Below are 230,686 nucleotides of genomic sequence, written 5' to 3'. Positions count from 1 at the left end.
CTCTTCATTTGCTGGAGTGCGACCTGATGGGGGATGAACATCTTCTCGACGTTTAGCCCCAGCCGGCTGAAAATCAGTGGACCGGAATAGGCAGCCGCCGTGCCTTGCGTGTTGAAATTGACCTTCTTCCCCTTGAGCTCATCGAGCGACTTGATCTCGGGACGCACAAAGACGTGCAGTTCGGCCGGGAAGAGATTGAGAATGTAAACGATGCGCCGGTCGATCGACGGGACCTGGGCCTTGTATTCGTCGAGGGCGTCCGTATTGATGATCGCCGCATCCACGCCTCGCAGGTAGAGCAGCGAATTGACGTTCTCCGTCGCGCCGGTCGTCACGATCGGGATGACGTGGAGCTTGTCTTCCTCGTTGACGACTCGGGCGATCTCCGCCGCAAGCCGAAGCGGAGCACCTTCAATGAGGCCGCCTGCGAGCCCGACGGTCCAGGCATTGATGCGCTCCTTTGCGATGACGTCGGCGTTCTTTGCCGCTGCCGGCGGAGCGGGTGGCTGTTTCGTAGACTGGGCGTTCGCCGTCATCTGCAAGCCGAGCAGCGCCGCTGCAATCGTGGACGCGAGCCTGATCATGGCCATAGGTCTGTCTCCGTCATCTAGCCATTCGAGATTGATCCGACGCTACTTCAGCGCCTTGATCCGCTCCTCCGCATCATCAATGCCGCCAGCCTTGGCCTTTTGATACAGGTCGCGCGCCTTCGCCGGGTCGCCGGTCACTCCGCGTGCGCGCCACGATTCCAGCACCGGCGGATCATAGGTCTCCGCGAGCATGAAGGCGGCCCGCGCGCTGCCGCGCGCCAGAGCCAGCTCGAGCAACTGGCGGGCGCTGCTGATATCGGCCTGCCGCAGCAACGCATTCGCCCGTGCAAGCAGCTTCTGTTCGTCCGCAGGGGTGCGGGACGGCGCCGGCGTCGGAAGCGGAACGGAGCGCTCTGACGCTGCGGCAACCTTGGGATCCGCCGCGGGAATACGATCCGCCGCCTGTGCCTGCGGTGTCGATCGGGCCGATTCAGGAGAGCGTTGCTGGTTGGAGGCGACAGTCCGGGGTGAATCCTGCTCGAGCGAGCGGCCCCTTGCCTCGGTGTTGGGAGCGGAATCGGCCACACGCCCCTTTTCGGTCTGTGCCGGCGGCGGGCTTGCGGACGCATTTGTTGAAGTCCGTTTTCCAATCGCCTGCTCAAGCCTGATCTTGGTTGACGCAAGCTCGCGCGCGAGAGCGTCGGCGCGCTCGTGTTCAGCAGCGAGCGCATCGTTCTGCTTCGCCGTCGTCGCGCTGAGTTCAGTAACTCTGAGGATCTCGGCATAGGCGACGACCAGGCCAGCCGAACGTTCCTCGACCTCCTTCCGAGCGGAGGCCAGTTCACGGAGGAGACCCTCACTCTTGGCCCGCTCTTTGAGCAGTTCCTTCTTGTTCGCGGCCAGTGCAGCATCGGCGGCCAGTGCGGCCTCCCGAGCGGCGAAACGCGCGTCGTCGCGCTCGCTCGTCAGCGACTTCGTTTCGCGTGCTAGCGTGTCTGCCCTATCTCGCTGCTGCCCGAGTTCACGTTCCAGCACCTGCCTCTGCTCGGATTCGGCTGCACTGGCCTTGACGGACGCGGCTCGCGCGGCATCCAACTCGGCCTGGATGGAGCCGAGCTGCTTTGAGGCGGCGTCTGCGCGATCTCGCTGTTGCGCGAGTTCGTTTTCCGCGGCGAGAGCCCGCTCCGACTTTGCCGCGGCCGCCTTCGCAACGTCAGAGGTCTCGGCGCGAGCTGTATTGGCCGCCGCCCGCAGGGTGACCAGTTCGCTTGCGGCGGCATTAGCCCTGTCGCGTTGCAGCTTCAACTCCTGCTCCAGAGCCTGTTTCTGCGTGGCCTCGGCGGCGGCGACTTTGGTAGAGTCGGTAGCTGCGGTCCGTGCGGTTTCGAGCGCGGCCCTGAGCGAAATCAGTTCGGTGACGGCAGCCTCGGATCCGTCGTGTTGCTGCTTCAGCTCGACTTCGAGCGCTTGCGTCCGTGCAACCTCCGAGGCGAGGGCCGTTGAGGCCTCCGTCGCGGCGCTTCGCGCGACGTCGAGATCCGATCGGAGCGATGCAAGTTCGGCTGCATTGCTCTCTTTCCCGGCTCGCGGTTCGACGACCGGCTCTTGCTTGGGATCCAGGGAGGGGATCTGCATCGCCCTTGAAGCTGCGATCCGGGCCGCTTCGAGCTCTGCCCTGAGGAATGAGAGGTCTCGCGTGAGATTACTGACCTTGTCCCGTTCGAGCTCAAGAGCGTGGGTTTGTCGGATCCCCAACTCAATGGCACCAAGGGCGTGCTCACGGTCGCGCTGGGCGGCGCTAAGCTCTGCCCGGACACTCGTCAGCTCACGTGCGAGCCTGTCGGCCCGATCACGCTCCTGTTCGAGCGCCTGTTGCTGCCTGATCCGTTCGGCTTCAACTGCCGGGACGCCGAACTCGATATCATCGCGCGAACCGGCATGTGCGAACCCGACAAGCAGTGCCAGGACGAAAGTCGTCGCCGCAGCTGTTCGCGCAAGAGCGCCGCCGAGCGATCGGCCCTGCCGGACAGAACCGGGACCCCCGCTCAGCGAGACAGTCGTTTCGTGCGCAATTGCCTGTAACCCCATCGTAACAGCTCAGACTGGCTTTGGGCACCTTGCCGTACAGCGACACCAATGACATCGCCTTGGTCGGTCCCCTGTCGAGGTCGCAGGGTAGGTAGCCACAAGGAGGTAGCGGGGCGTCGCTTCGGGAATAAAGTAGATCGTCTGCGCTGCCGCTGCGCTTTCCTTGACCGGCGCAGCCTCGCGCAACAGATTGGGACGGACCAGCCGAGGCTGCGCGTGTTCCGCACAAACCAGGGGAAGACAGCATGAACAGATCAGTCATCGTTTTCGCCAGTCTGACCTTCACTGGCGCGTTTCTGGTGAACGCGATCCAGGCAGGCCAAGCCTCATCTCCGTCGGTAAATCCAAGGCTCAACGCCAACGCCAAGATGATGGCCAGTCACAAGCGTGTGCAGTCGCATCGGCTTGTCGTTCAGGTCGACGTCAATGATCCGGCGATCATGAACCTCGCGTTGAACAACGTCAGCAACACGGTTCAGCACTATTCCGAAATCGGCCAGAAGGTCGAGGTCGAACTGGTGGCGTTCGGACCAGGGTTGCACATGCTGCGAGACGATACCTCGCCGGTGAAGGCACGCATCAAGTCCATGAGCGAGACCATGCCCGAAGTCGCGTTCTCGGCATGCGGAAACACCAAGGAAAATATGGCGAAGACTGAAGCGAAGGATATCCCTCTCATTTCGCAGGCGAAGGTCACCAAATCCGGCGTGGTCCGGTTGATGGAACTGCAGGAGCAGGGCTGGAGCTACCTGCGCCCCTGAAACGGGCGGTATGCGCGCCGGCGCCGAGCGCCGGCAGGCATGAGATCTCAGACGGACGCTTTGACGCGAACCTCCGGCTTGACGCGAACATCCGGCCGCGCCGGAGCCTCGTCCTTGGCCGGAGCCTCTTCCTTGCGGTTCGACGCGAATAGCCCAAGGAACCCAGGCAGCAGCCGCAGATGCCGGAAGGTGAAGAAGGCCATGGCGATGTGCCAGATGATCAGCGCGGCTGAGCTCGCGATCGCAGCGCCGGTCAATCCAAGCCAATAGATGAATGCGATGCTGGCGAGGATGTTGAAGGCGGCACTCAGGGTCAGCAGAACGGCAGCCCCCCATTCGTGCTCGGTCATCGTCATGAGGAGCAGTAGGGATCCGAAGGCGGCTGCGACCACCTGACCCAGGAGCAGGATGCGCAGGGCGGATGCGCCGGCCACAAAATCCCTGCCGAACCACGCCAGAAGTGGCTCGGCCACGATCGCCAACCCGAGCGCGATGGCCACCGAGGTACAGAGGGTCCATAAAGCGGCCTTGGTCACGAGTGCCTGCAAGGTCACCCGATCGTTCTTTGTGAAGAGGCTCGAAATGGTCGGTGCGAACAGCGTGTTGATCGCAGTGCGGGGCAATGCCACCAGGAATGCGATATTGAAGACCAGGCTGTATATTCCGGCCTCCCTGGTTTCCCCGAACCATCCGAGCAGCACCACGCCGGCGCGGTTGAGGAGAGCTTCTGCACCGGCGATGATCATGAACGGGATGGCAGTCTGCCGCCAGGTTGCGGGGGCATATTGCGGCTCCGCCGCGCTGATTGCGTCCGGACACAATCTCCGAACGGCTCGGCTGGCGAGCACGAGCCCGACGACGGCGCCGGCGACGCTTGCCATCATGATCCCCTGTGCCTGCATGCGCGATCCGAAGAAAAGACCGGCCACGACGACAATGATCACAAGCAATCCGTCCCGCATCACGCGGTCGGGTATAAGTGCCGGAACGACGCCGCCGAAAGCGCGGACGATCGAGCAGCGTATCCATAACAGCGCCAGAAGGGGAATGAGAACGAAGCCGACCAGAAAGGTGTTCGTCAACTCCGTCGAGAACGGCCTGGGCCAGATCTCGATAATGCATGCCCCGATGAGTGCGACCAGAAGGCTTATGCCAAGCGAACGCCGCTCCGCGTATTGGATGACGCCTCGTGCAAGGCCGCTCGCTCCCATGGTCTGATACGCGGACACGAAGCGCAACAGTGCGATATCGAAACCGAGCGCGCAGAAATATGCGAGGATGGTTATCCACGCGATGACATAGGCGTAGACGCCGTAGGTGTGGGCGCCGACGATCCTGGCGATCAGGAGTTGCGCGCTGGCGGTTACGCCGGCACTGGCAACATAGACTGAGAATGCTGCAGCTCCTCCGATTACCACTCGTCTGATCCGCGCGTGGCCAGCGCTCCGATCATGCATTTCCATTTTCTGTCCTTGCAGTACTGGCTTACTGAATGCTCTGAAATCCAGGTCTAAAAACGACTTAAGGAAAGTGCTTCAACAGGGAGTGGTCCGAGATGTTCGCTTCGAGAACCGCTGGTTTGACCGTGGAGCGCTTCTGTTGCTCGGCGATGACCACAATCTGCCGTTCCAGCTGCTCGACGGCCGCGGCGAGAGACGATCGATCGAGCGACGAGATGCTCACGACGTTCCTGCCTTTCCTGCACAGCACCTCGTGCAGGACGTCGACGATGCTGCGCGAGCTGAGGCTGGTTTCCACGTCCAGTTCGAGCATCTGTTCGAACGGTCCCCCGAGACGATGCCGGTCGCGAAGCCGCTCCTCGAGCAGCTTGGTGGGTGCGTCGAGGCGGACCAGGATGTCCGGTTCGGGGACAAAATCGAGCGCATACGAGATCAGTGCTTCGTCGGCAATGCCGCAAAGCAGTGCCAGAGAGCAGATCGCCTGGACGAATGCCTGATCGAACAGGACGATGTGCGCAATGGTGGACCTGCGAAACCAGGCATGCGACAGCCTGGACATGTATTGCAGCAGTCTGAGCGAAGAAAGCGTGTTGGATGGCGGAAGTATCCTGATCAGATTCAACGCCGTCCCGAGATCGCGTGAAATCCCCCGCGGCCGGAACATCATGGAAACCAGCTCCGCCAGCGGACGCGTCAGGCGCCGCGTCGTGAAGGATATCGTTCGAAGGGCCGTCGATGGTGTGACGGTCTCGCTTGATGCGCGCTCAGCCGGCCGATGGCTGAGCACGAGGTCCACGGTGTAGTCGCGCTCGCGCAGACGTGCCGCAAGAGTACGTGCAAGAGTGGTCTTGCCGGCACCTGGAGGACCGAAAAACTCGATGATCATATCCGAACTCAGACAAATGAAATGATTGAATTGAACCGTTCCGTCGTTTGCCCTAGAGGATCCGCCATACCTCCTTCTTCACCGCGCGAATGACATCGGCTAAAGGCTGTTGGGCGTCGATCGAGACGACGCGCGCGCCGGAAAACGCCAGTCGCGGGATAGCCGCGATACGCTGCGTGATCACCGCAGGATCCATGTCGGGTTCGCGTCTGGCGCAAACCTCCGGCGGAACCACCAGCTTGATCACGATATCCGGCGGAAGGCGCTCGGCTAGCGAATAGGCTTTGGCTTCAAATCGGCGCAGCCAGGACGGAATCCCGACCAGACGCGGCATCAGCGGACCTTCGTTGAAGCCGGCGATCTCGTTCTGGGGATATCGATCCGTGACCACGACAAGTCCCCGGCGGGCCCCGCGATGCGCGGCCGACAGCTTGGACCGCTTTTCGATGGCCGTGGCCGTCGCCCAGATCGCCATGAGAGCGCTGTACACGCGGCTCGGTGGTCGATCCGAGATCTTGCCATGCGATGAGCCTTTCGGCTTGGTCTTGAACAACGGCGTGATCAGGGGGACCATCAGCTTGAGCGGCCACAGTATGAGGGAAGGGCGTCCTGCTCCGGTACCGAAATAGATCGGAACGACGTCCATTTCCTCGCCGAGCCACTGCCGAAGTGTCGCGACAATGGTCGATTTCCCACTGCCGTCGACGCCGATGACGGCCACGACGTGCCCACCACCCGGAGCGCGTCGGCTCCAAGGCCGCGGCGCCCAGAGAAAGCGCTTGTTCAGGTACCCGGCGACGAGGTGTGTGGCGCGCGTCGCGCTCCGCAGGCCTGCCTCGAGATCGTTGTAGGTCCGGTGCGGCGCGAAGTGCTTTCGGATACGCCGCCGCAGATGACGCTGATGTTCCAGCGCCGGCTGGCAATAAAGAGCATCGGCGACCATGTCGGCCAGATCGCCGCCCAGAAGCTCGGCCGCGCGCCTTCTGAGCGCCGCGCGAGGAATTCGGCTTGCGAGGTCCGCGCGGTCAAGTTCAAATTTGCGCGTCATTGCCTGCCAGTTGCGGAGCACGACAGGATCCGTTCGCCGCAGTTCGAGGCAGCCTCGCACGATCAGCAGCAATGCCTCGTCCACGGGCTCCAGGATGCGGATCGGCAGCTCCGGATGAGCAATCGCTCGCTTTGCGAGGGCCTCTTCCCACGGCAGGTGGTAGTTCTTGAGCAGGCTGGCGCCGGCGACCAGTCGAACGTGCAGATGAACATGCACGATCCGGCCGCTCGGTTCATCATGGCCGAGATAGCTCATGACCGACGGATGGTTGCGGTAGGCGACGTCGGGAAAGAGCTTGAGACCGCGCTCGAGGAGGATGGCCTGAGCGCGATGCTGATCCCGTTTTGCGACGAGCAGATCGAGATCGCCGTCGCCGGTCAGGCTGCGGTGAATTCGATTGCTGCTCTTCCAGTAGACGTAGGTGATGTCGTGCCGATCAAAGTCGTGCAACACAGTGAGAATCAACTGCAGGGTGGCGCTGTCGGTGGCCGGGCCACCGGTCGGGTCTGTTCTGTGCAGGGCATCCTGTCTCATCATTCGTGCCCTTTCCCCGCGAACGATCTGGCAAGGTGCAGCGCTTGAATCCCGATCTCCTGCACCCACCGAAATGGAAAAGAGGCGATCGCGAGGAGGCGTTGACGCAGGCCGGCGCGAGGCGCCTCCGCAGCGCCGACGGAAAATTCGCTCGCATCGCCATAGCCGTATTGCGCATGCTTCTTGAGATCGACCTGTGTCGCGATGGCCGCTGCAAAGTCACCGCGATCGTTGCCGAAGCGCCCGCCGCCGCGAAGGAGATCCAGCGCATTCTGAGCGACCTCCCGTCTCGTGCTTCCCCATTTGACGACGAAGAGAAGCTTGTCGGCGATCGAGGGGAGCAATCGGGCCTCAATGGCCGCAAGCACGGGCGGACCATCGATGATCACGCAATCGTAGCGGTCGCGCAGTTGGCGAATGAGTTCGGCGATCTGTTCGACGGCGCCTATTGGGTCAAGCCGATAGCCGGGTATCCGGACGTAGTCGAAGCCGGCCTGGGGAATGTGCCGGATCGAGTCCGCCAGCGATCGGTGCTGCAGACCGACGATTTGGCGCTCGCCAGCGTTGTCGAATTCGGTCACGCGCATGCCTCTGTGAAGGTCGATGCCGATCAGGAGCGCACGGCGCCCAAGCAGGCCGACATAGGCCGACAGGCCCCGGGCGAGCGTGGTCTTGCCTTCGCCGGCGATGCTGGAGGTGATCAGGATCGTTTTCGCATGGCCGGGCTCAGCCAGACGTAAGGTTGCGGCCGCGGACCGGAGTGCTTCCGCGTACGGCGAGAATGGCTTGACCCGAATATAATCTCCGGAGTCAGTGAGGTGGTTCGTGGGTATTTGCGGGACCAGACCGACGCAGGAGAGGCCGAACGCGTCGGCGATTTCCTTCTCGCTGCGCAGCGTCTTGTCGAGCCGCTCCTGGATGAGGGCGATGAAGCTCCCGCAGATGAGCGAGACGATCAGGGCCGGGAGCACGAACAGGATCGGATTCGGCGAGCTCGGTCGCGATGGCGGAGAGGCGAGCGAGAGGATGCTGACGTCCGGGTTGACGAGCTCTTCCTGTTCGCGAATCTCCTTCTGGCGCTGGAGAAGACTTGCGTAAAGCTGTGCGCTGGCGGCGGTTCGGCGTTCGAGTTCGCGCGGGTCGGCGCCAGGCGCCTGGTCTTCGCCGCCGGCATTGCGGCCCGCGTCGGTGCGCCGCTGGATGGCCTGGTGCAGGGCTGCACTGGTCCGCTCGATGTCGGCCTTGACCGTCGCCATTCGTTCGTCGAGCCGGGCGAGTTCGCCGCGGGTGTAGGCCCGTTGCTGCTCGGCGTTGCTCTGAACGTAGAGTTCGACGATCCGGTTGACGATGTCGGCAGCCCTCTCGGGGGTCGTCCACTGGAAGGTGACGTTGATGATGCGTGAGCGGCGTTCCTGAAGAACCTGAAGGCGACGCTGGAGATCGTCGAACTGCAGGCCTGCATCGGCGCGCCTGTGATGGAACAGCGGTCCAATCCAGATACCGAGCCGTCGCTTGAGCTCCTTCAGGCCGAATGGACCAGCCTCGCTGCTCTCGGCCTGAGCGGGTTTTGGCGCGACAGCCGGGTCCACTTCGACGCTGGATGCCAACCCGTGAAACTTTGGATCGCTCCGAAAGCTGTCGAGAACGTGGCGCAGGTGATAGGGGGACGTCAGCATGGTCACCTGAGTATCGACGGCCTGCTGCAGTGCCTCGGGACTGAGGGGCGTGCCGCCTTGAACCTGGACGACCTGCGCGGTCGCCGTGTATTTGGGCGTGATGAGCACGCCGGCGATGCCGGCCAGCATCGCTCCCACGCCTGCGATGGTGAGGATGAACTTGCGCCGCCGGCGCAGGGTCCCGATCACCTGCTGGAAGCCGGGTTCGGATGCGGTCGTGGCCTGGTCGTCCTGCCGCGGGCCTTCGTAGTCAGGCCTTAATGGTATGCTGTCGGCGATGAGACCCGTCTTGTCCATCAATTGCATCCGTACCTCCCTGCCATCGGTCCATCCTCGCGATCAGCTCGGTCTCGAGCCCAGTTGGCTCGCGCCGTATGCGGGTCGCGGGCGTGGAAGAGAGCGGCCCCAAGCGTTCGCGAGGCGAGCATGGCCGCGCAATGCGTTGCCTCTGGCGATCGGTCGCTGCTGCTGCACCGGCATCGGCTTTGCCACCAGGCAAACGGCGATCACAAACCAGAAGATGGGATGTCGAAGCAGGAAGGTGGCGATGGCGTAGATGCAGAGGCCGCACAGCAATGTCGGCAAGCCTGCTTCACCGGTCGCATAGGCGCACCTGAAAGCGGTTACCAGGAGCCAGACGAAGCTCAACACGACCAGGAGCCCGCCCTGGGTAAACAGGTCGAGCATCGTGTTGTGCGCCTCGAAGTTCGGCACGAACGAGGGCTTGGGGTGTTCGACAAACTCGGGATGGACCGTATCCAGCTTCCTCGCCGAGACGATTGATGTCGGAATTTCGAGATGCGGACCAGGGCCAAGGCCGAGCATGCCGGATTGGATCCCGCGCTTGATGGCCTGGCTCCAGAGCGCAAATCTTAGTTCCGTCTTCTCCTTGGTTTGCTCGGGGTTGTCGCGCGCCATCGACTTGGCGAGGTCGCCGGCTTCGACTGCAATCGAATAGGCCAGCGGTGCCATCGAAATCACGATGCCGGGCAAGGCCAGCACAACCACCCAGGCGAACGCCGAACGGAAGCTGATCTGCCGTGCTCGCGCGAACAGCCAGGTTCGGCACTTGAACGCCAGGAGCAGCGGTCCGGCCAGCACGAAAATGAGCGTAAAAGAATCGCTCCCGGTGATCCGGCCCGTGTAGACGGGGATGATGGCGCAGGCGAGAGCGCCGATCCGTGTACCACGCGTGGTGGACGTTTCGGCGAGATGGATCGATAGAAATCCAAGCACCATGCAGAGGACTGCAAGTTGATGCGGATTTGACGACCAGCCTCGGAATTGATCCCACCACATCGGATCGACCGAAGGAAGATTGTAGAAGCCCCAGGCGTCGGCCAGTTGTGCGAGAATGACCGGCGTGCCGAGTCCACACAGAAGCCAGGTGATGCGACGCAGCCGGGCCTCGGGGTGCGGCCCGATCACGGTCAGGCAGCTGATGGCGGCCAACAGGGGATAGGCCATGACATCGTGCATGAACCACACGGGGTCGTGCTCGTCGCCGATGAGCTTCGCCGTCAGCGTCCCGAGGCTCTGCGCAAGGGTGAACAGCGACCAGAACATCAGGAGCCGCGACAGAGCCGGCGTCAGCACGAGGTTGGCGCGCGCCGCTTCGCGGCCGAGTATCAGGGTCACCCAGATGATCAGACAGAGTTCGCCCGGCCCGACCGGCAGGCCCGCGACCCGCAATTGGGAAGCGGGTGTCAGCAGCAGCCCGAATGCGAACAAGGTGTCCAGGATCATCTGCCCGTGTCCGTCTTTCGCGCACCGAGGCGCGAGCAAGTGCCGCGCCATCGACATGCTTTCCGATTACCGCGCGGTCGACCCCTCTCCATGGCCAGCCTTCAATTCGTCCGGTTCAGAGCGATTGAGTTTTGATTGCGGCGCAAGAACACCGCCTGCAGCTCCTGCGACCCCGCGAGGGCTGAATCTCCGTTCTGCGATCCCCAGCTATAGGCGAAGTCGAAGACGGGGGCCGGTATGAGCGCGTCCCAGCGCAGGAATATCTGGTGCATCTGACTTGCGCTTGGCAGCACGTATCGGCCGCCGCCGTCATCGATCCAGCGGCCGCCGCCAAAGGTCTGGTACACCGGGACCATGTTGTCGCGAGGGATTCCAGCGGCTTCGGCTGCAGCGACATAGCGATCGATCTGATGATAGTCGCAGCCGTTCAACTCGGTCCGGCACGGATAGGGATCGATCCCGAACAGATCGACATGCGAATTGGCGGGGTTGTAGGTGTCCTTGAAGGACGGTGTTCGCGACGATGTCATCGTCATGAGAAGGATGAATGTCTTCGCGCCCGGCACGTTGGCATGTATCCAGTCCGACTCGGCCTTGAGATTGTCAGCCGTGCAGAGCGAAAAATGCTTCCCGGTCGGATCCGGGTCGTCCATCAAATAGAAGCCGAACAGTTTTTCATTGCCGATGTAGGGGCTGACTGCGTCCATGAATTTCGCGTCTGCGCCGTTGCATTGGCCGATCCACACGAGGCCCCTGACGCCGTCAGGCAGAGAGTCCAATTGCGCCGGGCTGCTGACGTCGGCCAGATTGAAGCCGGCGACGGCGGGAACGTAGTTACCAGCGGGGTCGAAGTTACCGTTGGAGGCGAAATGCAGCGCTGCCCTGGAGCTCGCGCGCGTCGGCGCGTCGAAGGCCAGACCCTGCAGGAGTAACGCACCGGTGGCCATAAAACATGCCACCACAAACCATGCTACATATGGAGCACGTGCAAATGTCCTTACAGGACGCCGCATGTCGCATCCTCGGTTGTCGATCCGAGCCTCTCGTTGCTGAGTGGGTTAATGGCGCGCACGGTCAATCAACGTCCTGTAGAGAGCCGCATGATCAGCGACGACGGTCGCCAGTGAGAATTCCTGCCTGACATGCCTGCCGGCACGATCGGCCATCGCGCGCCCCTTCTCTCGATTCTCGAGCAGATAGAGGATCTTTGCGGCCAATACCGGCGGCGCGCCGGGCGGTGCCAGAAAACCATTCCAGCCGTCGCGAATGACCTCAGCGCAGCCCGGCATGGTCGTGGTCACGATGGGGGCGCCGGCGAGTGCCGCCTCGAGGAGAACGCGCGGCACGCCCTCGCGGTATTCGGTCGGAAACGCGAATACATCCGCGAGCCTGAGCAAAGCCGGGATATCCGATCTTGATCCGATCGCCTTCACATAGGGGGCATGCCGATCGATCTCGGCTTGCGAAATGGCGAGCGGACCTTCGGACTCGCGCGGCCCGACGAGCAGGAAGCGCACATTGGGACGGACCTCGTGCACCCGCGCGGCCGCTTCGAGCAGCGCCGGAATACCCTTCTGCCTCGTCATCCGCGTCACGGTCATCACGATTTCGGCGTCGCCAAGCCCAAGTTCCTCGCGGAGCTGGGCCGGCGAAGGTCCTGACATCAGCGCGCGATCGAAACCCTCGACATCGACACCGGCGCCCCGGATCAGAACCGGCATCTTTCCCGCGATCCCGTGACGCTCGAAAAACGCGCGATCATCGCTGATTTCAAACACTGTGGCCGCGGTCGTGCGAGCCGCGAGCTTATGGAGCGCGCGATACACGGGACGCAGCGTCAGGGCGAGGGGAGATCGCGACGAGTAGAGGAAAGCACGTCCGTTGATCGTGCGAACAGCCAATACGCCGGGAGCGCTTCGCGCAGCCAGAGGCAGGTAGATCGATGGCTTGGTGTCGAAGCTTTGCGCCAGATCAGGCTGTTCCTCGACCAGGATCTTCGCAAGGCTCTTGATCGACGCCAGGTCGGCGCGCGGGTTCACGAACCGGTCGAACTTGAACCCCCGATAGCGGATGCCCGCGTGTACAAAGGGCGCGGGGTCGCCGCTTCCGACCGCGGTGATGCGGAAGCCGTGATCGCGCAACGCGCACATAGCGGGAATCCGAAGGTGATGATCTTCGCCTCCGATGTAAAGAAGATGTGGCTGTAGCGGATCGTGCTGGTCGCTCCAGAGTCCATTTGGTTCGTCATTGAGGACGTGAGGACTGTGCATGGTCTCGCTGTCCAGCCGTGGTCTCAACATACATCCAGCTCCTGTACTCGACATCGGTGGCGTCTTGGCAAAGCCCGCCAGCCTGTCGCCAACTGAGAACCTCATCATCCGCTGGGTCGCAGCTCTCTTGAGCGGTGTGCTGCTGCCCATCCCTCGATCGAACGACGCCCGATCGAGAGCTCCGACATCCGCAGGGAAGCGCCGTTTTCACGTTGCAACCTAGAGAGTTGTCAGTGATCCACTCCTATCAACGGCGTATGCGAGAGCCTATTCGAATAAAGGGGTAATCACACGGCCGCGCGCGATCCGCTGCGGTTCGTTGCGATTTGCGATGCGGGGACTTTGAGCAGGGATTCGTTGTCACGGTGGCGTGCTCTCGGGAGGAATTGGATCGTCGGTGTACGATGGCTGCCTGAACGGAAGCTGGACCGCACGGCGAGGGTCCTTCGATTGCGCAACGCCGAGCGAGAAGAACCGCAACGGCTGGCTTCTAGCTCCTTTGGAGTACCTCGGAGCGGGCGGCAGACCGGGACAAATTGTCCTGCCGCACGCGTCTCCTGCCGCGACGACAGCACGGGCCTCTCGGGAGACAAACATCGATGCGTACTTCGGGACTACCTATTTGGGTGTAGGGAAGCAGCGAGTGTACCGCGCATTAGCCGTACGGATGATCCGTGAGTGAGGTTAATGTCGTACCCGAAGGGCCCCTGCAGCAGTGGACAGTCGGCATTCAGAGCGGACCTGGTGCAATCGATCGCGCGATGCTGGCGGACCAGATGTGGGATGGTCGAAATATGGTGTCTCCAGGTGAATCAGGGATTTTCTCGCTCGTCCTGTTGCTCCGGCTGCACGGTATTGCAGCCGACGAGCGGCAACTCTGCCACCGATTAGGCACGCGCCAGATCGGGGTGACCGAAATGTTGCGGTGCGCCAAGGCTTTCGGCCTGAAGGCGCGCACGATGAGAACCCGCTGGGCGCGTCTTCCCCGCATCGCCTTGCCGGGTATCGCGGTGCTCAACGATGGTGGCTTCCTCCTGGTGGGCAAGGCGGACGGGGACGAGGTTTTGGTTCAGCGTCCCTCGGACCCCCGTCCGCTCAAGCTCAAGCAAGCCGAATTCGAGGCGATCTGGGACGGCCGCCTGGTCCTGATGGCGCGCCGGGCGTCGCTTTCGGATCTCTCGCGCCGGTTCGACTTCACCTGGTTTCTCGGCGCGATCCAGAAATATCGCTCCCTCCTGGGAGAGGTACTGGTCGCATCCTTCTTCCTCCAGGTATTCGCGCTCATCAGTCCGCTGTTCTTTCAAGTGGTGATCGACAAGGTCCTGGTGCATCGCGGCATCAGCACGCTGGAAGTCCTCGTGATCGGACTGGCTGCGATCGCGGTGTTCGAAGCCGTTCTGGGCAGCTTGCGCACTTACCTCTTTTCTCACACGACCAACCGCATCGACGTCGAGCTCGGTGCGCGGCTCTATCACCATCTGGTCTCGTTACCGCTGATGTATTTTCAGGCGCGGCGCGTCGGTGACTCGGTTGCCCGCGTTCAGGAGCTGGAAAATATCCGCAACTTCCTGACGAGCTCGGCGCTGACCTTCATCATCGACTTCATGTTCACCGCAGTCTTCATCGCGGTCATGTTTGTCTACTCGCCGATGCTGACGCTGATCGTGCTGGCGGCGTTCCCGTTCTACCTGGGCATTTCGGCGATTGCGACACCCCTGTTCCGGCAGCGCCTGGATGAGAAGTTTCGGCGCGGAGCAGAAAACCAGGCTTTTCTGGTCGAGAGCATAACGGGCGTGCAAACGTTGAAGGCCCTGGCCGTCGAGCCCCAGATGAACCGGCGCTGGGAAGAGCAGCTTGCCGGTTATGTGTCCGCGAGCTTCCGGGTCGTGAGCCTCGGCAATATCGCAAGCCAGGCGGTGCAATTGGTCAGTCACCTGGTCACGGTTGCGGTGCTGTTTTTCGGCGCGAAACTGGTGATCGAAGGCGGCCTGACCGTCGGTGAACTGGTGGCCTTCAACATGCTGGCCAACCGCGTGAACATGCCGGTATTGCGCATTGCCCAGATCTGGCAGGATTTCCACCAGGTTCGCCTGTCCATCGAGCGGCTAGGCGACATCCTCAATACGCGGCCGGAGCCGACCATCAGCGTGGGGCGCGCCGTGCTTCCGCCGATTCAAGGCGCCGTTACGTTCGATCACGTCGGATTTCGCTATCGCGTCGACGGACCCGAGACGTTGCGCAACGTCAGCTTCCATGTTCCGGCCGGGCAGGTGGTTGGTATTGTGGGTCCGTCCGGCTCGGGCAAGAGCACCCTGACCAAGCTCATCGAGCGACTATACGTGCCGGAAAGCGGCCGGGTTCTGGTCGATGGCGTCGATCTGGCCATGACGGATGCCGCCTGGCTGCGGCGGCAGGTGGGCGTTGTCCTGCAAGAGGACGTGCTTTTCAACCGGACCGTGGCCGAGAACATCGCGCTCGCCGATCCCGGCATGCCGATGCAGCGGATCGTCGATGCGGCCACGCTTGCCGGCGCACACGAGTTCATACTCGAGCTACCCGAAGGCTACGATACGATGGTCGGCGAGCGCGGGTGCAGCCTTTCGGGCGGCCAGCGGCAGCGCATCGCGATCGCCCGCGCCCTCGTCAATGATCCCCGCGTTTTGATTTTCGACGAGGCCACCAGCGCGCTCGACTACGAAAGCGAGCGCATCATCCAGGACAACATGCGGCGTATTTGTGAAGGGCGTACCGTTTTCATCATCGCTCACCGGCTTTCCACGGTGCGGCGCGCAAATCGCATCATCACGATCGATCACGGGCGGATCGTGGAGGACGGCACCCACGACGAACTGATCCGCTCGAACGGGCGCTATGCGAACCTGCATTTGCTACAGGCAGGCACCCATGACGGCCGCTAGACGCATTATCCGGTTTCCCGATAACCGCCGGCGCCGCGCGGACGAGGCCGCCTTTCTCCCCGCCGCGCTGGAAGTCATGGAGAAGCCGCCGTCGCCGGTCGGCCGTGCCATCGGATTGACCATCATCCTGCTGTTCTGCTCAGCTCTGGCCTGGGCCACGCTCTGCAGGGTCGACGTGGTTGCAACCGCGCCGGGCAAGATCGTGGTTAATGGTCGGACCAAGGTGATCCAGCCCGCCGAAACAGGGGTTGTGCGGGCAATTCATGTGCGGGACGGCGCGACGGTACGGGCCGGCGACGTGCTGATCGAGCTCGATCCGACCATCAGTGGGGCTGAGCTTGACCATGTGAAGGCCGATCTGATCGCTGCCCAGTTGGATATCGCGAGGTTGCGGGCGGCGCTGGCGCCGGGCGACCCGATCGCCGCCTTCGTCCCCCCGGTCGGGGCCAGCCCGCAGGCGATCGAACTCCATCGTCAATTCCTCGCCAGTCAGATGGCAGAGCAGGCGACCAAGCTGTCGGAACTCGACAGGCAGTTGGCGCAGAAGAAGGCGGAGAGCGAGACCATTGCGGCGACGATATCGAAGCTCGATGCAACGATCCCGCTGCTCGAGGAGCGCGTGAACGTCCGCAAATACCTTTACGACAAGGCAATCGGGTCGAAGATCACCTATCTCACCGAGGCTCAGGACCTGGTCGGCCAGCAGCATGACATTCTCGTTCAGCAGAGCCGGTTGCGCGAGGTAGAGGCGGCGACGGCAAGTCTTGCGCAGGCCAGATCCAAGGCGGAAGCGGAGTTCCGCCGGACGCTCTATGATGACCTGTCCAAGGTTGAACAGCGGGCCGCGGGCCTCGCCCAGGACGCCATCAAGGCCGAGCAAAAGGCCAAGCTGCAGGTTCTGACGGCGCCTGTCGACGGCGTGGTGCAGCAATTGGCGGTACACACGATCGGCGGAGTGGTCACGCCGGCGCAAACTCTGGCGGCCGTCGTTTCGCTGAACCCGGATTTCGAGATCGAGGCAATGGTATCCAACCGCGATATCGGCTTTGTCGTCCCCGGGCAGACCGTTGCAATCAAGGTCGATACCTTCAATTTCACCCGGTACGGTCTGCTGGATGGGCGCGTGCTCAGCATTTCACGCGATGCCATCATGAGGGATCGCCGCGAGGAGGGGACGAGGGATCAACCCGGAGGCGCCGAGACCGCGTCCAGCGAGCCGAAAGGGCAGGAGCTGATCTACGCGGCCCGGGTCAGCCTCGACCGGACCACGATGATGATCGAGGGGCGGACCGTCCAATTGTCGCCTGGAATGGCGGTGACCGTCGAAATCAAGACCGGTTCGCGACGGATCATCAGCTATCTGCTTTCGCCGCTGACGCGATACAATCAGGAAATGCTGCGCGAGAGATAGGATCGGGCCGCCGGATGGATCCGGGCGGGAGCTTGATCTTGCAAGCTTGATCTTGGCGGGCTCCATCGGCGTCCAGGCACGCGGCTCAGGGCCCCGTGACGCTGGCGCCTGGCTGCATTACGGGAACAGCGCGATCCGCCCCAAGAGGGAGACGAGCTCCACCTGCCGTCGTGTCTGCGTCTTGACGAAGAGGGATGCGAGATGCGAGCGGATCGTCGCCCGGCTCAGCCGCTGGGTGCGGGAAATATCCAGCAGATTGCCACCGCGCGCCAATTCGATCGCGAGTTGGGTTTCCGCGGCCGTCAGGTTGAACAGTCGTTGCAGCGTGCGGGGTGACGGCTCCGGACGGGCATCGAGATCGAGCAGGATGACGGTGTACGTTTCGTCCGGCCAGACATTCGTCATCTGGTTCACGAGGCTCGTTATGCCTTCGTTGAAGGACGTCGCCAGCCACGACATCGAACCCGCAGGAAGTTCGACGCTCGCCCGCTTTGCGATCTCCCTTACAACGCCGTACAGCGATTTCGTACCCGCCGCGAACTCACTGTAGCGCTCCAATATGGCGCGTCCGGTCGGGCTGACCTCGACCACATGGCCCTGCTTCAGCACAACGTGCGCGCAGCCGACACGGCCTAGAGCCGCATGCAACTCGTCGCGCATATCGGACGGACTGTCCTCGGGCAGAGTGGGCGGAACACGGTTGGAGATGTTGAAAATGGTCTCCTTGGATTGGTAACGCGATGCAACCGAGCTGCTCTGGTTCAAGTTCAGCATGATGCCCCGTTCCCTCTTGCCTCAACCAAATGAATGAGCGTCCGACGATCATTCTCCAATTGCCGTACGTGTTGTAAACGTTCAATCGGTGGTAGGAGGTCAGCTTTGGGGGTAATCCGGTTGCACTTTTTGACGAAGGCAGGCGACGCCGGCCCGGCGTTCCGGGTCCGTCGATCGAGGGCTCATGTCATGGTCGATGGGAGCAGCAGCTCCGGAGCTCGGTATGCCGCCGCTCAGGCCAGTGATCTCAGGAGCCGCCCTGCTGCCGCAGCGTGATTTCGATCACGTCACCCGGCTCGAGGTCGAAGTCTTCGGATGCCGTGATCTTCTCCCATTGCGGGCCGGACTTTCGGACGACGGTAACCTGGGGCCGCAGATCACCTGCTCCCGCCGGCAGTGCTGCGCTGCCGCTGACCGGCTGCAACTTTTGCCCCAGAGATCGCATTTTGATGCGCAGGTCCGTCATATGAGCATTTGAGTCTCGTAGTTCACGCAGCAGGGTTACGGTACGCAGGCTTGCCACGCGGTCGATCTGCCGGGCCGAGTCCTCGCGCTGGCGCTGAAGGCGCATGAGCTCCACCGTGGTTTGCAGCCGTCGGGTCGAGGACAGCAAAAGGGCGCGACGACTTTCGGTCACGCGCGGGCTCGGTAGCGAGCCGGAACCGAACAGCTTGACCACGCGATCGAGCTCTTCCTCATCGGCTTGCACGCCTTTCTCTTCTCCCTCCTGTTGCTTGCTGAGAGCGGCGAATTGTCCGTCCGCTTGCTTGACCGCATCCTCCAGAAATCGGCGCTCCTTGCGGTAGTCGGTCTGCGCGGTTTTCAGCGACTCTGCCTCGGCTTGCACAATCGGAGCGATGGCAGATGCCGGCAAGGATATTTCCTGAGGTATGGTCTGGTCGAACGTGTCCTTGTTTGCCAGTTCGGCATCGATGCGAAGGACGTGGAAATACTCCTTCACGTACTCGGTGGAGAAAGACTGGTAGTCGCGCAGGAGGTCAGCCGGATCATTGGTGCCCGGCTGGTTCCGGGAGCGCAGCAGGCTATAGCCGCCGGAAACGGCGACAGCCTGACGCACGGTCATCGATGACCTGTACGCCAATTGTCCCGGCGTGAGAACGTCGCCGGTCACGTAGATCGGTCGATACTCCACCACACTCGCGGTGACGTCTCCGGGCACGACGACGATCGCTTGCTCACGTCCGTCGGGCAAACGTTGCCGCAGGACCCTGGATTGCAGCAGTGTCTCCATCCGGCTCTGCAACTCGGCGGTGGTCATGCCGGCGACCTCGACAGTGCCGATTCCGGGGATGGCGATTGTGCCGTCGATCTGGATCTGCGCCCTGTGGCGTTGCTCGGACGCACCGCCGATCGATACCTCCACGGTATCGCCTGCCGCGAGGCGATACGGCGCAGCGAAGCAGGCATTGCTGACCAACAGAGCCATCGCCGTCGCGCAGGCAAGTGAGATGAGGCTGAACGTCTTCCGGGGCCTGGTGCGATCCATGGCGATCTCCTGCATTATCTGGCCACGCCTGGTACGGCGCGGCTGTCATTCCCGGCGAAGCGAGCCGCTGGCGCTCGCGATGACGTCCCAGTCCCGCGAACGACATGCCTCGCAATACGCCGGTGGTCGACCGATCCCATCATGTCATGAAATCCGCTTGCCGCCGGACTTGCTTGGCGGAGAGGCGAGCTCGCCACCAATTGACGGTTTGTTCCAGGCCATCGCGCAGCGTCACCTTCGGCGTCCAGCCGGTCGCCTTCACGAACCGGGTCGAGTCGGCGAGGAGCGCGCGCACCTCCGAGTTCGTCGGCCGCAAGCGCTTGGCGTCGTGTTCGATCGGCTTGCGACTGGCTGTCAGCTCGAGAATGACATCGATCAGCTGGCCGATGGAGATGGCGCGCTGACTGCCGGCGTTGTAGGCGTGGCCAAATTCGAGGTCATCCACGAGCCCGGCCGCCATGAATGCCGCGGCGGTGTCCGTGACAAACGTCAGATCACGTACAGGCGTGGTATCGCCGACCATGATCGCGCGGCAGTCGGGATCGAGCACCTGCCGGATGATCGTGCCGATGATCGCGCGCTCGCTTTGTCGAGGTCCGAACGTGTTGAACGGCCGGAGGATCACGACGGGAAGGCCAAACGAGCGCGCGAAGGCCTCCGCCATCATATCCGCGCCGATCTTTGAAGCAGAGTAGGGCGATTGCCCCTGGAGCGGATGGGACTCGTCGATCGGCATTGTGAGCGCCGTGCCGTAGACCTCGCTCGTCGAGGTCACGACGACCCGCTCAGTGCCATGTTGGCGGGCCGCTTCGAGAACGTTCAACGTTCCGAGGACGTTGGTCTCCACATAGGATTGCGGCGCAACATAGGAGTAAGGGATGGCGATCAGGGCCGCGAGATGGAAGACGTAATTCTGACCCTGGACGATGCGTCCGACGAAGGCCGCGTCGCGAATGTCCCCGCGCACCAGATTGACCGCCTGTCGGGTCGACGGCGGGAGATCGTCGAGCCAGCCATGGCTGTCGAAAGAGTTGTATTGCGCCAAGGCGGTCACGGCGGCCCCTGCCGAAACGAGCGCCTCCGTCAGATGCGAGCCGATGAAGCCGTCGGCTCCCGTCACGAGAATCTTCGCCCCTTTGTAGCTCATCGCCGTAGCCCTCTCTCACTCTGTCATTCTGATCGATGCTTCCGCCTCAACGCATTCCAGCATTCCACTGCGATGACCTGCGCGGCGCGGGCGATCCAGCCGAAATCGGATGCGAGCGTTCGGCGCGGAAAATAGGCAAGGTCGACCCTCGCCTTGGCCGGAAACAGGACCTCCCGATAAAAGTCCGGCGCCGGCGCGTCAGTCGGATACAAGCTACTTTCGTGTCGGAACAGGACCTGACACGGGCCAAAGACGCCTGGTTTATGGTCGAGCACTTTTTCAAAGCCGTCGCGAAAGCAGTCCGAAAAGCTGAGCGACTCCGGGCGGGGTCCGACGAGAGACATATCGCCCCGCAGGACGTTCCAGAGTTGCGGCAGCTCGTCGAGCTTGGTCGCGGCGAGGATCCGGCCGACGGTCGTCATACGTTCGTCGGCCGCCAGCGTCAGAGGAGAGCCGTCGGTGCCGCAGTTCGGCCCGAACTTGCGGAATTTGTACATCCGAAATGGCTCGCCGCGCTGTCCCAGGCGTAGCTGCGTAAACAGGATCGGCCGGCCGCTCTCGAGCCAGATGACAAGCGCGACGATGACGAAGACAGGCGAAAGTAGCGTCATCGCGAGGCCGACGGTGAGCACGTCGATCGCGCGCCGAACATCCAGATGGGAGGAGCGAGACTGAGCCGCGTAGCGGCTCGCCGTCTCGGGCACCGTCATGCGACCGCTCCCATCGGGTAGTCGGCGGCGAGTGCGGCCGCCAGCGCATTCACGACCTTGTCGACGTCCAATGTCGACATTCGGGGATGCAGAGGCAGCGTCAGCTCGCGGCGCGCGAAATCCTCGGTGCGCGGGAGGGCCAGCTCCGGGTAGAGATCCCTGTAGAACGTCAGGCGATGGACGGGCGGATAGTGAACCGTGGTCTGGACGCCGCGCTTGCGAAGGCGATCGATGATGCGCTGGCGGCTCGTGGCCGGCGGCAGCACGATCGGTAGCAAGTGGTGGGTCGACGGCCAGGGGGCCTCGAATGGCACCACCACCGACGGGCAGTGCTCCGCGATGAGCTCGCGATAGGTGGCCGACAGCCGCCGTCTGCAATCGTTCCATTCCGGCAGCTTCTTCAGCTGCACGAGACCGAGCGCGGCGCGCAGTTCATCCATCCGGTAGTTGAAGCCGAGGATCGTCACGTCGTAGTCCGGACGGCGGCTGGTGAGCCGTTGCCGCGCGCCACTCGTCATCCCGTGAGCGCGGGCCTGCCGGATGGTCTCGCGCAAGGTGCGGCTGCGCGCGATGATCGCGCCGCCCTCGGCGGTGGTCATGTTCTTGTTGCCGTAGAAACTGAATGCAGCGGCTTCGCCATAGCTGCCGACCTCGGGCAACCCGGGCGCATGAGCTGCGTCTTCGATCAGGAGCAGGCCCTTTCGGCGGGCAAAGGATTGCCAGGCGTCGCGGTGGGCCAGGTAGCCGGCAAAATGCACCAGGACGATGGCCTTGGTCCTCGACGTGCACTTCGCTTCCGCGTCGTCCAGTGACATCAACGGAACGTCCGCAGATCCGATATCGACGAAGACCGGTCGGGCGCCGACATAGAGAACGCTGTTGGCGGTCGCGACGAAGGTCAGGGACGGAACGAGGACCTCGTCTCCCGGGCCAATGCCGAGGGCATGCAGGATGAGGTGGAGAGCCGCCGTACAGGAGCCGACAGCGACGGAGTCCTCGGCCTCGTGCAAGCGGGCGAAGGCCTGCTCGAACTCGCGAACCCGGTCCCCCATGGTGACCCAGCCGCTTTCAATGACGGCGGTGAGAGCTGCTTTTTCTTCGTCCCCCAGGACCGGCTCAGATACCAAAAGCATGTGTTCGTCTCCAATCTGATGAGTGAGTTGACGCGGTGAACGCGATCCTTGCGGTCACCGCGAGAGGTCGCATCAGGCGGCGACGGAGCTGGCGAACACCGGTGACTGTTCGTCCCAAGCGACGTCCTGAGCCTTCAGGAAGTCCTCGACGCGGCCGATGTCGAGCCAGAGGCCGCTATGCTTGAACACGTTCACCGGTACTTCCTCGTTGAGCATCTGGAACATCAGATCGTCGAAGCCGAAGGGAACGCCGGACGGAATCCGTTCGAGCACGCACGGATCGATGCAGTAGATGCCCATGCTGACGAGATGCGTGAGTTCGGGCTTTTCACGGAAGCCGGTCACTCGTTCTTCCACCTCGTCGATCACGCCGAAGTCCATCTTGGTCGGGCGAATTGCGGTGGCGATCGTGAGCTTCGAGTTGCGGCGACGATGGCTGCTCACGAACTGATTGAGATTCAGATCCGTCAGCACGTCGCCGTTGAGAACCAGGAACGGCTCGTCGAGCTTGTCACGCAGCAGCGACAGCGGGCCAATGGTTCCGAGCGGCTCCATTTCCTGCGTGTAGTTGATGCGCATATTCCACTGCTCGCCGTCCCCGCAGACGCTGCGGATGAGATGGCCGAGATATCCGGTGGTGACGTAGACTTCCCTGATTCCGTTCCGCCTCAGCCATTTGAGGACGAGCTCGAGGACGGGACGCGCGCCGATCGGCATAAGTGGTTTTGGCAAAATTGATGTGTGGGGCCGCAAGCGCGTTCCTTTGCCGCCGCATTGAATAACCGCTTTCATCGAAGCCTCCGTATGGCTAGAGCTTGCAATAGATCAACTATCATCACTTTCGCCCGCGAAGTCCGATCTCAGCACGCTGGTCGGGGCTCGAGCGTTGTAGAAACGTACGCGCAATGTTTTGGCTCGTCTTCGTACGTTTGCATGAGACGATTGGGGTGGGCTGATCAGGTTCAGCTCAATCGCACTCGGATGTTGAATGCCGCAGCAGATGCGAAGGTGAATGATGCGCAGTCGCGCAGGCCCGCGCTGCTCGCGTAAATCAAGCGAAAATCATCGATAAGTGCTTAAAATAAGCTGAAATGAGTGCCGACAGACATACGCCACAGCAGCGGGGCTGCTGTGGCGTATGTGGCGTTTCGCAAGCTGTTCGACGAGTTGCCTGCCGTGGGATTAGTCCGTTATCGCTCGTTGTTTGCGACGAGGTGACAGCGCGGACTAATCCTTGTTAGCCGAGTTCATCGGCGCCGGAGCCCCGGCTCACTTGGGTTCGCAGATCGCTTCGCAAGGCGATGAGGCTCGCGGGCTGGGAAATCATCGAGGGCAGTGTGTGGCCATTTGCGGCGTGCACCAGAGTCCCGTTGTTCATTCCCCAGATCGCCGCTTGTGTCCGGTTCTGGACCCGGATCTTGCGCAGGATCGCCTTGACGTGGACTTTCACGGTTGCTTCTGCGATGTCGATCTTTCGGGCGATGCACTTGTTGGAATTGCCCTCGATCAGACACGACAGGATTGCCTTCTCGCGAGGAGAAAGGTGCGGCGCAAGCGGTGCCTGCGCTGAGGCCACGACGTCGTGCACCTCATCGCTGATTGGCGCGGCTTCGCGTTCATGATTGCCGTCAAGGGCGAATTCAAGAAATGCCGGTGGAAAGACCGTCTCGCCCAGAGTCACGAGCTCGATGGACTTCACGAATGCATCGCAAGAATTGACATTGACGAAATAACCGCTGGCGCCGGCTCGATACGCCACGACAAGTTCGTCCTGGCGATAGTGATCGGATACGATGGCTATCCGGGCGCCAGGGCAGCGACCTTTGACGCAACGTATCTGATCCAGTGCGACATCGAAACTGTCGCCGTTGTGGATGATGAGAAACAGCAGTTGCTGTGTCTGGAGTGCGTTTGGTAATTCATCCGCACTCAAAACTGATAGCAGGATCCGGAAATTCGCTGCATGTAAGATCCGCGAAATTCCCTCTCTAACCAGAATATTCCTTCCAATAAGAACGATTTCACAAGATTGCCGCCTCCGCATTTTACCCTCCGCGACATACGCAATGATACGACTGCAATGAGAAATTGAAATGATGTGCACCAGCCTCCCCAGCCACCCTCCAACAGGCCGGCTGGTCGATCAGTTAAATCGCTTTTCTTGATCCGTTCGGCTTACCGCATTCGCGCGCTATTCAGCCTTCGATATCGCCGGTAGTTTGGGGCCCTCCAAATTTGTTAAACTTTTGTGAAGGTTAGATGCGAATTACCGATTACAATATATATCCTTAGTTATAGGTGCGGCCGGGGAAACTACGGGCGTCGCAGGGCTTGATTCACGCAATCTGAGGGTGTTGCGGGGAGGATATGTCCCTGCACATTGCCAGTTTTCCGAAGGCGTGCACCGGCCGATATGGCTCCTTATGGTTGTATGATTGAAGGAGGCGAACTAGTCTATCAGAGGTAGCCGAATGCCGGCGCTTTTGATGATTGCTGGAGCGCGTGTTCGTCGTCAACTCGCAGTGCGGCGATCGGTCACCGCAATCTTCCGGGCAGCAATTCGGCGCGGCGATCGTAAGTCTGTCGTAAGCTATCGCGTGCGAATCATGGATTGTAGAGTCCGCGCGCGTTCATTCATGGGTTGATTGATTTAAGCGTATTGCATTGCCGGGTCGCGATTTCTTGAGTTGTTGCAGATGAGATAATCCCATCAACATCAAGATGAATGGCAGCGCCTGGCGCGAGGTGTTGATGAAGGGGAGCGACTGATTAAGGAGCGCCCAATGAGTCGTACGAGCGTAGTGGTCGCAGATCGGCATCCGCTGCTGTTGCGAGGTCTTAGCGCCGTGCTTGGTGCGGAAAGCGGCTTCGATATTGTTGCGACCTGCAGCGATGCCGCGAGCTGCATCGAGGCCATTCGAACCTTGGCTCCCGATATCGCGCTTCTCGATCCAACAATTCCCGAACTGGTCGCGTTGAAGAATTCCTTTGGCGCGGCTGCAGGCAGCCGCACACGCCTGGTGCTTTATGTCCCTGCCGAAGATCGCGATCTCGTCTTGAGCGATGCGTTCGATGGTTGCAGCGTCATTCTGAAAGAGGCCTCGGCGGACGCGCTGGTGCAGTCTTTGCGGCAAATCGCGAACGGCGTAAGAATCGTGCCGCCATCTTCGACAGATCAGATTGCGCCGGCGGCTCAGGCGTCGAATTCGGAGAATGCGCTGACCGTGCTGACGGATCGAGAGCGCCAGATCATTCGTCTGGTTTCGGAAGGACTGTCAAACAAGGAGATCGGGCGCCGCCTGAACATCGCTGACGGTACAATCAAGGTCCATCTTCACCATATCTTCCAGAAGCTCGAGATCAGCAACAGGACCGCACTCGCGGCGTTGGCCATTTCGCAGAGCGACTGGGGCACCCCGGTCAAGTCAACGGAATCCGAGTAACCAAGATCACTGAAAATCCCCCTCGGGCGATCACTCCGCAGCGCGTGCGGGTCAACTGGGCCTGATCGCGCGCGCCTTGTCGAACCGGCGGGGTGGCTGCCGCCGGCTATTCCGTGACCGAGAAGTGAAGTGTGAACAAGGGCAGGCTGGTCAGCTCCGGGCTGTTGCTCACCTCGATCCGCCAGGATGGGTGCTCCTGGAATGGCCCAATGACCTCGCTGCTGAGAATCTCGCAGCTCAACTCAATGGCCGCCGACCTCGCGGCGTCGATATCCGGCAAGTTCACGCCGAGGTCGTCGGGCACTGAGCCACCATCGTGGACATGAAAGAAATAGCGAGGCATTGGCGCTCCCGTAAAACGGTTGCATCCCAGGGGTCGAACCAGACCTGACGTAGCAGTGGTGTCCCGGAATGGACCTACGACAAGGTGCCGTTACACGTCCATGATCATTGTTGGGTACCCCAAGGTCGCTCTGGATTCTCTTGGTTGACATGGACAGCTGCTTCCTGCGGACTAAGGTCGAGTGGCGCCGTGACTGCCCACTGCGGCGTGTTCAGCGGCCCCGGCTCCCCTGCTTATTAGCCCCCCGCCGGGGCCGCGATCCCCTCGCATCGACAGCACTGCGCCGGTAGGTCGTCCGGCCAATTCGATCCATCCTCGTGTGTTCGCGCATGCTGTTCGACCGACAATGATTGAATCGTTCGGTGCTGCGTCGGGAAGCGCAGCTCCGACGGAGTAACCCGCGGTTGCTGCGAGCGCTCCCCCGATTCGACAACCTCATTTGTGCAATAGCAGTGTATTGGGCGTGATCACCTGCGCGTGCGTTGTCTCGATTGTCGGCGAGCTGGGAGATCTGACCGTGTGCGGAATCATCGGCATTCTAGGGCGAACTGCGGTCTCGGAGCGATTGGTCGATTCACTGAGGCGGCTCGAATATCGGGGGTATGACTCGACGGGCGTGGCAACTCTCGATGACGGTCGTCTCGAACGCCGCCGAGCCGAAGGCAAGCTCAGAAACCTCGAGGCGCGACTGCTGGCCGAGCCACTGGGCGGTGATGCCGGAATCGGTCACACGCGCTGGGCCACGCACGGCAAGCCGACCGAGCACAACGCCCATCCGCATGCGACCGAGCGTGTTGCTGTGGTGCACAATGGCATCATCGAGAATTTCCGGAAGCTGCGCCAGGCGCTGGAAGAGAAGGGCGCCACCTTCGCGAGCGATACGGACACGGAAGTCGTCGTACATCTCGTTCATTCGTACCTGCTGATGGGCTATTCGCCTCAGGAAGCCGTATGGGCGTCGTTGCCGCAGTTGCGCGGCGCCTTCGCGTTGGTGTTCCTTTTCAACGGATATCGCGATCTTCTGATCGGAGCACGCAGGGGTTCGCCCCTGGCGGTGGGGTACGGCAAGGGCGAGACCTATCTCGGTTCCGATGCGATTGCGCTCGCTCCCTTTGCCGACGGCATCAGCTATCTCGAGGACGGCGATTGCGTAGTGCTGTCGCGCGAGAAAGGGGTGATCCGGGACGCGAACGGCGCGATCGTTGCCCGCGAGGTGCTGAAAACGGGTGGGGCGTCGTTTGTCGCCGACAAGGCCAACTATCGCCATTTCATGGCCAAGGAGATTTGCGAGCAGCCGGACGTGGTCGGCCGCACGCTCGCGCATTATGTCGATATGGGCGCCGAGCGGGCGGCGTTGCCGATCAAGCTGCCGTTCCATTTCAGCGACGTGAGGCGCGCGACGATCACGGCCTGCGGCACCGCAAGCTATGCTGGCGCCATTGCGAAATACTGGATCGAACAGCTGGCGCGTATCCCGGTCGATGTCGATATTGCCTCCGAATTCCGCTATCGCGAAGCGCCGCTGCGCAAGGGCGATCTCGCGATCTTCATCTCGCAATCGGGCGAAACCGCCGACACGCTGGCAGCACTTCGCCACGCCAAGGAGAAAGGGGCGCACACCGTCTCGGTCGTGAACGTTCCAACGTCCACCATCGCGCGCGAGAGCGAAATCGTGCTGCCGACATTGGCTGGTCCGGAAATCGGCGTTGCCTCCACCAAGGCCTTCACGTGTCAACTGACGGCGCTCGCGGCCTTCGCGGTCGCAGCCGGAGCGGCGCGCGGCGAGATCTCAGCGAGCGAGGAGAGGGGGCTGGTCAGAGAGCTGATCGAAGTGCCGCGATTGATGGCGGCAGCTATTGCCAGCGAACCGCAGATCGAGAAGCTGGCTCGCACCATCGCGAAAACGCGGGACGTGCTTTATCTGGGCCGCGGCACCAGCTATCCGCTGGCGCTCGAAGGTGCGCTGAAGCTGAAGGAGATCTCCTACATCCACGCCGAAGGCTATGCCGCAGGCGAACTGAAGCACGGTCCGATTGCCCTGATAGATGAGAACATGCCTGTCGTGGTCATCGCGCCCTTCGACACTGTGTTCGAAAAGACCGTGTCGAACATGCAGGAGGTCGCCGCGCGCGGTGGCAGGATCATTCTGATGACGGATGCGAGGGGAGCGGCGGAGGCGGCCGTCGAGCCCGAAGCCACGATATTGCTGCCGGACATGGTGCCGACCTTCGCGCCGATCGTCTACGCCGTTCCAATCCAGTTGCTCGCCTATCATACGGCCGTGATCATGGGCACCGATGTGGACCAGCCACGCAATCTCGCGAAATCTGTGACGGTCGAATAGAGGCGAATGCCCCTTGCGTCACAGTGTCTCGCGCTCGTTGGCGCTACTGATAACACAACGAAAAAGCGGCCGACATTCGAACCCGAAGGGAGGAGTACTCCCTTTGGGTCGACAGAATAGTCGATCGTCCTGCTACAAAAATTCTCAACGACACGCCGGGCTGTATCAAGCAACTGCCCGCGGCATCATTAGCGCCGAAGGCGGACGGAAGTCATCTATCTGTGGGTCCGGCATGCGCATTTGCGCATCCGGAGAGGGAAATTGGATTGCAAAGCCCCGCCAAATTTTGACTTGAGATTTTCAGAGAGTGCTGCCGCGGTCCGGCTGAATGTTCCGCGGCAGCGCGAATGTTCAGACATGTGCAGAATCGGACCGAGGGAGCATTAACGTGAGCTACTCCTCAAGCATTCAGACATCGTTCTCCGGGCCTTCGACCACCAGTACCTCCCCGCCTCATAGCGGTCTTGCCGTCGGGTCGAACTATGTCGTGATGATCGACGGATCGAGAATCGAATGGACGAACCTGACCGGCGGATCGCCGGTTCTGCAGTCGGTCTACGGCTTCTTCTCGCCGCTATCGCCGACCGGCGGCCTCTATGATCAGCGCGTCATATACGACAGCGTCAATCAGCGTTTCGTCGTGATCATGCAGTACCTGGCGCCAGGCGGGACTGCCACGAACATCGATATCGCGGTCTCCAAGGATTCCAATCCGAACGACGGCTGGTATTTCTCGCAGCTCAATACGACCGTCACGATCGGTGGCCAGACAACCGGCTCTGATCGCCCGATGTTGGCGACCGACGGTTCGAACGTCTACATCACCGCTCCACAATACAATCTCAGTGCGTCCGGTTATGCCGGTACGGAAAACTGGATCATCGGCGATACGGCCGGTGCGGGCGGCGGGATTTACGGCGGCGGCACGTTGAGCGTGACCGCGAGCGAAGTGATGCCGTCGACCCAGGGCATCTTCGCTGTGGCGTCAGGCAACGGCAAGACTTACTACGCGAGCGACTACTCCAGCGGAGGTCAGATCGTCGTTGCCTTGCAGACCTACGACAAGGCCACCAACACGTTCAGTACGACCAGCACCATCGCGCTCGGCAATATCGACCAGGGCGGCACCTACACCGCCCAGCAGCAGGGGACGACCCTTTTGCTCGACGCCGGTGATAAGCGGATTGCCAGCATGGTCTATGCCAACGGCTATCTCTATGCCGTGGCCGAGATGAAGCCGACCGGATCCAGCGTGCCGCTAGTCCATTGGTTCAAGATCGACGTCAGCAACCCCACTTCTCCGTCCCTCGTGGCGCAGGGCGACATTTCCGGCGCCGCAATCGGCACCAGTGTGGCCACGTTCAATCCATCGATCGCGGTGGACGCGGCAGGCGATGTCATCATCAATTTCACCGCCAGCGGCCCGAACATGTATCCGGCGGACTACTATGTCTTCCAGGGCGGCGGCGATCCGGTGGGCTCGTTCAGCGCCCCGGTCCTGTATCAGGCGAGTACCGGTTTCTTCAATGCGGGTGACGGGGCCAGCGTGCAGCGCTGGGGCGCCTATTCTACGGCGACGGTCGACCCGAACAATCCGAACTCGTTCTGGATCTCGAACGAATACGTCGCCAGTGGCTGGTGGCAAACGGCGGTCGCGCAGATTGCAATCCAGAACTCCGCATCGGGCCCGACGGTTTCTTCGATCGCGGCCTCGGGCACCGGCATCACCAGCGGTGCCGGCAATCTCAACGCCGGCCAGTTCGTCACGTTGACAGTCAATTTCAGCGCGGCCGTGACGGTCAACACCAGCGGCGGCACGCCGACGATCACCCTCAATGACGGTGGTACGGCGAGCTACACCGGCGGCTCGGGGAGCAACGCGCTCACCTTCAGCTACACGGTGGCGGCGGGCCAGAACACCGCCGACCTCATCGTCTCCGCGCTCAACCTCAACGGCGCTACGATCGCTGATGGCAGCGGCAACGCCGCCAATCTCTCGGGGGCCACCAACTACAATCCAGCCGGCGTCCTGCAGATCGACACGACGGCGCCGACGATTGCCTCGATTGTGGCCTCCGGCGCCGCCATCTCCAATGGCGGCGGAAATTTGAGCACTGGCCAGGTCGTCACATTGACCGTCAACCTCAGCGAGGCGGTGACGGTCAACACCAGCGGCGGCACGCCGACGCTCACCCTCAACGACGGCGGTACGGCGAGCTACACCGGCGGCTCGGGCAGCACTGCGCTTACCTTCAGCTACACGGTGGCGGCAGGGCAGAATACCGCTGATCTCATCGTGTCCGCGCTCAACCTCAATGGCGGAATCATCAACGACGGGGCAGGCAACGCCGCCAACCTGTCGGGAACTGTGAACTACAATCCGGCCGGCACCCTGCAGATCGACACGACGTCGCCGACGATTGCCTCGATCGCCGCGACCGGGACCGGCATCACCAACGGCACCGGCAGTGTGAGCACGGGTGCGGTCGTCACCTTGACGGTCAATCTCAGCGAGGCGGTGACGGTCAACACCACGGGTGGCACGCCGACGCTCACCCTCAACGACGGCGGTACGGCGAGCTACACCGGCGGCTCGGGTAGCACTGCGCTGACCTTCAGCTACACGGTGGCGGCAGGGCAGAATACCGCTGATCTCATCGTCTCCACGCTCAACCTCAATGGCGGAATCATCAACGACGGGGCAGGCAATCCTGCGAATTTGTCGGGAGCTGTGAACTACAATCCGGCCGGCACCCTGCAGATCGACACGACGTCGCCGACGATTGCCTCGATTGCCGCGACCGGGACCGGTATCACCAACGGCACCGGCAGTGTGAGCACCGGTCAGGTCGTTACATTGACCGTCAATCTGAGCAAGGCCGTGACGGTCAACACCACCGGCGGCACGCCGACGCTCACCCTCAACGATGGCGGTACGGCGAGCTACACCGGCGGCTCGGGCAGCGCTGCGCTCACCTTCAGCTACACGGTGGCGGCAGGGCAGAACACCGCTGATCTCATCGTGTCCGCACTCAACCTCAACGGCGCGGCCATCAACGATGGGGCAGGCAACGCTGCCAACCTGTCGGGAGCTGTGAACTACAATCCGGCTGGTACCCTGCAGATCGACACGACGGCGCCGACGATTGCCTCGATTGCTGCCACCGGGACCGGCATCACCAACGGCACTGGCAGTGTGAGCACGGGTGCGGTTGTCACCTTGACGGTCAATCTCAGCGAGGCGGTGACGGTCAACACCACCGGCGGCACGCCGACGCTCACCCTCAACGATGGCGGTACGGCGAGCTACACCGGCGGCTCGGGCAGCGCTGCGCTCACCTTCAGCTACACGGTGGCGGCAGGGCAGAACACCGCTGATCTCATCGTGTCCGCACTCAACCTCAACGGCGCGGCCATCAACGATGGGGCAGGCAACGCTGCCAACCTGTCGGGAGCTGTGAACTACAATCCGGCCGGTACCCTGCAGATCGACACGACGTCGCCGACGATTGCCTCGATTGCTGCCACCGGGACCGGCATCACCAACGGCACCGGCAGTGTGAGCACGGGTGCGGTTGTCACCTTGACGGTCAATCTCAGTGAGGCGGTGACGGTCAACACCACCGGCGGCACGCCGACGCTCACCCTCAACGACGGCGGTACGGCGAGCTACACTGGCGGCTCGGGCAGCGCTGCGCTCACCTTCAGCTACACGGTGGCGGCAGGGCAGAACACCGCCGATCTCATCGTCTCCGCGCTCAGCCTCAACGGCGCAATCATCAACGATGGGGCCGGCAATGCGGCGAACCTGTCGGGAGCTGTGAACTACAATCCGGCCGGTACCCTGCAGATCGACACGACGGCACCGACGATTGCCTCGATTGCCGCGACAGGCACCGGCATCACCAACGGCAGCGGCAGTGTGAGCACCGGCCAGGTCGTCACATTGACCGTCAATCTCAGCGAGGCGGTGACGGTCAACACCACCGGCGGCACGCCGACGCTCACCCTCAACGATGGCGGCACGGCGAGCTACACTGGCGGCTCGGGCAGCGCTGCGCTCACCTTCAGCTACACGGTTGCGGCGGGGCAGACCACGTCTGATCTCGCCATCTCGGCGCTCAACCTCAACGGCGCGGTCATCAGCGACGGTGCCGGCAACGCCGCCAATCTGTCGGGGGCCACCAATTACAATCCCACCGGCACCCTGCAAGTCAACGTGACCACATCATCCACCTCGAGCATCCAGACGCTGTTCGCCGGACCATCGAATACCAGCAGCTATCCCCCGCACAACGGTCTTGCCGTTGGGCCGAACTACGTCGTGATGATCGAGGGATCGAGGATTGAATGGACGAACCTGACTGGCGGATCGCCAACCTTGAAGTCGGTCTATAGCTTCTTCTCGCCGCTATCGCCGACCGGCGGCCTCTATGATCAGCGCATCGCCTACGACAGCGTCAATCAGCGCTTTGTCGTGATCATGCAGTATCTGGCGCCGGGAGGGACCGCCACCGCCATCGATATTGCGGTCTCGAAGGATTCCAATCCGAACGACGGCTGGACCTTCTCGCAGCTCAATACGACCGTCACGATCAACGGTCAGTCGACCGGCTCAGATCGCCCGATGCTGGCGGTCGACGGTTCGAACGTCTACATCACGGCGCCACAGTACGGCCTCAGCGCGTCCGCTTACGCCGGCACTGAAAACTGGATCATCGGCGATACCGCCGGCGCGGGCGGTGGCATCTATGGCGGCGGCACGTTGAGCCTGACCGCAAGCGAAATCATGCCGTCGACCCAGGGCATCTTCGCCGTCGCATCCGGTAACAATGGCAAGACCTACTATGCGAGCGACTTCTCCAGCGGAGGTCAGATCGTCGTTGCCCTGCAGACCTACGACAAGGCCACCAATACGTTCAGCACCACCAGCACCGTCGCGCTCGGGAATATCGACCAGGGCGGCAGCTACACCGTCCAGCAGCAGGGGACAAGCCTCCTGCTCGACGCCGTCGACAACCGGATCGCCAGCATGGTCTATGCGAACGGCTATCTCTACGCCGTGGCCGTGATGAAGCCGAGCGGGTCGAGCGTGCCGCTGGTCCATTGGTTCAAGATCGACGTCAGCAATCCCGGCGCTCCGGCCCTTGCGGCGCAAGGCGACATCTCCGGCGCGTCGCTCGGAACCAACGTGGCAACGTTCGATCCATCCATCGCGGTGGACGCGGCGGGCGATGTCATCATCAATTTCACCGCCAGCGGTCCGAACATGTATCCGTCGGACTACTACGTCTTCCAGGCCGGCGGCGGTGCCGTAGGTTCGTTCAGCGCGCCGATCCTGTATCAGGCGAGCACCGGTTTCTTCAACTCGGGAGATGGAAACAGCACGCAGCGCTGGGGCCTCAATTCATCGGCCACGGTCGACCCGAACAATCCGAACTCGTTCTGGATCTCGAACGAATACGTTGCCAGTGGCTGGTGGCAGACGGCGGTCGCTCAGATCTCCATCCAGAACTCAACGTCAACCGGTCCGACGATTGCCTCAATCGCGGCTTCGGGGGCTGGGATCACCAACGGTGCCGGCAATCTCAACGCCGGCAAGCTCGTCACGCTGACAGTCAATTTCAGCGCGGCCGTGACGGTCAACACCAGCGGCGGCACGCCGACGCTCACGCTCAACGATGGCGGCACGGCGAGCTACACCGGCGGCTCGGGTGGCACTGCGCTCACCTTCAGCTACACGGTGGCGGCTGGCCAGAACACCCCCGATCTCGTCATATCGGCGCTCAACCTCAACGGCGCGAGCATCACGGATGGCAGCGGCAACGCCGCCTACCTGTCGGGCGCCTCCAACTCCAATCCGGCCGGCGTCCTGCAGATCGACACGACGGCGCCGACGATTGCATCGATTGTGGCTTCCGGCAGCGGCATCACCAACGGCGGCGGTAGTGTGAGCACCGGCCAGGTCGTTACATTGACCGTCAATCTGAGCGAGGCGGTGACGGTCAACACCACCGGCGGTGCACCGACGCTCACGCTCAACGATGGCGCCACGGCGAACTACACCGGTGGCTCGGGCAGTACTGCGCTCACCTTCAGCTACACGGTCGCCGCAGGTCAGACCACGTCCGACCTCGCTATTTCGGCACTCAACCTGAATGGCGCCCTCATCAGCGACAGTGCAGGCAACGCTGCCACCCTGTCGGGCGCCACCAACTATAATCCCGCCGGCATCCTGCAGGTCAACCCGACCAGCGGCGTTCCACAGTACAGCCACATCGTGGTCGTCGTTGAAGAGAACAAGGACGATGATGAAATCACCGGCAATACCACAGAGGCGCCCTACATCAACAGCCTCATGGCCGGTGGCGCGTTGCTTACCAGTTTCTTCGCGGAGACTCATCCGAGTCAATCGAATTACTACGCCCTCTATGCCGGTTCGACATTCGGTTTCAGCGACGACGATCCTCACAGCCTTCCGGATCCTACGCTGTACACGGTGTTGCAGGGCGCGGGCCTTACCTTCAGGGGTTATGTCGACCAGACCGCAGGGGGAAGCGACCCTAACCACGACCCTTGGATTTCATTCCCCGAGGCCCGCACGGTTCAGACGAGTTTCTCCACCACCTTTCCCGCGCTTTTTCCCAACGGCAACTATTCGAGCTTGCCGACCGTTTCGTTTGTCATTCCGAGCATCGGCAACGACATGCACGACGGGACGATCCAGCAGGGTGACACATGGCTCCAGCAAAACCTGGACGCTTATGCTCAGTGGGCGCTTGCCAATAATTCGCTTCTCATCGTGACATGGGACGAAAATGACAACGACAAAGCTCCAAATCAGATTCCAACTCTATTGTACGGTGCCAACGTCGTCCCGGGAAACTACGATACAACCTACAACCACTACAACCTTCTGAGCACGATCCTTGCGTCGTACGGCTTGACCGGCCCGAACCAGGCCGCGACAGCCGCGCCTATTCAGGTGTTCGGAAACCCCGCTGCTGGTTCCGCGCCGAGGATCGTTTCAATGGTGGTTTCTGGTACAGGAATCACCAACGCCAGCGGCGATCTCAATGCCGGCAAGCTGGTCACGCTGACGCTCAATTTCAGTGCGGCCGTAACGGTCAACACCAGTGGCGGCACGCCGATGCTCGCCCTCAACGACGGTGGCACGGCCACCTACGTTGGTGGCTCGGGCGGCACCGCACTCACCTTCAACTACGTGGTCGCGGCAGGCCAGAACACCGCCGATCTCGTCGTCTCGTCGTTCAACCTCAATGGCGCGGCCATCACCGATGGCGGCGGCAATGCCGCCAACCTGTCCGGCGCCACCAACTACAATCCCGCCGGCACCCTGCAGATCGACACGACGGCGCCGACGATCGCGATCAACACCATAGCAGGCAACGACATTGTCAACGCTACGGAAGCCTCTGCGGGCTTCACCCTCAGCGGTACAACGACTGATGCCGAGCACGCGCAGGCCGTCACCGTCAATATCCTCAACAGCGCGAGCGTGATCGTTAACTCTTATACGTCTGCGGTTAGCAGCAGCAATACATGGTCGGTCGCCGTCACGAGCGCGCAGGCCCTCGCTCTGGCTGATGGAAAGTACACCGTCACTGCCAATGTTTCGGACGCGGCGGGGAATGCGGCGCCGACCGCGACCCGTGCACTGACTATCGATGAAGACAAGGGGCCCGAGATTCCGACACTGACCATCAGCAGCACGTCGCTGACGGTCAACGCCGGAGGTTCCGTGGCGTTGGGCATCACCGCGACGCCCGTCGACGCCGACGACCAACTGTCGCTGAAGATCAGCGGCTTGCCCAGCTACGAGTCGATCACAGCGCCTGCGGGAAACACTGTCACGAGCAGCCTTCAGTCCGACGGAACCTATACCTGGACCATTACCGAGGGCGCCTCCACGACAGGCCAGCCGCTCACCGGCTTGACGTTGTCGTCGAGCTATACCGGCACCGACCATCCGGTCGCAACGTTCACGGTGACGGCGAGCAACACGACGACAGGCGAAACCGGGACCTCGGCGGCACAGACCATGACGGTGATCGATCCTCCGGTGGACTCGTCTGGTGGTGGCGCAGTGTCTTCACTGGCTGGTCCCGGCATCGGTTGGCCACAGGGGCATATTGACCGCCTTGCAGCGCTGATGGATCAATTCGCGGCGGCCGGTTTCCGCGGAGGCCCCTCTGGCCCAATCCCATCGGCGTTCCAACCGCAGCCAGGCCCGGAGAACCAGTTCCTGGCGGCGCCTCATTTCCACTCGTAAGACCGGAGGGATCCGGCGCGCTCGGCGCCGGGTCCCTTCGCGCCGGCGTCGGCGTCGGGTGTCTCGGCAACCATGCCGTGTCCTTCATCTGCACGTCAGGATCACGATCTGTTCCGACGGGCTGACCCGTCCTGTCCGCGCGTAACCCCCTGTGTCCAGGGTCGAATTTCGCGCTGTCCGAATTTGTTCTCAGGCGGCCAAACTTTGTTCATGGCCGTTGTTCATGTTGGTCACCGTATGGCCGAATTCTGTTCGTGCCCCCAATGGACTAAGCAAAAAAGACGAGCCCACCCGCTGCGCAGGGCTTTGCGACCGCAAGTGTCGTCGGTTCAGTCGGGTCGGCGATTGGCGGTCAGTTGCTGGCGATATCGCTCGGCATCCCAATTCATCAACGCGGATTCGTCGCCTTGAGTCAGGAAGCGGATCTGCGCGACGAGAGGCACGCGGCAGGTCACCAGGGCGAGACAGCTCAGCATCGCCTCGGCGCCGGGGCTCGCATCCTTGCGCACGATGCAACCGAGGCCTGGGACAAGTAGCGCCGACGGGGGCGGCGGCCCGTCCGCCAGCGCTAACGATGCCGCGGCGCGCAGATCCTCGCCCCGTTCCAGGACGGGTAAGCCCGGACCGAGGAAGACCACATGATCCGGATAGAGCGAGCCGCCGGTCGCAAGTGCGCGGCTGTAAGGGTCGATGGCGATGCTATGGCAAAGCGGATCCTTGGGCAGGCGATAGGCCGTGCCCGCACATATCGACCGAAGCGCCGCCTCGTCCGCGGGGATCGTGGTGCGCGGGGTGAGGGCCAAGCGCCTCTCGACCTCGTCCACCAAGGCCTCTGCCGCGGCGCTGGTCTCGGCGCCGACCACCAGCCCGTGATTGCCGAGGACCAGTATATCCACCTTGTCCCGTGCCAGCGCGTCGTGCACGACCTTGGCCAGCGGCAGTCCCGGATGGTGATAGTCGAGCCAGCGCCAGGCCAGCCCCTCCAGTCGTTTCGCGAACTCCTCCCGCGCATCGATCCGCACCGCCCATGCAATGGTATTGACCGAATGCACATGCAGCACGACCGTGTGCGGCATCAGTGCGTGCAGCGAGGTCTCGATCGAGGCGCGCAAGGCCGTGCCGGCACCAGGGGCGAGGGGGACCCGTTCGTCGCCTTGCGCAAGCGCCGTGCGTGCCGCGCCGAGCGACACCGGCACGAAGATGTCCTTGTGCTCGGCATCCGCAAGCCAGGTGCCGGAGGCCTTCACCCAGAGCAGATCATCCTGCTTGATAGAGGAATTGCCGCCGGCGCCCTGCACCAGCAGAATGTTGCGGCCGACGCGGGCCGACATGCGGCGAAGCTCGTGGAGCAGGGCAGGTTGTTGTGGCATCGTGCGCCTCTCACCAGGCCAGATGGTCCATCGCCCAGTGCGGCATCGGCACATCCGCACCAGGCGCTTCTCGGACCAATTCACCCGGGCCCGCCCGCGCCTGATCCCGGTGCACACCAGACCTGAGCAGGAGTGTCAGCATGCCCGCACGGCGGGCGCCGGCTACATCATGGTCGAGGCTGTCGCCGATCATCACGACACGCGCCGGGTCCGGCTGCCCCAGCAATTCGAGCGCCGCCGCAAAGATGGGAGCGTGCGGCTTGCCGACATAGGCCACAAGACCGCCCAATGTCTCGTAGAAGCGGGCCAACGCACCGGGGGCCGGGATCAATCCGGAGGCGCCGAACATCGCGAGATCGGGATTCGCGCACAGCATCGGCAGGCCGCGCGCCGATGCTTCAACGAGGCGGGCGCGCCAGTGCTCCGGCTCTGCGACGGCATCGTCGAGGCCCGCGAGCAGGATGAAGTCGGCCGTCCCGACATCGCTCACGACAGCAAGATCGAGCCCATCGACGATCGCATGGTCGCCGCCGCGTGCAATCAGCAGGCAGGTTTGGCCGAGCGCGGTAAACGGCTTCTGCGCGCGCGCTTTCAGGCCACGCCAGGTCACCTCGCCCGAGGTCAGGATGCCGTCATACGCGTCCGGTGGAAGGCCGAGCGAGGCAAGCCGCGCCGCATTGCTGCTCGCGCGCTTGCCCGAGTTCGACAGGACAACGACGCGTTTGCCGGCCTGGCGCAGCCGCGCGACGCAATCGCGCGCCGGCGGAAAGATCGCCTGGCCTTCGTGCAACGTGCCCCATTGATCGAGCAGCACGTGATCGAAGCGGTCCGCGATCGCGCGGAGACCGTCGATGTCGATCGTGTCGGACATCATGGCGGGCCTCCTCGCAAGGCCAACAGCGCTGCACCGTAGCTTGCCTCCGTCTCCTCGGCGATGGTCACGGGAACACCGAGCGCGCGTCGTCTGATCTCGGTCCATGCCGCGTTCTTCGCGCCGCCGCCGATGCTGATGACACGCCGCAGTTTCGGCGCCCCCAGCTCCGCCAGGCGCTGATAGGCGAGGGCTTCGACCCCCGCGATACCTTCGAGAAGCGCCTGGAAGAAGCGGTGGTCCTCCGCAGGACGCGGCGTGATCCTGGCCGGCAATGCCGGATCGGCGATGGGAAAGCGTTCGCCGGGCTTGGGAAGCGGATAGTAATCGAGCCCGGTCGGCGCTTCCGGCCGCAGCTGCGGCGTCAGCCGCTCCATGTCGGCGGCCGTGAAATGCGACAGCAATGCGCCGCCGCCGGAATTGGAGGCGCCGCCCGCGAGCCAACGCTCGCCGAGCCGGTGCGAATAGACGCCCTGATTGGCGGCGAAGATCGGCTGCGTCGCAAGCAGCTTCACGACAAGCGTCGTGCCGAGCGAGGTGACGGCATCGCCGGGCGCGTCAGCCCGCGTCGCGATGAAGGCGGCGACGCCATCGGTGGTGCCGGCTGCGACGAGCGCTGATGGCGACAGGCCGAGCGTAGCTGCGATCGTGGGGTCGACATTCGCAAATGACGTGCCGGGGACCAGCACCTTCGGCAGCAGCTCGCGCCTGACGCCGAGTTCGTCGAGCCAGACCGGCCAGGCACGTGCCATGGGATCGTAGCCGAGCTTCAGGACGTTGTTCTCGTCGCTGATGCCATGATGTCCGGCGAGCCGACCGGCGATCCAGTCGGCCTGATGCACGGCAAAACGTGCCTCGCGCGCCTCGCTGCGATCAGACAAATGCAGGAGCTTCGCAAGCGCGCTACTCGCGCCGTGTGCGCCGCTGTCCGCAGGCGCGACGGCCGCAATGCGGGCCGCCTCAGTTGCCGCGCGCGCATCGTTGTACATGAGGCCCGGCGTGCAAGGCCGACCCGCAGCGTCGATCATCAGGAGAGTGCCGGACGTGCCGTCAACGCAAAGGCGCTCGACCGTCCGGAGATCGATGCTGCGACCGAGCTTGCAGATCGCAACCACCGTTGCATGCCACCAGAGCTCAGGATCCTGATCGATCGCATGGCCGTCCTGTCGCGGCGGCGGCAGGGTCGCCGTTTCCATCCCAAGTAAATCGCCACGCCCATCGACGGCGCAGGCGCGAACCCCACCGGTTCCGACGTCGATGCCGAGGAACACGCCTGCCATTCGACCTCCACAGCGTAACGACAACCGCACTGACCGTAACGCGCCCGACGATTGCACCGCAGCACGTTTGGGGGATTGACGTCCCGATCGGTCTCTGCAATTTTTTGCAAGATGTGAAGAAAATTGCAAGCGGGCTTTTCCGACGTGGCGACACCTTCCGACAGGCTGCCGATGGTTGACGGAGAAGCGTCGCTCGCGACGCGGGCGGCATGGCTGTATTTCGCCGCCGGACTGACCCAGTCGGAGGTCGCCGACCGCCTCAACATCCAGAGCACCAAGGCGCATCGGTTGATCGCGCGCGCGAGCCGCGAGGGCATGATCCGCGTCTTCGTCGAAGGACCGGTGGCCGAATGCGTCGCGCTGGAGAACACGCTGACCGAGCGCTACGGCCTCGCCTTCTGCCGTGTCGCGCCCGATCTCGGGGAGGGGGACCTGCCGCTGAAGGCCCTGGCGCTCGAGGGTGCGAGCTTCCTGCGGCAGATCCTCGAACGCGGCGAGCACAAGATCATCGGCGTCGGCCACGGCCGCACGCTCGCGGCCGTGGTCGAACAGTTACCGCAGACACCTGCGCGCGAGGTGCAATTCGTCTCGCTGCTCGGTGGATTGACGCGGAAATTCGCCGCCAATCCATTCGATGTCATTCATCGGCTGGCGGAGCGTACCGGGGCGGAGGCCTATCTGTTGCCGGTGCCGGTGTTCGCCAACTCGGTCGCCGACCGCGCCGTGCTGATGCAGCAATACGGCATCGCCGACGTGTTTGCGCTCGCCCGCAAGGCCTCGCTCCTGTTCGTCGGCATCGGACAGATCCATGCCGAGGGGTTCCTGGTCTCGAGCGGCATGATCAAGCCCGACGAGGTTGTGGAGCTGAAGCGCGCGGGCGCCTGCGCTGACCTGCTCGGACATTTCTTCAACGCCGATGGCGAGATGCTCGACATCGACCTGTCGGCGCGTGCCACTTCGATGGAGGCGGCGGACTTAAGGAAACACCGCATCGTCGCCGTCGGCGGCGGACTGGCCAAGGTCACGGCGCTGCGCGCGGTGCTGCGCAGCCGCCTGCTGCACGGCCTGATTATCGACGAGGCGACCGCTCAGGCCCTCGCAACCGACAAGCCGGAGGCAACAGCCGGCAAGGACAAGAATAACAAGGCCAAAAACAAGGGCCGCAAGGGAAAGTAAACGCGCACAATGGGAGGTTACAATGTTCGATCGAGAGAAGAATCTGTTCGACTCCTACGCTGCCAAACGCATCAGTCGGCGTGATCTGCTGGATGGCGCCGCCAAGCTCGGCATCGCCGGCGTAGCCGCAAACTCGGCCTATGTCTCCGCGATGTCGCGGGCCATGGCCGCAGACTTCAACTGGAAGGCCTATAGCGGCAAGAGCGTCAAGCTGTTGCTGAACAAGCATCCCTATGTCGATGCGATGATCGGCGATATCGAGGCCTTCAAGGCGCTGACCGGGATGAACGTCACCTACGACATCTTCCCGGAGGACGTCTATTTCGACAAGGTGACGGCGGCGCTGTCCTCGAAGTCGGATCAGTACGATGCCTTCATGACCGGCGCCTACATGACCTGGACCTACGGTCCGGCCGGCTGGATCGAGGATCTCAACACCTACATCAAGGACCCCGCCAAGACCAACCCGGCCTTCGCCTGGGACGATGTGCTGCCCGGCCTTCGCTCCTCGACGGCATGGGACGGCGTTGCGGGCTCAGAACTCGGTTCGGGCAAGGCCAAGCAGTGGTGCATCCCCTGGGGCTATGAGCTCAACAACATCGCCTACAATCGCAATATCTTCGACAAGGTCGGCGTCAAGCCGCCGAAGAATCTCGACGACTTGCTCGATGTAGCCGCGAAGATCACCAAGGACGCGGGCGGCCCCTATGGCGTCGGCGTTCGCGGCTCGCGCTCCTGGGCGACCATCCATCCCGGCTTCCTCTCGGCCTATTCGAATTTCGGCCAGAAGGATTTTGTGATGGACGGCGGCAAGCTGAAGGCCGCCATGAACACCAAGGCCTCGAAGGAGTTCCACGAGAAATGGGTCAAGATGATCCAGACCTCGGGCCCGAAGAACTGGTCGACCTACACCTGGTATCAGGTCGGCACGGATCTCGGCGCAGGCGCCTCCGGCATGATCTTCGACGCCGACATTCTCGGCTACTTCATGAACGGCGGCGACAACAAGGAGAAGGGCAATCTCGGTTACGCGCCCTTTGCCGCGAATCCGGCCGCCAAGGCGCCGACGCCGAACGTCTGGATCTGGTCGCTCGCAATGTCGAGCTTCTCCAAGCAGAAGGACGCGGCCTGGCTGTTCATGCAATGGGCGGCCTCAACCGAGCACGACTTGTTCGGCGCCCGCAAGATGGACTTCGTCAATCCGGTGCGCGCGTCGGTGTGGAAGGACTCGGAATTCCGCGACCGCATCGCGAAATCCTACCCAGGCTATCTCGAGCAGCATGACCTCTCGTCGCCGGGCGCCAAGATCTATTTCACGGCGCAGCCTCTGTTCTTCGACCTGACGACGGAATGGGCGGCTTCGCTCCAGAAGATGGTCGCCAAAGAGGTCAGCGTCGACGAAGGGCTGGACAAGCTCGCCGACAGTATCAACCGTCAGCTCAAGCAGGCAGGCCTCGGTTGAGACTGCCCTGGTTGAACCAGCCTTGATCGACCTTTGGCGTGGTGCCTGATTCCTCCGCACCACGCCGACCCGCCGGTTCGGAACGCCTGTCCGGTCCGGGCCGGCGGTGTTGAAGCAAACGCGTGATCCCGTATCATCATGAGCATGGCCCAGTTGTCCCAGACGAACGTGCTTCCGCGCCGCACCACGAGGCTGCGCGGACGCCTTCTGCCTTACGTGCTGAGCCTGCCGGCGCTGCTCGTCTGCATCGCTATCCTCGTGCCCTTCGTGACGGCCGCAGTCTATTCGCTCCAGCGCTACCGGTTGAACCTGCCTTATTTGCGCGGCTTCATCGGCGTCGACAATTACATCGACTTTCTTTCCGATCCGGCCTTCTGGAATACGCTTCGCATCTCGCTCACCTATACGGCGCTGACGGTTGTGCTCGAGCTGCTGCTCGGCCTCGGCATCGCCCTGCTGCTGCGGCGGCCGACCCGCTTTCACAATGCGGTGTCGATCGTGCTGTTGTTGCCGTTGATGACGGCGCCCGCCATCGCGGCGCTGATGTGGAAGCTGATGACAAATCCCAGCTTCGGCATCCTGTCTTATCTCATCGGCCTGCTCGGCGTGCGTGACTTCAAATGGGCGTCCGATCCCTCGAGCGCGCTGTTCACGGTCGTCCTGGTCGACGTCTGGGTCTACACGCCCTTCATCATGATCCTGCTGCTGGCGGGCTTGCGCTCGCTGCCGCGGCAACCGTTCGAGGCGGCGGCGCTCGATGGCGTGCCCGCGAGCTTCGTGTTCTTCCGCATCACGCTGCCGATGCTCGCGCCTTACATCATCACGGCCTCGCTGTTTCGCCTGCTCGATTCCATCCAGCAGTTCGACATCATTTATGCGATGACGCAAGGCGGCCCCGGCGACCGGCTGATGGTGTTCCAGGTTCAGGCCTATCTCGAATTCTTTCAGTACACCAATGTCGGCCGTTCGGCGGCGCTGCTGATGATCCTCTGGCTGATCACCAACATTCTCTCGAACATCTTTATCAAGAACTGGCTGCGGCTGCGGGCACGCGCCCACGGTCACGCGTGAGAGGCGGAGAGGCGGCGATGGATCATTCCAGTCTCGCAGGGCGCATCTTCCGCGGCGTGGCGCTGGCGCTCGTGCTCGTGTTCTTCATGTTCCCGATCGTCTGGATTCTCATGATGTCGTTCCAGACCAACGAGCAGATCCTGCGAATTCCGCCGCACATCCTGTTCGAGCCGACGCTCGCGAACTACCAGGCGCTGATCTCGGGCCAGCTCCGCACCACCGCGGGCAATCTCGAGATTTCCTTCATGCGCAACCTCATGAACAGCTTTGTGCTGTCGAGCGCGGCGGTGCTCCTGGCCCTGGTGCTTGGTGTGCCCGCGGCCTATGCCTTTGCGCGGTTCAAGTTCCGGCTCGGCGAGACCATCGCATTCACGCTGCTGTCGTTCCGATTTGCGCCGCCGTTGCTCGTGTTGCTGCCGCTGTCGCTTTACTATCAGCAGCTCGGTCTCAGCGACACTTACTTTGGCATCGTCTGGGTCTACCAGCTCATTGCGCTGCCGCTGATCCTGTGGATCGTGCGCGGCTATTTCGAGGACATCAGCCCGGACATCGAGCACGCCTATCGGCTTGCGGGGCATTCCTGGCGCGAGGCCTTCACGCGTATCGCCGTGCCGCTCGCCGGCCCTGGCATCGCGGCGGCCGGCCTGCTGTCATTCATTTTCTGCTGGAACAATTTCGTGTTCGCGCTGATCCTGGCCTCGGCTGACAAGCAGCCGGTCACGGTGGGCGCGCTGGCCTTCGTCACGGCGTCCGGCATCCAGTACGGCCAGATCGCGGCCGCAATCGTGCTCTCGGTCACGCCGACCTTGCTGCTCGCGCTTTACGCGCAGCGCTATCTGGTCGAGGGGCTGTCGCTCGGTGCGGTGAAAGGCTGAAGCATGGCGCGTCTCGAACTCAATGCCGTCGGCAAGTCGTTCGGCCCGGTCCGCTGTGCCGAGGATCTGTCACTGGCGGTCGAGCCTGGCGAGATCGTCGCGGTGTTCGGCCCATCCGGCAGCGGTAAAACCGTGCTGCTGCGGATGATCGCCGGCATGTTCGAGCCCGATGAAGGGGATATCCTGGTCGGCGGTCAGTCGATCGTGGACGCTCCGCCGGAGCGGCGCGGGATCGGCATGGCATTTCAGAACTTTGCACTGTTCCCGCACATGAGCGCGCAGGACAACATTGCAAGCGGCTTGCGCGCCAAGGCGGCCGCGGGCGAGGTCGCGTCCCGGGTCAAATCGATCAGCCGGCTCCTGAAGATCGAGCACGTCCTCGGCCATAGGCCCCGTGAATTGTCGAACGGGCAGAAGCAGCGCACGGCGCTCGCGCGCGCGCTGATCGGCAATCCGGATGTGCTGCTGCTCGATGATCCCTTGCGCAACGTCGATGCAAAGCTCCGCTACGAGATGCGGCTCGAACTGCCGAGCCTGCTGCGTCGGAGCTCGGCCGCCGTTCTCTACGTGACCCAGGATTATCGCGAGGCTATGGCGATCGCGGACCGGATCGCCGTCCTGATCGACGGACGCCTGGTGCAGATCGCGCGCCCCGAGGAGATCTACGCGAAGCCGGCTTCCGTTGCCGTAGCGCGGCTGTTCGGCGATCCCAACATCAATCTGTCCGAAGTCGAGCCGGTCGCGGCGCAGGGCTTTCTCAACGCGCAGGTCGCCGGCACCGCGGTTCGACTTGAAGCCGCCGATCGTCAGGCTGCAGATCATGGTCCTTGCTGGCTCGGCGTGCGCCCGGACGATCTCGTCATCACCCGCGAGGCGAGCGAAAATGCGATTCCTGCGCGCGTCGTTGCGATCACGCCGATGCATGAGAAAGCGGTGCTGCTGTTGCGCTTCTCCGATGGGTCCGAATGGCTCGCGGCACTGCCGCAGGACTCACCGATGGCGACCGCCGAGGACGGTATCTTCGTTCGCTTCGCGCCGGAGGCGGCTCTGCTGTTCGACCGCACGACTGGCCTGCGCGTCGGCCTGCCGCATCGGCGGCAGGCGGCATGATGGGAGCGCGATGACCATGGGTATGCTCGAGATCAGGAACGTCGACAAGGTCTACCAGAGCCGCGGCAAGGCGCCGGTCCATGCCGTGCGCGCGCTCGACATGGAGGTCGGGAAGGGCGAGATCGTCGCGCTGCTGGGCTCGTCGGGCTGCGGCAAGACCTCGACCTTGCGGATGATCGCGGGCTTCGAAAGCGTCACCTCGGGGGCGATTGCGCTCGGCCAGCGGCGCATCGATGAATTGCCGCCCGCCAGGCGCAGGGTGGCGATGGCGTTCGAAGGCTATTCGCTCTACCCGCCGCTCACGGTTCGCGAGAACATCGCGTTTGCCTTGAAGGCGCAGCAGCTCTCGCATGGCGAGGTCTCGCGCCGCGTCGAGGCGATTGCGCGCCTCGTCGAGATCTCGGACATCCTGGACAGCTATCCTCGCGCGATCTCGGGAGGGCAGCAGCAGCGTGTCTCGCTGGCGCGGGCCCTGGTGCGCGATGCTGAGCTCTATCTGCTGGACGAGCCGATGGGCCAGCTTGAGCCGCAGCTCCGCGCGGTCTTGCGCGGGCGGATCAAGGGACTGCTGGCCGAGCGCGGGATGACGGCGATCTTCGTCACCCACGACCAGACCGAGGCGAGCGCGCTCGCCGATCGCATCGCGGTCATGGAAGACGGCGTGCTCCAGCAGTTCGCAAGCGAGAGGGAGCTGAAGGAGCATCCGGCGAATCTGTTCGTCGCGAGCTTCATTGGCGAACCGCCGATGAACCTGCTCGAGACGGAGGTCGCCCGCGCCGACGGCGGATTCCGCCTCTCGGTCAGCCCCGAGGTTGCGTTCCATATCGAAGCACGAACACTTGGTCCGGGCGTGGACCGGGCGCTCGAGCAGAGCAGGCGCATCCGCATCGGCATCCGGCCACAGAAGATCACCGTCGGAGCCGGTGATGTCCGCGTGCGCGTCGTGTCCAATCAATGGCTGGGCGACCAGTCGCATGTCGCGGGCGAGTGCGACGGCCACCTTCTCATCGCGGTGACGCCGAGCAGGATCGCGGCGCGCCCCGGCGATATCATTCCCTTCGCGCTGGAGGCGCGGCATCTGCATCTGTTCGGTGTCGACGGCACCTGCGTTCGCCACGCGGAGGCGGCTTGATCATGCGAACCTCGGCGAGCCGCGACGTCATCATCGGCATCGATGCCGGCACCTCCCTGATCAAGACGGTTGCGTTCACGCGCGAAGGCCGGCAGCTCGGCGAGTTCTCGCTGCCCAACAGTTACACGGTGTCCGCCGGCGGACATGTCGAGCAGGACATGGCGCGCACATGGAACGATACCGTTGCGGCGCTGCGCGGCCTGGTCGCGGCCGTCCCCGATCTGGCCACGCGGCTTGCGGCCATCGCCGTCACAGGGCAGGGCGATGGCACCTGGCTGATCGACGATGATGGCCGTCCGGTCGCACCGGCGCTGCTCTGGCTCGACTCCCGTGCCGCCGGCCTCGTCGACGACATCCGTTCCAGCGAACGCAACGCGCCGCTCTATCGGCGGACCGGCTCGGGGCTCAATGCCTGTCAACAGGGACCGCAACTGGCCTGGCTGCAGGCGAACGCGCCGGCGAGCCTGTCACGCGCCCGCACCGCCTTCCATTGCAAGGACTGGCTCTATTTCCTGCTCACCGGCGAGCGTGCGACCGATCCGTCTGAGGCGACGTTCTCCTGTGGCAATTTCCGCAAGCGCCGCTTTGACGCGGAAGCCGCGCGATTGATCGGCATCGCCGATTGCGCGAGCCTGTTTCCCGACGTCGTCGACGGCGTCGTGACGACGCATCCGATGAGCGCCGGCGCCGCGCGCGAGACTGGCCTGCCCGAGGCCATTCCGGTTTCGCTCGGCTATGTCGACGTGATCTGCAATGCGCTCGGGGCAGGGCTCTACGATCCGGCGCCGGACGTCGGCTGCACCATCATCGGTTCGACCGGGATGCATATGCGGTTGGCGCCTGATGTCGACGCGGTGGTCCTCAACGCCGAGGCGACCGGCTACACGATGCCGTTCCCGGTGCCCGGTCACTATGCCCAGATGCAATCCAACATGGCGGCAACGCTGAACATCGATTGGCTCCTCGATCTCGCCCGCAACCTGCTCGCCGCTGAAGGCATCGCGCGCTCGCGCGCCGACCTGATCAGGCGGCTCGACGAGCGCGTGATGGAGGCGCGGCCCGGCGAGCTGCTGTTCCATCCCTTCATCTCCGATGCCGGCGAGCGCGGGCCGTTCGTCGCACACGAGGCCTGTGCGCAATTTTTGGGTCTGCGCACCCACCATGGCTATTGGGATCTGATGCGGGCGGTGATGGAGGGACTAGCCTTTGCGGCGCGCGATTGTTACGCGGCCATGGGTGCGTTGCCGCGCGACGTGCGTATCACCGGGGGGGCTGCGCGCAGCCGGGCGCTCGGCGCGATCCTCGGCGCTGCCCTTGAATGCAATATTCGCGTTTGCAGCCGCGGCGAGGCGGGAGCCGCCGGCGCAGCGATGATCGCGGCGGTAGCGACCGGCCTCTATCCGGACATGGCGGCCTGCACGGAGGAATGGGTGCAACCCTATCTCAATACGCCGCAGTCCCCCGATGCGGAGCTCGCCGCGCATTATGCGCGGATGTTTCCGGCCTATCTGGATGCCAGGCTTGCGGCGCGACCGGTCTGGAAGCAGCTGGCTGCGTTGCGTGCGGGAGCGGGTCATGCCTGAGGTCATCGCCATCGTCGGAGACCGCTTCATGCTGCCGAGCGTCTTTGCCGAACGCATCACGGCAGCTTGCGGCAACGGCGTCGACATCCGTATCCTTGAGCAGCCCTGGCCGGACGAGCCGATGGAGCACGGCTATGCCGGGTCGAAGCTCGACGGCTTGAAGGAATTCATGGGTGACCCGGATGAGGTCGCGGCGTTCATCGGGGACGCATCGCTCCTCGTCACGCATCTCGCGCCAGTCTCGCGATCGATGCTGGAGCGTCTGCCGAATCTCAAATTCATCGCGGTCTCGCGCGGCGGTCCCGTCAATATCGACATGCAGGCTGCGCGCGACCACAAGGTGCTCGTGGTCAACACGCCCGGCCGCAACGCGAGCGCTGTGGCCGAGTTCACCATCGGTGCCATGCTCGCCGAAACCCGTCTGATCCGCAGCGGGCATGAATCCCTGCGCGGCGGAGAATGGCGCGGCGATCTCTATCGCGCCGACCGTACCGGGCGCGAGCTCGGCGAGATGACGGTCGGTATCGTCGGTTATGGCGCGATCGGCACCCGCGTCGTGAAGCTGCTCAAGGCGTTCGGCTGCCGGATCCTGGTGACCGATCCCTATGTCCAGCTCAGCGCCCAGGATCGCAATGACGGCGTCGAGCACGTTGCGCTCGGTGAGCTCCTGTCGCGCGCGGATGTGATCAGCCTGCATGCACGCGTGACCGCCGAGACCACCGGCTTCATCGATCGCGCGGCGCTGGCAAAGGTCAAGCCGGGCTGCATCTTCATCAACACGGCGCGGGGGCCGCTGGTCGATTACACGGCGCTCTTCGAGGCGCTGTCGGCAGGCCGGCTTGCCGGCGCCATGCTCGACACCTTTGCGGTCGAACCGGTCCCGCCGGACTGGCCGCTCCTGCAACTGCCGAACGTGACGCTGACGCCGCATATTGCCGGGGCCTCGTTACGCACCGTCACCATTGCCGCCGACCAGGCGGCCGAGGAGGTTCGCCGCTATCTCGTCGGCGAGCCGCCGCTCAATCCGTGCTGAAGACGAAAGGTGTTTTGCCATGACTCGTGAGGAACGACAGTTGCGCGAGGCGATCATCGCCAAATGTCGGTGGATGAACGCATCGGGGCTCAATCAGGGGACGTCGGGCAACATCTCCGCCCGCTACAAGGACCGGATGCTGATCACGCCCTCGGCAACGCCCTATGATGCGATGAAGCCGGAGATGATCGCCTCGATGCCACTCGAGGGTGAATATGGCAGCTGGGATGGACCTTTGCAGCCGTCGACCGAATGGCGCTTTCACCTCGACATCATGCGCGGCCGGCCCGATGTCGGAGGCGTCGTCCACACCCATTCGACCTATGCGACCGTGCTGGCCATCGCGCACAAGCCGATCCCGGCCTGCCACTATATGATGGCCGCGTTCGGCGGCAACGATGTCCGTTGCGCCGGCTATGCGCGCTACGGCACCGCGGAGCTGTCGGAGCTGGCGCTCGCTGCGCTCGAAGGCCGCAACGGCTGCCTGCTCGCCAATCACGGGATGATCGCGGTTGGTGCCAACCTCGACAAGGCGATGTGGCTTGCGGTCGAGCTCGAGACCATTGCGCGCCAATATTATCTCTCGCTCGCGCTCGGTGGGCCGCACATTCTCAGCGAAGCGGAGATCGGAGATACGGCAAAGGGATTCTCGACCTACGGCTTGCAGCAGCCGAAAGCGAAGCCGGGCAAGGCGCGCGCGCCGGCAAAGGCCGCGGCGCGGCGGCGGATCGAGAAGAAGCGCAGCAGGACGCGATGACGGAGACTGCGCCGGACACGGGCAGGGATCACGGGCTGGTCGACATCGCGATTATCGGTGGTGGCATAAACGGGGCCGGCATTGCGCGCGATGCGGCTGGTCGAGGCCTTAAGGTCCTGTTGTGCGAGAAGGGCGACTTTGCGGAAGGCACCTCGTCGCGCTCGGGCAAGCTCGTTCACGGTGGCCTGCGCTATCTCGAATATTACGAGTTTCGTCTGGTGCGCGAAGCGCTGATCGAGCGCGAGGTGCTGCTCGCGTCCGCACCTCATATCATCTGGCCGATGCGTTTCGTGTTGCCGCACTCGCCGGAGCAGCGGCCGGCCTGGCTGATCCGTACTGGATTGTTTCTCTACGACCATCTCGGCGGCCGCAAGCGCCTGCCGTCGAGCCGGGGCCTCGACCTTGCGCATGCGCCAGAGGGCGCACCGTTGCGCGCCGAATTTCGCCGCGGCTTTGAATATTCGGACTGTTGGGTCGACGATGCCCGGCTGGTGATCCTGAACCTGGTCGATGCCGCGCAGAATCGCGCCATCATCCTGCCGCGCACCCGTGCCGTGCAGGCACGCCGCGAGGATGACGCCTGGCTTCTCGAGATGCGGGGTGAGGACGGCCGGACACAAGTCGTGCGGTCCCGCGCGCTGATCAACGCCGCCGGCCCCTGGGTTCAGGATGTGGTGCAGAGCGTTGCGGGCCTGAATTCCGCCCATAGCGTGCGTCTCGTCAAGGGCAGCCACATCGTGGTGCCGAAGTTCTGGAGCGGATCGCAAGCCTATCTGCTTCAGAACGAGGACCGCCGCGTGATCTTCGTCAATCCCTACGAGGATAATCTCGCGCTGATCGGCACGACCGACATTCCCTATCAAGGCAAGGCCGAGGACGTTGCGATCGGCGCGGACGAGACCGCCTATCTCTTGCAGGTGCTGACCCGCTACTTCCGGACGCCGCCGAAGGAGAGCGAGATCGTGCACAGGTTTTCCGGCGTCCGGCCGCTCTATGATGACAATGCCGAAAATCCGTCGGCGGTGACGCGCGACTATGCGTTCGAAGTTCACGGTGCGGTCGATGCGCCGCCGCTGCTTTCCATCTTCGGCGGGAAGATTACGACGTACCGCAAGCTAGCCGAGCAGGCGCTCCAGCGGCTCGCGCCGTGGTTTCCGAAGATGCAGCCGGCCTGGACCGCAGGTCGCCCCCTGCCGGGCGGCGACATCGCGGGCACGTTCGATGATTTCTCGTTCGGACTGGCGCGCGACTATCCGGATCTTCCGCGAAAGTTGATTCACCACTATGCGCGTCTCTACGGGACGCGCGCGAGAGAGTTGCTGGGCTCGGCCCGCATTTCGGCCGATCTCGGTCGTCATTACGGCGGCGACTTCTATGAATGCGAAGAAGTCTTCCTCCGAGAGAAAGAGTGGGCGAGCCGCGCTGACGACTTTCTCGACCGGCGCACCAAGCATGGCTTGCATCTGACATCAGCGCAGCGGGCTGCGTTCGAAGCTCGCATCTAGACAGCGCAGGCACATCCAACCGCGACGGTCGGAGATCTCCGATCGACCTCGATCATCTACTGCCTGGGATTGAGCGCGCTATTCAGGCCATCACCGATCAGGTTGAAGCCGATCACAAGGGCGATGATTGCGAGACCGGGGAAGAAGGCCATCCACGGCGCCTCGCTGAGGAACTGCCGCGCGACATCGAGCATGGAGCCCCAAGAGGGGGCCGGAGGCAATTGACCAAGACCGAGGAAGGCGAGGCTCGCCTCGGCCAGGACTGCAATCGCCATCGTGAGGGTCGCCTGGACGATCGTCGGTGCGAGCACATTGGGCAGGACCTGCCCGGTCAGAATGGCGAAATGACCCAACCCCTGAGCGCGCGCCGCCGCGATGTAATCCTCGGTGCGGACAACCAGTGTCTCGGCGCGTGCAACGCGGACGAAGACTGGAATCGCCGAAATGCCGATCGCGATCATTGCATTCTGGAGGCTGGGACCCAGGAATGCGGCCAGCGCGATCGCGAGGACGAGAAACGGGCAGGCGAGGAGAGCATCCGCAATGCGCGAGATCGCCATGTCAGCGACACCGCCGAAATAACCAGCAATGAGACCGAACGGCAGGCCGATCAGCACCGCAACGGTCACGGAAACCATGCCGGCCGCGAGCGATGCCTGCGTTCCGAAGATGACCCGCGACAGCACGTCGCGGCCGAGATCATCCGTGCCAAACCAGTGCGCTGCATTGGGCGCAGCACGGATAGCCATCCAATCCGGCGTATTCGGATCGTATGGCGAGATCCATGTTGCGAACACCGCCAGCACGACGAAGAACAGGATGATCGCGCCGCCGATCACCGCGGACGGCTCGCGCAGCAAGCGACGAATTTCAGAGCGCCCACCTGTGCGCATTTGAGCAGGGGCTGGTGCCTCAATCGTGCTCATGACCTGAGCCTTGGATTGAGCAGCACATAGGCGACGTCGGCAATCAGGCTCATCAGCAGAAATACCGCCGCCGTACACAGCACGACAGCCTGAACCACGGCATAATCGCGGCTGAACACGCCGTCGACGACCATCTTGCCGAAACCGGGGATCGAAAAGACCTGCTCGGTCAACACTGCGCCGGCCAGTAGCTCGCCGAACTGCAACGTACCCAGCGTGACCACCGGGATGAGCGCATTCGGCAGAGCATGGCGCAGTACGATGGTGCGTTCGCGGACGCCCTTCGCGCGGGCGGTCCGGACATAGTCCTGCTTCATCGCCTCGATCATCGCACCGCGGACATGGCGCATCATGATCGCAGCCGTGCCCGTGCCCAGCACCAAAGCGGGCATGAGCATCGAGATCAGGTTGCGGCCGATACTTTCAGACGGCGGAACGAAACCTCCCGCCGGCAGCCAGCCGAGGTTCACCGAGAAGAGAAGGATCATCATGATCCCCAGCCAGAAATGCGGAATGGAAAGTCCGGCGAGCCCGAAAAGACTGGCGCCATAGTCGAGTGGCGTCCCGCGCCCGAGCGCCGCGACGATCCCGATCGGCACCCCGACGAACAGCGCGACCAGCATCGACAGGATCGCGAGCTCGATGGTCACCGGCAGTTTTTCCGCCAGCATGGTGCCGATCGGCAGGCGGGTGCGGACCGACGTGCCGAAATCGCCGTGCACCAAGGCCTTCAGCCAAATGCCGTATTGCACCGGAATCGGCTCATTGAAGCGATACTTGTGCCGAAGATACTCGATGACCTCAGGATTGCGCTCTTCCCCGGCCAGCGCCAATGCCGGGTCGCCGGGCAGCAGCTTCTGCAGACCGAACACCATCATCGACACGAGCAACAAGGTCGGCAGCAGGACGGCAAGGCGACGCAGAAGCAGGGTCTTCATCGGAGCAGACAGGTCCTCTCGTGAAAAAAAGCGCGAGACGTCGCGCGTCAATTCACGGGCTTGACGCCCACCAGACGCAAGAGTCCGTCCGGCACCATGACAATGCCGCCGACCGATTTGCGAGCGGCAAAGAACCAGTTGGGGTGGTAGAGAGGAATCGACGAGAGCGCGCTCAGGTAAATATCAGTCGCTTTCGCGTAGAGAGCCTTGCGCTTGGCTTCGTCGGCCTCGCCTCGCGCCTGAGTCAGGATCGCATCGAGATCCTTGTTGCAATATTTGTTGACATTCTGAGAGCCTGCGCAGCTGAAGAATGCGACCAGCGTGGGATCCGGGTCGGCACGGCCGCTCCAGTTGCCGATGTAGGCTTCGAAATTGCCGTTCAAGTAGCGCTCAATGGCAGTGGTTGTTTCCATAGGCAGCAGCTTCACGTCGAAGCCAGCCTCGGCCGCCATTGACTGCATGATCTGTGCGACGCGGGAATCGCCGGCAGCGTTCTCGTACTGAAGTTCGACCGGGACGCGGGTCATTCCGGCCGCTGCAATCAACGCCTTGGCTTTGGCGACGTCGCGAGCCGGCGCCTTGTGTGCGCTATCATAGAACGGAGATGACGGAGGAATCATCTGATTGTCCGCCAGAAACTCGCCGTTGAAGGCAACGCGATTGATGACATTGCGATCGATCGCAAGCTCGAAGGCCTGTCGCAGCGTCGCGTTCTTGCCGAGTGGCGTATCGGCCTTGGCGCCCGCGCCGACATTGAACATCAGATGTGAAACTGCGAGCCCCTGGCCGGAATGAAGCGTGAGATTGGGGTCGTCGCGCACGGTCTTGAGATCGGTGGGCGCGACGCGTTCCGCGAGCTCAAGATCGCCCGCTCGTACCCGCGACAATCGCACGGTCGAGTCAGGTACGTAGTAATAGACGACCTCGTCGTAGCCGACGGCTCCGGCATTCCAGTAGCCGGGATATTTCTTGACGCGAATGAGGTCGCGCGACTTGCGCTCGACGAATTGATACGGACCGGCACAGACGGGTGCAGCTGCGAGCTCGCCCGCTTTCTCCGTGGCGGCCTTGGGCGACACCATCATGCCGGCGCGATCGCTGAGATTGGCAAGCAGCGGCACGAACGGTTCCGACAGGGTGAACTTGACCTTGTCCGCCGCAAGGGCCTCGACGCTCACGATCGGCGCCAGTTCGGCCTTGCGCTTCGAATCCGGCATTGTTTTCATGCGCTCGATATTGAACTTGACCGCCGCCGCATCAAACGCGGTGCCATCGTGGAACGTGACGTTCTTGCGCAAGGTAAAGGTGATCGACTTGCCGTCGGCGGCCCAATCCCAAGACTCTGCCAGCTGCGGCACGATCTTGAGATCGGGGGAGATATCGACAAGTTTGTCGCACAGCGCCGCGAACACGAAGCGGCCGGTATAAGTGCCGCTGAGTGCGGGGTCGAGCGCATCGGGATCGTCCTGGATGCCGACTCGCAATGTCGCTGCACCGGCCGACACGAGGCCGGATCCGATCATCACAATTGCCGCCAACGCTGTGCCGATCCGCTTCATGCGAATTCCTTTCATCCAGGCTTCTCTGCCGAGGCTCTGCTGTCGAAGGGCAAGACAAGCACGCCAAACCAGATTTGTAAACGTATAGAACAAATCGACTTATGGCGTAGGAGGAAGGTATATCATAATACCTTCCGTAAGCAGAAATCAGTCACTATGGCCCTCTTGACGGATGGTCGTGATCTGCATTAGTTCGGTATATTGACGAATTGGATCAGGTTCATGCCAGACGCTCCCTCGTCGCCGGTTGCGCGACAACAATCCGTGCGCCTCGTCATCGAGCGCCTGTTGCGCGATCGAGCGGTCTCGCGCGCCGAGCTCTCGCGCAGCACGGGACTGTCCAAACAGACGATTTCCGAAGTCATGCGCGACCTCGAACGCGACGGCTGGGTGCGCGAGGACGGGCAAATCCAGGGCAGCGTCGGCAGGAGTGCTGTGACCTACGCGTTGCGGCCTGACGCCGCGTTCGTGCTGGGCATCGATCTTGGCGGCACGAAGCTGCACGTCGCGCTTGCCGACCTGCAAGGAGAGATCGTCGCGGAGAGCATCGAGTCGACGTCCGGCGACGGTGGTGCTGCCGTGGTCGCTCAGATCGGGCGCATGCAAGAGTCTCTGCTCCAGCGCGCATCCGTACCCGCGCAACGTCTGCGTGGCGGCGTGATGGGAAGTCCGGGGATCATCGATCCTGCGTCCGGCAGCATCGTCTTCGCGCCCAATATTCCTGGGCTGGATAGTCTGGATGTGCGCGCTGCCTTGCGCGAGCGGCTCGGCATCGACGTCGCGATCGAGAACGACGTCAACCTTGCGGCGATCGGCGAGCACTGGCGCGGCAACAGCCGCAAGGCCCGCAGCTTCGCCTTCATTGCCCTCGGCACCGGTATCGGCATGGGCATCTTTTCAGACGGCTATCTCGTGCGCGGCGCGCGTGGCGCAGCCGGCGAGATCGCCTATCTGCCACTTGGAGGCGATCCCTACGATTCGCGCGGTCTTCGGCTGGGTACGCTTGAAACCGCCGTCGGCAGCGTCGGGATTGTGGAGCGCTATCTCGGACTTGGCGGCGCCCCGGGCGGCACGGTGCGTGATGTCTTCGATCGACTCGAGACCGATGAGGCGGCACGAATAGCAATCGACGAGGTCAGCCGGACCATTGCCAGTGCGATTCTGGCCGTGCACAGCATTCTCGATTCAGAGATCATCGTTATGGGGGGCAGTATCGGCGCGCGGCCCGAGCTGAAGCTGCGAATCGATGAGTATCTCGGGCGGTGCATGCGCGAGCCCGTTCGTATCGAGCTCAGCGCGCTCGGCAATCGTGCCACGCTGATCGGTGCGGTCGGCAGCGCGATAGATCTCGTGCATCGCTCGCTGTTTGGCATCGGCAGAGATGCAGGTCCCCTGGCTCTTCCCGCTGTGGCGGCGGATGTTGCGGCATGACAGAGCATCCGCCGAAAAACGATCGGAGACGGGCATGAGCTGGGGACAGCGCGATTTCATGGTGCCAGGACGCTCCCTGGCAGTCGGCGACCGGGGCATGGTCGCGGCCTCTCACCCCGCTGTCACGTTGGCTGCGGTTGAAATCCTGCGTAGCGGTGGCAACGCCGTCGACGCCGCGATTGCTGCTATCGCTCTTCAGGGCGTCATCGATCCGCACATGACCGGCATCGGTGGCGACTGCTTTGCGATTTATGCGCCCGCCTCGGGCAAACCCGTCGCCATCAATGGTTCGGGTCGGGCGCCGGCGAAGGCAGAACTGGGCTGGTTCCGGGAAGCGGGAATGGCGTCGATCCCGGATGACTCGCCCCATGCCGTCACAATTCCGGGGGCGGTCGATGCCTGGTGCCGGCTCTCTGCCGATTATGGCTCAAAAGGGCTGGACGAGATTTTGGCGCCCGCGATCCACGCGGCCGAGAATGGCTTTGTCGTGACTCCGCGCGCCGCCCTGGATTGGGCACGCTATGGCAATCGCATCGAACGGCATCAGACCGGTGTGCAAGTGTATCTGCCCGGCGGCGCTGCGCCCGCCGTCGGCGGCAAGCTCGGCCATCAGGCACTCGGCGCAACGTTGCGCCGGATCGCTCGCGAAGGGCGGGCTGCATTCTACGAAGGTGCCGTCGCCGAAGAGATCGTCTCAGTCTTGAAGGCGCTGGGCGGACTGATGCAGCTCGAGGATCTGGCGAGTGCCCGGTCTGACTACGTGGCGCCGATCAGCGCCGACTACCGTGATCATCAAATCTGGCAATGTCCGCCGAACGGGCAGGGCGTGGCTGCGCTATTGATCGCCCGAATCCTTGCAGGCTTCGATATGGCGGATCCCGCGCTCGGCGAGGCGGACCGCATCCATCTGCTGGCCGAGGCGACCAAGGCCGCTTACCGGCAGCGCGATGCGCTCGTCGCTGATCCGTCGTTCCGCCCGTTCGATATCAACGCACTGCTTTCCGAGGGATCAGTTGCGACTTTGCGCTCTCGCATCACGCGCGAGCGGGCGAGCGCTCCGACAGATTTCGACATGCCCGTTCATCGTGATACCGCCTACGTCGCGGTCGCCGATCGTGACGGCAACATGGTGTCTCTCATCAATTCCCTGTTCTTCGCTTTCGGAAGCGGCATCTACGCCCCTCGCGCGGGCGTGTTGCTGCAGAATCGAGGTTCGGGATTCTCGCTCGTCGACGGGCATCCCAATGCCATTGCGCCACGAAAGCGTCCCTTCCACACCATCATTCCGGGCCTGTTGGCCAGGCACGACAAGCCCGTCATGGCTTTTGGCGTGATGGGCGGGCAATATCAGGCGACAGGACATATGCAGATCCTGAGTGGCATGCTCGACCGCAGTTTGGACATTCAACAGTCCTCGGATGCACCGCGCAGCTTTGCATTCGACGGCGCGCTGACGCTCGAGCCCACGATTCCCGGCTCCGTCGCTGACGATTTGATCGGTCGCGGCCATCGCGTGGTCTGGGCCGACGAACCGCTGGGAGGCTTCCAGGCCGTGCACATCGATGCGTCCCGGGGTGTCATGTTCGGAGCGTCGGATCATCGCAAGGATGGCATCGCGCTGGCGGCGTGACCGGGACGAGGGAGAAACGCGATGTTGGGTCGGACATCATGAACGACATCGTCGAACCGATCCTGTCTATCGAGCAGCTGACACTGGCACTCCCCGCCGGCGCCGATCGTGCCTTCGCCGTCGAAGACGTCTCGCTTGCCTTGCACGCGGGGGAGATACTCTGTGTTGTCGGCGAATCCGGCTCGGGCAAATCGGTCTGCGCCTTTGCCGCGATGGGCTTGCTGCCGCAAGTTATTCGCCCGGTCGCAGGGACCATTCGGTTCGAAGGGCGCGACCTGCTGGGGCTGGCGCCGGCAGAATGGCGGACGTTGCGTGGGCGGCGTATCGCAATGATCTTCCAGGAGCCGATGACGGCGCTTAATCCTGTCATCAGGATCGGCGATCAAATCATGGAGGCGTTCGAGGCGCACGAGCAGCTCACCCCGCCTGAACGGCAGGTGCGCATGCGCGCACTCCTCGAAGAGGTGGGCTTGCGCGATCTGGAGCGGATCATCCGCAGCTATCCGCATCAATTGTCGGGCGGCCAACGTCAGCGCGCCATGATCGCCATGGCGCTGGCGCTCGAGCCGTCGGTTCTGGTGGCAGACGAGCCAACCACAGCACTTGACGTCACCACGCAAGCGCAAATCCTTCGGCTCATCCGCGACCTTCAACAGCGGCGCGGCATGGCGGTGCTTTTCATCACCCACGATTTCGGCGTCGTTGCCGACATCGCGGACCGCGTCGCGGTCATGGAGAAGGGGCGGCTGGTTGAACAGGGGCCGGTCGAAGACGTTCTGAGGCGCCCGCGGGATCCTTATACACGCCGGCTGCTCGCCGCCGTACCGGGTGGAGTTCCGCCAGAGCGTGCGCAAGTCAAGGACGAACCGATCGCCTGTGCCACGACCGGGCTTGCAAAGACTTATCGGGGGAGCGGGTGGTTTGGAGCGCAGACCGAGGTCGCGGCCGTCAAGGACGTGAGCTTCGAGATCCGGCGCGGCGAGACGCTCGGACTGGTCGGTGAGTCGGGCTCCGGCAAGAGCACGATCGGACGATTGGTGATGCGTCTCACCGACGCCGACGCAGGTGTGGTCCGCATCGGCGAACTTGATTTCTCAAGGGCACGCGGAGCGCATCTGCGGGCCGCTCGCAAACACATCCAAATGGTTTTCCAGGATCCGTTCGCCTCGCTCAATCCGCGTCGCCGTGTCGGCCGGATCATCGCCGACGGTCCAATTGCGCATGGCGTTCCGGCAGCACAGGCCTTCGCCCGCGCCGAGGAGCTTTTGGCCCTCGTTGGTCTCGATCCCGCCGCCGCGCGACGCTTTCCGCATGAGTTTTCCGGCGGACAGCGCCAGCGGATCGGCATTGCGCGCGCGCTGGCGCTCGACCCGGAGGTACTGGTCGCGGACGAACCTGTGTCGGCGCTCGACGTCTCGGTCCAGGCGCAGGTGCTCGCTTTGCTCGAGACACTGAAACAGAAGCTGCGGCTGGCGGTGCTGTTCATCACCCACGATCTCAACGTGGCGGCCCAGGTCTGCGATCGGATCGCCGTCATGCGCCTTGGTGAGATCGTCGAGATCAGGCCGACCGTTGATCTGCTCAATCGGCCCGAGCATCCCTACACACAGGCATTGCTGGCCGCAATTCCGGGGCGGCAACGCAAGGCGCCGAACTGATCCACGCTCGTCATTGAAGGAGGTCTGATATGCAGAAGCTCACCGAACTTCCGATCCTGCGTGTCGGGCTGATCGGCAGCGGCTTTATTGCCGCATTCCATCTGCAGTCCATGCTCGGCGTACGTAATGTCAGCGTCGGCGGCGTGTACAGCCGCTCTGCTGAGCGTCGTGAGCGCATCGCGGACAAGGCGCGCAGTCTTGGCCTTGGACAGGCGCATGTATTCGACAGCATCGAGGCGATGGCCATGTCCGGTGAGGTCGATGCGCTCTGGCTCTTGACGCCGAACGACACCCGTCTCGACATCATGCGCGAGATCCACCGTGTGACCAAGGCCGGAGCTCCTCTGCGCGCCATTGCCTGCGAAAAGCCGCTGGCCCGCACGCTTGCCGAAGCACGGGAAATGCGCCAGCTTGCCGAAGATGCGGGCCTGCTCCACGGCTATCTGGAAAACCAGATATTTTCGACTGCGGTGATGCGCGGCAAGGACATCATCTGGCGACGGGCCGTGCCTGGGAGCGGCCGCCCTTATCTTGCTCGCGCGGCTGAGGAACATTCCGGACCGCACGAGCCATGGTTCTGGCAAGGCGATAAGCAAGGTGGCGGCGTGCTCTCCGACATGATGTGCCATTCGGTCGAGGTCGCACGGTTCATGCTGACTGCGCCCGGTGCGAAGCGCGAGTCCTTGCGGCTGGTCAGCGCCAGCGCCACGACGGCCAATCTCAAATGGACACGGCCCCGCTATGCCGCCGACCTCAAGGCGCGAATGGGCATCGACTTTGCAAAGCGTCCCGTCGAGGATTTCGCGCGCGGCATCCTCACGATGGAAGATGCCGACGGGCATCAACTGATGATCGAGGCAACGACCTCATGGGCTTACGTTGGCGCTGGGCTGCGTATCCAGCTCGAATTGCTCGGCCCTGAATACTCGATGGAGTTCTCGTCACTTTCGACTGGGCTCAAGGTCTTCCTGTCACGCACGCTCACCGGGTCTGAAGGCGAGGATCTGGTCGAGAAGCAGAATGCGGAACAAGGCCTGATGCCTGTGGTCGAGGATGAAGCTGGCATCTATGGTTACACGGACGAAAACCGTCATATGGTCGAAGCGTTCAGGCTTGGTAATAGCCCCGCCGAGACCTTCGACGACGGAGTCGGGGTCATGGAAATGCTCATGGGACTCTATCGCTCGGCGGAACTCGGCCGGAGCGTGCATTTTCCGGATCCTGAGCTCGAGCACTACGTGCCGCTGGTGGCTCGGTGACGATGGAGTTGGGTATACGACGCGAGCGCTGATCGCCCGTTCGGGGGCTCACCGAGCGATCATGCCGACTGCTGCCGTCCAGGCCTTGCGATAAGAATCAAGGCCGGCAATCGAAATCGGAGCGACGGGGGCCGGCTCGGCGACATGGTAAGAGGGGGGCCAGTGCGCGAGCATTGCGGCGCCGCGTGCCGTGCCGGCGGCATCTTCCGCGGCAAAGACGCGCTGCGTCGGTCGTAATGCGCCGAGCGTCTGGCAGAACGGAAGATTGCCGGCGAAGGTTCCTTCCACGATGAGATCTCCGCTGTCCGCTCCCATCCGCGTCAGCATCAGATCGCTGACCAGAGCACAGTAGAGCGTCGCAAGCGCGGTTCGATCGCGCGCTTCGACTTCCCCGTGGATCACACCCTTGGTCGTCGCATAAGGTCCGCCCTGGCCGGAGAAGCAGGGCAGAGCCATCGCGCCCGAGGCGATGACGCGCTCGATTGCGTCGAGATCGGGATTGCCGCCGCCTGCGATCATGGCGTATTCGCGTCCACCCATGAAGCGTCCGCAGGCGATGGGCCGGCCGAGCGCGTCGACATTGGCGAGCGTGTCGTCGCGCGGATCGAGCTGATCGAGCGAAAGGCCGACACTCATCAGGATCACCCAGGTGCCTGTCGATAACACAGTGAACGGCGCCTGGCGGGAGACGAGGTAGGGCAGGAGCGATGCGTTGGAATCGTGGATACCGCAAAAGACAGGCGTTTCAGGCCCAAGCCCGGTTGCGGCGGCGATTTCAGGCCTGATCGGGCCGAGCGGATCGAAGGCACGGCGCAGCGGCGGCAGCAAGTGATCGACGTCGAGACCTCTGACGAGGCTCGAGATTTGTCCCTGCCGCGGCATCCAGAGATCGGTATGGGCGCCGATGGTCGTGACTTCGGAGACCGCGACGCCGCTGAGGCGCCAGGTCCAGTATTGCGGATAGCCGACGAAATACCTCGCTTTGGCGAAGAGGTCCGGACAGCGCCATTTCTGATAGGCCAGCTGCCGGCCGAGATTGAGGCCAGCGGGCAGCTTCGGCGAGAGGCTCTCCGAAAAGGGGGGCCGCAGCCTCGCATACTCGGGCTCGATCGCGTCTACGCCCGTGAATTCATAGTCCATGAGCGGAGCTGCGAGCTCGCCGTCGCCGATCAAGGCGCCGGCTGCACCATGCGCGGTCGGAACGATCGCACTGACCTGATGCGTGCGTGCGGCCTCACGAAGCGCATCGAGGAAAAAGCTCCATGCGCTCTCGACGTCTTCGTGCGGATAAGGCGGTCCGGGCAAGACGCGGTTGGGCGCCGACTTTTCCCAAAGGAGCCGGCCTTCGTCGAACAGGGCAAGCTTGACATTGGTCTTGCCGATGTCGAGCACCGCGACCGTCTGGCTCATCGTCAAGCTCACGGCAAAAAAACGATTTCAACAAGCGTCGCCCGGCCGCGTTCGGCGGCCGGGCGACGAGTTCAGATCAGAAATCGAAGTCCTTGATGTTCTGCTTCGTGAAGATGAAGGGGGCCCCGAGCAGGATCTCGCTGCCATTGACCACGTTCAGCTTGCCGAGCTTGCCCGCGTCCACCGAGCTCGCGCCGGGCTTCAGGCTGCCGTCGACGACGGCCCGCATCACGTAGGTCGCGGCATAGCCGAGATCGACCGGGTTCCATAGCACGACCGACTTGACGCAATCGGCATTGACATACGGCTTCATCGCATTGGGCGTGGCGAGGCCGACCACCGCCACCTTGCCGCAGAGCTTGGCCTTGGTCACTGCTTCCGCCGAGGCAGGCGTTGCGACCGAAGTCATGCCGAACAGCCCGGCAAGCTTGTCGCCATGCTTGTTGATGAGCGTCGTTGCCTGGTTGAAGGACAGGTTATTGTCCTCCTGCGCCTCGACCGTTTCGAGCCATGTCAGCTTGGGATGACACTTCTGAGCATAGGCCCACATCTCGGCGATCCAGCGTGCCTGGTTCGGCGTCGTGAAAGTCGAGGTGACGATCGCGAAGCTCTTGTCCTCGCCGGCCTCCTTGGCCATCGAGTCGATCATCGACTTGGCGATGCCGTTGAACTCGGCCTGGTTGACGAACCATTCGCGCGCATCCGGCGACGAGTTGGCGTCGTAGCCGACGACATGGATGCCCTTCGACAGCGCCTTCTTCAGGACCGGCGCGATCGCCACCGGATCATTGGCAGCGAAGAGAATGCCGTCGACGCCGCTGGTGATGTAGTTGTCGATGAACTTGATCTGCTCGTCGATCTTGGCCTCGGTCGGGCCGTCGGTCTTCACCGTGACATTGCCGAGCGCCTTGGCGGCGTCCTGCATGCCCTTCGACGTCGCGTTGAAATAGCCGATGCCGATCAGCTTCGGTACGTCGACCAGCGTGATCGGTTTGCCGGCCTTGTCGGCAGCATTGCTTGGCCGGCCGCCGTCATAGGGCTTGGCAGCGGGAGCGGCGCTGGCCTCGCCGGCAGAACAGGCAAGGGGATTGACTGGGAGGTCGTCCGCACCGTCCCATCTCTTGTCCGCCGCCGAGGCGGTCCCCGCCAGCAGCGTCGCGCCGAGGAATGCAGCAGCTAATCCGAGCTTCATTTTGTTTTCCTCCCATGTTGATGCCGCTTTTTTCGCGGCCATTCACGCCATCATACGCCCTCGCGTCGCCGCTGGAGCGAACCCGCCACAAGAGTTGAAAGGATGAGGACCGTGCCGATGACGACGATCGTCGCGTCGCCCTTGACACCGGTCAGCGCTAACCCGTTTTTCAAGAGTTGGATCATCGCCAGGCCGACCACCGTGCCCCAGATCGTGCCGACGCCTCCGAATATGCTGGTTCCGCCGAGCACCACCGCCGCGATCACGTCGAGCTCATAGCCGATCCCCATGTCGGAGCGGGTCGTGGTCACGCGTGAGACGAGAACGCAAGCGGAAATGCCGGCCATGAGGCCAGATAGCGTGTAGATGATCAGTTTGACGCGATCGACCGGCAAACCGGAGAAACGCGCGGCGGTCTCGTTGCTGCCGATCGCATAGAGCGTTCGGCCGAAGGTGGTGCGGTCGAGAACGATTGCCGAGACCACGATTGCGATCAGCAAGAGCCAGAGCTGCGCCGGCACGCCGAACAGGTTTTCCTGCCCGACAAAGTAGAACCATTCCGGGTAGCCGCGCACCGAACGCGCCTGGCTGATGCCCTCGGCGAGCCCGCGGTAGAGGGCGAGTGTCGCGATGGTCATGATCAGCGGCGGCACTTTCACTCTGGTGATGACGATCCCGTTAAGAAAGCCTGCGGTGGCGCCGACGAGCAGCGAGAAGCCGATCGCCAGCGGCAAGGGAAAGCCGAAAACCTTCCAGGAATAACCGAGCAGGATCGCGCAGAGCCCGACGATCGAGCCGACCGAGAGATCGATGCCGCCGGTGATGATGATGAAGGTCATCGGCAGTGCGATGAGCCCAACCTCGGTCGTCAGCCTGCCTTGATTGAGCAGATTGTCGAGCGTGAGGAAGCGGCTGTTCAAGCCCCCGAGCCCGATCAGCGCAATGAGCAGGATCACCGCGAGCATGGTCTCGTGGCGCAGCAGCCACCAGGGCACGACGCGCTTGGCGGCCTGTGGGAGAGGGATCTCGCTCATGGCGCTCATGCTCCGGCTGTGCGCCGGCGCCGCAGAATGTCGGCGATCACGGTCACGAGGATGAGCACGCCCTGAACTGCGCGGATCCAGTAGGGCGAGACGTCGATGAAGACCAGCGCGCTGGCAATCTCGGCGATCAGGACGGCGGCAAGGGTCGAGCCGACCACCGTGCCGACGCCGCCGAGAATGCTGACGCCGCCGACGACGGACGCGGTGATGATCGTCAGCTCGAGATTGGGCGGCACGGTCGACTGGATGACGCGCAACTGGGTCGCGTAGAGCAGGGCGGCGGCGCCGGCGAACAAGCCGTGCAGCGCGAAGACCATCACGACCGTGCGCGGCTGCGAAATGCCGCAGAGCCGCGCCGCTTCGGCATTGCCTCCGACGGCGTAGATCGCGCGTCCCGAGGCCGAGTAGCGCATCCACAACGCGGCCAGGATCGTCACCAGGATCATGAGAAAAACCGGAAACGGCAGCACACCGAACAGTTCGATATCGGCGAGATGGAAGCTGTCGGGCAGATCGGTGATCCATTTGCCTCCGGTGACGCTGATCAGCCCGCCCTTGAGGATCGACAGCATGCCGAGCGTCACCACGATCGCTGGAATGCGCAGATAGGCGATGATGACGCCCTGCAACGCCATCACGACCACGCCGGCAACGAGCGCCGCCAGCCAGGCGACCACGATCGGCGCGCCGTTCACCGCCAGAGTGCCGCTGATCGTCGCCAGGACGCCGATCAGCGCGCCGACGGAAATATCGATATTGCCGGAAATGATCACCATCGACATGCCGACCGCGGCGACCGCGATATAGGCGTTGCCGAGCAGCACATCGGAAAGATTGCGCGCCGCCATAAAGCGCGGATTGTAAAGGCCGACCACGATGGCGAGCCCGATCACCGCGATCGCGAGCAAAGCCTCCTGCGAGGCAAACGCCTTCAGCCTCCGCCGCGGATCGGTCTCGGCACCGGCTAGGGTCACCGCCGTCATGCCGCCTTCTCCGCGTTTTCGTGGCTGCCCATCATCGCTGCGCCGATCGACTCCTGGGTTGCTTCTTCGCGCGAGAATTCGGCAACGATACGGCCTTCGCGCATCACGAGCACGCGGTCGCTCATGCCAAGCACCTCCGGCAGCTCGCTCGAAATCATCAGGATGGCGAGCCCCTGGGCCGCAAGCTCGCCCATCAGCCGATGGATCTCCGCCTTGGCGCCGACATCGATGCCGCGCGTCGGCTCGTCGAGGATCAACAGCTTCGGCTCGTTGGCTAGCCATTTGCCGAGCACGATCTTCTGTTGATTGCCGCCGGAGAGCTTGCCCGCGATCTGCTCGAGCGAGCTCGCCTTGACCGCAAAACGCTTGACGCCATCGCCGGCAAGCTTGCGTTCGGCCCCTCGATCGATGAAGCCGCCGAACGCGACCTTGCCAAGCGCGGCGAGGCTGAAGTTCTCGCGTACCGTCATCGGCCGCACCAGGCCCTGTGTGCCGCGATCCTCGGGAACGTAGGCGACGCCCAAAGCCCGTGCCTGGGCCGGTGAGCGAATGTCGACGCGCCGCCCGCCGATCCGGATTTCGCCGCCATCGGCCGGCGTGACGCCGAAAATGGTTTGTGCCAGCTCGCTGCGACCGGAGCCGACGAGGCCGGCAAGGCCGACGATCTCGCCGGCGCGCACCGTGAGCGAAATGCTTTTCGTCAGCGGCCGGCGTTCGAGGTCCTTCACCTCCAGCACGGGCTGGCCGATCGGCACCGTGATTTTCGGGAACAGGCTTTCGATCCTGCGGCCGACCATCAATTGCACGAGCCCGGCCGCGTCGGTATCGGCGACGCGCTTGGTTGCGACATGCGCACCGTCGCGCAGCACGGTGACGCGATCGGCGATCGCAAAGATCTCATCGAGCCGATGGCTGATATAGATCACGGCCACGCCGCGGGCTTTCAGCTTGCGGACGATGTCGAACAGCCGCGTCACGTCGTACTCGGTCAGGGCCGCGGTCGGCTCGTCCATGATGAGAATGCGCGCGTCCTGCGACAGCGCGCGCAGGATTTCGACGCGCTGCCGATTACCGACGCTGAGGGAACCGACGACACGGTCGGCTTGCAGATCATGGATCTCGAGGGAAGCGAGCAGCGCGTTCGTCTTCTCATGCATCGCCCGCCAGTCGATCCGGCCGAGGCCGGCGCGCGGCGCATGCCCCATGAAGATGTTTTCGGCGACGGTGAGCTCCGGAAACAGCAGCAGCTCTTGATAGATCGTGGCGATGCCGGCGCGCCTGGCATCGTCCGGCCGCGCGAGGTCGACCTGTTTGCCGTCCACCAGCACCTCGCCGCGATCGGGCGGGAATACGCCGGAAATGATCTTGATCAGCGTCGACTTGCCGGCGCCGTTCTCGCCGAGCAAGGCATGGACTTCGCCCCTGGCGGCGTCGAACGAGACGCCGGACAGCGCCCGCACACCTGGAAAGGACTTCTCGATCGCGCGCACCGACAGAAGCGGTGTTGCGGGCGTGTCGCGTTGCGGGTCCGTCGTCATGGTCACGCCGCCGCAGTGGTTTGAGAGCTGGCGTCGACGATAACGACGCGGACGTCGTGGCCGCGCAACATGTCGAGTGCGTCGCCCGGTGCATCGGAATCGGTGATCAGCGTATCGATGCGCGAGAGCGGGCAAACGACAAGGCTGCCACGCGAGACGAATTTCGATGAATCGGCGAGAACGATCAGCTTGTCGGCGCGCTTCAGCAGCTTGGATTCGGCGCGGGCGAGCAGGGGGTCGCCTTCGATCACGCCGAGTGGACCGATCGAGATCGCACTCATGAACATCCGTGTCGCCGAATAGTGCTGGATCGCATCCTCCTCAAACGGCGAGACGATCATGCCCTGTTCACGATAGACCTCGCCACCCGGCAAGGCGACGCGGCATTTCGACGTGTGGATCAGTGCGTCGGCGAGCAGATAGGAATTGGTCAATACCTTCAGCCGGCGCTCACGCAGATACTCGCCCATCTGATACGTGGTCGTGCCGCCATTGATGATGATCGTCTCGCCATCGGCGCAGAGGGCGACGGCCGCTTTCGCGATCGCGCGCTTGGCGTCGATATTGAGCGTCTGGCTGACGTCGAAGGAGCGGGTGGCAAGGGAGAGGACGTCGCCCGGTGCGTTGGCGGCTTCGGGCAAGGCTTCGAGCCCGCCATGCACCCTGATCGCGACACCTTGCTCGGCGAGCCTGGCGAAATCGCGCCGTATCGAGGCTTCGGAGACGCCGGTCGCGCGACAAGCGTCGGCGATGCGCACCAGCGATCGCTCGCGCAAGAGCGCCTTGATGACCTGCCAGCGTTCCCGCTCGTGCACGTCGCCCTCCCTTTTGCCCGTAAATAGGTCACGCTCTCGACCGATGGTCAACTGGAAACCGTCACAATCGATCAATATCGCGCTGCATCAAGCATATTGCGTCGCGATGCTGAGTGTCGGTGATTGACCTTGATTGAATCCGCGGCCTAATCTGCTCGGAGATCAAGCACAGGGAGGATGCGTCATGAGCGAGGTTGCGGCCACGCCCCTGCCAAATCTATGGGACGACGCGCTCGCCTCCGGGCTCGATGAAGCCGGTCAATTGCTCTACCGCTCGAATCTGCTCGGAGCCGATCTGCGCATCACCAATTTCGGCGGCGGCAACACCTCGGCCAAGATCGAGATGAAAGATCCGCTGACGCGCGAGAACGTCCGCGTGCTCTGGGTCAAAGGCTCTGGTGGCGACATCGGCTCGATGAAGCGCGACGGCTTTTCGACGTTGTATCTCGACAAGCTCGAGGGCCTGAAGGGCCTCTATCGCGGCCTCGCCCATGAGGACGAGATGGTCGGCTTGTTCAATCACTGTACCTTCGATCTCAATCCGCGCGCGACGTCGATCGATACGTCCTTGCACGCCTTCGTGCCGCACCGGCATGTTGATCACGTTCATGCCGATGCGGTCATTGCCATTGCCGCCTCTGAAGACGCCGAGCGTCTGACCCGCGAGGTTTTCGGTGGCAAGCTCGGCTTCCTGCCGTGGCAGCGGCCCGGCTTCGATCTCGGCTTGAAGCTCGGCGAGATGGCCGCGCGTCATCCCGACTATCTCGGCGTGGTCCTCGGCGGCCACGGGCTCTTCACCTGGGCCGAGACGTCGAAAGCCTGTTACGAGATGACCTTGCGTGTGATTCAGCAGGCTGCCGACTGGCTCGCCGCGCATGAACGGAAGCCGGCTTTCGGCGGCGCCAAGGTCCAAGCGGCCGCGCCGGACAGGCGCCGCGCGATCGCAGCCAAGCTGATGCCGCTGATCCGCGGCAAGATCTCCACCGACGAGCGCAAGATTGGCCATTTCACCGATGCGCCGGAGGTACTGGAATTCGTCAACTCCAGCGCGCTCGCGAAGCTGGCGCCGCTCGGCACCTCCTGTCCGGATCACTTCCTTCGCACCAAGATCCGGCCGTTGCTGCTGCCCTACGATCCCGGGCGCGATAATCTTGACGAGGTGATCGCAGGCCTCGACGACGTTCTCGCGGCTTACCGGCGCGACTACTCCGCCTATTACGAGCGCTGCAGACATCCGGACTCGCCGGCCATGCGCGATCCCAACGCGGTCGTGTATCTCGTGCCGGGGGTAGGCATGTTCACCTTTGCCAAGGACAAGGCGACGGCGCGCGTCGCGGCCGAGTTCTACGTCAACGCCATCAACGTCATGCGCGGCGCCTCTGGCGTCAGCGCCTATGTCGGCCTGGCCGAGCAGGAGGCCTTCAATATTGAATACTGGCTGCTGGAAGAAGCCAAGCTCCAGCGCATGCCCAAGCCGAAATCGCTCGCCGGGCGGATTGCCTATGTGACCGGCGGCGCCGGCGGCATTGGCGGGGCGACCGCGCAACGGCTGCTCGGCGAGGGCGCGTGCCTCGTCATCGCTGACATCGACGAGAAGGCGCTCAACGAGCGCGTCGCGACGATCACGAAGCGCCATGGGCGGGATGCTGCGATCGGCGTGAAGCTCGATGTGACCGACGAGGCGGCGGTGGTCGCTTCGTTCGAAGAGGCCGCGTGTGCCTTTGGCGGTGTCGACATCGTCGTGTCGAATGCCGGGATCGCCTCGGCTTCGCCTGTCGAGGACACGAGCCTCGGGCTGTGGCAGAAGAATATGGATATTCTCGCCACGGGTTATTTCCTCGTCTCGCGCGAGGCATTCCGGCTGATGCAGCGCCAGAACATCGGCGGGGCCATCATCTTCGTCGCCTCGAAGAACGGTCTTGCCGCTTCGGCAGGTGCCTCGGCCTATTGCGCCGCGAAGGCGTCGGAGATCCATCTTGCCCGCTGCCTGGCGCTGGAAGGCGCGGTGCATGGCATCCGCGTCAACACGGTCAATCCCGACGCTGTGCTGCGCGGTTCCAAGATATGGGAAGGCGAGTGGCGCCAGCAGCGCGCGGCCTCCAACAAGGTGACCGAAGACCAACTCGAGGAAGTCTACCGCCAGCGCTCGATGCTCAAGCTGTCGGTGTTTCCCGAGGATATTGCCGAGGGTATCTACTTCTTCGCGTCCGACCTTTCGGCCAAGTCGACCGGCAACATCCTCAATGTCGACGCCGGCAACGCCCAGGCTTTCACGCGATGAGCGCGCCATTCTCGATCAGCGCGGATTTCATCGCCGAGCACAATGCGCGGCTCGAAGAGGCGATCACCGAAGACTATGAGGCGCTCAAGCGCGCGCTGGGGCGGCACGGGATCGATGCGGACGCACTCGTGCAGAAGGTGATGGCCTTCGGCGTCGCCATTCCGACCTGGGGCGTCGGCACAGGGGGGACGCGATTTGCCCGCTTTCCGGGGCCGGGTGAGCCGCGCAATGTCTTTGAGAAGATCGACGATTGCGCCGTGATCCAGCGATTGGCGCGCGCGACCCCAACCATCTCGCCGCACATCCCGTGGGACAAGGTCGACGACTATGCCGCCTTGCGCGAACAGGCCGCGAGCCACGGCCTTGCCTTCGACGCAGTCAACTCGAACACTTTCCAGGATCAGCCGGGGCAAGAGCTTTCGTACAAGTTCGGCTCGCTGTCGCATACCGATGCGCGTGTGCGGGCGCAGGCCGTCGCCCACAACGTCGAATGTATCGAGATCGGCCGCAAGCTCGACTCGAAGGCGCTGACCGTCTGGATCGCCGACGGTTCGAACTTTGCCGGTCAGTCAAACCTGACCAGGGCGCTCGACCGCTATATCGACGCGATGCGCGAGGTCGTTGCGGCGCTGCCTTCCGATTGGCGGGTGTTCCTCGAGCACAAGCTTTACGAGCCGGCGTTCTACTCGACCGTGATCTCGGATTGGGGCACGAGCTTTGCGGTCGCGCAGGAGCTCGGGCCTAAGGCACATTGCCTCGTCGATCTCGGCCATCACGCGCCGAACGTGAATATCGAGCAGATCGTCGCCAGGCTCGTTCGCTTCAACAAGCTCGCGGGCTTCCATTTCAACGATTCCAAGTATGGCGACGACGATCTCGACAGCGGCTCGGTCGAGCCGTTCCGGCTGTTTCTGGTTTTCAACGAGCTGATCGATGCCGAGCGTCGCAAGGCGAAAGGCTTCGCGCCCGCCTATATGATCGACCAGTCGCACAATGTGACCGATCCGATCGAGAGTTTGATGCAATCGGCGATCGAGTTGCAGCGCGCCTATGCGCAGGCGCTCGTCGTCGATCGTACCGCGCTTGAAGCGGCGCAGGAGGCCAATGATGCGCTCGGTGCACATCTCGAATTGAAGCGCGCCTTCACCACGGACGTCTCGCCGCTCCTCGCCGTCGCCCGCATGCGGGCCGGCGGAGCGATCGCACCAATCGCGGCCTATCGCGCATCCAACTATCGGGCGCGAAAGGCGGGGGAGCGTCCCAACGTCGGCGGGACTTCGGCAGGCATCGTCTAGGAAAAAGTGATCCCTCGTTTTCGGGATGGCCGTAAGGGCAAAAACGCGTCGTCAGCCTGAGGCGCGCCGCGGTCGATTTCAAGGATCTGGCCCCCCCCATGGTCGCAGGCCTTCTGGCTTGTGACGGGCTGCCGCCGCGCGCGGGGCGTCGCTAACTCCGCTTGCAATGTTTAGTAAACGGTGGTTCACTAAACAAATCGAGCCTGCCGGGCCTATAGAATCCGGGTGGCGCGAGGAAACGCTAGTTTAGTTATTCAGCTCGTCATGGACTGTGTCGCTCTGCTCGAAGCATTCGAGCGGGTTGGAAAGCCGCGCCATGTCGATGGCCGGCCCACTCGGAGGGAACGTGTAATGAAACGAACGATGAAGACGTTTGTCGTGGCTTGCGGCGCCGTTGCCGCAGCGCTCAGTGTCGGAGCGGGGACCACGCCCGCGCAGGCGCAAGGCAAGACCATCACGCTGTGCTGGGCCGCCTGGGATCCGGCCAACGCGTTGGTCGAACTGTCGAAGGACTTCACCGCCAAGTCGGGCATCGGCATGAAGTTCGAATTCGTGCCGTGGACCAATTACGCCGATCGCTTCCTGAACGAACTCAATTCGCACGGCTCGCTGTGCGATCTCATCATCGGCGATTCCCAATGGATCGGCGGTGCCGCGGAGAACGGCCAGTACGTCAAGCTCAACGATTTCTTCAAGAAGGAAGGAATCAGCATGGACGACTACATGCCGGCCACGGTCGTCGGTTATTCCGAGTGGCCGAAGAACACGCCGAACTATTGGGCGCTGCCGGCGATGGGCGATGCGGTGGGCTGGACCTATCGCAAGGACTGGTTCGCACGGCCGGACGTGCAGAAGGACTTCAAGGCCAAGTACGGCCGCGACATCGGCGTGCCGAAGACACTGGATGAGCTCAAGGACATCGCGCAATTCTTCCAGGGTCGCGAGATCGACGGCAAGAAGGTCTATGGCGCCTCGATCTATACCGAGCGCGGCTCGGAAGGCATCACCATGGGCGTCTCGAACTACCTCTACGATTACGGCTTCAAATACGACGATCCGAAGAAGCCCTATGCGATGGACGGGTTCGTGAACTCGGCCAGCGCGGTGAAGGGGCTCGAAGCCTACAAGGACCTCTATAAGTGCTGCACGCCGCCCGGCGCCTCCAACTCCTACATGTCGGAAGGACTTGACGCCTTCAAGTCCGGCCAGGTCGCGCTGCAGATGAACTTCTTCGCCTTCTTCCCGGGCCTCTACAAGGACCCGAATGTCGGTGGCGACAAGATCGGCTTCTTCGTCAATCCGGCCGGTCCCGCCGGGCAGGCGACGCAGCTCGGCGGCCAGGGCATCTCGGTGGTCTCCTACTCGAAGAACCAGGCCGAGGCGCTGCAATATATCAAGTGGTTCTCCGGCGGCGACGTCCAGAAGAAGTGGTGGGCGCTCGGCGGCTATTCCTGTGCCAAGTCCGTGCTGAACGATCCGAGCTTCCCGACCAGCGCGCCCTTTGCCAAGGAGTTCCTGCAGTCGATGGGCATGGTCGTCGACTTCTGGGCCGAGCCCTCCTACGCCCAGCTGCTGCAGGCCGAGCAGAAGCGCGTGCATGACTACGTGGTGGCCGACAAGGGCACCGCACAGGAAGCGCTCGATGGTCTGGTGAAGGACTGGAAGGCGATCTTCAAGGAAGAAGGCAAGAAGTTCTGACGCGAGCCGGCCGGAGCGCGTACGCTGCGCTCCGGCCTTTCCTTCGAGACGACCGGAACCGTCGCATTGTCGACGCCCCGGGTGCCAGGATCGGTCGACGCAATGAATGAATTGAGTGCCTCTTCGCGGATCACCTATCGGGCCGTCATGGTCCGGCCAGGCATGGCGCGTCGTATCCGGGGCCTGTCGGACAGGACGCTTGCCTGGCTGTTCATCACGCCGACGATCGTGCTGCTGCTGGCGATCAACATCTTCCCGCTGCTCTGGACGATCTATCTCTCGTTCACGAACTACCGCGCCAATCGCGCCAACGTGCCGACGATTTGGCTGGGCGCCGACTGGTACCAGTCGATCCTGACCGATCCGGACATCTGGGCGGCGATGCAGGTGACGGCGCATTTCGTGATCTGGACGGTGGTGATCGAGACCGTCCTCGGATTTGGCCTTGCCTACCTCATCGACAAGAAGTTCCGCGGGCACGGGATGTGGACCACGATCATCCTGCTGCCGATGATGCTGTCGCCTGCCGTCGTCGGCAATTTCTGGACGTTCCTGTATCAACCCCAGATCGGCTTGTTCAATTATGTGGTTGCCTTCTTCACGGGACGCGCGGCCTCGTCGTTCCAGATGCTGGGCGATGTCACGCTGAGCCCCTGGGCCATCGTCATCGTCGATGCCTGGATGTGGACGCCCTATGTGATGCTGATTTGTCTTGCCGGCCTGCGTTCGATCCCGGATTACATCTACGAGGCGGCCGAGGTCGATCGCGCGTCGAAATGGCGGCAGTTCTGGTCGATCACGCTGCCGATGGCGCTGCCGTTCATCATGCTGGCGGTGCTGTTCCGCGGCATCGAAAATTTCAAGATGTTCGACATGGTCAACCTGCTCACGGGCGGCGGGCCGGGATCGACCACGGAAGTTGCCTCGATCACGCTCAAGCGTGCAGCGTTCGAGAGCTGGCGGACCGGCTATTCCTCGGCCTTCGCGATCATCCTGTTCGTGACGGTCTTCGGCCTCGCCAACATCTATGTGAAAGCGCTGAACAAGGTGAAAAGCCGATGACCTCAGCAACCACAGCCCATTCCGTCGTCGAGCCGTCGGCCACCACGCGACGCTTTGCCGGTTCACTCGTCGTGCTCTATGCCGTCATCACCATGATCCCGTTGGTCTGGATCATGCTCACCGCGTTCAAGTCGCCGGATGATGCGATCTCCTATCCGCCAAAAGTGTTGTTCAAGCCGTCGCTCGAAGGCTTCTGCAACCTGTTCACGACCCGCTCGCGCCAGACGCCGGAGTTCATCCGCTCGCTGGGACCGCCGCAGGGGATGTGCGACAGCATCGCGCGCAGCCGCAACATGGTGGTCGCGGGTCCCTCGAACTACGTGCCGCGCTTCGTCAATTCGCTGATCATCGCGTTCGGATCGACCGTACTTGCCGTCGCGCTCGGCACCTTGTCGGCCTACGGCTTCTCGCGGTTCCGCGTGCCCCTGAAGGACGATCTGCTGTTCTTCATCCTGTCGACCCGGATGATGCCGCCGATCGCGGTCGCGATCCCGATCTACCTGATGTACCGCACCATCGGATTGTCGGACACGCGACTCGGGATGATCCTGCTCTACACCTCGGTCAACGTCTCGCTCGCGGTGTGGCTGCTCAAGGGGTTCATCGACGAAATCCCGCGTGAGTACGAGGAGGCGGCGATGATCGACGGATATACCCGCTTTCAGGCCTTCGTGAAGGTGGTGCTGCCGCAGGCCACCACAGGAATCGCGGCAACCGCAATCTTCTGCCTGATCTTCGCCTGGAACGAATACGCCTTCGCGGTGCTTCTCACCTCGGGCAACGCGCAGACCGCGCCGCCCTTCATTCCGATCATCATCGGCGAGGGCGGGCAGGACTGGCCCGCAGTGGCCGCCGGTACGACGCTGTTCCTGGTGCCGATCGTGGTGTTCACGGTGCTTCTGCGCAAGCATCTGCTGCGCGGCATCACCTTTGGAGCCGTCCGCAAATGAGTATCGATGCCAGCCCATCAACCGCGCGTCGCGGTCTCGCAGACCGCATTCTGCGCCGCGGTCCGCTCGAAGCGGTGGCGACGACGATTATCGCCGCCGGTGTCGTGATGCTGATGCAGCCGTTGTCGCTGACACTGTATTCTTGGTCGTTTGCGACGACCCTGTTCGGCACGGTGATGTTCACCATCGTGTCAAAGGTTCGGGAGTAGGGCGATGGCACAGATCAAGGTCGAGGCGCTCGACAAATCCTTCGGTGGGTTTCATGCGGTCAAGTCCGCCAGCTTCACGATCGAGGACGGCCAGTTCCTCTGCCTGCTCGGACCGTCCGGCTGCGGCAAGACCACGACGCTCCGCATGATTGCCGGCCTGGAGCTGCCGACATCAGGCACCATCCGGCTCGATGGCGAAGACGTGACGATGAACCGCGCATCGGCGCGCGACATCGCCTTCGTGTTCCAGCTCTTCGCGCTCTATCCGCACATGAATGTCCGCCGCAATATCGGTTTTCCCTTGAAATGCGAAGGGATCAGTGCCGCCGAGCGCGACCGGCGGGTCGTCGAGGCCGCGCGCATCCTGCGGATCTCCCATCTCCTCGATCGATCGGTATCGGGACTTGCCGGCGGCGACCGTCAGCGTGTCGCGCTTGGACGAGCGATCGTGCGCAAGCCGAAATGTTTTCTGATGGACGAGCCGCTCGGCGCACTCGATACCGAGATGCGGGAGGCCATGATTCACGAGCTGCGGTCTCTGCATGACCGGCTGGGTGCGACGACCGTCTATGTTACGCATGACCAGCTCGAGGCCATGGCGATGGCCGACAGGATCGCGGTGATGAACAACGGCGTCGTCGAGCAGGTCGCAAGCCCGCGCGACATCTATGACCGGCCGGCTTCGCTGTTCGTCGCGGATTTCATCGGCTCGCCGCCCATGAATTTCCTCCCGTTCCGCGGAGGCCTGCAGACAGGCGCAGACGCGATTAGGCTAGGCGAGCGAGACGTTGCCATTCCAGCTGCGCGCGAGGCGATGGCGGAAAGCGAGCTCGTGCTCGGGGTACGGCCAGAGCACGTGCGCTTCACCGATCGCGGCATGGTTCGCGGCGAGGTCTATGGGACGGAATATCTCGGCACGACGCAGATCGTGACCGTGACGACGCATTACGGCGCACTCAAGGCCCGCTCACCCAGCAGCAGATCGTTCCGGACCGGCGAGACTGTCGGGCTCGACTTCCGGCCCGATACGCTGTCGATCTTCGACAAGGCATCGGGCCGGGCGATTCGCACCGCGCTGCATGAAGGAGGCACGCATGGCTGAGGTCGAGATCAACGCCGTCTCCAAGGCGTTCGGCAAGACGCAAGCCTTGAGCGATCTGTCGCTGACCATTGGTGACGGCGAGTTCGTCGCGTTGCTCGGGCCGACAGGCGCCGGCAAGACCACGGCCTTGCGCTTGATTGCTGGATTGGAGCAGCCGGACAGCGGTTCGATCCGGATCGATGGGCGCGACGTGACCGGCGATGCACCGGCCGACCGCGACGTCGCCTTTGTCTTCCAGCAATATTCGCTGTATCCGCATCTGACCGTGTTCGAGAACATGGCCTTCGCGTTGCGCGCGCCGACCCGCCGCGTGCCGGAGGCGGATATCCGCGCGAAGGTGCAGGAGGTGGCGCGTCTGCTTCACATCGAAACCAAGCTGGACAACAAGGCGACGCAGCTGTCGGGCGGACAGATGCAGCGCGTCGCGATCGGTCGCGCCCTGGTCCGTTCGCCCTCGATCTATCTGATGGACGAGCCGCTTTCCTCGCTGGATGCCAAGCTTCGCGGCGAGCTGCGCCTCGAGCTCAAGCGGATCCAGGTCGATCTCGGCGCGACGATCCTCTATGTCACTCACGACCAGACCGAAGCGATGACCATGGCCTCGCGCATTGGCGTGATCGAAGGCGGACGGCTGATGCAGATCGGCACGCCGCGCGAGATCTACGAGAACCCGATCAATGCGCATGTCGCAGCAAGGCTGGGCCAGCCAACGATCAATCTGCTGCCGGCTGCCCTGTTCGGTGGCGCCCCGGCCGGCGCCGAGACGGTCGGCGCGCGGACCGAGCACCTGACGATTGCGCGCGGCGGTGGTGACGTGTCGGCGACCGTTAAGCGGGTCGAACATCTCGGCGACCAGAGCCATCTCCATCTCGACCTCGCCGGCCGGCCGGTCGTGACCCTGGCGGATCCCGAGGCGGGCTTCGGCGCCGGAGATATGGTGTCGCTCCGTCTGAACAGACCGCTGTTTTTCGATGCGATGGGCTGGAGGGTAGCGGCATGAGCCTTGATCGGGTAGCCAGAGAAAGACTGGTGCGAGCGCTCGCAGGAGCCGTGATTGAACACGCGGACGAATTGACGAGCCTTGACCAGGCGATCGGCGATGGGGATCACGGGCTGAACATGAAGCGCGGTTTCGAGGCGGTGCTGGCGACATTGCCGGGCCTTGCCGACAAGTCGCTCCCGGAGATGCTGAAGGCGATCGGAATGACCCTGGTCATGAAGGTCGGCGGCGCCTCGGGGCCGCTGGTCGGGACCTTCTTCATGGAACTGGGCAAGGCGCTTCCGGAGCAGCCGAGCCGGGCCGATCTGGTCGCGGCGACGGAGAAAGCGATCGAGGCCGTCAAGGCGCGCGGCCGTTCCGAGGCAGGGCAGAAGACGCTGCTGGATGTGCTCGTGCCGGTTCACGCCGTGTTGGCGGGAGGCGGCGACGCCAGGGCGATCGCGGCGGAGGCCGTGCAAGCGGCCGATCGTACCACGCCGATGCAAGCGATTCGCGGCCGCGCGTCGTTTCTCGGGGAACGTTCCATCGGTCATATGGACCCGGGCTCGCGCTCGGCGTCCCTTCTGATCGGCGCAGCAGTTGAGACACTGGAGTTCGAGGTCAATACATGAGCAATGTCGGAATTGTCATCGTGTCGCATTCGCCGAAGATCGCGGAAGGCGCGGCCGATATGGTGCGCCAGATGGTCGGGGATGCCGTGCCGCTGGCCTGGACCGGCGGGGATGTCGACGGTGGGCTCGGTACGAACGTTGCAGGAATTCTCGATGCGATCGAGAAAGCCTGGTCACCGGCGGGCGTCGCGATCCTCGTCGATCTCGGCGGTGCCGAGACCAATTCGGAGATGGCGGTCGAGATGCTCCCCGAAGATCGGCGCGCGCGCGTGCTGGTTTGTAATGCCCCGGTGGTCGAGGGGGCTGTGATTGCTGCGACCGAATCTTCGGGCGGCTCGTCGCTTGCCGCCGTCAAGCGCAGTGCGGAGGAATTCTATGCATGATGCCAACGCCAACCGGGCTGCCCAGACGTTTGCGCCGCTGACCGCTTTCGCGGTCCTTGTCAATCCGGTCGGCCTGCACGCGCGGCCATCGGTGAAGCTCACGCAATTGGCAAAGGGCTTTGCCGCAAAGATCGAAATCGCGCTTGCTGCCGACGGACCCTGGACCGACGCCAAGAGCCCGGTGAAGGTGATGCGTGTGAAAGCACCGCAAGGTGCAACGCTGCATTTCCGCGTCGCCGGTCCCGATGGTGACGCGGCGCTCGCAGCCATGCTGGCGCTGGTGCATGATGGTTTCGGCGAGGCGTAAAGTCGTGGGCGAGATCCATCTCACCGGCCATCCTGCTTCGCCTGGCCTCGCCATCGGCCCGGTCGCCGTGCTGACGAGTGCTGTGGCGAGCAGGGTGACCAAGGGTGATCCCACGCAGGAGGCCGCGGCGCTGAAGGCGGCGATCGATGGGGCAGCCACAGAGCTCGCCGAACTGATCGCGACGGTTCATGGCGAAGCCGCGGAGATCCTGGAATTCCAGGTCGCGATGCTCGGTGACGATGCGCTTTCGGAGGGAGCTTACGAAGCCATTGCGGGCGGCACGGCTGCCGATGAGGCTTGGTGCGCAGCGCTGGACGTGGAGATTGCGGGCTATCGCGCCGCGGATGAGGAATATTTCAGGGCTCGTGCTGCCGATCTGGTCGACATTCGCGATCGCGTGCTTGCGGGTTTGAACGGCGCGGATCAGGTCGCAAGGATCTCCGGTGATTCCGTCGTCACGGGCGATGATATTTCGCCGTCGACATTCCTGGCAGTCGACTGGACCCGCGGTGGCGCCATTGCGCTCGCGAGCGGATCGCCGTCGTCGCATGTCGCGATGCTCGCGCGATCGCGCGGCGCTCCCATGGTGGTCGGATTGGGTCCATTGCCATGGAACGGACAGCCGCCGTCGCTGGCGCTTGTCGACGGCGATACCGGCACCGTGATTTTCGATCCCCAGCCCGAAACGCGCCGCCTGTTCGAGCATCGGATGGCGGCGGCGAATGCAGCGCAGATCGCTGCCGACGCGGGCCGCCTCAAGCCGGCTGTGACGGCCGACGGCCGGCGCATCGCCGTCCTTCTCAACGTCGCAGCGCCCGAAGATGTCGTAAGCCTCGATCCCGCTATTTGCGACGGCATCGGACTCGTGCGGACCGAATTTCTGTTCGAGGGATCGAGGGGCCTGCCCGGTGAGGATGCGCAATACGCGGTCTATCGACGCATTCTCGAATGGGCTGCGGGGCGGCCGGTGACGATCCGCACGCTCGATGCCGGCGGTGACAAGCCAATTGCCGGCCTGACGGTCGATAGCGAGCGCAATCCGTTTCTGGGCCTGCGCGGGATCCGGCTCTCGCTTGCGCGGCCGGAGGTGTTTCGCGTGCAGTTGCGGGCGCTGTGCCGTGCGGCCGTCCATGGCACGTTGAAGGTGATGTTGCCGATGATTGCGGTTCCCGCCGAGCTCGATCGTGCCAACGCCATGCTGGATGCGGAGTTTGCGACGCTGACGGCAGAAGGCATCGCCTGCGCGCGGCCACCGCTCGGCATCATGGTCGAGGTCCCGGCGGCAGCGCTCTGTGCGGAGGATTTTGGCGCTGCATTTTATTCCATCGGGTCGAACGACCTGACCCAATATACGATGGCTGCGGCGCGCGACATCGGCGCTGTCGCTGACCTCAACGATGCCGGTCATCCCGCGGTGCTGGCGCTGATCGCGCGGACCGTCGAGGCCGGGCGCAAGCGCGGCGTCGAGGTCTCGCTCTGCGGCGATGCGGCGGCCGATACGCGCTTGACGAAAGCGCTACTGGCGACGGGCCTGACGACGCTCTCGGTCTCGCCGATTGCGGTGGCACGGCTCAAGGCTGCCATCGCCGGGGTGACCGCATGAGCGACGACGCAGGCGAGGACACAAGCCGGCCGGGCGACAGCAACGTCGCGGACTACAAACTGATCCTGCGGCGGGCCCTCGACAACCGGCCGTCCGGTACGCGGTTGAAGCTCGCGGCGGCGCTCGGCAAGAACCGCTCCTTCGTCAGCCAGATCACCAATCCGGCCTATCTGGTGCCGATTCCGGCGAAGCATGTCCCCATCATCTTCGAGGTCTGCCATCTCGCCGGTGCCGAGCGTGCGGCTTTCCTCGAAGCCTATGGTCGCGCACATCCGGGACGGTTGCGCGGCGCCCATCGCGAGGCGCGCACCCGCGTCGTGACCGTGACGGTGCCCGATCTCGGTGACGACAAGAAGAATCGCGCGCTCGAGCAGCTCATCGTCGACTTCGCTGCCCAGCTCGCACGCTACGCCGAGAGCATCGGCTGACGAATTGTGACTGCAAAAAAGATAACCGGGAGGACGCCATGAAAAAGCTGATCAACAGCACGGATGCGGTGCTCGAAGAGAGTCTCGACGGATTGGCTGCGGCGCATGCCGATATCCTGCTGCTCGGTGCCGACAGGAAGTTCGTGCGCCGCCGTACCCTGAAGCCGGGCAAGGTCGCGCTGATCTCGGGCGGCGGCTCCGGCCATGAACCGCTCCATGCGGGCTTCGTCGGTGTCGGCATGCTCGATGCCGCCTGTCCGGGCCAGGTCTTCACCTCGCCGACGCCGGATCAGATGATCGAGGCGGCCGAGGCCGTCGACACCGAGGCGGGTGTGCTCTTCATCGTCAAGAACTACGAAGGCGATGTGATGAATTTCACCATGGCCGCCGAGATGGCCGGTCGCGAGATCGCCAGCGTGGTGACCAACGACGACGTCGCGGTCGAGAAGTCGACCTACACGACCGGTCGGCGCGGTGTTGCAGGCACGCTGATCGTGGAAAAGATGGTCGGTGCCGCGGCCGAAAAAGGCATGCCGCTTGCCGCGCTCAAGACGCTCGGCGATGACGTGAATCGGCGCACACGCTCGATGGGCGTGGCGCTCCTGCCGTGCACCGTTCCGGCGGCGGGCCGGCCGAATTTCACCCTGGCCGACAATGAAATGGAAATGGGTGTCGGCATTCACGGCGAGCCGGGTCGCCGCAGGGTGCCGCTGGCGTCCGCCGATGCCATCGCTGCCGAGATGCTCAATGCGATCCTGGGTGATCTTGCGCCGAGCAAGGGCAGCGAGGTTCTGCTTCTGGTCAACGGGTTCGGCGCAACGCCACTGATCGAACTCTATCTGATGGTCAATAGCGCCAAGCGCATTCTGGACGGGGCGGGGATCACGGCGACACGTTTCTTGACCGGTTCCTATGTGACGTCCCTGGATATGGCGGGTGCCTCCATCACTGTCTCCGTGCTCGATGGCCAGTCGAAAGAATTGTGGGATGCCCAGGTGCATACCGCGGCGCTACGCTGGGGTATCTGATGGACGGAAAGTTCAATCATCCACGACGATAGGATAATCCCCAAGCTCGCAATGCGGCCGTCAGTCAAGCAGCTTGCCCCGCAGATGCCATCGGTGGAGTGTAGGCCTGAAGCGCCCAGAGGAGCACCGCATGGCAATCGTTTTCATCACTGGCAGCACCGACGGGCTTGGCCGGGCGGCGGCGCAATCGCTCCTCGACCAAGGTCACCGCGTGGTGCTGCACGCACGTTCGGCCGATCGCGCCGCGGCGCTCGAAGAGCTCGCCCCTCGCGCTGAGGCTGTTGTGATCGGCGATCTCCAGAACGGCACCGAGACCAGGAGCATCGCGGATCAGGTGAACGCGATCGGGCGCATGGATGCCGTCATTCACAACGCCGGTATCTACACGCAGCCGAATCGAGGTTCGACTCTGGAAGGCCATGCGAGCACATTGGCGATCAACACCGTTGCGCCCTACATATTGACGGCGCTGATCGAGCGCCCCGCCAGATTGGTCTATCTCAGCAGCGGCTTGCATCGCGGCGGGGAGGGGTCGCTGAATGATCTCGACTGGACGAAGAGGTCCTGGGATGCCGCAAAGGCTTATGCCGAGAGCAAGCTTCACGTCGTTGCGCTTGCGTTCGCGCTGGCGCGACGTTGGCCGCAGGTCCTGAGCAACGCGGTTGATCCCGGCTGGGCGCGCACAAGGATGGGCGGCTCAGGCGCCCCGGTCGATATCGCGACAGGACAGAAGACACAAACCTGGTTAGCCGTAAGCAACGACCCCGCCGCGTTGGTCAGTGGTCGCTATTGGCATAATTTACAGGAGCAGCAGCCGGCCAGCGAAGCAACGGACGCCGGGTTTCAGGACGGTCTGGTCGGCAGGCTGCGCGAGCTGACTGGCGTCGCACTGCCCGGATCGTAGTCCTTCGCGCCCTGGGATGAATGGGCGGAACTCTTCCGCGGCGGGCGCGTGCTGTCGCGCAGCATCAGCGTGGCGGGAAGATTGATGTCCTTCCGCTGCCCCGTCTTGCCGGTCGTCATCAGCGCAATCAGTTCGGCTGCGGCGGTGGCTCCGAGATCGCGGCGGGGCTGGACGATGGTCGTCAAGGTCGGCTCGCAATAGTCGGCATAGGCAATGCCGTCAAAGCCGACGACGGAGAGATCGTCCGGGACCTGCAGGCCGGCCGCGTGCACGGTTTTGATAAGGCCGATCGCCATCTCGTCATTGGCTGCAAACAGGGCAGTGGGACGCGCCGCGGGTCCGAGCGCCAGCAGCGCCCGGCCGGCCTCGACGCCGGTACGGAAGGTGAAATCGCCGGGCAGAATCAAGCCTGCCTCAGCCGCAATACCCGCCTCGCGCAAGGCCTGACGATAGCCTTCGAAACGCTGCTGCTCGAGAATGTTGGATTTCGGTCCGGACAGATAGGCGATGCTTGTGTGTCCGAGCTCCAGCAGGTGTCGCACCGCCTCGCTGGCGGTCCCGACATTGTCGATTGTGACTTGGGGGAAGCTTTCGCCGGAAATGTACTCGCAAGCGGCGACGAGCGGCACGCGCGCCTCGAGCAAGTCGCGGTCGGGGCTGCGCATCACATGGCCGCACAAGAGCAGTACGCCGTCGGCTTGGCCGGCGCAGACCAGATCAACGTAGCGCGCCTCCTTCTCCGGCGAGCCGGTTAGATTGGCGATGATGAGTCCATAACCGGCGGCCGATAGCGTATCATCGATGCCCTGCAGGACCTCAGCGAAGAAGGGGTTGGCGATATCCGGCACCGCCACCAACACGACCATGGTCTTCCGGACGCGCAGGTTCCTTGCGGAAATGTTCGGCGCGTAGCCGGTCTCGCGCACCGCGGCGAGCACGCGTGTGCGGGTTTCCTCAATCACGACCTCGGGGCGCGCCAGCGTCCGGCTGACGGTCGCAACCGAAACTCCTGCCAGTCGCGCGACATCGGCGATCTTGGTGGCCTTTGGGCGCGTCGTTCTGCTTCGTTTTGCCATGGAAAGGCTCGTCCTCTCGGAGGCGCAACGGCGCTTGCAAAAGCCAGGAGTTCTGCTAGCCTTCATGTAATCGATTACATTCGGTAAAGCAATGAGCCCTTAAAGGCCGAAAGCCGAATGCAAAGCTGCAAAGGCAGATCAGGGAGGGAATGATGAAGCGCACGCTGTTCGCATCAGTGGCGATTGCCGCCATTGCCTTGGCTGGAGCGCCGGTCTCGGCAGAAGAGATGAAGGCCGAGGTCATTCATTGGTGGACCTCCGGTGGAGAGGCCGCCGCGGTGAAGGTGTTCGCCGATCAGTTCACCAAGGCCGGTGGGACGTGGGTCGATAGCGCCGTGGCCGGCGCCGCCAACGCGCGAAACGCCGCGATCAGCCGCACCGTTGCCGGCAATCCTCCGACTGCGATGCAGCTCAACACCGGCAAGCAGTTTGATGAACTGGTGGAAGGTGATCTGCTTGCCGATGTCGATGCGGTCGCGACTGAGGGCAATTGGAGGGGCGTCATGCCTGCCGCGATCGTTGCCGCGGCGACTCGCAACGGCAAGATGTATGCGGTGCCGATCAACATCCACGGTCAGAATTGGCTCTGGTACAACAAGACCGTGCTGGCCTCCGTTGGCGCTGCCGAGCCGAAGACCTGGACTGACGCTCTCGCTATTCTCGACAAGCTTAAGGCCGACGGAAAGGTGATCCCGCTGGCCTTCTCGGGTCAGAAGAACTGGGAGCAAAACCTGTTCAATGCGGTCATGATCGGCGTTGGTGGCGCACAGATGTGGACCGGCATCCTCGGCAAGCGCGACGTCTCGCTGGCGGGGAGCCCCGAATTCAAGACAGTCGCCATCACCTACAAGAAGCTCAAGGACTATGTCGATGCCGGCGCGCCCGGCCGCAACTGGAATGACGCGACCAATCTCGTCATCCAGGGCAAGGCCGGAATGCAGATCATGGGCGACTGGGCCAAGGGTGAATTCGTTGCGGCGGGCAAGGTCGCCGACAAGGACTATGGCTGCACGGTGCTATCCAATGGCAGCGGCGGTTATGTGATGGGCGGCGACGTGTTCGTGTTCCCGAAAGCGAAGGATCCATCCACCACCAAGGCGCAGATGACCTTGGCGAGACTGATGCTGACGCCCGAGACCCAGATCCAGTTCGCGCTGAAGAAGGGCTCGATTCCCGTACGTAGCGATGTCGATACGTCTGCACTCGATGCTTGCGCCCAGAAGGGTATGCGCTATGTCGCGGACAAAGCCCAGCAAATGCCGTCCGGCGACATGCTGGCACCGCCGGCGACGATCGGTGCGCTGCAGGATGCCATCTCGCAATATTGGAACACCAATATGAGCGCCGATGAATTCTCAGCCAAGGTCGTAGCGGTGCTGAAGTCCCAGGAGTGATGTCACCAAAGGCGGCCGACGAACTGTCGGTCGCCCTTACTCCCCGTCGACTTCTCTTCAATCCGGCGATGTCATGCGTCTTGCGCTGAGTTCCCGACTGTCCGCGATCTCCGCGCTCTTGCCGGCGCTGGTGGTGATGTTCGTCGTCTATATCGGCGCCACCAGCTGGACCGTCTGGATGTCGCTGACCAACTCGCGCATGCTGCCGAACAGCAATTTCGTCGGGCTCCGGCAATATCAGCTGTTGCTCGGCAACGACCGCTGGATCACCTCGGTCCACAACATCGTCATCTACGGTGTGCTGTTCGTTTCCCTCACGCTTCTGATCGGCTTCCTGCTGGCGGTTGCGATCGATCAGCGGGTGCGCGCCGAAGATACGATCCGTTCGATCTATCTCTATCCCTATTCGATGTCATTCGTGGTTACGGGGCTGGTCTGGCAATGGCTGCTCAACCCCACGCTCGGCATCCAGCATGTGTTGCGCAGCTGGGGCTTCGAAGGCGCCACCTTCGACTGGATTGTACGGCCGGAGACCGCAATCTATTGCCTGGTCATTGCCGGCGTCTGGCAGGCTTCGGGGCTGGTGATGGCGATCATGCTCGCCGGCCTGCGCGGCGTCGACGACGAAATCTGGAAGGCGGCGCGGGTCGACGGCCTGCCGAAATGGCGGGTCTATGTGTCGATCATCATCCCGATGATGGGTGCCAGCTTTGCGACTGCCGCGGTGCTGCTCTCGACGGGCGTGGTGCGCCTCTACGATCTCTCGGTCGCGATGACCAATGGCGGGCCGGGCATCGCCTCGGAGGTGCCGGCTAAATTCGTCATGGATCATCTGTTCGAACGGGCCAACATCGGACTTGCGACGGCGGCAGCGACCACCATGCTGATCACGGTGATCGCGGTGGTCGCTCCCTATCTTTACTGGCGCGCGCGCAAGGGAGAGATGCGATGACCGCCTTGGTGCAGCCTTTGTCCGCCGCGCGGCGGAGCAAGCGCATGACCCCGGCGCGCTGGGGCCTGTATGCCTTTATCTTCATTACCGCGCTCTACTTCCTGCTTCCGCTCTATGTGATGGTCGTCACGTCGCTGAAGCCGATGGCTGAGATCCGGCAGGGCAATCTGTTGGCCTTGCCTGCAGCTCCCAGCATCGACGCATGGGTCAAGGCCTGGAGTTCTGCTTGCACCGGTCTGACCTGCCAAGGCATCAAGATCGGCTTTCTCAATTCGCTGCGTATCCTGGTGCCGTCGGTTGTCCTCTCCATCCTGGTCGGCTCGCTCACCGGTTATGCGCTGTCGCTATGGCGTGTGCGCGGCGCCAACGTGCTGTTCGGTGCGATGATGGTGGTCGCCTTCATTCCCTATCAGGTGTTCATCTATCCTTTGGTTCGCGTGTTCTCCTTCGCCGGACTCGGGCAATCGCTCTCAACCATCGTGATGATCCACACGATCTTCGGCCTTCCCACCATGACGCTGCTGTTCCGGAATTATTTTGCATCGTTGCCGGTCGAGTTGTTCAAGGCCGCCCGTGTCGACGGCGCCGGCTTCTATCAGATCTATGCGCGGATCATGATGCCGATGGCCACCCCCATGATCGTGGTCGCGGTGATCCTGCAGACCACCGGAATCTGGAACGATTTCATCCTGGGGCTTGTCTTCGCCGGCCGCGACAATCTGCCGATGACGGTTCAGCTCAACAACATCGTCAACTCGACGCAAGGCGAGCGCGCCTACAATGTCGACATGGCTGCGACGCTGCTGACCGCGCTGTTGCCGCTCGTTGTCTATTTCGGTTCCGGTCGGTGGTTCGTGCGCGGCATTGCCGCCGGTGCCGTGAAAGGCTGACGCAGCATGCAGAAATCGGACGTCGATATCAGAGGCCTGCAGATCGGCTTTGGCGGCCTGAAGGTGCTGGAGAATCTCAATCTCCATGTCGGCGAGTCCGAATTCCTCGTGCTGCTCGGGCCCTCCGGTTGCGGCAAGTCGACATTGCTCAATGCGATCGCCGGGCTGATCGAGGCCAAGGGTGGCGAGATCCATATCGGCGGCCGGGATGTCACATGGGCAGAGCCGAAGGATCGCGGCATCGCAATGGTGTTCCAGAGCTACGCGCTCTATCCACGCATGAGCGTGCGCCGGAACATGTCGTTCGGGCTGACGGTCGCGGGCACGCCGCGAGACGAGATCGAGCGCCGCGTCGGAGAGGCCGCGCAGATCCTGCGGCTCACCAATCTTCTCGACCGCCGTCCCAGCGAGCTTTCCGGCGGGCAGCGCCAGCGTGTCGCAATCGGGCGAGCGCTGGTGCGCCATGCGGGCGTCTATCTGTTTGACGAGCCGCTCTCCAATCTCGACGCCCAGCTGCGTGCCGAGCTCAGAGTCGAGATCAAGCGGCTGCACGCACGGCTGGGTGCCACGATGATCTACGTGACGCACGATCAGATCGAGGCGCTGACGCTGGCGGACCGGATCGCGGTGATGCAGGGTGGCGTGATCCAGCAGCTCGATACGCCGAGGAAGATCTATCGCGAACCCGTGAACCGCTTCGTAGCCTCTTTCGTCGGCTCACCAGCGATGAACTTCATTCCCGGCCGGCTCGCGTGCGGCAGCGAGCTCGCATTTATCGTCGGCGCAAATCGGATCGGTCTGAACGGCTATGCCTTGCATAGCCAGACGACCGACGCGCCAGCCGTTCTCGGCATCCGGCCCGAGCACATCGAACTGACGGCGTCCAGCGATCCATCCTCGGTGTCCGCGCGCGTCGAAATGGTCGAGCCGATGGGCGCCGACACATTGATCTGGTGCCGCCTTGCTGATGGCGCCGCCTTCTCCTTCCGCCATGATGCGGACGCGCCAATGCGTGTGGGGGACACGTTGACCGTCCGCTTCCCCGTCGACGCCATGTCGCTGTTCGATGAGACGAGCGGCCAGCGCCTTTAAATCCTTACCAGCAGAAAGCGAGACATGACCAAGCCGATCGACCGTTTCTCCATCCAGCTTTATTCAGCCCGCTCCATCGCCTCACTCGAGGCACAATTCGCCCTGCTGTCCAGCCTCGGCTACACGATGGTCGAACCTTGGGGCGGCCTGTTCAACGATCCCGAGACGCTGAGGAGGCTTCTTGAGGTCCACGGGATGATCGCGCCGAGTGCCCATGTTGGCCTCGACCGCTTGCGTGAGGATGCGGTTAGCACGGCGCGGATGTGCAAGGGGCTGGGCATCGAGACCATCTTTGCGCCGGCCCCGCCGCTGGGCGAGCGTGAGGGAGGCGAAAAGGAATGGCGCAGCATCGGGCGCGAGCTTGCCGACATCGGAAAGGTGGTGACCGGTGAGGGGCTCAAATTCGGCTGGCACAATCATCATTGGGAGTATGGCCGCAGCGAAAGCGGCAAGACCTATCTCGAATGCCTGTTCGAGGAGGCTCCCGATCTGGTCTGGGAGGCCGATCTCGCCTGGATCGTGCGCGGCGGCGGGAATCCGGTTGCCGAGATCAAGAAACATGCGCCGCGGTTGGTCGCGTGTCACATCAAGGATCTTGCGCCATCGGGGCAGTGCACCGATGAGGACGGATGGGCCGATCCCGGGCACGGCATCATGGACTGGCCGGCGCTGTGCGCGGCGATGAAAGATGCCAAGGTCTCCCTGTTCGTCGCTGAGCACGACAAGCCGAACGACGTCGCCCGCTTCGCGCGGCGGGCGCGTGAGACCGTGTCGTCATGGACGTGACGGGGAGGGGATCATGAGCACGCTCGGAGTTGGCATCGTCGGGTGCGGCAACATCTCGACGATCTACATGCAGAACATGCCGAAATTTCGCGATCTCAGGCTCATCGCTTGCGCGGATATTCGGCCTGAAGCCGCGCAAGCCCAGGCAGCGCAGTTCGGTATCGAGGCCTTATCGATCGACGCGCTGTTGGCGCGTCCCGACATCCGGATCGTCGTGAACCTGACCACGCCGGACGCACATTTTGCGATAAGCCACGCTGCGTTGACCGCGGACAAGAACGTATTCGGCGAGAAGCCGATCACGATCGAGGCCAACGACGCTGCGATCTTGGTCGCGGAGGCGGCGCGCCGCGGCCTGAAGCTCGGCTGCGCGCCGGATACTTTTCTTGGCGGCGGTGGACGGATTGCGCGCGAGTTTATCGATACGGGTCGGATCGGCAGAGTGCTCTACGGTACCTGCTTTCTGATGTCGCATGGCATGGAGCACTGGCACCCCGATCCGACCTTCTTCTTCAAACGTGGCGGCGGGCCGATCCTCGACATGGGGCCCTATTACCTTGCCGCGCTGATCAACCTGTTGGGTCCGGTCGCACGGGTGCAGGGGCGTGCGAGCTCCGGCTTTGCTTCGCGACTCGTCACCTCGAAGGGGCCGATGAACGGCAAGACCATCGCGGTTGAAACGCCGACGACGGTGATGTCGCTTCTGCATTTCGAGTCGGGCGCCGACATCATCTTTGCAATGAGCTGGGACGTCTGGAAACACGGACATCCGCCGATCGAACTCTACGGCACCGAAGGTTCGCTGCGTGTGCCGGACCCCAACTTCTTCGGCGGCGCGGTGCAATACACCGAGAAGGGTGGCGACTGGATCTCTATCACAGCGGACGACCGGCCGTTCGGCAAGCCCAACTGGCGCTCGCCGAATTGGGCCGATCACATACCGAACCAGGCGAACTATCGTTGCCTGGGTGTCGCCGAACTCGCAAGTGCAGTGCTGCACGACACGCCACACCGCGCCTCCGGCGCGCTGGCGAGCCACGCGCTGGAGGTGAAGCACGCGATCCTCAAGGCCAGCGTCGAGGGTGGAGAGATTGTGGTGCACTCGCGCGTAGAGCGACCGGCGCCGCTGTCCGATGTCGATGCGATGGCATTGTGGGCCGAGGAGACGTTCTGACACAGGACAGCCCCCCAGAACTGACCGCCCCGTGTGGGCGTTAGGATGAAGTGCCCGCTCTGTCGGCGGGAACCAGCAAGGGCAGGCGAGTTTTGGTGGGGGTATCGAGTTCAGCAGGCGCGTGATGCCAAAGCATCCCGGAGACAAGGACGCATTCGATGAAGATGATCAAGGGACCGGCGATATTTCTCGCTCAGTTCGCCGCCGACGCAGCGCCGTTCAATTCTCTCGATTCGATCTGCGGATGGGCAGCCTCGCTCGGCTACGAGGGGGTTCAGATTCCGAGTTGGGATGGGCGGCTTTTCGATCTGAAGAAAGCCTCGGAGTCGCAGGACTACGCCGACGAGGTGAAGGGGATTGCGGCCCGCCACGGGCTTACGATCACCGAACTCTCGACCCATCTGCAGGGCCAGCTCGTTGCCGTTCACCCGGCCTATGACGCGGCATTCGACGGCTTTGCGGCGCCGGAGGTGCGTGGCAACGCCAAGGCTCGGACGGAATGGGCCATCGACCAGGTCAAGCGCGCGATCGTGGCGTCCAGACGACTCGGGCTCACGGCACAAGCGACCTTCTCCGGTGCGCTTGCCTGGCCCTATGTCTATCCCTGGCCGCAGCGACCGGCCGGCCTCATCGAGGCCGCCTTCGACGAGCTCGCCAGGCGCTGGCTGCCGATCCTCGATCATGCCGACGAGCACGGTGTCGACCTCGCCTATGAGATCCATCCTGGCGAGGACCTTCATGACGGCATCTCCTACGAGATGTTTCTCGAGCGGGTGAACGGCCACAAGCGCGCGAACCTGCTCTATGACCCGTCACACTTCGTTCTGCAGCAGCTCGACTATCTCGACTACATCGACATCTACCACGAGCGCATCAAGGCATTCCACGTTAAGGACGCCGAGTTCAACCCCACCGGCCGCCAGGGAGTCTATGGCGGCTTCCAGAGTTGGGTCGACCGTGCCGGCCGCTTTCGATCGCTCGGCGACGGTCAGGTCGATTTCGGCGCCATCTTCTCGAAGCTCACGCAATACGATTACGACAGCTGGGCCGTGCTCGAATGGGAGTGTGCGCTGAAACATCCCGAGCAAGGTGCGCGCGAAGGTGCCGAATTCATCAAGAGCCATATCATCCGCGTTACGGAGAAAGCCTTCGACGATTTCGCGGGTGCCGGCACCGACGACGCAGCGAACCGCAAGATGCTCGGCCTCTCATGAGCGAGGACAAGACATGACCATCGACGCAAGCAACGACGCCGGCAATCGCGGTCGTATCCGGCTCGGCATGGTCGGCGGCGGCCAGGGAGCCTTCATCGGCGCAGTCCATCGCATAGCCGCGCGCATCGACGACCAGTTCGAGCTCGTGGCCGGTGCGCTTTCCTCGGATCCGGTCCGGGCCAAAGCCTCCGCACAGGAACTCGGCATCGCCGACGACCGCGCCTACGCCTCGTTCGAGGAGATGGCGAAGGCGGAAGCCGCCCGCGCGGACGGTATCGAGGCGGTCTCGATCGTGACACCCAACCACATGCACAGTCCGGTCGCGAAAGCCTTCCTGGAGGCCGGAATTCACGTCATTTGCGACAAGCCGTTGACGACGACCGTCACGGAAGCCGAGGAGCTGGTGGCGCTGGTCAGGAAGACGGGCAGGGTATTCGTGGTGACGCACAATTACACGGGTTATCCCATGGTCCGGCAGGCTCGGGCCATGGTCGCGAATGGCGAGCTCGGTGAGGTCAGGCTCGTCCAGGCTGAATATCTCCAGGATTGGCTGACGGAGCGATTGGAGGCGAGCGGCCAGAAGCAGGCGGCATGGCGCACGGACCCGGCTCGGTCCGGCGCCGGCGGATGTATCGGCGACATCGGCACCCACGCCTACAATCTCGCCTGCTTCGTCACCGGCCTCGAGCTCGACGAACTGCTCGCCCAGTTATCGACCTTCGTCGAGGGCCGGCGCCTCGACGATGATGTTCAGATCCTTCTCAAGTGGAAAGGTGGCGCCAGGGGCGTGCTGTGGGCGAGCCAGGTCGCCGTCGGCAATGAGAATGGGCTCACGCTGCGCGTCTACGGCAGCAAGGGTGGCCTCGAATGGGCGCAGGAGAATCCGAACCAGCTATGGTTCACGCCTTACGGCCAGCCGAAGCGGCTCGTGACACGTGGCGGCAGCGGCGCTTTGCAAGAGGCGGCCCGCGTCACCCGCATCCCCTCCGGTCATCCCGAGGGCTACCTCGAAGGTTTCGCAACCATCTACGCCGAGGCCGCGCGTGTCATCCGCGCGGCACGCGCCGGTGACAAGCCGGATCCCCGGGTGATTTTCCCGACCGTAGAGGATGGCCTCGCAGGCGTGAAGTTTATCGATGCTGCCGTGAGATCCTCCGCATGCAAAGGCACCTGGGTTCGAATCATGTAACTGTCGGCGCGTCTGTGACGAGGCAATCGGTCACGTGATCGTCCAATCGCGATGACGCGCTCGATCTCCACCCAAAGTTCGGATTGCCGGCCCCGACCTACATGCCGGCGTACGCTCCCCATCCGTCCTACTGACCGACGATGGCGTTGATCTCCTCCTCGAGGAGGGCGCCATAACGCTCGATGACGCCGGGCCCGACCTTGGCGCAGAGCAGGGTGAAGCTGAGCGCTGCGCCCGGCTTTTCTCCCGGCGTCATGATCGGCATGCCCACGCCGGCAATGCCCGGAATGAGCTCGCCCATATCCACCGCGTAGCCCCGCCGGCGGGTATCGGCGATCAACTGCCGAACCTTGTCCTCGGTGAGGTTGCGATAGGATGCGTAGCGCCCCAGATTGGCGCGGATGATGTAATCCTGCTCGTCCTCGTCGAGGAATGCGAGCATCGCGATCGCGCCGGGGCCGACGCCGAGGGGCACGAAGCCGCCGATCGATCCCGTCAGCGTCGGCACGATGCATTCGCCGTCGCGCCGGTCGAGGCAGACTGAATCGTGATTGAAGCGGGCCATGAGATGGGTCGTGTCACCGGTGCGCCGCCTGAGCCGGGTCAGCGCGACCTCGCAGCGGCTGATGATTCCGGGGCCGCGGGCCGCGCGCACGCCGTAGATCGCCATGCGTGCACCCAACCGGTAGCGCCGTTTCTTGTCGTCGCGCGCGAGCAGCTTGTGGCCGACCAGCGTGTTGAGGATGCGGTGACAGGTGGCGGTGTTGAGCCCCGAGCGCGCCGCCAATTGCTTCAACGACAGGCCGTCGACTCCGCCATCGGCGACGAGATCCAGCAGGACGACAGTCCTGTCGAGCAGTTGGGCTCCACCGGAAGGTGGCTGTGCGGTCGGACGCATAAATTCTCATAATATGAAAAAAATGCCGCTGGCAACTTGTCTAATGAAAAATATCAGCCTCCAATGATGAAAATTAGGTCGCTTCAGAAAGGTGCATATTCTTTGGGCGACCCGATTTCTGCATTCGCACAAAGCTGACGGGCTGACGCGGCGCTGCGGCAACAGCGCCCGAAGGCCCTGATTTATCCAGAGGAACAGGATGACAGGCTTCAATAGGATGATGGGCGTTTCTGCCCTCGCGCTCGCGACCTTCTTCGTTGCTGGCGCCGCCGTGGCGGGGACGCTCGAGAACGTCAAGGCACGCGGCAAGCTGATCGTCGGCGTGAAGAATGACTACGTGCCCTACGGCTATTTGAACGACAAGGGCGAAGTCGTTGGCTTTGAGGTCTCGCTCGCCAAGTACGTCGCCAAGGAGCTCCTCGGCTCCGAGGACAAGATCGAGCTCGTGCCGGTCATCGCTGCCAATCGCATCGACTTCCTGACCGCCGGCCGTATCGATGCGATCTTCGCCACGCTCGGCGTCACGGCCGAGCGTGCCAAGGTCATCGACTTCACGACGGAATATGTTTCCGCCGCCGGCCCATCGGTGCTGATGGCCAAGGAGACCACGATCTCCAAGTGGGAAGAACTGAAAGGCAAGTCGGTCTGCGGCATTCAGGGTTCCTACTACAACAAGAAGATGACCGAGGAGTTCGGGATCACGCTCGTCGCCTTCAAGACGCAGCCGGAAGCCTATCGCGCGCTGAAGGACAATCGCTGCATCGGCTTTGTCTTCGACGACATGACGCTTCAGCAGAAGCTCAAGGAAGCCGACTGGACGGGCTACAAGATCGCCGTTGCACCCTATGAATTCCAGCCGATGGCCGGTGGCATCCGCAAGGACGACGCTGAGTTCCGTCAGGCCGTCGACAAGGCCATCGGCAAGGCCGAGGCGGAAGGTAAGCTGATTGCGTGGGAGACCGAGTTCGGCATGCCGCACTCCGACTACATCGCTGCGCGGGCAAAGGCTGCTTCCGCGAAGTAGAACCGACGGACACGGAGCAGCAGCCCTTGTTAGGTCTCGATTATTCCTGGCTCGCGGATCCGGCGTACCAGCGATGGCTGCTGATCGGTGTCGTCAACACGCTGAAGCTGGCGGCACTCTCGTCGAGCGCTGCCATCCTCATCGGCATGCTCGGAGCTCTCGGCTTCACCTTGAGGATATTCTGGCTCGACGCCCTGATTGAGCTGTTCGTCGAGGTGTTTCGCAACACGCCGCCGCTGCTACAGATGCTCTTTGCCTATTTCACGCTCTCGACCCTCGGTCTCAAAGTGACCGATCCGTCGACCGGGCTGTCGGTGCCGCTGCTCAGCGCGTTTGCTTGCGCTGCGATCTCGCTCAGTCTCTTCGGCGGCGCACTGGCCATCGAAGCCTTTCGCTCAGGGATCGAAACCATGCCGCGGTCGATCGTCGATGCGGCGCGGTCACTCGGGTACGGCCGGTGGGCCCGCTTCTGGCGCATCGAGGCGCCGATCGCGACCCGCATCTGCCTGCCGGGGCTGACGAACATCCTGACCAATCTCTTCAAGACGACGTCGCAGGCGTCCGTCATCACCGTGCCGGAACTGATGTACTACGCCGGGCAGATCTACAACGACACGTTTCGCACGCTGGAGGTCATGATCCTCGTGCTTCTCATCTATGTGGTGCTGGTGTCAATTCTCACATTCGCGATGGCGAGGCTCGAGGCTTTCATGGCCTTCCCTGGATACGGACGGGGGCTTTGATGACGGGTTTCGTGCTCCACTACGAGGACAAGAAGCGCGCCGTCCAGTTGCTGATCGCTCTTGGCGTGGCGGTCTGGATCGCTGTCGATGCCGCGACGGGCGGCTCGGCGTACTGGACCCGAGTGCTGGTGCGGCTTCCGCTGCTTCTGACCGGCTCAGCAAGCGGTTGGCCGGTCACCGGCGGCTTTGTCCTCAATATTCTCCTCTCGATCGCTTCCATGGCACTGGCGACCGCGCTCGGCACGATCATGGGTCTTGGGACGCTTGCGCGGGTCGGATTGATCCGAGTTCCGTCTCTTCTGCTGGTGAACTTCCTGCGCAATTCACCCTGGCTCGTTCTGCTCTTTGCAACGCTCTATTTCCTGCCTTTCGAAGTACGCGTCTTCGGCGCGACCATTCCATTCCCGCCATTCGTGAAAGCCGTGATTGGCCTCGCTTTGCCGACGGCAGCGAATTTCTCCGAGGTCATCCGCGGCGCGGTCCAGTCCGTTCACAGCGGGCAATGGGAGGCGGCACGTTCGCTCGGCTACAACACTTTCCAGATCTATCGCCACGTGATCATGCCGCAGGCGATGCGCCGCATGATCCCGGGCTGGATGAATCTCTACGCCCTATTGATGATTGCGACCGCGCTCGCGACCGTCACCGGCATCCAGGACGTCCTGACGATCCTCAACACCTTGCTCGCCATGGAGAATGAGCGGGTGATCGTCTATTTCTACCTGACCATCCTCTTCCTGTTCATCGCCTACTGCTATCCGATCGCGGCCATTGCGCGCCGGCTCGAACGTGCCGTGAAGGGAGACAGCCTGTGAGCCGCACCGAAGCGCTGATCGAGCTCGACAACGTCCGCAAGTCCTTCGGCGACTTCGAGGTTCTCAAGGGCATCTCGATGTCCGTGCAGAAAGGCGAGGCCGTCTGCATCATCGGTCCCTCCGGATCGGGCAAGTCCACCATCCTGCGCTGCATCAACGGCCTGTTTCCCATCGACGAAGGCTTCATTCGCGTCGGTGCGCATCGCGTGCACGAACTGAAGTCCGACAAGGCGATGCGGCCGTTGCGCCATCAGGTCGCGATGGTGTTCCAGCAATACAACCTGTTTCCGCATCGCACGGCGCTGCAAAACATCATGATGGCGCCCATCCAGGTGCTCGGACACGACCGCGCCGAAGTCGAGGAGCGCGCCCGTAAGCTCCTGAAGAAGGTGCGGCTCTCCGAGAAGGCCGACAGCTTTCCGGGGCAACTTTCCGGCGGGCAGCAGCAGCGCGTGGCGATCGCGCGCGCTCGCGATGCAGCCGGAGGTGATCCTGTTCGACGAGGTGACGGCGGCGCTGGACCCTGAAACGGTGAAGGACGTGCTCTTCGCCATCCGCGAGCTGGTGGAGGAAGGTCTTACCTGCATCCTGGTGACGCACGAGATGAAGTTTGCCCGGGAGGTCTCGCAGCGTGTCTGCTTCACCGATCATGGCCTGATCGTGGAGAGCGCTCCGCCTGCAGAGCTCTTTGACAATCCGCAAGATCCGCGCACGCGCGAATTCCTCGGTCAGGTTCTCTGATCGTGCCGTCCCACGTTCAAAGAAAGACAAGCCGGAAAGGCTCGATCCATCATGCCCCGTTTTGACGATATCTATGCCAAGGACTTCAAGGAGGCGCCTTACTGGTGGGAGGCTGCCGAACCGGAAACCGATCTCGATCCCTTGCCGGAACGCGCCGATGTCGTGGTCATCGGCTCGGGCTATGCGGGGCTGAACGCGGCGACTCATCTGGCGCGCGCCGGGCGCTCGGTCGTCGTCATTGACGGCGACCGGATCGGGGAGGGCGCCTCGACGCGGTCGGGCGGCATGGTGTCGAGCGGTCAGAAGCTGGTGGTGAGTGGCGCGATCAAGGGGATCGACCCCGTGCTGTTCTCGCGCCTGATCGGCGAAAGCAATGAGAGCTTCGACTATCTGAAGATGCTCGTCGAGACGGAGAAGCTGGATGCCGGCCTCGCGCTCACTGGACGTTTTTTCGGCGCTCACGCGGCGGGCAACTACGAAACCCTGAAGCGGCATGGCGCGCTTCTGGCGGAAAAGACCGGCGTCACAGTGCATTTTCTCGATCGCGCGCATCAGCGGGCCGCAATCGGTTCGGACTATTATCACGGTGGCATGGTGATCGACCAATATGGCGGTCTGCACCCGGGCAAGTATCACAAGGCGCTGCGCGACAGGGCGCGCGCCGCCGGCGTCGTGCTGCGTTCGCATGCGCGTGCGGGCATGGTGCAGGACGGAGCGGGCGGGGAGAAGATCGTGCCGACCGCGCGGGGTAGCATCCGGGCTGCGCACGTCGTCGCAACCACCAACGGCTATACCGGAGCGGATGCGACGCCGGGGCTCGCCAGCCGCATCGTGCCGGTCAAGAGCTATCAGATCGCTACCGAGCCGCTGCCGGCCGATCTGCTGGCCGAGCTGATTCCGCGCGCCCGAATGGTGTCCGATACGCGTCGTGACCTGATCTATACAAGGCCGTCGCCCGACGGGACGCGACTTCTGTTCGGTTCGCGCCCGGGCATCTTCGACATGCCGGACAAGCTTGCCGCCAAGCGGCTCTACATGCGCATGTTGACCATCTGGCCGCAACTTGCGGGCGTGAAGATCACGCATGCGTGGAGCGGGCGTGTGGCGATGACGGTCGACAAGCTCGCGCATCTTGGGGCGCGCGACGGCACGGACTTCGCAGCCGGCTGCAACGGCAACGGCGTCGCGCTGATGACCTATCTCGGCTATCAGACGGCGCGGAAAATTCTTGGCGAGCAGAACATGCCGTCAGCCTTTGATCGGGACACATTCACCGCCGTGCCCTTCTATGCGGGCAGGCCGTGGTTCCTGCCGCTCTTTGCAGGCTGGTATCGCCTGCGCGATTTCCTCGATCGTCCGGGAGGCTGAATTGGAGCAGCCCGCTATTCCGGTCGGCCCGGAAGAGGATACGGCGACGAACGCCTGAAGGAGGACAATTTGTCCAGAATAATTCCCGATCTCGTCGTCACGCCGCAGGAGCTACCCGCGAAGGTGGACGTCGTCGTCATCGGCGGAGGCATCATCGGCGTCTCGACGGCGCTCTCGCTGGCCGAGCGCGGCGTCAGCGTCGCCTTGTGTGAAAAGGGTTTGATCGGAGCGGAGCAGTCGTCGCGAAACTGGGGCTGGGTCCGCCAGATGGGGCGCGATCCGGCCGAGTTGCCGCTTGCCATCGAAAGTCTCCGGCTCTGGCGTGGCATGAACGCGCGCATCGCCGGCGAAACGGGCTTTCGGCAGACGGGCATCGCCTACCTCTGCGACACCGATGCCGATGTCGCGACGTACGAGGAGTGGCTCAAGCATGCCGCCCCGTTGGGTCTCGATTCCCGCCTCGTCAGCGGCGAGGCGCTGAAGACGCTCATTCCCGGAGCGGCGAAGCCGTTCCGCGCCGCGTTGCACACGCCGAGCGACGGCAAGGCGGAGCCCTTTATCGCAGTCCCGGCGATGGCGCGGGCCGCGGCCGCCAAAGGCGCGCAAATCCTCACCAATTGCGCGGTCCGCTCCATCGAGCGATCGGCCGGCCGGGTGAGCGGCTGTGTGACCGAGCGCGGTGAGATCCGCTGCTCTTCCGTGGTTCTGGCGGGAGGAGCCTGGTCCCGCTTGTTCGCTGGCAATATGGGCATCGATCTTCCGGTCCTGAAGATCCTCGGCAGCGTCGTCCGCCTGTCCTCCGTCGAGGGCGTTCCGGATTTCGCAGTTGGTGCGGGCAACTTCGCTTTCCGTCGCCGTCTGGACGGCGGGTTCACCGTCGCTCAGCGCAACGCAAATGTTGCGCCGATCACGCCGGATAGCTTTCGTTTGTTCTGCGACTATACACCGACGCTCATCAAGAGCTGGAACGAGCTGACACTTCGCATCAGCGGTCAGTTTTTTCGCGAGCTGTCGATAGCGCGAAGCTGGCAGAGCGACGAAGTTACGCCTTTCGAACAGGTCCGCATTCTCGATCCCGATCCGTCGTGGCGATTCGTTCGAGGCGGCGTTCGCCATCTGCGCGAGGCGTTCCCGGCGTTCGGCGACGCCAAGATAACAAAGGTGTGGGCCGGCTTGATGGACGTTACGCCGGATGCCGTTCCTGTCATGGCGCAGGTCGGCTCCGTTCCCGGCTTCTATCTCGCCACAGGTTTCTCCGGTCACGGGTTCGGTATCGGCCCGGGCGCCGGCGCGTTGATGGCCGACCTGGTGACGGGATCGACGGCTTGCGTCGATCCGGCTCCATTCCGGATCGAGCGATTCAAGCGGTTGAAAAAAGGTCGCTTGATTCGAGCCCTTTGTGTCCACGGGCGAGTGATCAATAGGCGTTGCAGTTCTTTGAAATCGTGGGTTTGACGCCCACGTACAAGGATTTGCGCGATTTTCGACGAACTTCGATTTTTGCGTGCTTCGCGTACGTGGCAAGATGTGAGGGGCGTCGGATAGACTTGATGCCGAGCGCTATTAATCCAACGCAACCGCTATTCCCGCCAGTGCTGCCGGAAGCGACCAGGCCCAATCTCCCATCAGCAAGACCGCTCCTGCAGCAACGATGCACCCCAGGATGAAGCTGAGCAGGCGAAACAGCGAGTGATTGAGCGGCGGGGAATCGTGCGGCAGCAGACGATTGCGTGCGGCGAGGAGATCCATCGCGGACAAGACTGCATTGGTCAGATTGCCGGTCATCACTGCAGTCGATATCGCGCCGGGCAGCGCCAGGCGAAGGAGTGCGTATTGGCAGGCCATCGCCGACACGGCCATCGTCGCCGCAGCATCGGCGTTCAGTCCAGCGGGATCGGCTGATGGCTTGGTGATCACGCTGAAGATCAACAGCATGAGAAGCACCAGGAACTGAACCTGGAGCAACAGCCGCGCCAGACGAGAACCGTGCCGGCCGGAAGCTTGGGCGATTAGCCAAACAGTCGCCAAAGCAATCATGAAGACAGGGAGCGCCGACAACTGTGCCCAGCGAAACGAGCCGCCATCAATGGCAACGACGGTGGCCAACACGATATTGCCGGTCACGTGGGCCGTGAAGATGTGACCCAGGGTGAAGAAGCCGGTGAAGTCGACCATTCCGGCAATGACGCCAAGCAATGGTAACAGTCGCGCCTCCAGGCGCGACTGCTTCACTGCTTCGTTCGCGGAATCCAGGCCGCTTTGGGACGGGGCACTGCCTTGAGTAAGCAGAGGCATCTTCAGCGGTTCCGGTTGCAAGCCCTGATTGGTCCCGAATATCGGCCTGACGACAGAGACCCTTCAGGAGCCCGCGCTTTGTCCGCCGTCGACATGCAGGATTTCGCCGGTGACGAAGTCGGCACCTTCGAGGAAGAGCACGGCCTCGACGATCTCGTGGACCTCACCCATCCGACCAATCGGGTGCTGCTTGCCGAGATGGTCATACATTTCTGGCCTGTGCATCGACGTCTTGGTCGCGCCTGGTGCGACCGCGTTGACACGGATTCCCCTGCTTGCAAGTTCGACGGCAAGCGACTTCGTCGCCGCGTTAAGACCACCCTTGGTCAAGGCTGCCAACGCTGACGGCGCCTGGCTGCTGACGTTCTCGTCCAGGCTGCTCGTGATCTGCACAATGTGCCCGGAGCCGCGCCTCAGCATCTCCACGGTAGCGCGTCGCGTCATGTGGAAAAAGCCGTTGAGGTTGATCGCCAGCATCCTGGCATAGTCATCGTCCGTATATTCGATGAACGGCTTTCCGATGAAGATGCCGGCGTTGTTGACAAGCGTGTCGATCCGACCAAATTGGTCAAGCGCCCGGAGAACAATGTGTTCTGCCGTTCTGGGGTCGCCGATGTCGCCGGCGACGGCGAGAATGTCCGGATCGGATGACGGCTCAATCGAGCGGGCGTTCGCGATCACGCGATAGTTTCTGCCGCGATACGCTCTCACCAAGGCTTCGCCGATGCCCCGCGACGCGCCGGTGATGATTGCGACTTTGCGTTCTTCGTCCATGAGGAGCTCCATTTTCGCGCTAGGTTGTTTCTGCTACTGTGCCGTCCATCCGCCATCGACCGCGATGGCGGTGCCCGTGATCTGGTCTGCCGCAGGCGAACAGAGGAAGGCCACGGTGCCTCCAAGCTGCTCCGGAGAGACGAATTCGGAGGACGGTTGCTTCTCACCCAACAGCGCCCTGGCGGCGTCCTGTTGGCTGATGTTCTTTTGCGCGGCCATGTCGCTGATTTGCTTTTCGACCAGAGGTGTCCGCACCCAGCCGGGACAGACCGCGTTGCAGGTCACGCCGCTGCCGGCGGTCTCCAGGCCGACCACTTTGGTCAGGCCGACCAGGCCGTGCTTGGCCGCGACGTAGGCCGCCTTGTGTGTCGACGCAACGAGACCGTGGGTCGAGGCGATGTTGACGATCCGGCCCCAGCGCTGCTTCTTCATCTGGGGCACCGCGGCGGCGATGCCGTGGAATGCAGCCGACAGATTGATGTCCAGGATCGCGTGCCACTTGGCGGGCGGAAATTCCTCCACAGGCGCGGTGAACTGGATGCCGGCATTGTTCACGAGGATGTCGAGGCGCCCGAAGGTCTCGATCGTGGTCGCGATCAGGCGGCGCACGGAATCGCCCTTCGACATGTCGGCGCCGTCGTACACGACACGCACGTCGTGTTCGCGTTCGATCCCGGCGCGGATGGCTTCGATCTCGCCGGGGTCGCCGAAGCCGTTCAAGACGATGGTGGCGCGAAGCCTGGCCAACTCTCTGGCGATCCCGAGCCCAATGCCACTGGTCGAGCCGGTGACGATCGCTACCTTATTCTTCAACATCGGAGTTCCTTTCGTTCTTTGTGGTGTCGTTGCGGACGAGTGAAATCAATGCCCGCCGCCGGCTTCGATACGCCCGGGCTTTGTCAGCATGAGCGCAGCGAGAAGGGCGACGATCTGCGAGACGCCGAGCAGAAAGAAGGTGTCGCTGAATGCGAGGATGAAGGCCTGCTTCTGAACGACCTTGCCGATCGCGACATAGGCGTGATGGACGGCGTCGATGCGGTCGATAACGCCATGGCTCATGAAATATTGCGTGAGCTGATCGAGGCGAGTGCGGGTGGCTTGCTCGAACATCGAGACCGATTGCGTCAGGACGTTGGAATGATATTGCTCCCGCTTGGTCAGCAGCGTCTGAAGCGCGGCAATGCCGATCGCGCCACCAAGGTTGCGCATCATGTTGAACAGAGCGGATGCCGATCCGGCGTTCTCGGCCTCGATTCCGCTGGTGGCGACCGCCGAGAGCGGCGCAAAGACGAGGGCCTGGCCAAGCGCGCGGATCACGTTCGGCCAAAATAGCTGATCGGCTGCATAGTCGTTGGTCATGTAGATATTCAAGAAATTGGAGCCGCCGAACAGCACAAAGCCGACGCCGATCACGAGGCGAGGATCGAGCCGCTGCATCAGGCGGGGCACCAGCGGGATCAGCACGAGCTGTGGCAGGCCGGTCCATGCCAGCACCATGCCGATCTGCTCGGAGTTGTAGCCCTGGATGCGGGACAGGTAGACCGGCAGGACGTAGACGGAACCGTACAGCGACACACCGAGCAGAAAGTTCGCGAGCACGCCGAAGCCGAAATTGCGACGGAACAGGATGCGCAGGTTGAGCAGCGGCTTCTTCGCGGCAAGTTCGATGACGAGGAACAGAGTCAACGCAACCACAGCAACGATTGCCAGCCGGACGATGAAAGGCGAGCCGAACCAGTCGTCCTTGTTGCCTTCTTCCAGCACGGTCTGAAGCGCGGCAAGTCCGATCGCCATCGTGGCGATGCCGGCCCAATCGCCCTCCCGTAACAGGCGCAGCTGCATAGGCGCAGCTTCCAGCGAGGCATAGAGCATCGTGATCATGATCGCGCCGGGGACGATGTTGACGTAGAAGACGTACTCCCAGCCGAAATTTTCAGTGAGATAGCCCCCGATGGTCGGACCAATGGCCGGCGCGAAGGTCGCGGAGATCGCGAACATCGCCAATCCAATCGGCTGCTTCGCCTTGGGCAGCAGCGTAATGATGAGCGTGAACGCCATCGGAATTAGCACCCCACCGGTAAAGCCCTGTACGGCGCGGAGCACGATCATCTGCGGCAGGTTCTGCGCGAGCGCGCAGGCCGCCGAAAACGCCAGGAACAGGAATGCGTTGGTGAGGAGATAGATGCGGACCGAGAACACCTGGGCAAGCCAGCCGCTCAGGGGGATTACGACAATCTCGGCGATCAGGTACGAGGTCGAGATCCAGCCGCCGTCATCGATGCCCGCACCGATCCCGCCCTGGATGTTGGCAAGGGAGGCATTGACGATCTGAATGTTGAGCACCGCCATGAAGGCGCCCAGCGTGGCCCCGCTGACCGCAAGCCAGGTCTTTGCCGAGACGGCGGGAGTGGTGGCCGGTAGCTGACGTTCGCTACCGGCCTGGGCGCCAATCGCGGTTTGCAGTGTCGTCATGGCGATCTGCTCACGTGTGAGGGAGGACGGTTTGGTCAGCCGCGGGGCTTGTTGCTACGCAAGGCAAGCCGCTTCTCGGCGTCTCGCTCGGCGATAACGGCAGACTTGGTATTGACGGTGGGCTCGGCCGACATTCCCGGGCGCAGAAGGCCGTTCAGGCTTTGGTCGTCGAGCACGATCTTCACCGGCACGCGCTGCACGATCTTGGTGAAGTTGCCGGTCGCATTGTCGGGCGGCAGCAGGGCGAACTCCAGGCCGCTCGCCGGCGACAGGCTATCGACGTGACCTTTCAGCTTCGTCGAATGGAAACTGTCGACGCGCAGCTCGACCGGCTGTCCATTGCGTACGTGAGTGAGCTGGGTCTCCTTGAAATTTGCGACCACGTAGACCGCGTCGAGCGGAACGACTGCCATGAGCTGCGTGCCCGCCTGGACATATTGGCCGACCCGCAGGGTGCGCGCGCCGACGGTGCCGTCGACCGGCGCGGTGATCCGCGTATAGGAGACGTTCAGCGCCGCCTGTTGTTCCAGCGCATGAGCGTGATCGAGCTGCGCGAGAGCCTGAGCCCGCTGGGTCGAGAGCACCTCGATCTTCTTGTTGGCGGCGATCAATCCCGCCTTGCCCTGCTGCAATTGTGCGATCTGCGAGCGTAACGTTGCGTCAGTTTGCTGGGCCCGTTGAATGGTGCCCGCACCCGACTTCATGAGATCGTCGTAGCGGGCACGCTCTTGCTGGGCGAACTTCAGGTTGGCCTCGGTCGCATCGACCTCGGCCGCCTGTTGTTGAATGAGCGGCTCCTGCAATTCGATCTGTGCGTTCAGGTGTTTGACTGCAGCCTCGGATGCTGCGACATCCGCCTGGGCTTGCTTCAGCGCGGTCTTGAAATCGCGGTCGTCGATCCGCGCCAAGACCTGGCCGGATTTTACCGGCTGGTTATCGGCGACGAGAACCTCCGCAATGTGGCCGGAGACTTTGGGTGCGATGATCGTGGAGTCCGCTTTCACATAGGCATCGTCGGTCGTCTCCAGGTAGCGACCGGCGGTGACATAGTAGTGGCCGTAGACTGTAGCTCCGGCCACGCCGAGCGCGGCAGCGAACGCGATTGCCGCGCGCCGGATCGCCTGACGCGATGGAGCATGACGGGCTTTGGTCCTCTGTTCGGAGGCGTAAGAAAGGGTCGACATGGCTCTCTCCGGAAGCTGCTGGGGGCGCTGAATCTCAATCGCGACGATGGACGTCATGGGTGACGATGCCGAGCTCGGGAGACGGCGGGTCCAGGCGGTGCGGATCGGCCAGCGTGCGGCGGATGTCGTCGAGCCCGCTTTGCCAATGCGCGCGCATCGCGCTCAGCCCAAATTCGTAATCCCGCGAATGGCCTTCGTGGATCTTGGTCTGATAAATCAGGTGAACGATGTTGTAGGAGCGCTCGCGCGCCATCTCGGCGATGTCGCGGATCTCCGGATCCCCTCTTGCAGCTTCCGGCAGCTTCTCGATAGTTCGCTGCAAGGCCCGACGCATCTTCTGCATCCGCAGCACCTGATCCGTCACGGTGCGGGTGCGGCTCGAATACTGGATGTCCTTCTGCCGGCTCGAAACCTCCATCATGTCGTAGGGAACGCGGCCCCGGGCCGACCAGAGATCGATCTGGAACGTCAGCGTGTCACGAGGCTCGCCCGACAGGACGCGGGAGAGGGGCGTGTTCGACACCACGCCGCCGTCCCAATAGTGCTCGCCTTCGATTTCGACGGCGGGGAATCCTGGTGGCAGCGCGCCGGACGCCATGAAATGCTTCGGTCCCAGCCGGCGCTCGGCGGTGTCGAAATAGGTCAGGTTGCCAGTGCGGACGTTGACCGCGCCGACGCTGACGCGCACGTCGCCCGAGTTCAGCCGGTCGAAATCGACGAACCGCTCCAATGTCTGATGCAGAGGCGCCGTATCGTAAAAGCTGGTTGCGGCGTTACCCGAGAAGGGCGACCAGAGTGGCGAGGGAAAGCGCGGCTTGAAGAAGCCGGGCTGGCCTTGGACCAGTGCCCTCGCTGCGGCCAACGCGTTGCGGATCGAGGTGATGTCGAACGCAAAGGGCAAGGCATTGGCCAGTCCTTCGCCTGCGGGCCATTCGATCGAAAAGGCGCAGATGGTCTCCCAGAACTCGCGCAGCCGCTGCACGCGCTCGCTTTCGGGCGAGCCGGCGATGATGGCGGCGTTGAGCGCCCCGATCGAAATTCCAGCCAGCCAGTTTGGCCGGATGCCGGCTTCGTGCAGGCCTTCGTAGACTCCGGCCTGATAGGCGCCGAGAGCTCCGCCACCCTGCAGGACCAGAGCAACCACATCATATGGCAGCGGCCTGGATTGTTGCCGCACAGGAATGGTTTGCTCGCGCGTGACCTTAAGCATTTCGAATCTCCCGACGTTGCGGCTGATCTGATCAGCCGGCGTTTGCCTCGATGAGGATTTCGGATCTGGATTGCCGTACGGCCGCTCCGGACGACAGGTAGTCGTGGACCACGGTGCCGAGACCGAGCGTCAAGTCGGCCACGAGGTGTTTGGCTGACAGCACTTCGAGGACCGGAAGTTCGGTGACGGGCGCCAGGGCATGCGAATACAGGTCCAGCGCCGCCGGTCCCGTCCAGGCGCCTTTGACGGTAATGTCTTCGAGGTGGTAGCGGACCAGCTCGCAGATGCGCGCCGAGCCATCGACATGTGGGATAATCTTGAGCAGGAAATTGGGCGCGGTGAGCTTCCTGGCCTCGGCTTCGATGTCGAGCGCGCGGTGCTTGTAACCCATGGTTCCGGTCGCGATGCGAACCGAGCCGTAGTTCAAGGTGCCGACCAGCGTATCGATCTCGACCGCGAGTTTCGGCTGCGCCAGCTTCTTTGGAAATCCCCACAGCTCCCGCCCGCCGGCGATGGGCGGATGGTCATTGAGGAACATCTGATGGGTAAAGCTGCCGGCCTGACCTTGGTAGGATACGGGAATGACCTGGCCGCTCTCCGTGTAGTCGCCGAACCCTGTTGAATCCGGCATGCGGATGAATTCGTAGTTCACGACCGGTTCGGTCAGTTCGAGCGGTGCCGGCACGATCCGGCGCAGCGCCGCGGGATCCGTCCGGTACTGGATGATGAAGTATTCGCGGTTGACGAAGCGGTAGGGGCCCGGTGGAAAAGCCGGATTGGTCAGCGGCATGGCGAACGCCGTCGTGCGCACGGTCTCGTGTTTCATCGGGGGGCTCCAGTTTGGTCGATGGCGAGGGAGCCGCGCTTCTGCGTCCGAAGCGCGGCCATATCTCTTGAGCGTCTCAGACCTCGGTGACGTGCTCCGGATCGGCGGATGCGAGCGCGGCAGCCCGCTCGGCCCGCGGCGGGTAGATCCACACGGTGTTGATCTCGTGCTTGGTCTTCTTGGCGACGTCGCCGACGATCTCGACCTTCCGTTCCCAGCCGCGGGTGAAGACCGCGCCGGCTTCGCCGAGGTCGAGGCATGTGACGTAGGCTTTCTGGTGGTACGGCTTGGTCGGGACGCCGAGGAGCTCGGCAGCGGCATTGTTGCCGGCGAAGGCGCCCATTCGGGTGGCGTGCTGGCAGGACATCAGTGCAAAGTTGCCGGCATCGTCGCACGCAGCCTTCGCGGCATCGCCGGTGGCGAAGACGCCGGGCACCGACGCCACACGCAGATCCCGATCAACCAGCAGCCGGCCGGAATTGTCGCGCTCCGCGGGAATCTGTTGAGTCAATGGTGCGGCACGAATGCCCGCGGCCCAGACCACGGTTTCCGCCTCGATGCGTTCGCCGCTCGAAAGCGTGACGCCGGTCTCGTCGAGCGCACTGACGCCAGCGCCGACCCGGGTCTCTACGCCGAGTTCGCGCAACGCATTCTCAATGACGGGACGAGGGCCGGTGCCCATGTCGGGAGCGACCGCACTGTTACGTTCGACGATGATCACGCGTGGCTTCGCGTCCTTGCCGAGGATCGCACGAAGCCGCTTGGGCATCTCGGTTGCAGCTTCGATGCCGGTGAAACCGCCGCCGGCAACGACAACGGTGTCGCGACCGTTTCTTGCCGGCCTTTCGGCCAAGCCGTGCAGATGCCTGTCGAGGGCCACCGCATCATCGAGCGAGTCGACGCTGAAGCCATGCTCGGCGAGGCCCGGAATATTCGGGCGGAAGAGCCGGCTGCCAGTGGCGACGACCAGCCGGTCGTAGGATAGCGTCTTTCGGGTGCCCCCGGCGGTCGAGACCTGCAACATGCGGGATTTGGTATCGATCGTTTCGGCGCTGCCCTGCACGTAGACGACGTCGATGGACTTGAGCACCTCGAGTAGAGGCGCAGTCAGGGTTTCCGGTTTCGCTTCGTAAAGCCGCGGGCGAACCACCAGCGTCGGCTGCGGCGCAACCAGCGCGATCTCGAGTTCGTCGGGGGAAACGCCCTGGATATCGCGCAGGCGGGCAGCGGAAAGTGCGGCGTACATGCCGGCGAAGCCGGCGCCGATGATAACTAGTCGCATGTGGTCTTCTCCTGTGGTTGGTCTTCCGGCATGGACGCGCCGCCGCTGCCGCTGTGCTTGCGGTCTCGTGTGGTCGACGACGCGAAAACGTGAGGCGAAAGTGTCAGGTCTTAAGGGGAGGGACAGCTCGACATCGATGCGGCCCAGCGGCGGCGAAAGAAGAGCGGCTCGGCGGCATTGCGGCCGCTCCAGTTGGCGTAGGGAAGAGGCGCATCATCGTTGGCCATGATGGATAGCGCCGGGCTCATGCGTTGCAGGGACTGCGGTGGAATCTCCACTTCCTCGCCGGTTGCGGACGTGAAGCGGACCGCCAGGGAGAGTCCATACAAGATCGTCGTTGCGGCGAGCCGTCGCCGCGGCGGGATTGCAAAGAGGCTGACGAAGGTCTTCGAGGTCATCGTTTGTCTCCGTCTGTTGGAAACGTTGGGGACCCTGATCGTCTACCGGATCGTAGCTGCTACTGCGCCAGCGTGATTGCGGTGCCTGTAGAGCGATTGCTGCTACCGCATGCGTCGTCGCCAATCGCTCGGACTTTCACCGGTCAATTTCTTGAACGCCGCGGCGAATGCAGTTTGCGAAGCGTAGCCAAGCTGTGCGGCCACCGTCGCAATCGAGGCATCTGTATCGCGCAGCATGTTCATGGCCTGATCGAGCCGCTGCTGGCGTAGCCAGGCATGTGGCGAAAGCCCGGTGCTTTCCTTAAACGCACGACAGAAGTGGAAGCGCGAGAGCCCGGCGTCCGATGCGAGCACCGCGAGAGAGACGTCGGTATCAATGTTCGAGCGCAGGCGTTCGATCGCGCGCCGTAGGGCGTGGGGCGACAGTCCCCCCGTGACCAGCTCGAACGTGGACGACTCGCCGGTGTGCTCGGCCAGGATACGCGTGGCCAGAAGATCGGTGAGTTGCTGCCTGAACAGGTGATCCAGGGCCGCATTGCCCTCGAGCACATCCGCCGCACTCATCAGCAATCCCGATACGACAGGGTCCGGATGCCCTGTCCGTTCCAGAAGATCGCCGGGAGCGGGCATGTTGGCCTCACGGGCGATGCGTTGCAGCGCGGCCTGCGGAAGATAGAGTTGGATCACATCGACGAAGCCGGGAATATCCCACCGGGCGCTTGATCCGGCCGGAATGATCGTCACCACACCCGAACGCGCCGTTCCAATCGCAACCGATTTTCCGGAGCGCCGCTCCAGGCGCTGAACGCCTGTGGGGTAAGTCATGATGACGTGATCGGTCATAGGCTCGACCACGTCGTGCAGAGCCCCGTGCTTCCAATGCGCGATGGCACCGTTGGTGGGATCCGAAGCCATCTGGAGCGGTGCGGTCTTGAGGACACGGGCCATCTCCACGTCGGCGCGGCGCCGCTCGGCATGTAGAGAGTCATCGTGGCCCGTATCTGGTGCGACGAGCAAAGCCTCCAAGGGATCGCGCGGGATCGGTCTGGTCATGAAGCTGTCCTCGCCTTCCGAGGTATTTCATCAACAGCAGGAAGGCCGTCGCTAGCGCACGCTTCGCCGCCAGTCGCTGGGGGTCTCCCCGGTGAATCGCCTGAACGCGGCCGCGAAGGCCGTTTGGGAGGAATAGCCGAGCTCCATTGCGACCGACACGACCGACGTTTCCGTGTTCCGGAGCATGTTCATGGCCTGCTCGAGCCGGTGTTGCCGCAACCAGGCAAGCGGAGAAAGCCCGGTGCTCTCCTTGAACGAGCGGCAGAAGTGGAAGCGCGACAGCCCGGCTTCGGAAGCCAGAACATCGAGCGAAACCTCCGCATCGCTGTCCGAGCGCAAGCGTTCGATGGCGCGGAGCAAAACCTTCGGCGCAAGGCCGCCTATGGCCGGCTGGAATGTCGTCGACGAGCTCGTATGAGCTGCCAAAAGACGCGTGGCCAGGAGGTCCGTCAGTTGATGCCTGAACAACGCATCCAGCGTCCGATTGCCCTCCAGCACGCTGGCCGCGCTGAGAAGCAACCGGGATGTAATGGGATCGGGATGCGCCGTGCGCTCCAGGAGATCGGTCGGTGTGCCGGTCGCTGCTTCGTCGGCAACCCGCTTCAGCGTCGCGTGCGGAAGATAGAGCTGAACGACGTCCACGGGTTTCGGAATGTCCCACCGGGAGCTTGATCCTTCAGGAATGATGATCACAACGCCTGGACGAAACGTTCCGGACGCAACCGACCGTCCTGACCGTCGCTCCATGTGCTGCGTCACGCCGTTGTAGGCCATGATGACATGGTGGCTCATGGGTTCGACGACGTCGTGCAAGGGTTCGTGCTTCCAGTGGGCGATCCCGGCGCCCGAGGCGTCCAAGGCCATGCGAAACGGCGCGGTGTGGAGCACACGCGCCATCTCTGCATCGGCGGCGCGCCGATCAGAGGTGGGGAAGTCCTTGCCGGGCGTCGCCGGCGCAACCGGCAGAACCTCTTGATGATCAACGATCGGATCGTTCATGGCGTGTGCTCGTGTTGGGAAGGTCTTGCGCTCACCGCTCATCGGTGGGTTCGTGGCCCGATGGGCAGAACGGTTGCCTCCACCTTGGTCGCGACGATGATGGAAAGCCGCGGGTGACGGTATCGTGCTGTGGGTCTGGTCTCGCTGGTTTGGTGGCTAGATTCACCTGTACCTTGGGATAGGGCGGTCGGGGCTCGGGTGATCGCGCGCAACGAAGCGGAAGCTCACCGAACGACGCCATGCCTCCGGTTATGACCTTGCCGACCCTGTATCGGCGCCGGTCATCCCCGGCACCGGGACCGTGAAGTGGAAATGGGCGCCGCCACTCGGCCGGTTTGTGCCCGCGATGCGGCCGCCATGCGCGGTGATGATCGACTGACAGATGGTCAGGCCGATGCCGAGCCCAGCATCCTTGGTGCTGAAGAAGCTGTCGAAGACGCGCGCCAGATCCGCGGTGGGAATGCCCGGCCCGTCGTCGATAACGGAGAGGGCAACCGCACCGTTGCCGTCGATCGACGTTTCGATGTCGATCCGGCGCGTCGGCCCGCCCGACTGCGCGATCGCCTGGACGCTGTTGACCAGCAGGTTGATGATCACCTGCTGCAACTGAATGCGGTCGCCGAGGACCCTGGGAAGGTCGGCACCAAAGTTCGCGGACAGGACGATCGACTTGGAATCGATGTCATGGCGGATGAACAAGAGCGCTTCCTCGGCCACCTCGTTCAGGTCGATGAGGCGCTTCTCCGGTTCGTGCTTCGCCGCCATGCCGCGGATACGATGAATGATGTCGCTGGCACGGCGTGCGTTCGACACGATTCGCGAGGTGAGCTGCGCGACTTTTTCCGTGTTTTGATCGGCACGTGCGAGCCATCTGAGGCTGGTCTCGCCGTTGGTCACGATCGCCGCAAGCGGTTGATTGATCTCGTGCGCAATCGACGTTGCGAGCTCTCCGAGCGTTGCGATGCGCCCGGCATGCGAGAAGTCGGATTGCAGTTTTCGAAGCTGCTGTTCGGCGTTCAATCGCTCGCTGATGTCCTGCATGGTGATGAAGGTGTTGTCCAAATGCTCGGGAGGAACCGGATAGGTTACCGTGAACAAGACGTCGATGATCGAGCCGTCGAAGGCACGTATCCTGGTCTCCTCGATCAGATTGCGGCGACCTTCGAAGTGCGCGACCATGACGCGTTCCGCAAGGCCGGGAGCGGCGGCAAAGATGTACCTGACAGGTTTAATGAGATCTGCGGCGTTGCTGCCACGAAACAACGACACGGCGTCCCTGTTGACGTCGGTCACTCGGACGACGTCCTTGGCATGCTCGACGAGATCCGGATTGCGTGCGAGATGCCCGGCGATGTCGCGTACACCGTTTGCCTTCAACTCGTCGAAGGCTTCGCCCGCGCGACGGGAATCGACCTGCCAAAGCGCGGTCGGGAGGTATTGGATGAGCCTGCGGTACCTATCCTCGCTCGCCTGCAATTCCCATGTGGTTCGTTCATCGCTCGTTGCGCCGTTAATGGTCACGAACACGGTGTCGGGAGGACTCGGCTCCGCCGAGTGCCAAGCCTTGACGACGGGATTGCGCAGAGCTCCGCTCAAGACCATCTTGCGTGTCTCAAGGCGCGTGCGGTCGCTCGCGACACTTTCCAGCATCGCCGCAAGCAGCGAGCGGCTCTCGGCCGGCCAGAATGCCGCGATCGGTTGGCCGATCATCTGCTCGTAGCCGGCATGTGCGCCGAACATGCGAACCGCGCGATTGTTGACGGCCAGGATGCGGGTTGCGGTCAGCAGTCCGTCGACCCAGTCCGGGTGCCGATGGAGATCGATGGTGTTGCCGCCACGTCGATGTTCGGCGATCGCATCGAGCAGGGGACGTGCAGGCGAGGTATCGAGCTCCCAGGACGCGGCAAGCGAGGATTGCAGTTCGGCGTCCATGCGCAAGTAAGCCGCCTGCGAGAGCGAGCCCGCGTTTTGCCCGAACTCCACGATATCGAGGAATGCACCGGTCGCATCGCGCCTGACGATTTGCCTCACCGCGGCCACAATATCCGTTCCGGTCAGCCCGCGCCGACGAACCACTCCCTCCCATCGTCCCTCGCGCAGCAGCGCGTCGAAATGATCGGTACCGATGTGAGCGAGGGAACCTATGGTCTGGACGCGGCGCCCCAGCATTGCCATGGCGGGCCATCCGTAAAGAACTTCGGAGGCAGCATTCCAGTACCTGATGACGCCTTGTTCATCGCTTACGATGACGCTCTCGGAGGCGAGATCGGCGAGCTCCGTGACATGAGGCGAACCATGATCGCCTGGTGCCGCGCGTTGGAACAGATTACTCATCTGACGGCGTGTCCTGTCGCTCGTCTTCGCATGAGCTGCCTGCGCGGTTCAGCGCGGATTGCAGGTGGTGAAAGAGGACGTCATCGTTGACCGGTTTCGTCAAACAGGCAAAAGCGCCCGCGCTCAAGGCGCGCCCACGCGTGGACGGACTCGTATCCGCGGTGATGATGATGACCGGCATTGGTGAGCCAAGTTCCCGTAGTCGTTCCTGAAGTTCGAGGCCGCTTCGGCCCGGCATGCTTACGTCGGTAATCAAGCAGTCGAAGCGATCGGGCACATATTCGGCCATGAAAGCGTCCACTCGATCGAATGTCTGGCACGCAAGCCCCAACACAAGGAGGAGCTCGGAGAGCGCCTCTCGTACAGCCTCGTCGTCATCGACGACCGCGACGAGGGGCGCTTTGAACGAAAGGGGCGTTCTCGCTGGCATGGCCAGATGACCATCCGCCCGTTGGTCACCGGGTTGTACCTATCCTTTGGTTTAGGCTGATTGCGTCTCTCGAAGTGCTGCAGGCAGGGATTCCCATATCCGGATCAGTTCGCCGGCGGATCCGGCCTGCAGTTTCCGCATCGCGTTGCCGCGATGCAGCTTGACGGTGATCTCGCTGATGCCCAGATCGAATGCGATCTGCTTGTTGAGGCGGCCCTTGACCACTTCGCGCACCACCTCGCGCTCGCGCGGGGTCAATCTCGCGTAGCGATCGACGTGTTGTCTGACGCGAAGAGCCGCCGCTCGTTGGGCGATATCCTTCTCGATCGCCGCGGTGACCGCATCAAGCAGCGCCTGATCCCTGACGGGCTTGGTCAGGAAGTCGATGGCGCCCGCCTTCATCGCCTGGACCGTCATTGCGATGTCGCCATGCCCCGTGAGGAAAATGATCGGCCGGGTGTTGCCGCTCGCGACGAGATGTTGCTGGAGATCGAGACCGCTCGCGCCGGGCATACGAACGTCGAGGATCAGGCAGCCTGGCCGCTCCGCGAGATCGGCATGCAACAACTCCTGCGTTGAGCCAAAGCAGCACGCATCGAGGCCGACTGACAGCAGCAGTTCCCGAAGCGCGTAGCGAACCTCTTCGTCATCGTCCACGATCAGGACGAGCGGGCGACCTGTCGTATCGGCACGCACGTTCATGGTATGGCGGGGTAGGGCATGAGCACCTGCGGCTGTTCCAAGCATGACCTGGCCTCTCGATCGCTTCCTCTTCCGCGTTTTTACGGGTCGTATCGATGTACCGTACGGCCGTCTTTCCTGAAGCGATCGCGCTTTGTCTAATCCTGCTCCGTGCCGTGCCGGTGCACGCTTATGTGACTGAACCACCAGTTCAAGTGGCTGAAATAGCTGCGGGTCTTGTCAAAACGCACGATGAAAATCGGCGTTGCCCGAGCGAACCAAAACGTGTCGACATCGCCCAGAGTCGTGTCCGCGGTTTGGTTCGATGACGATCAAGCGAGCTTCCGTCTCTGTCGATCGGCTTATGCACCCTAGACCCGCAGACTAGGAACCCGAACCCCTCGTAGGATAGTCCGCCCGGCGTCATGTGGCCCATCGTCATCGCCACCTCGTCAAAGAGCGGAGCGGGTGATGTCCATCACCGAGGAGCAGCCACAGGGGGGCACGGCAAGGTCGCATCGACCTCGGTTGAGGGCCCGCTCATTAGGCCACGCGCCGACGCGGTCGACAGTCAGTCCCCCCAAGGTCGACGGCAACTGGAAGCCGCTGAGTGGCCCCTCCAACGCCGTAGCCGATGACAGGCTGGTCTACGCCGTTTGCTGGACAGGGGCTTCAGAGCCGGCTGCTCCATGCGCATCGGGCGATCGCAAAATGGATCGCCGCTTTGTGCAGGAAGATGCTAGCGACGAGATGCTGCTTAAGAACGTTGCGGAGGGCGACAAGGCAGCCATGCACATCATCTTCGCCCGTCACCGGGAAAGGGTGTCCCGATTCATCCAGCGCCTGGCCCGCAATCCGGCGGTCGTCGACGATCTCGTCAATCAGGTCTTCCTCGACGTGTGGCGTTCTGCGAACAGGTTCGAAAACCGCGCGCGCGTAGCTACGTGGCTGTTCTCGATCGCCCGGTTCAAGGCCATCGGCACATGGCGAGAGCGAACGCACGAGGATCTCGATCAGGCAGATGCGCTTGGAGTCGTCGATGCCCAGGATACGCCAGACATGGCGCTGGATCGCGAGGAAACGAAGAGCATCCTGCGCGCGTGCATCGACAAGCTCTCGCCGGCGCATCGGGAGATCATCGAGCTGCTTTACTATCGCGAAAAATCTGTCGCCGAGGTCAGCGGTATGATTGGCATTCCGCAGGCCACTGTGAAAAGCAGGATCTTTTACGCACGCAAGCGGCTTGCGAGAAACCTCACGGAGGCGGGTTTCGATGCCGCGGCTGCTCGAACGAGCTTCGGGTGCCCGTCCACACATGCAGCAGGCAAATGACGTCCGATGCCTTGCCTGCCCAGCGCCGCGATCACCGTGGAAGGAGTGGCGCACGCCCTTGGCTAGGCTGTCCGGTTTTCACAAACGCACGATGGAACCGCGCCTTGGTCTACCAGGGGACACCGCCGTAAGGAGGCCAGATCACATTGGAATTGCTCTGGAAATCTTGCGGTCGAGATCTGATCGGGTCTCGCTCGATGCAATCACATTTTGAGAGCAGGTCTGGACGGTTGCTTGCCGATTTTCGATAGTGAGTCCGATTCCGGCCGACCACCTCGGTCCAACTCAAGGAACAGGGCCGACGATATGTCACGCGCAGGTGCCTTCGGAGAGAAGGTCAGGCAACAATTGCGCCTGAAGGGTGCGCCGCCGTCGCTCGTCACGCGTTCTCTGCGCGGCATCGATCTCGCGGTCACCGAAACGCAAGATAACAATCCCGTGCCAGGCCATTCCGGCTCGGTGGCCGATGAGGCTTATCTCGTCAGTCTGAAACTTCACAACTATCCGGACTGCGAACTCTGGGACGACGGCAAGTGTGTCATGAAGGCGGACGTCAGGGCCGGGACGACGTATCTGTACGACCTCAGGAGTGATCCGGGCTTTATCATCGACAAGCCGTTCCATTCCATGCAGTTCTATCTTCCGCGTTCGGCCCTCGACGGCCTTGCGAAAGAGTCGCGCGCACCGCGTGTGGACGACCTCGACTGTCAGTTTGGCTTCGGCCATGATGACAAGGTCATGCGCCATATCGGGGCATGTCTGTTGGAAGCACTCGCTCGTCCGGGCGAGGCAAACCAGCTTTTCATCGATCACATGATGCTCGCGTTCGCCGCGCACATCGCGCAGGCCTATGGTGGGCTAGATAACATTGCCGGGCCGGCGCGCGGCGGTCTCGCCCCATGGCAGGTGAAGCGAGCCTGCGAAAGGCTCGATGCGAATCTCGGCGGGACTCTTGCGCTGCAACAGATTGCGGCGGAGCTCGATCTCTCGGTCAGCCATTTTTCGCGCGCGTTTCGCATCTCCACGGGTTTGCCGCCGCACCAATGGCTGCTGCGCCAGCGCGTCAAGGCGGCCCAGCAGCTGATGACCGTGCGCGACCTGCCGCTGTCCGAAATCGCGATCTCGGTCGGGTTCGCCAATCAAAGCCACTTCACGAAGGTGTTTTCGGCCCAGGTCGGCGCCAGTCCGGCGGCATGGCGACGTGAATCGCTAGGCATCTCCGAGGAGGATATGTGACGATACGCGCTGCTCTCGGGAGGGTTGCTTCGTGATTCTCACGATGGTCGCGGCCCGGTTGACGATAACACTCATTCCGGCCAACTCCACTCAAGGGAGCGGTGCACATGAAGTCGACGGGGTTCTACGGTCAGACCGTGAAGCGGTTTTTTCATCTGGAGCAAGAACCGGTCTCGTTGATCACGCGGTCGCTGCGTAACGCCGAGATAGCCGTTACTGAGACCCGGGATGATGCGCCGGTGCCGGGCGTCTCCGGCGAGATGGGTCTTCAGGATGCCAATGTTGTCACCCTGATGCTTTACGATTACCCGAATTGCGAGGTCTGGGAGCGCGGCACGCGTGCGATCAAGTACGATATCCGTCCGGGTGCAACATATCTGTACGACATGAAGAACGATGTGCGCTTCGTCATCAACAAGCCGTTCCATGCGCTCCATTTCTACTTGCCGCGCTCGGCGCTCGACGGTATCGCTGAGCAGTCTGGCGCGGCGCGCGTTGGCGAGCTCCCTGCTCAACTCGGCGTCGGCCATGACGACCCGGTCATGCGTCATATTGGCGGGGCGCTCATGCAAGCGTTGCGTCGACCGGCTGAGACCAATCAGCTCTTCATCGATTCCATGATGCTCGCCTTCACCGCGCATGCTGCACAGACCTATGGCGGAATGAGGTCGAGCGTCAAAGTGTCGAGGGGCGGTCTCGCAGCATGGCAGTTGAAGCGGGTCTACGAAAAGCTCGACGCTGATCTCGGTGGAACACTTTCGTTGCAGCAGGTTGCCGCTGAGTTCGGTCTCTCGGTCAGCTATTTTTCGCGCGCGTTTCGCGTCTCGACCGGCTTGCCGCCGCACCAATGGCTGCTTCGCCAGCGCGTCAACGCGGCGAAGCAGTTGATGACCGTGAAGGACCTGCCGCTGTCCGAAATCGCGATCTCGGTCGGGTTTGCCAACCAGAGCCACTTTACAAAGGTGTTTTCGGCTCAGGTCGGCGTGAGTCCGGCGACATGGCGCCGCGGATCACTGGGCATCCAGGAAAGCGAGAACTGATTCGGAGCATGCCACGCGTATTCTCCGATCAACGACGTTTCGCCAGCGAGAGGGCGTAGGCGGCACGCCGCGCCGCGAAGATCTCGTCGGGCGGGTGGGCAATGCCTTCGGCGAGATTTGCCGGATCGAATATGGAGGCATCGCAGGCCTGGTCTGGCTCCAGGCCGGTGATCACGATCGTTCCCAGCCGAACCTCGTCGCGATCGTCCTCGTCGGGCCAGCGGATGGTCACGTCCATGGTGGGGTCGCCGGGACGATCGAGCAGCGCCATCAGGCTGAAGCGGACGTTGCCGCTGGTGATCCGATGCTCCATGTCATCGTGCAGGAGCTTGTCGGAGTCTGCCATAACGCCGCTTTCCGCCGGCGAGACGTTGGCGCCGACGGGCGCGACCTTGAATTTGATGAATCGGGTTTCACCGGCCGAATTCGTGGCGGGAAATGAATGCACGCCCCAATAGGTCGTGCCGGCAAAATTCCGGGGCAGAGGGTGCGCGGTGATGTAGCTGGCCTGATACATCGCTTCAGGATTGGCCGCGGAGAATGCCTTGACCCTTTCGATATCCGGATTGCCGTCGGGTCCCGGAATGTGCGCCTTGAGGCAAGCCAGCATCTGCTCGAGCGTCTTGGCAAAATGCACGGGAGCACTTTGTGTGAGAATGTCCGAGCTGTGGTGAGCGTCCCCGAGCCTGAAGCTGAAGCCACGCAGTAGAAGGGGGGCTCTATTCGTGGCAATGGAATGGCTACTGCCGACCGAGAAGCGCGCCAGCACGCGCGATGGCCTCGTGAAGCTCCGGGATCTCGTGATTTCCTCCGCCCGATCCGACGGGACGTAGGTGCCGCGGACGCATCTGCCTTTGGCAAAGCTTGCGCGGACCTTTGGCGGATCGCCAGCGACCGCTTTCAAGGCGTCGACGATCGCCGCGGGCGTGGCGGTCGGAGATTGGAACGTTGGGGGTTTTGGGATCGACACCGCGGCGATCTAGCCGACCAGTCGCCTCGCCACCCCAGAGCGATTGCTGCGATTGCAGAGCGATTGCTGCTAACGCGGGGTGCGTTGATCGTCCGAGCATAGCGGGAACTCGAGATAGGGCATCGTAATCTCCAAGAATTGGTTTGAAGTTCCGATACGAAGGCATCGCTACGTGGAGTCTCGTTCAAGGGCCGCAGCGGATGCACGGGAGGCGTCTGCACACCTGGTTCTCGTGGTGGATCGTCGTTCTTTGGTAATGTGAGGTCCGCGTAAATTCGTTGAAGTGCCGGACCAGAGGGGCGGGCGGCTTGGCAGCGCCCATTGAGGCGAAGCAAGACACGAGGCCCGACTGAACTGCGATGGCAATATACCCAGGCTCACTGCGGTGCCCCTCAAGTCTTCCTCGGAACGCTTGCTGTTACGTCCTCAGGCGGAATGCCCACGATCCTCCCATAAAGGACCGGATCAGTCGCGCCCTCGGTATTGATCAGGAAGACACTCGCATCTGGGCCGAGTCCGATTTCCGCACGTAGCGCCGGATCACCCGCCACCTTTGCCAATCCAGCGAGACCGACGCCGCCGCTCTCGCCGGCGACGATCGCCGGATCGCCGTCAATGGGATAGGCGAGATCCTTCATCATCGCGATCGCCTCGTCGTCCTCAACGGTCATGAAAGCATCGGCAACGCGGGAGAGGATTCGCCAGGCAACCAGGGATGGCTCGTAGCATTCGAGCATCGCCATGACCGTCGGCTTGTCATGCGGAATCTTTATGATGTGGCCGGCCTTGGCACTCTCAAAAAGGCAGGCGGCTCGCGACGGGTCCACCACAGTAAGGAAGGGTCTGTCATTTCCGAAGACGAGCGCAAAATGTGCGGCAACCGCTGCGGCAATTCCGCCGACGCCAGCCTGAATAAACACATGAGTTGGAGGTTTGGGTAGTGCGGCAAGCGCCTCACGCAGTAGCGCTGTATAGCCCTGCATGACAAGGTGCGGGATGCGTTCGTAACCAGGCCACGATGTGTCGGAAACCACGATCCAGCCCCGCTCGTTGGCGACACTCGAAGCCGTCGCAACGGAATCATCGTAGTTGCCCTCAACGCGCTCGATGCGAGCACCATAGCGGGCGATAGCTCGGCATCGCTCCTCACTAACGCCCGCATGGACAAAGATGACGCAGTTTGCGCCAACCAGTTGGGCGCCTTGTGCGACCGACCGGCCGTGGTTGCCGTCCGTAGCACAGGTCACCGTTAGTCCCGCGGCGACTGCGGCCACCTCAGGTGAGCGCCACTCGGAAACGTCGACCGGACGGCCGAGTTGTTTCGACGCCAACTCGAGGACAAGCTGGATGACGGCATAAGCTCCTCCGAGCGCTTTGAAGCTGCCGAGACCAAGGCGGTGTCCCTCGTCCTTGAGGTATATGGACTCGACACCCAAGCGACGCGCAAGAGCCGGAAGTGAAACCAGTGGGGTCGGGGTCGCCCCCTCTCGATGTTGAAGAAAGCGCTCCACCGCTTGAGCCGCCTCAATGCCGAGAGCGTCGGCATCGGAAGGATCGAGTGCAGAACGATATTCACTGAGAGTATTGCGGAGCAACATGGCGTCATCTTCCGTTGAGCGAGTTCATCATAGATACCGTCCTCAATGCGATCACGGCGCTGCAATTTCAGCCGGATATCGCAGATTTCCCTCTCGCTCACCCCGTCAAATGAGCGTTTCGCGTTGGCGATGTTCGATGCGTGCGTCGGGTCAAGCGTTGAGCCGTACTACTCATTGGCTCAGCTTCCTCGCGACGTCGAGAAGGACGTTAGCGCCCGCGATCAGCTCATGATCGGCCGTGAACTCTGCGGGGTTATGACTAATCCCGTCCTTTGACGGCACGAATATCATTGCCGCCGGGGCAACTCGCGCGATCATTTGTGCGTCATGACCTGCGCCTGACGTCATTCGCCGGCAGAGCAGCTGCCGCTGGCCAGCGGACTCCTCAACGGCGCTCACAATTTCAGGCGCGAATATCACCGGCTTAAAGCGAGCCAAACGCTCGGTCTTTACCTCATAGCCTTCGACGACAAGTCCGTCCAAGAACCTCTGAAGCGCCGCCTCCTGAGATCTCAGCCGATCCTCGTCGGGATTCCTTAAGTCGACAGTGAAGACAGCGGCTGAAGGAATCACATTGATCGCGTTCGGTTCGAACCGGATGGTGCCGACCGTCGCCACGGCGTCCTGCGTTCTTCGCGCCAGGTCATCAAGGAAGGCGATAACTCGTCCCGCTGCAACACCTGCATCGCGACGCATCACCATGGGCGTGGTTCCTGCGTGGTTTGCCGTGCCCGCTATTGACACCCTCTGCCACGAAATGCCCTGGAGATTTTCGACGGCACCGATAGGCAGGCCTTCGGCTTCCAAGACAGGGCCTTGTTCTATGTGAAGTTCGACGTAAGCATGGGGTCGTAGGAATCCCGGTTCTCGGGATCCGGCGTAGCCGATGCGAGCAAGCTCCGCACCAAGGGTGGTTCCGTCGGTCCCGATGGCAGCCAGAGCATCGTCGGTAGCGAGTCCCCCTGCCGCGACGAGGCTGCCCATCATGTCAGGAGCGAAGCGTACGCCCTCTTCATTGGTGTAGGCGACTACGGCGAGAGGCCGGGCCGGTCGAAGGCTCGCTTGCTGCATTGCTTCGATCACTGCCAATCCCGCCAGCACGCCAAAGCAGCCATCGTAGATGCCGGCATCGATGACCGTATCGATATGGGATCCCATTACGACCGGCTCACCTGAAGCATCTTCCGGCTCCCAGATGCCATAGATGTTACCAATGCGGTCGACTTCGATCCGCAAGCCCGCCTGCTTCAACCATTCACAAAGAAGGTCTCGCCCCTCGCGGTCGGCATCGGTGCCGGCAACACGGCAGAGGCGACCGGCTTCGTCTCGGCCGATCCCGCCCAGTTCTTCGATACGCTCGATCAGGCGAGCTGCGTCAATCGCAATAGTCATTGCCACCCTTCCACCTTCCATGAGGCCGCCTTCAGGCTGGTTTGTCAGCTGCTGCGACCCGTTTTGATCGTCAGATCTGATCGTTCGTCATGCCTCTGGTAGTCGACGCCGCGTGATTGCGACATGGAGCTTGGTGCCGGTAAGAAGCGCCTCGTCGTTGAAGTCGTAGCTTGGGTTGTGCAAGGGAGCAGAGCTCGTGCCATTGCCTATGAACAGAAAGCAGCCCGGCACGTGCGCCAGAAACCGTGCGAAGTCTTCCGATCCAGTCATAGGTTCATGCGCGGTCGCGACATTCTCTGGCGGAGCGACGGTATGTGCAGCAGCAAACGCTTCCTCGACGAGGGCAGGGTCGTTCAGGAGCGGCACAAACTCGCGCGTATATGTAACCTCGACGGAAAGATTGTAGGTGCGGGCGGTTCCTTCAGCAATCGCACGCATCTGGGCCTCGATCTCCGCGCTGACTTCGGGGCGGAAGCTGCGTGCATCGCCCAGGATTCGTGCTAGTCCTGGCAGCACGTTCCGGGTGCCGTCGGTAATGAGCTCGGTCACCGAGACAACACCGATATCGGTCGGGCTCAGCCGCCGCGACACTATCGACTGAATATTCATGACGGTCGCGCACGCGGCCACAAGGGTCTCCTTGCCATGATGAGGACGGGCGGCGTGGCTGCCGATGCCCTTCAGTACAATTTCGAAGTTGTCCTCTGCCGACATGATGGGCCCAACACGGGTTTGCACGTGGCCGACCGCAAGACCTGGCATATTATGGAGGCCATAAATTTCCTCAAACGGAAACCGTTCCATCAAACCGTTGTCGAGCATCGCGAGTGCCCCTCGACCCCATTCCTCGGCGGGTTGGAAGACAAAACGCACGGTGCCATCGAACCCACCTTCTTCGGACAGAAGCTTGGCGGCGCCAAGAAGCATCGCGGTATGACCATCATGACCGCACGCGTGCATAACACCGGGATTGAGTGACCGATGACCAATCTCTCCTTGCTCAGAGATGCGTAGTGCGTCCATGTCGGCGCGCAGCGCGATGCAGCGATTGCCCGTTCCGCGCCTCAGCGTGCCAATCACTCCCGTACCGCCGACCCCCTCAGTAACGTCGTCTAAACCAAATTCGCGGAGCTTTGCTGCCACGAAAGCTGCAGTGCGGCGCTCCTCGAACCCGAATTCTGGATGCCGGTGGAGATCCCGTCTCCACTCCGTCATTTCGCGGTCCAGCGTCGCGAAGTCGGTCATTGGCTTGCCTCCTTGGAATGTGCGTGCATACGTGTTGAGACCTGCGTTGGATCACCGCCGAGAGGTATTCCGGGTGGAGATCCACCCGGAAAGCGATCATCGTGAAATGCATCTCGTTGAGATCAACGCATCGGCGGGGCGTATTGCGCGCCGCCATCTTTCACGAGGCGGTTGATGCCGCGGGGAATGCCCAGTGGTACAATATTGCGATCCCAGATCTCGGCGAAGTTGCCGACCGCCTTAACTGCGTTCACAGCCCACTGGGTGTCCAAGCCCAAAGTCGCACCGAGATCGTTCGTCTCGCCCATGAAACGCTGAATTTGGGGATTAGCGCTCTTACGGAACGTCTCTACATTTGATTGGGTAATGCCGAACTCCTCGGCGGTGAGCAGCGCGACATGTGTCCATCGGACGATGTCGAAAAAGCGTTGGTCACCTTTGCGGACGAAGAGTCCGAGAGGCTCTTTCGAGATGATTTCGGGGAGCACGACATAGTTGTCGCCCGCGGGACCCAGCGTCGCCTTGAACGAACCCAGTTGCGCACTATCGTTCGTGTAGGCGTCGCAGCGGTCGCTCATCAGCGCGTCGCGGATCTGTTCTAGCTTCTCAATGACAACAGGTTTTAGTTCAAGCTTATTGGCTCGAAAATAGTCGACGAGGTTCACCTCGCCGGTCGAGCCAGGCTCCACACAGACGGATGCGCCGTTGAGATCCAGCGCGCTTTTTGCGCCAATGCTTTTCTTTACGAGAAAACCTTGGCCATCATAGAAGTAGACTGCAGCGACCTCCAGACCGAGACTGGCCTCACGAGTGAGAGTCCAAGTCGTATATCGCGCAATGAGGTCGACTTCGCCAGACTGCAGTGCGGGGAAGCGTGTAAGACTAGTCAAAGAAGTGAAGCGCGCCTTCGCGGGATCGCCGAAGATTGCGGCTGCGACGGAACGGCAGAGATCAACATCGAGCCCCTGCATGACGCCCTTGCTGTCGGCGAAACTAAAGCCGGGCTTGTCCCCCGAGATGCCACAGATCAGATATCCGCGGGCCCTGATGGCACCGAGCGTGTCTACCGTACTGGTCGCTGCGGGGGAGTTCTGTGCCTGAGCTTGAGCGGCCAACGGCGCGATCGCGAACGCTGCTGCGCAGATCGTCGTACGCAGGGCACGGCGCAACATGTCGTGGCGTTTCGCGAGCGTCGAACAGTACAAATCCGAATGTCGCATGAGTGTAGTCCTCCTTAAAAGGCAGTGTGGTTGCTCGCGTTGATCTTTCCCGGTCTCTTCATCTTAGGACGGGATCTGTGCTGGCTGGGCGACGGGACGTCTTTCGATTGGGCGAGTTGCGTCAATCGCAGGAGTCATTGCCATCCATCCCTAGAGCCGCCTCCGGGACCAGCCCCTCGGCGAACCGCAGCCTCCCGCTCTGTCAATCGATCCATCGGCTCGGAATTTCCCGAGTTGGCACATCGAAAGATCAGTGTTGTCTAAGAACTTGACCTAAGAATAGCTTGAGCCGATCGCTCTTTGGTTGGCCAAACACCGCCTGCGGACTTCCGGATTCGACGATCTGGCCATGGTCCATGAACACGACGCGATCGGCTACTTCGCGAGCAAATCCCATTTCATGGGTGACGCAAATCATCGTCATGCCATCCCTGGCGAGCGAAACCATCGTATCGAGCACCTCTTTGACCATCTCCGGATCGAGAGCCGACGTTGGTTCGTCGAACAGCATGATCTTGGGCTTCATGCATAGGGCGCGGGCGATGGCGACGCGCTGTTGCTGTCCGCCCGAAAGTTGTCCCGGGAACTTATTGGCTTGATCGGGAATGCGGACGCGCTCCAGGTAGGCTCTAGCTTGCGCATCGGCGTCTGCACGAGCGACGCCGCGCACGAGCATAGGTGCAATCGTGCAGTTTTCGAGAACGGTCAGATGCGGGAATAAATTGAAGCTTTGGAACACCATCCCGACCTCCCGGCGAACGGCATCCAGATGGGCGATGTTGTGGTCGACCTGTATGCCGTCCACGACAATCGTGCCCTGCTGATGTTCCTCAAGATTGTTGATACAGCGGATAAGCGTGGACTTCCCCGAGCCTGAAGGACCGCAGATCACGACTCGTTCGCCGGCCGCCACATCGAGATCGACGTCGCGAAGTACGTGCAAGCTGCCGTACCACTTGTTGACCTTCTGTATCGAAACGGCAGTTGCCTTCGTTGTCGGGTCAGTTTCGGCGATCACTGGTTGGATCACTTGAAGTCCCTTTCCTCGTATCTGGCTCTTGCGCGTGGATGACGATCAAGATGCCTTTTGGGTGATCAATGATCAGCGGTGTCTTTGCATGCTGAGGCCGAATTCCAGCCATTGGCTGTATCGCGACATTGCAAAGCAGAAGACAAAGTAGATCAGGCCGGCAAAGATGTAGGTCTCCACGCCAAATCCCTGCCAGGCCGGTTCGGCAACGGCGACCTGTGCCGAGTGCAGAAGGTCGTATAGGCCGATGATCAGGACCAGAGAGGTGTCCTTGAAAAAGCCGATGAAGTTGTTGACGAGCGGCGGAATGACTGTCCGCAAGGCTTGCGGAAGCACAATCCGCCTTGAACTCTGCCAATAGGAAAGCCCCAATACATACGCGGCCTCGTACTGCCCTTTCGGAAGCGCTTGCAGGCCGCCGCGCACGACTTCCGCCAGATACGCAGCGAAGAAGAGGATGATGGCGATCTGGGCTCGCACAAGTTTGTCGAGATTGACGCCTTCGGGCATCAACAGCGGAAACATGACACTTGCCATGAAAAGAAGGGTGATCAGAGGGACGCCGCGAATGACTTCGACGTAGGCCACGCAGAGCCACTTGATGAATGGGAGATCCGAGCGTCGGCCAAGGGCTACGAAGACTGACAACGGAAACGCGATCGCGACTCCGATGGTCGCAATGATAAGCGTAAGCGCCAGGCCGCCCCAGTTCGCCTGGGAGACGAATGTGAGCCCGAATACGCCGCCCCACATGAGCAGTCCTATCAGGAGGAGGGTGAGGCCCCACAGTGCTGCGAGTTCGATGCGCCAGAATCGCTTCATCGCAGACACGACAAACAATCCAACGAAAAGGGCAATGACGATCGCCGGCCGCCAATGCTGCTCGAAGGGGTATGTACCGAACAGGATGAAGCGGTGCTTCTCCCGGATTACTGCCCAGCAAGCTCCACTTCCCAGCGCTCTACAGCTATCGGTAATGGGGCCCTGTGGACCGGCTGGAACATGCCACACGGCGTCAAGAAAAGCCCATTGGAACAGCGAGATTCCGAACTTCGCCATGGCCACCAGCAAGACCAGTGTCGTGAGCGAGGAAGGCCACGAGTAGAAGAGGTTCTCCCGCGCCCAAGCGAAGAAGCCGCCACCGATCAATTCCGGGCGTTCGCGCGCTTCAATGAGCGTCGGATTGACGATGTGTTCAACCAAAGCAACCATGGTCAGCGCTCCACCAAAGCCACACGGGCGTTGTAGATGTTCATCAGAAGACTGATAGAAAGACTGATCGTTAAATAGACGCCCATGATGACGCCCACGAGCTCGATGGACTGGCCTGTCTGATTCATCGAGGTTGTCGCGACGGACACAATGTCCTGGTAGCCGATCGCGACGGCGAGGGAGGAGCCTTTGGTCACATTGAGATATTGGCTGGTCAACGGAGGCACAATGACGCGCAAGGCCTGCGGAAATACGATCCAAGTCAGAATGTGTTTCGGATGGAGCCCGAGGGCGCGAGCCGCTTCGTGCTGCCCGCGGCCTACCGATTCCAGTCCCGATCGGACGATTTCGGCGATGAACGCGGCATTGTAAACGACGAGACCGACGAGAAGTGCGAAGAATTCGGGGGAAACGGTCGCGCCGCCGCGAATATTGAAGCCTTTCGGCTGAGGCATATCGAGAGTCACAGATGCGCCGAGCGAGAATCCGACGACGAACGGGATGGCGACCAGAAGGGTGATGGCTATCGGCCAGAACGACCTTGCGCGGCCATCATCCAGTTGCTTGCGGGACGTTCTCTTTGCGTACAGCGTCGTTGCCAGAAGGCCGAGAACAAAGGCGACCAGTGTCCAACCATGCGCGGCTTGCCAATCCACGACGGGAAAGCTCAATCCGCGATTCGACAGAAAAACGCCGGCGACGGGATTTAGAGCCTGCCGAACGGGCGGTAGCTTCTGGAGGATGGTGTACCAAAGAAAGAGCTGGAGCAGGAGCGGAACGTCCCGGAATAGATCGACGTAAATGGAAGAAAGCTTGGCGAGCAGCCAGTTCTTCGAAGTGCGTGCGACACCGATTGCGGTGCCGAGAATGGTCGCAAGGATGATGCTCCAGAACGCGACCGACAGCGTATTCAGGGTTCCTACGAGAAGCGCGCGGAAATAGCTGTCTGCCGGGGTGTAAGCGATCAAGTGTTCGGCAATAGGCAAACCCGCTTCGCGAGTAAGGAAGCCGAATCCTGATGAGATGTTGCGCGCTGCAAGATTGTGGTGGAGATTTCCGGCGAGCCAGAAGACAGCTCCAAACAAGGCGAGCGCAGCGAGCGCTTGCCAAACGAATCTACGAACGGCGACGTTCGAAACAAGTGAGCCCAGCACTGTTGCTCGACGAGTGTGCGTTTGTATGCCGTCGTTGAGTGTCGTCATGTCGCTCTGCCACGAACTTCCATGAGTGGGTTGGAATAGGGGGGCATTTCCGGATCGCAAGGCGAGAGGACCCGGAAGACCGTCTTCTCGGGCCTGCATCAACGCATCGGAGGAGCGTATTGAATGCCACCATCCTTCGCGAGGCGGTTTGCACCGCGCTGAATACCCAGGCTGGCGATGGTGCGGTCCCACAGCTCGGCGGTATTGCCGACGGCCTTGACGACATTAACGGCCCATTGTGCATCCAGCCCAAGAGCGGCGCCTAGATCGCCGGTCTCGCCCACGAAACGCTGATTCTGTGGGTCTCGTGTCTTCCGGAAGGTGTCGATATTGGTTTTGGCGATGCCGCTTTCCTCGGCGGTCAGCATGGCGATGTAAGTCCAGCGAACGATGTCAAAGAACCGTTGGTCGCCCTTGCGGACGAAAGTTCCGAGCGGTTCCTTTGATATGATGTCGGGAAGAAGAATGTATTCGTCGCCGGCTGGGCCCATCGAAAGTTTCAGGGAGCCGAGTAGCGAGGAATCGTTCGTATAGGCGTCACATCGGTTGTTTGCCAACGCATCGCGGACCTGTTCGACCTTTTCGATGACGATGGGCTTCAGTGCGAGATTGTGGGTCCGGAAGAAGTCGACCATGTTGGCTTCGCTTGTCGAGCCCTGCGTCACGCAGACGGTAGCGCCATCGAGCTCCAGCGCGCTCTTTACGCCCAGGCTTTTCTTCACCATGAACCCCTGGCCGTCATAGAAATAGATCGAGGCGACGTCGAGACCCAAGCTGGCTTCGCGAGTGAGCGTCCACGTGGTGAAGCGAGCCAACATGTCGACTTCGCCGGATTGGAGAGCGGGAAAGCGCGTCAAGCTGGTGAGGGAGGTGAAGCGAATTTTTTCCGGATCACCGAAGATCGCGGCTGCGACCGAGCGGCAGATGTCCGCATCCAGCCCTTGCATCACGCCTTTGCTGTCCGGGAAGCTGAAGCCGGGTCGATCGCCTGCGACGCCGCAGATGAAATATCCGCGGGCCTTGATGGCTCCAAGTGTGTCGACCTTGTCTGAGGCAGAGGTACTCTGACCGCTCTGGGTTTGCGCTTGGGCGCCAAGTGGAGCGATTGCCATCGCTGCTACCAGCGCCGCCGCGCCGAGCGCGACCGCCAGTTTTGAGTGCGGCCTGCCTGCGCGCGTGATGGCGTATCCAAAAGTCACCATGGTCGTTCCTTCCCTGTCGAATGCGATGCGTTTGATTTTCTTGGGTGCGCCTAATGGCATCACCGTTCTTCTACGAAAGCCGAGCGAGGAGCGGCTACAGTCAGGCCGCCGCCGATGCGACTGGTTGCCCGTCTCGGATTGCCGCCTCTCCGAGATCCCAGAACAGGCCCGTCATGATTTGCATTCCTTCCTCCGCCACGCTGACGAGCATGTGCTCGTCCGGTGCATGCTGGGAGCAGGAAGGATAGGAGTGCGGGATCCAGAGGGTCGGCATGCCGATGATCTCGGCAAAGACCTCGTTTGGCAGCGATCCACCAAAGTTGGGCAACAAAGATGCCTCGCGACCGAGCGTCGTTTCCATCGACGAGAGGGCGAACTGAACCCAGCCGTTGTCGAGGTTGGTCCGGGTCGCAAGATAGAAGTCTTCCTTGATTTCCTCGAATGTCACGTCGGAGAACCCTCGCGCATCCAGATGCGCGCGCAACGCGGGAAGCACTTTCTCCGGATCGACGCCAACGACGTAACGCAATTGACATGTTGCTTGAGCGGTCCCCGGCACAGCATTGACGGGGGCATCAGGCCGACCGCAAAGGAAGGCTAGGACCTCGAAATTGCACCAGCCATAGACTTGTTCCGCGCCCGCCAAGCCCGGCTCACCCCAGTTGTCGTCAATCGCCGGATCATCGGGGCCTGTTTCGAGGACGATTTTTTTCAGGGCTGCGCGGATCTCGGGCGGCATGCGATGCGGTATCCATTCCGGGATCGCGATGCGGCCGGTCGGATCGGTGATGGTGGCGATCGCATGGGCAAGCCTGATGCCGGGATTGACGAGCAGGCCACCCCAGTTTCCGGAATGATATGCTCCTTCGCGGATCTCGCAGGTCAGACGAAAGCCAACGCTGCCTCGACCACCGAGAAACAGGGTCGGTGCACCTGCCGCCAAACGGGGGCCGTCGGAAGCGATAAGACAGTCTGACTTGAGCAGATCGCGATGGTTTCTCGCGAGTTCGGCGAGCCCGAGCGAACCAGTCTCTTCGCCCATCTCGATGAGCACCTTGGTGTTGAACCCAAGCCGGCCGCGTCTGTCCAGCACGATGCGCAAGGCAGCCAGGTTGATCGAGTGTTGACCCTTGTTGTCCGCAGTGCCGCGGCCGTAGATGCGTCCGCCGGCTTCATCCAGTATCCAGGGATCGCGGCCGTCCTTCCAATCGCCACTCATGCCCCACAGAACGTCGCCGTGGCCGTAGATCAGAATGGTGGGGCGTCTCGGATCTTCGATCCGCTCGGCATACATAGCCGGCAGACGCTGCTCGACCGGGTTTTCGATGACCCGGCATGAAAAGCCCATCCGCTCCAGGAGCGGACGCATTTCCTTGTTCAAGTAGTGAAGGTGATCGTCGCGGCTGTCCGTTCGAGGGCTTTCGCTACGGATGGCAATGCGAGGGGCCATCTCGGCCGTGAAGTCGCCGTCAACGACATAGCGTCGCGCGGCGGCAATCGCATCTTCCCTCGTGGCCGGCTGGGCAACGCTAGACATCAGAGCTCCGGAAAGGAAAAATCGCCGACTGCGAGCACAGGTCGCCGCTCCCGTGTCGCGGTTCTTGTCCCTCAAGAAATTGCATATTCGGATATGATCAGTATTGCGGCGTCGCCGAGTTGTGCGCTCGGAGTCAAGCTGCCGAATGCAATCTTCCCTCGATTTCTCGGGGTTGGCCGAACGAATTGTGGTGGTTCACTCGAAATAGTTCGGAGCACCATTTCGAGGGGAGTGCCGCAAGCTCCGGTCGGGGGTGTCGACGAAAAGGGGAGCGGCGAGAGGACCGAGATGCGGGGATTCTCGTCGAAAAGATATTGCGCGCGGGCTCAAAAAAGCTTTTAGCTTGAGAGGCTTACTGGACGATGGAGGCGTTGATGCTGAAGAAGCTCGGGGTGCACGACCTCGATCAATATGATCTAGCAATCCTCGAAATTCTTCAGCGCGACAACACGACTCCGCAGCGCACTGTCGGAGACATGGTCAATCTGTCCGCTGCGGCCGTTCAACGCCGGATCAGCAGGCTTCAGAAGGGCGGTGTCATCGAAAGCAACGTCGCCATCCTGGATCCGGAGACCGTGGGTCTACCGATCACGATCCTCGTGGAAGTGCACATCGAGAGCGAGCGTCTTGATCTACTCGAGGCTGCGAAGAAGGCATTCATTGCAACCCCGGAAGTCCAGCAATGCTACTACATCACTGGCGACATGGATTTCTTGTTGGTGATCACCATCGCTTCGATGCGAGATTACGAAGACCTTACCAAGCGGTTGTTTTTCGAGAATCACAACGTCAAGCATTTCAAGACGATGGTGGTCATGGATCGCGTGAAAGCGTCGATGGGCCTAAAATTGCCCACGGAAAAAACGACCAAATAGGTCGCGCGCTTCGATCGATCGTCCATCGCCATCGACAAAGTTTCCGCATTCGTCTCCCTGACAGAACGGCATCTCGCAAGGCGGCTTTGTGACTTGCGGCCCCAACCTGCAACATTCTTGCAAAATGGGAGAGCATTTAGACGCGTTTCTCGCCGTCAACCGCAGTATTGATAGGGCCCAAGCTCAGTTTTCTGGGAAGCTGCGTTCGACTCGCTATCTCCCAAACTTGCCGGGGCTGTTGCCCCGGCGTTTTTTGTTAACCCGCGGCTGCGCTGAGATCATTCGAATCGGGGTTGAGATCCGAGGGAGGTGAGATCGGCAAAATTGCGAAACGTACGGTGCTGGTACTGACATGAGAGATTTCCAGTCGCCAGGACGTTCCGAAGCATTCGGCGTCAACGGAATGGCCGCGACCACGCACCCGCTAGCCACGCTGGCCGCCATCGACGTGCTGCGCGAAGGCGGAAACGCCATAGATGCAGCCGTGGCGGCCGGAGCGATGCTTGCTGTCGTTGAGCCAACCCAGACGGGCGTGGGTGGGGACTGCTTCGTTCTTCTGAAGCGGGAAGGGCAGCCGGTCATAGCTCTCAACGGATCCGGAGCCGCGCCATCAGCGGCGAGTGTCGAACGGCTCGCAGAAGCCGGCGTGACGACACTCGACCCCGAGAGTGCGCACACAGTTACTGTTCCAGGTGCCGTACGGACATGGGCTCGCCTGGCAGAAGATCACGGAACGCTTGATCTCGCGCGACTATTCGCACCTGCGATCGCCGCCGCGGAGAATGGCTATCCCGTCGCTGAGCGGCTCGCGAGGGACTGGGCGAGGCACATGCCGAAGCTCTCTCGCCTTGCTGCGACGACTTCCGTCTTTCTTCACCGCGGCGAAGCGCCGGCTCCTGGCGATTTGCGCGCGCAGCCAATGCTGGCTCGCACCCTTCGGGATGTCGCCAGACAAGGGGCGGACGTGTTTTACGAGGGATGGATTGCTGAAAGCATCGTAAAAGCGCTGCGTTCGCTCGGCGGTTTTCACACCGTCGAGGACTTCGCCGCGTTCCGGCCGCGTTACGAGAAGCCGATATCAGCGTCCTACCGTGGTTTTGAACTGTGGGAGTGTCCGCCGAATGGCTCAGGCGTTGCCGCTCTGGCCATGGCAAGTCTGCTCGACCGTTACAATGTCGCGGACTTTGCTCCCGTGTCGGTGGAGCGCTATCATCTCCTGGCCGAGATCGCCCGCATTGGCTATGCGGAGCGCGACGCCTTTGTCGGCGATCCCGATGCCGGGCATGTGCCGGTCGAGCGCATGACCTCGTCAGCTCGTGCCGACATCCTCGCTCGCCGGATATCGCCGAGCGGGCGGCTGACTGACGTCACGCCGATCACCATGCCGGAACACAAAGACACGGTGTTCCTGTCCGTCGTTGACAAAGATCGCACCGCAGTTTCGTTTATCAACTCGATCTTTGACGATTTCGGCAGCGGCATCGTGGCACCCGAATGTGGGGTCCTGCTGCACAACCGCGGCTTCGGCTTTGTGCTCGAGCCCGGCCATCCCAACGTTCTTGCTGGTGGCAAGCGGCCAATGCACACCATCCTGCCTGCGATGCTGACGCGAGGCGGCGAATGCGTGCTGTCGTTCGGTGTGACAGGGGGGCATTTCCAGCCGATTGGACAGATTCAGGTGCTGTCGAACCTTCTTGATCACAGAATGTCAGTGCAAGAAGCGATCGACCAACCGCGTATCTTCGCACGCGGCGACGTGCTGGACGTCGAAGCGACTGTTCCGGCTAAGATCGTCGAGGGGCTTCGTGCGTTGGGGCATCTTCCTACGCGAGCGTCAAATCCACTCGGAACTGCCCAGGCGATATGGATCGACCGTAGACGTGGCCTTCTCAGAGGCGGGGCTGATCCCCGACGGGATGGCATCGCCCTTGGTTACTGAGATCAGCTGTCGAAAGTTCTCATTCCATTGCTGGTCAAGCGGGGAGTGTGGCAACCGCTGCGCGATGTTTGAGTTGAAGGGGCGGCGTCTCTGCACCGGAAGAGAGGAAGCGCCGGAGTTTAGTCTCAGAGATTGGAAACGCTGAGTCAGGTAAATTCCACCCAGCTTGTGAATGGTGTGATTCGCGACCGCGAGGTGCACAAATGGCGGAATCTAGTTGGACCGAGCACTTGCGGTGCCCGATCTGTGGACGGACCGGTCGCGCGCAGCTTTCTGAAATCGAACCCTTGCGAAGCCGAATTGATTGGGTCTCGGAGGAGTTCGAAATCCATACGGATAGACGGGGCGAGCCCTGGTCGACGTCCTGCTCACTGTCGCAAGCGCTAGGGGCGATGAAGCGCTTCCTCCATGGGCGCGGTAACTCGGCCATGCTCGCCCAATTTATACTCAATCAGCAAACTGAGTATAACGCCAGTCTGATGCAGCTTTAGATATCATTGTATTTCCGACGCCAATCTTGCGATCCGCGCGTGCACACGGCTTGTCGTGTGCGCGACGTGTGCACCGAGAATCCGAACTCGCGAATTCCGCTTCCAATTTAGGCCCAGATGAGCCTAGAAGGACCACGTTCCGGAAACGTGGTCGAACCGAATTTCTCAGTCGGTCCAATAACATGCAGGACTGATCGCGACTAGAATAGCTTAGCAATATGAATGGCTTACGCTGGAAGTTTTCTACAGCCCCGATGATGGATTGGAGCGAGAGTTCAAGTTTTTCAGGTGGTTAGAGGGCGGCGTGTGCATGGCGTGTGCACCGGGAGATCCAGAAAGATCTGATCTAAGCAAGCGTGAACAGGCCGCATCAGCTCGGCGGGACGAGGCTACGGTTTGTGCACGCGCGCCCTGAAATCTAAGGGTGGAGGTAGCTGGATAGCTGGCGGATCAGCGTCGGTGATGAGGGCTACGATCGCAGTGTTGAAGAGGCCTCGAGCACGCTGAATGCGGCCGTAGCTCCCGGCGTTCATTGTTTCCGTGAACACGAAAGCACGACGCTGCGGAGACATTGCGAAACGTGTTTGCGTCCGCTGATCCTCAGTCGGGAACGGACCGTAGTTTATCAGTTCCGTAAAGCCATTGGCGTCCTCTCTCATAGAGAGCCTCGACCTCTGGACCAACGAGACCCGGCATGTCCAATTTCACGTCATAACCAACCTCCTGCTGAAGGTAGGCCAAGTGCCTATAGCCCTCGGGCAAAGCCGCCAATCGGGCCAGATCCATGTGAAGGTTCGCGCCAGGTACGATCGGATCGATGCGATCCTTCTCGTAGATGGGTTGGCGCCGAACCATTCCCCATCTACCATCTCTCTTCTCGAGAAAATCGAAAAAGCGACCTGTGCACACGACGTCGCACAATGACTCGTTGACGCATGCGCGCTGCGAAATTGTCATTTTGGTTTGAGCGATGGCGCGGGCGCCGACGACCTCGATGTTGCTCCCTCCGAGGAAGTGCAAGATGCGGACGCCCCGATTCCAACCCTCTTGGCTCATCCGGATAAATTCGGTCGCTGATCCTTGGAACCATGTCGCTGACATCCAGCCATCGTCATGCCAAACCGTGGCGAAGCGCTGCCAGTCGCCGGAATCGCGCCATATCGCCCAGTTCTCGATGAGCTCCCTGACTTCCAATTTGTCGGCGTATGGTGTGTCGATCATGAGAGACCCGCTTGAATTTCGACGGCTTCATTGGCTAACGAACGTTGATGAGTGCGAACCTGACGTTATCGCGGTCGATCTGCAGCTTTGGGCGGGGCAGGCAGGGTCGGCAAGAGTTGCTGGACCGACAGCCCAAGGGACAACAGCTCTTCGTCGTGGCGAGGCAACACTGCAAAGGTGACGCCGAGAGGCAGTCCACGGGACGACAACCCCATGGGAAGGGTCATTGCCGCGAGTAATCCCTTGGTGAGGTAGTTGGTGTTGTCAATGTACGCCTTCCAGGTTGGAATTGGTGCGCCGTCCATGGTGATCTGGTCGTCGGATCCCTCGATGGGACGTGCGTCAGTCAGGGTTGTGGGAAATGCGAGTGCGAAGAGCCGGTGCTCGGCAAACGCCTTTTGGAATGCACCTTGGACGGCAGGCTTGAACGTTTGAACTGCCTCCATGTAGGCCGCATCGCTTGGGCTCGCCGGGCCGACAATGCGCGTCTGGTAGTCCTTGATCAGATCTGGGCTGCGAATACCAGCTACGAGCTCGTCAAACGAAATGCCGACGTGATAGCGGGCCAGAAATTTTGGCACCTCGGTCTTTAATTCGTACGGCGTTATGGGGCCAAAGCCCTTCTCGGCTTGCACGAGACCGGGGAGATCGATCTCCACCACTTCGGCTCCAGCCTCTCTGAGCCTCTGCAACGTGTTCTCGAAGAGTGCTCTGCTGTCGGCGTCGGCAACGTCCACGAACAATTTGCGCGGAACGCCGATTCTTAAGCCGCTCAGGTTCGATGGACTCACGGCGGCATTGGTCGAAGCCATGACGGAATCCACCAGGATGATGTCTTCGACTGTCCTCGCGATCGGGCCGATGGTGTCACGCGTCGGCGAGACCGGAAGAACGCCTGCCATCGGATATCGACCCACGGTCGGGCGAAATCCGATCACGCCGTTGAGCGCCGCCGGGATAAGAACAGAGCCTCCTGTATCCGTGCCCAAGGCGATGGGGACCAACCGCGCGCCGACGGCGGCTCCGGCGCCGCCGCTTGATCCGCCAGCAAAGCACTTCGGATCGTAGGCATTTCGGACGGGGCCGAACACCGCATTGTTGCTCGTTACGCCGCCTGCGAGTTCGTGGAGGTTGAGCTTGCCCAAAATGACCGCGCCTTGGTCGATCAGGCGCTGAACCGTGTCGGCAGTCTCGGTGGGGACGTAATTCCTGGTCGCGGACGTTCCGAAGGTCGCGCGCTGGCCGCCGACCAGCACATTGTCCTTCACGGCAATCGGCAAGCCCGCGAGGGCTCTTGCTCGGAGATCTTGCAGTCGGTGGGGGTCCTTACAGACGTCGAGGTCGTCGGCTCGGCGCGTACTGATGAAGGCATTGTGGCCATCGTTGCCGATGGCAGACAATAGGCTCTCGGCCACGCGGCACGGGTCGAGCCGGCCGGCGGCCACATGGGTCACAATAGCGCGTCCGGACATATCTGCGATACTGTGCTCGGTATCCGCAGCGGTGGCGGCGGTGAGGGCGGATAGGCCCCAAAGGAAAACAGATCCCACTTCCGTGGCCAACGCTTTCCTGCTCAACTTGGGCATCGCGCCCTCCCTGTTCATGTGGTGAGGATCAAAGTGGTGATGAGGACGTAGAGCTCTGACATCAGCGGGCACCCCCGATCGAGGGTGTAAAAAAGTCCGTCATCAGGCCCACAGAACTCTCGAACATTCCAACGCCGGTTTGCGTGCGGCAGCCGATATCGCTGGCCTGTCGGAGCAGCGGAGTGATCTCGGGCTTGGTGATCACGTCTCCCACGAACATCGCTGGCGCGAGCCCTGAAGTGTCAAGGGGCAGTGGGTCGCCAGGAGACATGCCAAGAGGCGTGGCATTGACGACGAGGGAAAATCCTCGTGGATCATCCGTGCCGACAATAACTTTGCTGGCATGCGCGGCCGCGAGCTTGTTCATCAACGTTGTGCGGCGTTTGGTGTCGATATCGAAGATAGCAAGCCGGCCGAGACCACGATCAAGCAGTGATAGTCCAATCGCACTGCCGGCACCCCCTGCGCCAACAAGCAATCCGGACTCGCCGCCAATGATACAGCCGGCGGAGACGATCGCGTCGACGAACGCCTCGCCATCGAGCATGTCGCCAGACCAGCCGCCTCCAGCGTTCCGGCGCGCTACATTGGCGACGCCGAGGAAGGCCGCGCGATCGGTCAGGTCGGAGCAATGCTCGGCCAGGGCAAACTTATGCGGGACTGTCGCGATGATGCCGTCGACGTTAGCCATGGCATTGACGGCAGCCAGCACGCGAGTGATGTCGGCGGGCCGCACTTGTAGCGGCATAACGACCGCATCGATCTGGCGTTTGTCAAACTCTTGCGTCAGGCCGGCAGGTGCCTTCACCTGCGCGATGGGATCGCCCAGGATCAGAATGATGCGGGTCGCGCCGCTATATTGCGGGATCAACGAGTTTTCTCCTCTTCACTCCGTCGCGTTCGCTCCACATCAGTGATGAGATCGAGAGTTGCCACGCGAGCTCTGCGCGCCTTGTCGACGGGCGATTGGTCGGTGAAACCCGCATGCGGCGCTTCAATCGCGATCGGCACGTCGGCCGGTGTAACCGCGATGAGTTCGCGCAGATCAAGCTCTCCTTCACCGGGATAGAGCCGATTGCCGCGCGCTTCGTGGCGCATAGCCTCGATGGTCTGCGGGGGGAGCTTTGGCGCGTCGCACAGGTGAAGAAATCGGAGCCGATGCAGGTTCGCGACGACATCCGCCACCGAGCCACCGGAACGGCTCAGATGCAGGGCGTCGACAAGGATGCCAATGTTTGGTCGGTTGATGCTGGCAAGACAATCAGCAGCATCCCAGATCGTGCAGACCTGGCTATAGGGAATGAATTCCAACAGGATTTGGACTCCGACACGGGCTCCAATCTGACAAACGACATCAAGATGATCGAGGAAGCGGTTTCGGACCGGGTCGTTTCCGGAGACGATTGCGTAGCGCGCACCCATCTCTGCCCCGAAGCCGAATGCGGGCTCGATGCCGGTCGCGTTGAACTCCGCCGACAGCCACCATGCTTCGATATCCAGGACCTTGATCCCCGTCTCCGCAAGGCGGCGCAAGATAGATGTACGAAGCGACCGGTCACCGAGCGGCAGTGCCATGCGGCTATCGGTAGTCGGCGCGACAATCCGCATGCCGATGTGATCGAACCCGGCTTGTGCCGCGTGATCGATCAGTTGGAGAGGGGATGCGCCCGGCAGAGTCAGATGGGCGAGAGAAACGATGCGCATGAGGCGATGGATCAAGTTGAATGACTGCGCGGAGATTGACAGGCCGCGCCATAGCTGTAAACAATATACGCACAAATGTGCGAATAGCGCACAAAAAGATTGAGGAGCGAAATGTCCGGTCTGTTTTTTCATGAGACGCTCGATCCCGTGCGCGCACCCGGCGCACACACGCGCTATCTGTCAGAGCTCGGGGAAATCGTCTCGACGATTGGAAACGCGGAAGGATCCGCCGGAGCCGAAAGCATAGCGGCGTGGGTGCCGATCTTTCTCAACGGCGATTGGCCGCGGATTGTGACCTTCTGGGAGATGCCGGGAGGTTGGGGTGGGTTTGCGGATCACTTCGAAAAGTACAGGGAGCTTTTCCATGGTCCGCTCGAGCGCTGGTACGGTGAGCGATCCGGTGGGTTTGATCGGATCCTGGCCGGTACTTCCTTTACGCCAGGGCGGCAGCAATTGCTGACCGCCGATCGCCGCGCACCGGTGGTTCTCCAACAGATCGTCGACCTGCGGAGTGGTGGAGCGGAGACTTATCTCGACTTGCTCTCGCGAGCGTGGGAGGAAATCGACGCCACTTGCGGCTTCTCTCTGCTGGGTGGCTATGAAACTGCCTTTCGCCACGGCACCGAAGTCATGCTCCTATGGGCGTTTCCCGACATGCGCACTCTGGTCCGTCTGCAAGAACAGCCGACTGAGTTTTCCGCCTTCCATGCTTGGCAACGGCAAGCGCGCGATCAGGAATCCGGCCATCGCGCACTAATCTTGCGACCGACCGACTGGTCGCCCTTGCGCTAAGTGCAAAACCTCGACACAAAACATCAACGAGAGAAACGTCCAATGTCAATCGATGCAATGCCGTCCGATGCAGTTACTGGATCGGCCAGCGAGCGACGCAAAGTCGTCGTATCGAGTTTTGTCGGCACCGTGCTCGAATGGTACGATTTCTATATCTACGGAACTGCCGCGACGGTCGTATTCGGAACGCTATTCTTTCCCAATCTGGATCCGACCAGTGCAACCCTCGCTGCTTTCGCGGCCTACGGAATCGGCTTCTTCCTCAAGCCTGTCGGCGGTGTGATCCTGAGCCGCTTCGGCGATACGATCGGACGCAAGAAAGTACTCGTGCTGAGTCTGGTCATGATGGGACTCGCCACCGGCCTGATCGGTCTGTTGCCGACCTATGCCGAGATCGGGCTGTTGGCCCCGATCCTTCTCGTCCTGCTGCGCCTGATACAGAGCATTGGCGCGGGTGCCGAATACGGCGGCGCTATCACGATGGTTGCCGAATTCTCGGGGCCTCGGGAGAGAGGTCTCCTCGCAAGCCTTCCTGCGCTGGGCGTCTCGCTCGGTATCCTCATTGGGACAGCGATGTTCGCCGCGCTTTCGGCGATGCCGCGCGAGCAGTTCCTGCAATGGGGCTGGAGAGTTCCATTCCTGATCGGTTTTGCGCTGGCACTTGTCGGCATGTTCATGCGCGCGCAAGTTCAGGAGAGTCCTGCTTTTGAGAAGCTGAAGCAACGCAACCTGATCCACCAGGCGCCGCTTTCGGACGTGATTCAGCGGCAGTGGCGGAGGCTTCTGATTGCCGCAGCGGCGCGTTCGGCTGACGCGGTGGGAGGTCAGCTCTTCAATGTGTTTGCCATCTCCTACTGCACCGTTACGCTTAAATTGCCGCCGAGCATCGGTCTAACGGGGGTGATGCTCGCAAATCTGACCGGGCTCGCCGTGATTCCGCTCAGTGGACTTCTGTGCGACCGGTTCGGACGTAAGCCCGTTTACCTCGTCGGTCTTATCTTCATGACGGCCTTTGCCTTCCCGTTCTTTTGGTTGGTCAATACCAAGGAGGCCTGGCTGATCTATGTCGCGCTCATGCTGCAATACGGTGTCGGCGTGAAAATAATCCTGGCTACCTCTGGAGCGTATCTTGCCGAGCTATTCGATGTGCGAACGCGCAGCACCGGGGTCACATTGGCGCGCACGATCTCCGATCCGTTGGCCGGCCTGACCCCTCTAATCGCGACAGCGCTCCTTGCCGCCACGGGTGCCTATTGGTCGGTCGCGTGCTTTCTCATGGTCTTCACGGTACTGGCCTTCATAGCGGTGGCGGTCGGTCCCGAGACACATCAGGTCGATATTGCCGAGCCGGACCGGCTGGGGTGATGAGCGCCTCACGCAGATGGGGGGCGGCTGTGGCGGGCCAAAAAGGGAACCACCGCCTCAAGCACCGCGGCGGGCTGTTCTTCGGCTTGCATGTGGCCCCCCGGAATAGCGTGGCCTTCGACCCGTTCGGTCCAGTCGCGCCAGATCTGGAGGGGAGTCGTCTTTCCTTCGAAGCGTCCTTCTTCCCAGAGGACGAGCACCGGACAATCGAGGCGGCGGCCGGCTTCGCGGTCAGCGAGATCATGATCGTGGTCTACGGTCGCTGCCGCGCGATAGTCCTGCATCATCGCGTGACGGACCTCAGGAAGGCGGAAGGCGTCGCGATAGGCGTGGACTGCAGCTTCGGACAATGCATCATGGTCCTTCGCCATCTTCCGCAGCGTCACATCGAGGAAGTGATCGGGGTCGGCGGACAGAAGTCGTTCGGGCAAGTCATACGGTTGGGCGAACAGAAACCAATGATAGGCGCCGAGCGCGAATGCCTTGTCGACGCGAGACCAAACCTCACTGGAGGGGATGACCGTCAGCGATACGAGCGCATTCACGCGTCCAGGATGATCGAGTACCAGTCGATAGCCGACCCGAGCCCCCCGATCGTGCCCGATGACACCGAAGCGGCTGAAGCCAAGCTGGTCCATGACCGCAACCTGGTCGCGCGCCATGGCGCGCTTCGAATAGTCCGACGACGGTCCCCGTTGCGGACCACGGCTTTCGCCATACCCACGAAGATCGGTCGCGACGACCGTGTAATTCTGGGCAAGAATCGGGGCTATGCGATGCCAGGCAATATGGGTCTGGGGATAGCCATGCAGCAACAGCAGCGGCGGCCCGTCACCTCCAACGAAGCAGGCGATCCGCGCCTCGCCGGTTTCAATATCGTGCCTCTGAAACTGGTCGAACATGATTTGGCCCCCAAGGGTTCCGCCGGTGGTTGCAAACGGGTTTCGGTTGGTGAGATAAGGGGATTACGTCTGCATGCCCACTGAATTTAGATCCCTGAAAACGAGCATGGCAAAGAATATTCCCGAGGTCGAACGCGACGGTCAGAAATTCGTGTCGGGACTTGCCCGTGGGCTTGCCGTGATCGAGGCGTTCGGACCCGATCGCCGCAGCATGAACATCGCCGAAGTCGCTGCCGCAACGGACCTGGACCGCGCTGTCGCCCGGCGGTTGTTGCACACCCTCGTCGAACTCGGCTTTGCGGTCGTAGAGAACAAGCGCTTCGAATTGACCAGCAGCGTCTTGCGGCTCGGCTACACCTATCTTGCGTCGCTCGGCCTGGATAGCGCACTTCAACCCTATCTCGACCGGCTTTCGAAGACGGTGGGCGAGGCGGCCTCGGTGTCTGTCCTGAGTGGAACGGAGGTCATCTTCATTGCTCGCGCTGAGCCGCCGAATGCCGGCATCGCATATGTCCTCAAAACCGGTCTGAAACTGCCGGCGTTCTCGTCGTCCTCCGGCCGCATATTGTTGACGGCCAAAACCGATCAGGAGTTGAGCGCGCTCATTCAAAAGACCAGGATTGAAGCACGAACGCCGAAGACGGTTACTGACCGCAAGCAGATCCTCAAGCTGATCGAGGAGGCGCGTCGTTCCGGTTATGCCGTCAACAATGAAGAGCTTGAGCTCAATCTGTTCGGGCTCTCGGTCCCCATCAGAAATCCTAACGGCAGGATGGTGGCGTCGCTGAATGTCAATTCGCAGGCTCACCGCGTTGCTGCAAAGCGGATCAACCAGGAGCTGCTGCCGGCGCTCAGATCCTGCGCGCAGTCGATGTCGGGTATCCTGCCGTGACATCAGCCAAGATAAGATAATAGTGTACGCGCCAGCAGGGCTGGTTCGCTGACCATGACATCGTGTCCGGCGTTGAGCTTAGTGAAACTAAAGTTCTTATCCTGAGAAATTCGTTCGCGCGTGCTGTCAAAGACGTCGAGTTTCGGCGACATGCAGGCAATGTAGTGCTGCGATGTGTGATTGTCGCCCTCAGCGGCGGTCGCGAGCGGTTGCAGATATGTACGCAAGGGATGGGGTGTTAGGTGGCGTTCAACCCACGCGCGTTGTTCGGGCGCTGTAATGCCGAATGCATCTGGTGTTAGCGGCGGAAGCGTACTGACCGGATTGTTGGCCAAGGCATCCTTCCACGTGGCGAGGCGATCGGCGGGGACGTAGCTCGCGACCATTTCTCCATCAAGCGGGACAAAGGCATCGAGATAGACGACGTGAGCGATCTTGTCGGCTCGTAGCGCGGCCGCGGCGCGAACGGGAAATCCCCCGTAACTGTGACCAACCAGAATGACGTCGTTTAGCTCCTCTGAATCGATATGACTGACGATATCGCTGATGTGTGTCTCGAGATCCACCGAAGATGAGAGGAGGTGCGTTCGCTCGCCAAGACCGGTCAGGGTCGGCGTAGTCACCCGGTGCCCCTGATTTCGCAATTCGCTGGCGAGATCCCGCCAGCACCATCCGCCATGCCAGGCACCGTGTACCAGGACGAATGTGTGTTGTGGGCGTGGTTGGCCCGCCACAGGCGAGATCGCAGAACTCGCTGCTAACACTGCGGTGGCGGTCATGAAAGTCCTGCGCTCCATCGTTAGTCCCCCTATTGAGCCGGTGGCCGGTACCCGCGGCGGCTTCCTGGCCGGAGAGCATCGAATGTCGGCCACCGGCGCAACACGCCCAGCCGGTCCAAAGTCGATTGGAAGTCGTACAATCGCGTAGGATTTTGGCGAATGGCGCGCGGCGGGACCCTGTGCTGGAGCGAGTAGGCCGCGAGCGCGCCACTTGCCTCGCCAATGCTCCATTCAACGGGATGGACACGGTATGCGCCGTTGGTGATGCGTGTGGTGCCGAGATTCTTGCAGGCCGGAAGGAGATTGTCGACGCGTACGGGCAGCAGCGCGCCGAGCGGAATTTCGAAGGGATACGTGTCGATGTCGACGGTGTCGCGCCGACCTGTCGTGCTGGGGTGCAGATCGATCCGATAGGCGCCCACCCCTACACTGTCAGGGAAGTTCTCTGCAGCTTGCTGGCCTGAACGCGCTTCGACGCCGATATGCTGTTCCAGGATTGTGAATTCGGCGCGGATGCGCCGGCCTTCCCGGAAATAGGCCTGCTTCGCTAGTCCGTCCCTGGTCCCGAGGACATCGCCCCGTAGCCGCAAGCCGCGATAGCCGGCGCCGCCGTCGTGACGAGGTGCCTCCGTTTGCATCCAGTAAAGGAAGGACAGAGAGAACCGCCGTGCCTCGTCGAGCGCGGCATCGGCCTCTCGAAGGCTGACGCCAACGGCAGGCTTCAGCCAGTAATCGATCTGCGGCCAGTTTGCGATCGTGATGTCGCTCGCGAAAGCTCCAGGCAGAAAATTGCGGCGTGAGAGAATTCGGCGCGCGTGCCAAAGATCAAACACATACTCATCGTCTGTATCGCCGGCGAAAAGCCGACGCTCTAGCGGCTCATGCGTGACGTGGTTGCTGACCGTCCAACCGAATTGAGCGCCAGGCCAGAAATCCAGCTTCAAGTCGCGGAATGTGTCGTAGCCCTTTGGCTTGTCGATCGTATGATCTTCCTCAGGAAGGTAGTCGACGGCAAAGCCCCACGTGAGCGCTTGTTGGTCGAGGGCATCAGCAGGGCCAGTGATCGCGTGCAGCTCATTGGTCTCGGACTGCGACTCCGCGCCGAGCACGTGCTCGACATCTGCCATTGCGAGCACATCGCCGGTTTCCGTGGCATCGATGACCACGGCTGCGGAAATAACGATCTGCTTGCCGTTCTCGAGATTCGTGACGTTCACCGCGGCGATCTTATCGGCGTGGGTGGCGCATCCCGTCAACCGGTGCCGGCGTAGTATCATGAGCGCTCCCGTCGATACGAACGGCGCGAGCAGGGCATCGAGAACCTTCGCTGCGACGGCCGGTTCGCAGCAGAGCGTGCCGACATTGCCCATGCCAGGATTGAGCAGAGGGTCGACGCGGGCACGCGGGGTCAGCGGATAATAGTCTTGATAGTGTTTCCGAATGCCGGCGCGTAGTGCGGCAAAGCTTTGCGAGTTGATCAGGTACTCGGCCCAGGGCGCTTCATCGAGTGGCACCCCTTGCGAGGTGAGCTGGCCCCCGAGCCAATCGAGTTCCTCGAGGAGTACAACCTTCCGGCCCAGTCGAACCGCGGCGAGTGCAGCGCTTACTCCGCCGAGACCGCCGCCGATGACCAGGATTTCCGTCGATAACTCAGTAGGCATGAGGAGACTGACCTTGGACGGAAAGACTGCGGAGTGAGTCTTCAGTAAGCGAAGAGATATCCGATGTCAAATTAACGCGCAAATGTGCGATATTCGCACAATGCGGGCGAGCGTAATCGGACTCACTAGCAGGCGATAGCAAGGACCAGCGCTTGTCGGGCACATGGAGTGCCGCATGGGCGGGGGTGGTTGGCAGTGTGGCGCAGTCTTCAGAAAGTTCGGCGTTCCGAGCACTGGTCAAAGTCGCCGTCTTTGTCGCAAGATCGGTGCAACGTGGAGATAACGATGGGCTTCCGAATTGCGACGTGCGAGTTTCCCGATCGAGCCGATGCGGCAAAGGCTGCCTGGCAGCGCCTTCAAGATGAGCTTTCCGCTCAGCCGGCGGATCTTCTCGTGCTTCCCGAACTCGCCGGCGTCGACAGCTTCTGGGCAAGCCCGACATTCGATGACATCGTCTGGCGAGAGGCCGTTACCGTTCACGCGGGCATCTCCGATGAATTGAGGCGCCTTGGTGCTAAGCGGATTCTGGGTACGCGCGCAGTCGAGGTCGACGGACGGCGCTGGAATGAGACCTTTCTCTGGAAGCCGGACATCGGGCTGCAACGCGGCCGGCCCAAAGCATGGCTCCCGGAGCAAGAAGGGGGATGGGAGGCAACCTGGTTCGATCGGGGTCCGCAGAGCGTCCATTCAAAACGAGATGATGAGCTGTGTTATGCCGAACTGGTGTGCACCGAAATTATGGTGAGCGGGGCAGCACGGCGACTTGGACAGGCCGGTGTGCAGTTGATTGCGGCGCCGCGGGCAACCGGCGGGCATTCCCGTTGGGAGGTCGCGACGAGGATGGCCGCTATTGCAGCTGGCGCATTCGTCGTCACAGCCAACCGCCGCGGGGGCGATCTCGCCGGTGGAAGCTGGATCGTCGCCCCCGATGGCGACATCTTAGCGCGCACCAGCGAGGATAGCCCGATCATCTTCCTTGATATCGATCTGTCGGTGGCCGATGCCGCCAAGCAGACCTATCCACGCAACGTGAGAGATTGAGGGGGGAAGGAGGGCGGTCGATGCTCGAAAGTCCTCGAACATCTTCCGTCAATCGAAGCCCCAGGACATCGCCTCAGCCGCTCGTTCCGGTCGTGCCGAACTCGCTGCGGGCGATAAACCGCTTCGACGCCGCGCCAAGCGCGAATTGTCCGCAAGAGAAGCAGATTTCTTGGTGCGTTTCATTTTTGGACGATCGGATGCGTCGACCTGGAGTCTTTAGTGGATCGCTGCCCTGACGCATCTTCAACGCTGGGCTAATATTACGGTCCAACCAAGATGATGGTGCCATTCATCCGCTTTCGCGCGGAGCAGGAGCAAGCCATGACCCAGGCGCTATCGCTTTCAATCGGAGCTCGATGATCTCAGGCGCTTGAACGGCCGGGCGTTTCGATCGCCCCAGGGCGCGGAGAAAGCGATCCGCTGCAATTGCGGGCGCCGCAGATGTCCGAAGCCGCCGTGGAACACTGCGCGATGGTGTCTGTCCCGGGGGCGGCGCCGCCATCCCGGCGGCTGGAGTTTTTTGAACGAAGAGAGTCGTGATGGTTGCGAAGAAACAGATATTGCTCAACGCCTTCAACATGAATTGCGTCGGCCATATCAACCACGGAGCCTGGACGCATCCGCGAGACCGCTCGTCCGATTACAACACGCTGGCCTATTGGACGGATCAGGCGAAGTTGCTCGAACGCGGGCTTTTCGACGGGATCTTCATCGCCGACATCATCGGGGTCTATGATATCTACGGTCGCGGGATCGATGTGACGGCGCGCGAGTCCGTTCAGCTTCCGGTGAACGATCCGATCCTGCTTGTCTCCGCGATGGCAGCGGTGACGTCCAATCTGGGATTCGGCATTACCGTGAACGTGCACAACGAAGCGCCCTATACGCTGGCGCGGCGCTTCTCGACCCTCGATCATCTGACGCGAGGGCGCATCGGCTGGAACATCGTCACCGGCTATCTGGAGAGCGCGCATCGCGGCAAGGGGGACGGGCATCTTCCCGAGCACGACCGCCGCTATGACTATGCCGAAGAATACCTCGACGTGCTCTACAAGCTCTGGGAGGGAAGCTGGGACGACGATGCCGTCCGCCGCGATCGGGCTGCGCGCGTCTTCGCCGATCCTGCCAAGATCAGGCCCATTTCGCATCATGGCGAGTTTTTCGACGTCGAGGGCTATCACCTTGCGGAGCCTTCGGTGCAGCGTACGCCGGTGCTCTACCAGGCCGGCACCTCACCGCGGGGTCGCAGTTTCGCGGGCCGGCACGCTGAATGTGTCTTCATCTCTGCTCGTGACAAGGCGACGGCGCGCAGTGCGGTGCGCGCGATCAGGGCGGAAGCCAGCCGTGCCGGGCGCCGGCCGGAAGACATCAAGGTGTTCGTCGGGATTGCCGTGGTTCCGGGCCGGACTACGGCCGAGGCCGAGGAGAAGCGCGACGAATATCTGCGCTATGCCAGTCCGGAGGCGGGACTGGCGCATTTCTCTGCCTCGACCGGCATTGATTTCGCCCGCTACGGCCTCGATGAAGCCATTTCCTACGCGTCCGGCAACTCGATCCAGTCGGCGACCGCCGCCGCGGCGCAAAGGGGGCTGACAAAACGTGATCTATTGAAGGAGCTTGCCCTCGGCGGACGCTATGCCGCGATCACGGGCGATGGATCGGCGATCGCCGACGAGCTTCAGGACTGGATTGTGGAAACCGATATTGACGGCTTCAATCTCAGCCGCATCGTCGTGCCCGAGAGCTATGAGGACTTCATCGACATCGTGGTCCCCGAACTCCAGAACCGCGGTCTCTACAAGACCGCTTATGCGGACGGCGCGCTGCGCCACAAGCTGTTCGGTCAGGGAGATCGGCTGCCTGACCGGCACGCGGCCGGGGCCGTCCGGCCCCGCGCGCGTCAAGGGGCTGCCGAGTAAAGTCATCTGCACGCGCCATCATGCCGGGTGCCCTTTGGTCAGGCCCCCATCATGGCGCCGAGCGTCTGCAACCGCTTGCGAACGGCGTCATCATCGCCTCGTGGGGAGGTGTTCTCGGTGCGAATTTGGCTTGGCGTTGCGCCAGTTGCGGCCTTCAGGAATCGGCGGAGGCTCCTGGCGTCGGAATAGCCGAACTCTGCTGCAATGGCCTCGACGCTGTCGTCGGTATCTCGCAGTCGGCGAACCGCAGACGCAGCGAGAGTGCGCTCGCGCGCATGACGAAATCCGCCGTCGATAGCCAAGCGTCGCCGCAATGTGGACAGGCTGACGCCGGCATTTTCAGCAAGATCTTTCAGCCGCGGACGGTGGCCATTGCGCAAATCTCCCCGGCCATTGGACCAGACGTCTCCGCACTCGACAAAGTCGAGCCATAATCGAAAGCACTCCCAATGCGGGTTGGCCCCGGCTCGGCCGACGCCGCGCTTGCCGAGCAGGGCGCGCGCAAACCGCATCCCGGTGACGGCGCCGTGGCGCACGGGGGCGCCGACGGCGAAGTGACGACGGCCAAGATCGAAGTGAAAGGCATCGCGGGTCGTCACATCCAGGACGGGCATTGCCGTTCCAAGAAAGTACATGCAATGCATGAATACCCAGCTGAGGTAGATGTCCTCGAGCAGCACGGCGTCCGCGTCCCGCACCGAGTCAGCGCGAACATTCAGAATCGCCAAGTCACTCGTGGTTTTAAGCTCGATCTGGACGGCGCTGGATGCTGTTCTATAGAGTCGCCCGACCGACAGGATCGCGTCTTCCAGCGTTGCGCAGCCAAGGGCCACTCTCAGCCCGAGCGCGGTGTAGGCGGGGTCGATGCGGCTGCGCGTCAAGCCATGGGCCGCATCGCTGATCCCGAGCGCGGTGTTCAGGCACAGCAACAGATATTGCGCGGGGCCGACCACGTCGCGGTTGTCCCCGTAGCGCAGGTCGATCAGCGAAGCCGTCATCATCTGCTCGAACGGCAGGCCCTGGCGAACCACGCCGCTGACGTGCCGCGTAATCCAGTCGAACGGCATGCGCTGATGCATGAAGCCTCGCAACTGTCGAGCCGAGGCGCTGATCCTAGGGGCAAACGGGAAGGGTCGCAATTCGCTCGGAGCGAGATCAATCGGCTGCGCTCGCGTCTCTGATCGCTTTTGTCCCCCCAATCTGCATGTTTCGGTCAGCGCGCGACCTCGGGCGACTGGCTACGCTTAGAAGTGACTTGGCAGCCATGGAGCATCCGATGGACCACATTACCCCGCAGCGTCAACGTTCGCCGGAACTCGAGCAGGCCTTCGCGCATCTCGCGGGGCTGGCTGCATCGGCCGATCTTGCCGGAATTTCCGATCCGCTTCTGCAATTCGTTGCCGTCATCAGGGCCCTTATGCCGCGTTATGGTGACGTTGGTGCGCCACCAAATCTCGAAGGCATCGAGGTTGTGCCGGTCGACGCCGATGGGGTGCCGGCGGAGTGGGTCCTTGCGCCCAATGCCGATCCCGCGCATCGCCTGGTCTACATCCACGGCGGCGGCTGGATTGGTGGTTGTCCTCGCGACTATCGAGCCCTCGCAGGCACGCTGGCCATGCTCTCACGCGCCGCCGTTCTGATGGTTGATTATCGTTTGGCTCCCGAGCATCGCTTTCCCGCGGGCCTGGACGATTGCGTCACCGCTTTCCGCTGGGCTTCGCGCCATGGACCTGATCCGCACCGCCAGGGCGGACACGAAGCGCAGGTGCATCTCAGCCTGGTCGGCGATTCCGCCGGCGGAAATCTGGCGGCGGCAACCTGCCTTGAATTGGTGGCCGGGGGCGCGCGCGTGCCCGACCGCCTGGTGTTGATCGCCGGCACCCTCGATAACCAGTCGCCCGCGGACAGGGCCGGAATAGACGACCAGGTTGCGACGGCGGAATCTCTGGCTGCCGCCACCGTCGCTTATCTCGGGCCGGACGGAGATCCATCGGATTATCGCGTCTCGCCGGTTCGTGCATCGCGCGCGTTGCTTGCCGGTTTTCCACCCACCCTGCTGCAGGTGAGTGCGATCGAGACACTCGCCTATGACAGCCGGAAATTCGCCGGGCTGCTCGCGGATGCCGGCGTCAGGGTCAATCTGAGCACGTGGCCGGAGCTTCCTCACGTCTGGCACGCCTTCCTGGGACTCTTTCCCGATGCGACCGACGCATTGCAGGAGATCGCCGATTTCGTGAACGCAAGTATTGATCGCTGATCGCTCGCGGGTCCTTACGCTTACCGCGAGGCGCCACCTTGTGTGGATGGAAATTGTCATTGCCGAGATGCGACGCATTTCGATGCAGATGTTTCCTTCAACGCTCCTAGTTTGAAAACCATTCCGCCAGGTTTGCCGATACGATCATCATCGTAGGCCTTGCGGGAATGTCAGCTGGTGCAATCGAATACGTGGACGGCGCACATCGCTCTCGGCAAGGGGCTGGAGGTCCGCGGCTTGTCGAAGCGCTTTGGTCCGACCGTGGCGCTCGAGGACGTCGCGCTCACGGTCGGCGCCGGCGAGATCGTCGGGCTAATGGGCGCGAACGGCGCAGGAAAATCGACGCTGGTCAATATCCTTGCTGGCGCTCTGCACGCTGATGCCGGCGAGGTGATGCTCGACGATGCGCTTTTTCGGCCGGATTCGCCAAGAGATGCGATCGCCGGAGGCGTCGTTGCCATCCATCAAGCCACCGACCGGGCCGGCGTTCCCGGGCTCACCGTTGCCGATGCGCTTTTGCTTGATCGCTTCGCCAACGGCCGCGCCGGACTGCTTGTCTCACGGAAATCGGTTCGGACCGAGGCCGCAATCATCGCCCGTCGAGCGGGCTTCGATCTGCCGCTCGACGCGGATTTCGGCGATATCGGACCGGCTGAGCGGCAGCTGGTTGCGATCGCGCGCGCGCTCTCGGCCGATCCGAAGCTCCTCATCCTGGACGAGCCGACCGCGAGCCTGTCGGCGTCGGAGGCCGATCGGCTCTTCTCGATTCTGGAAGATCTGGCCGCGCGCGGCCTTGCGATCATCTACATCTCGCATCGCACGGGTGATCTGGCGCGGCTCGCGACGCGCGTGGTCGTTCTGCGCGGCGGCCGTGTGGTTGCAACCCAGTCGCGCCCGATCAACTATTCGGTTGCCCTCGAAGCAATGATCGGCCGGCCCGTGGCGAGTGTCAGGCCGCCGTCACGGCCCGGTGGCGCACCAAGGCTGCATATCCGCAAGCTACGCTTCTTCGCCGATGGTCGTCCGCTCGATCTCGAAATTCGCGAAGGGGAGGTTGTCGCGCTGATCGGTCCGCTCGGATCCGGCAAGAGCCGGTTGTTGAACATCCTGTTCGGCAGCCAGACCGCGCATTCGGGTGACATCGAGCTGGACGGCGAGTTGTTCCGTCCGGCTTCACCGCGCGATGCGATCGCCAGTGGCGTCTTCCTGGCCGGTGAAGACCGCAAGCGAACCTCGTTTGTGCCCTCGGATTGGCCCGGAGGAACAGTGGCTGCCACGATCGCCCAGCCGCATCTTCGTCGCTGGTTTCCGTTAGGACTCTTGCTTGGCAACCGGGAGCGGCAGGAGGCAGACCGCGCCGTGTCGCGCCTCGGCATTCGCACCTCCGGTCCGTTCGCTCGCCTGGACACGCTATCCGGCGGTAATCAGCAGAAGGTGGTTCTCGCGCGCTGGCAGGCCGAGCCCACGCGGCTGCTCCTGCTTGATGAGCCGTTCCAGGGCGTGGATGTCGGCGCGCGCGCCGACATTATCGCGGCCATTCGCGCGCAGCAGGGCGTCGCCACGCTCATCGCGACATCCGACGCGGAGGAGGCCTTTGAGGTCGCGGACCGGGTTCTCCTTCTCGACGAAACCGGACTTCATGCCGCAGGCGACACCGTCGCGGTATCAGCAGGATCCTGATTCATGACCGCGACCACAGAACCACTTGCCGCAACGCCCGCACGTCCGGTCACTCAATCTTTCTTCGAACGCGTGCGGCGCTGGGCCGTGTTCGCGCTCCTTGCTGGCCTGATCGTTGTCTTCTCGTTGCGCGAGGCGGCGTTCCTGACGCTGCCGAATGTCATGAGCGTGCTGCAGGCCGTGTCGGTGGTGGCGATCATCGGGGTCGGCGTGACGATCTCGATTGCGGTCGGCGGCTTCGACCTGTCGGTTGGCGCCGTCGCCGCATCGAGCGTCATGACGGCGAGCTACGCCATGGTGGTCTGGCACTTCGGCGCGGCGGAGACGGTGCTGTTCGTGCTCGCGCTCGGCCTTGGCGTCGGCCTCGTCAATGCATTCCTGATCGTGCGGCTGAACGTCCCTGACCTGCTCGCGACGCTCGCGGTGAACTTTCTCCTCACCGGGCTTCAGCTCATCCCCACGGCGGGACGCTCCATCGCCACGGGCCTGATCTTGCCGGATGGGAAAGCTGCGAACGGTGTGTTCGATCCTGCGTTTCTGAGCCTTGGTCGGACACGCCTGTTCGATGTGGTGCCGCTTCCGGTGCTGATCATGCTGCTGGTCGCGATCGTCGCCGGAATCTTTACCGAGCGGACGAGGTTCGGCCGATTGATCTTCGCGGTCGGCGGCAATGAACTGGCCGCCCATCTTGCCGGCGCGTCCACGGGCCGGCTGAAAGTGTTGGCCTACGGCCTGTCTGCCAACCTTGCAGCCCTCGGCGGTGTCATCGTCGCGGCCCGCGTCGGTCGCGGCGACGTGTCTTCGGGCGCATCGCTTCTGCTCGACGCCGTGGCGGCGTCCTTGATCGGCTATGCGGTGCTCAATGCTCGCCGCCCCAACGTGTTGGGGACGGTCGTGGGTGCGATCTTCGTCGGCGTTCTTCTGAATGGCCTGACCATGCTGAACGTACCCTATTACACGCAGGACTTCGTCAAGGGCGTCGTGCTGGTCGGTGCCCTTGCTCTCACCTACGGCTCCGCGCGCCGGAGGCGTTGAATCCTTCACTCACCAGAAGAACCGGGGAATCCACCATGAATTTGCGCACGTTCCTGCCTGCTGCTGTCTTTACGGCTGTGATCGCTATCGCTCCCGCCGTCGCCGAAGGTATCGCCGGGGCACCGCCGCCGTTCGACAAGGGCGCCGTCAAGGTAGCGCTCGTCAGCTATATCTCCAGCGGCGACTTCTTCGAGGCCTACCAGTCGGGCGTGCAGGCCCAGGCCAAGAAGCTCGGCATCGACCTGCGCGTCTTCCCGGGTAAGCAGGATGCCGCGGAACAGCGTTCGCAGATCGAGCAGGCCATCACCCTGGGCGTCAAGGCCATCGTGATCGACCACGGTTTGCCGGAATCGCTGAAAGACGTCGCCCAGAAAGCCGTCGATGCCGGCGTCAAGGTCGTCGCTTTCGACGTCAATCTCGACAATGCAAAAATTCCGCAAGTCGAGCAGAGCGATCATCAGCTGGCCCGCCTCGCGCTCGAACAGGCGGTGAAGGAGAATGGCGAGAGCTTTGCCGCCGGCTATGTCTATGTGGCCGGCTTTGCGCCGCTCGACCGCCGCAACGAGGTCTGGGAAGAGTTCAAGAAGAAGTATCCCGGCATCAAGGAAGCCGCCCGGTTCGGCATCGTCAACGCCACGACCGCGGCCGGCGTTGCCGATCAGGCCAAGGCGGTGCTTCGCGCGCACCCGGAAATCACCGTCGTCTTTGCTCCCTATGACGAGTTTGCGCGTGGCGTGAAGCTTGCCGTGAACGAATTGGAGCTACAGGGGAAAGTGAAGATCTATTCAGCCGACGTCTCCACGGCGGACATCCATGAAATCACCGAGCCGAACAGCCCCTGGGTGGCGACGGTTGCGACCAATCCGGCGGTGGTGGGCGCGGTGTCGATCCGCGCGGCCGCCCTTGCTGTCGCCGGCACAGATCCCGGCCATGCGATCACCGTGTCACCTGTCCTGCTGACCCAGAAGGCGCTGGCCGAGAGCGGTGTGAAGACCGTCGAGGAGCTCTCGGCCAAGATTCCGTCGTTCGGCTCGTCGTCGGCTGCGAAGGCCACCTGGATTCTGGAATAACTCTTGAGTGTTGAGGACACGAGAATGACCAAGTTTAAATTCGCCATCTTCGCCGGCGCTACGATGCTGGTGCTCTCCGCACCCGTATCGGCGGGCGGGCTTCCAGGCGCGCCGGCGCCGTTCGAAAAGGGCGGCGTGAGGATCGCCGTCGTCAACTTCATCGGCGGCGGCGACTGGCTCCAGGCCTTCGAAGCCGGCACCAAGCGGCAGGCCGATGCCCTCAACATCGACCTGCGCATCTCCGAGGCGCGTCAGGACCCCGATGCGCAGCGAAGGCTGATCGAGGATGCCATCAATCAGAAAGTCGATGGCCTCATCATCAACAACGGCAAGCCCGAGGCCTTGAAGGACGTCGCCCAAAAGGCGCTCGATGCCGGCATCAAGGTCGTCGCCTATGACGTCAATCTCGACAACCCGAAGATCCCGCAGGTCGAGCAGAGCGATGCCGACATGGCGCGGCTCGTGCTCGATCAGGCGATCAAGGAGCAGGGCCACGGCATCAAGGGCGGTGTCGTCTATGTTGCAGGCTTTGCGCCGCTCGATCGTCGCTATGCCGTCTGGAAGGAGTTCGGAAAGACCCATGGTCTGGAGGAACGCGCGGTCTGGGGCGTCGTGAACGATTCCGTGCCGGCGTCGGTCGCCGACCAGACCAAGGCCGTGCTGCGGGCGCATCCGGAGATCACGGCCATCTTCACGCCTTGGGACGAGTTCGCGCGCGGGGTGAAGCTCGCGATCGACGAGCTGGGAGTTGCCGACAAGGTGAAGATCTACGGTGTCGACATCTCCACGTCGGATATTCAGGCGATCATCGAACCGAAAAGCCCATGGGTGGCGACGGCGGCCACCAACGCGTCGGTCGTCGGTGAAGTCTCGGTGCGTGCGGTTTCGTTGCTCGTCGCCGGTCAGGATCCGGGTCGTTCCGTGCTGGTGCAGCCGCGCCTGGTGACGCGAGCGGATCTTGTCGACAACAACATCAAGACCATCGAGGATCTGGCGGCCAAGGTCCCGGCCTTCAGGACCAGCGAGGCGGCCACCGCACCCTGGATTCCATCGGTCAAATGATCCGAAGCGCCGCGGGTGCAGATCTGCCCCGCGGCGCCCCGATCAGCGGTCGAGCCAGGCGTCGGAGAAGTCCCCGGCGGTCAGGTCGACGCTGTTGTAGAGATCGCGTACGCGTGCATTGCTGACGAGGGCCGTCTCCAGCGCCACCAGGGGCAGAGCGGGCAGATCATCGCTGGCGATCTTCTGGATTTGCCGGAATTGATCGGCCCGCCGCGCCTCGTCAGGCTCGATACTGGCCTGCCGGAACAGGCCATCGACCGCCGGATTGTTGTAGTGGGCCGCGTTGACATAGGGCAGCGGGTGCTTGATCCCGTCGGACCAGTAGATCCGCTGCACGCCGACCGTCGGATCGAACAGCAAGCCGAGCCCATTCAGGTTGATGTCGAAATCGCGGTCGTAATAGACCCGCTTGATGAACGTGCCGAGATCGCCATCGAGGATGTCGACGCGGATGCCGGCGCGGCCGAGCGCGGACCGCAGATAGCCGGCGGTCGCCTTGAAGGCCGCGCCCGGGATGAAAGTCAGCTTCAGCGCAAACCGGATGCCGCCGCTGCCGCGCTTCAGTCCCGCCTCGTCGAGAAGGCGGTTCGCCTCGTCGAGATTGAAGGGATGGTCGAAGCTCGTCGGGTCGAAATAGGACGAGAGCACTTCGGGTATCGGTGAACGGATCTGGCTGGCATAGCCGTAATAGATCCACTGCCGGATGAAATCGCGATCGATCGTGCGCGCGATGGCGTGCCGCACGGCGCGTTGGGCGAGGTACTGGTTGTCGAGGCTGAACTCGAGCACTGCGGCATTGTTGAGATAAGCGTCCCGCTGGGAGGAAACGACGAACTTTCCGCCGTCGGCCAGGCGTTTCACGTCAGCCAGAGAGAGGGTGCCGCTGGCGTCGGCCTCTCCCGTTTCGAGCGCTGCGGAGGCCGCGGCTGGATCGGCGACGAACTTGACCACCACCCGATCCAGATAGGGCCGCTCGGGTCGCCAATATTGCGGGTTCCGGCGCAGGCTGATGTGGCTGCCGCGTTTCCATTCGTCGAAGATGAATGGTCCGGTCCCGATCGGCGCGTTGTTGTTGGCGCTGCTGTCGAGATTGTCGCCCTGATAGGCGTGACGTGGAAGAATCGGGGATTCTGCGGCTGAGAGGGCCTTCAGGAAATAGGGCGTCGGCTTCGACAGCTTCACCACGGCTGTCAGCGCATCAGGCGTTTCGACGCGAGCGAGATTGGCAAAACTGATCCGGCCGCGCGGCCCGACCTTTTGCAGGGCTTGCAGCGAGAACTGGACGTCGGCGGATGTGAAATCCGCACCATCGTGCCATTTGACGCCCGGGCGCAGGGTGAAGGCGTATTCGAGCCCGTCCGCGCTGACGTTCCAGGCCGTTGCCAGCTGCGGTCGCGGTGTGAAGTCTGCGCTGTAGGTCAGCAGGCCCTCGGTGACCTTGGTGCTGATATTGCGCGTGTTTGTGTTGGTGTCGAACAGCGGAACGAGCGTTCGCGGCTCTCCCTGCGTGACGACCGTCAGCGTGCCGCCGCGCCGTGCCTCGGCCGCGCGCACGGGCGCGCCGGCGAGCGGCAGCGCGAGCACGCCGGCCCCCGCTTTCAGGACGCGTCGCCGATCAATGAGACGGCGGGTTCGATCGTTGGTCGTGACCATGTGACAAGCCTTCCAATGTTGCGTGTTGAGGGTGTGCGGCCTGCTCGCGCAGCGTCGACAGGATCGACCGCTTCAACTCGCCGAACGAAGGCGTCGCGATGATCTCCTGGTAGGTGCGCGGCCGCGGATAGGGGACCACGATCTCCTCGACGATGCGGCCGGGACGGCCGCTCATGATGGCGATGCGATCCGACAGGAACAGCGCTTCCTCGATGTCGTGCGTGACGAACAGGACGGTGGAGCGGCGTTGCTCGCGCGCGGCCAGCAGAAGTTCCTGCATGGCGAGCCGGGTCTGGGCATCCAGCGCGCCGAACGGCTCGTCCATCAACAGCAGCAGCGGCTGCGAGATCCAGGCACGGGCGATCGCAACGCGCTGGCGCATCCCGCCGGACAGTTCATAGACGGCGTGATGCTCGAAGCCGCGCAGCCCCATCATCTCGATCAGCTCTTGCGCGCGCGGCCGGTACTCTGACGCAGGGCGTCCGGCCAGGCGCGATGCGAAGGTGATGTTGTCGATGACCGACAGCCATGGGAATAGCGTCGCTTCCTGAAATACGATTCCGCGATCGGGCGAGGGGCGTCCGATCGGCTTGCCGGCGATCGTCACGCGTCCCCTTGTGGGTTGCTCGAAACCCGCCAGCAGGTCGAGCACGGTTGATTTGCCGCAACCGCTGGGTCCCAGCAGGCACACGAATTCGCCTTCGGCGACGTTCAGTGAAAGGCCATCAAGTGCAACGGTCGTGCGCCGGGCGCGCCGGTCGTCAAAGCGCTTTTCGATGGTCTCAAGGACAATGAGTGGAGGGCTCGTCATCTCAGGCGCGCCCCGACCAGGGTGCCACCCAGCGCTGTAGTCCGACCAGCACGAGATCCAGCGCGTAGCCGGTGCCGCCGAGCAGGACGATGCCGAGCATGACGACGTCCGTGCGCAGATAGGCGCCGGCGTTGACGACCATCCAGCCGATGCCGGCGTCGGAGGCGATCATCTCGGCTGCAATCAGCGTCGTCCAGCCGATCCCGAAGGACAGGCGCAGTGTCACGAACAGTTCGGGCAGGATGTGGGGCAGGATCACGTAGCGAAACAGCGCCAGGCCGTGGGCGCCAAGCGCCCGGCCGGCCCGGATCCGCTGTCGTTGCACGGTGCCGACCGCGGCCGCCGTTCCGACGATGATGCTCAGCGCAGCCGAGATGAAAATCAGGAGAACTTTGGACGTCTCGCCAATGCCGAACCAGAGGATCACGAGGGGGATCAATGCAAGCTTCGGAAGCGGCCGCAGAAACTGCACGAACGGGTCGAGCACGGCGCCAAAGCCGGGCACCGTTCCCATCGCAAGTCCAAGCGGCACGCCGATCAGCGTGGCGACCGCAAACGCGCCCAGCGCGCGGGCGAGGCTGAGCGCCAGATGCTGCCAGAGCGGCGTCCCACGATAGCCGTCCTGCACCAGATCGATCGCGGTCGTCACGATCTCGGACGGTGGCGGAAGCAACAGCGGTTCGACCAGATGAGTCCGTCCGGCGATCTCCCACGCCAGCGTGACCACGGCGACCGCAGCGAGGCCGATCAGAAAACGACGACTGGCGTTCAAGACGGGAACGCGCGCCGCAGCAAGGCGTAGTTCACCGCAGGGACGAAAGAGGCGGGGACGTCGTCGCGCTTGATCTCGCCTGTCTCGGCCAGGAATGCGGCGGCATCGCCGAGCGCCTTGATGAGCGGCGCATCCTTTGCGGCACCCGGCCCATCGCCCCAATATTTCGGACCAAGCTGATCCTGGAAGGTGGGATAACGCAGCCCGGCCAGCGTGTCGCGCACGGCTTCGAACGGCGCGGCGAAATCCTTCGCCAAAATCCGCGAGATGCCTTCCGGATCGGACCGGTATCGATTGAACTGCGCCTGAACGGTCTGCAGCCAGGTGACCACGGTCTCTGGATATCGCTCGGCGAATTCGCTCCGCACCACGGCGCTGTTCCAGACGAAGACGCCCGAGGGCTGCAATTGTTCGGAGACCAGCAATTGCTGGCCACCGTCCGCCAGAAGCTCCGCCCAGAACGGGCCGTTGATATAGGTCGCGTCGATATCGCCGCGCTTCCAGGCGGCGATCGTGTCGGGCTGGCTCAGCGGCAGGCGCTTGATCTTGCTGGCATCGAGCTTGTTGATTCGGATCAGCGCTTCCAGCGCGAAGGCCATCGTGGAGGAGGGCGCAACCGCGATGCGCTTGCCCTCTAGATCCCTGAGTGTGGTGATGCCTGCCTTGGCGACCAGTCGCTCGCTGGTGGCGACGATTTCCGGCGAGCCCAGGATCTGAATGGGCAGCTTGCGCGACAACCCGGCCACGATCGGCGTGTTGCCGAAGATCGCGAAATCGATCTGCTTGGCAGCGAGCAGCGACAGGGCGGGGCCGCCTGAAGGGAAGGGCACCCACTCGACCTTGGCGCCGAGCGCCTTGTCGAAGCTGCCGTCAGTCTTGCCGACCACCCAAGCCCGTGCGGCGGTCAGATAGCCGATGCGGACGACTTCGGGCTTTGCTGCGGCTTGCGCGCGACCGTGTCCCGCCGACAATGACAACACGCCCGCGCCGAGCCCCAACCGAAGCACGTCACGTCGTCCCAGCCTGCCTGCGCGAATGTTCGTCGTCATGATGCACCTTCAACAATGAGGCGTGCAGATCGTCACCGTGGCGGCGTCGAGTCAATCTCGCCCGGAAAATAAGAAATTCATTTCAGCGTGCACCGGGCGGGTGCAATGAATTGCGTTTCCGTCACGCGTGATGAACGGTTTTCATCCTTCAGATAGAAGCTACCAACAGCATTGCTGGAATTCGCTATATGCGGTTGGACCAGAGTTGAATCATTCTCAGTTGGTGCGACTATTTGGAATTGACGACGACGAGTACGAGCGCCGAAATGCGCAAATAATTGACCGAAAAATTCCGATGAAACGTCATCGGATCTTGAAGGAAATTCACATGAAGCGCCTGTTGTTGTCGTCGCTGCTGGTATCGCTCTCGGCTGCGTGGTTGCCGGCGTCGGCGAAGCAGCCACGTCAATTGGTCTCGCAGGACTATCATGTCACGTCGACGACGCCGGGCGTTCAGATTTTCCTGCGCAACAAGCGCCCGAAGGACCTGACGAAGTTCGAGGCCTCCCGCACGGTCCTTTATGTCCACGGTTCGACCCAACCGTCGGAAACCGTGTTCGATCTGGCTTTGGGGCAGGGATCCTGGGCGGATTACATTGCGTCGCAAGGTTACGACGTCTGGCTCGTCGATGTCCGCGGCTACGGCGGCTCGAAGCCGCCCACGGACCAGTCGAAGCCATTTGCGACGACCAAGGAGGCGGTCGAGGATTTCGGCGCCGCGGTCAATCACATCCTCTCCGAACGCAAGATCTCGAAATTGCAGCTGATCGGCTGGTCCTGGGGAACGCTGATCGCCGGCAGCTACGCGGCTGCACAGCCGCAACATGTCGCCGGCCTGGTTCTGTTGGCGCCGCCCTGGCTCTCATCTTCCGGCGGCAAGATCCCGGAAGCCGCGTGGCAGGAATGGACGGTCGACGCGGCGCTCAAGCGCCTGCAGACCGGTGTGCCGGACGGGCAGGCCGAGGTGATCTTCCCGCCGGCTTCCAAGAAGATCTGGGAGGCTGCCCTTCTCGCGGTCCAGCCGGATGCCAAGGCGCATAATCCGCCGCGTTTCCGCTCGCCGACGGGCGTCGTTGCCGATGGTGCCGAGTACTGGAGCGCCAACAAGGCGATCTACGATCCCGGCAAGATTTCCGCGCCGACGCTGATCATTCGCGGTGAATGGGACGAACTGACCCCGCTCAGCCAGTCGCAGGCGCTGTTCGCCCTGCTACGCAATGCGCCCGTGCGCCATCTGATCGAGATTCCGCGCGCGACGCATTTCGTCGAGGTCGAGACCGGACGCGATGTGCTCTTCCGCGAGGTGCAGAGTTTCCTGGACCGGAATTGAGCTGGCGAGTAGCCTTGTTGTGGTCGTGTCTTCGGCCGCAACATCTTATGCGTGGCCGGGATAGACCGTGAGCTCCAATCATCAGATCGTGTCCGGCCGTGCCATCCTGGCTGCGGATGTTGTCGGCAATGGCGCTCCGGTCGTCTTTCTCCACGCCGGCGTAGCCGACAGGCGGATGTGGTCGGCGCAACTGGCCGCAATCGGTACGCGGGCCAGGGCCATCGCCTACGATCGTCGAGGTTTTGGCGACACCAGTGCCGAAATCGAGGATTTCTCTGCGGTCGCGGATCTGGTGAGGGTGATCGATGATGTTGCGGGCGGATCGCCCGCGATTCTCGTCGCTTGTTCCCAGGGCGGACGAATCGCGCTCGATATCGCCCTCGAACATCCGACTTATGTTCGTGGACTCGTTCTCATTGCGCCTTCGGTGAGTGGCTCGCCCGAGCCAGTGTATCCACCTGAGATCAGGCGCCTGATCGAACAGGTGCGTGAAGCTGAACAGGTTGGTGATCTGAACCAGGCAAATGCGGTCAAGGCGCATCTTTGGCTCGATGGCCCGTTCCAGCCCGAGGGACGCGTCGCCGGCGACGCCAGGCGGTTGTTCCTCGAGATGAATGGCCAGGCCCTTCGGCCGTCATCGGTCGGCTCGAGCGTGGATGCCACGTCGGCCTATCGACGCCTCGGCGAGATATCCGCGCCATCGCTCGTGATCTGGGGCGACCTTGATTTTCCCAACATTCGGGACAGAAGCCGCTATCTGACCACAGCGTTGCCGAATGCCTCTGGGCATGAGCTGAGCGGAACTGCCCATCTGCCGAGCCTCGACCGGCCCGCCGAGGTCTCGGCTCTCATTGCCGAGTTCGTCGATCGCCACCTTGGTGGCCTCAGCTAGAGTCGCTGCGGCCTTGGAGCAAAACGCTCGGAGTGTTGGGACGCCTGTCAGCCCGCGGTCTTGAAACGCTTGGGAAACAGACCGGAATTCAGCGGGACGTTGTTCGTTTCAAACGCGAGTGCCCTGATTTCATGGGGTGAGGACGATTTTCCCGCTCGATAATCTGCTCTCGATTCGGCGATGCGCTTCGGCAACTTCGTTGAGAGGATAGGCCTTGTCGATGAGGACCTTCAGCCTCCTCGTCGATGAGAGTTCGAACAAATGAATGAGATCGGCGCGCAGGATATCGGAGGTAAGGAGCGGTAGAAGTGCAAATCCATTGATCGACTGGTTCTGTGCGGCCATGTTCTCCAGGTCTTCGTGCGAGAATGCCATTCGCCCGAGGGCGCCGGCGACAAGGAAACCGCCCGGGCCAAGCAGCTTGAGGCAATCCGCAGCGACTGTCCCGCCAACGAAATCATAGGCGATGTCCACGCCGCGCCCATCGGTGGCGTCTGTCACGGCGTCGCGCCAATGGTTATCCGTGTAGTTGACCGCAATGTCAGCACCGAGAGAGCGTGCGAGTTCCAGCTTCCTGGACGTACTCGTCGTGGCGATGATCCTCGCTGCTCCCGCCAGCTTCAAGAGCTGTATGAGCAGGCTCCCAACCCCACCTGCAGCCGCTGTGACAAGCACGGTCTTGCCTCCGAGCGGATATCGACGGGCCGCGTGGAGGGCTGTGAGACCCTGAATGAGGAGAGCAACAGCCACCTCGGACGGGACCTCGTCCGGAACAGACACGGCGGCTGCCGTATCGGCCGTGACGTACTCCGCATAGCCTCCGCTGCCGCCGACAGCAAAAAGCGGGATTGCCACGCGAGTCCCGAGCGCAGTCTCTGCTCCGCGCCCGGCCGCTTCGACCACGCCCGCAACCTCGACGCCGGGCATCAGCGGAAGTTCGGGCGTGACGGCATAACGGTCCTGCCGCATCAGCGCCTCGAAGAAATTCACGCCGGCCGCCTCGACGCGCACGAGAATCTGTCTGTCGGCGAGCGCTGGCGTTGGAATTTCGACGACCTCAAGAACGTCTGGTCCGCCAAATCTGCCTACGCGTACGGCCTTCATCATTCACTCCAGAGATAGAGAATACGTCACGAAGCGTTTCTATCCCTGCCTCTTTGCGATACGCTATTGACAAGTTACTCCCTTAGGAACCAGTCGGTAACCATGAAGACCCCATCGAAAAAACTTCCGGCTCTGCCGATCGAGCGCGCATTGAAGGTCATCTCGGGGCGCTGGAAAGCAGTCATTCTCTATCATCTGCTCGCGGGACCCAAACGGCTCTCGGAAATCAGACGACTGGTGCCGCGGGTCAGCCAGAAGGTTCTGGTGCAGCAGCTTCGTGAGCTCGAAGAGCATGGGCTGGTTCGCCGGGAGATCTTTCGCCAGGTCCCGCCGCGCGTGGACTACTCGGCGACGGAGCTCGGATTGAGCCTGCAGCCCGTCATGCTTGCGCTGTGCGAATGGGGACAATTTCATGCCAAGGAGTTGAACGAGTTCGACAGCCTTGCAGATTGCATCATAAGACCGATCGCAGCAGACCGCGTCTCGCACGCGAGAACCCATTGAAGCTGGGGAGGGCCGGCCCTGGCTCGGCAAGTCGCACGTGGTGCCCGATGATCGGCATCATGGCACGAGGATTGGATGCGTGTCGGGAACGATCGCAACTTCTGCCTCAGCATGCTCGGGCCGTGGCTCAGCGTTGATCTCGAGGATCTCACCCAGCCGGATCGCATGCTTCTTGGGCCTATTTCAAATCTAGGTTAGCTTGGAAGAGCCGCATGTGACCGCCGGGACCGAGACAAATGGAAACTCAACCAGAACTACAAGCTCTTCGTGATAGCATTGATAATCTGGACGCAGCCTTAGTCCACATCCTCGCTGAGCGATTTAAGTGCACTCAACGGGTGGGAGAACTGAAAGCCCGCCTTGACCTGCCGTCTTCTGACGCGGCTCGCGAGAGGCAGCAGGTAGAGAGACTTCGTCTACTTGCACGGGCCGCTAACCTGGATCCGGATTTTGCCGAAAAGTTCCTGGCCTTTATCATCAAGGAGGTGATCCGCCACCACGAGACCGCGCGTGTCAGAGCCGATTCCAGCAGCTGACCTCGTTCAACGGAGAGATATAGCCGGGAAACAGCGCGCTCGGGCTTCCACAACGGTGGCCTGCTCTGACATTTTCGTTCCCCAGTTCAGGGCCCCAACTACTCCCTCCGCGCTCTCAATGAGAACGATAGCGGAAAGCGGGGATGACCATCAGGAAGCCGCCAGAGACCGTCGGCTGTGGGGATCATGATCGGCAAGCCTTGCCAGGGCAGTACCTCATGTTCATGGAACATTTTGATTGTGAGTCCGGCACCAATCAACGCCTCCATGATTGCCGACAGCGGGTGTATCCACTCACGCGTCGATTGATGTGTCATCACGGTTGGATCACCGGTGTAGGTCGTTTCGCTGACGAATTCGAGTGGACGATTGACGGGCGTTTGAAAATCAAAGACTGGCTCGAGCTTGCCGTCTCGCGCCTCCATGACCAGAAAGCTCGGGTGTGCGTCGGCGAAATACAGATCCCCGCCGGGCGCAAGGACAGCCGCAATGACGCGCGCCCAAACGGTCAGGTCCGGCAACCAGCAAATGGTTCCCCAGGTGCTGTAGACCAAATCGAATGGTCCCGGCGCCAGACGAGGCGCTTCATCGACCCGGCCTTGCACAAAGTCGACCTTGAGCCCAGCGTCTTCGGCGAGCCGTCTCGCAATGCGGATTGCCTCGGCGGAGAAATCGAGGCCGGTAGCGATCGCGCCCAGTCGAACCAATCGCAGCGTGTCGGTCCCGATGTGGCACTGAAGATGAAGAACATTGTTTTGAGAGATGTCGCCGAGCTCGGCAGCCTCGATTGAATCCAGCCCGTCCTGGTTGGATCGCACGCGATCAAGGCGGTAGAACCCCGTCGCGTCGCGCGCATGAATGATCGCGCGTTCATCCCAGTTGCGTCGATTTATCTCGATCGGATCGTTCATGACCAAGGCTGGATATTCCCCAAAGGAGAACCTCAGGTGTCCTTCAGGAAAATGGGATCGATCTCCATTGATGGAGGTGGGGCGGCACTCATGAATACGGGCTCGAGCGTGTGTGATTTGAATCGCCATACATTGTCGTCGTTCAACACACACTCATTGATCAAATCCGCGACCATCATGGGAGGATTTGACTGACGCGTGGATGGATAGGTCAGGCCGCCATAGAAAACGATGATACCGACGACTGTTGCGGAACGATCGCTGCTCGAAGCGACGTGCAGATTGGTGACCAGATGCCGTACCGCCTTCACGCCGCTGATTGCCAATTGATCCACCGCCTTCTCGCCGATTTGGCTGGCGCGCCACTCATAAAAGGCCCGAATTCCTTCACGTCCTTCAAACCGGTTGTGACCCACGATCTTGACGCCGTCCGGTGTGAAGAAGTCGTGAGCCGTGCGACCGTCGTTGAAGTCGACGTCGTACCAATATCTCACCTCGAGACGATGAAGAGCGTGCCAGAGAAGGAGGTCGTCGTGGTGGGGCGTCGTTGGCATCCAGATGACTCCGGAGAGCTGGTGGCTCCGCTGCCCCCTTGTCTGCGAGCAGAGCCGATGGAACGCTAATGCAGTGTTGCGAGGTTCGCGAGGTTATCTTCCCATCGCGCTATGCTCCGACGATAGCATCATGCAGGTGTTTTGCCCGACGTGTCAAACGGCTTTGCCCGATGCGTTGTCGTGCGCCCACTGTCGCTCGTGCAAGCCCTTGATCCGACAAGCCGCGGCTACTGTGCATGGGGTTGTTTGGAGCCGCATTCACGCCGCAGCGAAAGGCAGAGCGTAGTTACAACAAGGACGCCGCTCAATTGGCCATTTCGGCTGGCACTGGCAATGCCGTAATCGACTTGATCTTTTCCATTGCAAAGCGGGAGGTCACGTTCTTCAGCGGAACCGAGTGGATCAGCTTCTTGTAGAAAATGTCGTAGTGCTGCATGTCCGGAACGACAACGCGCAGCATGTAGTCGACGTCACCGGCCATACGATAAAATTCCATCACCTCGGGCATGGCGCTCACGGCATCGGCGAAGCGTCTCAGCCAGCCATCCGAGTGGTCGGCGCTCTCCACCGACACGAAGACGGAGAGGTCGAGGCCAAGCCTGTTCTGATCCACCAGCGCAACGCGCTTGAGGATCACTCCGCTGGCCTCGAGCCGCTGAATTCGTTTCCAGCAGGGCGTGGATGACAAGCCCACCCGGTCGCCGATTTCCGCAACCGAAAGCGACGCATCCTGCTGCAACACGGCCAGGATCTTGCGATCAACCGCATCAAGGCGCCGGCCGGTGTCTGCGAATTGTAGCGAAGCGTCGGTCATGTTTGGCACCTCGTTGCATGAGAAGCGTAAATGGCAGGTCTGACGATCCCCGCAGCTGAGGCGGATAGATGAAAATACCACGGTAAAACCGGCGCTGAACATCGTTGTCTGTTGCTACGGAGCGATTTGCCAGATTCTACTGCAGCGTTCGGCGGCGAGAGCAAAAGAATCTCCGAGGCAGCTCTATGAAGAACGTTTGTAATAGGTGCCGGCGAAGGTTGCATCGCAATTGAATCATTCGCCCGCATTCGAATGAATTCTTCTTTGACGTCGGGCCCGGCGGGAAGCTTCGCCTCTCGCGGTGCAAATATCCGAAATTGCCAGAAGCGCCGTCTCGCGCGATCTTTTGCGTTGCGCCGCCGATGCAAGACAGCGCTGGAATCGATTTGGAAGCGAGCAGGGGCTTGGTCCGACAAGCATTCGGTGCCCGCGCGATGCGGATCGGTTCGAGCGCGTTGAAAGGATGATCATGTCGCAGATCGATCTCGCCTGGGGGAGTGGTCCCTCGGCACGCTATGAAGCGCTCGCCGAGCCGTTCCGGCCGCTGTTCAGGTCAATCAGGGAAGGGGCCGTCGCGCGCGATACGGAGCGCCGTCTCCCCTATGACGAGATCAAAGCGTTGCGGGAGGCAGGCTTTACCGCCGTGCGCATACCGAGAGATTTCGGCGGTGCGGGCGCCAATCTCCCGGAGCTGTTCAATCTCCTGATCGAGCTGTCGGAGGCCGATTCCAATGTCACCAATGCAGTCAGGTCGCATTTTGGCTTCGCCGAGGACGTCGTCAATTCGCCCAATGCTGAGCGCCGCGAAACGTGGTTGCGTCGGATCGGCGGGAAGACGTTCTTTGGAAATGGGCACAGCGAGGTCGGCGATGCCAAAGTGCAGGCGTTCTCAACGACCGTTTCGAACAGGAACGGCCAGCTGGTCCTGAACGGCAAGAAATATTACACGACAGGAACGCTCTTTGCGGACTGGATCAATGTTGCGGCCCAGCACGAGAACGGGGACCCCGTCGCCGTGGTGGTCTCGCGTCATGCACCGGGTGTCGAGGTTCTCGACGATTGGGATGGCTTCGGGCAGGCCCTGACCGCAAGCGGAACGACCCTGTTCACCGACGTTCCCGTGGAAGGCAATCAGGTCGTTCCGGTCAACGAGCGCTTCAAATACTCCAATCCGTTCTATCAGCTCGTTCATCTCGCAACGCTCGCCGGAATTGCGCGGGCGGCGGCGAATGACGTGTCCGCGCTGGTCAGGAAACGCACGCGCGTGTTCAGTCATGGGAATTCCAATAGCGCGGCAACTGATCCTCAGATTCTCCAGGTAATTGGCAGAGTACGCGGCAACGCGTATTCGGCTGGCGCAATCGTACTGAAGGTCGCGGAATCGCTGCAGCGCGCCCACGAGGCGCATCTTGCGCGCGATCCGGATCGAATTGCGGCGGCGATCGCGATCGCCGAGGTCGAGCTCGACCAGGCGGTGACTGTCGTGTCGGACCTGGTGCTGGAGGCGACGACGATCATTTTCGACGCACTTGGAGCCTCTTCGACGGCGAAGAACCTGGCGCTTGATCGCTACTGGCGGAATGCCAGGACGATCGCGACCCACAATCCGCGCGTCTACCGGGATCGCATTGTCGGCGATTTCGCCGTCAATGGGACGCCGCCGCCCGGACAGTATCGCATAGGCACGCCGTGAGAGGAGAATGGCCATGAGTGGAGATCGCCTCTTCCTGTTAAAGCCCGGATTCGAGGATCCGGCGGAGCCCGGTAGGTTTTTCGTCTGTCCTCATTGCAACGCGATCGAAGGACTGCTGGCCTCATTCTCGGGACTGGCAACGCAGATCGACGTGCAGCGCCTGTCGTTCGCCCGTCCTCGCACGGAGATCGTCGAAATCCTGGGCGAACAGCATCAATCGCTTCCGGTTCTGGTCTTCGATGAGACCAAGCCCGTTCCTGATGATGCGGGCGTGGCCAACGGCCGGCGCTTCTTCGACCAGCCCGAACGGATACTTCGATATCTCGCCGATCGTTACACGTTCCCGCATATCCATCGTTGAGCCGGGGCTCGGATCGCGGCCGGCCGGCCACGGTGCTGGCACAAGCCATCGTCCGGAACGTCAGCACGGGCATAATGGCTACGTAGCCGAGTTCGGGTCAGCTCGTCGGAAGCTCGGCGTGATGACAGGCCACGCGCTGGCCCGACGGGCTGGCACGTAGCGCCGGATCCTGGCGCGCGCACAACTCGGTCGCCAGCGGACAGCGCGGCCGAAAGCGGCAGCCGCTAACCGTACTGCGGGGGTCCGGAAGGTCACCCGGCAGGGGCGCCGCATAACGGCGGCGGGCCGGCTCCGGCACCGCGTCGATCAGGGCGCGGGTGTAGGGATGCAACGGGTTCTTCCAGATCTGCTCGTGGGTGCCGGTTTCGACAATCCGGCCGAGATACATCACCAGAACCCGGTCCGACAGATAGCGCACCACCGAAAGGTCGTGCGAGATGAACAGCAATGACAGTTTCAGTTTGCGCTTGATGTCGGCCAGCAAATTCAGGACCTGAGCCTGCACCGACAGGTCGAGCGCGGACACGGGTTCGTCGCAGATGATCAGGTCTGGCCCCAGGATCAGGGCCCGCGCGATGCCGATCCGCTGGCGTTGCCCGCCGGAGAATTCGTGGGGGTATCGCGATGCGGAGTCTTCCGGCAGGCCGACTCGCGACAGGATCTCGCCGACGCGCTGACGCCGCTCGCGGCGCGATCCGATACGATGGACGTCTAAGGGGGCGCCCAGGATATCGCCGACCGTCTGCCGCGGATTGAGCGATGCGAACGGATCCTGGAATACCATCTGCAACCGGCGTCGGTAGCTTCGCAATTGCGCCTCTGGCAGCGTCGTGAGATCGATCCCGTCGAAATTGATGCTGCCGGCAGACGGCTCGACCAGCCTGAGAATGGACTTGCCGAGCGTCGACTTGCCGCAACCGGATTCGCCGACGAGCCCGACCGTCTCGCCGGGGGCGACCTCGAGCGAGACGCCGTCGACCGCATGGACCGGTGCCGAGCCCGATCGATAGGTTGTCGTGAGGTCAGAGACTGAGAGCAGCGTCATGGATCGCACCGTGAACTGGATTTGCGGGGGCGGCATGGCAGGCGACGCGTCGCCCGGGCGCCAGGTCTCGCTCGTGCGGGAATTCAGTCCGGCAGGGCGCGAACCGCTGCGGGCAACGCGGAGCGAACGGGCAGCCCGTCTGCGCGGCGGCCGACGCGATGCTGCCGGGAATCTCGGACAACCGGGCGTTTCTATAATGCAGCCGATCATGTAAGCGCGGCGACGCCGCCAGAAGTCCCCGCGTATAGGGATGCTGCGGATGCTCGAACAGTTCGTCGGGCGAGGCCTCCTCGACCTTCCGGCCGGCATACATGACGATGACGCGATCGGCCCATTGGCCGACGAGGCCGAGATCGTGGGTGATGAGCAGGAGGGACAATGAGAGTTCTCGCCGCAGCCTGTCGAGCAATTCGAGCACTTGCGCCTGGATGGTCACGTCGAGCGCCGTGGTCGGCTCGTCGGCGATCAGGACCTTGGGCCGGCACGCGACCGCAATGGCGATCATGACGCGCTGACGCATCCCGCCCGAGAGGCGGTGCGGATAATCCTCGAGGCAGCGCTCCGGATTCGGAATCCTGACGAGATCGAGCAGCGCTGCCGCCTCGCGCTGCGCCTGCGCCCTGGTCAGCCCGCGATGCAGATAGAGCACCTCGGTGATCTGCCGCCCGATCGTCAGCACGGGATTGAGCGAGGTCATCGGCTCCTGGAAGATCATCGCAATGTCGCGGCCGCGCCGGCAGCGCATCTCGATCTCGGAGAGCGATAGGAGGTCCTCTCCGCCGAGTCGGACGTGGCCAGATGTGATACGCGCGGTCTTGGGCAGCAGCTGCATCAGCGCCAGCGCGGTCAGCGACTTGCCTGAGCCGGACTCGCCAACGACGGCAAGGGTCTCACCTGGCGCAACATTGAAGCTCAGGTTTCGCACGGGCGTGGCGCTCGGAAAACCTATCGTGAGGTCCTGGACGTCGAGAAGGGTCGTCACGTCAACGCTCCCGGCTGAAACGAGGATTGAGCACATCAGTCAGGCCGTCGCCGATCAGGTTGAGCGACAGCACGGTGAGGACGATGACGACGCCGGGGAGTGCCGTGAGATACCAGGCCGTCCTGATCAACTCACGTCCCGAACCGATCATGCTGCCCCAACTCACGACATTGGGGTCGCCGAGACCGAGGAACGACAGCGCCGCTTCCATCAGGATCGCGGAGGCCACCATCACCGAGGCGGTGACGATGATCGCGGGTAGGGCGTTGGGCAGAATTTCGCGAAAAACGATCCGCGTGTGGCCAAAGCCGAGGCTCCGCGCGGCCATCACGAATTCCTTCTCGCGCAGTACCCTGAATTCGGCGCGGACCAGCCGGGCGATCGTCGGCCAAGTGACGAGCCCGATCGCCCAGGTCACCGTCACGATGGACGGCTGTGCAATTGCGACCAGGACGACGAGCAGGATGAAGCTTGGCACCGTCTGGAACAATTCGATCACGCGGACGAGAAGGTCGTCGATGCGGCCGCCGCGATATCCGGCCGTGGCGCCGATGAGGATGCCGACCGTGAGGCCGATTGTGGTGGCGACAAATCCGATCAGCAGCGATACGCGTGCGCCGTGCATCAAGCCTGCCGCGACGTCACGGCCAAGTGAATCGGTTCCGAGAGGAAATTCGAGATCCTGTCCAGGCCAGAGCAGCGGGCGCGCCACCATTCCGAGGGGATCGCCGGGATAAAGTACGGGAGCCAGCGCTGCCGCGACGACGATCGCCAGCAGCAGTAGGCCACCGGCGATGACCGACGGATTGCGTGTTAGGCGGCGGAGCAAATGCGGTCGCGCGCGGTCTGCATCGTCGGCAACGACATGCGTGTCCGGCGCATGGATGTTCGGCCACTCGACATTCTCTGTCGCGGGCGCAGGCTTGTCAGTCGTGTTTCGCACGGTCGATGCGGCGGACTGGAGTGCGGTGTCGGTCATGATCAACGGGCCTCGATGCGAGGGTCGAGCCAAGCCTGCACGAGATCGACCGTCATATTGGCGATGATCACGAGCAGGGAGGACAGGAGGAGAATTCCAAGCAGCACGCTGAAATCGCGGCTCATCACCGCCTCGAAGGCGAGCCGGCCGAGGCCTGGCCAGCTGTAGACGGTCTCGACCACCACGGCGCCGCCGAGCAGGCCTCCGAAATGCATGCCGGCAACCGTCGTGACCGGCAGCAGCGCGTTGCGCAGGACATGGCGCACCGTGATGGCGAGCGGCGACAATCCCTTTGCCGCGGCCGTGCGAACGTAGTCCTGGGACTGCGCTTCGAGCATTGCCGCGCGTGCCAGTCGTGAATAGATCGCGATGTAGAACAGCGCGAGCGACAATGCTGGAAGCACCATGTAGCGCGCCCGATCCAGCACGGCCGCGAAACCGGTACTTGTCGCGCCGATCGTCGTGGAGCCGCCGCTCGGCAGCCATCCCAGCTTGACCGAGAACAGCAGGATCAGCATCAGCCCGATCCAGAAGCCGGGGATCGAATAGAACAGGGTGACGATGATCGAGATCACCCGATCCGGCCAGCGTCCGGCGAAGGTCGCCATCACGATGCCGAGGGCGATGCCGCCGGCGAGCGCGATCACGAGAGCGGTGGTCATCAAGGCAACTGTGCCGGGCAACCGCTGGCCGATGATGTCGGCGACGGGCAGATTATAGCGCGGCGAATTGCCGAGGCTGAAATGGGCGAGATTGTCCAGATAGGCGACAAGCTGCACGAGGACCGGTTGGTCGAGGCCGAAGCGCGATCGCAAGGCTGCCACTGTCTCCATCGTGGCGGACCCGGACTCGCCCGCCAGAACGTCAGCGGCATCACCAGGCGCGAGTTGCAGCAGAAAAAAATTGATGATGATGATTCCGATCACGGTCGGGATCTCTTGCCATAGCGTACGACGTAAAGTCTTTGCGATGCGCTGCATGGTCGACATGATTTTTCTAACTTCCGAAGTTCGTCGGCAAGATGCTTTTCAGCGCGATGCTGCGTGCGTGAGCGGACAAAGCACCACGGCGCCCGCGGCTTGGTTGACAACAGCGAAAGTCAACATCAACCTCGATGCACGCGCGTGAGATTGCATCGACGCCACCGATGTGTGGCGAATGCCACGCGTCAGCAAGGCGGGTACGATCATGACGATAGTGCACAAGCCGGGTGAAATTGTTGGTTGGCCCGTGTTTCCGAGCCCGGCGCAGTTTCCCGAAAGTCCTCTCGCCAAGTCGCTCAAGCAGCCCTTGCTGCTCGGCTTGTTTCTGCCGATCCAGGCGGGCGGCTGGAGCGCCTCGACCTTGCCGCGATCGACGACCTGGACGTTCGACTACAACCGCGATCTGACGCTCGCGGCCGAAGCGTTCGGCTTCGATCTCGTGTTCGCACTGTCGCAATGGCTGCCGAAGGGCGGCTATGGCGGCGTGTTTACCGGACAGGCGCTCGATTCTTTCGTCACGACGGCGTCGCTGGCTGCTGTGACGTCGCGGATCATGCTGATCTCGACCATCCATGTCCTCTATGGTCCGATCCATCCGCTGCACCTCGCCAAATACGGCGCGACGCTGGACCACATCTCGGGAGGTCGCTGGGGCATCAATGTCGTGACCGGTCACCGCGCCGTCGAGCACGAAGCCTTCGGCTGGAATCAGATCGAGCATGATCGGCGCTACGAGCTTGCCGCCGAATTCCTGGAGGTGATTCAGCGGCTGTGGAGCGACGAGGAGAACTTCTCGTTCTCCGGCCAATCGCCCTGGCGCCTCAGCAACGCCTTCGTGACGCCCAAGCCGCGATTTGGCCGGCCGATCCTGGTCAACGCGACCGGATCGGATGCCGGCATCGCATTCGCCGGCCGCTATTCCGACATCGTGTTCATTACGAGCCCGGCCGGCTCGTCGTTCGAGAGCGCGATCGAGGTGCTGCCGGCGCATGCCCAGCGCGTCAAGCAATCGGCGCTCGATGTCGGCCGCGAGGTCCGTACTTTGCTGAACCCCATGGTCATCTGCCGCGAGAGCGAGCGTGAGACCTGGCAATACCACGATGCCATCGTCGAGCATCTCGATCCGGTCGCCAGCATGCAGAACTTTGCCAGTGACGCGCACGCCTGGAAGGGCCGCGTCGGCCGCGATGCGCCCAAACGGCGGGCGATCGGCGGCAACATCGAGGTGATCGGCACGCCCGAGCAGGTGGTGGAGCAATTCGTGGAGCTGAAGAAGGCGGGGATCGACGGGCTTCAGCTCAGCTTCTTCGACTTCAAGCCCGACCTCGATTTCTTCGGCCGGCGCGTGCTGCCGCTGATGGAGCAGGCCGGATTGCGGCACGCGGTGCCGAAGCTCGAGGTCGGGTGAGCGCAGGCGCATGGGATCTAGGCCGACGTGGTTTCGGGTTGCGGATTGGCGGCAACTTGATCCCGGAAGCGCGCCGCAGGATGCGATGACGGCAGACGTGCCTGTCCGGACCCGAAGATCTTCTCGCGCAGCGTACCCGGCGCGTACTCAGTCTTGTAAACGCCACGCCGCTGCAATTCGGGCACGACGAGCTCGGCGAAATCCTGATAGCCGCCGGGTGTCACCGCGTAGCTGAGATTGAAGCCGTCTATATCGGTCTCGGCGATCCAGGACTGCAGCTCATCGGCGATCTCAGCGGGCGAACCGACGATGACGGGCCCACGCCCGCCGATGCCATTGTGCTCGATGATCTCACGGATCGTCCACGGGCGCTCCGCGCGCGAGAAGGAGTCGATCATCGAGGTGACCGAATTGTCCTTTTTGACGGTCGGGAACGGATCATCGAGGCTGTAGCGAGACAGATCGATGCCCGTCCAGCCGGACAACAGGGCGAGGGATCCCTTGGGATCGATGTAGCGCTGATAGTCCCGGTACTTCGCGTCTGCTTCGGCTCTGGTCTCTCCCACGATGACGGTGATCAGGGAGTAGAAGCGGATGTCTCGGCCGTCGCGGCCGAACGCGCGTGCGCGAGCCCTCGTCTCGGCGACGTTCCTGGCGGTCGGCGTCTTCGAATGCTCACCCAGGAACACGGCCTCGGCATGCCTTGCCGCAAAATCCTTGCCGCGGTTGGACGCGCCCGCCTGAAACAGGAACGGTGTCCGCTGCGGCGAGGGATGAACGAGGTGGACGGCATCGATCTTGAAGTGCGTACCGTGGTGATGGACCCTTCGAATGCGCGACGGATCGGCAATGACCCCGCGGATCGGGTCGACGATGACAGCCTCATCGTCCCAGCTGCCTTCCCAGAGCGCATAGACGGCATCGAGGAATTCATCGGCGAGATCGTAGCGCGGATCGTGCGCCATGATGCTGTCGCGGCCGACGGCTCGCGATGCCGCGTTGGAATAGCCGGTGACGATGTTCCAGGCGACGCGGCCCTTGGTCAAGTGATCAAGCGTCGAGAAGCGGCGGGCCAACGTGAAAGGCGGCTCGTACGACACGGGTGCCGTGATGCCGAGGCCCAGATGCTCCGTGACATGCGCCATGGCCGAGACCAGCAGCATGGGATCGAGCTTCGGGATCTGTGCGCCGGTGCTGAGTGCCGCATCCGCCGTTCCGGCATAGACGTCGTGGATGCCGATGCCGTCGGCGATGAAGATGGAGTCAAACTTGCCAGCTTCGAGGATCTTGGCAACGTCGGTCCAGTAATCGAGCGTGGAGAAGTCGAGCGAGCGGTCGTCCGGATGGCGCCACAGCCCGGGAGAGAGATGGACCGGGCTGAAGATGGCAAACCCGTTGACCTGGATGATCTTGGACACGACGAAACTTTCGTAAATCGATTATTGGAACGCGGAAGGGGCGGGATGAGCGCCGGTGAGAAACCAGCTCCCGACGTTGCGCGTCTTGTATTCGGCCGGATTGTGCAGGGTGTGGATACGCACATTACGCCAGAAGCGATCGTAGCCGTTGGCAATCGTGGCCGAGCGCGCCCCCATGACCTCGAAGATGCGGCTGGTGACATCCAGTGCGACCTCGCCGGCGTGAACATTGGCGCCCGCGATCACCACGGAAGCTTCGCCGCGCTCCTGTGCCGTCAGGTCGCGTCCGCGTGACCACACCCAGTCAAGTGCTGCGGCGGCTTCATCCGCCAGCAGCGTCGCGGCTTTCACGCGCGTATAGAACTCGCCATAGACCCGTTTGATCCAGGGGTCGTCGGTATGCTGGTCGACGTCGGAATGGATCCACGGACGGGACTTGTCGCGGGTGTAGTCGCGGGCGGTGATCAGTGCGCCTTGCGCGCTGCCGATGAAGACATTGAGTAGGGTGGATTGCCGCAGGAAGGGTGTGATGGTCTGGTAGGGACGGCCGCCATCCGGCTGATACTCAAGCACTTCGCCGCGATGGACGCGCACGCCCTTGTAGCTCACCCGGCCGCTTCCGGTCTGCCGCTGCCCGAATCCGTCCCAGTCGTTCTCGACATGGATGCCGTCGCGGCTCGCCGGAATGGCGGCGAAGCTGCGGGCATTGGTCTCGTGATCCTCCCACGCGACCTGGAGATAGTCGGCAATGTGCGATCCGGATGTGAAGGGACGATAGCCGTCGAGAATGAAGCCCTCGCCATCCCTGCGGCCGAATAGGCTCTTGGAGAAGCTGTTGGCGGTGTTGCCCCAGAACCAATTGCCGGCGGCCGATCGCCGGAAGATGTCCGCGGCCTGTTCGGTCGTTCCGCGTAGATGCGCGGCATGTTGGGAGCCGAAATGATAGCCGTAGAGGTGACCGAGCGCGCCATCCACCTTGGCGAATTCGCGGACGATCTTGTACGCGGTCGACCAGCGCTCGCCGAAGCCGCCGAATTCCTGCGGGATCAGGAGATTGAGCAACCCGCTCGCCTTGAGCTGCGCCAGTTGCTCGACCGGCTTTCCACCGGCGCGGTCGCGTTCCGCTGCATCCCGGGCAAAAATCTCGCGCAGGTCCACGGCCTTCGCGAAGTGTGGGTTTGACGTGTCGAGATCGAAGCTCATGCGGCGATGTCCTGTATGATGATCAGGCCTGCAGCCAGACGTCGGCGAAGTTCGCGGACGGGCCGTCGATCGTTACGGTGTGGTTCCGCAGCTTGCGGTTGGCGATCGTCAGGTTCGCGCCCGTCACCAGGTTGATGTCGGGCAGGTCGGTGGCGATGATGACCTGGAAGGCTCGAAACAATTCGCGTCGCTTGGCCGGATCGCTCTCGACAGCGGCCGCTTCGAGCAACCGGTCGACCTCCGGATTGCTGTAGCCCGAGCCGTTCGAGAACGGCACGCCGGGCTTGAAGTTCTTCGACCAATAGAGCCGCTGGACTCCGACTGTCGGATCGAAGGAGTGACTCATGCCATTGCTCATGAAGTCGAAATCGCGGTTGGTGTAGGTGCGCTTGAACCAGGTCGGTACGTCCTGGGCGCGCAGCGTGACGCCAATGCCGATATTGGCGAGCGCCTGGCGCGTATAAGCACCCAGTTGCTGATAGGTCTCGCTGTAGGGCATGTAGTCGTGGAAGACCTTGAAGCGGGTGCCGTCGGCGCCGCGGGGGAGGCCCGCCGCGTCAAGCAGGGCTTCGGCCTTCTTCGGGTCGAAGTCGTGCCGGGGAATGTCCGGGTTGTAGAATTGCTTCAGAGCGGGGCTGATGGCAGCCGGCGCATTCTCGCTCCAGCCATAGAACACGACGCGGCCGATCGCGTCGCGGTCGATGGCATGGGCGACGGCCCGGCGCACCTCCGGCTTGGCGAAATAGGGATTGGCGAGATTGAACTCGAGCCGGTAGACGATCGGCTGATAGTCGTAACCGCGCGTTTCGATCACGAGGTTCGGATTGGCCTTGAGTGTCTCGATCTGGCCGAGAGGCACCGGCGTGTCGGGCGCGTAGTGAATTTCTCCGGTCTCGAGCGCCACGGCGCGGGCATTTGCGTCGGCGATGAAGCGAATGACGATGCGGTCGAGATACGGTTTGCCCGGATCCCAATAGTTCGGATTGCGCTCGAGCAGGATATGGCTGCCCTGCTTCCACTCCTTGAACACGAAGGGGCCGGTTCCGATCGGTGCGCGGCCGTTGGGATTGGCGAGGGGATCGGAGCCTTCGTAGACGTGGCGTGGAACGATCGGCGATTCCGAGGCGGTGAGCGCCGCGAGCAGGTACGGCGCCGGCTTGTCGAGCACGATCTCCGCAACATGCGGGTCGGGGGTGAGGACCTCCCGCACCGATGAAAGCGTGCCGCGTCCGCGCGGATGATGCTGCTTCAGCAGCTCGATAGAGTGGGCGACGTCCGCCGAGGTGAAGTCCTTGCCGTCGTGCCATTTCACGCCGCGCCGCAGCTCGAATCGGTAGTGCAGCCCGTCTTCGCTGATTTGCCAGGCCGTCGCGAGCTGAGGTCGCGGATTGAAGTCGAGGTCGAACGTCACGAGCCCTTCGGTGACTTTCGCGCTGACGCGCGTGGTCGGCCCGGCGGTGTGTGTCAGACTCACGAGAATCGGAGGTTCGGGCTGAATCACGGCGTTCAGCGTTCCGCCGCGCCTCGGCTCTTCGGCTGCAAACAATCGTCGGGGCGCGATACTACCGGCGGCAACGCCGGAGGCCAACAACGCCTTGGCAATTTGCCTGCGCGAGAATTTATTCATGCTGATCGCCCGCGTTCGCGTGTGTCATCGAGACAATAATTCACCGAAGGATCGGACAATCAATCCCGCGACGTGCCGGATCGCGTAATGAAAATTTTGCTGCTGCACCCGCATCGGCTCGCGTGAACCAGCGCGCGTTGGCGCTTGAAACAACAAAAGCAAATTCTCCGCGCACGTGCCTAACATGGAGGCGACAAGCAACAGGTGAGACCTGTTGTTCGTGAGGCGCAAAGACGGAGAAGCGTGATGGGGCTCGATCGCCGGACGTTCAATGCTGGATTGCTTGCCACTGGCGCCACCGCGCTGCTGTCGTCCGCAAGAGGTGCGACCAATCCGGTTACGGGCGGTACGCTGAATTGGGTCTATTATCCGGATCCATCGGCAATCATCGCGATCAACACGTCGTCAGGAACGGGGCAGACGATCGGGACCAAGATCAACGAGGGGCTGCTGGCTTATGATTACGACCTCAATCCGAAGCCGGTCCTCGCGACCTCATGGACGATCAGCGAGGATGGAAAGCGCTACACATTTCGGCTGAGACCTAGCGTGAAATGGTCCGACGGAAAGGAATTCACTTCGGCAGACGTCGCGTTTTCAATTGAGCGGTTGAAGATCGCGCATCCGCGCGGGCGTATCACGTTCGCGAATGTCGAGGCGATCGAGACGCCTGATCCGCTGACCGCCATCATAGTCCTGTCAAAGCCGGCGCCATTCCTCATCACGGCGCTGGCTGGCGCCGAATCTCCGATCGTGCCCAAGCATGTCTACACGGCGCTGAAGCCGGACGAGCAGCCGAAGCTGGAACAGACCATCGGAACCGGGCCGTTCATCCTTCGCGAATGGGTTCCGGGAAGCCATCTCCTGTTCGTGCGCAATCCCAATTATTGGGACGCGCCCAAGCCCTATGTTGACCGTCTCGTGCTGAAGGTCATCCTGGATCCAGCTGCACGGGCGGCCGCTCTCGAGGCGGGAGAGGTCGATATTGGGGCCACGCCGGTGCCTTATGGCGACATCGAGCGGTTCAAGACCGACAAGCGCTTTGTGGTCGACACGGCGACCTATGGCTATTCCGGCCCGCAGCAGCAGCTTTTCTTTAACTTTGACACGCAGCTGTTGCGTGATCGCCGCGTGCGCAAGGCGGTCGCTCATGCAATCGATTTGAAGGCGTTGGTGAATGTTGTGTTCTTCGGCTACGCGCTGGCGTCGCCGTCGCCAGTCAGCACGGCTCTGCCGAAATTTTATGATCCTAAGATCCAGGCATGGCCGTTTGACCCGAAGGCAGCGGAGCAATTGCTTGACGAGGCCGGCATCAAACGCGGCGCGGGTGGCATCAGGGCCAAGCTGAGGTTGACCCAGAATCCGTTCCTGCCTCCGAGCCTTTCAGACTTCCTGCGCAATTCACTGCGCCAGATCGGCCTCGATATCGAGATCCAGCGATACGATCTCGCGACCTATCTGAACATCGTCTACCGCGATCGGGCATTCGACCTGACGGCCGAGAGCCTCTCGAATACCTTCGATCCGAGCCTCGGTATCCAGCGTGCCTACTGGTCGAAAAACTTCCGGATCGGACTGCCGTTCTCGAATGCGGCGCATTACAGCAACGAAGAGGTCGATCGCCTGCTGGAAGATGCGGCGATCGAGCCGAATGTCGAGAAGCGGCGGGAGATCTGGTCGAAGTTCCAGTCGACCATTCACGAAGAGGTGGCTTCGGTCGATCTCGTCGCCGCGGGTGGCGTGATCATTGCCAACAAGAAGGTTCGCAACTTCGCGCCGGGCGGCGAGGGGCTCAACGGAAGCTTCGCGGAACTCTGGATCGATCCATCCGCTTGAGTTGCGAAAATCACAATCTTCCGTGCCGGGCCGCTTGCGAAGAAGAGACGTAGCGTTGAGTGCCGCAAGATTGGAAATCTGTGAGATTGCGCGAAACGACGGGCAATCGTCATATTGCGGCGCGAACAGCGTCAGCCAGCATTGGTGACCGGAGAAGCATTGCATGTCACGTCGCAAGGAAAAATTGTCCCTCGGCGCCTTCCTGCTGTTCACCGGTCACCATCTCGCCGCGTGGCGCTCACCGCAAGCCTCCGACAGCCAATCGCTGGCGGATTTCGTTCAGTTCGCGCGGATCGCGGAGGAAGCCAAGTTCGATGCCATCTTCCTCGCAGACATGGTTGGCGTCCGCATCGATCGCATTGAGGCGTCCAGTCGCAAGGCGCATAGCGGTGTCTACCCGTTCGAGCCGCTGACGCTGCTGTCGGCGCTTGCTGCGGTCACGTCCAGGATCGGACTGGTCGCGACCGTCTCGACCAGCTTCAACGAACCGTTCAACGTCGCGCGGCAGTTCGCCTCTCTCGACCGCCTGAGTGGCGGTCGCGCTGGCTGGAATCTGGTCACCTCGACCGAGGCCTCCGCGGCGCTGAACTTCAATCACGAAGGTCTCAGCCCCCACGCTGAGCGTTACGCACGTGCGGACGAGTTCGCCGACGTGGTGCTCGGCCTGTGGGACAGCTGGGAGGACGATGCGTTCCCGCGCGATCGGGAAAGCGGCCGCTATTATGATCCGGATAAGCTTCATCTTCTCAACCACCAGGGCCGCCACTTCAGGGTGCGCGGCCCCCTGAACATCCCGCCCTCGCCACAGGGGCGTCCCGTGTTGGTGCAGGCGGGCTCGAGCGGGCCGGGCAAGGAACTCGCGGCACGAACGGCGGAGGTGATCTTCACCGCGCAGCAGACGCTTGAAGACGCGGTCTCGTTCTATTCGGACGTGAAGGGGCGGCTGTCGAAATATGGCCGCGACCAGGACGATCTGAAGATCCTGCCCGGCATCTTTCCCGTGGTCGCGGAGAGCGAAAGCGAGGCAAAGGAAAAGTTCGATGAGTTGCAGTCGCTGATCCTGCCCCAGGTCGGTCTCGATTTGCTCGCGGGCTTCCTTGGCGCCCCCGAGATCGTCGATGCCGATCCGAATGGTCCCATACCGGTCTTGAAGGAAACCGAAGGCGGCAAGAGTCGTCAGGTGCTTCTGCTCGAGCTGGCGCGCCGGGAAGGACTGACGGTGCGCGATCTCTATCTGAGGATCGCCGGCGCACGCGGCCATTGGCAGTTGGTGGGCACGCCCACGCAGATCGCCGACCAGCTTGAAGAGCGCTTCCAGAACTACGGCGCCGACGGTTTTAACATCATGGCGCCCACGCTGCCGGGCGGCCTGACCGATTTCATCAGGCTGGTCGTTCCCGAGCTGCGCCGCCGCAGCCTGTTCCGCGATGAGTACGAGGGCACGACCTTACGAGATCATCTCGGCCTGCGCAGGCCGCAACCGGCGCACCGCCACACCGCGGTGGCGGCCGAATAGCTGGAACACGCGAAGGAACGACATCATGATCGGAAAACGCGCTCTCTTGCGGTCCGTGTTGGCCGCAATACTCGTCTCGGTCGGGGCAGCGTCGCCAGGCGTGGCGGCCGATACCATCACGGTGCGGATCGGCTTTGCGTCGGTCGGTGCGGACAACAGGCAATTCTCGGGCGGCTCCTCCGCCGGCGTCGCGCATTCCGAGCACTATCTCGACAAGGAGCTTAGCGACCGGCCGGACGTGAAGGTCGAGTGGTACTTTTTCAAGGGGGCAGGGCCTGCGGTCAACGAGGCCTTTGCCAACAACCAGCTCGATTTCGCCATCCAGGGCGATCTGCCGGAGATCATTGGTCGCGCCAACGGCCTCAAGACCAGAATCCTGATGGCATCCGGGGCCCACGCGCCGATCTATCTGGCCGTACCCTCAGGTTCGCCGATCCGCAAGGTCGCGGATTTGCGCGGCAAGAAGGTCTCGATCTTCCGGGGGACCAACAACCATCTGGCGGCCGTAAAGGTGCTCGCCGGCAATGGCCTGCAGGAGCGCGACGTGCAGGTCATCAACATGGACACGGCGACCACCAACGCGGCGCTGACATCCAGGGATATCGACGCTGCTTTTGGCAATTTTCCCCTGGCGAGCCTCGCCGAGAAGAACATCGCTGAGATCGTCTACACCACCAAGGGCGACAATCCGGCCTATGAGCGCCACTCCACGCTGATCGGGCAGGACGCGTTCATCAAGGCGCATCCGGACGTCACCCAGAAGATCGTATCGGCGATCGTGCGCGCCGCGCGCTGGTCGTCGGAGGAAGCCAATCGGGAGGCCTTCTTCGAGATCTCGGCCCGCACGGGCTTTCCGGTCTCTGGCTATCGCTTCGATTTCTCCAATCAGAAACTGAAGTACCGCAACTCGCCGATCATCGACGCCTCAATTATCGAGAGCTATCGCTTCCAGGCAAAGCAGGCAAAGGAGTTCGGCCTGCTGCGCCGTGACGTCGACATCGACGGATGGTTCGACCGGTCGTTCCTCAACACCGCCCTCAAGCAGCAGGGTCTCGAGGGGTACTGGAACGAATATGACGCGAACGGGAAACCGCTGGCAGTAGGGCAATGATGTCCGTGGCGCAATCAGAAGCGGCGCCGGCGGTTGAGGCAGACCGGAGCGGCGGACACCTCGAGGTCCGCAACGTTTCGCGGTCCTTCGTCGTCAACGGCGAGGCGTTCGACGCCCTGAGGGATGTATCGCTCGACGTCGCCGGCGGCGAATTCGTCGTCCTGCTCGGGCCGAGCGGATGCGGAAAGTCGACTTTGCTGCGGCTGATCGCCGGACTGGACCGCGATTTCAGGGGCAGCATCAGCCAGGACGGCGAACCGATCGCGGGCACCAGCCTGGATCGCGGCATCGTGTTCCAGGAGCCGAGGCTGTTTCCCTGGGCCACGGTCAGGCAGAACATCGCGCTCGGCCTCAAGAATGCGCCGCTCAGCGAACGCGCCAAGAAGGACTCGGTCGCTGCGCACATTTCGCTGGTCGGTCTCGATGGCTTCGCGGAAGCCTATCCGCATCAGTTGTCCGGCGGCATGGCGCAGCGCGCGGCGATCGCCCGCGGTCTCGTCAACCGTCCCCGGCTCCTGCTGCTCGACGAGCCCTTTGGTGCGCTTGACGCATTGACGCGTGCACGGCTCCAGATCGAGCTTCAGCGCATCTGGGCGCATGAGAAGATCAGCATGATCCTCGTGACCCATGATGTCGATGAAGCCGTTCTGCTCGGCGATCGCGTCATCGTGCTCGCGCCGCGTCCGGGCCGCGTGGCCCGCATTTTCGACGTGACCGCGCCGCGGCCGCGGTCCCGGAGCAATGACGACCTCGTTCGTATCCGCAATGATATCCTGCGGGCTCTGGGCGACGGCGATGGTGGTTCCGTTGCGCACGACCTGCTGGCCGGAGCAAGCGCATGAGCGACGCAGTCATCCGGTCGTCGTCCGCACCGCGCGCTTCCTGGCTCTTCGGCTTCGCGCGCGTTGTTCCTGACGGTGCGAGACAGGCTGTGCTCCGCTATCTGGCCTCGTTCGCCTGGCTGCTGGTTCTGCCCGCCGTGGCTTTGCCGGTTTGGATCATTGGCGCCGATCGCGGCTGGCTGCCGGAGCAAATCCTGCCGCGGCCTGGCGACGTCCTTCATACGCTGCGCGACATGGTCGCCAGCGGCGAGCTCGCCCAGCATGCTGGCTATAGCTTGCGCCGTGTTGCTTACGGCTTCGCGATCGGGGCGGTTGGTGGTCTGGTGATCGGCTCCGCGATGGGGCTGTCACGCCGGGTGGACGATTATGTGCGTCCGCTCTTCACGGCGATCGCCCAGGTGCCGGCGCTCGCCTGGATTCCTCTGGCAATGCTGCTGCTCGGCATCGGCGAGGGGCTCAAGATCGTGGTGATCGCCAAGGCCGCTTTCGTGCCCGTCGTTATGAACACCAGCGCCGGCATCGCCAACGTGCCGAAGGCATTCGTGGAAGTCGGCGAGACCTTCCGCTTCACGCCCTTGCAGATGCTGCGTCATGTCGTGCTTCCCGGTGCCGTGCCGCCGATCTTCACGGGCCTGCGCTACGGCTTGACCCATGCCTGGATCGCGCTGGTCAGCGTCGAGCTATTGGCCTCCTCCGAGGGGCTCGGCTACCTCCTGGTCTGGGGCCGCCAGATGTTCTGGCTCGACACGGTACTGGTCGCCATGATCGTCATCGGCATCATCGGCTTTGTCAGCGACAAGGCGCTGGCGGTGGTCGAAGCCCGGCTGCAGCGTTGGCGGATCGACCGTGTCAGATAGCACTGCGCTTCGCACCGCAGGCCGCGGGCTGGTCCTTCCGCTTGGGCTGCTGCTTCTGTGGGAGGTCGCAAGCCATTCGGGCCTCGTGAACCGCCAGTTCCTGCCGCCGCTGGAGCATGTCGGCGTCAGCTTCTGGGAAGAGTTGAAGAGCGGCGAACTGGTCGAGGCGCTTGCTGCGAGCCTGCGGCGTGACCTTCTCGGATTCGCGCTGGGATCGGGCATTGGTGTCCTGGTCGGGCTTCTGCTCGGCCTGTCGCGCATCGCGGACCGCATCTTCACGACATGGTTCAACGGACTGAAGCAGATCGCGCTGCTGGCGTGGATTCCCCTGATCTCGCTCTGGTTCGGCTTCGACGAGATCGCCAAGATCGTCTTTATCGCGCTCGCGGCGTCCATCCCGGTCATTCTCAACCTGGTCGAAGGCGTGCGCGCGACCTCTTCGAAGCTGGTCGAGGTCGGCGAAGTGTTCCGCTTCGACCGGCTTCAGTTCATCGTCTATGTCTACCTGCCGGCCGCGCTGCCGTCGCTTCTAACCGGCCTTCACCTGGCGCTGATCTACGCCTGGCTTGCGACAATCGGCGCCGAATATTTCATGGCGGCAGGCCCCGGCATCGGCGGGCTCATCATCGCGGGCCGTGAGCGCTTCGACATGGACCTCGTCATGCTCGGGATCCTGGTCGTGGGGTCGATCGGCTTTCTCATCGACCGCGGTGCAAGCTGGCTGGAGCGCAGGCTCATACCCTGGCGCACCAGCTAGAATGCGCCATCTCCGACCCGCGATGCTATAGGCTTTATGGAGCCGAACCTGCGGGTTTCTGGGCGAAGGCGAAGCGCAGATATCGCTCAAGGCGCAATCCGTCCGGCGTCCGCTTCGCTTCCACGAGCCCTGCAAAGCTTTGCCGGATCGCTTCCCGCTCGGCCGGCGAGAAGCCCTCGAGGAAGTTTCCGAATGCGCTGGCTTCAGACCATCCGAGTATGGAATCGACGTCAATATGGAGGTCAACGAGCGAGCGCAGGTCGCTACGATGGTCGATGAAGCCGGCTTCGGTGAAAAGCGCCTTGAGCTGTTCGTCGGTCGCGCCCAGGACACGATGTGCCTCGCCATTCCGTTCTACGAATCCCGCGAGCTCGATCGCCTCACGCAGCAAGACACGCGATTGATGCGGTTTCGACGGGTCCTGAATGTTGAGGCCGAGCCTACCGCCGGGCTTGAGCACGCGGCGGATCTCGCGCAGCGCCTGCGGCTTGTCCGCGATCCAGTGGAACACGCTGTTGAGGTAGACGACGTCGAATTCCGAGGGGGCAAACTTTGCCAAATCCTCGGCGCGGCCGACACCGAAGCTCAGCGTCGCAGTTTCGCGCAACCGTGCGATGGCGATCCGGTTTTCAAGAGGATCGATGCCGATCACCCTGCCGGTGGGGCCAACCAGGCTGGCGACGAATTCGGTGAGCCGGCCGGTGCCGGCACCGATGTCGAGCACACGTTCGCCGGATTTCACGGCGAGTGGGCCGATCAGGAACTTGCCGTGGTGAAATTGCAGAATGCCAGCTTGATCGTAGGTGCGCGCAAGCTCGGGCGTATCCCGTTCGAGGCTAATGAGGCCGGACGACGACATGTGTTTCCTGGAGCTCCAACAAAGCGGCTCGGTAGAGGCGAACTGTAAGTCGTAGGCGATGGCGATGTCGATGAAATGAATTTACGTTGTTTGGAGCGAGGCCAGCATGAATCTAACGGCGATCCGTCGGAACATGGACGACGGCGCGGGTAAGGTTCTCGCCCGCAATAGGCATGCGGATCGCGTCGTTACGGAGCGTCTCGCGCCGCTGGTGCAAATCTTTCTGCGAGCCGAGACGTTACGATGAATTCGTTGTGCACGCCGGAAAACAAAGCCAATTCCATTTCATTGACGGAATGTCGTTGGCTTCTAGGATTTGACCGCATCTGACGTCCTCAAATCCAGGTGCAATATGCTTCAATCCGATGTCGACGCGACCGCTCGTGAGACGCTACGCCTGATCGGGGCTGATCCGCAAAACTGGGTGCCCGATCGCGATGGCGTCGATCATAACGTCGCCATCATCGGCGGTGGACAGTCCGGGAGCACGTTCGCTTTCGCATTGCGCAGGGCGGGTATCGGACGGGTCACGGTGATCGATGCCGCGGCCGACGCTGCTTCGTCCGGCCCCTGGTTGACCAACGCGCGCATGCATAAGCTGCGGACTCCGAAGGAGCTCGCGGGTCCTGAGCTGGGCTTGCCGGGGCTGAGCTTCCAGGCCTGGTATGAAGCGCATCGGGGGGCGGCTGCCTATGAAGCGATCGACCGCATTCCTCGGGTCGAGTGGGCGGCCTACCTCGACTGGTACCGCAAGACGCTGGGTATCGAGGTGCGCTATCGCACGCGCCTGTTGCGCATCGAGCCGGTCGGAGAGCATTTGCGGTTGCATATCGAGATCGACGGCAAGCCGGCGACGGAAACCGCACGTAAGGTCATTCTCGCCAGCGGCTTTCCCAGCAATGGTGGCCCGGTCATCCCCGACGTCCTGTCGCAAAATCTGCCGCGGGAGCTTTATGCGCATACGCTCGAGGCGATCGACTTCGAAAAGCTGCGCGATAAATCCATCGCGGTGATCGGCAGCGCCGCGTCCGCATTCGATGTTGCGGCGGTGGCGCTCGAGGCGGGAGCAAGGGAGGTGCATCTGTTCGCACGTCGCGAGCGGCTTGCATCGGAGCCGGTCATCCGGACGCGCGGGTATCCCGGCGCCTATGACAATTATGCCTCGCTGCCGGATGCTGTCCGCTGGCACCAGGCCATCCGCTTCCGTCGCGCCGGCTCGACCGCGCCGCCGGACGCGGTTGCGCGCGCCGTCCGCTTTCCCAACTTCAATCTTCATCTGGGATCCTCATGGACGTCGGCCAAGCCGTTCGGACGCCGGCTGCTGGCGACAACGACAAAGGGCGATATCGCGTTCGATTTCGTCATCGCCGGCACTGGCTACCGGGTCGATCTCGCCAGGCGGGCGGAGCTTGCCGAGTTCGCGCGAGAGATCCTGCTGTGGCGCGACCGCTTCGCGCCGCCGGCAGATCAGGCCGACGATAGTTTTGGAGCGTATCCCTATCTCGGTGCCGGCCACGAGTTCCTGGAGAAGGAGCCCGGCCGTGCGCCTTATCTCCGCAACATCCACGTGTTCAACCCGGCCGCGTTTGTCAGCTTCGGCCTGCCGATTGGCGACGTGCCGAGCTTCAAGCGTGACATTCCAGGCGTCGTTGCACGCATCAGCAAGGATCTGTTCCTGGACGATCTCGGAGCACACGAGGCCCGGATCAACGCTTCCATCGCTGATGATTTCGATCCCGCATTCTATGCGTCGGCTGTCTGGCGTTCGCCAAACACAGTCGCGGCTGAATAGGGAGAGGCCCGATTAATAGCCGGACATGCCGTAGCAGCAGGAGCATCCGTTTTCCGCTTATCTGCTGCTTCCGAAGCTATTTCCGAAGCCTCTGAGTTGGCGTCGATGAACTGAGTGGGAGGCTGCACTGATGCACCTCCCGCGGAAGATCCTGCCTGACACGATCGCCGCCAGCACAGCATCGAATTGTCTGATCGGCATTCGCCGTCACCGATTTCATCCATGGTCGGCGTGCGTTCGCGAATTATTTTTCAAACTTCATCCGTGGCAATCAATGCGGCGGTTTGCGTGTTGCGTTTGCGCGCAACGGAGAATTACATCGCGATGCACAAGAGATAACGCCTCGTGCAGATCGAATTGAAGCGTAAGCGATCGTCGCCTCTCGTTTGGGAACGTTCCATGCGTCGATCGCGCCGGCGGCAGCAGAAACGAATGTTGGTGATGCGGATGAAGAAGAATAATTTGCTCATGAGCGGCGTGGCGATCGCCCTGCTTGCGACGAATGCGGCAGGCGCCGAGGACAAGCCGGTCTCCGGCGGCGCGCTGCGATGGGGGGTGACGACCGAGCCCGCGTGCTTTGATCCGCATTACTCTTCGCAGCAGGCCGCGTTCTTCGTGTCCCGTAACTACATTGACTCGCTGATTGCCAAGAAGGCGGACGGAACCTTTGCGCCTTGGCTTGCGACCGAGTGGTCGATCTCGGCCGACGGCAAGGAATACACCTACAGGCTCAGGGAAGATGTCGTCTTCCACGACGGCGAGAAATTCGACGCCGCCGCAGTCAAGGCTAATTACGATTTCGTCAAGAAGCCGGAGAACGCCGTCACTGCGGTATCGCTGCTCCAGGCCTACGATCACGCCGAGGTGGTCTCGTCCTTTGTGGTCAAACTCGTGCTGTCGACCCTGGACTCGAGCTTCCTTGAATCGACCTCGAACGTGAAGCTTGGTTTGATCTCGCCGAAATCGCTGGCGAAGGGCGATCTCTGCGGAGGCGGGCGCGCACTGGCCGGCACCGGACCGTTCGTGTTCGAGAGCTATACGCGCGGTCAGTCCGCGGTGTTCGCGCGCAACGCGGCGTATAATTGGGCGCCGGGCAATGCCGCGCATGGCGGTCCGGCTTATCTGGACCGCGTGACCTTCCGCTTCCTCCCGGAATACGCCGTTCGTACCGGTGCGCTGACCTCAGGCCAGGTCGATCTGATCGAGGGCGTGCAGCCGACCGACGCGCCCTTGTTCGCGGAGCAGCCGGGCTTCAAGCTGCTGACCGGCCCGTCCGGCGCCAGCACGTCCTTCACCTTCAATATCAACTACACCAGGCCACCGGCGGATGACGTTCGCGTGCGCCGCGCGCTCCGTGACGGCTTCGATCTGGAACCGATCGTCAAGCAGGTCTATCTCGGTACCGTGCCACGCGCCTGGTCGATTATCGGCCCGGCCAATCCGGCCTATAACAAGGCGCTGGTCGGCTCCTGGGGCAACGACGTCGCGGGCGCCAACAAGTTGCTGGATGAGGCTGGCTGGACCAGTCGCGATTCCGAAGGCTTCCGCACCAAGGACGGCAAGCGCCTTTCGATCGAGGTCGGCTATCCCCAACCCTATGTGCGCGACAATCGCGACATCCTGATCCAGGGCATCCAGGCGGCGCTGCGCAAGAACGTCGGTCTCGATCTCAACCTGCGTCTCATCACCGCGGGCGAATACGCCAAGAACAACGCCAACGGGACCTGGGCGATCTATCCCAACACTGACAATCCGTCGGATCCCGCGCGCGAGCTCTGGGACATGCTGGGATCGAAGGGCTTTCTTTACTCCAACATTCCCAATCCCGATCAGGAGATCACCGGCCAGATTGACGAGTCCCTGCGAACCACTGATCCTGTCCGCAAGCGGCAGCTGACCGATGCGATCCAGAAGCGTGGCGTCGACCAGGCCTTCATCGTGCCGCTGTTCGCGCCGAGCTGGTTCCTGGCGGCGAAGAGCAACGTCAACGGCCTGGGGTTCGAGGCAGGCCTCGACTCGCCGTCCAGCGCCTATGACTTCTGGATCGCGAAGAAGTAGCCCATGTGGTCCCGCATCATCTCCAGGCTGTTGACCAGCCTGGTGGTGGCTTGGGCAAGCGTGACAGCCACGTTTTTGGCGTTGCACGCCTTGCCCGGCCGCATTCAGGATATCCTCGCAGGCGACGTCGAATATCCCGGCCTGCGTGAGGCGATCGCGGCGGAGTGGGGGCTCGATCAAAGCCTGCCGGTACAATACTTCGCTTTTTTGTCCCGGATTCTTCGCGGTGACTTCGGCACATCCTATGTGCTGCGCCAGCCGGTGATCGAGGTGGTGGGATCGCAACTGCTGCCGACGATCGAGCTCGCGCTCACCGCCGGCGTGCTGGCGATAATGATTGCCGGACTCGTCGCGCTGCTGACAGCGGGGCGAGGGCGGTTTTCGCGTGAGCTGGCGTCGTTCGTCGAGCTGGTATTCGCCTCGACCCCGGTGTTCTGGCTCGGCATTCTCCTGCTGATGGCGTTCTCGTTCAATCTGCGCTGGTTCCCCGTATCGGGCGCTGAGGGATGGGAGTCCCTTGTCCTGCCGGCGATCACGCTGGCGTTGCCGACCGCAGGCCTGCTGACGCAGGTGCTGCGTGAAGCCATGGAGAAAACGCTCGATCAGCCCTTCGTGACGACGGTGCGGTCACGTGGCGTCGGCGAGTTCGTCATCCGCTGGCGGCACGTGCTGCGGCACGCTCTCTTACCGGCGGTGACGCTGGGAGGCTGGCTGATCGGTGGCCTGCTCGGCGGTGCCGTCATCACCGAGAAGGTGTTCGGCCGGCCAGGCCTTGGCACGGTGACACTCGGTGCGGTCCTCACCCACGACGTGCCCGTTGTCCTCACCGTCGTGCTGCTTGCGGCCTTCATCCACGTTGCCGCGTCCACGTTGCTCGACATCCTCTATGTGCTGATCGATCCGAGATTGAGGGCCCAATGACCGCGCCGTCCCATCGCGCCTTTGACACGGCCGTGCCTCTCGCGGCGCCGGAAGATCTCATTGGTCTCGAAACGTCCCCCGTTGCGGCCGCGATAGGCGTGCGTCGGCGGTTGCCGCCTGGGCTCGCGCTGTCCGGCGTCTTCGTCGCATTCCTGGTCGCGGCGTCGATTGCTCCCTCCCTGTTTACGCACTTCGATCCGCTCGTCGGTGATTTCAGCGAGGGCCTGAAGCCGCCGGGCTGGGCGCATCTGTTCGGAACCGACCGGCTAGGCCGCGACGTCTTTGCGCGGACTGTGTTCGGGACGCGGTACTCACTCCTGATCGGGTTCGGCGGTGTCGCCGTTGGGCTCGGCGCAGGCATTGTCCTCGGTATCATCGCGGGGCAACGCAACCGCATTCTGGACGAAGCGGTGTCGCGCCTGTTCGACATGCTGTCGTCGTTTCCCGGTGTGCTGCTCGCCATGCTGATCGTGACCTTCCTGGGGCAGGGCATGCTCAACATCGCCATCGCGGTGGGCATCGCCGGCATCCCAAAATTCGGTCGCGTGGTGCGAGCCCAGACTCAGTTGATCCGCGATGCCGATTATGTGACGCAGGCCGCGATCTATGGCTTGGGCCGCTGGCAAGTGTTTATCCGGCACGTCCTGCCCAACGTCCTCGTCGCCATTCCGATCATCGCCACCGTCTATATCGGCTCTACGATCCTGATCGTATCGGGGTTGAGCTTTCTCGGGCTCGGCCCGCAGCCGCCGACCCCGGAATGGGGCGTCATGCTGGCGGAAAGCCGGGATGTGCTGCGTGTCGCCTGGTGGCCCGGAGTGTTCCCTGGCCTTGCCATCACCGCGACGGTGATCGCCTTCAGCGTCATCGGCAATCATCTGCAACAGAGATTTGAAGGGCGGCTCGCATGAGCAGCACAGCTTTGCAGAAGGATCGCGTGGCACCGATCGTCGAGGTGCTGGGACTGAGCCTTGGCTTTGCAGGCGCCAATGGTGGCAAGCCCATCGTGACCGATTTCGACCTCACGATCAGGCCCGGCGAATGCGTGGCGCTGGTCGGCGAGTCCGGCTCGGGCAAGAGCATCACAGCGCGCAGCTTATTGAACCTGGCCGGCGAGGGTGCGAAGACCAGCGCGAACCGGTTCGAGATCAAGGGGCGCGATGCGCGCAGCTTCAGCGAAGCCGATTGGCGCAAGCTGCGCGGGACGGTGACGGGCCTCGTCATGCAGGATGCCCTGATCTCGCTCGATCCTCTGCGGACGATCGGCCAGGAGGTCGCGGAGGTGATCTCGAGCCACCGCATCCTGACCGATCCGGGCGCCATCCGTGACCTGACGCTGGATACGCTCGGCAAGGTCGGCATTCCCAATCCAGCCGACCGCGCTCTGCAATATGCGCATCAATTGTCGGGTGGACTGCGCCAGCGCGCGCTCATCGCTTCGGCCATCGCGGCCGGCCCCGACCTGATCATCGCGGACGAGCCGACGACATCGCTCGACGTCACCGTCCAGGCCCAGGTTCTTCAGGTCTTGGCCGAGCGGATCCGTGAGGGAGCGGGCCTCCTGCTGATCAGCCACGATCTCGCCGTGGTCGCCGGCATTGCGGACCGCGTGATCGTGATGCGTGACGGGAGGGTGGTCGACAGCGGACCGACCCGCGACGTGCTCACCCATCCACGCCACCCCTACACGCGGCAGTTGATTGCGGCGGTTCCGTCCGGGCAGTCGCGCGGCTCGAGGCTCGCCTCGGCCAGGTTCGATCTCAGTGCCGCCGACGCGGCCGCGATCGCCATCGTGCGAGAGCCTCTGCCGCAGCGTCAAGCCGCAGGCGCGGTCGTGCTCGAGGTGAAAGCCATTGCCAAGAGCTTCGTCGCGCCGAAGGCCGTCGGGCGGGCGAGATCCGTGGTCTTGCAGGACATCAGCTTTGATGTTCGGGCAGGTGAGGTCGTCGGTATCGTCGGTGAGTCCGGCTCCGGAAAATCGACCTGCGCCAAGATCGTGCTCGGTCTGCTGCCTCCCGATGAGGGCGAGGTTCGCTTGCTCGGACAGCCCTGGTCGTCGGTCGCGGAAGGGACCCGCCGCCGGCTGCGTCGCAAGCTCCAATATATCCCGCAGGACGCACTCAGCAGTTTCGATCCGCGCTACCGTGTCAGCGACATCATTGCTGAAAATCTTCCAGGCTCCGACAGCCGCATCGCGCGCCTGGACCGGATCGTGTCGTTGCTGGAACTGGTCGGCCTGAGTGCCGATCATGTCCACCGCCTGCCGCGGTCACTATCCGGTGGTCAGCGACAGCGTGTCTCGATCGCGCGCGCGCTGGCGGCCGAGCCTGCCATCATCGTGTGCGACGAGCCGGTCTCGGCGCTCGACATCTGCATCCAGGCTCAGGTGCTCGATCTTCTGGCCGAACTCCAATCGCGCCTTGGGACGGCGTTGCTCTTCATCTCGCATGACCTCGGCGTCATCGAGCACCTGTGCGACCGCGTGCTGGTCTTCCAGCAGGGCCGGATCGTCGAGCAGGGCGCCGCCGAGGCTGTGCTCGGGCAACCGCAGCACGCCTACACCCGGAGCCTGCTGGCGTCAGTGCCGGATATCCAGCGCGGTCTGAGCGTGGCTTAAGCCGGACTTTGGCTGCGCCGCAAGCAGCAGCGGATGGAAATTAGTGCTTGGCTGCAGTGGCCCGAATCGCAGCCGCCAGTGTTTTCAATGAATGCTTGCTCTGCTGGTCCCCGGGACTTGCATGCATCACCACATCCCGTGGCGGGAGCGGCGGCAAGCGCAATTGGGCGCCAACGTCGATCGTGTCGACAGGAGCGACGCGCCGCCCCAGAGCCGCAACCGCCAGGCCCGCCGAGATCGCCGCGCCGATGGTAGCGACGCCGCCACCAACGAAGACTTCGGTCCAGGCGATTCCGGCCTTGTTGAGTGCGTCGACGGCCATGCTGCGCACGCTGCAGGGATCGGCCTGCGTGGCGATCCGCAGCGCTTCTCCATCATGATGCTCGAAGTCCGCAGAAGCCATCCACCCGAAGGTCTCCTTCAGGAGTACTTCGCCGCCCCGTCGCCGATTGTCGTGGCGTAGCACGATCGCAGCATCGATCGCCGCGCGGTCGAACTCGTCGAGTACCTGGCGGGAGGTCGATACGCGGATCTCGAGCACGAGGCCCGGCTCGGCGCTCTTCATTCGCCGCAGCAGGACCGGCAGCTCTGCGCCGACGATGTGGTGGCTGATGCCCACGACGAGACGCCGCCGCTCCAGGCCGAAGCTGCCGAGTGCGCCATGATGCGCGGCGAGCAGCGTCCGCGCCGGCGCAAGGAAGGCGTCGCCATCCGCCGACAGGCGCACCAGCCGCGGCGTGCGATCCAGCAGCCTTCGCCCGAGTTCATCCTCGAGCCGCTTGATCTTCAGGCTGATCGCCGACTGCGTCGTGTCCATCGCTTCGGCGGCGCGGGTGAAGCTCTTCAGGTCGGCAGTCAGCACGAAAGCCTGCACCGCCTCGATATCCAGCGTCTTCATCCCAATCATTCCAAATATCAATCACTGAAACATCATTTCATATCGTTTTTAAATGATCAACCGCCGGCTATCTGTTTGTTCGGGCTAATTCAACGAAGAGACGCGCCAGATGACCATCGCTCACTACATCCACCGCCTTCCTGCCGACTACGACATCGGTCTCATCCGCAGCCGCGCCAAGGAGCGAGGTGCATTATGGAACGACGTTCCCGAACTGCACTTCAAGGGCTTCCTGCTGCGCGAGCGCGGCCGCTTCGGCGCGATCGCAAGCAGCTACTCATCGCTCTATCTCTGGCGAACCGATGAAGCCTTCCGCAATTTTCTGGTGAGCGGTCGGTACAAGGTCGTCACCGATAGCTTCGGTCGGGCAGACATTCAAACGCGCTTCGCGCTGGACGCGCGACGCGGCAGGGCCGACGACGCCCGTTTCATCACCAAGCAGGAGCTGAGTATCCCGCTTGATGCCGATCTGACCGCGGCTTTCGCTTCCGAGATCGCGCGCAATCGCGAGGTGGCTGAGCAGCAGGGAACGGTGGCCGCGATCATCGGGGTCGATCCGCAGACCTGGACGTTCACCCGCATCCTAGTGTCCGAGCAAGAGCCCACCAGAGAGAGCGATGCGGCCGCCTACGAGGTTCTGCATCTGGCGAGGCCGCTGCTGGACTCATTGCCGTCGGCGGGCTCTCGATGAGCTATCGGTTCGAACCCGGACGGATCTACCGGATGCCGACCCATTTCGGGCCGGCACCCGGACCCCGACAAATGCCCGACGGCGTTGCCGGGGATCGAACGAGGAGTCCGCGCCGGCTCTCGGTTGCAGCGAGCTTTCTCACCGACGAAGTGATGTTGCAGCGTCACTTGCCGGAGGGTTTTTCGCTGCTCGGCGATCCCGTCGTCACCGTGGAATTTCACTACATGACGGAGATCGATTGGCTTGCCGGCCGCGGCTACACGATGATCCACGTCAGCTGGCCCGCGCGCTTCAACGGCGCGCGGGACCATGCGGCGGGCCGTTTCCTGGCTGTGGTCTGGGAGAGCCTCGCCGATCCCATCATCACGGGACGGGACGAGATCGGACATCCCAAGCTCTATGCCGAGGTCGACGCTCCACGGCAAAGCGAGGGCGTCCAGGTCTGCACCGCCGGATGGATGGGCTTTCGCTTTCTCGAACTCTCCGTCGCCGATCTGCGCCCTGCGCCTGTTGCTCAGGCGGCAGGCCCATCCGATGGAACGTTGATGTTGAAATATGTGCCGCGAACGGGCGCCTGGGGCGAGCATGAGCTCTGCCAAGTGACCCTGACGCCGGCAGAGGATCCCGACAACACCATTGAAGCGCGACAGCTCGGGTACGGTACCGTGCGTTTCCATCGCGCGGCCTGGAGTGATCTGCCGACCATGTATCACGTCGCAAATGCCTTGGCTGAGCTGCCTGTCATCGAGCCGCGCGGCGGGCGGTTGCAACAATCGCGAGGCGGCAAGCCTTACCTCGACCAGAAGGTGTTGCTATAGCCATTGCTCGTCGCTTCAAGACCATGAGCGAGGAACGCAGCTCGCCTCGCCGCCGGTCTGCGCACGGCAGTGATCAACTGATGGATGTTCAAATCTGAGAAACCTTTGCTACGTAGCCGAGCTTTACAGGCTCCGCATTGTTTTGTTGGGCGACGGCTTGCCGGATGAAGCAATGCAACTAGGATATCACCTATTGCAATCTTAGGCGGATCAACAAAGGTGACAGAGGCTACGAGTTCAGCGCGGATTATTGATCTGGCGGCCTATCGGTCGGAACGGAGCAGGCAGAAATCCGCCGCTTCGGCCGCACCGACGCCAGGCGTCAGCACGGGCCCGTTCACAACGGGCGCTCCCATGCCGCTCGGCTGGTTCTGGCCGGCCTGGGTATGGGTGCCGATGCCGGTCCCGGCCATGTCGCCGGTGCGGTGGGATGCTTCATGAGCGGCGGAAACGTCGCTTCGTCGCCGGACACGAACGCATCATCCCCCAGTGATCTCGACCTGCCTGCCGTCCTCGGACGCAATTTGCGTCGGCTGCGGACCAGCCGCGGTCATTCGCTCGAGCGCCTCGCCAAGCAATCCGGGGTGAGCCGCGCCATGCTCGGGCAGATCGAGACGGGAAAAAGCGTTCCTACCATCGCGCTCTTGTGGAAGGTCGCGAGCGCGCTTCATGTACCTTTTGCCAATCTGCTCCAGAGCGAAGTGTCTCGCGGTCCAAAGGTTCTGCGCCGCAGCGATGCGAAATTGCTGACGTCCAGCCAGGGACAATTTACCTCGCGCGCGCTGTTTCCCTTCGACGGCGATCATCCAGTGGAATTCTACGAGCTGAGGATTGGCCCGCTACATCGCGAGGCGGCGGAGCCGCATGCGCCCGGTACGCGCGAGAATCTCTTCGTTGCCAAAGGCGTGGTCGAGATCACGGCCGGGTCGGACAAGCCGCAGACGCTGACCGAAGGCGACGCTGTCCTGTTCGAGGCCGACGTGCCGCATGTCTACAAGAATCTGGTGGCTGACGAAGCGGTTCTCTACCTCGTGATGACATACGCCGAGACGCCGGCATGAAAACAAAAAGGGCCGGCGCGAGGCCAGCCCTTCGTCGATCGTTCCCTGGTGGGGCGATCAGGCGGCCTTCGTCGGCATGCACATCATCATCATGCCGCCGCAGCACATCATCATGGGCATGCCCATCTGCATCATGCTCATCATGCTCTCGCAGCACTTCATGAACATGTCCTTCATGGCCGGGTCCATCGGCATCATCTCGCAGGTCATGCCTGTCGGCGTCATGGTGTACTTCATCTGGCAGGGCATCATCATCGGCATACCCATGCCCATCATGTTCATCATCGGCATCATGCCGCTCGTCATTGCGGGGTTCATCATGCCGCCCATCATCATCGGCATCGGCATCATCTGCATCGCGGTGTTCATCGTCGTTCTCCAAAGGCTGGAAGCAGGAAGCACTCATTTGCGCTGGGCTTGGAGATAAAGTATTCTGCTGTTTATGTGAATCGTAAAATGTTTTAACTCTTCGCTTTCATCCAACAAAATGGATGTGCTGCGTGGCCAGTGGTCCGGCTCACGCGCCATAGCGGAGAAATATCCGTTATATTGGATATGGCTTGGCGTTGCCCGCGCGCCGAATCCCGAAAGCTCGTTCTCGTTCGCCGTCATCCGCGGAGGAAAGCCATTCTGCAACGTCTGGCAACGGAGAACAGCATTCATGCTGACATGCGGCACATCCAGCGGGATCAGCTATCAATTGGATTGGACTGGGCGTCGATCCGAAAGTTCCGTTTGATGTGCTTGAGCAGCGCAGCCGTCCGTGGTCGGTCCAGTCGATCGCGCGGTATCAACGCTTTGATCCAAAGATCCGGAATCACGAAGCCTCCGAGGACGTTGACAAGTTCGCCATGTCCGGCGGCTGATGCGGCGACATAGTCGCTGAGAAGAGCGATTCCCATGTCGTTCCGGGCCGCCTGAAGCAGAAGCGTCATGTCATTGCTGCACAAGCGCGGTTTGACGTCGATGCTGATGAGGCCGGTCTTGTCCCGAAATGTCCATGTGGATCCGGCTGGTCGATAGGCTAGGCATTGATGCTCGGCGAGTTGGGCAGGATGACGCAGTTCGGGCCTGCCAGCCAGGTACCGCGGACTCGCATAGAGACCACGCCGTATAGGCCAGAGGAATTCGTCTGCAACGCCGCTGAAGCTGTCCGGGAACGCGGTGATCGCGATGTCGATTCCTTCCGCTGCGGGATTCATGGGACCATCGACTGAAAGCAGCTCGATGTTCACATCGGGATGCACTCTCGCAAAATCATAGATCACGTCGTTTAGCCGAAGATGCCCAAGTGTCGCGGGCACTTTGACGACGAGGGGGCCGGAGAGACGCTCGACGCCTCTCCTGGCGCTGGCAATGGCCTCGTCATGTGCCGCAAGCGCGGTCGTGAACCGGGGCAGGTGGTGTTCGCCCGCTGGACTGAGGATCACTTTGCGGGTGGTTCGATGCAGGAGCGACACACCCAGCATGTGCTCGAGCTGCATGACCCGTTTTGTCACGACCGAGGGCACGAGGTCGAGCAGGCGAGCTGCCTCGGTAAAGCTCCCGGTGGTCGCGACGGTGACGAAAGCTCGTATCGTTGCAATCGAATCCATTTTTCACGCTCCGCGAATACTGAGTTGCCTGATCCCCGCTTTATCGGGCCTCGAAGATTTCATTAGCTCCGCCGTGAAATGGCGCGGCAAGCAGGCCTTGCGCCGCTGAGAGGAAGACTTGTCCGACATGATTGAGCCTCGCAGGATCGAGCTTGTTGCGGAGCCGCCGCAAGCGCGCGCCGTCAGTGCCGATGTTTGTGTCGTCGGCGCGGGAGCCGCCGGTGTCTCGGCTGCGATCGAGGCCAGCCGCCTGGGCTTGCATGTCTGCCTGCTCGATGCTCTGCCAGAGATCGGCGGTCAGTCCGTGAACGGTTTGATCGGAACCTTTTGCGGCTTCTATTCGACCGGATCTGCTCCCTATCAACTCACCTATGGCTTCGCTGATGACATGCTGTGCGAGTTGCAGCATCGTAACGCCTTGGCGCACCGCCCCGGGCGGAACAGCCTCGTTGCTCTCTACGATGAAACCGAACTGGCGGCCGTCTACGCTCAGTCGCTTCGCAAAGCTGGCGTCGACGTCATTCTTGGTGCCGTCATTCAGTCGGTCTCTCGCAGTGTCGATCGGATCGAGCGACTGCTGGCTCACACGCGATATGGTGCGGTGGAGGTCGCGGCGCAGACGTTCATTGATGCCAGCGGCGATGCCGTCGTGGCTGGGCTTGCAGGCGCGCGGCTCCAGGTGGCCGATGTTCCGGTGTATGGCACCAGCATGTTCGCCATCGAGGGCGTCGGGCAGCCGGTTCCGCCGCGCGCGGAGATCATCGCGAGACTGTCCGAACGGGCAGAGGGCTACGGTCTTCGCCGCAAGGATGGTTTTGTCTTCGCCTTTCCGGGTCGTGACATCTGCCTCGTCAATCTCAACCATTACCAAACGCCGCTCAACGCGGTGGCGATGACGGCACGCGGGCTTGATGCCCGTGGCGATATCGACCGGGCGCTTCGCTTCCTCGCGGAAGAATTTCCCGCAGCCTTCAGCAAGGCGCGCGTCCGCAGCGTTGGCCAGCCTGGCGTCCGCCAGACGCGCGGGGTGGTCGGCCGACGCACGCTGCGAACGGCTGATGTTCGCGAGGGGGTTCGGCCCGACGATGCGATCGCACGCAGTGCCTGGCCGATCGAGTTCCACGGCAGTGAGGAGGGGGTCTATTGGGAAGAATTTCCGGCAGGCCATCTCACCTGGATCCCTTTGTCCTGCATGGTCGCCGCTGACCTGCGCAATCTCATCGCTGCCGGCCGCTGCGTCGACGCGGAGCCGTTCGCACTAGCTGCCATCCGCGTCATCGGTCCGTGCATGGCGATGGGGGCGGCAGCGGCCGCCGCCGCAAAGCTCGGGCAGGGTGACCTCCATGCCGTCGATCCAGCCGCCGTGCAGGCGATCGTGGCGGACAATTTGGCCCGTGCCGACCCGGCCCCGTGCCGGCGGAATGCCCTTGAACAGAGCCGACATTGACAATCGACCGCCATTTGCATCAGTTTAGGAATGATCGTTCCTAAACGCAAGCCTGAAGGAGCAATACATGCCAGCCTATTTCGTGATCGAGCTTGACGTTGAGAACGGCCCGAGCCTGGACGAATACGAGCGGGAGGTGACGCAGCATGTCGTTGCCGCAGGTGGCCGTTTCCTGGTCCGCGGAAACGACTACCGGCCGATCGAGGGTGATTGGCACCCAAAGCGGCTTGTCATCGTCGAGTTTCCGGATGTGGAAGCGATCGAGCGCTACTACCACTCGGAGCCGAACCAGACGCTCAAGCGCAAACGACTCGCCGGCACCGCCGGCAAGCCGGCGCGCGCGATCGCGATTGCGGGACTGGAAACGTCCGCTGACGGATCCGGTGGCGAGCCTCGCTATGCCGGCACGGATGCCAGTGGAGCCGCAGTCTGGCGCTGAGATGTTGGGGTCGGTAACTATGCCGAGGACTGCCGTCCTTCCGTCCGAGCGCGCGGCTCAGCTCGCGGAGCTTTCGCTGGCGCAGGCCGGGCAGCTGATCCGCGAGGGCGAGGTGACGAGCCTCGCTTACGCGGAAGCCCTGCTCGAGGCCTGCGACGGGGGTGCGCAGCTCAACGCGTTCATATCGATCGAAGCGGAGATGGTTCTCGAACAGGCCCGTGCTGCCGACCGCCACCGCGCGCGCGGTCTGCCGCTTGGCCTGCTGCACGGGGTGCCGATAGCGATCAAGGACAACATCAACACCACGGGACTGCCCACCAGTGGAGGCACTGCGGCGCTGCGGCGCCATCGACCCGGTAGTGACGCCATGGTCGTCGATCGATTGCGTCGCGCGGGCGCCATCGTGCTGGGCAAGACCGGACTGCACGAATTGTCGATGGGATGGACGGGCGACAATCCCCATTTCGGCCGCGTGCGCAACCCGCATGCGCCAGATCGTATCGCCGGTGGCAGCAGCAGCGGCAGCGCCGCCGCGGTTGCCGCGCGGATGGCGCCCGCGGCGCTTGGCACGGATACCAACGGCTCGATCCGAATTCCCGCTGCCCTTTGTGGGATCGTCGGTTATCGCCCGTCGCTTGGTCGTTACCCCCTGGACGGCGTGATGCCGCTCGCGCGTACGCTCGATACCGTGGGACTTTTCGCGCGTAGCGTCGCGGACATCAAGCTGCTCGATGATGTGTTGCACGTCACTGCAAGCGCGCAGCCGGTCGCGCTAGGCTTGTCGCACAGCCTGCGTGTCGGCGTCGCGCCTGACTATTATCTTGCCAACCTCGATCGTGAGTTAGAGCGCATCTTCACCGATGCTGTGCAGCGCCTGTCGGCTGCGGGCGTGAAGATCGTACGCACCGATATTCCCGAATTGCACGATCTTGTTCCGGGGACGGTGGCCTCCATCATCGCCCACGAAGCCCCCGAGATGCTGGCGCTCTATCTCGCGGAACACGCTCCGTCAGTCACGATGGCGGCGCTGACCGCCCGGCTTGGCGAGGACCTGCATCTCGGGACGGGCGATCGTTCTGCTCTGCTTGCCGATTATTCGAATGCTCTCGCGCGGCGGCAGCAGCTGATAACCCTCTACCGCCGCCACTTCGCCGCCCATCGTCTGGACGCGCTGATGCATCCGGTTCTGCTGATGCCTGCGCCGTTCCAAGGGGCAAAGCGCGTCTCGCCGGCGCCCGATGCAGAGATCAATGGCCAGATGGTGCGGGCGTACATCGCCTATGGCCGCAATGTCGCTCCGCTGAGCCTCGTGGGCGGTCCAGCCCTTGTACTGCCTGCAGGCCTCAATGAGGCGCGCCTGCCAAATGGCATATCTTTCGAAGCTCCGCCCGGCCACGACGACGCGCTGCTTCAGCTCGGTCTGGAATTGAGCTCCGTCCTGGGACCGTCGCCTTGCCCTCAGCTTGGCCATTGTGCCGTGTCTGTAACACCCATTGCCGCTCCACCGCATGTGAAAGGGATTGATGATGACCATTGAAGTGGCAGAGCCGCATGTGCAGACGGCAACCATGACCAGAGAGGAGAGGCGGGTCATTCTCGCCTCCAGCGTCGGCACTATCTTCGAGTGGTACGATTTCTTCCTCTACGGCGCTCTGGCGACCACGATCGGCGCAAAATTTTTCAGCCCGTTCGATGAGGCGACCCGGAACATCTTTGCGCTGCTGACCTTCGCCCTCGGCTTCCTGGTCCGCCCCTTTGGCGCCTTGGTGTTCGGCCGGTTCGGCGACCTGATCGGCCGCAAATACATCTTCCTGACGACCATCGCGATCATGGGTAGCTCGACCCTGATCGTGGGCCTGTTGCCGACCTCAGACCAGATCGGAATCGCCGCGCCCATCATTCTGGTGAGCCTGCGGATCCTGCAGGGGCTTGCGATCAGCGGCGAGTTTGGCGGTGCCGCGATTTACGTCGCCGAGCACGCGCCGCCCGGACGCCGCGGCTTCTATACCGGATGGATTCCAGCCTCGATCGCATTCAGCCTGCTGCTGTCGCTTGCCGTCATTCTGATCACGCAGAGCGTGCTCGATGACACTCAGTTCAAGGCCTGGGGGTGGCGGATTCCGTTCCTCGCGTCCCTGCTTCTCCTTGGGTTATCACTCTGGATCCGCCTCCGTCTCAACGAGAGCCCGGCCTTTCTGAAGATGAAGTCCGAGGGTCGCCAGTCGCGTGCGCCGGTGCGCGAAGCGCTCGGCCGCTGGAAGAACATCCGCGTGGCGCTGATTGCATTGTTCGGCATGACGACCGCAACCGCGGTGCTCGGCTATACCGGTACATTCTACACGCTGGTTTTCCTCACCTCGACATTGAAGGTGGACGCCTACTCGGCGAACCTGCTGTTCGCGACCGCCATGATCCTGGGATCGGCGGGCTGCGTGTTCTTTGCGTGGCTGTCCGACCACATTGGCCGTAAGCCGATCATCCTGACGGGATGCGCGATTGCCGCGCTCGGCTATTTCACGATCTTCGACGCACTTGCCGAGCGCGCCAATCCGACGCTCTACCATGCCCAGGCCAACGTGGTTGTCGAGGTTCACGCCGATCCGGCCACCTGCGCATTCCAGTTCAATCCGGCCGGCACCGCGAAGTTCACCAGCTCCTGCGATATCGCCAAGGCGACGCTATCGCGCGCGTCGGTCAGCTATCGCAATGTGCGGGAGTCGGCGGGAACGCCGTCTTTCGTCAACATCAATGGCGCGAGCATCGCAGCGGGTCCCGATTTCGCGACGCGGATTGCCGAACACGTCAGGCAGGCCGGCTATCCCGCAGCCGGCGACGGCGACACGCTGCAGCTGAGTGGAATTACGGACTTGCTCGCACCGCGCGCGCTGCAGGTCGTGGGTCTGCTGCTGGCGCTCGTTCTTCTGGCACAAATGGCCCAAGGACCTGCGGCAGCGGGGATCGTCGAATTGTTTCCGACCAATATCCGTTACACCGGCATCTCGCTGCCTTACCAGATCGGAACGGGCTGGATCGGCGGTCTGCTGCCGGCGACCATGTTCGCAATGAACGCGGAATCGGGCAGCATGTATTTTGGTCTCTGGTACCCTGTCGCATTTGCAGCCTCTACCTTTCTGGTTGGGCTTTTCTTCCTGCCGGAGACCAGTCATATCGACATTGCGGACTAGGATCTGGAGCGAGACCGTGACGACAGGACGCCCCCGGCAATTTGATGAAGCGACAGTGCTCGCGACCGTCACCAGAACGTTCTGGGACAACGGCTATCATGCGACATCGATTGCCGACATCGTCGAGGCAACCGGCGTCCATCGTAACAGCCTGTACGCGACCTATGGTGACAAGCATCAATTGTTCACGGCGGCGCTGAAGGCCTACATCGATGAAGCCGGTCAACGCTTCCGGGACAAATTGCAGCACGCGGATAGCCCATACGCGGGCCTGCGTGATGCGCTACTGCACTATTCCTACGTTTCCGCGACCGCATCCGGCCCGCGGGGCTGTCTCGTCACCAACACCACGATCGAGCTGAGGCGGGAGGACAAGGACCTGACGGCGCAGATCCGCGCCGGCATGAAGCAGATCACCGATATGCTTCGGGCTGCTGTCGAGCACGGGCAGGCGATCGGCGAGATCTCGCCGGAGATCGATCCGGCTGATGCAGCGCTGTTCCTTTACAGTTTCGGCCAGGGACTGCGGGTTACCGGACGGATAGCGAGGTTGGCCGATCTGGAGCGCACCGTCGACCTTGCACTCCGGGCGCTGTATCTTCAGGGATCACCAGGAAGCGATAGGCGGATCGGGTCCGGCTCCGCCTGACTTCCGAGTCATCCGGCGTCTCGGCGCCCGTTTCCACCACGATCACCCATCGCCGGCCGGCTGCAGCGCTCCCAACGCGGACAGCGTTTCGCTCCATGCATGCGGTCTGGCCAATTCTTCACGTTTCACGAAGACTGAATTGTCTACCGCCGTCTTTTTCCGCGTGCGCAGCGAACTACGGTGACGTCCGAGGGAAGCTGCATCTTCACCGATGAAACGCGACCGTATCCAGGACCCAGAGTCTATTGCGACCCAGAACAGGAGGGCGTGTTGCTTAATCGTCGAAATCTGCTTGCTGCGGGCGCGATCGCACCTGCGCTCGTCTTGTCGCCCTCCGCCGGAGCGGTGGAGGTGAATGTGCAGGCCACGAAGGGCAAGACTTTTATCCTCGTCCACGGCTCCTGGCACTCGTCCGGCCATTGGGAGCGTCTTGCGCCACTGCTCAGCGCGGCAGGGCACGCGGTCATCGCGCCGGACCTGCCGGGCCATGGATTGAGCGCGCGATTCCCAAGCAGCTATTTTCAGCGGCCGATCGATCTCTCGAGGTTTTCGACCGAAGCGTCTCCCCTCGCCGGGATCACGCTCGACCAATATGTCGCGACCGTCGGCGGCAGCATCGAATACGCCCGCAAGGCAGGATGGGGACCTATCATTCTGGTCGGCCATAGCATGGGTGGGGTGACGACCACCGCGGTCGTCGAACAGCACGCAAAAGAGATCCACCATGTCGTCTACCTGGCGGCATTCATGCCGAGCGACGGTACCTCGGCACTGAGCTACCTCGGTGCTCCGGAAAATGCCGGGTCCGCTTTTGGTCCGTTGTTGCTGGGTGATCCCTCCAAGACCGGATGCGTGCGGATCGATATGCGTAGCGCCGATCCTACATATGTCGCTGCTCTCAAACTCGCCCTCTACAATGATGTTGAACTAGCCGATTTCCGGTCGGGGTCCAATCTGCTTACGCCGGATGATCCGATCCAGCCTTTCGCAGCTTTGACGCATCGAACGCTTGCCAATTGGGGAAGCGTGCCGCGCAGCTATGTCAGGACGTCAAAAGACAATGCCTTGCCTGTGGCGTTGCAAAACAGGTTCATTCGTGAGGCGGACGCATTCGCGTTTAGAAATCCGACCAAGGTTTACGATATTGACAGCGGGCACTCGCCGTTCATTTCACAGCCGAGAGCGCTGGCCGACATCCTGCTCGCGGTCGCAAATGCACGGGGAGACGAAGCGGTTCCGCCGTGGGCGCGCTGACCTAGCCGCGGTCGCGTAATTTATACTCGATCTGCAAACTGAGTATAACGCCACTCCAATGCAGCTTTAGATTTTATTGTATTTCATATACAAGTAATGCATGCCGCGCGTGCACACGGCTTTTCGTGTGCGCGACGTGTGCACCGAGAATCCGAATTCGCGGTTTCCGCTTCCAATCAAGGCCCAAATGAGCCTAGAAGGGCCAGGCTGCGGAAACGTGGGCGAGCTGAATTTCTCAGTCGGTCCAATAACATATAGGACTGACTGCGACTAAAATAACTTAGCAATATGAACAACTTACGCTGGAAATTTTCTTGTGCCCCGATGATGGATTGGACCGACCGGCATTGCCGGGTGTTCCACCGACATCTGACACGGCGGGGGTTGCTCTATACGGAGATGTTGACCACCGGCGCCATCATTCATGGCGACCGCGAGCGGCTGCTCGGCTTCGACGCGACCGAGCATCCGGTGGCGCTACAGCTTGGCGGCTCGGATCCGTGCGATCTCGCTGAGGCCGCGCGGATCGGCGAGGGGTTTGGCTATGACGAGATCAATCTCAATGTCGGCTGCCCATCCGATCGCGTGAAGGATGGACGCTTCGGCGCCTGTCTGATGGCGGAGCCGGAGCTCGTCGGGCGGTGTGTCGCGGCGATGAAGCACGCAGTCTCAATTCCCGTCACGGTGAAATGCCGCATTGGCATCGACGACCAGGATCCCGAAGTCGCGCTCGATACGTTGGCGCGCGCGGTGGTCGCTGCAGGCTGCGACGCGCTGATCGTGCACGCCCGGAAGGCTTGGCTGAACGGTCTGTCGCCGAAGGAGAATCGCGACATCCCGCCGCTCGATTACGACCGCGTCTATCGGCTCAAGCGCGCAATGCCGAATGTGCCTGTCATCATCAATGGCGGCATTCTGAGCATCGAGGAAGCGAAGGCGCATCTCGCGCATGTCGATGGTGTGATGCTCGGCCGCGCCGCCTATCAGGAGCCGTGGCGGCTACTCTCGGTCGATCCCGAGATGTTCGGTGAGGCGGCGCCGCACGCAACCATGCAGGACGCGTTCGAGGCGATGATCCCCTATATCGAGGTGCAGCTCGCGCGCGGCACGCGGCTGCATGCTATGACGCGCCACTTCGTCGGTGCGTTCCACGCCGTGCCCGGTGCGCGTGCCTTCCGCCGCCATCTCGCTGAGCACGGCGTGAAGCCAGGCGCCGGCGTCGACGTCTTGCGTGATGCGATCGCGCGTGTTGGTGCACGCGCGCCGGCGGAAGCTGCCTAGCCGCGAGAAAGAGCCGGATCGCAGAATCCGGCTCTCTCTTGATCACGCTCAGCGGAACAGGTCGAAATGATAGTTCACGCCGACGCGGAAGCTGTGGAATTTCGCAGCGTTCCAGTCCGGCAGGTCGTTATGCTTGAATTCGGTGTAGAGATACTCGGCCTTGGCCGACCATTTTGGCAGGAACGCCCATTCCACGCCGCCGCCCGCGGTCCAGCCCATCTTCATCTTGTTGATCGGGCCGTCCTTCAATTCGCCGGTGGCAAGACCTGCGGTCCCGAAGAACAGCAGCCGTGAATCCATCGTCGCGATGCCGGCACGGGCGCGGCCGGTCATGTACCAGGGCAGGCTGACCGCGTCGCTGTTGATTGCGTCGCGGTTCTTGATGTCTCCACCTTCGAAATCGTTCTCGATGCCGACCACGAACATCGGCGAGAGCTGGTAGTTGTAGCCGATCTGCACGCCGCCGAACGCGCCCTTGACCTTGCCGCCGCTCACCCCGACGAGATTGTTGAAGGCGTTGTCGCCGCTCTCGGCGTAGCCGGCATTGAGACCGGCATAGAGACCGGTCCAGGAATAGACAGTCTGCGGCGCCGTGTAGGCCGATGCGGCGTAACGCGGCGACAGATCGGCCGCGCTCGCGCTGCTTGCGGCGAACGCCGCGACAAAGGGCAGGGCGCGCATTGCGCGACGTAAGGCGGCTCTGGCAGTCATCACTCTCAATCTCCCACTTGGCCGCCTCCGTCACGCGAGAAGCGGCGCTCGTCCAACCCCGATCCGGGAATGCGTCTCTTATAAACCGACTGGACGGTTTGTAAATGGCGGAAATGCCACAGCCGGGATCGTTCGGTGGACGGATGACCAATTTGCCGAAGTGACCGTGCGCGGACGGAGAGCGCCGCCCTTAGTCGACAGCCGTGCGCGAACGGCGGTGGCTGCTCTGGAGCTCCGGGTAGCCGGTCAGCATCAGCGTGTCGGACCGCACGCCCCAGCTCTCCAGGCGATCGAGGAAGCTCATGCCGAGCAGGTTGGTCTTCATCAGCCCGCGCGGCACGACGAGGGCCGGCACGGATTTCTCGACGAGATGGCCGACGGCGAGCCGGTCGAGCGTGAGTCGCGCCGCCTTGGTGTGGCCGCCGGCGGTTTCGAGGTCGACGTCATATTCTAGCATCTCGAGCGGCAGCCCGATCGCCTTCGCGGTTTCCCAGGTCAGCACCACGGAGGTGGCGCCGGTATCGATCACCATGGGTGCTGCGACGCCATTGATCTTGGCGCGCAGTGCGAACTCGCCGCCCTGGCCGCGCTGGATCTGCACGGCGGGGGCGGGCGCGGCCGTCTGCGCGCGAAAAATGTGCGAGACCTTGTGGCTTGCGCGTGCGATCTGGTCGGGATCACCATAGGCGACCACGGCGCCGGCCGTGGCGGCGAGCATGATGAGAACGAGCAGGAAGCGGGTCATCGCGCGCCTCCGATGGCGCGCTGGCCGGTCAGGCCCGTTTCGACGATCCCGCGATCTGCTGCAAGCCGGCTTCCGCCATGCGCGTGGGCAGCAGCGCCATCAGCGCGAGCCGTTCGGTACTCTCCATGGCGTGCCAGCGCGCGATCTCGGGCAAGGTCCGGCCGCAGCCGAAGCACAGCTTGGTCTTGGGATCGATCATGCAGACGGCGACGCACGGCGTTTCTTTGGTCATCCGGACATAGTGGGGGATTGGCGGGCATGTCTGCAAGCATGACGTTAAGAGCCCGTGCCCGCACTCATGATCGGCTTGTGGCGCGGCCTGCGCTTCTCGTCGGGCACCATGGAACTCTCCGGCTGCAGCGGCGGCGCCTCCTCCGACAGCGGCGCGAGCGCGCTCATCACGCGCTCCGGCGGGAAGGTGACGATCACCTCGGTGCCGATGCGCAGTTTCGACTTCAGCGTGAACGTGCCGCCATGCAAGTCGATCAGGTTCTTGGCGATGGGCAGGCCGAGGCCCGCGCCCTGTTCGGCCGATTTGATCGAGTTGGAGCCCTGGCCGAACGAGGCGAGCACGACCGGGATCTCGTCCTCGGGGATGCCGGGTCCGGAGTCCTTCACCGACAGATACTGCCCGCCCGAAGCGGTCCAGCCGGCCTTGAGCCAGATCTCGCCGCCTTGCGGGGTAAACTTGATCGAGTTGGAAAGCAGGTTGAGCACGACCTGGCGGATCGCGCGCTCGTCGGCCCAGAGCCGCGGCATGGCCTGCTCGAACACCTCGTGGATGGTGATGCCGCGGCTGGAGGCGCGCAGCTTCATCAGATGGTGGCAGTCGGCGACGATTCCGACCAGCGACACCGCTTCCTCGTTCAATTCGTAGCGGCCGGCCTCGATCCGTGACAGATCAAGGATTTCGTTGATGAGATTGAGCAGGTGTACGCCGGAATTATGGATGTCCGCCGAATATTCCTTGTAGACCGGCACCGCATGCGCGCCAAAAATCTCGCTCTTCATCACCTCGGAGAAGCCGAGGATGGCGTTGAGCGGCGTGCGCAGCTCGTGGCTCATCTGCGCGAGGAAGCGCGATTTGGCGACATTGGCGGATTCGGCGCGGTGCCGCGCCTCGTCCGAGATCGCCTTGGCCTGTTCGAGCTCGCCGATCAGCGCGTCCTTCTCGGCACGTGCCTCGAGCGTGGCGAAGGTCGAGGAGTGCAGGCGATGTGCCAGCAGCACGAAATAGCCTTCGGCCCCGAGTGCGAGCGCAGCCAGGATATAATTGTCGAGCGAACCGCTCATCGCAAAGCTCAACGCCATCGCGACCGCAACCGGTGCGGTGGCGGCGAGCGCTGCGATCGGCAGATTGGCAGCCAGCATGCTCGACACTGCGATCACCAGCAGCATCAGGAACATCATCAGCGTTTCCGTGACCATGTCGAGCACGGGATGAATCAGGATCGCCATCCAGCACAGGCCGTACAGCAAATCGAGCACCACAAAGCGTGTCCGCCAGGTGCGCGTCGCCGCAGGTGAGGCAGGCTCGGCCAGGAAGCGGCGGCAGCTGCGGATCATGGCCGCGTGAAGGCAGATCATGCCGGCGGTCCAGGCCGCGGCCGGGATCGGCTGCATCCACAGCCCGAACAGCACGCCGGTGGCGACCACCAGCAGCATCACGACATAGGAGGCGGACAGGCGCGTCTGCGCATATTGGCGCAGCATCTCGGCGTCGAAGGCCGGCCGGGTTCCGCTGGTCGACGTTAACTTATCGCGCGCCTCGCGCACCCGCTGCGACGCAGCCCTTCGGCTGCTCGCCGACGGAGCGCTGATTGGTTCGGCCGGAAGCTGCACAACTTCAGGCTTTTCAGCGGGGTTACTCATCAAGCAACAACGATTCCTGCCCGCGTCGGACGCGGGACTTCTGCATTGTCTATCTCTGGCAAGAAATCCTTAAGAGGTGACTTAAGGAGCTAAAGAATTACGTTAACCGGGCGTTAATTTTGATCCGGCCGCCGCCGCTCAGTGCAGCCACGCGTGCTGTGCGACATAGACCACGGCGCCGGCCAGATAGCCCGCAAGCGCGGGCACGGCGATGCGGCGGGCATACCAGAGGAACTCGATCCGCTCGAGCCCCATGGCGGCGACGCCTGCGGCCGAGCCGATGATCAGGATCGAGCCGCCGGTGCCGGCGCAATAGGCGATGAACTCCCAGAGGAAGCTGTCGGGCGGGTAGTGGCCGAGGTCATACATGCCCATGGTCGCGGCGACCAGCGGCACGTTATCGACGATGGCGCTGAGCAGGCCGAGCACGACGACGATGACGTCCTGGCGGCCGATGGTCGTCTCCAGCCATCGGGCCAGCATCGTCAGGAGGCCGGCATGTTCGAGGCAGGCGACCGCCAGCAGAATGCCGACGAAGAACACGATCGAACCCATGTCGATCCGGGTCAGCGCGTGCGCGAGCGAGAGGGGACGACGCACATGCTCGTCCTTGTCGCGATGAACGAGCTCGCCGACGAGCCAGACGATGCCGAGGCCGAGCAGCACGCCCATGAAGGGCGGCAGATGCGTGACCGTCTTGAAGGCCGGCACCGCGATCAGCACGCCGAGCCCGAGATAGAACATCAGATTGCGCTCGAACCGGTCGACGGCGAGCAATTCGTTGTCTCTCGGCGGCGCCGCGATGGTCTTGCCCCTGAGCGACAGGCTGATGAAAGCCAGCGGCACCAGCAAATTGACCAGTGAGGGCAGGAACACCGCACGCATGATGTTCAACGGCGTGATCTGTCCACCGATCCACAGCATGGTCGTGGTGACGTCGCCGATCACGGTCCATGCGCCGCCGGCATTGGCGGCGATGACGATGAGGGAGGCGAACAGCAGGCGATCGTCGCGCCTCGCAATGAGACGCTGGATCAGCGAGACCATGACGATGGTGGTCGTCAGATTGTCCAGGATCGCGCTGAGGAAGAACGCCACGAAGCCGACCAGCCACATGAGTGTGACCTGGCTCGTGGTATTGATGCGCGAGGTGATGACCTCGAAGCCGTCATGGGCGTCGATCACCTCGACGATGGTCATCGCGCCGATCAGGAAGAACACGATCTGCGCGGTGGCGACGACGGCTTCGTCGAGCTGATGGCTGACCAGCGCGTGATCGCTGATCGTGACCGCGTAAATCGTCCAGAGCAGTCCCGCGCCGACCAGCGCGGTCGCGGTCTTGTTGATCCCGAGGGGGTGCTCGAACGCGATCGCCGCATAGGTCAGGACGAAGATGGCAGCGATCGCGGTCAGCAAGGCAGTATCAGGTCAGCGATTGAGGCGCGCCAGCAGGCTCGACGTATCCCAGCGCTTGCCGCCCATCTTCTCGACCTCGGCGTAGAACTGGTCGACCAGCGCGGTGACAGGCAGATTGGCGCCGTTGCGGCGGGCCTCAGCCAGCGCGATCGAGAGGTCCTTGCGCATCCATTCGACCGCGAAGCCGAAATCGTACTTGTTCTCGTTCATGGTCTTGTAGCGGTTCTCCATCTGCCAGGACTGCGCTGCGCCCTTGGAAATGGTTTCGATCACCGCGGCGACGTCGAGGCCACTCTTCTTGGCGAAGTGGATACCCTCGGAGAGGCCCTGCACGAGGCCGGCGATGCAGATCTGGTTGACCATCTTGGTCAGTTGTCCGGAGCCGGCGGGCCCGAGCAGCTTGCACATCCGCGCATAGGCGCCCGTGATGATCGGCTCAGCGCCGGCATAAACATCCTGCGCGCCGCCGCACATCACCGTCAGCACGCCGTTCTCCGCGCCGGCCTGACCGCCGGAGACGGGAGCGTCGATGAACTTGAAGCCGGCCTTGGTCGCAGCCGCATCGAGTTCGCGCGCAACCTCGGCGGAAGCGGTGGTGTGGTCGACGAAGGTCGCGCCCTTCTTCATGCCGGCAAAGGCGCCGTCGGCACCGATCGTGACGGCGCGCAGGTCGTTGTCGTTGCCGACGCAGCACATCACGAAGTCCTGGCCTTCGGCCGCGGTCTTCGGGGTCGCCGCGGTCTTGCCGCCGAACTTGTCCGCCCACTCCTTCGCCTTGGCGGCGGTGCGGTTGTAGACGGTGACCTCATGGCCCCCTTTTTTCACGAGGTGTCCGGCCATGGGGAAGCCCATCACGCCGAGACCGAGGAAAGCGACTTTAGCCATGTGTGTGTCCGTAGCTTGAGTTTTACGGTTGCAGCCGGGCGAGGGGCGCCAGCCGGGGGTCCTTGAGGTTCCGCGCCAGGGCGGACCGGGCGCACCATAAACCGTTGCGGCCGGAGGGCAACGGCTTCGTTTGGCGGCCTCCTGTGCTAGGATGCAGGGACTAAGGACTTCAACAAGGACTTCAAAACAAGGGAGCGAAAAGCATGGGCGGCGTGAGCGTTGGCGTCCTCGATCATTTCAACATCCGGACCCGGAATCTGGCCGAGACGGTCCGCTTCTACGAGGACGTGCTGGGCCTGGAAAAAGGCGCCCGGCCGAATTTCGCCTTCCCGGGGGCCTGGATGTACAGCGAGGGCAAGGCGGTGGTGCACCTCGTCGATATTTCCCCGACCTCCGAGCCGCAAAAGCCGGATTCCGGCGTGGTCCACCATGTCGCCTTCGTCAGCCGGGGCTTCGACGGCATGAAGCAGCGCCTGGCCTCCAAGGGCATGAAATTCGATAGCCGCCAGGTGCCGGGCGGCGACCTCTGGCAGATCTTCGTCCACGACCCCAACGGGGTCATGATCGAGCTCAATTACGAGGCGGCCCAGGAGCAGGGGGCAGCACCTTCCGAGATGGCTGACGATATCGGCAAGCAGTAGCCTTTTGGCCGTTTCCGCTCTAATGGGGCATCTTGAATTTCTAGGAGATGCGCTTTGAGCGTGACGCAGCAACAGGTTCTCGACAGCCTCGCCAAGATCAAGTCGCCCCGCGGGGTCGCGCTCATCAATGCCAATGTGCTGAGCGCGATCAGCGCCTCCGACGGCAAGGTGTTCTTCTCGATCAATGTCGATGCCGCCGAGGCGCGGGCCTGGGAATCCGTCCGCGCCGAAGCCGAGGCTGCCGTGCGCGGCATTCCCGGCGTCACCACCGTGATGGTCGCCCTGACCGCCGAGCGCAAGGCAGGCAGCTCGCCGCCGCCACCCCCGCAACCGAGCCGCGGCACGCCCGGCGTGCAGCCGGTCCATGCCCACAAGCCGCCGCCGCAGGGCGGTGCTCAATCGCCGATGGCACGGCAGTCCGAGATTCCGGGCGTCGCCGCCGTGATCGCGGTGGCCTCCGGCAAGGGTGGCGTCGGCAAATCGACCACCGCGCTCAATCTGGCACTCGGCCTGCGCGATCTCGGCCTCAAGGTCGGGCTGCTCGATGCCGACATCTACGGCCCCTCGGTGCCGCGGCTGACCGGCCTGCACGAGAAGCCGGAGCTGGACGGCGAGCGAAAAATGATTCCGCTCCGGCGCTTCGGCCTCGCCATCATGTCGATCGGCTTCCTGGTCGAGGAAGAGACCGCGATGATCTGGCGCGGCCCGATGGTGATGTCGGCGGTGACGCAGATGCTGCGCGACGTCGCCTGGGGCACGCTCGACGTGCTCGTCGTCGACATGCCGCCGGGTACCGGCGATGCCCAGCTCACGCTGGCGCAGAACGTGCCGCTGAAGGGCGCCGTGATCGTCTCGACCCCGCAGGACCTGTCCCTGATCGACGCGCGGCGTGGGCTCGCCATGTTCAAGAAGGTCAACGTGCCCGTGCTCGGCATCGTCGAGAACATGAGCTACTTCCAGTGCCCGCATTGCGGCACGAAATCCGACATCTTCGGCCATGGCGGGGCGCGCCACGAGGCCGAGAAGCTCCAGGTACCGTTCCTGGGCGAGATCCCGCTGCATATGGCGATTCGTGCGACCTCGGACGCCGGCAATCCCGTTGTCGACAGCGAGCCGGACGGCCCCCATGCGGCGATCTATCGCGCCATCGCGGGACAGGTCCGGGACCAGCTCAAGGGCGTCATCGCGGCCGCTTAAGCCTGAAGTCAGGGGACATGCGACTTTGGTCGCCCCCCGTCATGTCATTGTCGCGTTCCGCGGAAGTGGCTTCCGTGTTAAACGCCACGGCAGCGAAGCCCCTTCGGTTCGACGCGGTCCACATCGCGTCGCCGGAATGAGCGGCAGCCAAGAGGAAGTTCGGGGAAACGCCCCAGCAAGGAGAGACCTGAAGATGAAGCGTCGTGATTTCCTGAAAGTGTCGGCAGCAGGTGCGGCGGCAACCGCCGCGGTGGCCTCGCCGGCGATTGCGCAGTCCTCGCCCGAGATCAAGTGGCGCATGACGTCGAGCTTCCCGAAGTCGCTCGACACCATCTATGGCGGCGGCGAGCAGGTGGCGAAGTACGTCGCCGAGATGACCGACAACAAGTTCCAGATCCAGGTGTTCGCTGCCGGCGAAATCGTCCCCGGCCTGCAGGCCCTCGACGCGACCTCGAACGGCACGGTCGAGATGTGCCACACCGTCTCCTACTACTACGTCGGCAAGGACCCGACCTGGGCGATCTACGCCTCGGTGCCGTTCGGCCTCAACGCGCGCCAGCAGAACTCCTGGTGGTACCAGGGCGGCGGCGAGCAGCTCGGCAACGAGTTCTTCAAGAAGTCGAACGTGATCGGCTTCCCCTGCGGCAACACCGGCACCCAGATGGGCGGCTGGTTCCGCAAGGAGATCAAGACCGTTGCGGATCTCTCGGGCCTGAAGATGCGCATCGGCGGCATCGCCGGCCAGGTGCTCCAGAAGGTCGGCGTGGTGCCGCAGCAGCTCGCCGGCGGCGACATCTATCCGGCGCTGGAAAAGGGCACCATCGACGCGGCCGAGTGGGTCGGCCCCTACGATGACGAGAAGCTCGGCTTCGCCAAGGTCGCGAAGTACTACTACTATCCGGGCTTCTGGGAAGGCGGTCCGACCGTCCACGCCTTCACCAACCTCGACAAGTGGAATTCGCTGCCGAAGAACTACCAGGCGATCCTCACCAACGCGATGGCCAACGCCAACACCTGGATGGCCGCGCGTTACGACATGCAGAACCCGGCGGCGCTGAAGCGTCTGGTCGCCGGCGGCACCCAGCTCCGTCCCTTCACCAACGAAGTGCTCGAGGCCTGCCTCAAGGCGACCAACGAGCTGTGGGGCGAGATCTCGGCCAAGAACGCCGACTTCAAGAAGTCGATCGACGCCATGCAGGCCTACCGCTCCGACGAATATCTGTGGTGGCAGGTCGCCGAATACACCTACGACAGCTTCATGATCCGCTCGCGCACCCGCGGCTGATCTTCGAGCACACTGTCAGACCGAATAGCCCGGCCTCGCTCGCGAGGCCGGGCTTTTTCTTTGGCGGCGCATCGGGCGCCGAACAGGAAATCCGCAAAACAACCCCATGCACAGTAGACGCCGGGAACGACGTCGTCTCGCGGTTCGCGACGGCTTGCCCGACCGTCATTGCGAGCGGATGGAGTTGCGCTTGACCCGTCGGGCAAAACAGTGGCAAAAGGTGATGATCGAATAATCCGAAATTAGCGCGCGGCGCTGCGGAGTTTTCATCAACAATGAACATCAGCTTTCGTCGCGCCGAATGGGCCGATCTTCCGGCCATCGTCGCGCTTCTGGCCGACGACGTCCTGGGGCAGCAGCGGGAGGATTCCAGCTCGCCGACAAACCCGTGCTACGTCGATGCGTTCAAGGCCATCCTTGCCGATGCCAATCAGCTCCAGGCGGTGGCGATCTTGAACAACGAGGTGATCGGCACCTTGCAATTGACCTTCATCCCTGGGCTGGCCCGGAAAGGTGCGTGGCGCGGACAGATCGAGGCGGTGAGGATCGCTGCGGCCCATCGGGGAACAGGTGCCGGGCAGCAGATGTTCGAATGGGCCATCGGCGAATGCAAGGCCAGAGGCTGCGATCTCGTCCAGCTGACGACCGACAAGACGCGCCCGGATGCACATCGCTTCTACGAAAGGCTGGGATTTGTCGGCAGCCACATCGGCTACAAGCTGGCGCTATAGCCGGGATCGGAATCTCGCACCGCAGCAGTCTTCGGCCACGTCGCGATTGTGCTATCGTTTCGGTCAGAGGGACCGCCCAGGCCGTCGGGTTTGCCATGACCATTCGCGGTGCTCGCCTTGGCCGGCGAGGTGACCATCGAGTGAGGCGCCGGGAGTTCGTTACGCTCCTCGTTGGTTCGGCGACTGCGCTTGCACTGTCGCGCACCGGACACGCGCAGCCAGGGCGCTTGCGGCGCGTCGGCATTCTCCTGGGTTGGGATGAAAACAATGCTTCATCAAAGTTCCTTTTCTCCAGGTTGACGCAGCGGCTTCGCGAGTTGGGTTGGCGAGAAGAAAGCAACATCCGGCTCGACGTTCGCTGGGCTGCAGGAAATGTGGATCGGATGCGGGTCCAGGCGAAAGAGCTGGTTGAACTCGGACCCGACTTGATCGTCACATGCACGACCCCGGCAACCGCTGCACTCCTCCGAGAGACGCGGACGCTGCCGGTCGTCTTTGTCATCGTGTCTGATCCGATAGGTGCCGGGTTCGTCGCGAGCCTTTCCCGTCCTGGCGCGAATATCACGGGCTTCATCAACCTGGAGCCGACCATGGGCGGCAAATGGCTTGAGCTTCTCAAGGAGATCGCGCCTCGCGTGATGCGGGTCGCAATCATGTTCAATCCAGATACCGCCCCCTCGGGCGGATCATATTTCCTTCCTTCGTTCGAAGCTGCCGCACGCTCAGTCGGCGTCGAGGCGATGAAAGCGCCCGTTCGCAGTGAGGGAGACATCGAAAGAACGATTGCGATGCTTGGACAGGAGCCAAGCGGAGGACTCGTTGTCCAATCGGATGGATTTATGCTTGCTCATCGTGCAAAGGTCATATCGCTTTCGGTGCAACATCATGTTCCCGCGGTTTCAGATCGAACGCTACCGACCGAGCAAGGCGGGCTGCTCTCGTATGGCCCCGTAGACGAGGATCTCTTTGCTGGGGCGGCCGTCTACGTCGATCGCATTCTCCATGGCACGAAACCGGCAGAGCTTCCGGTGCAGGTGCCGACCAAATTCGAGCTCAGATTGAATCTCAAGACGGCAAAGGCGCTCGGCCTTACGATCCCACCGTCAATTCTTGGCCGCGCCGACGACGTCATCGAGTGACACCAGACCAAATCGGCCGGCCCCGAGCAGGCCGGAATTTTTTCCTCGCCGCGATGCGATCACGATGGCATTCGCTCCGGCCTTGCGCCATGCTGCTCTCCAAGCCTCGGCAAGAAGGCTCACAATCATCATTCATCAGGGCAGGAAATCATGAAGAGACGAGACTTCATCAAGGTCACAGGACTGGCTGCGGCCGGCGCGGCCACGCTCGCTTCTCCCGCGATCGCGCAGTCGATGCCGGAGATCAAATGGCGCATGCCGACGAGCTGGCCGAAATCGCTCGATACGCTGTTCGGCGGCGCCGAGATGATGTGCAAGATGGTCGCGGAGGCGACCGACAACAAGTTTCAGATCCAGATCTTTGCGGCCGGTGAGATCGTGCCGGGCCTGCAGGTGCTGGACGCCGTGCAGAACGCCACCTGCGAGATCGGCCACACTGCGTCCTACTATTATTTCGGAAAGGACCCGACCTTCACCTTCGGCTCGTCGGTGCCGTTCGGTCCGAACATGCGTATCAACCAGGCCTGGTACATGCTGGGCGGCGGGCGCGAGATTCTCAACGAGTTCTACAAGAGCTACAACGTCGTCTCGCTGCTCGCCGGCAATACCGGTTGCCAGATGGGCGGCTGGTTCAGGAAAGAGGTCAACACGCCGGATGATCTCAGGGGCATGAAATTCCGCATCGGCGGCTTTGCCGGCCGCGTGCTCCAAAAGCTCGGTACGGTGCCGCAGCAGCTTGCCGGCGGCGACATCTATCCGGCGCTGGAGAAGGGCACCATCGACGCCGCCGAATGGGTCGGCCCCTATGACGACGAGAAGCTCGGCTTCTACAAGATCGCGCCGCACTACTACTATCCCGGCTGGTGGGAGGGCGGCCCGATGCTGCTCGCCTTCGTCAATCTCGACAAATGGAACGCGCTGCCGAAATATTACCAGAGCGTGCTCGCGCAGGCCGGGCATTACGCCAACAATTACATGATGGCGCGCTACGACCAGGCCAATCCGCTGGCGCTGAAGAAGCTGCTCGCCAACGGCACCAAGCTGCACGCCTTCTCGCCGCCGATCATGGATGCCTGCCACAAGGCCGCGAAAGAGCTGCACGACGAGGTCTCGGCGACCAACCCCAACTTCAAGAAGGTCTACGAGTCCCTCACCAAATTCTCCAACGACGGCTATGCCTGGTTCCAGGTCGGCGAGGTCGGCTACGACATCTTCATGGCGCGTCACTCGCAGAGCTGAACGCTAACATCTGGCGAATGCAGGTCCCGGTGCGAAGGCTCCGGGGCCTGCAGCGATCGTTGGGAGTGACAATGGGCTTCGATGCCGACGAGATTCAGAGCGCGATGCGCAAGGCATGGTCGTTGTCGACGGCGAGCCAATGGACGGCGGATAATCCCGCGGCAGGGCAGTGCAACGTCACGGCGCTGCTCGTTCATGAACTCTTCGGCGGTGACCTGCTGAAAACGCCGCTGCCGGCCGGCGATCATTTCTACAACCGGATCGAAGGCTGGCGATATGACTTCACGGCCAGCCAGTTCGCTCAGCCGATCGTTTACACGGACCTGCCGACGGATCGGGCCGAGGCGGAGCAGGGCGCAACGAACGAGCAGCGGGTTGCACTCGGAGCTGCCTTTCGCGAGCACTGGGCCGGTTCCTAGGCCGTGTACCAATAACCTCGGAGGTGTGATGCGCTCGCATTCGTCGCGAAGCGCGAACGCGGCTCGCAGCCACTTCAATTCGTCGTGGTCTTGCTGCCGCGCATGGACACGAGCTTGTCCTCACGAAATCCGAGAATGAGCCAAGCGGTCTCATCGAAACCGTCTGCGGGCTTTCCCGCGTGAGAATACACGATCTGAGCAGCTTCCGACTTCGACGGCGGTCCCAACGCCGTGATGACCTCCTGACGCGACATACCCAAATGCAGCTTGCTGTCGAAGACGACGGGCGCGAACTTCTCCGGGATGATGGCGCAATCGGCCGAGGCCCCGGCGTCTTTCTCGGTGAGTTCTTCAACGATCTCCGTGACGAGATGGTCCGGGCCGCCGAGCTCTCCGCTGGACACGACCCACAATCGATGCTGCGCGCGCCGATAACACAGCCAATAGATGCTACCTCCAGCGTCGCCCTGGTGTTGGATGGTCCCTTCGCCCACGGCTTTACGGACCGCGTCGAGCCGCGTCTCTTCGAAGCGGCCGGCGAATGCGCCTAGCGAAAAGCGGGTCGCCAATCTCTTCACGACCGTCGGCGGCACGCGCTCGAGCGCATGGTCGTCGATTGGCGGCGGCGGTGTCTGCGCGGAGCAGTCGCCCGCGGGGATCGCGAAAAGGAGAAGCAGCAGGAAGAGCGTCTTGCGACCATCAACTCCGAATTGCCTTACATTGGAGATTGGGCGCTTCTGGAATAGCCCCTTTTGTTTGGCAAGGATGGCGCCAACATCGAGGTCTTTGACGCACCCGGCTGCTCTGTCCGCCAGTCCTTTATATATTTCTCGCCTCAGCAAGTCGCGCCCAGGCGCCGAGAGTGCGGGCGTCAGTTTCCGGGTGTCGAACACGTCAGTCTATCTCCTGCGACGAAGAACGGCACAACATATCATAGCTGACGTGTGGAGGAGCCTCCCCACCAGCAACCGCCCCGGAACGAATTCAGCTCGGGATTGCATTAATCAAGCGGCGTGCCAAGGCCGCTCGGCAATATGACCGTGATAACGTTCTGTCCTTCCTCGGGGTGGCGCGAGATGTGTCCTCTCCCGTGCGTATCCTCGACGAGAACAAATTTTCCCGCCGGGAGGCATCTCACCTGCCCATCGCTCGTTTCAAATTCCACTTGGCCATCCAGCCATATGGCGAGGAGTCGATCCGGCGGCGTGTGAAAGCCGGCTTCGCGTACCCCAGCGGGGATGTGAGCGAAACGGATGCGTGACGCTGGGTAGTAAGCCGAAAGTTCAAACGGCGCTTCGTTGGGAAACGCCGGCTTCATCGTCATTGCGATATCGACTTCTCCAAAATGGGATTCCCCGTCAGGCGTTGCATATATGCGCAGGCACCTCATCCCGGCCTCCATCGCTCCGTCTAGGTTACGCGGTTGCGTCGATAGCTGCGAAGAGCTTCTGCCATGACCTGATCCCTGTCTCGGTCATCCCAGAGCGAGCCGACGTCCTCGAAAAGGATCGCAATCGCAGTTCGTAGGATGGGTAGAGCGTTAGCGAAACCCATCATCTCTTCCAGAGACCAAAGCGATGGGTTTCGCTTCGCTCTACCCATCCTACAAGCAACCGCCCCGGATTCAGCTCGAGATTACACTGAGATCGGGTCTGCGAGCAGCCAAGGTTCAGGCTCGACGATATTGCTCCGAGATCAATGTTATTATTGTACTGAGGTATGGATCGGAGCATATTCCAGGCAATCAGTGAATTGACCTGGTTTTGCCCGGGAACTGCAGAGCCCACGACCATGCACCTCAGCTATTTCGACCTGTTTCTCGCCTTCATCGGATTGACGTTTGGCGTGCCGTCAGCCCTGCCTCGCGTGTTTTTCCGAAGCGAGGACACGTCGCGCCGCAAGACTTCATAGAGGGCGGATTGCCTGGCGGTCGCGGAGACGAACATGGATCTGACGGCCGCCACCATCCTCATCGCCTTCGCCGGCGTATTCCTGATCTGCTTCATGAAGGGCGCCTTCGGCGGCGGCTTCTCCATCGTCGGGATTCCGTTGCTGTCCTTCGTCATGGACCCGGTCACAGCCGGAGGCCTGCTCGCGCCGCTGTTCATCGCGATGGATTTGTTCGCGCTGCGCTACTGGAAGCCCTCGACCTGGTCGAAGCCCGACCTCGTGCTGCTGTTGCCGGGGCTCGTGATCGGCATCGGACTCGGCTATCTGCTGTTTCGCGTGCTGGATCACCGTGCCGTCGCGATCGTGATGGCGATCGTGACCTTGATCTTCGTCGGCCTGTGGTTCTTTGGCGACACGAAGGTGATCATACGTCCGCGTTCGACGCCGAAGGCGATCGCAGCCGGTCTCGGCTCCGGTGTCACGACGATGGTCGCGCATTCCGGCGGACCGCCACTTGCGATGTATCTGCTGCCGCTCGGCCTCAGCAAGGAGATCTATGCGGGAACGACGAGCCTGTTCTTCACCGTCGGCAATGCGACCAAGGCGGTGCCGTGGCTGCTGCTGACGCGCCCGTCGGGCAACGAATGGATCGTGATGGCGGTTTGTCTGCTCGCCATTCCCTCTGGCGTCTGGCTCGGCTGGCGCCTGCACGGACGGCTCGACCAGCAGCAGGTTTTCCGCGCTTGCTACAGCCTGCTGGTCGTCACGGCGGTGAAGCTGCTGTGGGATGGCGTGTCAGGCTATCTGGCGTAGGCTGCGTGCTTGCATTGTTCGTCAGTCCTTCAGATGCTCCCGGAAGAACGCCAGCGCCGCCGCGTTGAACGCGTTGTGGAAGCCGAGGCGGTCGAAGCCGGCTCTGTCGGTGCAGATGTTGGGACGCTTCTGCGCCAGCTCCTGCGTGCAGGGCGGAAGAAATGCGTAGTGACCGGCATTCGCCACGAGATGATAGTCGGGCTTGACCGGCAGATCGCGCATGATCGTTGAGACATAATCCAGCGTGACTTCGCCGCCCGTTCTGTCTTCTCCACTCAGCGCCGAAGCCCACAGCTGGATCGGGATTTTCACGTCCTTCAAGCCGCCAGGGGCGAACAACGGACCGAACGCGGGGTCGGCAATGACGAGGGCCCTGACGCGCGGGTCATGCGTGAATGCCGGCGGCGGAATCTCGCCTTTGCGCAGCTCCGCACAACTGGGGTTTCGAGAACTCTCCGGACACAAGGCGATCATCTTTCGCAGATCGGGATTGCCGCCGGCGACGACCAGGCCGGTATAGCCGCCCCGCGAGAAGCCGAAGAAGCCGATATGTCCGGGGTCGAGCTTTGCATGATCAGGCCATGCGTCGAGCATGTAGTCGATCACGCGCTTGATGTCGGCCGGACGCTCCGTGAAGGCGGCGAGCGTGTCCGCGCGGCTCATGTCGCCGCCTCCGGTATCGACGGGATGACTGAGCGCCACAACGACGAAACCGTTGTCCGCGAGCGCTTCCGCGGTGTCGTGATGACCGGGGAAGCTTCCGCCATAGCCATGCGAGATCACGATCAGCGGCAGCTTGTCGCCCGATATCGCGCAGTTCTGCGTCGCGGGCAGGGTCATCGTGCGGAGTTTCACTTCGCCGACCGGCTCCCGGCAGGGCGACCACACGGCCGCCTCGATCTGCGGAAAGCCGGCCTCGGCCGGCACGGTGAGGAATCGAAAGCCGGCTGCGTGGGCCAATGTTGTCGTTAGACAAAGGGCGGAGGCGAGCGTGAACTTCCGGATGCGCATGCGTTGTTCCCGCGGTCGATCTCGTTGTGAGGCAGATGTAGGATGGGTAGAGCGCAGCGAAACCCATCATTTTTCCTTGCGGTGATCAAGCGATGGGTTTCGCTTCGCTCTACCCATCCTACGGGCTTGGCCCGCTACTCGCATCACCGTGACGGCAACGTTGCCTCGCTGACCTTCATGACCGGAGCAGGCTTGTCCGCAAACACACATTCGCGCCAGACGGGTGTTTTACACTCGGCCGGCCAGCTGCCGCCGAGCGCCATGAACAGGGCGGCGGTGTCGGACAGGCGGGTGGCTTCCGCCTGGACGCGGGTGATGGCGGCGTTGAAATAGGCCTGCTGCGCGTTCAGCACCGTGACCTGGGTGATCTGTCCCAGCACGAGCTGCTTCTGCACGATGTCGAGGCTCGCCTTCGCCGCGGTCTCGGCCTTGATCGCCGCCTGCACCGCACGGGCGTCGGCCTGCAGGGAACGCAGCGCGTCGGCGACGTTCTGCAGCGCCGTGATCACGGCCTGGCGATATTGCGCCTCGGCCTCGTCGAGGGCTGCTTCCGCGGCCTTCTGCTTGTGATAGAGCGTGAGCCCGTCGAACAGCGGCTGCGTCGCGCTCGCGGCCACCGTGTAGAACAGCGTGCCTTGCGTGAACAACTGCGACGCCTTGAAGGCGCTGGTGCCGGGATTTCCCGTCAGCGTCAGGTTAGGCAGCCGCGCCGCAATGGCAACGCCGACCTGGGCGCTTGCCGAATGCAGATTGGCTTCCGCCGCACGCACGTCCGGCCGTTGCGCAACCAGCGTGCTCGGCAGGCTCACCGGCAGGTTGGCCGGCAAGGTGAGGTGGCGGAGATCGAATTTCTGCAATACTTCGTCGGCGGAGAACTGCCCGGCGAGCGCGGTGAGGAGGTCGCGCTGCACGGCGAGCTGCTTCTCCAGCGGCGGCAAGGTCTGCTCGGCCTGCGCCAGCGCCGTTTCCTGCGTCAGCACGTCGACCTGGGCGGCCTGGCCCGCCTCGAACTGGGTCTTGAGGATGCCGAGGATGTCGCGCTCGATCTTGACGATGCGTTCGGTCGCCGCGATCTGGCCGCGCAGCGAGGCCTCCTGGATGGCGGCGGTGACGACGTTGGCGGTGAGCGTCACGTAGGCGGCCTCGAGCTGGTACTGCGCCTGCTCGGTCTGGGCGTCGAGGCTCTCGACGGCGCGGATGTTCTGGCCCCAGATATCGGGCACGAAGCTGATGTTGAGCTGTGCGGTGTGCAGCGTGTAGCGCGACTGCGGCGAGTCCACCGGGTTGGACGTCGCCATGTTGGAGATCTGCTGGTCGGACGGCGTGTAGTTGACGCCGATTTGCGGAAAGAACAGGCCGCGTTGCGCCAGCGCATTGAAATTGGCGACGCGGATCGCGGCCTCCGCCGATTGCAGCGACGGATTGTGCTCGACCGACAGGCGGATCAGCTCGTTCAGCGGCTGCGACCGGAACGCCGCCCACCAGCGCGGCGGGATGTCGGCGCCATTGACGAATTGCTGCCGCGGCACGCGCGGGCCCTCGGCATCGACCCGGGGCGAGGCGAGCGGCTCCGGCGTGTAGCGGGACACGGCGGGTGCCGGCGGCGTCTCGAAGTTCGGGCCCACCGCGCAGCTGGCGAGCACGACGCTCGCGGCGCTGGCGAGAAGTGATTTGCGAGCCGCTCGGCTGATCATCACGCAACGCATCCTAATGGGCCACTTCCGGCGGCGAGGCCGCCGCGCTGTCCTCGTGTGCCGGCGTTCTCTCGCGCGACAGAAAGACCTTGCGCAGCGCCGGCGCGACCACGAGCAGCAGCAACGGACCGATGAACATGCCGCCGACGACAACCGTTGCCAGCGGCCTTTGCACCTGGCTGCCGATGCCGTGGGACAGCGCCGCCGGGAACAGGCCGACGCCGGCGGAGAGCGCGGTCATCAGCATCGGCCGCATGCGCTGCTCGGCACCGTGGAAGACGGCTTCCGCGATGCTCATGCCGGAGGCGCGCAGCTCGCGGAAATAGGTAATGTTGAGAATGCCGTCCATCACCGCGACGCCGAACAGCGAGATGAAGCCGATCGCAGCCGAGATGCTGAAATCGAGGCCCGCGAGATAGAGCGCGATCAGCCCGCCGCCGACCGCGAAGGGAATGCCGGCGAGCGCCAGCAGGCTGTCGCGCACCGAATTGAACAGGCTGTAGAGCAGCACGAAGATCAACAGCAGCGTCACCGGCACCACGACCATCAGCCGCGCCTTCGCGGCTTCCAGATTGTCGAACTCGCCGGACCAGATGATGCGGTAGCCCGGCGGAAGCTGGACCTTGTCCGCGACGCGGGCTTGCGCCTCCGCCACGGTGCCGCCGAGATCGCGGCCGCGCACGCTGAACTTGATCGGAATGTAGCGCTGGCTGCGCTCGCGGTAGATGAACAGCGCACCGGTGTCGAGCGTGATGTCGGCGAGCTCGCTCAGGGGGATATAGGCGTTGGTTCCGGATGGCGTCGAATAGGCGACCTTGAGATCGCGCACGGCGTCGATGCTCTGGCGGAACTTTGGATCGAGCCGGACCGCGACCGCAAAGGAGCGGTCGCCCTCCAGCACGTTGGTGGCGATGGTGCCGCCGAGCGCGGCCTGCACCACCGCGGTGATGTCGCCGGTGTTGAGGCCGTAACGGGCAGCTTTCTCTCTGATAATCTTGATGTCGAGATTGGGCTGGCCCACCAGATGGAAAACGCCGAGATCGGCGACGCCGCGGACGTCGCGCATGACGTCCATGATCTTGGTCGCGGTCTGCTCGAGCACATCGAGGTTCGGACCGATCACCTTGACCGAATTGGCGCCCTTCACGCCGGACAGGGCTTCTTCGATGTTGTCCTGGATGTACTGGGAGAAGTTGAAGGTGACGCCGGGCAATTCCTCGTCGAACTCCTTCTGCAGCGCCTCGGTGAGCTTCTCCTTGGTCAGGCCCTTCGGCCATTCGTCGAACGGCTTGATCGGCGCGAACAGCTCGACATTGGAGAAGGGCGAGGCGTCGCTGCCGTTGTCGGGCCGGCCGTGCTGCGAGACCACGGTGATGATCTCGGGATGGCGGAGCAGGATGTCGCGCATCTTCCGCGTCGCCTCGGTGCCGGCGTCGAGCGAGATGGTCGGCGGCATCGAGGCGCGGATCCAGAAATTGCCTTCCTCCAGCGCCGGCAGGAATTCGCTGCCGAGCCGGCTTGCCGCAAGCGTCGAGATCGCGAGGAAGATCCCGCCCGCGATCAGAGCGAGCTTCACGCTGCCCAGCGCCCAGCGCAGCACCGGCGTGTAGGCGCGGCGCAGGCATCGCACGATCGCCGTCTCGGTCTCCTCGATGTGTTCCGGCAGCAGCAGTGACGCCAGCACCGGGGTCACCGTGAAGGTCGCCAGAAGCGCGCCGGCGAGCGCATAGCCATAGGTGCGGGCCATCGGTCCGAAGATCTGGCCCTCGACGCCCTGCATCGTGAACAGCGGCACGAAGGCGGTCACCGTGATCGCGGCGGTGAAGAACACCGCCTTGTCGACCTGTAAGGCGCTGACGAAGATCATCCTGAGCCGCTCGGTCCAGCGCGCCATGGTCGGCTGGCCGTGGGTGTGGGCGGTCGGATCGGCGCCCCAATAGCCTTCGGCGAGATTTTGCAGGACGCGCGCGCGACTGTCCGGGCTCGACTGGAAGTTTCGAAAGATGTTCTCCATCATGATCACGGCGGAATCGACGATGATGCCGAAATCGACCGCGCCGAGCGACAGCAGATTGGCGTCCTCGCCCTGGAGCACCAGGATGATGATGGCAAAGAACAGCGCGAAGGGAATGTTGGCGGAGACGATCAGCGCGCTGCGGAGGTCACCGAGGAACACCCACTGGATGATGAACACCAAGAGGCAGCCGAACACGAGGTTGTGCAGCACCGTGTGGGTGGTGACGCCGACCAGCGAGGAGCGATCGTAATAGGGCACGACCTTCACGCCCGGCGGCAGCGTGCCGTCGCTGTTGATCTTGGCGACCTCTTCCTCGACCTTCGGGATGATCTCGTTGGTGTGCTGGGTGCGGCCCATGACGACGATGGCGGCGGCGATGTCGTCCTGCTTGTCCTTGCCGGCGATGCCGAGCCGCGGCACGAAGCCGACGGAGACCTTTGCGACGTCCTTGATCTGGATCGGCAGGCCGTTCGACTGGGTCAGCACGATGTTCTCGATATCGGTGACCTTGTAGCCCTTGGTGACGTCGTCGGCGCCGCCGGAATCGATCAGGCCGATGCCGCGGATGTTGACGGATTGCTGGCCGATCGCGATCTCGCGGCCGCCGACATTGACGTTGGCGTTGCCGAGCGCGGTGACGAGCTGCGGCACCGTGATGTTGTAGACCTCGAGCTTTTGCAGGTCGGCATCGACGTTGAACTGCTTGGTGGTGCCGCCCCACGAGTTGATCTGCACCACGCCCGGCAGCGTCATCAGGCGGCGGGTGACGACATAGTCCTGCAGCGTGCGAAGGTTGGTGAGGCCGAAATTCGGCGGGCCGACCAGCTGGTAACGGTAGATCTCGCCGACCAGGCTCGACTGCTGGATGGTCGGGACCTGGTTGCCCGGCAGCGTGATGTTCTGCTGGATGCTGTTGGCGGCCTGGGTCAGCGCGAAATAATAGTCGACGCCATAGCGGAAGGTGACGCGGACGAAGGACAGGCCGTAGAACGAGGTCGAGCGGATATTGACCACGCCCGGCGTCGGGTAGAGCCCGACCTCCATCGGGATGGTGTAGTACTTCTCCATCTCCTCCGCCGAGAGCCCCGGCGCCTGGGCCGTGATCTCCAGGATGACCGGCGCCGGATTGGGATAGGCCTCGATGTTCAGCTTGCTGAAGGCGGCCAGTCCCGCCGCGCAGAACACGACGAGGCCGAGCACGATGATCGCGCTGCGGGTGAGGCCGAAGGTGAGGATGCTTTTGACCACGATCTCTTGACTCAGAACCGGCGCGCCGGGGCGATCGACGCCTCGATCAGCCCGTGACCGCGGTGGCGAACTTGTTCGAGAGGAAGATCGCGCCGCTCGAAGCCACCAGCTCGCCGGGCTTCAGCCCGTCGAGGATCTGGTACCAGCCGTCCTGCGCGATGCCGACCGTGATGCTGCGCCGTTCGAAGCGGTGGCGATCGGGCGTCACCCACACCGTCATGGTGCCGTCGCCCTCGCGCACCACGGCGTCCGCAGGCACGGCGACGGACTGTTTCGGTCCCTCGGTCTCGATCGAGAAGCCGGCCAGCATGCCGGCGCGCAGCTTGTGGGCGGGATCGTCGATCACGGAGCGGACCAATTGGCGGTGCGTGGTGGGATCGATGTTCAGCCCGAGCGTCGTCACGTGGCCGCGAAACACCTCGCCGGGATAAGCGGGGACACTGACGGCGACGGACTGGCCGATGCGGTAGGACGGCGCGTCGGTCTCGATGACGTTGGCGACCATCCACATCGTCGAGAGATCGGCGAGCGAGTAGGGCGCCGGCGCGTTGCCGGGCTGGACGTAGAGACCGGGTGCGGCGTTGCGCGTGACGATCTGGCCCGCGATCGGGCTCGGCACGATCAGGATGGAATCGACCTTGCGATCGGCGACGATGCGATCGATCTCCTCGTCGGTCTTGCCGAAGATGCGCACGGCGTCGCGCGCCGCCTTGTAATTGCCTTCGGCCGTCTGCTGGTCGGAGATCGCCTGGTCGACGTCCTTCTGCGCGCCGCCGCCGGTCTTCAAGAGCTGCTTCACGCGCGTCAGCGTGCGGCCCTGCAGCTCCAGCACGCCGGCCGCGGCCAGCAGCGTGGATTCAGCCTGCAGCAGATCGGGGCTGTCGATGGTGAACAGCGTCGCGCCCTTGGCGACGGTGTCCCCGACGTTGAAGAAGGTGTCGACGATCTTGCCGGGATTTGGCGTGAACACCTGCACCAGCATGTTCTGGTTGAAGTCGATCGAGCCGACGGCCTGCTTGACGACGCGGAAGGCGCGCGGCTCGGCGGCGAGCACCTTGAACGCGTCGGCCTGCTTGTCGGTCATGGTGATGGTCTGCTGCGCGATATCGACGTCGCTGGCGGCTGCCGGCTGCTCCGCCTTGGCGGAGCGCAATTCGCCGGTGTGCGTCAAAAACCAGGCGCCGCCGGCGATGGCGGCCATTGCCGCAATGCTCGCCGTCATGCCCGCATGCTTGATGCGAAATGCCATCACAGAGCCCCGTTTGATCCGCTTCGGATGTCCGTGCTCTCGATCGGCTGGACCACTGCGCAATGCGCGCGGCGTGAAGCGATCGCGGCGGACGGAATCTTGTTAGCAAGCCCAACTGACGTACACCTGACAGTGCGACGTCACCGTGGTTGGCCCAAAACAGTACTAGCGATCCGCTGATCTGGTTTCGATAGAAGGAACGGGGGATATAAATACAGAAATGATAGCGCCAGACGTGCGCCGATGCCCGATTGAACAAAAGCCGGTCGACTGCACAGCGCCGCTGCCTGCGCCGCCATCATGCGGTGGCGTGGATCGATCGTTGATCCGCGGCCGATCACATCGCGTTGAAGTGGTCGGCCTCTTGCGTTCCCGGACGCGGCAGCGGTCAGGTCCGATCGCGCGTCCGCCAGACGAAGATGACGAAAATGGCGACAACGACGGCGCCGGCGAGCATCCAGTACTGGCCTTCGAAACCGAAAATACTGAATTTCTGAACGAGGAAGTCCACCGCATCCGCCCCTTTGTTGTGCAAGGTAGGCGGTTTGCGCGGTGAAATATATTATTTCTTTACAGGCGTGGCGCCGCGCCGTGCATCGGTGATCTGCGTGTCCGGGAAGGGGCCGGCATCAGCCGACCCGATCGGCGACGGGCACGGGATCGAACCGGTTCTGAAGCCGGTAACCGACGCCGGATTCCGTGATCAACAGGCGGGGCTGGTTCGGGTCGCTCTCGATCTTCTGGCGCAGCTTGCGCACGAGAATGCGCAGGTACTGGATGTTATCACGCTGATTGCCGCTCCAGATCTCCTTGAGCAGCTGGTCGTGGGTGACGACGAGGCCGACATGCATGGCGAGCACGTGCAGCAGCCGGTATTCCTTCCGCGTCAGGCGAACCAGGCTCTGGTTCAGCGACACCGTGCGCGTCACGAGGTCGACCGAGAGCGGGCCGGCGACGACGACCGGATTCTCCGTCGCCGATTTGAAATAGCGCCGCAGCGCGGCTTCACTGCGTGCGAGCAGCTCGGCCATGCCGAACGGCTTGACGACATAATCGTCGGCGCCGGCCTGCAGCAGCCGCACCTTGTCGTCTTCGCCCGCGGCGACGGAGAGAATGATGATCGGGATGTTCGACCAGGCGCGGATCCGTTCGAGCACCTCGGCGCCGTGAAGGTCCGGCAGCGCCAGGTCGAGAACGATGAGGTCCGGCGCGCTGAACGTCGCGATCTTCAGGGCTTCGGTCGCGTTCTCGGCCTCGAGCACGACAAAGCCGTTGAGCTCGAAACCGGCGCGGAGAAAGCGCCTGATCTTCGGCTCATCGTCGATCAGGAGAACCACGTTTGCCGGCTTACTCATGGAAGGCCATCGTTTCGGGAGAGGATGCGGCAGCGGGCAGGGCGATGGTGACGGCGGTCCCTTGCCCCTGTCCCCGGCTCTGAACGGAGATCGTTCCGCCATGGGCGTGCACAAAGGTCGATGCGATCCAGAAGCCGAGGCCGGAGCCGGGCACGGAGGCCTGGTGTCGCGCCCCGCGAAACGACCGGCGCCCGAGCTTTCCCTGCTCGTCCGGGGTGATGCCGACGCCCTGGTCGGAGACGCGGATGATCAGGCGGTCCGGCTCCGACCTGACGTCGACGGATATGGTCGAGCCGGACGGCGAATATTTCGCGGCGTTCTCGAGGATCTGGCCGCAGGCTTCCTCGATCAATCCGGAATCGAGATGGAGCAGCGGCAAATCATCGGCAAAGGTGATTTCAATCCGGTGCGCACCGAGCCGGCGTCCGCGCCGTCTGGCTGCGCCATTCACGATATCCCTCGGATCGGCCCATTCGAGGCGCGGGCTCAGCCCGCCTGCGGTGACGCGGGTCGCGCTCAGAAGGTTTCTGATATAGCCGTCGAACTGAGCGGTCTCGTCGGAGATCGCGTCGACCAGCGCGCGCATGCGGGCGTCGCTGCGGATCGCGGGAATCGAATCCAGAACGCTTGCCGATCCCTGGATCGCAGCGAGCGGCGAGCAGAGTTCGTGAGACAGCGTGCCGTGGAAGGCGTCCCGCAGCAATTGTCCCTGCAGGTGCAGCCGCGCGCTCTCCATGGCCTTGCC

The 230,686-nt window shown here is 62.6% G+C and carries 200 protein-coding genes and 1 pseudogene (2 of these 201 running past the window's edge); 102 read left to right on the top strand and 99 right to left on the bottom strand.

Annotation, left to right across the window (positions count from 1 at the left end):
* On the bottom strand, positions 1-590 hold the 5' portion of the coding sequence (locus QA645_RS27660; protein WP_283044655.1) for a TAXI family TRAP transporter solute-binding subunit. Its footprint begins 430 nt before the window's first position; the window shows 590 of its 1,020 coding nt (coding positions 1-590); its start codon is at positions 588-590; its stop codon lies beyond the left edge, outside the window.
* Positions 591-632: 42 nt separating this feature from the next.
* Positions 633-2,165 (bottom strand): hypothetical protein, encoded by a 1,533-nt coding sequence (locus QA645_RS27655; RefSeq protein WP_283044654.1) that lies wholly within the window; start codon positions 2,163-2,165, stop codon positions 633-635.
* Between the two features lie 105 nt (positions 2,166-2,270).
* Here QA645_RS27655 and QA645_RS27650 point away from each other — a divergent pair, with 105 nt between their 5' ends.
* Both QA645_RS27650 and QA645_RS27645 read left to right on the top strand, forming a co-directional pair.
* The gene (locus QA645_RS27650) at positions 2,271-2,612 is read left to right on the top strand and encodes a hypothetical protein (RefSeq protein ID WP_283044653.1); all 342 of its coding nucleotides are present in this window, start codon (positions 2,271-2,273) and stop codon (positions 2,610-2,612) included.
* A 305-nt stretch (positions 2,613-2,917) separates the two neighbouring features.
* Entirely contained in the window at positions 2,918-3,379 is a 462-nt protein-coding gene (locus tag QA645_RS27645) for a DsrE family protein (protein WP_309144851.1), read from the top strand.
* A gap of 47 nt (positions 3,380-3,426) precedes the next feature.
* On the opposite strand, the gene QA645_RS27640 is transcribed toward QA645_RS27645, so the two are convergent.
* The 7 genes from QA645_RS27640 to QA645_RS27610 all read right to left on the bottom strand — a co-directional run bounded on the left by QA645_RS27640 (position 3,427) and on the right by QA645_RS27610 (position 12,879).
* Positions 3,427-4,797 carry an oligosaccharide flippase family protein gene (locus QA645_RS27640; protein WP_283044652.1) on the bottom strand — a complete coding sequence of 457 codons (1,371 nt, stop codon included), beginning with the start codon at positions 4,795-4,797 and terminating at the stop codon, positions 3,427-3,429.
* Between the two features lie 103 nt (positions 4,798-4,900).
* Positions 4,901-5,725 (bottom strand): AAA family ATPase, encoded by an 825-nt coding sequence (locus QA645_RS27635; protein WP_283044651.1) that lies wholly within the window; start codon positions 5,723-5,725, stop codon positions 4,901-4,903.
* A 52-nt stretch (positions 5,726-5,777) separates the two neighbouring features.
* Entirely contained in the window at positions 5,778-7,310 is a 1,533-nt protein-coding gene (locus QA645_RS27630) for a hypothetical protein (RefSeq protein WP_283044650.1), read from the bottom strand.
* Positions 7,307-9,280 carry a Wzz/FepE/Etk N-terminal domain-containing protein gene (locus tag QA645_RS27625; RefSeq protein ID WP_283053367.1) on the bottom strand — a complete coding sequence of 658 codons (1,974 nt, stop codon included), beginning with the start codon at positions 9,278-9,280 and terminating at the stop codon, positions 7,307-7,309. Before QA645_RS27625 ends, QA645_RS27630 begins: the two co-directional genes overlap by 4 nt.
* A gap of 42 nt (positions 9,281-9,322) precedes the next feature.
* Complete coding sequence (locus QA645_RS27620; RefSeq protein WP_283044649.1) at positions 9,323-10,729, bottom strand: O-antigen ligase family protein; 1,407 nt, start codon at positions 10,727-10,729, stop codon at positions 9,323-9,325.
* 101 nt (positions 10,730-10,830) lie between these two features.
* Positions 10,831-11,676, bottom strand: coding sequence for a hypothetical protein (locus QA645_RS27615; protein ID WP_283044648.1), 846 nt, complete (start codon positions 11,674-11,676; stop codon positions 10,831-10,833).
* A gap of 111 nt (positions 11,677-11,787) precedes the next feature.
* Positions 11,788-12,879, bottom strand: a complete 1,092-nt coding sequence (locus QA645_RS27610; protein WP_283044647.1) for a glycosyltransferase — start codon at positions 12,877-12,879, stop codon at positions 11,788-11,790.
* 881 nt (positions 12,880-13,760) lie between these two features.
* Between QA645_RS27610 and QA645_RS27605 the strand changes: the two genes are divergently transcribed.
* Together QA645_RS27605 and QA645_RS27600 are read left to right on the top strand one after the other, a co-directional pair.
* Positions 13,761-15,917 carry a type I secretion system permease/ATPase gene (locus tag QA645_RS27605; RefSeq protein ID WP_283044646.1) on the top strand — a complete coding sequence of 719 codons (2,157 nt, stop codon included), beginning with the start codon at positions 13,761-13,763 and terminating at the stop codon, positions 15,915-15,917.
* Positions 15,904-17,328: an HlyD family type I secretion periplasmic adaptor subunit gene (locus QA645_RS27600; protein ID WP_283044645.1), complete on the top strand. Its 1,425-nt coding sequence runs from the start codon at positions 15,904-15,906 to the stop codon at positions 17,326-17,328. Before QA645_RS27605 ends, QA645_RS27600 begins: the two co-directional genes overlap by 14 nt.
* Positions 17,329-17,445: 117 nt before the next feature.
* Here QA645_RS27600 and QA645_RS27595 read toward each other — a convergent pair whose 3' ends face one another.
* The 7 genes from QA645_RS27595 to QA645_RS27565 form a co-directional block, all read right to left on the bottom strand.
* The gene (locus QA645_RS27595; RefSeq protein WP_254130532.1) at positions 17,446-18,102 is read right to left on the bottom strand and encodes a helix-turn-helix transcriptional regulator; all 657 of its coding nucleotides are present in this window, start codon (positions 18,100-18,102) and stop codon (positions 17,446-17,448) included.
* Between the two features lie 247 nt (positions 18,103-18,349).
* Entirely contained in the window at positions 18,350-19,609 is a 1,260-nt protein-coding gene (locus QA645_RS27590; protein WP_283044644.1) for a polysaccharide biosynthesis/export family protein, read from the bottom strand.
* 139 nt (positions 19,610-19,748) lie between these two features.
* Entirely contained in the window at positions 19,749-20,756 is a 1,008-nt protein-coding gene (locus tag QA645_RS27585; protein WP_283044643.1) for a GDP-mannose 4,6-dehydratase, read from the bottom strand.
* A gap of 23 nt (positions 20,757-20,779) precedes the next feature.
* Positions 20,780-21,466: a sugar transferase gene (locus QA645_RS27580; protein ID WP_254130535.1), complete on the bottom strand. Its 687-nt coding sequence runs from the start codon at positions 21,464-21,466 to the stop codon at positions 20,780-20,782.
* Entirely contained in the window at positions 21,463-22,599 is a 1,137-nt protein-coding gene (locus tag QA645_RS27575) for a DegT/DnrJ/EryC1/StrS aminotransferase family protein (RefSeq protein ID WP_254130536.1), read from the bottom strand. The genes QA645_RS27580 and QA645_RS27575 overlap by 4 nt, the downstream gene beginning before the upstream one ends.
* Positions 22,600-22,671: 72 nt before the next feature.
* A complete protein-coding gene (locus QA645_RS27570) occupies positions 22,672-23,391 on the bottom strand; it encodes a sugar phosphate nucleotidyltransferase (protein WP_254130537.1) in 720 nt (239 codons plus the stop codon).
* Positions 23,392-23,836: 445 nt separating this feature from the next.
* Entirely contained in the window at positions 23,837-24,703 is an 867-nt protein-coding gene (locus tag QA645_RS27565) for a response regulator transcription factor (protein WP_283044642.1), read from the bottom strand.
* 679 nt (positions 24,704-25,382) lie between these two features.
* On the opposite strand from QA645_RS27565, the gene QA645_RS27560 reads away from it, so the two are divergent.
* On the top strand, positions 25,383-26,042 hold the full coding sequence (locus QA645_RS27560; RefSeq protein ID WP_256568274.1) for a response regulator transcription factor: 660 nt from the start codon (positions 25,383-25,385) through the stop codon (positions 26,040-26,042).
* Positions 26,043-26,148: 106 nt separating this feature from the next.
* Here QA645_RS27560 and QA645_RS27555 read toward each other — a convergent pair whose 3' ends face one another.
* A complete protein-coding gene (locus QA645_RS27555; protein WP_254130540.1) occupies positions 26,149-26,385 on the bottom strand; it encodes a hypothetical protein in 237 nt (78 codons plus the stop codon).
* A 517-nt stretch (positions 26,386-26,902) separates the two neighbouring features.
* Here QA645_RS27555 and glmS point away from each other — a divergent pair.
* A complete protein-coding gene (glmS, locus tag QA645_RS27550) occupies positions 26,903-28,729 on the top strand; it encodes a glutamine--fructose-6-phosphate transaminase (isomerizing) (RefSeq protein WP_254193027.1) in 1,827 nt (608 codons plus the stop codon).
* Between the two features lie 388 nt (positions 28,730-29,117).
* Positions 29,118-37,022: an alkaline phosphatase family protein gene (locus QA645_RS27545; RefSeq protein ID WP_283044641.1), complete on the top strand. Its 7,905-nt coding sequence runs from the start codon at positions 29,118-29,120 to the stop codon at positions 37,020-37,022.
* 329 nt (positions 37,023-37,351) lie between these two features.
* Here the strand turns inward: QA645_RS27545 and QA645_RS27540 are convergent, their stop codons facing one another.
* From QA645_RS27540 to QA645_RS27530, 3 genes are read right to left on the bottom strand one after another with little or no spacing between them, the layout of a single operon-like run.
* Positions 37,352-38,353 carry a class II aldolase/adducin family protein gene (locus QA645_RS27540; protein WP_283044640.1) on the bottom strand — a complete coding sequence of 334 codons (1,002 nt, stop codon included), beginning with the start codon at positions 38,351-38,353 and terminating at the stop codon, positions 37,352-37,354.
* 49 nt (positions 38,354-38,402) lie between these two features.
* Positions 38,403-39,266 carry a TIGR01459 family HAD-type hydrolase gene (locus QA645_RS27535; protein ID WP_283044639.1) on the bottom strand — a complete coding sequence of 288 codons (864 nt, stop codon included), beginning with the start codon at positions 39,264-39,266 and terminating at the stop codon, positions 38,403-38,405.
* Positions 39,263-40,543, bottom strand: a complete 1,281-nt coding sequence (locus QA645_RS27530; RefSeq protein ID WP_283044638.1) for an FGGY-family carbohydrate kinase — start codon at positions 40,541-40,543, stop codon at positions 39,263-39,265. Before QA645_RS27530 ends, QA645_RS27535 begins: the two co-directional genes overlap by 4 nt.
* Before the next feature lie 171 nt (positions 40,544-40,714).
* Here QA645_RS27530 and QA645_RS27525 point away from each other — a divergent pair, with 171 nt between their 5' ends.
* The 10 genes from QA645_RS27525 to QA645_RS27480 all read left to right on the top strand — a co-directional run bounded on the left by QA645_RS27525 (position 40,715) and on the right by QA645_RS27480 (position 52,247).
* Positions 40,715-41,719 (top strand): sugar-binding transcriptional regulator, encoded by a 1,005-nt coding sequence (locus tag QA645_RS27525; RefSeq protein ID WP_254130546.1) that lies wholly within the window; start codon positions 40,715-40,717, stop codon positions 41,717-41,719.
* A 22-nt stretch (positions 41,720-41,741) separates the two neighbouring features.
* Positions 41,742-43,181, top strand: coding sequence for an extracellular solute-binding protein (locus QA645_RS27520; protein ID WP_254130547.1), 1,440 nt, complete (start codon positions 41,742-41,744; stop codon positions 43,179-43,181).
* Positions 43,182-43,325: 144 nt separating this feature from the next.
* Positions 43,326-44,252, top strand: a complete 927-nt coding sequence (locus tag QA645_RS27515; protein ID WP_283053364.1) for a sugar ABC transporter permease — start codon at positions 43,326-43,328, stop codon at positions 44,250-44,252.
* A gap of 17 nt (positions 44,253-44,269) precedes the next feature.
* A complete protein-coding gene (locus QA645_RS27510) occupies positions 44,270-45,127 on the top strand; it encodes a carbohydrate ABC transporter permease (RefSeq protein ID WP_254130548.1) in 858 nt (285 codons plus the stop codon).
* A 3-nt stretch (positions 45,128-45,130) separates the two neighbouring features.
* On the top strand, positions 45,131-46,237 hold the full coding sequence (locus tag QA645_RS27505) for an ABC transporter ATP-binding protein (protein ID WP_283044637.1): 1,107 nt from the start codon (positions 45,131-45,133) through the stop codon (positions 46,235-46,237).
* 16 nt (positions 46,238-46,253) lie between these two features.
* On the top strand, positions 46,254-47,369 hold the full coding sequence (locus tag QA645_RS27500; RefSeq protein ID WP_283053362.1) for an ABC transporter ATP-binding protein: 1,116 nt from the start codon (positions 46,254-46,256) through the stop codon (positions 47,367-47,369).
* 2 nt (positions 47,370-47,371) lie between these two features.
* Positions 47,372-48,952 carry an FGGY-family carbohydrate kinase gene (locus QA645_RS27495; protein ID WP_283053360.1) on the top strand — a complete coding sequence of 527 codons (1,581 nt, stop codon included), beginning with the start codon at positions 47,372-47,374 and terminating at the stop codon, positions 48,950-48,952.
* Positions 48,945-49,985 (top strand): 2-hydroxyacid dehydrogenase, encoded by a 1,041-nt coding sequence (locus QA645_RS27490; protein WP_283044636.1) that lies wholly within the window; start codon positions 48,945-48,947, stop codon positions 49,983-49,985. Before QA645_RS27495 ends, QA645_RS27490 begins: the two co-directional genes overlap by 8 nt.
* Before the next feature lie 19 nt (positions 49,986-50,004).
* Complete coding sequence (locus QA645_RS27485; protein ID WP_254130551.1) at positions 50,005-50,742, top strand: class II aldolase/adducin family protein; 738 nt, start codon at positions 50,005-50,007, stop codon at positions 50,740-50,742.
* Complete coding sequence (locus QA645_RS27480) at positions 50,739-52,247, top strand: glycerol-3-phosphate dehydrogenase (protein WP_283044635.1); 1,509 nt, start codon at positions 50,739-50,741, stop codon at positions 52,245-52,247. Before QA645_RS27485 ends, QA645_RS27480 begins: the two co-directional genes overlap by 4 nt.
* A gap of 56 nt (positions 52,248-52,303) precedes the next feature.
* Here QA645_RS27480 and QA645_RS27475 read toward each other — a convergent pair whose 3' ends face one another.
* From QA645_RS27475 to QA645_RS27465, 3 genes are read right to left on the bottom strand one after another with little or no spacing between them, the layout of a single operon-like run.
* Positions 52,304-53,173, bottom strand: coding sequence for an ABC transporter permease (locus tag QA645_RS27475; RefSeq protein WP_283053357.1), 870 nt, complete (start codon positions 53,171-53,173; stop codon positions 52,304-52,306).
* Positions 53,170-54,111: an ABC transporter permease gene (locus QA645_RS27470; RefSeq protein WP_283053355.1), complete on the bottom strand. Its 942-nt coding sequence runs from the start codon at positions 54,109-54,111 to the stop codon at positions 53,170-53,172. The genes QA645_RS27475 and QA645_RS27470 overlap by 4 nt, the downstream gene beginning before the upstream one ends.
* A 47-nt stretch (positions 54,112-54,158) precedes the next feature.
* On the bottom strand, positions 54,159-55,685 hold the full coding sequence (locus QA645_RS27465; RefSeq protein WP_283044634.1) for an ABC transporter substrate-binding protein: 1,527 nt from the start codon (positions 55,683-55,685) through the stop codon (positions 54,159-54,161).
* Between the two features lie 249 nt (positions 55,686-55,934).
* Between QA645_RS27465 and QA645_RS27460 the strand changes: the two genes are divergently transcribed.
* Genes QA645_RS27460 through QA645_RS27445 form a run of 4 tightly spaced genes read left to right on the top strand, consistent with a single transcriptional unit; the run spans position 55,935 to position 61,648 of the window.
* The gene (locus tag QA645_RS27460) at positions 55,935-57,101 is read left to right on the top strand and encodes an ROK family transcriptional regulator (RefSeq protein WP_283044633.1); all 1,167 of its coding nucleotides are present in this window, start codon (positions 55,935-55,937) and stop codon (positions 57,099-57,101) included.
* A gap of 34 nt (positions 57,102-57,135) precedes the next feature.
* Positions 57,136-58,731 (top strand): gamma-glutamyltransferase, encoded by a 1,596-nt coding sequence (ggt, locus tag QA645_RS27455; RefSeq protein ID WP_283044632.1) that lies wholly within the window; start codon positions 57,136-57,138, stop codon positions 58,729-58,731.
* A 38-nt stretch (positions 58,732-58,769) separates the two neighbouring features.
* A complete protein-coding gene (locus tag QA645_RS27450) occupies positions 58,770-60,389 on the top strand; it encodes an ABC transporter ATP-binding protein (protein ID WP_283044631.1) in 1,620 nt (539 codons plus the stop codon).
* A gap of 29 nt (positions 60,390-60,418) precedes the next feature.
* A complete protein-coding gene (locus QA645_RS27445) occupies positions 60,419-61,648 on the top strand; it encodes a Gfo/Idh/MocA family oxidoreductase (protein ID WP_283044630.1) in 1,230 nt (409 codons plus the stop codon).
* Between the two features lie 48 nt (positions 61,649-61,696).
* Here the strand turns inward: QA645_RS27445 and QA645_RS27440 are convergent, their stop codons facing one another.
* The 6 genes from QA645_RS27440 to QA645_RS27415 form a co-directional block, all read right to left on the bottom strand.
* Complete coding sequence (locus QA645_RS27440) at positions 61,697-63,058, bottom strand: FGGY family carbohydrate kinase (protein ID WP_283044629.1); 1,362 nt, start codon at positions 63,056-63,058, stop codon at positions 61,697-61,699.
* Between the two features lie 76 nt (positions 63,059-63,134).
* A complete protein-coding gene (locus tag QA645_RS27435; RefSeq protein ID WP_283044628.1) occupies positions 63,135-64,250 on the bottom strand; it encodes a substrate-binding domain-containing protein in 1,116 nt (371 codons plus the stop codon).
* Positions 64,251-64,300: 50 nt separating this feature from the next.
* Entirely contained in the window at positions 64,301-65,293 is a 993-nt protein-coding gene (locus tag QA645_RS27430) for an ABC transporter permease (RefSeq protein ID WP_283044627.1), read from the bottom strand.
* The gene (locus tag QA645_RS27425) at positions 65,290-66,276 is read right to left on the bottom strand and encodes an ABC transporter permease (protein ID WP_283044626.1); all 987 of its coding nucleotides are present in this window, start codon (positions 66,274-66,276) and stop codon (positions 65,290-65,292) included. Before QA645_RS27425 ends, QA645_RS27430 begins: the two co-directional genes overlap by 4 nt.
* Positions 66,273-67,814: a sugar ABC transporter ATP-binding protein gene (locus QA645_RS27420; RefSeq protein WP_283044625.1), complete on the bottom strand. Its 1,542-nt coding sequence runs from the start codon at positions 67,812-67,814 to the stop codon at positions 66,273-66,275. The genes QA645_RS27425 and QA645_RS27420 overlap by 4 nt, the downstream gene beginning before the upstream one ends.
* A gap of 2 nt (positions 67,815-67,816) precedes the next feature.
* The gene (locus QA645_RS27415) at positions 67,817-68,629 is read right to left on the bottom strand and encodes a DeoR/GlpR family DNA-binding transcription regulator (protein WP_283044624.1); all 813 of its coding nucleotides are present in this window, start codon (positions 68,627-68,629) and stop codon (positions 67,817-67,819) included.
* Between the two features lie 184 nt (positions 68,630-68,813).
* Between QA645_RS27415 and QA645_RS27410 the strand changes: the two genes are divergently transcribed.
* The 15 genes from QA645_RS27410 (at position 68,814) to QA645_RS27340 (ending at position 83,490) form a co-directional block, all read left to right on the top strand.
* Complete coding sequence (locus QA645_RS27410) at positions 68,814-70,910, top strand: bifunctional rhamnulose-1-phosphate aldolase/short-chain dehydrogenase (RefSeq protein WP_283044623.1); 2,097 nt, start codon at positions 68,814-68,816, stop codon at positions 70,908-70,910.
* Complete coding sequence (gene rhaI / locus QA645_RS27405; RefSeq protein ID WP_283044622.1) at positions 70,907-72,205, top strand: L-rhamnose catabolism isomerase; 1,299 nt, start codon at positions 70,907-70,909, stop codon at positions 72,203-72,205. The genes QA645_RS27410 and rhaI overlap by 4 nt, the downstream gene beginning before the upstream one ends.
* A gap of 351 nt (positions 72,206-72,556) precedes the next feature.
* Entirely contained in the window at positions 72,557-73,903 is a 1,347-nt protein-coding gene (locus QA645_RS27400) for an extracellular solute-binding protein (protein WP_254130568.1), read from the top strand.
* Between the two features lie 102 nt (positions 73,904-74,005).
* The gene (locus QA645_RS27395) at positions 74,006-74,965 is read left to right on the top strand and encodes a sugar ABC transporter permease (RefSeq protein WP_254193054.1); all 960 of its coding nucleotides are present in this window, start codon (positions 74,006-74,008) and stop codon (positions 74,963-74,965) included.
* Complete coding sequence (locus QA645_RS27390) at positions 74,962-75,915, top strand: carbohydrate ABC transporter permease (RefSeq protein ID WP_254130570.1); 954 nt, start codon at positions 74,962-74,964, stop codon at positions 75,913-75,915. Before QA645_RS27395 ends, QA645_RS27390 begins: the two co-directional genes overlap by 4 nt.
* A complete protein-coding gene (locus tag QA645_RS27385; protein WP_283044621.1) occupies positions 75,912-76,124 on the top strand; it encodes a hypothetical protein in 213 nt (70 codons plus the stop codon). The genes QA645_RS27390 and QA645_RS27385 overlap by 4 nt, the downstream gene beginning before the upstream one ends.
* Positions 76,125-76,128: 4 nt before the next feature.
* Complete coding sequence (locus QA645_RS27380; protein WP_283044620.1) at positions 76,129-77,226, top strand: ABC transporter ATP-binding protein; 1,098 nt, start codon at positions 76,129-76,131, stop codon at positions 77,224-77,226.
* Positions 77,219-78,226 carry an ABC transporter ATP-binding protein gene (locus tag QA645_RS27375; protein WP_254130573.1) on the top strand — a complete coding sequence of 336 codons (1,008 nt, stop codon included), beginning with the start codon at positions 77,219-77,221 and terminating at the stop codon, positions 78,224-78,226. The genes QA645_RS27380 and QA645_RS27375 overlap by 8 nt, the downstream gene beginning before the upstream one ends.
* On the top strand, positions 78,223-78,837 hold the full coding sequence (dhaL, locus tag QA645_RS27370) for a dihydroxyacetone kinase subunit DhaL (RefSeq protein ID WP_254130574.1): 615 nt from the start codon (positions 78,223-78,225) through the stop codon (positions 78,835-78,837). Before QA645_RS27375 ends, dhaL begins: the two co-directional genes overlap by 4 nt.
* The gene (dhaM, locus tag QA645_RS27365) at positions 78,834-79,220 is read left to right on the top strand and encodes a dihydroxyacetone kinase phosphoryl donor subunit DhaM (protein ID WP_283044619.1); all 387 of its coding nucleotides are present in this window, start codon (positions 78,834-78,836) and stop codon (positions 79,218-79,220) included. The genes dhaL and dhaM overlap by 4 nt, the downstream gene beginning before the upstream one ends.
* Complete coding sequence (locus QA645_RS27360) at positions 79,213-79,527, top strand: HPr family phosphocarrier protein (RefSeq protein ID WP_283044618.1); 315 nt, start codon at positions 79,213-79,215, stop codon at positions 79,525-79,527. The genes dhaM and QA645_RS27360 overlap by 8 nt, the downstream gene beginning before the upstream one ends.
* A gap of 4 nt (positions 79,528-79,531) precedes the next feature.
* A complete protein-coding gene (gene ptsP / locus QA645_RS27355; protein WP_283044617.1) occupies positions 79,532-81,130 on the top strand; it encodes a phosphoenolpyruvate--protein phosphotransferase in 1,599 nt (532 codons plus the stop codon).
* Positions 81,127-81,558, top strand: coding sequence for a hypothetical protein (locus QA645_RS27350; protein ID WP_027557146.1), 432 nt, complete (start codon positions 81,127-81,129; stop codon positions 81,556-81,558). Before ptsP ends, QA645_RS27350 begins: the two co-directional genes overlap by 4 nt.
* 38 nt (positions 81,559-81,596) lie before the next feature.
* Positions 81,597-82,586, top strand: a complete 990-nt coding sequence (gene dhaK, locus QA645_RS27345) for a dihydroxyacetone kinase subunit DhaK (protein WP_283044616.1) — start codon at positions 81,597-81,599, stop codon at positions 82,584-82,586.
* A 130-nt stretch (positions 82,587-82,716) separates the two neighbouring features.
* Positions 82,717-83,490, top strand: coding sequence for an SDR family NAD(P)-dependent oxidoreductase (locus tag QA645_RS27340; RefSeq protein ID WP_283044615.1), 774 nt, complete (start codon positions 82,717-82,719; stop codon positions 83,488-83,490).
* Here the strand turns inward: QA645_RS27340 and QA645_RS27335 are convergent.
* Complete coding sequence (locus QA645_RS27335) at positions 83,430-84,428, bottom strand: LacI family DNA-binding transcriptional regulator (RefSeq protein WP_283044614.1); 999 nt, start codon at positions 84,426-84,428, stop codon at positions 83,430-83,432. The genes QA645_RS27340 and QA645_RS27335 overlap by 61 nt on opposite strands.
* 290 nt (positions 84,429-84,718) lie before the next feature.
* On the opposite strand from QA645_RS27335, the gene QA645_RS27330 reads away from it, so the two are divergent.
* The 8 genes from QA645_RS27330 (at position 84,719) to QA645_RS27295 (ending at position 93,257) form a co-directional block, all read left to right on the top strand.
* Complete coding sequence (locus QA645_RS27330; protein ID WP_283044613.1) at positions 84,719-85,960, top strand: ABC transporter substrate-binding protein; 1,242 nt, start codon at positions 84,719-84,721, stop codon at positions 85,958-85,960.
* Positions 85,961-86,033: 73 nt separating this feature from the next.
* Complete coding sequence (locus QA645_RS27325) at positions 86,034-86,912, top strand: sugar ABC transporter permease (RefSeq protein WP_254130580.1); 879 nt, start codon at positions 86,034-86,036, stop codon at positions 86,910-86,912.
* Positions 86,909-87,802: a carbohydrate ABC transporter permease gene (locus QA645_RS27320; RefSeq protein ID WP_254193062.1), complete on the top strand. Its 894-nt coding sequence runs from the start codon at positions 86,909-86,911 to the stop codon at positions 87,800-87,802. Before QA645_RS27325 ends, QA645_RS27320 begins: the two co-directional genes overlap by 4 nt.
* A gap of 6 nt (positions 87,803-87,808) precedes the next feature.
* Positions 87,809-88,894, top strand: coding sequence for a sn-glycerol-3-phosphate ABC transporter ATP-binding protein UgpC (ugpC, locus tag QA645_RS27315; RefSeq protein ID WP_283044612.1), 1,086 nt, complete (start codon positions 87,809-87,811; stop codon positions 88,892-88,894).
* A 24-nt stretch (positions 88,895-88,918) separates the two neighbouring features.
* Positions 88,919-89,680 carry a sugar phosphate isomerase/epimerase gene (locus QA645_RS27310; protein ID WP_283044611.1) on the top strand — a complete coding sequence of 254 codons (762 nt, stop codon included), beginning with the start codon at positions 88,919-88,921 and terminating at the stop codon, positions 89,678-89,680.
* 13 nt (positions 89,681-89,693) lie between these two features.
* Positions 89,694-90,854: a Gfo/Idh/MocA family oxidoreductase gene (locus tag QA645_RS27305; RefSeq protein ID WP_283044610.1), complete on the top strand. Its 1,161-nt coding sequence runs from the start codon at positions 89,694-89,696 to the stop codon at positions 90,852-90,854.
* Positions 90,855-91,012: 158 nt separating this feature from the next.
* The gene (locus QA645_RS27300; RefSeq protein ID WP_283044609.1) at positions 91,013-92,068 is read left to right on the top strand and encodes a sugar phosphate isomerase/epimerase; all 1,056 of its coding nucleotides are present in this window, start codon (positions 91,013-91,015) and stop codon (positions 92,066-92,068) included.
* Between the two features lie 13 nt (positions 92,069-92,081).
* Entirely contained in the window at positions 92,082-93,257 is a 1,176-nt protein-coding gene (locus QA645_RS27295) for a Gfo/Idh/MocA family oxidoreductase (RefSeq protein WP_283044608.1), read from the top strand.
* A gap of 127 nt (positions 93,258-93,384) precedes the next feature.
* Here QA645_RS27295 and QA645_RS27290 read toward each other — a convergent pair whose 3' ends face one another.
* Positions 93,385-94,155 carry an IclR family transcriptional regulator gene (locus QA645_RS27290; RefSeq protein ID WP_254130587.1) on the bottom strand — a complete coding sequence of 257 codons (771 nt, stop codon included), beginning with the start codon at positions 94,153-94,155 and terminating at the stop codon, positions 93,385-93,387.
* Positions 94,156-94,354: 199 nt separating this feature from the next.
* Between QA645_RS27290 and QA645_RS27285 the strand changes: the two genes are divergently transcribed.
* The 6 genes and pseudogenes from QA645_RS27285 (at position 94,355) to QA645_RS27260 (ending at position 100,301) form a co-directional block, all read left to right on the top strand.
* Positions 94,355-95,179 (top strand): transporter substrate-binding domain-containing protein, encoded by an 825-nt coding sequence (locus QA645_RS27285; RefSeq protein WP_283044607.1) that lies wholly within the window; start codon positions 94,355-94,357, stop codon positions 95,177-95,179.
* A 26-nt stretch (positions 95,180-95,205) separates the two neighbouring features.
* Entirely contained in the window at positions 95,206-95,922 is a 717-nt protein-coding gene (locus tag QA645_RS27280; protein ID WP_254130589.1) for an amino acid ABC transporter permease, read from the top strand.
* Positions 95,922-96,737 carry an amino acid ABC transporter permease gene (locus tag QA645_RS27275; RefSeq protein ID WP_283044606.1) on the top strand — a complete coding sequence of 272 codons (816 nt, stop codon included), beginning with the start codon at positions 95,922-95,924 and terminating at the stop codon, positions 96,735-96,737. The genes QA645_RS27280 and QA645_RS27275 overlap by 1 nt, the downstream gene beginning before the upstream one ends.
* Positions 96,734-97,478, top strand: a pseudogene (locus QA645_RS27270) (amino acid ABC transporter ATP-binding protein). The gene QA645_RS27275 and the pseudogene QA645_RS27270 overlap by 4 nt, the downstream one beginning before the upstream one ends.
* A gap of 51 nt (positions 97,479-97,529) precedes the next feature.
* Positions 97,530-98,846 carry an FAD-binding oxidoreductase gene (locus QA645_RS27265; protein ID WP_283044605.1) on the top strand — a complete coding sequence of 439 codons (1,317 nt, stop codon included), beginning with the start codon at positions 97,530-97,532 and terminating at the stop codon, positions 98,844-98,846.
* Positions 98,847-98,915: 69 nt separating this feature from the next.
* Positions 98,916-100,301: an FAD-binding oxidoreductase gene (locus QA645_RS27260; RefSeq protein WP_283044604.1), complete on the top strand. Its 1,386-nt coding sequence runs from the start codon at positions 98,916-98,918 to the stop codon at positions 100,299-100,301.
* Positions 100,302-100,409: 108 nt separating this feature from the next.
* Here QA645_RS27260 and QA645_RS27255 read toward each other — a convergent pair whose 3' ends face one another.
* The 14 genes from QA645_RS27255 to QA645_RS27190 all read right to left on the bottom strand — a co-directional run bounded on the left by QA645_RS27255 (position 100,410) and on the right by QA645_RS27190 (position 114,805).
* Positions 100,410-101,141, bottom strand: coding sequence for a DUF1275 family protein (locus QA645_RS27255; protein ID WP_283044603.1), 732 nt, complete (start codon positions 101,139-101,141; stop codon positions 100,410-100,412).
* Positions 101,142-101,204: 63 nt separating this feature from the next.
* Positions 101,205-101,915, bottom strand: a complete 711-nt coding sequence (locus QA645_RS27250) for an SDR family oxidoreductase (RefSeq protein ID WP_283044602.1) — start codon at positions 101,913-101,915, stop codon at positions 101,205-101,207.
* Between the two features lie 33 nt (positions 101,916-101,948).
* Entirely contained in the window at positions 101,949-102,731 is a 783-nt protein-coding gene (locus QA645_RS27245; RefSeq protein ID WP_283044601.1) for a 3-hydroxybutyrate dehydrogenase, read from the bottom strand.
* Between the two features lie 45 nt (positions 102,732-102,776).
* Positions 102,777-104,387 (bottom strand): MDR family MFS transporter, encoded by a 1,611-nt coding sequence (locus tag QA645_RS27240; protein ID WP_283044600.1) that lies wholly within the window; start codon positions 104,385-104,387, stop codon positions 102,777-102,779.
* A 35-nt stretch (positions 104,388-104,422) separates the two neighbouring features.
* Positions 104,423-105,571, bottom strand: coding sequence for an HlyD family secretion protein (locus QA645_RS27235; RefSeq protein ID WP_283053353.1), 1,149 nt, complete (start codon positions 105,569-105,571; stop codon positions 104,423-104,425).
* Between the two features lie 34 nt (positions 105,572-105,605).
* Positions 105,606-106,781, bottom strand: a complete 1,176-nt coding sequence (locus QA645_RS27230) for a patatin-like phospholipase family protein (protein WP_283044599.1) — start codon at positions 106,779-106,781, stop codon at positions 105,606-105,608.
* 31 nt (positions 106,782-106,812) lie between these two features.
* A complete protein-coding gene (locus QA645_RS27225; protein ID WP_283044598.1) occupies positions 106,813-107,607 on the bottom strand; it encodes an acetoacetate decarboxylase in 795 nt (264 codons plus the stop codon).
* 76 nt (positions 107,608-107,683) lie between these two features.
* Entirely contained in the window at positions 107,684-108,889 is a 1,206-nt protein-coding gene (locus tag QA645_RS27220) for an NAD(P)/FAD-dependent oxidoreductase (RefSeq protein ID WP_283044597.1), read from the bottom strand.
* 110 nt (positions 108,890-108,999) lie between these two features.
* Entirely contained in the window at positions 109,000-109,287 is a 288-nt protein-coding gene (locus QA645_RS27215; protein ID WP_283044596.1) for a hypothetical protein, read from the bottom strand.
* Positions 109,288-109,389: 102 nt separating this feature from the next.
* Positions 109,390-110,340, bottom strand: a complete 951-nt coding sequence (locus tag QA645_RS27210; protein WP_283044595.1) for an AraC family transcriptional regulator — start codon at positions 110,338-110,340, stop codon at positions 109,390-109,392.
* 51 nt (positions 110,341-110,391) lie between these two features.
* Positions 110,392-111,339, bottom strand: coding sequence for an AraC family transcriptional regulator (locus QA645_RS27205; RefSeq protein ID WP_283044594.1), 948 nt, complete (start codon positions 111,337-111,339; stop codon positions 110,392-110,394).
* Positions 111,340-111,588: 249 nt separating this feature from the next.
* On the bottom strand, positions 111,589-113,673 hold the full coding sequence (locus tag QA645_RS27200; protein WP_283044593.1) for an ATP-binding protein: 2,085 nt from the start codon (positions 113,671-113,673) through the stop codon (positions 111,589-111,591).
* Positions 113,666-114,103, bottom strand: coding sequence for a response regulator (locus QA645_RS27195; protein ID WP_283044592.1), 438 nt, complete (start codon positions 114,101-114,103; stop codon positions 113,666-113,668). Before QA645_RS27195 ends, QA645_RS27200 begins: the two co-directional genes overlap by 8 nt.
* Before the next feature lie 51 nt (positions 114,104-114,154).
* Positions 114,155-114,805, bottom strand: a complete 651-nt coding sequence (locus QA645_RS27190; protein WP_283053351.1) for a response regulator transcription factor — start codon at positions 114,803-114,805, stop codon at positions 114,155-114,157.
* 690 nt (positions 114,806-115,495) lie between these two features.
* On the opposite strand from QA645_RS27190, the gene QA645_RS27185 reads away from it, so the two are divergent.
* From QA645_RS27185 to QA645_RS27175, 3 genes are all read left to right on the top strand, one after another.
* Positions 115,496-116,116: a sigma-70 family RNA polymerase sigma factor gene (locus tag QA645_RS27185; protein ID WP_283044591.1), complete on the top strand. Its 621-nt coding sequence runs from the start codon at positions 115,496-115,498 to the stop codon at positions 116,114-116,116.
* 306 nt (positions 116,117-116,422) lie between these two features.
* Entirely contained in the window at positions 116,423-117,352 is a 930-nt protein-coding gene (locus QA645_RS27180) for an AraC family transcriptional regulator (RefSeq protein ID WP_283044590.1), read from the top strand.
* 107 nt (positions 117,353-117,459) lie between these two features.
* Positions 117,460-118,392, top strand: a complete 933-nt coding sequence (locus tag QA645_RS27175; RefSeq protein ID WP_283044589.1) for an AraC family transcriptional regulator — start codon at positions 117,460-117,462, stop codon at positions 118,390-118,392.
* Positions 118,393-118,420: 28 nt separating this feature from the next.
* Here the strand turns inward: QA645_RS27175 and QA645_RS27170 are convergent, their stop codons facing one another.
* The 10 genes from QA645_RS27170 to QA645_RS27125 form a co-directional block, all read right to left on the bottom strand.
* Entirely contained in the window at positions 118,421-119,356 is a 936-nt protein-coding gene (locus QA645_RS27170) for a catalase (RefSeq protein WP_283053350.1), read from the bottom strand.
* Positions 119,357-119,754: 398 nt separating this feature from the next.
* Positions 119,755-120,960, bottom strand: a complete 1,206-nt coding sequence (locus QA645_RS27165; protein WP_283044588.1) for a diaminopropionate ammonia-lyase — start codon at positions 120,958-120,960, stop codon at positions 119,755-119,757.
* 171 nt (positions 120,961-121,131) lie between these two features.
* Positions 121,132-122,352 carry a Zn-dependent hydrolase gene (locus QA645_RS27160; protein WP_283044587.1) on the bottom strand — a complete coding sequence of 407 codons (1,221 nt, stop codon included), beginning with the start codon at positions 122,350-122,352 and terminating at the stop codon, positions 121,132-121,134.
* A gap of 87 nt (positions 122,353-122,439) precedes the next feature.
* Positions 122,440-123,597 carry a M20 aminoacylase family protein gene (locus QA645_RS27155; RefSeq protein ID WP_283044586.1) on the bottom strand — a complete coding sequence of 386 codons (1,158 nt, stop codon included), beginning with the start codon at positions 123,595-123,597 and terminating at the stop codon, positions 122,440-122,442.
* A 122-nt stretch (positions 123,598-123,719) separates the two neighbouring features.
* Entirely contained in the window at positions 123,720-124,817 is a 1,098-nt protein-coding gene (locus tag QA645_RS27150) for an amino acid ABC transporter substrate-binding protein (RefSeq protein WP_283044585.1), read from the bottom strand.
* 250 nt (positions 124,818-125,067) lie between these two features.
* Positions 125,068-125,847 carry an amino acid ABC transporter ATP-binding protein gene (locus QA645_RS27145; protein ID WP_283044584.1) on the bottom strand — a complete coding sequence of 260 codons (780 nt, stop codon included), beginning with the start codon at positions 125,845-125,847 and terminating at the stop codon, positions 125,068-125,070.
* A 72-nt stretch (positions 125,848-125,919) separates the two neighbouring features.
* Positions 125,920-127,059, bottom strand: coding sequence for an amino acid ABC transporter permease (locus QA645_RS27140; protein WP_283044583.1), 1,140 nt, complete (start codon positions 127,057-127,059; stop codon positions 125,920-125,922).
* A gap of 2 nt (positions 127,060-127,061) precedes the next feature.
* Positions 127,062-128,261, bottom strand: coding sequence for an ABC transporter permease subunit (locus QA645_RS27135; protein ID WP_283044582.1), 1,200 nt, complete (start codon positions 128,259-128,261; stop codon positions 127,062-127,064).
* Positions 128,262-128,359: 98 nt separating this feature from the next.
* Complete coding sequence (locus QA645_RS27130) at positions 128,360-129,523, bottom strand: amino acid ABC transporter substrate-binding protein (protein ID WP_283044581.1); 1,164 nt, start codon at positions 129,521-129,523, stop codon at positions 128,360-128,362.
* Positions 129,524-129,563: 40 nt separating this feature from the next.
* Positions 129,564-131,000 (bottom strand): M20 family metallopeptidase, encoded by a 1,437-nt coding sequence (locus tag QA645_RS27125; protein WP_283044580.1) that lies wholly within the window; start codon positions 130,998-131,000, stop codon positions 129,564-129,566.
* 374 nt (positions 131,001-131,374) lie between these two features.
* Here QA645_RS27125 and QA645_RS27120 point away from each other — a divergent pair, with 374 nt between their 5' ends.
* Both QA645_RS27120 and ggt (QA645_RS27115) read left to right on the top strand, forming a co-directional pair.
* Positions 131,375-131,875, top strand: coding sequence for an Lrp/AsnC family transcriptional regulator (locus QA645_RS27120; protein ID WP_254130602.1), 501 nt, complete (start codon positions 131,375-131,377; stop codon positions 131,873-131,875).
* A gap of 352 nt (positions 131,876-132,227) precedes the next feature.
* On the top strand, positions 132,228-133,814 hold the full coding sequence (gene ggt / locus QA645_RS27115) for a gamma-glutamyltransferase (protein WP_283044579.1): 1,587 nt from the start codon (positions 132,228-132,230) through the stop codon (positions 133,812-133,814).
* A gap of 1,091 nt (positions 133,815-134,905) precedes the next feature.
* Here the strand turns inward: ggt (QA645_RS27115) and QA645_RS27110 are convergent.
* The 4 genes from QA645_RS27110 to QA645_RS27095 all read right to left on the bottom strand — a co-directional run bounded on the left by QA645_RS27110 (position 134,906) and on the right by QA645_RS27095 (position 138,948).
* Positions 134,906-135,526: a nuclear transport factor 2 family protein gene (locus tag QA645_RS27110; protein WP_283044578.1), complete on the bottom strand. Its 621-nt coding sequence runs from the start codon at positions 135,524-135,526 to the stop codon at positions 134,906-134,908.
* 65 nt (positions 135,527-135,591) lie between these two features.
* Positions 135,592-137,112 (bottom strand): amidase family protein, encoded by a 1,521-nt coding sequence (locus QA645_RS27105; protein WP_283044577.1) that lies wholly within the window; start codon positions 137,110-137,112, stop codon positions 135,592-135,594.
* Between the two features lie 61 nt (positions 137,113-137,173).
* The gene (locus tag QA645_RS27100) at positions 137,174-137,983 is read right to left on the bottom strand and encodes a shikimate dehydrogenase (RefSeq protein ID WP_283044576.1); all 810 of its coding nucleotides are present in this window, start codon (positions 137,981-137,983) and stop codon (positions 137,174-137,176) included.
* Positions 137,980-138,948, bottom strand: a complete 969-nt coding sequence (locus tag QA645_RS27095) for a TIM barrel protein (RefSeq protein ID WP_283044575.1) — start codon at positions 138,946-138,948, stop codon at positions 137,980-137,982. The genes QA645_RS27100 and QA645_RS27095 overlap by 4 nt, the downstream gene beginning before the upstream one ends.
* Here QA645_RS27095 and QA645_RS27090 point away from each other — a divergent pair.
* Together QA645_RS27090 and QA645_RS27085 are read left to right on the top strand one after the other, a co-directional pair.
* The gene (locus tag QA645_RS27090) at positions 138,928-139,608 is read left to right on the top strand and encodes a hypothetical protein (protein WP_283044574.1); all 681 of its coding nucleotides are present in this window, start codon (positions 138,928-138,930) and stop codon (positions 139,606-139,608) included. The genes QA645_RS27095 and QA645_RS27090 overlap by 21 nt on opposite strands.
* A 42-nt stretch (positions 139,609-139,650) precedes the next feature.
* Positions 139,651-140,973: an MFS transporter gene (locus QA645_RS27085; RefSeq protein WP_283044573.1), complete on the top strand. Its 1,323-nt coding sequence runs from the start codon at positions 139,651-139,653 to the stop codon at positions 140,971-140,973.
* An 8-nt stretch (positions 140,974-140,981) separates the two neighbouring features.
* Here QA645_RS27085 and QA645_RS27080 read toward each other — a convergent pair whose 3' ends face one another.
* Positions 140,982-141,875 carry an alpha/beta hydrolase gene (locus QA645_RS27080; protein ID WP_283044572.1) on the bottom strand — a complete coding sequence of 298 codons (894 nt, stop codon included), beginning with the start codon at positions 141,873-141,875 and terminating at the stop codon, positions 140,982-140,984.
* Between the two features lie 178 nt (positions 141,876-142,053).
* On the opposite strand from QA645_RS27080, the gene QA645_RS27075 reads away from it, so the two are divergent.
* The gene (locus QA645_RS27075; protein WP_283044571.1) at positions 142,054-142,767 is read left to right on the top strand and encodes an IclR family transcriptional regulator C-terminal domain-containing protein; all 714 of its coding nucleotides are present in this window, start codon (positions 142,054-142,056) and stop codon (positions 142,765-142,767) included.
* A gap of 2 nt (positions 142,768-142,769) precedes the next feature.
* Here the strand turns inward: QA645_RS27075 and QA645_RS27070 are convergent, their stop codons facing one another.
* Positions 142,770-143,546 carry an alpha/beta hydrolase family protein gene (locus QA645_RS27070; RefSeq protein ID WP_283044570.1) on the bottom strand — a complete coding sequence of 259 codons (777 nt, stop codon included), beginning with the start codon at positions 143,544-143,546 and terminating at the stop codon, positions 142,770-142,772.
* Positions 143,547-143,575: 29 nt separating this feature from the next.
* Complete coding sequence (locus QA645_RS27065) at positions 143,576-145,207, bottom strand: FAD-dependent oxidoreductase (RefSeq protein ID WP_283044569.1); 1,632 nt, start codon at positions 145,205-145,207, stop codon at positions 143,576-143,578.
* A 285-nt stretch (positions 145,208-145,492) separates the two neighbouring features.
* Here QA645_RS27065 and QA645_RS27060 point away from each other — a divergent pair, with 285 nt between their 5' ends.
* A complete protein-coding gene (locus QA645_RS27060) occupies positions 145,493-146,248 on the top strand; it encodes a carbon-nitrogen hydrolase family protein (protein WP_283044568.1) in 756 nt (251 codons plus the stop codon).
* A 539-nt stretch (positions 146,249-146,787) separates the two neighbouring features.
* Positions 146,788-148,167 carry an LLM class flavin-dependent oxidoreductase gene (locus QA645_RS27055; RefSeq protein WP_283044567.1) on the top strand — a complete coding sequence of 460 codons (1,380 nt, stop codon included), beginning with the start codon at positions 146,788-146,790 and terminating at the stop codon, positions 148,165-148,167.
* Positions 148,168-148,205: 38 nt separating this feature from the next.
* Here QA645_RS27055 and QA645_RS27050 read toward each other — a convergent pair whose 3' ends face one another.
* Positions 148,206-149,246, bottom strand: coding sequence for a helix-turn-helix domain-containing protein (locus QA645_RS27050; RefSeq protein ID WP_283044566.1), 1,041 nt, complete (start codon positions 149,244-149,246; stop codon positions 148,206-148,208).
* A 185-nt stretch (positions 149,247-149,431) separates the two neighbouring features.
* On the opposite strand from QA645_RS27050, the gene QA645_RS27045 reads away from it, so the two are divergent.
* The 5 genes from QA645_RS27045 (at position 149,432) to QA645_RS27025 (ending at position 155,271) form a co-directional block, all read left to right on the top strand.
* Positions 149,432-150,424 (top strand): alpha/beta hydrolase, encoded by a 993-nt coding sequence (locus QA645_RS27045; RefSeq protein ID WP_283044565.1) that lies wholly within the window; start codon positions 149,432-149,434, stop codon positions 150,422-150,424.
* Between the two features lie 261 nt (positions 150,425-150,685).
* Complete coding sequence (locus QA645_RS27040) at positions 150,686-152,104, top strand: sugar ABC transporter ATP-binding protein (protein ID WP_283044564.1); 1,419 nt, start codon at positions 150,686-150,688, stop codon at positions 152,102-152,104.
* 3 nt (positions 152,105-152,107) lie between these two features.
* A complete protein-coding gene (locus tag QA645_RS27035; RefSeq protein ID WP_283044563.1) occupies positions 152,108-153,139 on the top strand; it encodes an ABC transporter permease in 1,032 nt (343 codons plus the stop codon).
* Positions 153,140-153,174: 35 nt separating this feature from the next.
* Complete coding sequence (locus tag QA645_RS27030; protein ID WP_283044562.1) at positions 153,175-154,209, top strand: substrate-binding domain-containing protein; 1,035 nt, start codon at positions 153,175-153,177, stop codon at positions 154,207-154,209.
* Positions 154,210-154,272: 63 nt separating this feature from the next.
* Positions 154,273-155,271: a substrate-binding domain-containing protein gene (locus QA645_RS27025; protein ID WP_283053348.1), complete on the top strand. Its 999-nt coding sequence runs from the start codon at positions 154,273-154,275 to the stop codon at positions 155,269-155,271.
* 42 nt (positions 155,272-155,313) lie between these two features.
* Here QA645_RS27025 and QA645_RS27020 read toward each other — a convergent pair whose 3' ends face one another.
* The 4 genes from QA645_RS27020 to QA645_RS27005 are packed head-to-tail and all read right to left on the bottom strand — an operon-like array spanning position 155,314 to position 159,556.
* The gene (locus QA645_RS27020; protein ID WP_283044561.1) at positions 155,314-156,924 is read right to left on the bottom strand and encodes an ABC transporter substrate-binding protein; all 1,611 of its coding nucleotides are present in this window, start codon (positions 156,922-156,924) and stop codon (positions 155,314-155,316) included.
* Positions 156,887-157,735 (bottom strand): ABC transporter ATP-binding protein, encoded by an 849-nt coding sequence (locus QA645_RS27015; RefSeq protein WP_283044560.1) that lies wholly within the window; start codon positions 157,733-157,735, stop codon positions 156,887-156,889. Before QA645_RS27015 ends, QA645_RS27020 begins: the two co-directional genes overlap by 38 nt.
* Position 157,736: 1 nt before the next feature.
* Complete coding sequence (locus tag QA645_RS27010) at positions 157,737-158,507, bottom strand: ABC transporter permease (RefSeq protein ID WP_283044559.1); 771 nt, start codon at positions 158,505-158,507, stop codon at positions 157,737-157,739.
* A complete protein-coding gene (locus QA645_RS27005; RefSeq protein WP_283044558.1) occupies positions 158,504-159,556 on the bottom strand; it encodes a glycine betaine ABC transporter substrate-binding protein in 1,053 nt (350 codons plus the stop codon). The genes QA645_RS27010 and QA645_RS27005 overlap by 4 nt, the downstream gene beginning before the upstream one ends.
* A gap of 328 nt (positions 159,557-159,884) precedes the next feature.
* Between QA645_RS27005 and QA645_RS27000 the strand changes: the two genes are divergently transcribed.
* Positions 159,885-160,886, top strand: a complete 1,002-nt coding sequence (locus tag QA645_RS27000; RefSeq protein ID WP_283044557.1) for an alpha/beta hydrolase — start codon at positions 159,885-159,887, stop codon at positions 160,884-160,886.
* 88 nt (positions 160,887-160,974) lie between these two features.
* Positions 160,975-161,778, top strand: coding sequence for an alpha/beta hydrolase (locus QA645_RS26995; RefSeq protein ID WP_283044556.1), 804 nt, complete (start codon positions 160,975-160,977; stop codon positions 161,776-161,778).
* A 129-nt stretch (positions 161,779-161,907) separates the two neighbouring features.
* Here QA645_RS26995 and QA645_RS26990 read toward each other — a convergent pair whose 3' ends face one another.
* Positions 161,908-162,882, bottom strand: coding sequence for a zinc-binding dehydrogenase (locus QA645_RS26990; RefSeq protein ID WP_283044555.1), 975 nt, complete (start codon positions 162,880-162,882; stop codon positions 161,908-161,910).
* Positions 162,883-162,984: 102 nt separating this feature from the next.
* Between QA645_RS26990 and QA645_RS26985 the strand changes: the two genes are divergently transcribed.
* The gene (locus QA645_RS26985) at positions 162,985-163,386 is read left to right on the top strand and encodes a helix-turn-helix domain-containing protein (RefSeq protein ID WP_283044554.1); all 402 of its coding nucleotides are present in this window, start codon (positions 162,985-162,987) and stop codon (positions 163,384-163,386) included.
* 236 nt (positions 163,387-163,622) lie between these two features.
* Positions 163,623-163,922 (top strand): chorismate mutase, encoded by a 300-nt coding sequence (locus QA645_RS26980; protein ID WP_283044553.1) that lies wholly within the window; start codon positions 163,623-163,625, stop codon positions 163,920-163,922.
* Positions 163,923-164,020: 98 nt separating this feature from the next.
* Here the strand turns inward: QA645_RS26980 and QA645_RS26975 are convergent, their stop codons facing one another.
* The 3 genes from QA645_RS26975 to QA645_RS26965 all read right to left on the bottom strand — a co-directional run bounded on the left by QA645_RS26975 (position 164,021) and on the right by QA645_RS26965 (position 166,201).
* Positions 164,021-164,833, bottom strand: coding sequence for a class I SAM-dependent methyltransferase (locus QA645_RS26975; protein WP_283044552.1), 813 nt, complete (start codon positions 164,831-164,833; stop codon positions 164,021-164,023).
* A 32-nt stretch (positions 164,834-164,865) separates the two neighbouring features.
* Positions 164,866-165,387 carry a nuclear transport factor 2 family protein gene (locus QA645_RS26970; RefSeq protein ID WP_283044551.1) on the bottom strand — a complete coding sequence of 174 codons (522 nt, stop codon included), beginning with the start codon at positions 165,385-165,387 and terminating at the stop codon, positions 164,866-164,868.
* A gap of 304 nt (positions 165,388-165,691) precedes the next feature.
* Entirely contained in the window at positions 165,692-166,201 is a 510-nt protein-coding gene (locus QA645_RS26965) for an Lrp/AsnC family transcriptional regulator (protein ID WP_283044550.1), read from the bottom strand.
* Positions 166,202-166,670: 469 nt separating this feature from the next.
* Between QA645_RS26965 and QA645_RS26960 the strand changes: the two genes are divergently transcribed.
* Both QA645_RS26960 and QA645_RS26955 read left to right on the top strand, forming a co-directional pair.
* On the top strand, positions 166,671-167,894 hold the full coding sequence (locus tag QA645_RS26960) for an acyl-CoA dehydrogenase family protein (protein ID WP_283044549.1): 1,224 nt from the start codon (positions 166,671-166,673) through the stop codon (positions 167,892-167,894).
* A gap of 13 nt (positions 167,895-167,907) precedes the next feature.
* A complete protein-coding gene (locus QA645_RS26955; RefSeq protein WP_283044548.1) occupies positions 167,908-168,255 on the top strand; it encodes a DUF3088 domain-containing protein in 348 nt (115 codons plus the stop codon).
* Positions 168,256-168,352: 97 nt separating this feature from the next.
* On the opposite strand, the gene QA645_RS26950 is transcribed toward QA645_RS26955, so the two are convergent.
* From QA645_RS26950 to QA645_RS26935, 4 genes are read right to left on the bottom strand one after another with little or no spacing between them, the layout of a single operon-like run.
* Positions 168,353-169,300 (bottom strand): ABC transporter ATP-binding protein, encoded by a 948-nt coding sequence (locus QA645_RS26950; RefSeq protein ID WP_283044547.1) that lies wholly within the window; start codon positions 169,298-169,300, stop codon positions 168,353-168,355.
* Positions 169,278-170,282: an ABC transporter ATP-binding protein gene (locus QA645_RS26945; protein WP_283044546.1), complete on the bottom strand. Its 1,005-nt coding sequence runs from the start codon at positions 170,280-170,282 to the stop codon at positions 169,278-169,280. Before QA645_RS26945 ends, QA645_RS26950 begins: the two co-directional genes overlap by 23 nt.
* Position 170,283: 1 nt before the next feature.
* Positions 170,284-171,261, bottom strand: a complete 978-nt coding sequence (locus QA645_RS26940) for an ABC transporter permease (protein ID WP_283044545.1) — start codon at positions 171,259-171,261, stop codon at positions 170,284-170,286.
* Between the two features lie 2 nt (positions 171,262-171,263).
* Positions 171,264-172,250: an ABC transporter permease gene (locus QA645_RS26935; RefSeq protein WP_283044544.1), complete on the bottom strand. Its 987-nt coding sequence runs from the start codon at positions 172,248-172,250 to the stop codon at positions 171,264-171,266.
* Between QA645_RS26935 and QA645_RS26930 the strand changes: the two genes are divergently transcribed.
* Together QA645_RS26930 and QA645_RS26925 are read left to right on the top strand one after the other, a co-directional pair.
* Positions 172,168-172,389 (top strand): hypothetical protein, encoded by a 222-nt coding sequence (locus QA645_RS26930; protein WP_283053665.1) that lies wholly within the window; start codon positions 172,168-172,170, stop codon positions 172,387-172,389. The two genes, QA645_RS26935 and QA645_RS26930, sit on opposite strands and share 83 nt — an antisense overlap.
* Before the next feature lie 60 nt (positions 172,390-172,449).
* Positions 172,450-173,652, top strand: a complete 1,203-nt coding sequence (locus QA645_RS26925; protein WP_283044543.1) for an LLM class flavin-dependent oxidoreductase — start codon at positions 172,450-172,452, stop codon at positions 173,650-173,652.
* Positions 173,653-173,669: 17 nt separating this feature from the next.
* Here QA645_RS26925 and QA645_RS26920 read toward each other — a convergent pair whose 3' ends face one another.
* From QA645_RS26920 to QA645_RS26910, 3 genes are read right to left on the bottom strand one after another with little or no spacing between them, the layout of a single operon-like run.
* Positions 173,670-175,070 (bottom strand): LLM class flavin-dependent oxidoreductase, encoded by a 1,401-nt coding sequence (locus QA645_RS26920; protein WP_283044542.1) that lies wholly within the window; start codon positions 175,068-175,070, stop codon positions 173,670-173,672.
* Positions 175,071-175,091: 21 nt separating this feature from the next.
* A complete protein-coding gene (locus tag QA645_RS26915) occupies positions 175,092-176,273 on the bottom strand; it encodes an acyl-CoA dehydrogenase family protein (protein WP_283044541.1) in 1,182 nt (393 codons plus the stop codon).
* A gap of 22 nt (positions 176,274-176,295) precedes the next feature.
* The gene (locus QA645_RS26910) at positions 176,296-177,900 is read right to left on the bottom strand and encodes an ABC transporter substrate-binding protein (RefSeq protein ID WP_283044540.1); all 1,605 of its coding nucleotides are present in this window, start codon (positions 177,898-177,900) and stop codon (positions 176,296-176,298) included.
* A gap of 246 nt (positions 177,901-178,146) precedes the next feature.
* Here QA645_RS26910 and QA645_RS26905 point away from each other — a divergent pair, with 246 nt between their 5' ends.
* From QA645_RS26905 to QA645_RS26880, 6 genes are all read left to right on the top strand, one after another.
* Positions 178,147-179,736 (top strand): ABC transporter substrate-binding protein, encoded by a 1,590-nt coding sequence (locus QA645_RS26905; RefSeq protein WP_283044539.1) that lies wholly within the window; start codon positions 178,147-178,149, stop codon positions 179,734-179,736.
* Positions 179,737-179,899: 163 nt separating this feature from the next.
* A complete protein-coding gene (locus QA645_RS26900; protein WP_283044538.1) occupies positions 179,900-181,252 on the top strand; it encodes an LLM class flavin-dependent oxidoreductase in 1,353 nt (450 codons plus the stop codon).
* 25 nt (positions 181,253-181,277) lie between these two features.
* Entirely contained in the window at positions 181,278-182,363 is a 1,086-nt protein-coding gene (locus QA645_RS26895) for an ABC transporter substrate-binding protein (RefSeq protein ID WP_283044537.1), read from the top strand.
* Positions 182,360-183,205: an ABC transporter ATP-binding protein gene (locus tag QA645_RS26890; protein WP_283044536.1), complete on the top strand. Its 846-nt coding sequence runs from the start codon at positions 182,360-182,362 to the stop codon at positions 183,203-183,205. The genes QA645_RS26895 and QA645_RS26890 overlap by 4 nt, the downstream gene beginning before the upstream one ends.
* The gene (locus QA645_RS26885) at positions 183,202-184,062 is read left to right on the top strand and encodes an ABC transporter permease (RefSeq protein ID WP_283044535.1); all 861 of its coding nucleotides are present in this window, start codon (positions 183,202-183,204) and stop codon (positions 184,060-184,062) included. The genes QA645_RS26890 and QA645_RS26885 overlap by 4 nt, the downstream gene beginning before the upstream one ends.
* A complete protein-coding gene (locus QA645_RS26880; RefSeq protein WP_283044534.1) occupies positions 184,052-184,819 on the top strand; it encodes an ABC transporter permease in 768 nt (255 codons plus the stop codon). Before QA645_RS26885 ends, QA645_RS26880 begins: the two co-directional genes overlap by 11 nt.
* Before the next feature lie 34 nt (positions 184,820-184,853).
* On the opposite strand, the gene QA645_RS26875 is transcribed toward QA645_RS26880, so the two are convergent.
* The gene (locus QA645_RS26875) at positions 184,854-185,543 is read right to left on the bottom strand and encodes a methyltransferase domain-containing protein (RefSeq protein ID WP_283044533.1); all 690 of its coding nucleotides are present in this window, start codon (positions 185,541-185,543) and stop codon (positions 184,854-184,856) included.
* A gap of 487 nt (positions 185,544-186,030) precedes the next feature.
* Between QA645_RS26875 and QA645_RS26870 the strand changes: the two genes are divergently transcribed.
* From QA645_RS26870 to QA645_RS26850, 5 genes are all read left to right on the top strand, one after another.
* Positions 186,031-187,470, top strand: coding sequence for an NAD(P)/FAD-dependent oxidoreductase (locus QA645_RS26870; protein ID WP_283044532.1), 1,440 nt, complete (start codon positions 186,031-186,033; stop codon positions 187,468-187,470).
* A gap of 447 nt (positions 187,471-187,917) precedes the next feature.
* A complete protein-coding gene (locus tag QA645_RS26865; protein WP_283044531.1) occupies positions 187,918-189,528 on the top strand; it encodes an ABC transporter substrate-binding protein in 1,611 nt (536 codons plus the stop codon).
* Positions 189,529-189,558: 30 nt separating this feature from the next.
* Complete coding sequence (locus QA645_RS26860; protein ID WP_283044530.1) at positions 189,559-190,449, top strand: ABC transporter permease; 891 nt, start codon at positions 189,559-189,561, stop codon at positions 190,447-190,449.
* Entirely contained in the window at positions 190,446-191,360 is a 915-nt protein-coding gene (locus QA645_RS26855; protein WP_283044529.1) for an ABC transporter permease, read from the top strand. The genes QA645_RS26860 and QA645_RS26855 overlap by 4 nt, the downstream gene beginning before the upstream one ends.
* Positions 191,357-193,066, top strand: coding sequence for an ABC transporter ATP-binding protein (locus QA645_RS26850; RefSeq protein ID WP_283044528.1), 1,710 nt, complete (start codon positions 191,357-191,359; stop codon positions 193,064-193,066). Before QA645_RS26855 ends, QA645_RS26850 begins: the two co-directional genes overlap by 4 nt.
* A 40-nt stretch (positions 193,067-193,106) precedes the next feature.
* Here QA645_RS26850 and QA645_RS26845 read toward each other — a convergent pair whose 3' ends face one another.
* Positions 193,107-193,964 (bottom strand): LysR family transcriptional regulator, encoded by an 858-nt coding sequence (locus QA645_RS26845; RefSeq protein WP_283044527.1) that lies wholly within the window; start codon positions 193,962-193,964, stop codon positions 193,107-193,109.
* Between the two features lie 109 nt (positions 193,965-194,073).
* On the opposite strand from QA645_RS26845, the gene QA645_RS26840 reads away from it, so the two are divergent.
* From QA645_RS26840 to QA645_RS26830, 3 genes are all read left to right on the top strand, one after another.
* Positions 194,074-194,655: a DUF4865 family protein gene (locus QA645_RS26840; RefSeq protein WP_283044526.1), complete on the top strand. Its 582-nt coding sequence runs from the start codon at positions 194,074-194,076 to the stop codon at positions 194,653-194,655.
* A gap of 71 nt (positions 194,656-194,726) precedes the next feature.
* Positions 194,727-195,473 carry an acetoacetate decarboxylase family protein gene (locus QA645_RS26835; RefSeq protein ID WP_283044525.1) on the top strand — a complete coding sequence of 249 codons (747 nt, stop codon included), beginning with the start codon at positions 194,727-194,729 and terminating at the stop codon, positions 195,471-195,473.
* A 437-nt stretch (positions 195,474-195,910) separates the two neighbouring features.
* Entirely contained in the window at positions 195,911-196,534 is a 624-nt protein-coding gene (locus tag QA645_RS26830; protein WP_283044524.1) for an XRE family transcriptional regulator, read from the top strand.
* 57 nt (positions 196,535-196,591) lie between these two features.
* On the opposite strand, the gene QA645_RS26825 is transcribed toward QA645_RS26830, so the two are convergent.
* The 3 genes from QA645_RS26825 to QA645_RS26815 are packed head-to-tail and all read right to left on the bottom strand — an operon-like array spanning position 196,592 to position 198,129.
* Positions 196,592-196,903, bottom strand: coding sequence for a hypothetical protein (locus tag QA645_RS26825; protein ID WP_283044523.1), 312 nt, complete (start codon positions 196,901-196,903; stop codon positions 196,592-196,594).
* A gap of 33 nt (positions 196,904-196,936) precedes the next feature.
* Positions 196,937-197,197, bottom strand: coding sequence for a hypothetical protein (locus QA645_RS26820; protein WP_283044522.1), 261 nt, complete (start codon positions 197,195-197,197; stop codon positions 196,937-196,939).
* Between the two features lie 26 nt (positions 197,198-197,223).
* Positions 197,224-198,129 carry a LysR family transcriptional regulator gene (locus tag QA645_RS26815; RefSeq protein WP_283044521.1) on the bottom strand — a complete coding sequence of 302 codons (906 nt, stop codon included), beginning with the start codon at positions 198,127-198,129 and terminating at the stop codon, positions 197,224-197,226.
* A gap of 127 nt (positions 198,130-198,256) precedes the next feature.
* On the opposite strand from QA645_RS26815, the gene QA645_RS26810 reads away from it, so the two are divergent.
* The 7 genes from QA645_RS26810 to dusA all read left to right on the top strand — a co-directional run bounded on the left by QA645_RS26810 (position 198,257) and on the right by dusA (position 206,384).
* Entirely contained in the window at positions 198,257-199,576 is a 1,320-nt protein-coding gene (locus QA645_RS26810) for an FAD-dependent oxidoreductase (protein ID WP_283053346.1), read from the top strand.
* Positions 199,577-199,643: 67 nt separating this feature from the next.
* Entirely contained in the window at positions 199,644-200,015 is a 372-nt protein-coding gene (locus tag QA645_RS26805; protein WP_283044520.1) for a DUF1330 domain-containing protein, read from the top strand.
* 19 nt (positions 200,016-200,034) lie between these two features.
* Positions 200,035-201,552 (top strand): amidase family protein, encoded by a 1,518-nt coding sequence (locus QA645_RS26800; RefSeq protein ID WP_283044519.1) that lies wholly within the window; start codon positions 200,035-200,037, stop codon positions 201,550-201,552.
* Complete coding sequence (locus QA645_RS26795; protein WP_283044518.1) at positions 201,539-203,200, top strand: MFS transporter; 1,662 nt, start codon at positions 201,539-201,541, stop codon at positions 203,198-203,200. Before QA645_RS26800 ends, QA645_RS26795 begins: the two co-directional genes overlap by 14 nt.
* Before the next feature lie 16 nt (positions 203,201-203,216).
* On the top strand, positions 203,217-203,849 hold the full coding sequence (locus QA645_RS26790; RefSeq protein ID WP_283044517.1) for a TetR/AcrR family transcriptional regulator: 633 nt from the start codon (positions 203,217-203,219) through the stop codon (positions 203,847-203,849).
* A gap of 270 nt (positions 203,850-204,119) precedes the next feature.
* Positions 204,120-205,103, top strand: coding sequence for an alpha/beta fold hydrolase (locus tag QA645_RS26785; RefSeq protein WP_283044516.1), 984 nt, complete (start codon positions 204,120-204,122; stop codon positions 205,101-205,103).
* A 324-nt stretch (positions 205,104-205,427) separates the two neighbouring features.
* Positions 205,428-206,384 (top strand): tRNA dihydrouridine(20/20a) synthase DusA, encoded by a 957-nt coding sequence (gene dusA, locus QA645_RS26780; RefSeq protein ID WP_283044515.1) that lies wholly within the window; start codon positions 205,428-205,430, stop codon positions 206,382-206,384.
* 48 nt (positions 206,385-206,432) lie between these two features.
* On the opposite strand, the gene QA645_RS26775 is transcribed toward dusA, so the two are convergent.
* The 6 genes from QA645_RS26775 to QA645_RS26750 all read right to left on the bottom strand — a co-directional run bounded on the left by QA645_RS26775 (position 206,433) and on the right by QA645_RS26750 (position 212,013).
* Positions 206,433-207,095, bottom strand: a complete 663-nt coding sequence (locus QA645_RS26775; protein WP_283044514.1) for an outer membrane beta-barrel protein — start codon at positions 207,093-207,095, stop codon at positions 206,433-206,435.
* Between the two features lie 190 nt (positions 207,096-207,285).
* Positions 207,286-207,840: a TIGR02281 family clan AA aspartic protease gene (locus QA645_RS26770; RefSeq protein WP_254193080.1), complete on the bottom strand. Its 555-nt coding sequence runs from the start codon at positions 207,838-207,840 to the stop codon at positions 207,286-207,288.
* A 28-nt stretch (positions 207,841-207,868) separates the two neighbouring features.
* Positions 207,869-208,072 carry a DUF1289 domain-containing protein gene (locus tag QA645_RS26765; protein ID WP_254130606.1) on the bottom strand — a complete coding sequence of 68 codons (204 nt, stop codon included), beginning with the start codon at positions 208,070-208,072 and terminating at the stop codon, positions 207,869-207,871.
* A gap of 44 nt (positions 208,073-208,116) precedes the next feature.
* A complete protein-coding gene (locus QA645_RS26760; RefSeq protein ID WP_254130607.1) occupies positions 208,117-209,712 on the bottom strand; it encodes a HAMP domain-containing sensor histidine kinase in 1,596 nt (531 codons plus the stop codon).
* Between the two features lie 138 nt (positions 209,713-209,850).
* Positions 209,851-211,128, bottom strand: a complete 1,278-nt coding sequence (gene nhaD, locus QA645_RS26755) for a sodium:proton antiporter NhaD (RefSeq protein WP_283044513.1) — start codon at positions 211,126-211,128, stop codon at positions 209,851-209,853.
* 12 nt (positions 211,129-211,140) lie between these two features.
* Positions 211,141-212,013: an NAD(P)-dependent oxidoreductase gene (locus QA645_RS26750; RefSeq protein WP_283044512.1), complete on the bottom strand. Its 873-nt coding sequence runs from the start codon at positions 212,011-212,013 to the stop codon at positions 211,141-211,143.
* A gap of 203 nt (positions 212,014-212,216) precedes the next feature.
* Here QA645_RS26750 and QA645_RS26745 point away from each other — a divergent pair, with 203 nt between their 5' ends.
* From QA645_RS26745 to QA645_RS26735, 3 genes are all read left to right on the top strand, one after another.
* Positions 212,217-212,654 carry a VOC family protein gene (locus QA645_RS26745; protein ID WP_283044511.1) on the top strand — a complete coding sequence of 146 codons (438 nt, stop codon included), beginning with the start codon at positions 212,217-212,219 and terminating at the stop codon, positions 212,652-212,654.
* Positions 212,655-212,708: 54 nt separating this feature from the next.
* Complete coding sequence (locus QA645_RS26740) at positions 212,709-213,851, top strand: Mrp/NBP35 family ATP-binding protein (RefSeq protein ID WP_283044510.1); 1,143 nt, start codon at positions 212,709-212,711, stop codon at positions 213,849-213,851.
* Positions 213,852-214,044: 193 nt separating this feature from the next.
* Positions 214,045-215,136 carry a TRAP transporter substrate-binding protein gene (locus QA645_RS26735; RefSeq protein WP_254130612.1) on the top strand — a complete coding sequence of 364 codons (1,092 nt, stop codon included), beginning with the start codon at positions 214,045-214,047 and terminating at the stop codon, positions 215,134-215,136.
* On the opposite strand, the gene QA645_RS26730 is transcribed toward QA645_RS26735, so the two are convergent.
* A complete protein-coding gene (locus QA645_RS26730) occupies positions 215,108-215,419 on the bottom strand; it encodes a hypothetical protein (protein ID WP_283044509.1) in 312 nt (103 codons plus the stop codon). The genes QA645_RS26735 and QA645_RS26730 overlap by 29 nt on opposite strands.
* On the opposite strand from QA645_RS26730, the gene QA645_RS26725 reads away from it, so the two are divergent.
* The 4 genes from QA645_RS26725 (at position 215,412) to QA645_RS26710 (ending at position 218,664) form a co-directional block, all read left to right on the top strand.
* The gene (locus QA645_RS26725) at positions 215,412-215,867 is read left to right on the top strand and encodes a GNAT family N-acetyltransferase (protein WP_283044508.1); all 456 of its coding nucleotides are present in this window, start codon (positions 215,412-215,414) and stop codon (positions 215,865-215,867) included. The two genes, QA645_RS26730 and QA645_RS26725, sit on opposite strands and share 8 nt — an antisense overlap.
* 95 nt (positions 215,868-215,962) lie before the next feature.
* Positions 215,963-217,006: an ABC transporter substrate-binding protein gene (locus QA645_RS26720; protein ID WP_283044507.1), complete on the top strand. Its 1,044-nt coding sequence runs from the start codon at positions 215,963-215,965 to the stop codon at positions 217,004-217,006.
* Positions 217,007-217,156: 150 nt separating this feature from the next.
* The gene (dctP, locus tag QA645_RS26715) at positions 217,157-218,245 is read left to right on the top strand and encodes a TRAP transporter substrate-binding protein DctP (protein ID WP_283044506.1); all 1,089 of its coding nucleotides are present in this window, start codon (positions 217,157-217,159) and stop codon (positions 218,243-218,245) included.
* Positions 218,246-218,316: 71 nt separating this feature from the next.
* Positions 218,317-218,664 (top strand): hypothetical protein, encoded by a 348-nt coding sequence (locus tag QA645_RS26710; protein ID WP_283044505.1) that lies wholly within the window; start codon positions 218,317-218,319, stop codon positions 218,662-218,664.
* A gap of 74 nt (positions 218,665-218,738) precedes the next feature.
* On the opposite strand, the gene QA645_RS26705 is transcribed toward QA645_RS26710, so the two are convergent.
* On the bottom strand, positions 218,739-219,557 hold the full coding sequence (locus QA645_RS26705; protein ID WP_283044504.1) for a hypothetical protein: 819 nt from the start codon (positions 219,555-219,557) through the stop codon (positions 218,739-218,741).
* 107 nt (positions 219,558-219,664) lie between these two features.
* Positions 219,665-219,988 carry a hypothetical protein gene (locus QA645_RS26700; protein ID WP_309144854.1) on the bottom strand — a complete coding sequence of 108 codons (324 nt, stop codon included), beginning with the start codon at positions 219,986-219,988 and terminating at the stop codon, positions 219,665-219,667.
* Between the two features lie 620 nt (positions 219,989-220,608).
* Between QA645_RS26700 and QA645_RS26695 the strand changes: the two genes are divergently transcribed.
* Positions 220,609-221,367, top strand: coding sequence for a sulfite exporter TauE/SafE family protein (locus QA645_RS26695; RefSeq protein ID WP_283044503.1), 759 nt, complete (start codon positions 220,609-220,611; stop codon positions 221,365-221,367).
* Positions 221,368-221,388: 21 nt separating this feature from the next.
* On the opposite strand, the gene QA645_RS26690 is transcribed toward QA645_RS26695, so the two are convergent.
* From QA645_RS26690 to QA645_RS26660, 7 genes are all read right to left on the bottom strand, one after another.
* Complete coding sequence (locus QA645_RS26690) at positions 221,389-222,378, bottom strand: alpha/beta fold hydrolase (protein ID WP_283044502.1); 990 nt, start codon at positions 222,376-222,378, stop codon at positions 221,389-221,391.
* A gap of 143 nt (positions 222,379-222,521) precedes the next feature.
* The gene (locus QA645_RS26685; protein WP_283053344.1) at positions 222,522-224,072 is read right to left on the bottom strand and encodes an efflux transporter outer membrane subunit; all 1,551 of its coding nucleotides are present in this window, start codon (positions 224,070-224,072) and stop codon (positions 222,522-222,524) included.
* A gap of 13 nt (positions 224,073-224,085) precedes the next feature.
* Positions 224,086-227,337, bottom strand: a complete 3,252-nt coding sequence (locus QA645_RS26680; protein WP_283044501.1) for an efflux RND transporter permease subunit — start codon at positions 227,335-227,337, stop codon at positions 224,086-224,088.
* 46 nt (positions 227,338-227,383) lie between these two features.
* Positions 227,384-228,586, bottom strand: a complete 1,203-nt coding sequence (locus tag QA645_RS26675) for an efflux RND transporter periplasmic adaptor subunit (protein WP_254193095.1) — start codon at positions 228,584-228,586, stop codon at positions 227,384-227,386.
* Between the two features lie 388 nt (positions 228,587-228,974).
* On the bottom strand, positions 228,975-229,097 hold the full coding sequence (locus QA645_RS26670) for a hypothetical protein (protein ID WP_256561419.1): 123 nt from the start codon (positions 229,095-229,097) through the stop codon (positions 228,975-228,977).
* A 118-nt stretch (positions 229,098-229,215) separates the two neighbouring features.
* Positions 229,216-229,941, bottom strand: a complete 726-nt coding sequence (locus QA645_RS26665) for a response regulator transcription factor (RefSeq protein WP_254130623.1) — start codon at positions 229,939-229,941, stop codon at positions 229,216-229,218.
* Positions 229,934-230,686, bottom strand: the 3' portion of a protein-coding gene (locus QA645_RS26660; protein ID WP_283044500.1) for a DUF4118 domain-containing protein. The gene runs 831 nt beyond the window's last position; only the last 753 of its 1,584 coding nucleotides appear in the window; its start codon lies beyond the right edge, outside the window; its stop codon occupies positions 229,934-229,936. The genes QA645_RS26665 and QA645_RS26660 overlap by 8 nt, the downstream gene beginning before the upstream one ends.

This window comes from Bradyrhizobium sp. CIAT3101 (assembly GCF_029714945.1).
Taxonomy (GTDB): domain Bacteria; phylum Pseudomonadota; class Alphaproteobacteria; order Rhizobiales; family Xanthobacteraceae; genus Bradyrhizobium.
The sequence above is the reverse complement of the archived record's forward strand: the minus strand, read 5'-3'. Positions and strand labels throughout refer to the sequence as shown.

What these genes read in the sequence shown, in the direction of transcription:
- QA645_RS27655 (WP_283044654.1), bottom strand. Translation starts at nt 2,165, where the DNA reads ATGCAGATCCCCTCCCTGGATCCCAAGCAAGAGCCGGTCGTCGAACCG.
- QA645_RS27635 (WP_283044651.1), bottom strand. Translation starts at nt 5,725, where the DNA reads ATGATCATCGAGTTTTTCGGTCCTCCAGGTGCCGGCAAGACCACTCTT.
- QA645_RS27630 (WP_283044650.1), bottom strand. Translation starts at nt 7,310, where the DNA reads ATGATGAGACAGGATGCCCTGCACAGAACAGACCCGACCGGTGGCCCG.
- QA645_RS27625 (WP_283053367.1), bottom strand. Translation starts at nt 9,280, where the DNA reads ATGGACAAGACGGGTCTCATCGCCGACAGCATACCATTAAGGCCTGAC.
- QA645_RS27620 (WP_283044649.1), bottom strand. Translation starts at nt 10,729, where the DNA reads ATGATCCTGGACACCTTGTTCGCATTCGGGCTGCTGCTGACACCCGCT.
- QA645_RS27615 (WP_283044648.1), bottom strand. Translation starts at nt 11,676, where the DNA reads ATGGCCACCGGTGCGTTACTCCTGCAGGGTCTGGCCTTCGACGCGCCG.
- QA645_RS27610 (WP_283044647.1), bottom strand. Translation starts at nt 12,879, where the DNA reads ATGTGCGCGTTGCGCGATCACGGCTTCCGCATCACCGCGGTCGGAAGC.
- QA645_RS27605 (WP_283044646.1), top strand. Translation starts at nt 13,761, where the DNA reads ATGCTGGCGGACCAGATGTGGGATGGTCGAAATATGGTGTCTCCAGGT.
- QA645_RS27600 (WP_283044645.1), top strand. Translation starts at nt 15,904, where the DNA reads ATGACGGCCGCTAGACGCATTATCCGGTTTCCCGATAACCGCCGGCGC.
- QA645_RS27595 (WP_254130532.1), bottom strand. Translation starts at nt 18,102, where the DNA reads ATGCTGAACTTGAACCAGAGCAGCTCGGTTGCATCGCGTTACCAATCC.
- QA645_RS27590 (WP_283044644.1), bottom strand. Translation starts at nt 19,609, where the DNA reads ATGGATCGCACCAGGCCCCGGAAGACGTTCAGCCTCATCTCACTTGCC.
- QA645_RS27585 (WP_283044643.1), bottom strand. Translation starts at nt 20,756, where the DNA reads ATGAGCTACAAAGGGGCGAAGATTCTCGTGACGGGAGCCGACGGCTTC.
- QA645_RS27580 (WP_254130535.1), bottom strand. Translation starts at nt 21,466, where the DNA reads ATGACGGTGCCCGAGACGGCGAGCCGCTACGCGGCTCAGTCTCGCTCC.
- QA645_RS27575 (WP_254130536.1), bottom strand. Translation starts at nt 22,599, where the DNA reads ATGCTTTTGGTATCTGAGCCGGTCCTGGGGGACGAAGAAAAAGCAGCT.
- QA645_RS27570 (WP_254130537.1), bottom strand. Translation starts at nt 23,391, where the DNA reads ATGAAAGCGGTTATTCAATGCGGCGGCAAAGGAACGCGCTTGCGGCCC.
- QA645_RS27560 (WP_256568274.1), top strand. Translation starts at nt 25,383, where the DNA reads ATGAGTCGTACGAGCGTAGTGGTCGCAGATCGGCATCCGCTGCTGTTG.
- QA645_RS27555 (WP_254130540.1), bottom strand. Translation starts at nt 26,385, where the DNA reads ATGCCTCGCTATTTCTTTCATGTCCACGATGGTGGCTCAGTGCCCGAC.
- QA645_RS27540 (WP_283044640.1), bottom strand. Translation starts at nt 38,353, where the DNA reads ATGTCGGCCCGCGTCGGCCGCAACATTCTGCTGGTGCAGGGCGCCGGC.
- QA645_RS27535 (WP_283044639.1), bottom strand. Translation starts at nt 39,266, where the DNA reads ATGATGTCCGACACGATCGACATCGACGGTCTCCGCGCGATCGCGGAC.
- QA645_RS27530 (WP_283044638.1), bottom strand. Translation starts at nt 40,543, where the DNA reads ATGGCAGGCGTGTTCCTCGGCATCGACGTCGGAACCGGTGGGGTTCGC.
- QA645_RS27525 (WP_254130546.1), top strand. Translation starts at nt 40,715, where the DNA reads ATGGTTGACGGAGAAGCGTCGCTCGCGACGCGGGCGGCATGGCTGTAT.
- QA645_RS27520 (WP_254130547.1), top strand. Translation starts at nt 41,742, where the DNA reads ATGTTCGATCGAGAGAAGAATCTGTTCGACTCCTACGCTGCCAAACGC.
- QA645_RS27515 (WP_283053364.1), top strand. Translation starts at nt 43,326, where the DNA reads ATGGCCCAGTTGTCCCAGACGAACGTGCTTCCGCGCCGCACCACGAGG.
- QA645_RS27510 (WP_254130548.1), top strand. Translation starts at nt 44,270, where the DNA reads ATGGATCATTCCAGTCTCGCAGGGCGCATCTTCCGCGGCGTGGCGCTG.
- QA645_RS27505 (WP_283044637.1), top strand. Translation starts at nt 45,131, where the DNA reads ATGGCGCGTCTCGAACTCAATGCCGTCGGCAAGTCGTTCGGCCCGGTC.
- QA645_RS27500 (WP_283053362.1), top strand. Translation starts at nt 46,254, where the DNA reads ATGGGTATGCTCGAGATCAGGAACGTCGACAAGGTCTACCAGAGCCGC.
- QA645_RS27495 (WP_283053360.1), top strand. Translation starts at nt 47,372, where the DNA reads ATGCGAACCTCGGCGAGCCGCGACGTCATCATCGGCATCGATGCCGGC.
- QA645_RS27490 (WP_283044636.1), top strand. Translation starts at nt 48,945, where the DNA reads ATGCCTGAGGTCATCGCCATCGTCGGAGACCGCTTCATGCTGCCGAGC.
- QA645_RS27485 (WP_254130551.1), top strand. Translation starts at nt 50,005, where the DNA reads ATGACTCGTGAGGAACGACAGTTGCGCGAGGCGATCATCGCCAAATGT.
- QA645_RS27480 (WP_283044635.1), top strand. Translation starts at nt 50,739, where the DNA reads ATGACGGAGACTGCGCCGGACACGGGCAGGGATCACGGGCTGGTCGAC.
- QA645_RS27475 (WP_283053357.1), bottom strand. Translation starts at nt 53,173, where the DNA reads ATGAGCACGATTGAGGCACCAGCCCCTGCTCAAATGCGCACAGGTGGG.
- QA645_RS27470 (WP_283053355.1), bottom strand. Translation starts at nt 54,111, where the DNA reads ATGAAGACCCTGCTTCTGCGTCGCCTTGCCGTCCTGCTGCCGACCTTG.
- QA645_RS27465 (WP_283044634.1), bottom strand. Translation starts at nt 55,685, where the DNA reads ATGAAAGGAATTCGCATGAAGCGGATCGGCACAGCGTTGGCGGCAATT.
- ggt (WP_283044632.1), top strand. Translation starts at nt 57,136, where the DNA reads ATGAGCTGGGGACAGCGCGATTTCATGGTGCCAGGACGCTCCCTGGCA.
- QA645_RS27450 (WP_283044631.1), top strand. Translation starts at nt 58,770, where the DNA reads ATGAACGACATCGTCGAACCGATCCTGTCTATCGAGCAGCTGACACTG.
- QA645_RS27445 (WP_283044630.1), top strand. Translation starts at nt 60,419, where the DNA reads ATGCAGAAGCTCACCGAACTTCCGATCCTGCGTGTCGGGCTGATCGGC.
- QA645_RS27440 (WP_283044629.1), bottom strand. Translation starts at nt 63,058, where the DNA reads ATGAGCCAGACGGTCGCGGTGCTCGACATCGGCAAGACCAATGTCAAG.
- QA645_RS27435 (WP_283044628.1), bottom strand. Translation starts at nt 64,250, where the DNA reads ATGAAGCTCGGATTAGCTGCTGCATTCCTCGGCGCGACGCTGCTGGCG.
- QA645_RS27430 (WP_283044627.1), bottom strand. Translation starts at nt 65,293, where the DNA reads ATGAGCGCCATGAGCGAGATCCCTCTCCCACAGGCCGCCAAGCGCGTC.
- QA645_RS27425 (WP_283044626.1), bottom strand. Translation starts at nt 66,276, where the DNA reads ATGACGGCGGTGACCCTAGCCGGTGCCGAGACCGATCCGCGGCGGAGG.
- QA645_RS27420 (WP_283044625.1), bottom strand. Translation starts at nt 67,814, where the DNA reads ATGACGACGGACCCGCAACGCGACACGCCCGCAACACCGCTTCTGTCG.
- QA645_RS27410 (WP_283044623.1), top strand. Translation starts at nt 68,814, where the DNA reads ATGAGCGAGGTTGCGGCCACGCCCCTGCCAAATCTATGGGACGACGCG.
- rhaI (WP_283044622.1), top strand. Translation starts at nt 70,907, where the DNA reads ATGAGCGCGCCATTCTCGATCAGCGCGGATTTCATCGCCGAGCACAAT.
- QA645_RS27400 (WP_254130568.1), top strand. Translation starts at nt 72,557, where the DNA reads ATGAAACGAACGATGAAGACGTTTGTCGTGGCTTGCGGCGCCGTTGCC.
- QA645_RS27395 (WP_254193054.1), top strand. Translation starts at nt 74,006, where the DNA reads ATGAATGAATTGAGTGCCTCTTCGCGGATCACCTATCGGGCCGTCATG.
- QA645_RS27390 (WP_254130570.1), top strand. Translation starts at nt 74,962, where the DNA reads ATGACCTCAGCAACCACAGCCCATTCCGTCGTCGAGCCGTCGGCCACC.
- QA645_RS27385 (WP_283044621.1), top strand. Translation starts at nt 75,912, where the DNA reads ATGAGTATCGATGCCAGCCCATCAACCGCGCGTCGCGGTCTCGCAGAC.
- QA645_RS27380 (WP_283044620.1), top strand. Translation starts at nt 76,129, where the DNA reads ATGGCACAGATCAAGGTCGAGGCGCTCGACAAATCCTTCGGTGGGTTT.
- QA645_RS27375 (WP_254130573.1), top strand. Translation starts at nt 77,219, where the DNA reads ATGGCTGAGGTCGAGATCAACGCCGTCTCCAAGGCGTTCGGCAAGACG.
- dhaL (WP_254130574.1), top strand. Translation starts at nt 78,223, where the DNA reads ATGAGCCTTGATCGGGTAGCCAGAGAAAGACTGGTGCGAGCGCTCGCA.
- dhaM (WP_283044619.1), top strand. Translation starts at nt 78,834, where the DNA reads ATGAGCAATGTCGGAATTGTCATCGTGTCGCATTCGCCGAAGATCGCG.
- QA645_RS27360 (WP_283044618.1), top strand. Translation starts at nt 79,213, where the DNA reads ATGCATGATGCCAACGCCAACCGGGCTGCCCAGACGTTTGCGCCGCTG.
- QA645_RS27350 (WP_027557146.1), top strand. Translation starts at nt 81,127, where the DNA reads ATGAGCGACGACGCAGGCGAGGACACAAGCCGGCCGGGCGACAGCAAC.
- dhaK (WP_283044616.1), top strand. Translation starts at nt 81,597, where the DNA reads ATGAAAAAGCTGATCAACAGCACGGATGCGGTGCTCGAAGAGAGTCTC.
- QA645_RS27340 (WP_283044615.1), top strand. Translation starts at nt 82,717, where the DNA reads ATGGCAATCGTTTTCATCACTGGCAGCACCGACGGGCTTGGCCGGGCG.
- QA645_RS27330 (WP_283044613.1), top strand. Translation starts at nt 84,719, where the DNA reads ATGAAGCGCACGCTGTTCGCATCAGTGGCGATTGCCGCCATTGCCTTG.
- QA645_RS27325 (WP_254130580.1), top strand. Translation starts at nt 86,034, where the DNA reads ATGCGTCTTGCGCTGAGTTCCCGACTGTCCGCGATCTCCGCGCTCTTG.
- QA645_RS27320 (WP_254193062.1), top strand. Translation starts at nt 86,909, where the DNA reads ATGACCGCCTTGGTGCAGCCTTTGTCCGCCGCGCGGCGGAGCAAGCGC.
- ugpC (WP_283044612.1), top strand. Translation starts at nt 87,809, where the DNA reads ATGCAGAAATCGGACGTCGATATCAGAGGCCTGCAGATCGGCTTTGGC.
- QA645_RS27310 (WP_283044611.1), top strand. Translation starts at nt 88,919, where the DNA reads ATGACCAAGCCGATCGACCGTTTCTCCATCCAGCTTTATTCAGCCCGC.
- QA645_RS27305 (WP_283044610.1), top strand. Translation starts at nt 89,694, where the DNA reads ATGAGCACGCTCGGAGTTGGCATCGTCGGGTGCGGCAACATCTCGACG.
- QA645_RS27300 (WP_283044609.1), top strand. Translation starts at nt 91,013, where the DNA reads ATGAAGATGATCAAGGGACCGGCGATATTTCTCGCTCAGTTCGCCGCC.
- QA645_RS27295 (WP_283044608.1), top strand. Translation starts at nt 92,082, where the DNA reads ATGACCATCGACGCAAGCAACGACGCCGGCAATCGCGGTCGTATCCGG.
- QA645_RS27290 (WP_254130587.1), bottom strand. Translation starts at nt 94,155, where the DNA reads ATGCGTCCGACCGCACAGCCACCTTCCGGTGGAGCCCAACTGCTCGAC.
- QA645_RS27285 (WP_283044607.1), top strand. Translation starts at nt 94,355, where the DNA reads ATGACAGGCTTCAATAGGATGATGGGCGTTTCTGCCCTCGCGCTCGCG.
- QA645_RS27275 (WP_283044606.1), top strand. Translation starts at nt 95,922, where the DNA reads ATGACGGGTTTCGTGCTCCACTACGAGGACAAGAAGCGCGCCGTCCAG.
- QA645_RS27265 (WP_283044605.1), top strand. Translation starts at nt 97,530, where the DNA reads ATGCCCCGTTTTGACGATATCTATGCCAAGGACTTCAAGGAGGCGCCT.
- QA645_RS27255 (WP_283044603.1), bottom strand. Translation starts at nt 101,141, where the DNA reads ATGCCTCTGCTTACTCAAGGCAGTGCCCCGTCCCAAAGCGGCCTGGAT.
- QA645_RS27250 (WP_283044602.1), bottom strand. Translation starts at nt 101,915, where the DNA reads ATGGACGAAGAACGCAAAGTCGCAATCATCACCGGCGCGTCGCGGGGC.
- QA645_RS27245 (WP_283044601.1), bottom strand. Translation starts at nt 102,731, where the DNA reads ATGTTGAAGAATAAGGTAGCGATCGTCACCGGCTCGACCAGTGGCATT.
- QA645_RS27240 (WP_283044600.1), bottom strand. Translation starts at nt 104,387, where the DNA reads ATGACGACACTGCAAACCGCGATTGGCGCCCAGGCCGGTAGCGAACGT.
- QA645_RS27235 (WP_283053353.1), bottom strand. Translation starts at nt 105,571, where the DNA reads ATGTCGACCCTTTCTTACGCCTCCGAACAGAGGACCAAAGCCCGTCAT.
- QA645_RS27230 (WP_283044599.1), bottom strand. Translation starts at nt 106,781, where the DNA reads ATGCTTAAGGTCACGCGCGAGCAAACCATTCCTGTGCGGCAACAATCC.
- QA645_RS27225 (WP_283044598.1), bottom strand. Translation starts at nt 107,607, where the DNA reads ATGAAACACGAGACCGTGCGCACGACGGCGTTCGCCATGCCGCTGACC.
- QA645_RS27220 (WP_283044597.1), bottom strand. Translation starts at nt 108,889, where the DNA reads ATGCGACTAGTTATCATCGGCGCCGGCTTCGCCGGCATGTACGCCGCA.
- QA645_RS27215 (WP_283044596.1), bottom strand. Translation starts at nt 109,287, where the DNA reads ATGACCTCGAAGACCTTCGTCAGCCTCTTTGCAATCCCGCCGCGGCGA.
- QA645_RS27210 (WP_283044595.1), bottom strand. Translation starts at nt 110,340, where the DNA reads ATGACCAGACCGATCCCGCGCGATCCCTTGGAGGCTTTGCTCGTCGCA.
- QA645_RS27205 (WP_283044594.1), bottom strand. Translation starts at nt 111,339, where the DNA reads ATGAACGATCCGATCGTTGATCATCAAGAGGTTCTGCCGGTTGCGCCG.
- QA645_RS27200 (WP_283044593.1), bottom strand. Translation starts at nt 113,673, where the DNA reads ATGAGTAATCTGTTCCAACGCGCGGCACCAGGCGATCATGGTTCGCCT.
- QA645_RS27195 (WP_283044592.1), bottom strand. Translation starts at nt 114,103, where the DNA reads ATGCCAGCGAGAACGCCCCTTTCGTTCAAAGCGCCCCTCGTCGCGGTC.
- QA645_RS27190 (WP_283053351.1), bottom strand. Translation starts at nt 114,805, where the DNA reads ATGAACGTGCGTGCCGATACGACAGGTCGCCCGCTCGTCCTGATCGTG.
- QA645_RS27185 (WP_283044591.1), top strand. Translation starts at nt 115,496, where the DNA reads ATGGATCGCCGCTTTGTGCAGGAAGATGCTAGCGACGAGATGCTGCTT.
- QA645_RS27180 (WP_283044590.1), top strand. Translation starts at nt 116,423, where the DNA reads ATGTCACGCGCAGGTGCCTTCGGAGAGAAGGTCAGGCAACAATTGCGC.
- QA645_RS27175 (WP_283044589.1), top strand. Translation starts at nt 117,460, where the DNA reads ATGAAGTCGACGGGGTTCTACGGTCAGACCGTGAAGCGGTTTTTTCAT.
- QA645_RS27165 (WP_283044588.1), bottom strand. Translation starts at nt 120,960, where the DNA reads ATGTTGCTCCGCAATACTCTCAGTGAATATCGTTCTGCACTCGATCCT.
- QA645_RS27160 (WP_283044587.1), bottom strand. Translation starts at nt 122,352, where the DNA reads ATGACTATTGCGATTGACGCAGCTCGCCTGATCGAGCGTATCGAAGAA.
- QA645_RS27155 (WP_283044586.1), bottom strand. Translation starts at nt 123,597, where the DNA reads ATGACCGACTTCGCGACGCTGGACCGCGAAATGACGGAGTGGAGACGG.
- QA645_RS27150 (WP_283044585.1), bottom strand. Translation starts at nt 124,817, where the DNA reads ATGCGACATTCGGATTTGTACTGTTCGACGCTCGCGAAACGCCACGAC.
- QA645_RS27140 (WP_283044583.1), bottom strand. Translation starts at nt 127,059, where the DNA reads ATGGTTGCTTTGGTTGAACACATCGTCAATCCGACGCTCATTGAAGCG.
- QA645_RS27135 (WP_283044582.1), bottom strand. Translation starts at nt 128,261, where the DNA reads ATGACGACACTCAACGACGGCATACAAACGCACACTCGTCGAGCAACA.
- QA645_RS27130 (WP_283044581.1), bottom strand. Translation starts at nt 129,523, where the DNA reads ATGCCATTAGGCGCACCCAAGAAAATCAAACGCATCGCATTCGACAGG.
- QA645_RS27125 (WP_283044580.1), bottom strand. Translation starts at nt 131,000, where the DNA reads ATGTCTAGCGTTGCCCAGCCGGCCACGAGGGAAGATGCGATTGCCGCC.
- QA645_RS27120 (WP_254130602.1), top strand. Translation starts at nt 131,375, where the DNA reads ATGCTGAAGAAGCTCGGGGTGCACGACCTCGATCAATATGATCTAGCA.
- ggt (WP_283044579.1), top strand. Translation starts at nt 132,228, where the DNA reads ATGAGAGATTTCCAGTCGCCAGGACGTTCCGAAGCATTCGGCGTCAAC.
- QA645_RS27110 (WP_283044578.1), bottom strand. Translation starts at nt 135,526, where the DNA reads ATGATCGACACACCATACGCCGACAAATTGGAAGTCAGGGAGCTCATC.
- QA645_RS27105 (WP_283044577.1), bottom strand. Translation starts at nt 137,112, where the DNA reads ATGCCCAAGTTGAGCAGGAAAGCGTTGGCCACGGAAGTGGGATCTGTT.
- QA645_RS27090 (WP_283044574.1), top strand. Translation starts at nt 138,928, where the DNA reads ATGTCCGGTCTGTTTTTTCATGAGACGCTCGATCCCGTGCGCGCACCC.
- QA645_RS27095 (WP_283044575.1), bottom strand. Translation starts at nt 138,948, where the DNA reads ATGAAAAAACAGACCGGACATTTCGCTCCTCAATCTTTTTGTGCGCTA.
- QA645_RS27085 (WP_283044573.1), top strand. Translation starts at nt 139,651, where the DNA reads ATGTCAATCGATGCAATGCCGTCCGATGCAGTTACTGGATCGGCCAGC.
- QA645_RS27080 (WP_283044572.1), bottom strand. Translation starts at nt 141,875, where the DNA reads ATGTTCGACCAGTTTCAGAGGCACGATATTGAAACCGGCGAGGCGCGG.
- QA645_RS27070 (WP_283044570.1), bottom strand. Translation starts at nt 143,546, where the DNA reads ATGACCGCCACCGCAGTGTTAGCAGCGAGTTCTGCGATCTCGCCTGTG.
- QA645_RS27065 (WP_283044569.1), bottom strand. Translation starts at nt 145,207, where the DNA reads ATGCCTACTGAGTTATCGACGGAAATCCTGGTCATCGGCGGCGGTCTC.
- QA645_RS27060 (WP_283044568.1), top strand. Translation starts at nt 145,493, where the DNA reads ATGGGCTTCCGAATTGCGACGTGCGAGTTTCCCGATCGAGCCGATGCG.
- QA645_RS27055 (WP_283044567.1), top strand. Translation starts at nt 146,788, where the DNA reads ATGGTTGCGAAGAAACAGATATTGCTCAACGCCTTCAACATGAATTGC.
- QA645_RS27050 (WP_283044566.1), bottom strand. Translation starts at nt 149,246, where the DNA reads ATGCATCAGCGCATGCCGTTCGACTGGATTACGCGGCACGTCAGCGGC.
- QA645_RS27045 (WP_283044565.1), top strand. Translation starts at nt 149,432, where the DNA reads ATGGAGCATCCGATGGACCACATTACCCCGCAGCGTCAACGTTCGCCG.
- QA645_RS27035 (WP_283044563.1), top strand. Translation starts at nt 152,108, where the DNA reads ATGACCGCGACCACAGAACCACTTGCCGCAACGCCCGCACGTCCGGTC.
- QA645_RS27030 (WP_283044562.1), top strand. Translation starts at nt 153,175, where the DNA reads ATGAATTTGCGCACGTTCCTGCCTGCTGCTGTCTTTACGGCTGTGATC.
- QA645_RS27025 (WP_283053348.1), top strand. Translation starts at nt 154,273, where the DNA reads ATGCTGGTGCTCTCCGCACCCGTATCGGCGGGCGGGCTTCCAGGCGCG.
- QA645_RS27020 (WP_283044561.1), bottom strand. Translation starts at nt 156,924, where the DNA reads ATGGTCACGACCAACGATCGAACCCGCCGTCTCATTGATCGGCGACGC.
- QA645_RS27015 (WP_283044560.1), bottom strand. Translation starts at nt 157,735, where the DNA reads ATGACGAGCCCTCCACTCATTGTCCTTGAGACCATCGAAAAGCGCTTT.
- QA645_RS27005 (WP_283044558.1), bottom strand. Translation starts at nt 159,556, where the DNA reads ATGACGACGAACATTCGCGCAGGCAGGCTGGGACGACGTGACGTGCTT.
- QA645_RS27000 (WP_283044557.1), top strand. Translation starts at nt 159,885, where the DNA reads ATGAAGCGCCTGTTGTTGTCGTCGCTGCTGGTATCGCTCTCGGCTGCG.
- QA645_RS26990 (WP_283044555.1), bottom strand. Translation starts at nt 162,882, where the DNA reads ATGAAGGCCGTACGCGTAGGCAGATTTGGCGGACCAGACGTTCTTGAG.
- QA645_RS26985 (WP_283044554.1), top strand. Translation starts at nt 162,985, where the DNA reads ATGAAGACCCCATCGAAAAAACTTCCGGCTCTGCCGATCGAGCGCGCA.
- QA645_RS26980 (WP_283044553.1), top strand. Translation starts at nt 163,623, where the DNA reads ATGGAAACTCAACCAGAACTACAAGCTCTTCGTGATAGCATTGATAAT.
- QA645_RS26975 (WP_283044552.1), bottom strand. Translation starts at nt 164,833, where the DNA reads ATGAACGATCCGATCGAGATAAATCGACGCAACTGGGATGAACGCGCG.
- QA645_RS26970 (WP_283044551.1), bottom strand. Translation starts at nt 165,387, where the DNA reads ATGCCAACGACGCCCCACCACGACGACCTCCTTCTCTGGCACGCTCTT.
- QA645_RS26965 (WP_283044550.1), bottom strand. Translation starts at nt 166,201, where the DNA reads ATGACCGACGCTTCGCTACAATTCGCAGACACCGGCCGGCGCCTTGAT.
- QA645_RS26960 (WP_283044549.1), top strand. Translation starts at nt 166,671, where the DNA reads ATGTCGCAGATCGATCTCGCCTGGGGGAGTGGTCCCTCGGCACGCTAT.
- QA645_RS26955 (WP_283044548.1), top strand. Translation starts at nt 167,908, where the DNA reads ATGAGTGGAGATCGCCTCTTCCTGTTAAAGCCCGGATTCGAGGATCCG.
- QA645_RS26950 (WP_283044547.1), bottom strand. Translation starts at nt 169,300, where the DNA reads ATGACGCTGCTCTCAGTCTCTGACCTCACGACAACCTATCGATCGGGC.
- QA645_RS26940 (WP_283044545.1), bottom strand. Translation starts at nt 171,261, where the DNA reads ATGACCGACACCGCACTCCAGTCCGCCGCATCGACCGTGCGAAACACG.
- QA645_RS26930 (WP_283053665.1), top strand. Translation starts at nt 172,168, where the DNA reads ATGATGATGATTCCGATCACGGTCGGGATCTCTTGCCATAGCGTACGA.
- QA645_RS26935 (WP_283044544.1), bottom strand. Translation starts at nt 172,250, where the DNA reads ATGTCGACCATGCAGCGCATCGCAAAGACTTTACGTCGTACGCTATGG.
- QA645_RS26925 (WP_283044543.1), top strand. Translation starts at nt 172,450, where the DNA reads ATGACGATAGTGCACAAGCCGGGTGAAATTGTTGGTTGGCCCGTGTTT.
- QA645_RS26915 (WP_283044541.1), bottom strand. Translation starts at nt 176,273, where the DNA reads ATGAGCTTCGATCTCGACACGTCAAACCCACACTTCGCGAAGGCCGTG.
- QA645_RS26910 (WP_283044540.1), bottom strand. Translation starts at nt 177,900, where the DNA reads ATGAATAAATTCTCGCGCAGGCAAATTGCCAAGGCGTTGTTGGCCTCC.
- QA645_RS26905 (WP_283044539.1), top strand. Translation starts at nt 178,147, where the DNA reads ATGGGGCTCGATCGCCGGACGTTCAATGCTGGATTGCTTGCCACTGGC.
- QA645_RS26900 (WP_283044538.1), top strand. Translation starts at nt 179,900, where the DNA reads ATGTCACGTCGCAAGGAAAAATTGTCCCTCGGCGCCTTCCTGCTGTTC.
- QA645_RS26895 (WP_283044537.1), top strand. Translation starts at nt 181,278, where the DNA reads ATGATCGGAAAACGCGCTCTCTTGCGGTCCGTGTTGGCCGCAATACTC.
- QA645_RS26890 (WP_283044536.1), top strand. Translation starts at nt 182,360, where the DNA reads ATGATGTCCGTGGCGCAATCAGAAGCGGCGCCGGCGGTTGAGGCAGAC.
- QA645_RS26885 (WP_283044535.1), top strand. Translation starts at nt 183,202, where the DNA reads ATGAGCGACGCAGTCATCCGGTCGTCGTCCGCACCGCGCGCTTCCTGG.
- QA645_RS26870 (WP_283044532.1), top strand. Translation starts at nt 186,031, where the DNA reads ATGCTTCAATCCGATGTCGACGCGACCGCTCGTGAGACGCTACGCCTG.
- QA645_RS26865 (WP_283044531.1), top strand. Translation starts at nt 187,918, where the DNA reads ATGAAGAAGAATAATTTGCTCATGAGCGGCGTGGCGATCGCCCTGCTT.
- QA645_RS26855 (WP_283044529.1), top strand. Translation starts at nt 190,446, where the DNA reads ATGACCGCGCCGTCCCATCGCGCCTTTGACACGGCCGTGCCTCTCGCG.
- QA645_RS26850 (WP_283044528.1), top strand. Translation starts at nt 191,357, where the DNA reads ATGAGCAGCACAGCTTTGCAGAAGGATCGCGTGGCACCGATCGTCGAG.
- QA645_RS26845 (WP_283044527.1), bottom strand. Translation starts at nt 193,964, where the DNA reads ATGAAGACGCTGGATATCGAGGCGGTGCAGGCTTTCGTGCTGACTGCC.
- QA645_RS26840 (WP_283044526.1), top strand. Translation starts at nt 194,074, where the DNA reads ATGACCATCGCTCACTACATCCACCGCCTTCCTGCCGACTACGACATC.
- QA645_RS26835 (WP_283044525.1), top strand. Translation starts at nt 194,727, where the DNA reads ATGCCCGACGGCGTTGCCGGGGATCGAACGAGGAGTCCGCGCCGGCTC.
- QA645_RS26830 (WP_283044524.1), top strand. Translation starts at nt 195,911, where the DNA reads ATGAGCGGCGGAAACGTCGCTTCGTCGCCGGACACGAACGCATCATCC.
- QA645_RS26825 (WP_283044523.1), bottom strand. Translation starts at nt 196,903, where the DNA reads ATGAACACCGCGATGCAGATGATGCCGATGCCGATGATGATGGGCGGC.
- QA645_RS26820 (WP_283044522.1), bottom strand. Translation starts at nt 197,197, where the DNA reads ATGAATGCTGTTCTCCGTTGCCAGACGTTGCAGAATGGCTTTCCTCCG.
- QA645_RS26815 (WP_283044521.1), bottom strand. Translation starts at nt 198,129, where the DNA reads ATGGATTCGATTGCAACGATACGAGCTTTCGTCACCGTCGCGACCACC.
- QA645_RS26810 (WP_283053346.1), top strand. Translation starts at nt 198,257, where the DNA reads ATGATTGAGCCTCGCAGGATCGAGCTTGTTGCGGAGCCGCCGCAAGCG.
- QA645_RS26805 (WP_283044520.1), top strand. Translation starts at nt 199,644, where the DNA reads ATGCCAGCCTATTTCGTGATCGAGCTTGACGTTGAGAACGGCCCGAGC.
- QA645_RS26800 (WP_283044519.1), top strand. Translation starts at nt 200,035, where the DNA reads ATGCCGAGGACTGCCGTCCTTCCGTCCGAGCGCGCGGCTCAGCTCGCG.
- QA645_RS26795 (WP_283044518.1), top strand. Translation starts at nt 201,539, where the DNA reads ATGATGACCATTGAAGTGGCAGAGCCGCATGTGCAGACGGCAACCATG.
- dusA (WP_283044515.1), top strand. Translation starts at nt 205,428, where the DNA reads ATGATGGATTGGACCGACCGGCATTGCCGGGTGTTCCACCGACATCTG.
- QA645_RS26775 (WP_283044514.1), bottom strand. Translation starts at nt 207,095, where the DNA reads ATGACTGCCAGAGCCGCCTTACGTCGCGCAATGCGCGCCCTGCCCTTT.
- QA645_RS26770 (WP_254193080.1), bottom strand. Translation starts at nt 207,840, where the DNA reads ATGACCCGCTTCCTGCTCGTTCTCATCATGCTCGCCGCCACGGCCGGC.
- QA645_RS26765 (WP_254130606.1), bottom strand. Translation starts at nt 208,072, where the DNA reads ATGACCAAAGAAACGCCGTGCGTCGCCGTCTGCATGATCGATCCCAAG.
- QA645_RS26760 (WP_254130607.1), bottom strand. Translation starts at nt 209,712, where the DNA reads ATGAGTAACCCCGCTGAAAAGCCTGAAGTTGTGCAGCTTCCGGCCGAA.
- QA645_RS26750 (WP_283044512.1), bottom strand. Translation starts at nt 212,013, where the DNA reads ATGGCTAAAGTCGCTTTCCTCGGTCTCGGCGTGATGGGCTTCCCCATG.
- QA645_RS26745 (WP_283044511.1), top strand. Translation starts at nt 212,217, where the DNA reads ATGGGCGGCGTGAGCGTTGGCGTCCTCGATCATTTCAACATCCGGACC.
- QA645_RS26735 (WP_254130612.1), top strand. Translation starts at nt 214,045, where the DNA reads ATGAAGCGTCGTGATTTCCTGAAAGTGTCGGCAGCAGGTGCGGCGGCA.
- QA645_RS26725 (WP_283044508.1), top strand. Translation starts at nt 215,412, where the DNA reads ATGAACATCAGCTTTCGTCGCGCCGAATGGGCCGATCTTCCGGCCATC.
- QA645_RS26730 (WP_283044509.1), bottom strand. Translation starts at nt 215,419, where the DNA reads ATGTTCATTGTTGATGAAAACTCCGCAGCGCCGCGCGCTAATTTCGGA.
- QA645_RS26720 (WP_283044507.1), top strand. Translation starts at nt 215,963, where the DNA reads ATGACCATTCGCGGTGCTCGCCTTGGCCGGCGAGGTGACCATCGAGTG.
- dctP (WP_283044506.1), top strand. Translation starts at nt 217,157, where the DNA reads ATGAAGAGACGAGACTTCATCAAGGTCACAGGACTGGCTGCGGCCGGC.
- QA645_RS26710 (WP_283044505.1), top strand. Translation starts at nt 218,317, where the DNA reads ATGGGCTTCGATGCCGACGAGATTCAGAGCGCGATGCGCAAGGCATGG.
- QA645_RS26700 (WP_309144854.1), bottom strand. Translation starts at nt 219,988, where the DNA reads ATGACGATGAAGCCGGCGTTTCCCAACGAAGCGCCGTTTGAACTTTCG.
- QA645_RS26695 (WP_283044503.1), top strand. Translation starts at nt 220,609, where the DNA reads ATGGATCTGACGGCCGCCACCATCCTCATCGCCTTCGCCGGCGTATTC.
- QA645_RS26690 (WP_283044502.1), bottom strand. Translation starts at nt 222,378, where the DNA reads ATGCGCATCCGGAAGTTCACGCTCGCCTCCGCCCTTTGTCTAACGACA.
- QA645_RS26685 (WP_283053344.1), bottom strand. Translation starts at nt 224,072, where the DNA reads ATGATCAGCCGAGCGGCTCGCAAATCACTTCTCGCCAGCGCCGCGAGC.
- QA645_RS26675 (WP_254193095.1), bottom strand. Translation starts at nt 228,586, where the DNA reads ATGGCATTTCGCATCAAGCATGCGGGCATGACGGCGAGCATTGCGGCA.
- QA645_RS26665 (WP_254130623.1), bottom strand. Translation starts at nt 229,941, where the DNA reads ATGAGTAAGCCGGCAAACGTGGTTCTCCTGATCGACGATGAGCCGAAG.